Annotated in this window: 209 protein-coding genes, 6 tRNA genes, 1 pseudogene and 1 riboswitch (2 of these 217 only partly in view); of the genes and pseudogenes, 74 read left to right on the plus strand and 142 right to left on the minus strand. The window is 68.8% G+C overall.

The genetic code is table 11. The annotated features are described in order from the left end of the window. The 15 genes from QRN44_RS11015 to hrcA all read right to left on the minus strand — a co-directional run. On the minus strand, nt 1-73 hold the beginning of the coding sequence (locus QRN44_RS11015) for an ABC transporter permease (RefSeq protein ID WP_121290952.1). 1,340 nt of this gene lie to the left of the window's left edge; the window shows 73 of its 1,413 coding nt (coding positions 1-73); its start codon is at nt 71-73; its stop codon lies beyond the left edge, outside the window. Beyond that, the gene (locus tag QRN44_RS11020; protein WP_121290953.1) at nt 70-828 is read right to left on the minus strand and encodes an ABC transporter ATP-binding protein; all 759 of its coding nucleotides are present in this window, start codon (nt 826-828) and stop codon (nt 70-72) included. Before QRN44_RS11020 ends, QRN44_RS11015 begins: the two co-directional genes overlap by 4 nt. A gap of 109 nt (nt 829-937) precedes the next feature. After that, a complete protein-coding gene (locus QRN44_RS11025) occupies nt 938-1,627 on the minus strand; it encodes a response regulator (RefSeq protein WP_071260804.1) in 690 nt (229 codons plus the stop codon). Further along, nucleotides 1,624-2,808: a sensor histidine kinase gene (locus tag QRN44_RS11030; protein WP_121290955.1), complete on the minus strand. Its 1,185-nt coding sequence runs from the start codon at nt 2,806-2,808 to the stop codon at nt 1,624-1,626. Before QRN44_RS11030 ends, QRN44_RS11025 begins: the two co-directional genes overlap by 4 nt. Before the next feature lie 128 nt (nt 2,809-2,936). Beyond that, a complete protein-coding gene (leuA, locus tag QRN44_RS11035; protein ID WP_121290957.1) occupies nt 2,937-4,697 on the minus strand; it encodes a 2-isopropylmalate synthase in 1,761 nt (586 codons plus the stop codon). A 146-nt stretch (nt 4,698-4,843) separates the two neighbouring features. Next, entirely contained in the window at nt 4,844-7,369 is a 2,526-nt protein-coding gene (locus QRN44_RS11040) for a bifunctional lysylphosphatidylglycerol flippase/synthetase MprF (protein WP_121290959.1), read from the minus strand. Then, the gene (locus tag QRN44_RS11045; RefSeq protein WP_121290960.1) at nt 7,369-8,640 is read right to left on the minus strand and encodes an alpha/beta hydrolase; all 1,272 of its coding nucleotides are present in this window, start codon (nt 8,638-8,640) and stop codon (nt 7,369-7,371) included. Before QRN44_RS11045 ends, QRN44_RS11040 begins: the two co-directional genes overlap by 1 nt. 176 nt (nt 8,641-8,816) lie before the next feature. Further along, nucleotides 8,817-9,725 carry a GTPase Era gene (era, locus tag QRN44_RS11050; RefSeq protein WP_285039143.1) on the minus strand — a complete coding sequence of 303 codons (909 nt, stop codon included), beginning with the start codon at nt 9,723-9,725 and terminating at the stop codon, nt 8,817-8,819. Further along, nucleotides 9,722-11,026: a hemolysin family protein gene (locus QRN44_RS11055; RefSeq protein ID WP_285039144.1), complete on the minus strand. Its 1,305-nt coding sequence runs from the start codon at nt 11,024-11,026 to the stop codon at nt 9,722-9,724. Before QRN44_RS11055 ends, era begins: the two co-directional genes overlap by 4 nt. Further along, nucleotides 11,026-11,493 carry an rRNA maturation RNase YbeY gene (gene ybeY / locus QRN44_RS11060; RefSeq protein WP_064293631.1) on the minus strand — a complete coding sequence of 156 codons (468 nt, stop codon included), beginning with the start codon at nt 11,491-11,493 and terminating at the stop codon, nt 11,026-11,028. Before ybeY ends, QRN44_RS11055 begins: the two co-directional genes overlap by 1 nt. Beyond that, complete coding sequence (locus tag QRN44_RS11065; protein ID WP_285039355.1) at nt 11,490-12,503, minus strand: PhoH family protein; 1,014 nt, start codon at nt 12,501-12,503, stop codon at nt 11,490-11,492. The genes ybeY and QRN44_RS11065 overlap by 4 nt, the downstream gene beginning before the upstream one ends. A gap of 76 nt (nt 12,504-12,579) precedes the next feature. Continuing rightward, nucleotides 12,580-12,933, minus strand: coding sequence for an HIT domain-containing protein (locus QRN44_RS11070; protein WP_121291134.1), 354 nt, complete (start codon nt 12,931-12,933; stop codon nt 12,580-12,582). A gap of 50 nt (nt 12,934-12,983) precedes the next feature. Beyond that, entirely contained in the window at nt 12,984-13,721 is a 738-nt protein-coding gene (locus QRN44_RS11075) for a 16S rRNA (uracil(1498)-N(3))-methyltransferase (protein ID WP_285039145.1), read from the minus strand. Between the two features lies 1 nt (nt 13,722). Continuing rightward, complete coding sequence (gene dnaJ / locus QRN44_RS11080) at nt 13,723-14,844, minus strand: molecular chaperone DnaJ (protein ID WP_064293629.1); 1,122 nt, start codon at nt 14,842-14,844, stop codon at nt 13,723-13,725. Nucleotides 14,845-14,898: 54 nt separating this feature from the next. Continuing rightward, on the minus strand, nt 14,899-15,921 hold the full coding sequence (hrcA, locus tag QRN44_RS11085; RefSeq protein ID WP_064293628.1) for a heat-inducible transcriptional repressor HrcA: 1,023 nt from the start codon (nt 15,919-15,921) through the stop codon (nt 14,899-14,901). 216 nt (nt 15,922-16,137) lie between these two features. On the opposite strand from hrcA, the gene QRN44_RS11090 reads away from it, so the two are divergent. Beyond that, nucleotides 16,138-16,695 (plus strand): DUF4870 domain-containing protein, encoded by a 558-nt coding sequence (locus QRN44_RS11090; protein WP_234993956.1) that lies wholly within the window; start codon nt 16,138-16,140, stop codon nt 16,693-16,695. Nucleotides 16,696-16,761: 66 nt separating this feature from the next. Here the strand turns inward: QRN44_RS11090 and hemW are convergent, their stop codons facing one another. The 3 genes from hemW to lepA are packed head-to-tail and all read right to left on the minus strand — an operon-like array spanning nt 16,762 to nt 20,490. After that, nucleotides 16,762-17,988 carry a radical SAM family heme chaperone HemW gene (hemW, locus tag QRN44_RS11095; protein WP_064295568.1) on the minus strand — a complete coding sequence of 409 codons (1,227 nt, stop codon included), beginning with the start codon at nt 17,986-17,988 and terminating at the stop codon, nt 16,762-16,764. 10 nt (nt 17,989-17,998) lie between these two features. Further along, nucleotides 17,999-18,643 carry a DUF1990 domain-containing protein gene (locus QRN44_RS11100; RefSeq protein WP_285039146.1) on the minus strand — a complete coding sequence of 215 codons (645 nt, stop codon included), beginning with the start codon at nt 18,641-18,643 and terminating at the stop codon, nt 17,999-18,001. Beyond that, nucleotides 18,640-20,490 carry a translation elongation factor 4 gene (gene lepA, locus QRN44_RS11105; RefSeq protein WP_064295570.1) on the minus strand — a complete coding sequence of 617 codons (1,851 nt, stop codon included), beginning with the start codon at nt 20,488-20,490 and terminating at the stop codon, nt 18,640-18,642. Before lepA ends, QRN44_RS11100 begins: the two co-directional genes overlap by 4 nt. Nucleotides 20,491-20,709: 219 nt before the next feature. Between lepA and rpsT the strand changes: the two genes are divergently transcribed. Continuing rightward, nucleotides 20,710-20,970: a 30S ribosomal protein S20 gene (gene rpsT / locus QRN44_RS11110; RefSeq protein WP_064295571.1), complete on the plus strand. Its 261-nt coding sequence runs from the start codon at nt 20,710-20,712 to the stop codon at nt 20,968-20,970. Nucleotides 20,971-21,180: 210 nt separating this feature from the next. Here rpsT and holA read toward each other — a convergent pair whose 3' ends face one another. Next, nucleotides 21,181-22,236, minus strand: a complete 1,056-nt coding sequence (holA, locus tag QRN44_RS11115; protein ID WP_121290966.1) for a DNA polymerase III subunit delta — start codon at nt 22,234-22,236, stop codon at nt 21,181-21,183. Between the two features lie 66 nt (nt 22,237-22,302). After that, entirely contained in the window at nt 22,303-23,898 is a 1,596-nt protein-coding gene (locus tag QRN44_RS11120; protein ID WP_285039147.1) for a ComEC/Rec2 family competence protein, read from the minus strand. A 226-nt stretch (nt 23,899-24,124) separates the two neighbouring features. On the opposite strand from QRN44_RS11120, the gene QRN44_RS11125 reads away from it, so the two are divergent. Next, nucleotides 24,125-26,119 carry a hypothetical protein gene (locus QRN44_RS11125; RefSeq protein WP_285039148.1) on the plus strand — a complete coding sequence of 665 codons (1,995 nt, stop codon included), beginning with the start codon at nt 24,125-24,127 and terminating at the stop codon, nt 26,117-26,119. A gap of 114 nt (nt 26,120-26,233) precedes the next feature. On the opposite strand, the gene QRN44_RS11130 is transcribed toward QRN44_RS11125, so the two are convergent. Further along, a complete protein-coding gene (locus QRN44_RS11130) occupies nt 26,234-26,590 on the minus strand; it encodes a hypothetical protein (RefSeq protein ID WP_285039149.1) in 357 nt (118 codons plus the stop codon). A 198-nt stretch (nt 26,591-26,788) separates the two neighbouring features. Here QRN44_RS11130 and QRN44_RS11135 point away from each other — a divergent pair, with 198 nt between their 5' ends. From QRN44_RS11135 to QRN44_RS11145, 3 genes are all read left to right on the plus strand, one after another. After that, complete coding sequence (locus tag QRN44_RS11135) at nt 26,789-26,998, plus strand: helix-turn-helix domain-containing protein (RefSeq protein ID WP_285039150.1); 210 nt, start codon at nt 26,789-26,791, stop codon at nt 26,996-26,998. Between the two features lie 294 nt (nt 26,999-27,292). Then, nucleotides 27,293-28,969 carry a DEAD/DEAH box helicase family protein gene (locus QRN44_RS11140; RefSeq protein WP_285039151.1) on the plus strand — a complete coding sequence of 559 codons (1,677 nt, stop codon included), beginning with the start codon at nt 27,293-27,295 and terminating at the stop codon, nt 28,967-28,969. Nucleotides 28,970-28,972: 3 nt separating this feature from the next. Beyond that, a complete protein-coding gene (locus QRN44_RS11145) occupies nt 28,973-30,001 on the plus strand; it encodes an ATP-dependent DNA helicase (protein ID WP_285039152.1) in 1,029 nt (342 codons plus the stop codon). A gap of 22 nt (nt 30,002-30,023) precedes the next feature. Here QRN44_RS11145 and QRN44_RS11150 read toward each other — a convergent pair whose 3' ends face one another. Next, on the minus strand, nt 30,024-31,037 hold the full coding sequence (locus QRN44_RS11150; protein WP_285039153.1) for a hypothetical protein: 1,014 nt from the start codon (nt 31,035-31,037) through the stop codon (nt 30,024-30,026). 73 nt (nt 31,038-31,110) lie between these two features. Here QRN44_RS11150 and QRN44_RS11155 point away from each other — a divergent pair, with 73 nt between their 5' ends. From QRN44_RS11155 to QRN44_RS11180, 6 genes are all read left to right on the plus strand, one after another. Then, nucleotides 31,111-31,839, plus strand: coding sequence for a hypothetical protein (locus QRN44_RS11155; RefSeq protein WP_285039154.1), 729 nt, complete (start codon nt 31,111-31,113; stop codon nt 31,837-31,839). Beyond that, on the plus strand, nt 31,836-32,330 hold the full coding sequence (locus tag QRN44_RS11160; RefSeq protein ID WP_285039155.1) for a GIY-YIG nuclease family protein: 495 nt from the start codon (nt 31,836-31,838) through the stop codon (nt 32,328-32,330). Before QRN44_RS11155 ends, QRN44_RS11160 begins: the two co-directional genes overlap by 4 nt. 640 nt (nt 32,331-32,970) lie before the next feature. Continuing rightward, complete coding sequence (locus QRN44_RS11165; RefSeq protein WP_285039156.1) at nt 32,971-33,762, plus strand: DUF4238 domain-containing protein; 792 nt, start codon at nt 32,971-32,973, stop codon at nt 33,760-33,762. A gap of 256 nt (nt 33,763-34,018) precedes the next feature. Then, nucleotides 34,019-34,939 carry a nucleotidyltransferase family protein gene (locus QRN44_RS11170; RefSeq protein WP_285039157.1) on the plus strand — a complete coding sequence of 307 codons (921 nt, stop codon included), beginning with the start codon at nt 34,019-34,021 and terminating at the stop codon, nt 34,937-34,939. Next, the gene (locus QRN44_RS11175) at nt 34,926-36,488 is read left to right on the plus strand and encodes a DUF262 domain-containing protein (RefSeq protein ID WP_285039158.1); all 1,563 of its coding nucleotides are present in this window, start codon (nt 34,926-34,928) and stop codon (nt 36,486-36,488) included. Before QRN44_RS11170 ends, QRN44_RS11175 begins: the two co-directional genes overlap by 14 nt. 117 nt (nt 36,489-36,605) lie before the next feature. Continuing rightward, nucleotides 36,606-36,836 (plus strand): hypothetical protein, encoded by a 231-nt coding sequence (locus QRN44_RS11180; protein WP_285039159.1) that lies wholly within the window; start codon nt 36,606-36,608, stop codon nt 36,834-36,836. A 32-nt stretch (nt 36,837-36,868) separates the two neighbouring features. Here the strand turns inward: QRN44_RS11180 and QRN44_RS11185 are convergent, their stop codons facing one another. The 10 genes from QRN44_RS11185 to QRN44_RS11230 form a co-directional block, all read right to left on the minus strand. Next, nucleotides 36,869-39,649, minus strand: a complete 2,781-nt coding sequence (locus tag QRN44_RS11185) for a hypothetical protein (RefSeq protein ID WP_285039160.1) — start codon at nt 39,647-39,649, stop codon at nt 36,869-36,871. Nucleotides 39,650-40,034: 385 nt separating this feature from the next. Beyond that, nucleotides 40,035-40,862 (minus strand): DUF4131 domain-containing protein, encoded by an 828-nt coding sequence (locus tag QRN44_RS11190; RefSeq protein ID WP_285039161.1) that lies wholly within the window; start codon nt 40,860-40,862, stop codon nt 40,035-40,037. A 47-nt stretch (nt 40,863-40,909) separates the two neighbouring features. Beyond that, nucleotides 40,910-41,611: a ComEA family DNA-binding protein gene (locus QRN44_RS11195; protein WP_285039162.1), complete on the minus strand. Its 702-nt coding sequence runs from the start codon at nt 41,609-41,611 to the stop codon at nt 40,910-40,912. 162 nt (nt 41,612-41,773) lie between these two features. After that, nucleotides 41,774-42,193, minus strand: coding sequence for a hypothetical protein (locus QRN44_RS11200; protein WP_285039163.1), 420 nt, complete (start codon nt 42,191-42,193; stop codon nt 41,774-41,776). Nucleotides 42,194-42,345: 152 nt separating this feature from the next. Then, a complete protein-coding gene (leuS, locus tag QRN44_RS11205; protein WP_285039164.1) occupies nt 42,346-44,907 on the minus strand; it encodes a leucine--tRNA ligase in 2,562 nt (853 codons plus the stop codon). 116 nt (nt 44,908-45,023) lie between these two features. Further along, nucleotides 45,024-46,376, minus strand: coding sequence for an anthranilate synthase component I family protein (locus tag QRN44_RS11210; RefSeq protein ID WP_285039165.1), 1,353 nt, complete (start codon nt 46,374-46,376; stop codon nt 45,024-45,026). Then, the gene (gene cydC, locus QRN44_RS11215) at nt 46,376-48,046 is read right to left on the minus strand and encodes a thiol reductant ABC exporter subunit CydC (protein WP_121290976.1); all 1,671 of its coding nucleotides are present in this window, start codon (nt 48,044-48,046) and stop codon (nt 46,376-46,378) included. The genes QRN44_RS11210 and cydC overlap by 1 nt, the downstream gene beginning before the upstream one ends. Continuing rightward, nucleotides 48,039-49,745, minus strand: a complete 1,707-nt coding sequence (gene cydD / locus QRN44_RS11220) for a thiol reductant ABC exporter subunit CydD (protein ID WP_285039166.1) — start codon at nt 49,743-49,745, stop codon at nt 48,039-48,041. The genes cydC and cydD overlap by 8 nt, the downstream gene beginning before the upstream one ends. A gap of 9 nt (nt 49,746-49,754) precedes the next feature. Continuing rightward, nucleotides 49,755-50,759 (minus strand): cytochrome d ubiquinol oxidase subunit II, encoded by a 1,005-nt coding sequence (cydB, locus tag QRN44_RS11225; protein WP_064295578.1) that lies wholly within the window; start codon nt 50,757-50,759, stop codon nt 49,755-49,757. A gap of 9 nt (nt 50,760-50,768) precedes the next feature. Continuing rightward, nucleotides 50,769-52,190: a cytochrome ubiquinol oxidase subunit I gene (locus QRN44_RS11230; RefSeq protein WP_079003899.1), complete on the minus strand. Its 1,422-nt coding sequence runs from the start codon at nt 52,188-52,190 to the stop codon at nt 50,769-50,771. Nucleotides 52,191-52,391: 201 nt separating this feature from the next. Here QRN44_RS11230 and QRN44_RS11235 point away from each other — a divergent pair, with 201 nt between their 5' ends. From QRN44_RS11235 to QRN44_RS11245, 3 genes are all read left to right on the plus strand, one after another. Continuing rightward, a complete protein-coding gene (locus QRN44_RS11235; protein ID WP_285039167.1) occupies nt 52,392-53,072 on the plus strand; it encodes a DedA family protein in 681 nt (226 codons plus the stop codon). 133 nt (nt 53,073-53,205) lie between these two features. Beyond that, nucleotides 53,206-54,171: an App1 family protein phosphatidate phosphatase gene (locus QRN44_RS11240; RefSeq protein ID WP_079003898.1), complete on the plus strand. Its 966-nt coding sequence runs from the start codon at nt 53,206-53,208 to the stop codon at nt 54,169-54,171. 8 nt (nt 54,172-54,179) lie between these two features. Continuing rightward, nucleotides 54,180-55,220, plus strand: coding sequence for an FUSC family protein (locus tag QRN44_RS11245; RefSeq protein ID WP_121290982.1), 1,041 nt, complete (start codon nt 54,180-54,182; stop codon nt 55,218-55,220). Between the two features lie 62 nt (nt 55,221-55,282). On the opposite strand, the gene QRN44_RS11250 is transcribed toward QRN44_RS11245, so the two are convergent. Both QRN44_RS11250 and QRN44_RS11255 read right to left on the minus strand, forming a co-directional pair. Beyond that, complete coding sequence (locus QRN44_RS11250) at nt 55,283-55,837, minus strand: YceI family protein (RefSeq protein ID WP_064295582.1); 555 nt, start codon at nt 55,835-55,837, stop codon at nt 55,283-55,285. Between the two features lie 104 nt (nt 55,838-55,941). After that, a complete protein-coding gene (locus QRN44_RS11255; protein ID WP_285039168.1) occupies nt 55,942-57,114 on the minus strand; it encodes a glycoside hydrolase family 3 N-terminal domain-containing protein in 1,173 nt (390 codons plus the stop codon). A 116-nt stretch (nt 57,115-57,230) separates the two neighbouring features. Between QRN44_RS11255 and QRN44_RS11260 the strand changes: the two genes are divergently transcribed. Next, nucleotides 57,231-58,400, plus strand: coding sequence for an aggregation-promoting factor C-terminal-like domain-containing protein (locus QRN44_RS11260; protein ID WP_285039169.1), 1,170 nt, complete (start codon nt 57,231-57,233; stop codon nt 58,398-58,400). A 9-nt stretch (nt 58,401-58,409) separates the two neighbouring features. On the opposite strand, the gene QRN44_RS11265 is transcribed toward QRN44_RS11260, so the two are convergent. Next, the gene (locus QRN44_RS11265) at nt 58,410-59,267 is read right to left on the minus strand and encodes a UbiA family prenyltransferase (protein ID WP_285039356.1); all 858 of its coding nucleotides are present in this window, start codon (nt 59,265-59,267) and stop codon (nt 58,410-58,412) included. 55 nt (nt 59,268-59,322) lie between these two features. On the opposite strand from QRN44_RS11265, the gene QRN44_RS11270 reads away from it, so the two are divergent. The 3 genes from QRN44_RS11270 to QRN44_RS11280 are packed head-to-tail and all read left to right on the plus strand — an operon-like array spanning nt 59,323 to nt 62,320. Continuing rightward, the gene (locus QRN44_RS11270; RefSeq protein WP_285039170.1) at nt 59,323-60,450 is read left to right on the plus strand and encodes a type III polyketide synthase; all 1,128 of its coding nucleotides are present in this window, start codon (nt 59,323-59,325) and stop codon (nt 60,448-60,450) included. Beyond that, nucleotides 60,450-61,166, plus strand: a complete 717-nt coding sequence (locus QRN44_RS11275; RefSeq protein ID WP_285039171.1) for a methyltransferase domain-containing protein — start codon at nt 60,450-60,452, stop codon at nt 61,164-61,166. Before QRN44_RS11270 ends, QRN44_RS11275 begins: the two co-directional genes overlap by 1 nt. Next, the gene (locus tag QRN44_RS11280) at nt 61,163-62,320 is read left to right on the plus strand and encodes an FAD-dependent oxidoreductase (protein WP_285039172.1); all 1,158 of its coding nucleotides are present in this window, start codon (nt 61,163-61,165) and stop codon (nt 62,318-62,320) included. Before QRN44_RS11275 ends, QRN44_RS11280 begins: the two co-directional genes overlap by 4 nt. Nucleotides 62,321-62,341: 21 nt before the next feature. Here QRN44_RS11280 and QRN44_RS11285 read toward each other — a convergent pair whose 3' ends face one another. Continuing rightward, nucleotides 62,342-63,832, minus strand: a complete 1,491-nt coding sequence (locus QRN44_RS11285; RefSeq protein ID WP_121290995.1) for a DHA2 family efflux MFS transporter permease subunit — start codon at nt 63,830-63,832, stop codon at nt 62,342-62,344. Nucleotides 63,833-63,994: 162 nt separating this feature from the next. On the opposite strand from QRN44_RS11285, the gene QRN44_RS11290 reads away from it, so the two are divergent. Continuing rightward, a complete protein-coding gene (locus QRN44_RS11290; RefSeq protein ID WP_121290997.1) occupies nt 63,995-64,822 on the plus strand; it encodes an aldo/keto reductase in 828 nt (275 codons plus the stop codon). Between the two features lie 86 nt (nt 64,823-64,908). On the opposite strand, the gene QRN44_RS11295 is transcribed toward QRN44_RS11290, so the two are convergent. From QRN44_RS11295 to rplU, 10 genes are all read right to left on the minus strand, one after another. Continuing rightward, a tRNA-Ala gene (locus QRN44_RS11295) sits at nt 64,909-64,981 on the minus strand. 107 nt (nt 64,982-65,088) lie between these two features. Continuing rightward, nucleotides 65,089-65,466, minus strand: a complete 378-nt coding sequence (rsfS, locus tag QRN44_RS11300) for a ribosome silencing factor (protein WP_079002329.1) — start codon at nt 65,464-65,466, stop codon at nt 65,089-65,091. Nucleotides 65,467-65,521: 55 nt separating this feature from the next. Then, nucleotides 65,522-66,799, minus strand: a complete 1,278-nt coding sequence (locus tag QRN44_RS11305) for a hypothetical protein (protein ID WP_285039173.1) — start codon at nt 66,797-66,799, stop codon at nt 65,522-65,524. Then, the gene (gene nadD, locus QRN44_RS11310; protein ID WP_255376693.1) at nt 66,796-67,413 is read right to left on the minus strand and encodes a nicotinate-nucleotide adenylyltransferase; all 618 of its coding nucleotides are present in this window, start codon (nt 67,411-67,413) and stop codon (nt 66,796-66,798) included. The genes QRN44_RS11305 and nadD overlap by 4 nt, the downstream gene beginning before the upstream one ends. Before the next feature lie 10 nt (nt 67,414-67,423). Beyond that, nucleotides 67,424-67,633, minus strand: a complete 210-nt coding sequence (locus QRN44_RS11315; protein WP_285039174.1) for a hypothetical protein — start codon at nt 67,631-67,633, stop codon at nt 67,424-67,426. Between the two features lie 49 nt (nt 67,634-67,682). Beyond that, nucleotides 67,683-68,951: a glutamate-5-semialdehyde dehydrogenase gene (locus QRN44_RS11320; RefSeq protein WP_285039175.1), complete on the minus strand. Its 1,269-nt coding sequence runs from the start codon at nt 68,949-68,951 to the stop codon at nt 67,683-67,685. Between the two features lie 42 nt (nt 68,952-68,993). Then, nucleotides 68,994-69,773 (minus strand): glutamate 5-kinase, encoded by a 780-nt coding sequence (gene proB, locus QRN44_RS11325; RefSeq protein WP_121291003.1) that lies wholly within the window; start codon nt 69,771-69,773, stop codon nt 68,994-68,996. Beyond that, nucleotides 69,770-71,344, minus strand: a complete 1,575-nt coding sequence (gene obgE / locus QRN44_RS11330; protein WP_071260832.1) for a GTPase ObgE — start codon at nt 71,342-71,344, stop codon at nt 69,770-69,772. The genes proB and obgE overlap by 4 nt, the downstream gene beginning before the upstream one ends. Nucleotides 71,345-71,435: 91 nt before the next feature. Next, nucleotides 71,436-71,693, minus strand: a complete 258-nt coding sequence (rpmA, locus tag QRN44_RS11335; protein ID WP_056006626.1) for a 50S ribosomal protein L27 — start codon at nt 71,691-71,693, stop codon at nt 71,436-71,438. A 20-nt stretch (nt 71,694-71,713) separates the two neighbouring features. After that, nucleotides 71,714-72,022, minus strand: coding sequence for a 50S ribosomal protein L21 (gene rplU, locus QRN44_RS11340; RefSeq protein WP_079002324.1), 309 nt, complete (start codon nt 72,020-72,022; stop codon nt 71,714-71,716). Nucleotides 72,023-72,357: 335 nt separating this feature from the next. Here rplU and QRN44_RS11345 point away from each other — a divergent pair, with 335 nt between their 5' ends. Next, on the plus strand, nt 72,358-72,648 hold the full coding sequence (locus QRN44_RS11345) for a DUF4031 domain-containing protein (protein WP_175115982.1): 291 nt from the start codon (nt 72,358-72,360) through the stop codon (nt 72,646-72,648). A 10-nt stretch (nt 72,649-72,658) separates the two neighbouring features. Here the strand turns inward: QRN44_RS11345 and QRN44_RS11350 are convergent, their stop codons facing one another. Continuing rightward, the gene (locus tag QRN44_RS11350) at nt 72,659-75,073 is read right to left on the minus strand and encodes an Rne/Rng family ribonuclease (protein ID WP_285039176.1); all 2,415 of its coding nucleotides are present in this window, start codon (nt 75,071-75,073) and stop codon (nt 72,659-72,661) included. Nucleotides 75,074-75,385: 312 nt separating this feature from the next. On the opposite strand from QRN44_RS11350, the gene QRN44_RS11355 reads away from it, so the two are divergent. Next, nucleotides 75,386-75,985: a vitamin K epoxide reductase family protein gene (locus QRN44_RS11355; RefSeq protein ID WP_064295599.1), complete on the plus strand. Its 600-nt coding sequence runs from the start codon at nt 75,386-75,388 to the stop codon at nt 75,983-75,985. 87 nt (nt 75,986-76,072) lie between these two features. On the opposite strand, the gene ndk is transcribed toward QRN44_RS11355, so the two are convergent. From ndk to QRN44_RS11380, 5 genes are all read right to left on the minus strand, one after another. Then, on the minus strand, nt 76,073-76,489 hold the full coding sequence (ndk, locus tag QRN44_RS11360; protein ID WP_064295600.1) for a nucleoside-diphosphate kinase: 417 nt from the start codon (nt 76,487-76,489) through the stop codon (nt 76,073-76,075). A 2-nt stretch (nt 76,490-76,491) separates the two neighbouring features. After that, complete coding sequence (locus tag QRN44_RS11365) at nt 76,492-76,866, minus strand: DUF4233 domain-containing protein (protein WP_285039177.1); 375 nt, start codon at nt 76,864-76,866, stop codon at nt 76,492-76,494. Continuing rightward, nucleotides 76,863-78,242, minus strand: coding sequence for a bifunctional folylpolyglutamate synthase/dihydrofolate synthase (locus tag QRN44_RS11370; RefSeq protein WP_121291004.1), 1,380 nt, complete (start codon nt 78,240-78,242; stop codon nt 76,863-76,865). Before QRN44_RS11370 ends, QRN44_RS11365 begins: the two co-directional genes overlap by 4 nt. After that, nucleotides 78,232-81,600, minus strand: a complete 3,369-nt coding sequence (ileS, locus tag QRN44_RS11375; protein ID WP_121291006.1) for an isoleucine--tRNA ligase — start codon at nt 81,598-81,600, stop codon at nt 78,232-78,234. Before ileS ends, QRN44_RS11370 begins: the two co-directional genes overlap by 11 nt. Nucleotides 81,601-81,839: 239 nt before the next feature. Continuing rightward, nucleotides 81,840-82,490 carry a TetR/AcrR family transcriptional regulator gene (locus QRN44_RS11380; protein WP_175115987.1) on the minus strand — a complete coding sequence of 217 codons (651 nt, stop codon included), beginning with the start codon at nt 82,488-82,490 and terminating at the stop codon, nt 81,840-81,842. A gap of 154 nt (nt 82,491-82,644) precedes the next feature. Here QRN44_RS11380 and QRN44_RS11385 point away from each other — a divergent pair, with 154 nt between their 5' ends. Genes QRN44_RS11385 through QRN44_RS11400 form a run of 4 tightly spaced genes read left to right on the plus strand, consistent with a single transcriptional unit; the run spans nt 82,645 to nt 87,837 of the window. After that, on the plus strand, nt 82,645-84,318 hold the full coding sequence (locus QRN44_RS11385) for an ABC transporter substrate-binding protein (RefSeq protein ID WP_502928640.1): 1,674 nt from the start codon (nt 82,645-82,647) through the stop codon (nt 84,316-84,318). After that, complete coding sequence (locus QRN44_RS11390) at nt 84,315-85,292, plus strand: ABC transporter permease (protein WP_502928641.1); 978 nt, start codon at nt 84,315-84,317, stop codon at nt 85,290-85,292. The genes QRN44_RS11385 and QRN44_RS11390 overlap by 4 nt, the downstream gene beginning before the upstream one ends. Further along, nucleotides 85,289-86,167: an ABC transporter permease gene (locus tag QRN44_RS11395; protein WP_285039178.1), complete on the plus strand. Its 879-nt coding sequence runs from the start codon at nt 85,289-85,291 to the stop codon at nt 86,165-86,167. The genes QRN44_RS11390 and QRN44_RS11395 overlap by 4 nt, the downstream gene beginning before the upstream one ends. Then, nucleotides 86,164-87,837, plus strand: a complete 1,674-nt coding sequence (locus QRN44_RS11400) for a dipeptide ABC transporter ATP-binding protein (protein ID WP_285039179.1) — start codon at nt 86,164-86,166, stop codon at nt 87,835-87,837. Before QRN44_RS11395 ends, QRN44_RS11400 begins: the two co-directional genes overlap by 4 nt. Here QRN44_RS11400 and QRN44_RS11405 read toward each other — a convergent pair. Continuing rightward, nucleotides 87,817-90,021, minus strand: a complete 2,205-nt coding sequence (locus QRN44_RS11405) for an acyltransferase family protein (protein ID WP_285039180.1) — start codon at nt 90,019-90,021, stop codon at nt 87,817-87,819. The two genes, QRN44_RS11400 and QRN44_RS11405, sit on opposite strands and share 21 nt — an antisense overlap. A gap of 132 nt (nt 90,022-90,153) precedes the next feature. Here QRN44_RS11405 and valS point away from each other — a divergent pair, with 132 nt between their 5' ends. Genes valS through QRN44_RS11425 form a run of 4 tightly spaced genes read left to right on the plus strand, consistent with a single transcriptional unit; the run spans nt 90,154 to nt 95,515 of the window. Next, on the plus strand, nt 90,154-92,751 hold the full coding sequence (gene valS / locus QRN44_RS11410) for a valine--tRNA ligase (RefSeq protein ID WP_285039181.1): 2,598 nt from the start codon (nt 90,154-90,156) through the stop codon (nt 92,749-92,751). Continuing rightward, complete coding sequence (locus QRN44_RS11415) at nt 92,748-93,194, plus strand: GNAT family N-acetyltransferase (protein WP_175115993.1); 447 nt, start codon at nt 92,748-92,750, stop codon at nt 93,192-93,194. The genes valS and QRN44_RS11415 overlap by 4 nt, the downstream gene beginning before the upstream one ends. Beyond that, nucleotides 93,194-93,448, plus strand: a complete 255-nt coding sequence (locus QRN44_RS11420; RefSeq protein ID WP_285039182.1) for a hypothetical protein — start codon at nt 93,194-93,196, stop codon at nt 93,446-93,448. The genes QRN44_RS11415 and QRN44_RS11420 overlap by 1 nt, the downstream gene beginning before the upstream one ends. Nucleotides 93,449-93,481: 33 nt before the next feature. After that, the gene (locus QRN44_RS11425) at nt 93,482-95,515 is read left to right on the plus strand and encodes a M3 family metallopeptidase (RefSeq protein ID WP_285039183.1); all 2,034 of its coding nucleotides are present in this window, start codon (nt 93,482-93,484) and stop codon (nt 95,513-95,515) included. 71 nt (nt 95,516-95,586) lie between these two features. Here the strand turns inward: QRN44_RS11425 and clpX are convergent, their stop codons facing one another. The 6 genes from clpX to QRN44_RS11455 all read right to left on the minus strand — a co-directional run bounded on the left by clpX (nt 95,587) and on the right by QRN44_RS11455 (nt 100,600). Beyond that, nucleotides 95,587-96,864 (minus strand): ATP-dependent Clp protease ATP-binding subunit ClpX, encoded by a 1,278-nt coding sequence (gene clpX / locus QRN44_RS11430; protein ID WP_064295154.1) that lies wholly within the window; start codon nt 96,862-96,864, stop codon nt 95,587-95,589. Between the two features lie 111 nt (nt 96,865-96,975). Continuing rightward, nucleotides 96,976-97,644, minus strand: coding sequence for an ATP-dependent Clp protease proteolytic subunit (locus tag QRN44_RS11435; RefSeq protein ID WP_071260849.1), 669 nt, complete (start codon nt 97,642-97,644; stop codon nt 96,976-96,978). A gap of 30 nt (nt 97,645-97,674) precedes the next feature. Further along, on the minus strand, nt 97,675-98,268 hold the full coding sequence (locus tag QRN44_RS11440) for an ATP-dependent Clp protease proteolytic subunit (RefSeq protein WP_056006680.1): 594 nt from the start codon (nt 98,266-98,268) through the stop codon (nt 97,675-97,677). 144 nt (nt 98,269-98,412) lie between these two features. Then, the gene (locus QRN44_RS11445) at nt 98,413-98,919 is read right to left on the minus strand and encodes a tetratricopeptide repeat protein (protein ID WP_285039184.1); all 507 of its coding nucleotides are present in this window, start codon (nt 98,917-98,919) and stop codon (nt 98,413-98,415) included. An 85-nt stretch (nt 98,920-99,004) separates the two neighbouring features. Beyond that, on the minus strand, nt 99,005-100,471 hold the full coding sequence (tig, locus tag QRN44_RS11450) for a trigger factor (RefSeq protein ID WP_158596579.1): 1,467 nt from the start codon (nt 100,469-100,471) through the stop codon (nt 99,005-99,007). A 55-nt stretch (nt 100,472-100,526) separates the two neighbouring features. Then, nucleotides 100,527-100,600, minus strand: a tRNA-Pro gene (locus QRN44_RS11455). A gap of 193 nt (nt 100,601-100,793) precedes the next feature. Here QRN44_RS11455 and QRN44_RS11460 point away from each other — a divergent pair. After that, nucleotides 100,794-100,864, plus strand: a tRNA-Gly gene (locus QRN44_RS11460). A 259-nt stretch (nt 100,865-101,123) separates the two neighbouring features. On the opposite strand, the gene QRN44_RS11465 is transcribed toward QRN44_RS11460, so the two are convergent. After that, a complete protein-coding gene (locus QRN44_RS11465) occupies nt 101,124-102,395 on the minus strand; it encodes an HNH endonuclease signature motif containing protein (protein ID WP_285039185.1) in 1,272 nt (423 codons plus the stop codon). A gap of 283 nt (nt 102,396-102,678) precedes the next feature. Between QRN44_RS11465 and QRN44_RS11470 the strand changes: the two genes are divergently transcribed. Next, the gene (locus QRN44_RS11470) at nt 102,679-102,870 is read left to right on the plus strand and encodes a hypothetical protein (protein ID WP_064295151.1); all 192 of its coding nucleotides are present in this window, start codon (nt 102,679-102,681) and stop codon (nt 102,868-102,870) included. Here QRN44_RS11470 and QRN44_RS11475 read toward each other — a convergent pair. Next, the gene (locus QRN44_RS11475; RefSeq protein WP_121290300.1) at nt 102,867-103,403 is read right to left on the minus strand and encodes a gamma carbonic anhydrase family protein; all 537 of its coding nucleotides are present in this window, start codon (nt 103,401-103,403) and stop codon (nt 102,867-102,869) included. The genes QRN44_RS11470 and QRN44_RS11475 overlap by 4 nt on opposite strands. 215 nt (nt 103,404-103,618) lie before the next feature. On the opposite strand from QRN44_RS11475, the gene QRN44_RS11480 reads away from it, so the two are divergent. Next, the gene (locus QRN44_RS11480) at nt 103,619-104,107 is read left to right on the plus strand and encodes a Dps family protein (protein WP_121290298.1); all 489 of its coding nucleotides are present in this window, start codon (nt 103,619-103,621) and stop codon (nt 104,105-104,107) included. Between the two features lie 88 nt (nt 104,108-104,195). On the opposite strand, the gene QRN44_RS11485 is transcribed toward QRN44_RS11480, so the two are convergent. The 4 genes from QRN44_RS11485 to QRN44_RS11500 form a co-directional block, all read right to left on the minus strand. Beyond that, complete coding sequence (locus QRN44_RS11485) at nt 104,196-105,746, minus strand: amidohydrolase (protein WP_121290296.1); 1,551 nt, start codon at nt 105,744-105,746, stop codon at nt 104,196-104,198. 37 nt (nt 105,747-105,783) lie between these two features. Continuing rightward, nucleotides 105,784-106,785: an Fpg/Nei family DNA glycosylase gene (locus tag QRN44_RS11490; RefSeq protein WP_085510674.1), complete on the minus strand. Its 1,002-nt coding sequence runs from the start codon at nt 106,783-106,785 to the stop codon at nt 105,784-105,786. A 63-nt stretch (nt 106,786-106,848) separates the two neighbouring features. Next, on the minus strand, nt 106,849-107,337 hold the full coding sequence (locus tag QRN44_RS11495; protein WP_121290295.1) for a ribose-5-phosphate isomerase: 489 nt from the start codon (nt 107,335-107,337) through the stop codon (nt 106,849-106,851). A 35-nt stretch (nt 107,338-107,372) separates the two neighbouring features. Continuing rightward, nucleotides 107,373-107,996 (minus strand): mycothiol-dependent nitroreductase Rv2466c family protein, encoded by a 624-nt coding sequence (locus tag QRN44_RS11500; RefSeq protein WP_121290293.1) that lies wholly within the window; start codon nt 107,994-107,996, stop codon nt 107,373-107,375. 142 nt (nt 107,997-108,138) lie between these two features. Between QRN44_RS11500 and pepN the strand changes: the two genes are divergently transcribed. The 6 genes from pepN (at nt 108,139) to QRN44_RS11530 (ending at nt 116,039) form a co-directional block, all read left to right on the plus strand. After that, on the plus strand, nt 108,139-110,682 hold the full coding sequence (pepN, locus tag QRN44_RS11505) for an aminopeptidase N (protein ID WP_285039186.1): 2,544 nt from the start codon (nt 108,139-108,141) through the stop codon (nt 110,680-110,682). A gap of 144 nt (nt 110,683-110,826) precedes the next feature. After that, entirely contained in the window at nt 110,827-112,116 is a 1,290-nt protein-coding gene (locus QRN44_RS11510; protein ID WP_175116004.1) for a sensor histidine kinase, read from the plus strand. After that, nucleotides 112,113-112,787, plus strand: a complete 675-nt coding sequence (locus tag QRN44_RS11515; RefSeq protein ID WP_285039187.1) for a response regulator — start codon at nt 112,113-112,115, stop codon at nt 112,785-112,787. The genes QRN44_RS11510 and QRN44_RS11515 overlap by 4 nt, the downstream gene beginning before the upstream one ends. An 81-nt stretch (nt 112,788-112,868) precedes the next feature. Then, nucleotides 112,869-113,876 (plus strand): mechanosensitive ion channel family protein, encoded by a 1,008-nt coding sequence (locus QRN44_RS11520; protein WP_079002300.1) that lies wholly within the window; start codon nt 112,869-112,871, stop codon nt 113,874-113,876. Continuing rightward, nucleotides 113,873-114,301 carry a globin gene (locus QRN44_RS11525; protein ID WP_175116005.1) on the plus strand — a complete coding sequence of 143 codons (429 nt, stop codon included), beginning with the start codon at nt 113,873-113,875 and terminating at the stop codon, nt 114,299-114,301. Before QRN44_RS11520 ends, QRN44_RS11525 begins: the two co-directional genes overlap by 4 nt. Nucleotides 114,302-114,356: 55 nt before the next feature. Then, nucleotides 114,357-116,039, plus strand: coding sequence for an FAD-binding dehydrogenase (locus tag QRN44_RS11530; protein ID WP_285039188.1), 1,683 nt, complete (start codon nt 114,357-114,359; stop codon nt 116,037-116,039). 3 nt (nt 116,040-116,042) lie between these two features. Here QRN44_RS11530 and QRN44_RS11535 read toward each other — a convergent pair whose 3' ends face one another. Next, a complete protein-coding gene (locus QRN44_RS11535) occupies nt 116,043-116,723 on the minus strand; it encodes a DUF8185 domain-containing protein (protein WP_285039189.1) in 681 nt (226 codons plus the stop codon). A 126-nt stretch (nt 116,724-116,849) separates the two neighbouring features. On the opposite strand from QRN44_RS11535, the gene QRN44_RS11540 reads away from it, so the two are divergent. Beyond that, on the plus strand, nt 116,850-117,722 hold the full coding sequence (locus QRN44_RS11540; RefSeq protein WP_285039190.1) for an acyl-CoA thioesterase: 873 nt from the start codon (nt 116,850-116,852) through the stop codon (nt 117,720-117,722). 10 nt (nt 117,723-117,732) lie between these two features. Here QRN44_RS11540 and QRN44_RS11545 read toward each other — a convergent pair whose 3' ends face one another. The 5 genes from QRN44_RS11545 to QRN44_RS11565 all read right to left on the minus strand — a co-directional run bounded on the left by QRN44_RS11545 (nt 117,733) and on the right by QRN44_RS11565 (nt 122,539). After that, nucleotides 117,733-118,206: an acyl-CoA thioesterase gene (locus QRN44_RS11545; RefSeq protein ID WP_064295138.1), complete on the minus strand. Its 474-nt coding sequence runs from the start codon at nt 118,204-118,206 to the stop codon at nt 117,733-117,735. Nucleotides 118,207-118,293: 87 nt separating this feature from the next. Further along, complete coding sequence (gene ettA / locus QRN44_RS11550) at nt 118,294-119,976, minus strand: energy-dependent translational throttle protein EttA (RefSeq protein WP_064295137.1); 1,683 nt, start codon at nt 119,974-119,976, stop codon at nt 118,294-118,296. Nucleotides 119,977-119,989: 13 nt separating this feature from the next. Continuing rightward, a complete protein-coding gene (locus QRN44_RS11555) occupies nt 119,990-121,435 on the minus strand; it encodes an amino acid permease (protein ID WP_285039191.1) in 1,446 nt (481 codons plus the stop codon). A gap of 104 nt (nt 121,436-121,539) precedes the next feature. Beyond that, a complete protein-coding gene (locus tag QRN44_RS11560) occupies nt 121,540-122,064 on the minus strand; it encodes a DUF6993 domain-containing protein (protein ID WP_285039192.1) in 525 nt (174 codons plus the stop codon). Nucleotides 122,065-122,086: 22 nt separating this feature from the next. Beyond that, entirely contained in the window at nt 122,087-122,539 is a 453-nt protein-coding gene (locus QRN44_RS11565; RefSeq protein ID WP_064295163.1) for a single-stranded DNA-binding protein, read from the minus strand. 282 nt (nt 122,540-122,821) lie between these two features. Between QRN44_RS11565 and QRN44_RS11570 the strand changes: the two genes are divergently transcribed. Beyond that, a complete protein-coding gene (locus QRN44_RS11570) occupies nt 122,822-123,022 on the plus strand; it encodes a hypothetical protein (protein WP_064295136.1) in 201 nt (66 codons plus the stop codon). A gap of 79 nt (nt 123,023-123,101) precedes the next feature. After that, entirely contained in the window at nt 123,102-123,818 is a 717-nt protein-coding gene (locus QRN44_RS11575; protein WP_175116010.1) for a hypothetical protein, read from the plus strand. Nucleotides 123,819-123,886: 68 nt separating this feature from the next. Here QRN44_RS11575 and nadE read toward each other — a convergent pair whose 3' ends face one another. The 4 genes from nadE to orn form a co-directional block, all read right to left on the minus strand. Further along, entirely contained in the window at nt 123,887-124,708 is an 822-nt protein-coding gene (gene nadE, locus QRN44_RS11580; protein WP_121290277.1) for an NAD(+) synthase, read from the minus strand. Nucleotides 124,709-124,799: 91 nt separating this feature from the next. Continuing rightward, nucleotides 124,800-125,150: a metallopeptidase family protein gene (locus tag QRN44_RS11585; RefSeq protein WP_064295133.1), complete on the minus strand. Its 351-nt coding sequence runs from the start codon at nt 125,148-125,150 to the stop codon at nt 124,800-124,802. Between the two features lie 55 nt (nt 125,151-125,205). Then, a tRNA-His gene (locus QRN44_RS11590) sits at nt 125,206-125,281 on the minus strand. Nucleotides 125,282-125,331: 50 nt separating this feature from the next. Beyond that, entirely contained in the window at nt 125,332-125,952 is a 621-nt protein-coding gene (gene orn, locus QRN44_RS11595; RefSeq protein ID WP_064295132.1) for an oligoribonuclease, read from the minus strand. Between the two features lie 52 nt (nt 125,953-126,004). On the opposite strand from orn, the gene QRN44_RS11600 reads away from it, so the two are divergent. The 3 genes and pseudogenes from QRN44_RS11600 to QRN44_RS11610 all read left to right on the plus strand — a co-directional run bounded on the left by QRN44_RS11600 (nt 126,005) and on the right by QRN44_RS11610 (nt 126,459). Next, nucleotides 126,005-126,229, plus strand: coding sequence for an SCO4848 family membrane protein (locus tag QRN44_RS11600; protein ID WP_121290275.1), 225 nt, complete (start codon nt 126,005-126,007; stop codon nt 126,227-126,229). Nucleotides 126,230-126,259: 30 nt separating this feature from the next. After that, nucleotides 126,260-126,332 (plus strand) — tRNA-Arg (locus QRN44_RS11605). Between the two features lie 53 nt (nt 126,333-126,385). Next, nucleotides 126,386-126,459: pseudogene (locus QRN44_RS11610) on the plus strand. A 120-nt stretch (nt 126,460-126,579) separates the two neighbouring features. Here the strand turns inward: QRN44_RS11610 and QRN44_RS11615 are convergent. The 6 genes from QRN44_RS11615 to dinB form a co-directional block, all read right to left on the minus strand. After that, nucleotides 126,580-127,152 carry a nucleoside/nucleotide kinase family protein gene (locus QRN44_RS11615; protein ID WP_175116011.1) on the minus strand — a complete coding sequence of 191 codons (573 nt, stop codon included), beginning with the start codon at nt 127,150-127,152 and terminating at the stop codon, nt 126,580-126,582. After that, nucleotides 127,149-127,949 (minus strand): energy-coupling factor transporter transmembrane component T family protein, encoded by an 801-nt coding sequence (locus tag QRN44_RS11620; RefSeq protein ID WP_121290271.1) that lies wholly within the window; start codon nt 127,947-127,949, stop codon nt 127,149-127,151. Before QRN44_RS11620 ends, QRN44_RS11615 begins: the two co-directional genes overlap by 4 nt. Then, nucleotides 127,946-129,343 (minus strand): ABC transporter ATP-binding protein, encoded by a 1,398-nt coding sequence (locus QRN44_RS11625; RefSeq protein ID WP_285039193.1) that lies wholly within the window; start codon nt 129,341-129,343, stop codon nt 127,946-127,948. Before QRN44_RS11625 ends, QRN44_RS11620 begins: the two co-directional genes overlap by 4 nt. 86 nt (nt 129,344-129,429) lie before the next feature. Further along, nucleotides 129,430-130,020 (minus strand): ECF transporter S component, encoded by a 591-nt coding sequence (locus QRN44_RS11630; protein WP_079002289.1) that lies wholly within the window; start codon nt 130,018-130,020, stop codon nt 129,430-129,432. Nucleotides 130,021-130,095: 75 nt separating this feature from the next. Next, a riboswitch (TPP riboswitch) is annotated at nt 130,096-130,204 on the minus strand. Nucleotides 130,205-130,254: 50 nt separating this feature from the next. Beyond that, nucleotides 130,255-130,584: a hypothetical protein gene (locus QRN44_RS11635; protein WP_064295126.1), complete on the minus strand. Its 330-nt coding sequence runs from the start codon at nt 130,582-130,584 to the stop codon at nt 130,255-130,257. A 9-nt stretch (nt 130,585-130,593) separates the two neighbouring features. Continuing rightward, on the minus strand, nt 130,594-131,892 hold the full coding sequence (gene dinB / locus QRN44_RS11640; RefSeq protein ID WP_175116014.1) for a DNA polymerase IV: 1,299 nt from the start codon (nt 131,890-131,892) through the stop codon (nt 130,594-130,596). 82 nt (nt 131,893-131,974) lie between these two features. Between dinB and QRN44_RS11645 the strand changes: the two genes are divergently transcribed. Beyond that, nucleotides 131,975-133,300, plus strand: a complete 1,326-nt coding sequence (locus QRN44_RS11645) for an acyltransferase family protein (protein WP_285039194.1) — start codon at nt 131,975-131,977, stop codon at nt 133,298-133,300. Here the strand turns inward: QRN44_RS11645 and QRN44_RS11650 are convergent. The 4 genes from QRN44_RS11650 to gatC all read right to left on the minus strand — a co-directional run bounded on the left by QRN44_RS11650 (nt 133,271) and on the right by gatC (nt 137,293). After that, nucleotides 133,271-133,867, minus strand: a complete 597-nt coding sequence (locus QRN44_RS11650) for a hypothetical protein (protein WP_175116016.1) — start codon at nt 133,865-133,867, stop codon at nt 133,271-133,273. The genes QRN44_RS11645 and QRN44_RS11650 overlap by 30 nt on opposite strands. A gap of 115 nt (nt 133,868-133,982) precedes the next feature. Then, a complete protein-coding gene (gene gatB / locus QRN44_RS11655) occupies nt 133,983-135,482 on the minus strand; it encodes an Asp-tRNA(Asn)/Glu-tRNA(Gln) amidotransferase subunit GatB (RefSeq protein WP_121290264.1) in 1,500 nt (499 codons plus the stop codon). 3 nt (nt 135,483-135,485) lie between these two features. Then, on the minus strand, nt 135,486-136,997 hold the full coding sequence (gene gatA, locus QRN44_RS11660; RefSeq protein ID WP_121290262.1) for an Asp-tRNA(Asn)/Glu-tRNA(Gln) amidotransferase subunit GatA: 1,512 nt from the start codon (nt 136,995-136,997) through the stop codon (nt 135,486-135,488). Beyond that, nucleotides 136,994-137,293 carry an Asp-tRNA(Asn)/Glu-tRNA(Gln) amidotransferase subunit GatC gene (gatC, locus tag QRN44_RS11665; RefSeq protein WP_064295120.1) on the minus strand — a complete coding sequence of 100 codons (300 nt, stop codon included), beginning with the start codon at nt 137,291-137,293 and terminating at the stop codon, nt 136,994-136,996. Before gatC ends, gatA begins: the two co-directional genes overlap by 4 nt. Before the next feature lie 90 nt (nt 137,294-137,383). On the opposite strand from gatC, the gene QRN44_RS11670 reads away from it, so the two are divergent. Further along, entirely contained in the window at nt 137,384-139,105 is a 1,722-nt protein-coding gene (locus QRN44_RS11670; protein WP_285039195.1) for a long-chain-fatty-acid--CoA ligase, read from the plus strand. A 2-nt stretch (nt 139,106-139,107) separates the two neighbouring features. Here QRN44_RS11670 and ligA read toward each other — a convergent pair whose 3' ends face one another. Further along, nucleotides 139,108-141,435, minus strand: a complete 2,328-nt coding sequence (gene ligA / locus QRN44_RS11675) for an NAD-dependent DNA ligase LigA (RefSeq protein ID WP_157583391.1) — start codon at nt 141,433-141,435, stop codon at nt 139,108-139,110. 151 nt (nt 141,436-141,586) lie between these two features. On the opposite strand from ligA, the gene QRN44_RS11680 reads away from it, so the two are divergent. Further along, nucleotides 141,587-143,065 carry a sugar porter family MFS transporter gene (locus tag QRN44_RS11680; protein WP_064295118.1) on the plus strand — a complete coding sequence of 493 codons (1,479 nt, stop codon included), beginning with the start codon at nt 141,587-141,589 and terminating at the stop codon, nt 143,063-143,065. Nucleotides 143,066-143,124: 59 nt separating this feature from the next. Here QRN44_RS11680 and mnmA read toward each other — a convergent pair whose 3' ends face one another. Both mnmA and QRN44_RS11690 read right to left on the minus strand, forming a co-directional pair. After that, entirely contained in the window at nt 143,125-144,243 is a 1,119-nt protein-coding gene (gene mnmA, locus QRN44_RS11685) for a tRNA 2-thiouridine(34) synthase MnmA (protein WP_285039196.1), read from the minus strand. Nucleotides 144,244-144,303: 60 nt separating this feature from the next. Continuing rightward, on the minus strand, nt 144,304-145,527 hold the full coding sequence (locus QRN44_RS11690) for a cysteine desulfurase family protein (RefSeq protein ID WP_285039197.1): 1,224 nt from the start codon (nt 145,525-145,527) through the stop codon (nt 144,304-144,306). A 68-nt stretch (nt 145,528-145,595) separates the two neighbouring features. Between QRN44_RS11690 and glgX the strand changes: the two genes are divergently transcribed. Next, nucleotides 145,596-147,638, plus strand: a complete 2,043-nt coding sequence (gene glgX / locus QRN44_RS11695; RefSeq protein ID WP_285039198.1) for a glycogen debranching protein GlgX — start codon at nt 145,596-145,598, stop codon at nt 147,636-147,638. Between the two features lie 2 nt (nt 147,639-147,640). Then, on the plus strand, nt 147,641-148,132 hold the full coding sequence (gene ybaK, locus QRN44_RS11700; RefSeq protein WP_285039199.1) for a Cys-tRNA(Pro) deacylase: 492 nt from the start codon (nt 147,641-147,643) through the stop codon (nt 148,130-148,132). Nucleotides 148,133-148,189: 57 nt separating this feature from the next. Here the strand turns inward: ybaK and glgP are convergent, their stop codons facing one another. After that, the gene (gene glgP / locus QRN44_RS11705) at nt 148,190-150,763 is read right to left on the minus strand and encodes an alpha-glucan family phosphorylase (protein WP_285039200.1); all 2,574 of its coding nucleotides are present in this window, start codon (nt 150,761-150,763) and stop codon (nt 148,190-148,192) included. 149 nt (nt 150,764-150,912) lie between these two features. Between glgP and QRN44_RS11710 the strand changes: the two genes are divergently transcribed. Together QRN44_RS11710 and glgB are read left to right on the plus strand one after the other, a co-directional pair. Beyond that, on the plus strand, nt 150,913-152,967 hold the full coding sequence (locus QRN44_RS11710; RefSeq protein WP_121290249.1) for an alpha-1,4-glucan--maltose-1-phosphate maltosyltransferase: 2,055 nt from the start codon (nt 150,913-150,915) through the stop codon (nt 152,965-152,967). A gap of 65 nt (nt 152,968-153,032) precedes the next feature. Further along, the gene (gene glgB / locus QRN44_RS11715; protein WP_285039359.1) at nt 153,033-155,255 is read left to right on the plus strand and encodes a 1,4-alpha-glucan branching protein GlgB; all 2,223 of its coding nucleotides are present in this window, start codon (nt 153,033-153,035) and stop codon (nt 155,253-155,255) included. A 78-nt stretch (nt 155,256-155,333) separates the two neighbouring features. On the opposite strand, the gene QRN44_RS11720 is transcribed toward glgB, so the two are convergent. The 11 genes from QRN44_RS11720 to rpsB all read right to left on the minus strand — a co-directional run bounded on the left by QRN44_RS11720 (nt 155,334) and on the right by rpsB (nt 165,186). After that, complete coding sequence (locus QRN44_RS11720; RefSeq protein WP_285039201.1) at nt 155,334-156,314, minus strand: tetratricopeptide repeat protein; 981 nt, start codon at nt 156,312-156,314, stop codon at nt 155,334-155,336. Further along, entirely contained in the window at nt 156,311-158,176 is a 1,866-nt protein-coding gene (locus tag QRN44_RS11725) for a DUF8094 domain-containing protein (protein ID WP_285039202.1), read from the minus strand. The genes QRN44_RS11720 and QRN44_RS11725 overlap by 4 nt, the downstream gene beginning before the upstream one ends. Before the next feature lie 118 nt (nt 158,177-158,294). Continuing rightward, entirely contained in the window at nt 158,295-159,038 is a 744-nt protein-coding gene (locus tag QRN44_RS11730) for an alpha/beta hydrolase (protein WP_285039203.1), read from the minus strand. A gap of 52 nt (nt 159,039-159,090) precedes the next feature. Further along, entirely contained in the window at nt 159,091-159,381 is a 291-nt protein-coding gene (locus QRN44_RS11735) for an Rv1322 family protein (protein WP_071260877.1), read from the minus strand. Nucleotides 159,382-159,431: 50 nt separating this feature from the next. Beyond that, a complete protein-coding gene (locus QRN44_RS11740) occupies nt 159,432-160,100 on the minus strand; it encodes an aggregation-promoting factor C-terminal-like domain-containing protein (RefSeq protein WP_285039204.1) in 669 nt (222 codons plus the stop codon). A gap of 75 nt (nt 160,101-160,175) precedes the next feature. Next, nucleotides 160,176-160,733 carry a DivIVA domain-containing protein gene (locus tag QRN44_RS11745; RefSeq protein ID WP_285039205.1) on the minus strand — a complete coding sequence of 186 codons (558 nt, stop codon included), beginning with the start codon at nt 160,731-160,733 and terminating at the stop codon, nt 160,176-160,178. 55 nt (nt 160,734-160,788) lie between these two features. Then, nucleotides 160,789-161,751: a phosphatidate cytidylyltransferase gene (locus QRN44_RS11750; protein ID WP_254628156.1), complete on the minus strand. Its 963-nt coding sequence runs from the start codon at nt 161,749-161,751 to the stop codon at nt 160,789-160,791. 155 nt (nt 161,752-161,906) lie between these two features. Next, a complete protein-coding gene (gene frr, locus QRN44_RS11755; RefSeq protein WP_064295107.1) occupies nt 161,907-162,461 on the minus strand; it encodes a ribosome recycling factor in 555 nt (184 codons plus the stop codon). A gap of 72 nt (nt 162,462-162,533) precedes the next feature. Next, on the minus strand, nt 162,534-163,247 hold the full coding sequence (gene pyrH / locus QRN44_RS11760; protein WP_056006822.1) for a UMP kinase: 714 nt from the start codon (nt 163,245-163,247) through the stop codon (nt 162,534-162,536). A gap of 169 nt (nt 163,248-163,416) precedes the next feature. Further along, nucleotides 163,417-164,244 (minus strand): translation elongation factor Ts, encoded by an 828-nt coding sequence (gene tsf / locus QRN44_RS11765; protein WP_079002272.1) that lies wholly within the window; start codon nt 164,242-164,244, stop codon nt 163,417-163,419. A gap of 18 nt (nt 164,245-164,262) precedes the next feature. Next, complete coding sequence (gene rpsB, locus QRN44_RS11770; protein ID WP_064295105.1) at nt 164,263-165,186, minus strand: 30S ribosomal protein S2; 924 nt, start codon at nt 165,184-165,186, stop codon at nt 164,263-164,265. A gap of 314 nt (nt 165,187-165,500) precedes the next feature. Between rpsB and QRN44_RS11775 the strand changes: the two genes are divergently transcribed. Beyond that, nucleotides 165,501-166,019, plus strand: a complete 519-nt coding sequence (locus QRN44_RS11775) for a M23 family metallopeptidase (RefSeq protein WP_285039206.1) — start codon at nt 165,501-165,503, stop codon at nt 166,017-166,019. On the opposite strand, the gene QRN44_RS11780 is transcribed toward QRN44_RS11775, so the two are convergent. The 11 genes from QRN44_RS11780 to QRN44_RS11830 form a co-directional block, all read right to left on the minus strand. After that, on the minus strand, nt 165,992-166,921 hold the full coding sequence (locus QRN44_RS11780; RefSeq protein WP_285039207.1) for a tyrosine recombinase XerC: 930 nt from the start codon (nt 166,919-166,921) through the stop codon (nt 165,992-165,994). The two genes, QRN44_RS11775 and QRN44_RS11780, sit on opposite strands and share 28 nt — an antisense overlap. Before the next feature lie 57 nt (nt 166,922-166,978). Continuing rightward, nucleotides 166,979-168,319, minus strand: coding sequence for a DNA-processing protein DprA (dprA, locus tag QRN44_RS11785; protein ID WP_285039208.1), 1,341 nt, complete (start codon nt 168,317-168,319; stop codon nt 166,979-166,981). Beyond that, nucleotides 168,316-169,845, minus strand: coding sequence for a YifB family Mg chelatase-like AAA ATPase (locus QRN44_RS11790; protein WP_285039209.1), 1,530 nt, complete (start codon nt 169,843-169,845; stop codon nt 168,316-168,318). Before QRN44_RS11790 ends, dprA begins: the two co-directional genes overlap by 4 nt. After that, nucleotides 169,845-170,201, minus strand: a complete 357-nt coding sequence (locus QRN44_RS11795) for a YraN family protein (protein ID WP_285039210.1) — start codon at nt 170,199-170,201, stop codon at nt 169,845-169,847. The genes QRN44_RS11790 and QRN44_RS11795 overlap by 1 nt, the downstream gene beginning before the upstream one ends. Before the next feature lie 122 nt (nt 170,202-170,323). Beyond that, entirely contained in the window at nt 170,324-170,647 is a 324-nt protein-coding gene (locus QRN44_RS11800; protein WP_071260887.1) for a DUF2469 domain-containing protein, read from the minus strand. Nucleotides 170,648-170,659: 12 nt separating this feature from the next. Beyond that, complete coding sequence (gene rnhB / locus QRN44_RS11805; RefSeq protein WP_285039211.1) at nt 170,660-171,304, minus strand: ribonuclease HII; 645 nt, start codon at nt 171,302-171,304, stop codon at nt 170,660-170,662. Next, nucleotides 171,304-172,053 (minus strand): signal peptidase I, encoded by a 750-nt coding sequence (gene lepB / locus QRN44_RS11810; RefSeq protein ID WP_064296320.1) that lies wholly within the window; start codon nt 172,051-172,053, stop codon nt 171,304-171,306. Before lepB ends, rnhB begins: the two co-directional genes overlap by 1 nt. Before the next feature lie 76 nt (nt 172,054-172,129). Continuing rightward, entirely contained in the window at nt 172,130-172,477 is a 348-nt protein-coding gene (gene rplS / locus QRN44_RS11815; protein WP_056006851.1) for a 50S ribosomal protein L19, read from the minus strand. A 186-nt stretch (nt 172,478-172,663) separates the two neighbouring features. Beyond that, nucleotides 172,664-173,194, minus strand: coding sequence for a hypothetical protein (locus tag QRN44_RS11820; protein WP_121290224.1), 531 nt, complete (start codon nt 173,192-173,194; stop codon nt 172,664-172,666). 78 nt (nt 173,195-173,272) lie between these two features. After that, entirely contained in the window at nt 173,273-173,932 is a 660-nt protein-coding gene (locus QRN44_RS11825) for a LuxR C-terminal-related transcriptional regulator (protein WP_285039212.1), read from the minus strand. Next, nucleotides 173,929-175,182, minus strand: a complete 1,254-nt coding sequence (locus QRN44_RS11830; protein ID WP_285039213.1) for an ATP-binding protein — start codon at nt 175,180-175,182, stop codon at nt 173,929-173,931. Before QRN44_RS11830 ends, QRN44_RS11825 begins: the two co-directional genes overlap by 4 nt. 112 nt (nt 175,183-175,294) lie before the next feature. Here QRN44_RS11830 and QRN44_RS11835 point away from each other — a divergent pair, with 112 nt between their 5' ends. Then, nucleotides 175,295-176,800 carry a PspC domain-containing protein gene (locus QRN44_RS11835; protein ID WP_285039214.1) on the plus strand — a complete coding sequence of 502 codons (1,506 nt, stop codon included), beginning with the start codon at nt 175,295-175,297 and terminating at the stop codon, nt 176,798-176,800. Beyond that, nucleotides 176,797-177,180: a hypothetical protein gene (locus QRN44_RS11840; protein WP_285039215.1), complete on the plus strand. Its 384-nt coding sequence runs from the start codon at nt 176,797-176,799 to the stop codon at nt 177,178-177,180. Before QRN44_RS11835 ends, QRN44_RS11840 begins: the two co-directional genes overlap by 4 nt. A 29-nt stretch (nt 177,181-177,209) precedes the next feature. On the opposite strand, the gene trmD is transcribed toward QRN44_RS11840, so the two are convergent. From trmD to nirD, 3 genes are read right to left on the minus strand one after another with little or no spacing between them, the layout of a single operon-like run. After that, complete coding sequence (gene trmD, locus QRN44_RS11845; protein WP_085510627.1) at nt 177,210-177,917, minus strand: tRNA (guanosine(37)-N1)-methyltransferase TrmD; 708 nt, start codon at nt 177,915-177,917, stop codon at nt 177,210-177,212. 46 nt (nt 177,918-177,963) lie between these two features. Next, on the minus strand, nt 177,964-178,716 hold the full coding sequence (locus QRN44_RS11850) for a sirohydrochlorin chelatase (RefSeq protein WP_175116036.1): 753 nt from the start codon (nt 178,714-178,716) through the stop codon (nt 177,964-177,966). Continuing rightward, complete coding sequence (gene nirD / locus QRN44_RS11855) at nt 178,713-179,087, minus strand: nitrite reductase small subunit NirD (RefSeq protein ID WP_121290215.1); 375 nt, start codon at nt 179,085-179,087, stop codon at nt 178,713-178,715. The genes QRN44_RS11850 and nirD overlap by 4 nt, the downstream gene beginning before the upstream one ends. Nucleotides 179,088-179,292: 205 nt before the next feature. Between nirD and nirB the strand changes: the two genes are divergently transcribed. From nirB to QRN44_RS11885, 6 genes are all read left to right on the plus strand, one after another. Next, a complete protein-coding gene (nirB, locus tag QRN44_RS11860; protein WP_502928642.1) occupies nt 179,293-181,896 on the plus strand; it encodes a nitrite reductase large subunit NirB in 2,604 nt (867 codons plus the stop codon). Beyond that, nucleotides 181,897-182,676 (plus strand): uroporphyrinogen-III C-methyltransferase, encoded by a 780-nt coding sequence (gene cobA, locus QRN44_RS11865; RefSeq protein WP_121290213.1) that lies wholly within the window; start codon nt 181,897-181,899, stop codon nt 182,674-182,676. It abuts the gene before it with no gap. After that, a complete protein-coding gene (locus QRN44_RS11870) occupies nt 182,673-183,836 on the plus strand; it encodes a uroporphyrinogen-III synthase (protein ID WP_285039218.1) in 1,164 nt (387 codons plus the stop codon). Before cobA ends, QRN44_RS11870 begins: the two co-directional genes overlap by 4 nt. A gap of 177 nt (nt 183,837-184,013) precedes the next feature. Beyond that, the gene (locus tag QRN44_RS11875; protein ID WP_285039219.1) at nt 184,014-185,432 is read left to right on the plus strand and encodes an MFS transporter; all 1,419 of its coding nucleotides are present in this window, start codon (nt 184,014-184,016) and stop codon (nt 185,430-185,432) included. Between the two features lie 37 nt (nt 185,433-185,469). Beyond that, nucleotides 185,470-187,623, plus strand: a complete 2,154-nt coding sequence (locus QRN44_RS11880; protein WP_121290208.1) for a molybdopterin oxidoreductase family protein — start codon at nt 185,470-185,472, stop codon at nt 187,621-187,623. Further along, complete coding sequence (locus tag QRN44_RS11885) at nt 187,620-189,281, plus strand: FAD-dependent oxidoreductase (RefSeq protein WP_121290206.1); 1,662 nt, start codon at nt 187,620-187,622, stop codon at nt 189,279-189,281. The genes QRN44_RS11880 and QRN44_RS11885 overlap by 4 nt, the downstream gene beginning before the upstream one ends. A gap of 115 nt (nt 189,282-189,396) precedes the next feature. Here QRN44_RS11885 and rimM read toward each other — a convergent pair whose 3' ends face one another. Genes rimM through rpsP form a run of 3 tightly spaced genes read right to left on the minus strand, consistent with a single transcriptional unit; the run spans nt 189,397 to nt 190,724 of the window. Further along, nucleotides 189,397-190,044, minus strand: a complete 648-nt coding sequence (rimM, locus tag QRN44_RS11890; RefSeq protein ID WP_285039220.1) for a ribosome maturation factor RimM — start codon at nt 190,042-190,044, stop codon at nt 189,397-189,399. Beyond that, on the minus strand, nt 190,045-190,296 hold the full coding sequence (locus QRN44_RS11895) for an RNA-binding protein (protein WP_064296312.1): 252 nt from the start codon (nt 190,294-190,296) through the stop codon (nt 190,045-190,047). A 2-nt stretch (nt 190,297-190,298) separates the two neighbouring features. Beyond that, nucleotides 190,299-190,724 carry a 30S ribosomal protein S16 gene (gene rpsP / locus QRN44_RS11900; protein ID WP_064296311.1) on the minus strand — a complete coding sequence of 142 codons (426 nt, stop codon included), beginning with the start codon at nt 190,722-190,724 and terminating at the stop codon, nt 190,299-190,301. Nucleotides 190,725-190,975: 251 nt separating this feature from the next. Here rpsP and QRN44_RS11905 point away from each other — a divergent pair, with 251 nt between their 5' ends. Continuing rightward, on the plus strand, nt 190,976-192,118 hold the full coding sequence (locus tag QRN44_RS11905) for a glutamate--cysteine ligase (protein WP_121290204.1): 1,143 nt from the start codon (nt 190,976-190,978) through the stop codon (nt 192,116-192,118). A 10-nt stretch (nt 192,119-192,128) separates the two neighbouring features. Here QRN44_RS11905 and QRN44_RS11910 read toward each other — a convergent pair whose 3' ends face one another. Then, a complete protein-coding gene (locus tag QRN44_RS11910; protein WP_121290202.1) occupies nt 192,129-192,509 on the minus strand; it encodes an META domain-containing protein in 381 nt (126 codons plus the stop codon). 16 nt (nt 192,510-192,525) lie between these two features. Next, nucleotides 192,526-194,079: a signal recognition particle protein gene (gene ffh / locus QRN44_RS11915; protein ID WP_121290200.1), complete on the minus strand. Its 1,554-nt coding sequence runs from the start codon at nt 194,077-194,079 to the stop codon at nt 192,526-192,528. Nucleotides 194,080-194,182: 103 nt separating this feature from the next. Between ffh and lipB the strand changes: the two genes are divergently transcribed. Both lipB and lipA read left to right on the plus strand, forming a co-directional pair. After that, nucleotides 194,183-194,857, plus strand: coding sequence for a lipoyl(octanoyl) transferase LipB (gene lipB / locus QRN44_RS11920; RefSeq protein ID WP_121290198.1), 675 nt, complete (start codon nt 194,183-194,185; stop codon nt 194,855-194,857). Next, nucleotides 194,854-195,870 (plus strand): lipoyl synthase, encoded by a 1,017-nt coding sequence (gene lipA / locus QRN44_RS11925; RefSeq protein ID WP_121290196.1) that lies wholly within the window; start codon nt 194,854-194,856, stop codon nt 195,868-195,870. Before lipB ends, lipA begins: the two co-directional genes overlap by 4 nt. A 24-nt stretch (nt 195,871-195,894) precedes the next feature. Here lipA and QRN44_RS11930 read toward each other — a convergent pair whose 3' ends face one another. From QRN44_RS11930 to QRN44_RS11940, 3 genes are read right to left on the minus strand one after another with little or no spacing between them, the layout of a single operon-like run. After that, nucleotides 195,895-196,395 (minus strand): DUF2004 domain-containing protein, encoded by a 501-nt coding sequence (locus QRN44_RS11930; protein ID WP_064296305.1) that lies wholly within the window; start codon nt 196,393-196,395, stop codon nt 195,895-195,897. Further along, nucleotides 196,395-197,273: a signal recognition particle-docking protein FtsY gene (ftsY, locus tag QRN44_RS11935; RefSeq protein ID WP_079002237.1), complete on the minus strand. Its 879-nt coding sequence runs from the start codon at nt 197,271-197,273 to the stop codon at nt 196,395-196,397. The genes QRN44_RS11930 and ftsY overlap by 1 nt, the downstream gene beginning before the upstream one ends. 54 nt (nt 197,274-197,327) lie before the next feature. Then, a complete protein-coding gene (locus tag QRN44_RS11940; protein WP_121290386.1) occupies nt 197,328-200,999 on the minus strand; it encodes a chromosome segregation SMC family protein in 3,672 nt (1,223 codons plus the stop codon). Nucleotides 201,000-201,148: 149 nt separating this feature from the next. On the opposite strand from QRN44_RS11940, the gene QRN44_RS11945 reads away from it, so the two are divergent. Then, nucleotides 201,149-202,231 carry a GNAT family N-acetyltransferase gene (locus QRN44_RS11945; RefSeq protein WP_121290194.1) on the plus strand — a complete coding sequence of 361 codons (1,083 nt, stop codon included), beginning with the start codon at nt 201,149-201,151 and terminating at the stop codon, nt 202,229-202,231. A gap of 3 nt (nt 202,232-202,234) precedes the next feature. Here QRN44_RS11945 and mutM read toward each other — a convergent pair whose 3' ends face one another. The 6 genes from mutM to QRN44_RS11975 form a co-directional block, all read right to left on the minus strand. Then, nucleotides 202,235-203,125 carry a bifunctional DNA-formamidopyrimidine glycosylase/DNA-(apurinic or apyrimidinic site) lyase gene (mutM, locus tag QRN44_RS11950; RefSeq protein ID WP_121290193.1) on the minus strand — a complete coding sequence of 297 codons (891 nt, stop codon included), beginning with the start codon at nt 203,123-203,125 and terminating at the stop codon, nt 202,235-202,237. After that, nucleotides 203,109-203,786: a ribonuclease III gene (rnc, locus tag QRN44_RS11955; RefSeq protein ID WP_086473824.1), complete on the minus strand. Its 678-nt coding sequence runs from the start codon at nt 203,784-203,786 to the stop codon at nt 203,109-203,111. Before rnc ends, mutM begins: the two co-directional genes overlap by 17 nt. Before the next feature lie 91 nt (nt 203,787-203,877). Then, the gene (gene rpmF / locus QRN44_RS11960; RefSeq protein ID WP_056006932.1) at nt 203,878-204,087 is read right to left on the minus strand and encodes a 50S ribosomal protein L32; all 210 of its coding nucleotides are present in this window, start codon (nt 204,085-204,087) and stop codon (nt 203,878-203,880) included. 3 nt (nt 204,088-204,090) lie between these two features. Then, nucleotides 204,091-204,603, minus strand: coding sequence for a YceD family protein (locus tag QRN44_RS11965; RefSeq protein WP_071261222.1), 513 nt, complete (start codon nt 204,601-204,603; stop codon nt 204,091-204,093). A 111-nt stretch (nt 204,604-204,714) separates the two neighbouring features. Further along, on the minus strand, nt 204,715-205,197 hold the full coding sequence (coaD, locus tag QRN44_RS11970; protein ID WP_064296302.1) for a pantetheine-phosphate adenylyltransferase: 483 nt from the start codon (nt 205,195-205,197) through the stop codon (nt 204,715-204,717). Nucleotides 205,198-205,216: 19 nt separating this feature from the next. Further along, complete coding sequence (locus QRN44_RS11975; protein WP_285039224.1) at nt 205,217-207,385, minus strand: ATP-dependent DNA helicase RecG; 2,169 nt, start codon at nt 207,383-207,385, stop codon at nt 205,217-205,219. Between the two features lie 71 nt (nt 207,386-207,456). Here QRN44_RS11975 and QRN44_RS11980 point away from each other — a divergent pair, with 71 nt between their 5' ends. Further along, complete coding sequence (locus tag QRN44_RS11980; RefSeq protein ID WP_175116046.1) at nt 207,457-208,029, plus strand: RsmD family RNA methyltransferase; 573 nt, start codon at nt 207,457-207,459, stop codon at nt 208,027-208,029. A gap of 64 nt (nt 208,030-208,093) precedes the next feature. Here the strand turns inward: QRN44_RS11980 and thiL are convergent, their stop codons facing one another. Then, entirely contained in the window at nt 208,094-209,110 is a 1,017-nt protein-coding gene (gene thiL, locus QRN44_RS11985; RefSeq protein WP_175116047.1) for a thiamine-phosphate kinase, read from the minus strand. A 25-nt stretch (nt 209,111-209,135) separates the two neighbouring features. Between thiL and QRN44_RS11990 the strand changes: the two genes are divergently transcribed. After that, the gene (locus QRN44_RS11990; protein ID WP_079002232.1) at nt 209,136-209,627 is read left to right on the plus strand and encodes a DUF3515 family protein; all 492 of its coding nucleotides are present in this window, start codon (nt 209,136-209,138) and stop codon (nt 209,625-209,627) included. Nucleotides 209,628-209,648: 21 nt separating this feature from the next. Here QRN44_RS11990 and QRN44_RS11995 read toward each other — a convergent pair whose 3' ends face one another. The 11 genes from QRN44_RS11995 to QRN44_RS12045 form a co-directional block, all read right to left on the minus strand. After that, nucleotides 209,649-210,740 carry a D-alanine--D-alanine ligase family protein gene (locus QRN44_RS11995; RefSeq protein WP_285039225.1) on the minus strand — a complete coding sequence of 364 codons (1,092 nt, stop codon included), beginning with the start codon at nt 210,738-210,740 and terminating at the stop codon, nt 209,649-209,651. Further along, nucleotides 210,643-211,734, minus strand: coding sequence for an NAD(P)H-dependent glycerol-3-phosphate dehydrogenase (locus QRN44_RS12000; protein ID WP_240773584.1), 1,092 nt, complete (start codon nt 211,732-211,734; stop codon nt 210,643-210,645). The genes QRN44_RS11995 and QRN44_RS12000 overlap by 98 nt, the downstream gene beginning before the upstream one ends. Before the next feature lie 37 nt (nt 211,735-211,771). Further along, nucleotides 211,772-212,512 carry a lysophospholipid acyltransferase family protein gene (locus tag QRN44_RS12005; protein WP_121290183.1) on the minus strand — a complete coding sequence of 247 codons (741 nt, stop codon included), beginning with the start codon at nt 212,510-212,512 and terminating at the stop codon, nt 211,772-211,774. Between the two features lie 6 nt (nt 212,513-212,518). Next, nucleotides 212,519-213,889: a UDP-N-acetylglucosamine 1-carboxyvinyltransferase gene (murA, locus tag QRN44_RS12010; RefSeq protein WP_064296294.1), complete on the minus strand. Its 1,371-nt coding sequence runs from the start codon at nt 213,887-213,889 to the stop codon at nt 212,519-212,521. Between the two features lie 19 nt (nt 213,890-213,908). Then, entirely contained in the window at nt 213,909-214,505 is a 597-nt protein-coding gene (leuD, locus tag QRN44_RS12015; RefSeq protein ID WP_064296293.1) for a 3-isopropylmalate dehydratase small subunit, read from the minus strand. After that, on the minus strand, nt 214,505-216,001 hold the full coding sequence (gene leuC / locus QRN44_RS12020; RefSeq protein ID WP_064296292.1) for a 3-isopropylmalate dehydratase large subunit: 1,497 nt from the start codon (nt 215,999-216,001) through the stop codon (nt 214,505-214,507). Before leuC ends, leuD begins: the two co-directional genes overlap by 1 nt. 191 nt (nt 216,002-216,192) lie before the next feature. Beyond that, on the minus strand, nt 216,193-217,314 hold the full coding sequence (locus tag QRN44_RS12025; protein WP_285039227.1) for a DUF4333 domain-containing protein: 1,122 nt from the start codon (nt 217,312-217,314) through the stop codon (nt 216,193-216,195). Next, nucleotides 217,311-218,237 carry a hypothetical protein gene (locus tag QRN44_RS12030; protein ID WP_285039228.1) on the minus strand — a complete coding sequence of 309 codons (927 nt, stop codon included), beginning with the start codon at nt 218,235-218,237 and terminating at the stop codon, nt 217,311-217,313. The genes QRN44_RS12025 and QRN44_RS12030 overlap by 4 nt, the downstream gene beginning before the upstream one ends. Next, complete coding sequence (locus QRN44_RS12035; RefSeq protein ID WP_121290177.1) at nt 218,234-219,289, minus strand: trypsin-like serine peptidase; 1,056 nt, start codon at nt 219,287-219,289, stop codon at nt 218,234-218,236. Before QRN44_RS12035 ends, QRN44_RS12030 begins: the two co-directional genes overlap by 4 nt. A 164-nt stretch (nt 219,290-219,453) precedes the next feature. Continuing rightward, nucleotides 219,454-219,526: transfer RNA gene (locus QRN44_RS12040), tRNA-Glu, on the minus strand. 108 nt (nt 219,527-219,634) lie between these two features. Beyond that, entirely contained in the window at nt 219,635-220,537 is a 903-nt protein-coding gene (locus QRN44_RS12045) for a diacylglycerol/lipid kinase family protein (RefSeq protein ID WP_285039229.1), read from the minus strand. An 83-nt stretch (nt 220,538-220,620) separates the two neighbouring features. Here QRN44_RS12045 and QRN44_RS12050 point away from each other — a divergent pair, with 83 nt between their 5' ends. Next, nucleotides 220,621-221,259, plus strand: coding sequence for an MBL fold metallo-hydrolase (locus QRN44_RS12050; RefSeq protein WP_064296288.1), 639 nt, complete (start codon nt 220,621-220,623; stop codon nt 221,257-221,259). Between the two features lie 10 nt (nt 221,260-221,269). On the opposite strand, the gene QRN44_RS12055 is transcribed toward QRN44_RS12050, so the two are convergent. Next, nucleotides 221,270-222,364, minus strand: coding sequence for a fatty acid desaturase family protein (locus tag QRN44_RS12055; RefSeq protein WP_071260911.1), 1,095 nt, complete (start codon nt 222,362-222,364; stop codon nt 221,270-221,272). Nucleotides 222,365-222,736: 372 nt separating this feature from the next. On the opposite strand from QRN44_RS12055, the gene QRN44_RS12060 reads away from it, so the two are divergent. Continuing rightward, complete coding sequence (locus QRN44_RS12060) at nt 222,737-222,940, plus strand: cold-shock protein (RefSeq protein ID WP_056006986.1); 204 nt, start codon at nt 222,737-222,739, stop codon at nt 222,938-222,940. Nucleotides 222,941-223,112: 172 nt separating this feature from the next. On the opposite strand, the gene QRN44_RS12065 is transcribed toward QRN44_RS12060, so the two are convergent. Continuing rightward, entirely contained in the window at nt 223,113-223,814 is a 702-nt protein-coding gene (locus QRN44_RS12065) for an SOS response-associated peptidase (protein WP_121290171.1), read from the minus strand. A gap of 141 nt (nt 223,815-223,955) precedes the next feature. Between QRN44_RS12065 and imuA' the strand changes: the two genes are divergently transcribed. The 5 genes from imuA' to QRN44_RS12090 form a co-directional block, all read left to right on the plus strand. After that, the gene (gene imuA' / locus QRN44_RS12070; RefSeq protein WP_199687059.1) at nt 223,956-224,693 is read left to right on the plus strand and encodes a DnaE2-dependent mutagenesis accessory factor ImuA'; all 738 of its coding nucleotides are present in this window, start codon (nt 223,956-223,958) and stop codon (nt 224,691-224,693) included. Further along, nucleotides 224,690-226,285: a DNA polymerase Y family protein gene (locus tag QRN44_RS12075; RefSeq protein WP_121290169.1), complete on the plus strand. Its 1,596-nt coding sequence runs from the start codon at nt 224,690-224,692 to the stop codon at nt 226,283-226,285. Before imuA' ends, QRN44_RS12075 begins: the two co-directional genes overlap by 4 nt. Before the next feature lie 44 nt (nt 226,286-226,329). After that, nucleotides 226,330-229,752 carry an error-prone DNA polymerase gene (locus QRN44_RS12080; RefSeq protein WP_121290167.1) on the plus strand — a complete coding sequence of 1,141 codons (3,423 nt, stop codon included), beginning with the start codon at nt 226,330-226,332 and terminating at the stop codon, nt 229,750-229,752. A gap of 154 nt (nt 229,753-229,906) precedes the next feature. Then, nucleotides 229,907-230,383, plus strand: coding sequence for a DapH/DapD/GlmU-related protein (locus QRN44_RS12085; RefSeq protein WP_079002213.1), 477 nt, complete (start codon nt 229,907-229,909; stop codon nt 230,381-230,383). Between the two features lie 107 nt (nt 230,384-230,490). Next, nucleotides 230,491-230,686: the 5' end (the start) of a tyrosine-protein kinase domain-containing protein gene (locus tag QRN44_RS12090; protein ID WP_121290165.1), read on the plus strand. Its footprint extends 1,211 nt past the window's final position; the window shows 196 of its 1,407 coding nt (coding positions 1-196); it begins with the start codon at nt 230,491-230,493; its stop codon lies off the right edge, out of view.

The following is a 230,686-nucleotide window of genomic DNA, read 5'->3' on the forward strand; positions in this document are numbered from 1 at the left end:
AGGCGCTGAGCGTCGCGACGAGAAGGCTCGCGCGATGCTCGCGGGCCCGGGGCCCGAGGTCCGCCCGGCTCATGCCGCACGCTCCATGCCGAGCATGAGCGCCGAGATCTCCTCGGGGGTCGATCGGGGACGGTCCTCGACCACCCGGCCGTCCGCGAGGAACACGATCCGATCCGCGTAGCTTGCGGCGATCGGGTCGTGCGTCACCATCGCGATGCTCTGCCCGTATTCGGTGCTGGCCGCCGCCAGCAGGGCCAGGACGCTCCGCCCGGTGCGGGAGTCGAGATTGCCGGTCGGTTCGTCCGCGAAGAGCAGCTCGGGTCGCGTGGCCAGGGCACGCGCGATCGCGACCCGCTGCTGCTGTCCACCCGAGAGTTCGTGCGGACGGTGCCCGAGTCGGGACGCGAGTCCGAGCGTGCTCACGAGCACGTCGATCCAGCTCTGCTCCTCACCGGTCGGACGGCGGGCGTCGAGTTCGAAGGGCAGCCGGATGTTGGCCGCGACGTCGAGCGTCGGCACCAGGTTGAACGCCTGGAACACGAACCCGACACGACGCCGACGGAGGATCGTGAGCTGCCCGTCGTCGAGGTCCGTGATGTCCTGGTCGCCGAGACGCACCCGCCCCGCGGTGGCCTGATCGAGGCCCGCCATGATGTGCATGAGCGTCGACTTACCCGAACCGCTGGGGCCCATGATGGCGGTGAACCGGCCCCGTTCGATCTCGAGGTCGACGCCGTCGAGGGCGACGACCTGGTTGTCGGCGGGTCCGTAGCTCTTCCTGAGTCCGTGGACGCTGGCGACGACGGACGGCTGTGCTGAAGTGGTCATACTCCGAAGCTACGGAGCGAGGCGCCGGGTGCGCGTCGGGCGCACGAGCGACCCGGGTACATCCTGGGGATGATCCTCGATCACTCCGCGGTTGCCCGTTTGACCGCCGTCAGACCAGGCCGTGCTCGAAGGCGAACACGACGAGCTGGACCCGGTCGCGCACCTCGAGCTTCGCGAAGATCCGGCTGATGTGCGTCTTCACGGTCGCCTCGCTGAGGAACTCGGCGGCGGCGATCTCGGAGTTGCTCAATCCGCGCGCCGCGAGGAGGAAGATCTCGCGCTCGCGCGCCGTGAGCTCGGCATAGCGCTGCGGTGCGGCCGGAGCGGCCGGCGCCTGCTGGAAGTGCTCGAACAGCTCGCGGGTGGCCGACGCGGCGATGACCGCGTTCCCGGCATGGACGGTGCGGATCGCTGCGAGGAGGAATTCCGGCTCCGCGTCCTTGAGGAGGAATCCACTGGCACCGGCTCGGATGGCCGTCGCGGCCGCCTCATCGAGGTCGAAGGTGGTCAGCACGACGATCCGAGGACGCTCGCTCCCGCGCGCATCCGCCTCCGCCAGGATCGTCTTCGTCGCCTCGATCCCGTCCATGACCGGCATCCGGACGTCCATGAGGATGACCTGCGGACGTGTCCGTGCGGCCAGTTCGACCGCTTGACGCCCGTCGGAGGCCTCGCCGACGACGCGCAGGTCCGGCTGCGAACCGATGAGCATCCGGATCCCGCCTCGGAAGAGCGCCTGGTCGTCGACCAGCGCGATCGTGATCGCCCCCGCTGCCGTCGCGTCACTCGGATCGGTCATCTCGTCACTCCCACCGTCGCGTACGGGATCGATGCGTAGACGGTGAAGAGACCGTCCACCAGGGTCGTCCCGAACCTGCCGCCTGCCAGCGTAGCGCGCTCGTTCATCCCGGCGAGGCCGTGCCCCGTGCCGGCCTTCGGCGGTTCGAGCTTCGCGCGGTTGACGACCCAGAGCTGCAGCTCGGGTCCGGTCCAGTCGAGATGGACGTCGATCGGCCCACGATGGTCGCCGTGTCGGAGCGCGTTCGTGAGTGCCTCCTGGATGATGCGGTACACGGCGAGCTGCGAACCGGTCGCCACCGGTCGTTCCTGACCGTGGTTCTGGACCACCACGTCGAGTCCGGCTCCGCGCAACTGCTCGTAGAGCCGCTCGAGGTCGGCCATGACCGGCTGCGGGCCCTCGGTCTGCTGGAACCGCAACTGCGCGAGGAGCACCCGGACATCGGCGAGGGCTTCTCGGGAGATGCTCGAGATCGTCCGCAAGGCCTGGTCGGCCGAATCCGGGTCCGCGGCCAGCGCATAGCGGGCCCCGTCGGCCTGGGCGATGACGACGGCGAGGGAGTGCGCGACCACGTCGTGCATGTCGCGCGCGATCCGGTTGCGCTCCTGCTCCACGGCGACGTCGCGCTCGGCCAGGAGTTGCGCCTGGCGGCTTTCGCGGGCGAGCCGCCACGTGCGCATGAGGACGCCTGCGGTCCAAGCGAGGCCGAAGAAGGCGGCGAACGCGAGGAACATGAACAGTCCGACCGTCACCTGCGCGACCGGTGTCATGTCGTTCGCCAGACCGAAGGTACTGATCTCCGCGCCGATGCCCGTGGTCCAACTCGGGACGACGATCACGTAGAACGCGATGAGCGCGGCACCGACGAACGCGGATGCGAAGGAGACCCATCGCACCACCCGGCCGCCGTAACTCGCCGCGGCGTAGAGCACGACCGGGATCGCGAAGTTCGCGGGATCCGGCGCGAGCAGGAGGATGAGCTGCAGCAGCGCAGCGGCCCAGGCCACGGACAGCGCGATCGCCGGAGCGAGCCGGCGGAGCGCCAGTGCACCGCACATGCCGAGCAGGACGATGGTGTACCCGGCCGGGCGCGTCGTGTACGCAGCGGCGGTGAGGATGAACAGCACCGATGGCAGCGCGATGTCGAGGGCCAGCTGGCCGGGCCGGAGCGTGCGGAACATCCTCCAACCGTACGACCTGACCGCTGACGGATCGGTCGTCACCCGGAAAGATCATCCTCCCGGCGTACGCCGCGGAGCGGGACGCCGCGCCCGGCCGACCCGAAGGCCGACCCGGCGCAGCGGCGTCGTCAGATGGAGGCCAGTTCCCGCGCCTCGACCTGCGTGCGCACGGCACGGTTGACGGCCGAGACCACTGCCTTGAGCGAGGCCGTCGCGATGTCGCCGTCGATGCCGACGCCCCAGAGGCGCTGGTCGTTCACCTGGAGCTCGACATAGGCGGCCGCCTCGGCGTCGCCTCCGGCGCTCAGCGTGTGCTCCACGTAGTCGTACAGCGTGACCTCGATGCCGCGCCCGGAGAGCAGGTTGAGGAAGGCCGCGATCGGACCGTTGCCGGTCGAGGTGCGCTCCTCGACCCGCTCGCCGTCGCGAAGGGCGACCTCGAGGACCACCGTGCCGGTGAGGTCGCTCGACGTCTTCGTGGACTGCAGTTCGAACCGACCCCACTTGGCGTCCGCGACCGTCGCCGGAAGGTACTCGTCCTGGAAGATCGACCAGATCTGGCTACTCGTCACCTCGCCGCCCTCGGCGTCGGTCTTCGCCTGGACGACGCCGGAGAACTCGATCTGCAGGCGACGCGGCAGGTCGATCGCGTGATCGGTCTTGAGCAGGTAGGCGACGCCGCCCTTGCCCGACTGGGAGTTCACGCGGATCACGGCCTCGTAGCTGCGCCCCAGGTCCTGCGGATCGACCGGCAGGTACGGCACGGCCCATTCGAGGTCGGCGACGTCCTTGCCCTGGGAGACGGCGTCGACGGACATCGCCTCGAAGCCCTTCTTGATCGCGTCCTGGTGAGAACCGCTGAAGGCCGTGAAGACGAGGTCGCCCGCCCACGGGCTCCGCTCGTGCACCGGCAGCTGGTTGCAGTGCTCGGCCGTCCGCTTGACCTCGTCGATGTCGCTGAAGTCGATCTGCGGGTCGACACCCTGCGTGAACATGTTGATGCCGAGCGCGACGAGGTCGACGTTGCCGGTGCGCTCACCGTTCCCGAAGAGGCACCCTTCGATCCGGTCGGCGCCGGCCAGGTAGCCGAGCTCGGCTGCCGCGATCGCGGTCCCGCGGTCGTTGTGCGGGTGCAGGGAGATGATGATGTTCTCGCGGTTGGCGAGGTGGCGGCTCATCCACTCGATCGAGTCGGCGTAGACGTTCGGCGAGGCCATCTCGACCGTCGACGGCAGGTTGATGATGACCTTGCGGTCGGGCGTCGCCTCGAGGACCTCGACCACCTGGTTGCAGATGTCGACGGCGAACTCGAGCTCGGTACCGGTGTAGCTCTCCGGCGAGTACTCGTAGTAGATCTGCGTTCCGGGGACCGTCGACTCCATCTCGCGGCACTTCCGGGCGCCGTGGAGGGCGAGGTCGATGATGCCCTGCTTGTCGCTGCGGAACACGACGTCGCGCTGCAGGACGCTCGTCGAGTTGTACAGGTGCACGATCGCCTGCTTCGCGCCGCGCAGCGACTCGTAGGTGCGTTCGATGAGGTGGTCGCGGGCCTGGGTCAGCACCTGGATGGTGACGTCCTCGGGGATCGCCCCTTCGTCGATGAGGCTGCGGACGAAGTCGAAGTCGGTCTGGCTCGCGCTCGGGAACCCGACCTCGATCTCCTTGTAGCCCATCTTCACGAGCAGGTCGAACATGATGCGCTTACGTTCCGGACTCATCGGGTCGATGAGGGCCTGGTTGCCGTCGCGGAGGTCGACGGCGCACCAGCGCGGGGCCTCGGTGATGCGACGGTCGGGCCACGTGCGGTCGGGCAGCGAGACGCTGAACTGGTCCTGGTAGGCGCGGTAGCGGTGGACCGGCATGCCTGATGGAGTCTGGGTGTTCTTCATGATCCTGGGATCTCCTCGTGGGATTGGGGGTGAGCCAACGACGAACTCCGCGACGAGGGAGGCCTGGAACTAGGACTCGTCGCGGCAGCTAAGGAGGAGCAGACCGGAGAACACGTCGTCAGCATAGCACTCCCCCGCGCCGCCGGTCAGGTGACCAGCGAGGCGAGGTCTCGCACGGACACGTCCGGGAGGTAGGCGCGCCCGACCGCGATGCCGATCGCCGGGAGGGTCAGGGGGTCCGCGTAGCCGAGCACGAGCGGACGCTCCTCCGGTTGGAACTTGCCCTTGAAGGCGAGGAGCGAGCGGAACCCGTAGACGGGTTCGAGCACGTTCCCGAGGTACGTCAGGACCCGGTCGATCCCGTCCGTCTCCGGTTGCTCGGTGCTCCTCGAGCGCGCGAGCGGAGCCCCGGAGAGGCTCATCTCCTCCATGCCGTCCTCCTTGAACCGAGCGGCGGCTTCGGCGATGAGGAACTCCATGACGCCGTTCATGCCGTCCGTCCGACGCCGCATGAAGTCGAGGGTCCAACCGACCAGTTGACCGTCGCGCCGCACCGGGAGCCAACTCGTGACGCCGTGCAGCCGTCCTTGCTCGTCGACCGCGAGCAGGAGCCGGACCTCCTCGTCGACGAGCTCGTCGATCCCACCGAGGGTGAACCCCATCTCGGGCAGCTTCCGCTCGGCGACCCACTCCTCGGAGATCTCGGCGATCTGCGCCGCGAGCCCGACGCCGAGCGCCCCGTAGGTGGACCAGACGGCGGTGATCCCCGCGCGGTCGGCCCGGTTGACGGAGGATCTGATGTCCTGCCAGCGCTTGCCGACCATGCTCCAGCCCTGCGGGTGCAGGACCGTCTCCTCGGCGACCTGGACGGTGCGCCAACCGATCCGGTGGAGCGCTGCTGCGGTCTCCTCGTCCACGCTGTACAACGCCACCGTCAGGCCCGAGTCCTCGCAGTGCTCGATGAACCGCTCGAGGACCCCCTGTTCGTGGCGGTCCCTCCCGAAGAAGCCGCCCGTGGTGACCGCGACCCCGGCGACGATCCGGTAGGCGATGCCCGCGCTGCGCTGCGGGTCGAACCAGGTGAGGTTGCCCGGCCAGGTGGCCATGTGCCCGATGGAGTCGCTACCCTCGGCCAGGAGCTCGCGCAGCCGACGCTCGTCGGCCGGCGCGATGGCGTTCGCGACCCGGCTCAGCGGCCAGACCGCGCCGAGCAGGATGATGCTCCACCAGACGGGTCCGACGGCGTGGAACACCACGCCGGTGAGCGGGGCGACCGGCACGAAGCCCGGAAGGACGTTCCGCAGGTACGCGGCGGGGACGAAGCGCTCCGGCGCCGCACGGAGGACCTCCCACACGTCGGGCCTCGGCGAGAATCCTCCAGGCTGGAGCAGGGCGACGACCACGAAGAGCGCGGCGAGCACGACCCACGACGCGCCGACCAGGGCGAGATACCCCCAGGCGCTGCGTCGGGTGGCCCGCACGGGGAACCCACGACGGAGCACGACCAGGAGCGTCGCCACGACGAGCGGCAGCAGGATCGCCGCCCACAGCGCGATCGCGATCTCGACGGACCGCTGCTGCGCGCCGTGCCCCGTCCCGAGCAACGAGGAGGGGTGTCCCGTCGGGTGGAGTCGCACCCCCGCTCCGAGCGACAGCGCACTCAGGACGGCGAAGGACACCATGATCGCCGTGGCGAACCAGACCGCGAAGCGTCTGCCACGGAGCAGGCCCCACGCTGCGAAGAGCAGGGCGATCATGGGGACCACCGAGAGGAGCACCGCTCCGAAGCCGTCGACGCGTACCAGCGTGAGGTCACGCAGGCACTGTGCTGACACGCCGACCGTACGGCACTGCCCGATGACTCGTCCGGCGTCCGGGATGTTCTGTTCGAGCAGGAGCACGAGCGGCGCGAGCGGACCGAGGTGCCTGCCGGAGAGGAAGGTGATGAGCGGTCCGACGCCCATCATCGCGACGACGGACGCCAGGAGCACCCGGGTCTCGTGGTGCGAGCTCCGCACGCGTCGCACCGACGGGGTGGTACCGGCGAGCACGACCCCGAGCAGGACGCCGACCAGCGCTGCGAACAGTCGTGCGAGATCCTGCGGGAGTCCCGAGTACAGCAGCACGATCAGGGCGCCGACGACGACGAACGCGCGGATGCGCCGACGCCAGAGCGGCCCGTGGAACGCACTCGACGCGGCGAGGGCACCGAGGGCGCCGGCCACCGGGTCGAATGCCACGATGCGGGCGACCTCGCCGCTCCAGAACTCGCCGCCGAGCGTGCCGAGGAGTTGGAGCCCGATGGCGAGCGCGTTCCCGGCGACCGCGGTCACCAGCACCGCCAGGAGCGTCTTGGCGGCGCCGAACCGTCGCTCGGCGAGCACCAGCGCGGGGACGCCGATCAGCAGGAAGGCGAGGAGCCCGAGCACCCCGTCGGTTCCCAGGGCACCGGTCAGGAGCGCCCACCAGTGTCCGTCGACCACGACCTGCTCGTACCCCACGCCGGCCGCCTCACGGATCGCCGACCGCCAGGCGGGCGTAGCCACCGGCGGCGTGCGCCACACGAACGCACTGACGACGAGCACCAGCGCCGTGATCCCGATGCTCATCGGCACCGACCTGAGCACGCCGGTCACGAGTCGGCCGAACGGCGTCGCCCTCCCCGCGCGCATCAGGCGAGCCCGAATCGTGCGGCGATCACGGGGAGCGCCCGCTCGAACACCGTGTGGACGGTGTGCCAGTCGTGCGCGGTCCCGTCGGAGACGAAGGTCGTCGTCCGTATGCCGGCGGCCGAGGCCATCGCGGCGACCCGTCGGACGCCGGGACCGTAGCGGCTGTCGTCGCTGCCGTAGCCGAAGACGCCGACGGTGTCCGCGTACGGGGTGTGTGCGGCGAGGATCGCCGAGGGGGCCGCAGCCTCGTACGCCGTCGCCGACCCGCTGAAGCCCTGTGCGATCGTCGTCGGTCCGATGGACGGGACGACCTCCCCCGAGATGTCGAGGATGCCGCCGTAGCGTCCAGGGTGCGCGGCACCGAGCTGGATGGAACAGGTCCCTCCCTGCGAGAACCCGGCGATGAACCAGTCCGTCCGCGATGCGGACACCGGGAGGTGCGTCGAAATCCACGCGGGGACGTCGACCGTGAGGTAGCTCGCCGAGTTGCCGAGCGGTCCATCGACACACATCGGGTTGCGGTCTGGAGCGCCGAGCTGGTCGGGCACGACCACGATCGGTGCGAGACCCGCATGCGAGGCGGCGAAGCGGTCGAGGATCCCCGCGATCCCAGCCGAGGCGAACAGGTCGGCAGGCTCTCCCGGCTGACCGCTGAACGCCTCGATGACGGGCAGTGCCGGCGGGTGTGCGGTCAGGGCGGCCGGTGGCAGATAGACGAGCGCGTCCCGGTGGGCGAACCCGGAGGTCGTCGCCGGGATGTCCACGTGTTCGACCCGCCCGCCGCTGGGCAGGTCGGCGGGTCGCTGCCACGTCGTCGTCGTCCCCCGGGCGGCCGGCAGGGCCGAGAACGACTGGTACGGGCTGATCCCCAGCGCCGCCCGCACCGTCGCGAACTCACCGAAGTCCTGGTTCACGCCGATCGCCCCGATGAGCAGGAAGGCTGGGATGGCGAGGCTCGCCACGACGACCCGCCACGCACGGGTCCGCACGATCGCCGCGATCGCGAGGGCGGCACCGGCGAATCCGACCGCCGCCCACGCCCGGGTGACCGGCGTCAGTTCGATCCCGAAGACGTCGAGCACGTCACCGAGCAACCAGGCCGTGGCATAGGCGAGGAGCGCTCCACCGCTCGCCACGAGCATCATCGTCAGCCAGCCGCGAACCGTTCGGCGCCCGGTCAACAGGACGATCGCCAGGAGGACGGCGGCACCGCAGACCCAGACGAGGAGCTCCGGACGATCCAGCCTGATGGCCAGCAACCAGTCGAACACTCGGACTCCTTCTCGCGACCCCGAGGACCAGTATGTCCGCGCGCTCGCGAGCCTGTCGGCCAGACGACGGGTTCCACAGCGGGCCCAAAGCAGACACGCAAGTCACATTCAGGCAACGGAGAACTCCCGCGCAGACCCGCGCGGGCGCACGGCACCGACGGGCGATCGATCCCCGGTCAGAATCCCAGGCGACCGAGCAGTTTCGGGTCGCGCTGCCAGTCCTTCGCGACCTTGACGCGGATGGAGAGGAAGACCCGAGATCCGACGAGCGGCTCGATCCCGGCGCGGGCCCGGGCACCGACCTCTCGGAGCCTGGAACCGCCCTTCCCGATGATGATCGCCTTCTGGCTGTCGCGCTCCACGAACACGTTCGCGTAGATGTCGAGCAGGTCGGTCCCCTCGCGCGGGATCATGTCGTCGATGGTCACCGCGAGCGAGTGGGGCAGCTCGTCTTGGATGCCCTCGAGCGCGGCCTCGCGGATGAGTTCGGACACGCGGTCGATGACCGTCTCGTCAGTGGTGGCCTCGGTCGGGTAGAGGCGTTCCGACAGCGGCATGAGCTTCGTGACCTCGGTGACGAGGATGTCGAGCTGGTCGTCGGTCACCGCGGACAGCGGGATGACCGCGTCCCAGTCTCGGAGTTCCGAGATCGCGAGCAGCTGCTCCGCGATCGTCGTCCGGCTGGCGGTGTCGGTCTTCGTGACGATCGCAACCTTCTTCGCGCGCGGGAAGCCGTCGAGCGACTCGTTGATGAAGCGGTCGCCCGGGCCGAGCTTCTCGTTGGCTGGGATGCAGAACCCGATGACGTCGACGTCGGAGAGCGTGGACTGCACGAGATCGTTCAGCCGCTGGCCGAGCAGCGTGCGCGGGCGGTGGATGCCGGGGGTGTCGACGACGATGAGCTGGCCGTGGTCGCGGTGGACGACCCCGCGGATCGCGCGACGCGTGGTCTGCGGCTTCGAACTCGTGATCGCGACCTTCTCCCCGACCAGGGCGTTGGTCAGCGTGGACTTGCCGACGTTCGGACGCCCGACGAAGGACACGAACCCCGCTCGGAAGTCGGACGGAGGGGTGGTGTCGTTCATGGGTGCTCCCGATGGTCGGTGGACGCCTGCTGGGCGTCCTGCAGCTGGGCGTCGCGCTGGGCGATGACGGTGAGGATGCGTCCCCGCCGCCCCTCGACCCGCTCGGCGGTGAGTTCGAGGCCGTTGGTCGACACCGTCGATCCGACCACGGGCAACCTCCCGAGGGCCTTCGCGAGGAGCCCGCCGACGGAGTCGACGTCGTCGTCGTCGAGCTCGAGGCCGAACAACTCCCCCAGCTCGTCGACCGGCAGGCGGGCGTCGACCCGGAACCGTCCGTCGTGCAGATCGGTGATCTCGGGGGTGTCGGTGTCGTACTCATCGGAGATGTCGCCGACGAGTTCCTCGATGAGGTCCTCGAGGGTGACGAGACCGGAGATGCCGCCGTACTCGTCGACGACCATCGCGATGTGGTTGGACTCCTTCTGCATCTGCTGCAGGAGCGAATCGGCCTTCTTGGACTCGGGTACGAAGCTCGCCGGCCGCAGGAGCGGCTCGATCGAACCCACCTCGGTGACGCCGTCGCCACCGAACATCGCGCGGACCAGGTCCTTCAGGTACAGGATGCCGACCAGATCGTCGATGTCGCCGTCGCTGACGGGCGCCCGCGAGATCCCCGTCTCCAGGAACACCTCGAGCGCCTCGCGCACGCTGAGATCGCGCTGCAGACTCACGAGGTCGGTGCGCGGGATCATCACCTCGCGGACGAGCGTCTCGTTGAACTCGAAGATCGAGTGGATGAGCTCGCGGTCGTCCTCCTCGAGGACCGAGTGCGCGGCAGCCTCGTCGACCATGCTCAGCAACTGCTCCTCCGAGGTGAAGGAGACCGAACGGGGCAACCCCGGGGTCACCCGGTTGCCCAGGGAGACGAGGACGTTCGCGACCGGGCCGAGGACCACCCGTGCGGCACGGATGGCGGGGGCACTGAAGCGCAGCACTCCGCTCGCGTGGGTCCGTCCGACGCCTCGCGGGCTCGCACCGACGAGCACGAAGGAGGTGCCGGTCATGATGACGACCGCGAGGACGAGGACGAGCCACAACTCGTCGATCGACGAGGCCAGTGCGAGCGTGACGAGGACGGCGGCCGTGGTCTCGGCCAGGATCCGGATGAAGTTGATCGCGTTGACGTGCGCACCCGGATCGGCCGCGATGGCGCGGAGCGCGGATCCCGAGCGGGCGCCCTCTGCGAGGTCGAGGATGTCCGCACCCGACTGGACGCCGATCGCGGCGTCGGCTGCGGCCATGAGACCCGCGAACGCGACGAGCAGGAACGCGACGATGACGAAGACGGCGACGAGGGACATCAGCTGCTGCGTCGTCTCTCCTGGAGCGCGAAGGCGAGGAGGATGTCCCGCTGGATACCGAACATCTCCTTCTCCTCGTCGGGCTCCGCGTGGTCGTACCCGAGCAGGTGGAGCACACCGTGGCAGGTGAGGAGCTGGAGTTCGTCCATCGTCGAGTGCTTCGCGGCGGCCGCCTGCGTCTCGGCGACCTGCGGGCAGAGCACGATGTCGCCGAGCAGCCCGGGCGGCGTCGGGTTCTCCTCGGTGCCGGGACGGAGCTCGTCCATCGGGAAGCTCAGGACGTCGGTCGGTCCCGGCTCGTCCATCCACTGGACGTGCAACTGCTCCATGGCGCCCTCGTCGACCAGGACGATGGCGAGCTCGGCATCGGGGCTCACATGCATCGCGTCGAGCGCGAACGACGCCAGGGCGAGGATGCGCGATTCGTCGACGGCGACGCCGGACTCGTTGTTGATCTCGATGGTCATGAGCGTCCTCGCTTCGGCTGGTGGTCTCTGGCGGCGCCGCGACGCTCGGCGCGGTTGGCGAACTCGGCGGCCTGCTCGCGCTCGAACCGCTGCGCCTGTCGGACGGCGTCGTACTCGCCGTAGGCGTCGACGATCCGACCGACGAGGGTGTGGCGGACGACGTCCTCGCTCGTGAGCTGGGAGAAGTGGATGTCGTCGACGTCCTTGAGCACGCGGGTCACGAGTCGCAGACCGGACGCGCCGGTCGGCAGGTCGATCTGCGTGACGTCGCCGGTCACGACGATCTTGGACCCGAACCCGAGCCGGGTGAGGAACATCTTCATCTGCTCCGGCGTGGTGTTCTGCGCCTCGTCGAGGACGATGAACGAGTCGTTGAGGGTCCGGCCGCGCATGTAGGCGAGCGGTGCGACCTCGATCGTGCCGGCCGCGAGGAGCTTCGGGACGATCTCCGGGTCCATCATCTCGTTGAGCGCGTCGTAGAGCGGACGCAGGTACGGGTCGATCTTGTCCGTCAGCGTGCCCGGGAGGTACCCGAGTCGCTCGCCGGCCTCGACGGCCGGGCGCGTCAGGATGATCCGGTTGACCTCCTTGCGTTGCAGCGCCTGCACAGCCTTCGCCATCGCGAGATACGTCTTGCCGGTACCGGCCGGGCCGATGCCGAACACGATCGTGTTCTCGTCGATCGCGTCGACGTACGCCCGCTGCCCGACGGTCTTCGCCTTGATCGTCTTGCCACGCGAGGTGAGGATGACCTGCCCGAGCACCTCCGACGGGGAGGCCGAGCCGTCCTGCCCGAGCATGCGGGCGGAGGTGCTGACCTCCGCCGGCCCCGGGTCGTGTCCTTCTCGGACCATGGTGATGAGTTCCTCTACGAGTCGTCTGGCGGCGTCGGCCTGCGGCGCCGGGCCGGTGATGGTGATCTCATTGCCGCGCACGTGCACCGAGACACCGGGGTGTTCGCGCTCGACGGTCGTCAGGAGTCGGTCCTGTGGGCCGAGGAGACGGACCATGGCGAGCCCGTCCACCAGGAGGACGTGCTCGACCTCCTCCGGCCGAGCGGCGGTGGGGTGGTCTGGGTTCGAGGACTCAGGCTCCGCCAAGGGTGCCCTCCTGCAGGGGACCACCGAGGACATGCGCGTGCACGTGGAAGACCGTCTGCCCGGCGGACTCGCCGGTGTTGAAGACGAGTCGGAACTCGCCACCGGTGTGCTCCTTCGCGAGCGACGACGCCACCTCGACCATCTCAGCGAGCAAGGAGGGGTCGCCAGCGGCCAACTCCACGACGTCGCGGTACTCGGCGGTCTTCGGGACGACGAGGAGGTGCACGGGCGCCTGTGGTGCGATGTCGGCGAACGCGATCACCCGATCGGTCTCGGCGAGGAGGGTCGTCGGGATCTCCCCCGACACGATGCGGCTGAATACCGACGGTGCTTCACTCATGTCCACCAGTCTAAGGTTCGTGGCGGCCTCGTGCGCGGGCTGTTGGATCGTCACCACCGACCGAGCAGCACGTTGAGGGCGGCGATCGCCGCAGGCCCTGCCGTCGAGGTGCGCAGGACGCCCGAGCCGATCCGGACCTCGATCGCGCCGGCCGCTTCGAGCCGCTCCCGCTCCGTCGGCGAGATGCCGCCCTCCGGACCGACGACGAGGACGAGTTCCTCGACGAGCAGTGCCGACGGGTCGAGCTCCGAGAGCGCGAGTGCCGCGCTGGGTTCGAGGACGAGGACGGTCCGGCCGGCGACGATCGCCGCGAGTCCACGGGTGTCGACGACCTCGGCCACCTCAGGTACCCGGGCGCGGATCGACTGCTTCGACGCCTCGCGCACGATGAGCTGCCAGCGCGCACGGCCCTTGACCGCTTTGTCGCCCTGCCACCTGGAGATGCTGCGCTCGGCACCCCACGGGACGATGCGGTCGACACCCAGCTCGGTCGCCGCCTGGATGGCGAGTTCGTCGCGATCGCCCTTGGCCAGCGCCTGCACGAGGACGAGCCCGGGACGGTTCTCCGGATGCACCACGACCGATTCGACGCGGATCTCCAACTCGCCCGGCTCGCTGCGCACGACCGGTCCGGTCGCGATCAGGCCACGACCGTTGCCGATCGACGTCGTCTCGCCGACCCGCAGCCGACTCACGGCGACGGCGTGCTTCGCCTCGGGCCCACGGAGGGTCACCGAGTCGCCGACACCGGTCGATTCGAGGTCCTCGCGGAGGTACAGCGAACTCATCTCAACCGACGCCGTGGAAGCGGTCGCGGATCTTCGCGAACAGGCCCTGCTGGAACTGCGCGAGCGCCGGAGCACCCTGGCGTCGTCCCGAGGCGAAGCTCTTGATCAGCTCGCGTTCGCGGTGGTCGAGCTTCGTCGGGGTGACGACCTGGACGCCGATCTTGAGGTCACCCCGGCTGTTCCCGCGGAGGCGCGTGACGCCGCGGTCCTTGACCGTGATGACCTCCGAGCTCTGAACGCCCGGTCGCAGCTCGACCTCGACGTCGCCGTCGAGCGCGTGGACGGTGACCTGGCGGCCGAGGATGGCGTCGGTCATCGGGACTTCGAGCGTGCACAACAGGTCGTCGCCGTCGCGGCTGAAGACGTCGTGGTGCTTGACCTTCATCTCGAGGTAGAGGTCGCCGTTCGGGCCGCCTGCCGGGCCGACCTCGCCGCTCCCCGGCATCTGCAGACGCAGACCGGTGTCGACACCGGCCGGGATGTCGACCGAGACGGTGCGGCGGGCACGGAGCCGGCCCTGACCCTGGCAGGTGACGCACGGGGTCGCGATGATCGTGCCGTAGCCGCGGCAGGTGCCGCAGGGCGCCGAGGTCATGACGTTGCCGAGCAGCGAGCGGACGGCCCGCTGGATGGAGCCGGTGCCGTGACAGATGTCGCAGGTCACCGGTGAGGTGCCGGGCTGGCAGCAGGAGCCGTTGCAGGTGCTGCAGAGCACGGCGGTGTCGACCTCGAGGTCGCGGTGGGTGCCGAAGATGACCTCGTCGAGGTCGAGTTCGACGCGCAACAGAGCGTCCTCGCCGCGTGCGCGGCGGGACTTGGGTCCGCGCTGCTGGCCACCCCCGCCGAAGAAGGTGTCGAAGATGTCGCCGAAGCCGCCGAACCCGGCGTCACCTCCGCCGAACCCACCCGCCTGCGGACCGAGGTCGTACTGCTGGCGCTGCTTGGGGTCGCTCAGCACGTCGTAGGCGTGGGTGACCTCTTTGAACCGCTCTGAGGCGTCGGAACCCGGGTTCACATCGGGGTGCAGTTCGCGAGCGAGGCGGCGGTACGCCTTCTTGATCTCCTCGGGCGTCGCCTCCTTGGCGACACCGAGTGCTGCGTAGTGGTCGGGGTAGTCAGCCACTGAGGGCCTTTCGTTCGAGGTGCGGAAGGTGTTGGGGGACGCGACGAGGATGCGTCACTCGGCGTCGAGGATGCGCGAGAGGTACCTGGCGACGGCGCGGACCGCAGCCATGTTGCTCGCGTAGTCCATTCTCGTGGGGCCGAGGACGCCGAGCCGGGCGATTTCGCCACCAGAGGAACGGTAGTTCCCGGCGAGGACGCTCGTGGTCTCGAGGCCGAACGACGCGTTCTCCCGCCCGATGCTGGCGACCACGCCGTCGCGCTCGGACTCCATCTCACCGAAGAGCCGGAGCAGCACGACCTGCTGCTCGATGGCGTCCAGGACCGGATAGATGCTGCCGGGGAAGTCGTCTTCGGTGCGGGCGAGGTTGGCGGCGCCGGCCATGACGAGGCGGTCCTGGCGCTGCGCCGAGAGCTGTTCGCGCACCGCGTCGACGATGCGGACGGCCGCCGCGCGGTCGAGATCGGCGATGTCGGCGGGGACGTCGCCGATCGCGTCGTGGGCGTCGAGGAGTGGACGGCCCGCGACCGCCTCGTTGCACAGCGAGCGGAGACGCGAGATGAGGTCGTCGTCGACCGGGCTCTCCGTCTCGATGAGCCGCTGCTCGACGCGGCCGTTGTCGAGGATGATGACCGCGAGCACACGGTTCGGGGTGACGCTCACCAATTCGAGATGCCGGACACGTGCCCGGGAGAACATCGGGTACTGCACGAGCGCGACCTGGTTCGTCAGCTGTGAGAGCAGCCGCACCGTGCGGTGCAGGACCTCGTCGAGGTCGCCGGACGCACCGAGGAAGGTCTCGATCGCCGTCCGCTGGGCGTTGTTCAGCGGACGGCGGTCGGCCAGGTGGTCGACGAACATCCGGTAGCCCTTGTCGGTCGGCACCCGGCCGGAGGAGGTGTGGGGGGCAGCGATGAGCTCTTCGTCCTCGAGCTGCGCCATGTCGTTGCGGATGGTGGCTGCGGAGACCCCGAAGGAGTGGCGGTCGACGATCGTCTTGGACCCGACGGGCTCTCGCGAGGCGACGTAGTCCTGCACGATGACGCGGAGCACTTCGAGACCGCGATCCGACACCATCTCGATCTCCTCCCGTCATCCACCTCGGAGCGCCGACCATCAGCACTCGAAGACCCTGACTGCCAATCATATCGTGGCCTCCGCGCAGCCGTCCCTTGCGCGGCCCCGTGCCGCGGGAATACCGTTGGCCGCAGGCGTGGGTCCCTGATGAGCGACACCTGGTGCGATACGCTCAGCTGGACCAATTGAATATCACTCTCCGTGAAAGGTGCGAAGATGTCCGATCCGAACGCTCAGCCGCCCGTCGACCCAGCGAAGGGCGGGTCGGTTCCGCCTGCAGGAGATGGCGCGACGCCCCCTCCCGCAGCTCCGCAGCAGCCGCCCGCAGGCGCCTACCCGCCCCCGCCCGCCGGTGGCTACGCGCCGCCGCCGCCCGCTGCCGGCTCCTACCCGCCGCCGCCCGCAGGCGCCCCGCAGTACCAGCAGCCGTACGCAGCAGCTCAGCCCATGAGCCCGTCGGACGAGAAGCTCTGGTCGACGCTCATCCACATCGGTGGGATCTTCTTCGGATTCATCCCCCCGCTGATCGGCTACCTGGTCCTCAAGGACCGCGGCCCGTTCATCAAGGCGCACACGCTCACCGCGCTGAACTTCCAGCTGACGATGCTGATCGCGCTCGTGGTCGGCTCGATCCTGACGATCGTCGTCGTGGGTCTGTTCATCATCATCGCCGTCTACGTCGTCGTGATCGTGTTCAGCATCATCGCCGCGATCAAGGCGAACAAGGGTGAGCTGTACAGCTACCCGCTCACGATCCAGTTCATCAAGGCCTGATCCGTCGAGTACGAGCACAGCCCCGTCCGGTCCGCCGGGCGGGGCTGTTCTACGCCTCGGGCAGGGTCAGTCGCCGACCAGACGGCGGACGACCGCGTCGGCGAGGAGCCGTCCGCGGCGCGTGAGCTCCAGCCGTCCGAGCAGGGCCTGCCGTGCGTCGACCAGTTCCTCGGCGATGAGCCCGGCGACCGCCGTACGAGCCTCGGGGGCGAGCGTCCGGATCGGGATGCCGTCCCGCGTGCGGGTGAGCAGCAGGATGCGTTCGAGTTCCCGCGTCTCGTCGTCCAGGGTCTCCCGCCCGGCGGCCGGCGACTCCCCCGCCGCGATCCGCTGGGCGTACGCCGCCGGGTGCTTGACGTTCCACCAGCGCACCCCGCCGACGTGACTGTGCGAGCCCGGGCCGACACCCCACCAGTCCTCGCCGGTCCAGTAGGAGAGGTTGTGCCGGGAGCGGTGTGTGTCGTCCGTCGCCCAGTTGCTGACCTCGTACCAGCCGTAGCCGGCCTCGGTGAGGAGATCGTCGGCGAGCTCGTACATGTCGGCCTGCAGGTCCTCGTCGGGTGTCCCCACCACGCCCGAGCGGATCTGGCGCGCGAGTTTCGTCCCGGGTTCGACGATGAGCGAATAGGCCGACACGTGGTCCGGTGCGCAGGCGATCGCCGTCTCGAGTGAGACGCGCCAGTCGGCCAGGGTCTCCCCCGGCGTCCCGTAGATGAGGTCCAGGCTGACGCCGAGGCCTGCTTCGCGAGCCCACTGCACGACGAGCGGCACCCGAGCCGGATCGTGCGTGCGCTCGAGGGTGGCGAGCACGCTCGGCACCGCGGACTGCATCCCGAAGGACACCCGAGTGAATCCGGCTTCGGCGAGCGTGCGGAGGTAGGCGGCGTCGACGGAGTCGGGGTTCGCCTCGGTCGTCACTTCGGCGCCGGGCGCGAGGTCGAAGTTGTCCGTCACGCCACGGAGCATCCGGACGAGGTCATCGGCAGGCAGGAGGGTCGGCGTGCCGCCACCGAAGAACACGGTCGAGACCGGTCGGTCGGGGACGGTCGATGACGCCAGGACGGACTTGCCGAAGCGGAGTTCCGCGACCGCCTCGTCGGCGTAGTCCGATTGCTTCGCGCCGCGGAGCTCGGTCGCCGTGTAGGTGTTGAAGTCGCAGTAGCCGCATCGGACCCGGCAGAACGGGACGTGCAGGTAGACCCCGAAGTTGCGCTCGTGGGCACCGACGGCCGCCGTCTCCGGGAGGAGTCCGTCGGACGGCGCCGGATCGGCGAGTGGAAGGGCGCTCGGCACGGTCCGTCGCTCAGACGCCGCGCGACGGCAGGAGTGCGCGGAGGTAGGCGTCGTTCATGGTCTTGCGGCGACGCTTGGAGCCGACGAGCTTCGCGGCACCCTTCGTCGGGCGGAAGAACGAGCGCACGACGATCCAGACGGAGTCGTCCTCGCGCTGCTCGATCGTGAAGGACTGCTCACCGCTCTCCGGATCACCCTCCATCGTGCCGATGGCCAGGCTCACGTGACCCGGCTCCTCGGTGACGGAGATGACGCGATGCGGCCCGACGAGCGGTTCCCCGCCGACGGTGCCGGCGAAGACGACGGTCGTGCCCGGGGTGATGAACGGCGTGCCGTCCTCGGCGAAGCGCTGTTCTTGGTGCGTCTCGATGGGTTCCAGCGGTGTACCGTCCTCGGCGAAGGCGATGCCGCCGTACTGCACGCCCGTGCCGGGGTGCACCTCGGAGATATCCACGCCGCTCGAACGGTGCAGTCCCCAGGTGAGGAGGGCGCTGCTCGCGAGGGCGAAGCGTTCCTCTCCGCTCCCGAGGCGGAACTCGTCCTCCGCCGGCACGTAGCCCTCCGGCGGGTACTGCATGAGGTCGGTCCGCTGGGTAGCGCCGACGGCCGCGTAGTCGACCGCTTCGTCCTCGAACGAACTGCGTCGTGCGTTCACTTCTTGTCCTTCGTCTCCACGTCCCCGGAGAGCGCTGCGATGAACGCCTCCTGGGGCACCTCGACCTTGCCGACCATCTTCATCCGCTTCTTGCCCTCCTTCTGCTTCTCGAGGAGCTTGCGCTTGCGGGTGATGTCACCGCCGTAGCACTTGGCCAGGACGTCCTTGCGCATGGCACGGACCGACTCGCGGGCGATGATCCGCGCACCGATGGCAGCCTGGATCGGCACCTCGAACTGCTGGCGCGGGATGAGCTTCTTCAGGCGCTCGGTCATGAGCACACCGTAGGCGTACGCCTTCTCGCGGTGGACGATGGCGCTGAACGCGTCGACCTGGTCGCCCTGCAGGAGGATGTCGACCTTCACGAGGTCGGCTGCCTGCTGGCCGGAGGGCTCGTAGTCGAGCGACGCGTACCCCTGCGTCCGGCTCTTCAGGTGGTCGAAGAAGTCGAAGACGATCTCACCGAGCGGCATCGTGTACCGCAGCTCGACGCGGTCCTCGCCGAGGTACTCCATGCCGAGCAGCGCACCTCGACGGCTCTGGCAGAGTTCCATGATGGTGCCGACGTAGTCCTTGGGGGCGAGGATGCCCACCTTGACCATCGGCTCGGACACCTCGAGGATCTTGCCGGAGGGGAACTCGCTCGGGTTGGTGACGGTGACGACCTGCTTGTCCTCCGTCTTCACCTCGTAGGTGACCGACGGCGCGGTGGCGATGAGGTCGAGGTCGAACTCGCGCTGCAACCGCTCGGTCACGATCTCGAGGTGCAGGAGGCCGAGGAAGCCGACGCGGAACCCGAAACCGAGGGCGACGGAGGTCTCCGGCTCATAGTTGAGCGAGGCGTCGGAGAGCTTCAGCTTGTCGAGCGCGTCGCGGAGGATCGGGTAGTCGCTGCCGTCGATCGGGTACAGACCGGAGAAGACCATCGGCTTCGGGTCGGTGTAGCCCGGGAGGGCGTCGGTCGCCGGCTTCACCGCGGTCGTGACGGTGTCGCCGACCTTCGACTGCCGGACGTCCTTCACGCCCGTGATGAGGTAGCCCACCTCACCGACGCCGAGGCCCTTGGTGGGCGTCGGTTCCGGCGAGCTGACGCCGATCTCGAGGAGGTCGTGCACCGCGCGCGTGGACATCATCTGGATACGCTCACGCGGACTCAGCTGGCCGTCGATCATGCGGACGTAGGTGACGACGCCACGGTAGGTGTCGTAGACGGAGTCGAAGATCATGGCGCGCGTGGGTGCGTCCGGGTCGCCCACGGGGTTCGGGATGCGTCCGACGACGCGGTCGAGGAGGTCCTCGACACCCATGCCGGTCTTGCCGGACACCCGCAGGACGTCTTCGGGCTCGCCGCCGATGAGGCTCGCGAGCTCCTTCGCGTACTTGTCGGGGTCGGCCGCCGGGAGGTCGATCTTGTTGAGCACCGGGATGATCTCGAGGTCGTTCTCGAGAGCGAGGTAGAGGTTCGCGAGCGTCTGCGCCTCGATACCCTGAGCGGCGTCGACGAGGAGGATCGCGCCCTCGCACGCGGCGAGCGACCGCGAGACCTCGTAGGTGAAGTCGACGTGCCCGGGGGTGTCGATCATGTTGAGCGCGAAGGTCTCGCCGTTGAGCGACCACGGCATGCGCACGGCCTGGCTCTTGATGGTGATGCCGCGCTCGCGCTCGATGTCCATACGGTCGAGGTACTGTGCCCGCATGTCGCGGTCCGAGACGACGCCGGTGATCTGCAACATGCGGTCCGCCAGGGTCGACTTGCCGTGGTCGATGTGGGCGATGATGCAGAAGTTCCGGATGAACGCCGGGTCGGTCGATGCCGGCTCGAGGGCCTTCACTGCTTGGGGGCTCACGCGTTCCTCGGGGTCAGGGGTGGAATCGGGCAACCCTCATTGTCCCACGGCGGGGAGCACCCGCGCTGCGGTACCCTGGATTGCCAGAACTCAGCCCGACTGGTAATGTTGCCTGTTGGCTTGCGTGTGAGTTGAGACCACACGAGAACTCGCTTGAAGACGCCCTCTTCCGTCCGACGGCACCGAACATCATTTCCTCGAACCGAAAGTTGACCCAACGTGGCAAACATCAAGTCGCAGATCAAGCGCATCGGCACCAACAAGAAGGCCAACGAGCGCAACAAGGCCGTCAAGAGCCAGCTGAAGACCGCCATCCGCGCAACCCGTGAGGCCGTCGTCGCCGGCGACAAGGCTCAGGCTGAGTCCGCTCTCAAGCTCGCCTCGAAGAAGCTCGACAAGGCCGTGAGCAAGGGCGTCATCCACGAGAACCAGGCAGCGAACCGCAAGTCGGCCATCGCCAAGCAGGTCAACGCGCTCTAAGCGACACCAGCTGCAAGGCCCCGGCGTTCCTCGGAACGTGCGGGGCCTTTCGCGTTCCCGGGGCATTCCGTTCCCTGAGCGCACAAGGGTCCCTGAGCGCACACGGGACCCTGAGCGCACACGGGACCCTGAGCGTACTCGGGTCCCTGAGCGCATACGGGTCCCTGAGCTTGTCGAAGGGCCGCCCGCCACCACGGCCAGCTCGGCGCGCTACCGCTCCGACAGATCGGCCCCGCGTGCCGCGATGACGCCGACGAGCCGCTCGAGTGCGAACACCGGGTCGCGGCTCGCGCCCTTCACGCCGGCGTCGGTCTCGGCGAGCATCTGCACCACGCGGCCGATGCCGGCGTCCGTCCAACCGGACAGGTCCCGACGGGCGCGGTCGACCTGCCACGGCGCGAGGCCGAACTGCTGCGCGATCTGCCCGGACCCGCCGCGTGCCGACGACACCTTGGCCATCGTGCGGATCTTCATCGCGAACGCGGCGACGATCGGCACGGGGTCGGCACCCGAGTCGAGCGCCTGCCGCAGGGCGAGCAGCGCTTCCCCGTGTCGTCCGGCGATCGCGGCGTCGGCGACGTCGAACGCGCTCGTCTCGAGTCGACCGCCGTAGTACTTGTTGACCGTCTGCTCGGTGATCTCCTCGGACGCGTCGGCCATGAGCTGACTGCACGCGGCTGCGAGCTCGGCGAGGTCGTCGGAGAAGGCTCCGACGAGTGCCCGGAGCGCCTGGGGCGTGATCCGCCGACCGGCTGTCTTGAACTCAGCCGCGGCGAAGTCGGCCTTGTCGCTGTCCCGCTTGAGTTCGGTGCAGACGATCTCGACACCGCCACCGGTGCCCGCGCGGATGGCGTCGAGCAGCTTCTTGCCGCGCACGCCTCCGTTGTGCCGCAGCACGAGGTAGGCGCCCTCCGGCGGTGCTTCGAGGTATCGGATGGCTTCGGTGAGGAACTGGTCGGAGCACTTCTCGACCTGGCTGACGCGGACGAGCCGGGGCTCACCGAAGAGCGACGGGCTTGCCACCGTGAGCAGCTCGCCCGGGGCGTAGCTGTCGGCGGCGACGTCGTTGACCTCGAGCGAGGGGTCTTCGGAGACGAGGAAGTCGCGCAGCCGGCGGATCGCCCGGTCGGCCAGGAAGGACTCCGTGCCGGACACCAACACGATCGGCGCCGGGCGGATCTCGGACCAGCCGAGTTGCGGGATCGCCGCCGAGGCCTTGGCCGCCGTCTTCGCCTTCCCGCGACCGGCGGAACGTGGTGCAGCCACAGCGGCTCCTCTCGACCGTCCGAGTCTACCGGCGACCGCCGACGTCAGGCGGGCCGGGTAGGCGGCTCACCCGCCGCGCTCCGACCACACGCGGAACCCGCCACCGTCGCCCGGGCCGAGGACGATGGTCCCCGACTCGTCCGTGCGGAGGACTTCGGCCCCGGTGGCCTCGTAGAGCTCGAGCGCTGAGCGTGTCGGATGCCCGTAGCCGTTGTCGGCCCCGACGGAGACGAGCGCCACCGTCGCGCCCACCCGGCGCGCCAGACGGTCGCTCTGATCGGCCGAACCGTGATGCGACACCTTGACGATGTCGACCGCGTCCCCGAGCGTGTGCCGACCGAGTAGCCGGTCCTGTGCCTCCTCACCGAGGTCGCCGAGCAGCAGCACCGATGCATCGAGGAGATCGAACCGGACCACCACGCTCGCATCGTTCCCCGGTTCGACGCCGCCTGCCGCGGGGTCCGGCCACAGGACGCGCCACGGCGCCGCGCTCTCCGGCTCCCCCAGCACTCCCTGGTCCCCGGCGCCGGCCTGTCGCACCTCGGCACCGCCCGCTCGGAGCACTCGGGCGATGCGCTCGTCCTCGGGGTCGTCGACCGGCCCGAGCAGCACCTCGTCGACCCGACCGACGATCGCGTCGAGGCCTCCGACGTGGTCGAGGTCGTAGTGGGTGAGGACGAGCAGCTCGATGCGGGAGACCCCGAGCTCGTCCAAACACGCGCGGAGCGGTTCTGGGTCGGGCCCGACATCGACGAGCGCGGTGGAGGCGCCCTGTCGCAGGAGGACCGCGTCGCCCTGACCGACGTCGCAGGCGGCGACGATCCAGTCGCCCGGCCGGTGCAGGGCCGGGCCGAGTCCGTCCCCGACCGCCCGACCGCACAGTGCCACGAGCGACACGACCACCGCCACCCCGATCATCCTCGACCACCGCGGGGGCAGTTCCCGGCGGAACAGCAGGAGCGTGGCGATCAGGGCCGTCGGCACGGTGACGAGCACGACGCCGAGTGGTCCCTCCGGCCAGGGCACCCGCGCAGCAGGGACGCCCTCGAACCACCGGGCCACCGCGGCGATCCAGGTCGCGGGCACCCAACCGAGCCATGCGACGAGCAGTGCGAGTGGTGGCGCGAACGGGATCAGCAGGCAGGCGAGCAGCCCGAGCATGGTCGCGGGCGCGGCGGCCGGACCCGCGAGCAGGTTCGCGGGGACACCGCCGAGCTGGATCGCGGGGTCGAGGAGGAGGAGCATCGGCTGGCAGGCGAGCTGGGCGGCTGCCGGGATCGCGATGAGGGCCGCGATACCTCGCGGCAGCCACCTATCCAGCAGGTCTGTGAGGGGTCCGCTCAGGAGCAGCAGACCGCTGGTGGCGAGCACCGAGAGCCCGAACCCGTACTGCCCGGCCAGCCAGGGGTCGGCGACGAGGAGGACGACCACCGCCAGCGACAGCGCGGCGAGGCCACGGATCGGCCGCCCGAAGCCGCCCATCATCAGGACGAAGGCAGCCATGAGTGCCGCCCGTTGCACGCTCGGTTGGGGCGTCACGAGGACCACGAAGGCGACGAGGCACAGCAGGGCACAGGCGATCCTGAGCTTCCGCCCAACGCCGAGTGCTGCGACCGTGGTGCTGACGAGCCACACGATGACCGCACAGTTCGCGCCGGTCATTGTTAGGCGGAGGGGTGCGTCCGGCGATGGTAAGCAAGTTGACTTGGATTACCAGCCAAACACGCGTCTCGCGCCTGCGTGATGGTCGCCACGCTAGCAGCCGTCAGCGAGCAGCCAGGTCGACTGCCGTGCTAGTACCGGACTGCCACGCTGGCCACCACGATGGAGGCCAGATGGCGAGCGTGTCCAACGCCGGTTTGAGTCCCAGAGGGACAAGAATGCGATGGTGAGCAACGATGACTCTGCAACGCGGCGGGTACGGTTCTTCAGCATCAACGACCTCTCAATCGGCTGGTATCTCCCGCGCGTCACCGATCTCGTGGAGCGCCTCGACCCAGATCACGCACCCGCTGACACCACGGACATCCTCGAGCTCCACAACGTTCAGCGCTACCTCGAGTACGCGTTGCTTCCTGCCGAATACAGCGATGAGCAGGTTGCCAGCGCCAAGGCACGTATCCCGACAATCCACGGCATGGTCGCCCGGCACTTCTCGAAGATTACGGAAGCCACATTCGCCGACGCGGTAGCGGGAGTGGAACACCAGTATCGAGGAGATCTCCTCGATCTCCTCGGCCGGTATGGGGCGTATGACCGTTGTAAGAGTTCTAGCGCGCTGCCGGCGCTCTCAGCGGCAGGTGTTCGTCTCGGCGAAATGCTCACGAGCAAGAAGCTTGTTAGAGCGTACGACGCCGAAATCCACATTGAGCTGCTTACCAAGCCCGTCAACGCGGAGTACCTCATCCGCAAGCACCTGCAGGCAGCGGAACGCCAAGAACTCTATCTCCCGCGCAGCCTCACAGCTGACGACGCCCGTGCCCTACTTGAGCGCTACATCGACAGCGAGGACGCCAACCCCAACTACGTTGGGCTCGTCGCGACCGCAAAGGACCTCAAAGAACTTGGTCTCGATCCGAAGCTCCGGCTGCGCGCGAAGCGTCGCATCGAGGAGATCACTGCCACGTTCTTCGCCGAGAACACAGGCCTCAGAGCCGGATGCGAGGTGTTCCTCTCCGACACGCAAGTCGAGCCCGAGGTCTTTGAGCTCGACACAACTGACGGCTGGACAACCCGCTACACATACAGCAAAGCGTGGCTGAGCACGACCCTCGACGAGGCGAGCATCCTCAACAACTTCCTACACCTCTTCCGCTTCACCGACGAGGGCGGCCTTCTGGTCATGCCGTCCTACCCGGCCAAGCTCAGTGTCATGGAACGGTTCATGGGGACCACCGGCAAGCAGGAATACAAGGTTGGAGTGGAGTTCCGCGCGACAGACATGCGAACGCTCCTCCAAACGCAGGCCTACAACGCGTTCCTCGACGCGAAGGGCACGAGCCTCGAGGAGGTGTTCGCGTGGTTCTTTGAGACCTACCTCGCGACCGAATTCGCGGCGGTCGGCTTCTCATTCGCAGCGTCCACGCGAAGCTCGTCGCACCTGGAACGAGTACGACACCTGTTCGCCGAGATGGAAAGCTCGGCCGCTCAGTTCATGCTGTTCGTGAACGAAGGAGAGATCGACAGGGAACTCCTCTCGGTGAGCACCAACCTCGTCAAGTATAAGGACCTACCAAGTCTCCTACCCGGCAAGTACGTCTACCCGGCGACCGGCTCCGACATCAACGCGATCCTCCACCTTCTCTTCTCCGACCAGTCGCAACTGCACTACATCAGTGACACGCTCAACGCCGACACCGCTGCCCAGCTCCTCATCGAGCACAATGTTTCATACGACGACTTCGAGGATTATCAGAAGCCGATCGTCGATTTTTTGGTCGATCGAGGCGTCCTTCAGAACACGGGGACGAGAGTCCGTATCGCCAGTTTCGCGCAGCTGCGCGTGCTCGCGGCGCTCTTCGCGACGACCGCCGCCGCTTACTATTGCCTACCCAAGGAAGGGCAGAAAGCAGTCGACGCGATGGTCACGAACGGCTGGGTTACACGCCGCTCGTCCCTGCTCACCGAGGCTGAGGCCGACTACTTTAACTACACGCTCAACGCGGTGGATTTCAGCAACGGGCTCAATCTGCGGAACCGGTACCTCCACGGCACACAAGCCGAGCGGGAACGAGAGGATGAGCACTTCCAGAACTACCTGATCGCCCTTCGCACCGCTGTCGCGCTTGTGCTCAAGATCAACGACGAGTTCTTCCTTGCCGACGGCATCTGCGGAACGGATCCTGCAAGTGACGGAGGCGAGCTTAACCTGGCTCCGCAGTAGCGCGGCGGGCAAAGGCCAGGGACGGCATAGGCCCCACCTTTCGGCAACCCGGTCGGCCTCCTCTGATGGTCGAGATGCAGGCCAGCCAACGACGCTTCGTCCGGGCTTGGCCTGTCAGTCGCAGGTCAGCAGAAGCTCCCACCAATCGAGCTCGTCGGACACTGGTTCGCGGACGGTCCGGAACGCTGCCGCAAGATCTCGGCTGACCTGAGGCGACATCGGTGGAGGCGGGCAGCACAGCACGCAGTGCATGGTGCGGGACCCCTGTACTGTGCAGCTGCCCTCGTGACAGTCCGAATGCGCAGTTATGAACGCCGCCGTCGCGGCTTCGTGCGCATAGACGTCTTCCTGCGACCGCTCGAACAGCCCGGGCCAGGTGCCCCGTCCGTCGATGATCTGCGGCCCACACGCGCGACAAGGAACGCCGGCCATCATTTCCTCGAAGGTCAGGTACATGCGCAGCGTGACCACTCTCGCCTCTTCGCCTCGTGACGGTGAGCTCGAGCCTCCACTTCGAGAGCGAGGGTTCGGCGGTAGTTCTCGGACCGCGCAGCGCATTGAGCCGTCGTGAGCTTTCGCCCCGTCATGCTCACATCATTCGCGTATATCAACGAAATCGGAAGCGATAAGTGCCGGGAAGTCGTGAGTGCCGCTCGGGACGCTGGATGAGTGGAACCTCGGAAGCGGATTAGCGCGAATTTGCGCGCTATCCGGCAATCGCGTTCCCTCACCCAAGAAGGTCTCGCCGAGAAGCTCGGCGTCACAACGCGCTACCTGGCCGGCATCGAGCGAGGCGAACGCAACCTCACGCTCGAGAGTGCAGAAGACCTAGCTCAAGACCTCGAAGTCGACCCCTTGGTGTTGGTGTCCTTCCCGTAGGCCGATACCCTGTCTCGGCCAGCACTCGTCGAAGCCAGCGCACTCAAACGGGCGAGCCCCGCCACGGTGTTCAGCAGTGGCGAGCGCGTCTGGCTTGGATAGCGCCAAGCCTCAGCTTCCCGCTCCAGGGCCGCAACCGGAGAGCAGGGCAAGAGTAACCAGATCGAGGGTCACGTGTGTCGGCGTTGGTCTGAGACGATTCTTATGTCGTTCGTTGCGGCGACCTCGCGGCGTGCGATAAGGAGGCGCGATGCTCGGTGAACAGACGACGGCGTCAGCGCATGGGAGCGAAGCATGAGCAGCGTCGATGCGCACCTTCGCAGTATCGACGGGGTGATCTGTAACAATATCGCCGCGCTCTCGGACGACCGCGCCTTGCTCTCGCAGAACATGCTGTCCCAGCTGCGAAACCTCGTCGAAGGTATCGCCGTGCTGATCAACACGCGGGACCCCTCGACCGAACACGACTACGCCGCCATCGAGGCCGGTCTCGCATTCATGAAGACACAGGGGAAGCTCGGCTTCCTCAACCGGTTCTATCGGCTCCTCCAGCCGAGTGCCTCGCACTACACGTTCGATGGCGACAGCTCCGAGCGCTTGATGCTCAAGTACTACGAGTACCTCCACCGGGTCCGGGACCTCCTCAGCAAGACGTTCGGGCTCGAAGTGTTGCACAACCTCGAGGACTTTCCGATCGACCTCGACCCCGCCCTGCGGGAGTATCACCAGAAGATCGCCGAACGCCTCGAGGCCGCGCGTGACATTCATTCTTCGATCGACCGCTCATCCCGTTACTACGTCCTCAAGACGCGACCGTTCTTCACGCGTGGACGGATCTACTACGAGGTGACTTTCGCGATCCCGTCCGACCGTCCCAGCATCAGCAAGTTCGACCACGTGATCGCCTTCACCGAACACGACATTGGTGACAAGCACGCCGCGACTCTGACGCTGCGCAATGACGAGATCGAGGTGCTCGGCCAAACCATGCCGATCATCTTGATCACGGCATGGGAGGTATCCATCCGCGGATGCGAGTTCGAGAACTTCTCCCGGTTCTTCGGACCGCGCTCTCGCGTTCGGACGACAAGCAACGAGTACAAGAACCTCATGCGCTACCTCACCCAGACGGAGTCCACGCTGCTCGACGTCATCGACTTACCGGACGCGGACTACGACCGCATCAAGGCGTGGGTTTTGGAGGATACGAAGTCGCCGAGCATCTATCCAACCCTCGACGAGGCACGCCACGTCGTTCAAAACCGCCGCCCCGGCTACCTGCTCCTGCGCTACCTCCTCCTGTCGATGCGCAACGTCGTCATTCGCAAGCAGTACAACTCGGACACCTGCAGCAGGCTGTCCAACCTCCACCTTCAATGGGGCTGTATCCCGTTCGAGGAGATGCCGTTCTGCACGTACCCGATGGGTCACCGAACCCGCTTCTGGGATCTTCTGGAGGCGATCGACCCGACCGGCCGCGACCATGAGATGCTCGCCCGACGGATCAACAACAACGTTGATCGCCGCGGCATGCTCTACACGCCGCTGTCCGAGCTCGAGGACTTCGGTGACGACGTCCTCTCGCTCATCGACCAGCACAACGCCCTGCTCTACAACAACTCGCGGCATCAGGCTCGCTGGTTGGAGGTCGAAATCGGCCATGTGTTCATCCGTGGCTATGAGAATGATGTCGTCCAGATCGTCGAGAAGCTGAAAAGCCACGCGACCGCTGGCGTCGGGGGCTGGGAGACGGCGCTCTCAAAATGGATGAGCGAGCTGCAGAAACCGCTCGACGACCCGACAAAGGCTGCCGCGCTGAAATCGCTGTATAGCGAATCCCGCGTCGCACTGATCTATGGTGCAGCCGGCACTGGCAAGTCGACGATGATCAATTACCTCGCCAACTACTTCAACGGAAAGTCAATGCTGTTCCTCGCGAACACCCATCCGGCCGTCGACAATCTCCGGTGACGAGTGCAGACTCAGCACGCCGAGTTTCGCACCATCGCAAGTCACAACTGGAATTCTGGCTCCGCCACCGAGTACGAAGTCCTCGTCATTGACGAGTGCAGCACCGTAAGCAACGAGGATCTGCTCCAGATACTGGGCAACACCAAATTCAAGCTGCTCCTGCTCGTCGGCGACGTCTATCAGATCGAGTCGATCCAATTCGGCAACTGGTTTAGCATCGTGCGCTCGTTCGTACCGAGTTCCTCTATCTCCGAGCTGGACAAACCGTGGCGTTCCGACAACCCGCAACTGCTCGCCCTCTGGCAAAAGGTTCGCAGTCTTGATGAGGACATCACCGAGACCATGACGCGCGGCCACTACTCCACGCCCCTCAGTCCAGAACTATTCGGACGACGTCGGCACGATGAGATCATCCTCTGCCTGAACTACGACGGCCTATACGGCATCAATAACGTCAACCGGTTCCTCCAAAGCAGCAACCCGCATCCACCGATCGGCTGGGGACCGGCGACGTTCAAGGTAGGCGACCCCATCGTCTTCAACGACAGTGAGCGTTTCAAGGGACTCATCTACAACAATCTCAAGGGCACCATCGTCGGCATCGAGCGCCAGCTCGGGTGGATCCGCTTCGAAGTGGAACTCGCCCGAACCGTTACGGAACTCGACGCCTGGGGCCTGGACCTCACCTGGTTGCATGATTCGGTGGTGTCTTTCGACGTGTTCGAGCTCGCGGACAGCGACGACGATGATGCCGCCCCGAACACCTCTGTGCCGTTCCAGGTGGCCTACGCCGTCTCGATCCACCGCGCCCAGGGCCTTGAGTACGAATCCGTCAAGATCGTCATCACGGACGCCAACGAGGATGCGATCACGCACAACATCTTCTATACGGCGATCACCCGCGCTCGCGAATACCTCCAGGTCTTCTGGACACCCGAGACGGAGAAGAAGATCATGGCGAAACTCGAGCGGAAATCGACAGCCAAGGATGTGAACCTACTGATGGCCCGTCGCGGCTTGGTCCGGGCATAGCAAGCGCCGAGGCTGAGTCTCGCTATCTGGTGCGATAGGGGTGGGTCGAGCGCTCGATCACCACGGCGCGTTCCCAGGTAAGGGGCGTGTTTGGACCGGGCTCGTCATCGTCGACGTAGTTAGGGTCGAGGTCATATCCGTTCGCGAGAAGCAGCCATTGAGTTGCCGGCTCCGCACTGTCCGGGGCATCGGGCCCTAGCCGGATCGCGCGGATGGGAAGCTTGGGAGCAAGATCTGCTCGTTCCACGGTCCCTCCCCACCGGCCACGTGCACTCGCGACGACCCTGACTTGCGGACGCGGCCCCATGCTGCTCGGTGTAGTCATGACTGATTCGTGGGAGAACCAGTTGACGGTCACTCGCTGCTCGTCCTCATCAGCGAACGCAGCATCCTTCGCCATCGCGCGCACTCGTGAGCGCATCTCCGCAAGGTTCGTCACGATGACCCCGAACGCGGCATCGGCCTCCACTTCTGTGGTCCCACTGCCTCTAGCCATCGACCATTGGTTGGCAAGGCTTTCAAGAACCCGCTGCGCGTGCTCACGAATCTTCTCCGGGGAGTACTCAACTGAGCGCCAGTGGTGCATCCGCGGTAGCGAGGTCGTTGTGGTCGGGCTAACCACACCTAACGCAGCGTCGGGATCGAGACCGATTGCACAGGAGATGCCGCCCTGGGCGTACGTGCGCCACGCATACAGCGAGTCGGGATCGTTCGAGGCGCACAGGATGAACCGCGCGTTCCGGATCAGCTCGTTCGAGACAAAACTGATCGTCGGCTGCCAGTGATCCTCATCATCCAGGTAGCGCAAGGCTTGCCGCGCGAACTGGCGGAAGGATCCGGAAGTGGCCATCGACTCAAGCGTCTCCCTGAACGCTGCGTCCGCGGTCGAGGTTTCGCGTATGTCGTTCTGGAAGCTGACTTCTGTGGCAAGCAACGAGTTGCTCTCCAGGATCAACGCGAGAGTGTCGAGCGTGGTGTAATGCCAGACGAGCCCACCCCGTGTCCGGGCCCTTTCGCGTGCCGCGCTTTGCTCCATTCGCTCATCAAACCGCAGGCGCCGCTCGCCAAGCCGCAGCGACCCGCCACGCGCCCTCGAATATCGTGGCGCTATGCCAGAACACAAGCAGGTCATCGCGCCCAGCTCCCCCGCCGCGATTCGGCTCGCTCAGCTGGCGGGCTTCAACGCCGATCTCGGATTGGCGCGCACCTCGCTAACCATCGCCTCCCACTACGCCGAGTCGCAGGACCCGACGGAACTAAGTCTCGTGCGCACCCTCGTGGTCGAAGCCACCGTGGCGTACGGGCGCTGCTTTACGAAGTCCTACGTTCGCCCCATCCTCTCCACGATCATCACGGTGCCGTCGGAATACACAGCCGAGCACCAGAACCTCCTGAGACTGCGTCATGGCACCGTTGCCCATTCGGAAAGCAACCTCACACCGACGTACTCGGTCGCAGTCCTTGAGCGCGACGAGGTCACCGGCAATGTGCACGCCGCCCAAGCCCTTGCCATGACGGTACACTTCTCGTTCTCCGGAGAGGCGATTCAGCTCTTCATCGATCTTGTGCGTGTGGTCAAGGAGATGCTGCTCGTCGAAATCGAGAACGCAAAAGCCGAGCTGATCGACGAGCTCAATGCCTCGGCAGACCTCAATGCACTGTGGGATGAGGGGGTCCTCCCGCAGATGGAGCCGATCTCGCTCGACGAGTGGGATGTGCACACCCGGCGTCCCGAGTACCCGGAATCCGGGGTAATACCTATCGTGGTCAACCCGGCCAGAACGTTCCTGATGCCGTCAACGGGCGACCTCTATAACCGAAAGGGCGACGAAGCATGACGGTCTACGAAGACGTCATCGCTGCGGTGGAGCAGACAGAAACATGGACGCCGTGGTCCAGGTTCTCAGATGTCGCGACAGAGGCACCAACAACGCCCGGCGTCTACATGTTCCGGTCCGAAGGCAAGATCATCTACGTCGGCGTGGCCGGCCCGCGCGACGGCAACGGCACGAAGGACCCAAAAGGACTCTTCGGTCGTTCCACCATCTATCGCGGGGGCCGGGTCAGCGGCTTCGGGCAGGCGCTGTTCGACGCTGCGCTGGCGGACCGAGAATTCCTCCAAGGCCGACTCGCGGAACTTGACTCAGGTCAGCCAAGACGGGCCGTCGACTGGGTCAGGACTGCGTACGAACACTATGACCCCGACGTTCGTTGGGCGGTGCTCAACACCAAGGATCACACTCTTCGGATCGTGGAACAGATCGTCGGGATGCTCCGTGAGTACGACCTGTTGAACCGTGAGGCCGTCAGATACCGAGCGACCAGGTAGCCCAGCTTGCACCTAATCGATGTGCGGCATCGCGAGCTCCCGCGCGCGCCAAGCACCCGCTGGTCAGCCGCACGGATACCCGTTCGGCATCGAGGGTGCCAGACGAACATGATCGACGTCGTCGCAGAAGTAGGCGAGCATACTCTCGTGGTGCGCCAATGCCTGACCCATCTCTGAACTCCTGACCCATCTCTGAACTAGTGAGTAGAAGTCTCGTTTGACAGATGAGTAAGAGATACTTGAAGACAGCTTCGTTTACCAACCGACAACGTCGCAGGCACGCAACTGTCTCAAGATCTGTCACACCCACCTGAGATAGTTCCGGAGAAGATTGAGGAGTCAGGTGGGTAACTTCGAGTGACCTCGAAGCGCGCTTTCTGTCGCCTACTGTCGTGGTCTAGTCCAGTGTCCAGCCGCCCAGACCTGGTCGCCCCCACCTCACCCGCGCCAGAGGAGCAACGGCGTCGATGATCGGTGCTCCCGCAGTGCATCATGATCGTTCAACGCAACTTCTCGTCGTCGGTCCAGGATGGGAGGAATCGCTTCCGACAGCAGCCATCGACGGGGTCGAAACTAACCAAACCGCCCCGAGTCGTCCAACATCAGACTGCACTAATCAATCTCGGCCTACTCTGGCGTTATGACGAACACTCCTGGCGACGTTTCTGGGAACGGCAGCGGCCCCATGCACGTACCCTCCATCTCAAAAACGAGACGCGCACACATGGTCACCAAGGGGTACATCTCCGCCTGGGCGAACGCAAAGAGTGTCGTCGACGTCCTTGACGTGCAAGATGGACGGGGGTATCCGAGCTCAATCGAGAACGCCTCGGTCGTGAGCTACGTCTACGACTCCGCGGTGATGGCCTACGACCTCGAGAATGAGTACGCAGGCATCGAGAGCGAAGGAGCCTCGGCGCTCGCAAAACTCCGTGCTGGCGAGAATGTGACACGCTCCGACATGGAGGCGGTCATCACGTTCCTCGACATGCACCTTCATCGCGGAAACTATGCCGATCGAGCCAACGTTCGTGTTCCCGCAGTGCTGATGATGAAGGACGGGAGCATCGAAAAATCAGTACTGAGACTCGGAGATATGTTGCTCCTCGCGCAGCAACACCCCGAAACGCTACGACTGACATCCCTCGAGCTCGCAGACTGGTCATGGCAGATCTACCCGATCGACGGCTTGTACACCGGTGACGGAGCTGCCTTGTTGTGGCGCCCGACCGCGGATCATGAGCCGACATCGATCACCTTTCCACTCTCCCCAACACAACTTCTTGTCATCGGCGAGGACCTTCCTGAGAACATCGATATGAACAGATTCCTCGTGCGGAACTGCCGTCGCTGGATCGTCGGTCAACGTGGTTCGCTCCCTCTCGACCTAATCGCGGAGATTGCAGCCAAGCGGGCTGCTGATTCGCAGTAACGGTCGGCGCCGTCCCATATCCTTCCAAGCGGCGTTGGCGATCGTCAGCACCGGAGAGAGAACTGCCGTCGCCCCCCCCTCCCCCGGCCACCTGCACGATCACGACACGTCGGCATCTCTGCGCGAGAGGCGGGCATCGCATAGATCGCCGGGTGGTACAGCCGTATCCCTGCTCGGCACATTGCCGAACGCCGACCGATGACCAAATCTCAAATCGATTGACCCCCGCGCGCCCAGGATGGACCATGATGGACCAATGAGCGAACTAGCCACATCCGATGCGGCGATCGGTGAAGTAGAGTCAGCGCCTGCACCTGAAGAGCCCCATACCAAGCTCTCTGTCGCCGACATGTGTGTTGAGCTCGGTGAGCTGACTGGCGAAGATGTGGCGGCGAAACGCCAGAGCTACGAGAGCCTTGCCGTCCGATCTCACATGGAGATCGGGTTTTCCCCATTCTTCGACAAACTGAGCGATCTCCGCGAATCCCTGTCGAGGGCAACCGTGGCTGGGAAGATTCGGGGCATCGAATCCTGGGCGGACGGAACGGACGAACTCAAACACGTCTACAAGTCGTGGGAATCCTTCGTCGACAAGCTTTATCGCATCAACATCGAAGACAACAGGCACCGGGGCGAGCCGCCGTACGAGCTCACCACTCGTGAGCGAGCGGCGAAGGCCAAGGAGACGCAGCAATCGGAGTGGGTGACGGTAGCAAATGCCCACGCTTACGTGGATGACATAGTGCGCACCAAGTTCGTGGTGCCATTCGCGGATGCAGTTACCGAAATCAGCGATCGACTCAAAGGCACTGCGAACGAACTTCAATTACCCAACTACCGGCGATATCACGCGAAGGATTCCGGCTACCACGCCCACCACGTCTACGTGTTGATGCCAATCCCAGCGGCGGACGGCTCAGAGGCCGAAGTCACCCTAGAGATCAAAGTCCTGACCAAGCTCCAGGACACACTTGCGGAACTGACGCACCTGTTATACGAACTCAAGCGCACCAACCGACTCACACCTCAGAAAAAGAGAAAGCTCGCCTGGATGTTCGACGACCCCGACTTTATCGCATCCTATGTGGGCCACACGGCACACTACGTTGAGGCTTCACTCGTAAACTTGAAAACTGAGCTCGATAAATTGGACGGAAAACCCAGTGCAGAATCCTGAACCACGCGCCCAGTACCTGAACACAGTTCTTCGACTTATTGATCGAACATCGTTGCGAATTCCTCGTTTTCAACGCGATTTTGTGTGGGGAGAGAGTAACGTTGTCGAACTGCTGGGGAGCATCAAGAAGGGGTATCCGATCGGCAGCGTCCTAACTTGGCGCGTCGAATCGAAAGACGACTACTTCTCGGGATACCGCGAGGATGCGTTCCCAAGTGCTGACGAGAGCCTGACCTCATTCGAGGTCATTCTGGACGGCGCTCAGCGGCTGTCAAGTCTCTACGGCTGTTTGAGAAACCCGTCCGCGAATACGGTCTACGACATGCACTACGACCTCCGCGGGGAGACGTTTGGCCACTCGTCTTCGGTCCGCCGGATCGAACCGTGGTTCGTCCCGATAGCATCCCTGTTCGATAGTCGTAGCTTCCTGCAAATTCAGGCAACCGTCGTAGCCTTGGAAGACGGGGAAGAGCTTCTTGCGCGAGTTCTGGACTTGTACACGACTTTCCAGGAGTACCAGATCCCAATCATCGCGCTGTCAAACACGACGCTCGAAGACGTCGTCGAGGTTTTTCGACGGGTAAACAGCAGCGGAACGGCACTCTCGACGGTCGATTTTGTGCGGGCTCTCACATGGCAATCTAACTTCGACCTCGAGGAAACTTTCGCATCGTTCGCTGCGCGCTATCAGGGCAGCGCGCTCGAGGACGTGACAGACGAGTTCCTTATCCGCTGCCTCGCGATCTCCGCGGGCCTCTCCCTCGATTCAAGAGACGTTCTGCAACTCGAGAGACGCTCGCGGAATGCCGGTGGCCTGAGCAGCGAAGTGTCCGCGATGCAAGACGCCTTAGACAAAGTCGAGAGCTTTATTCGCGACTTCGGAATGCGACAGCTATCTGACGTGCCCTACGAAGTGCAGAGACTCCTCCTATTCACTGTTTTCTTCTATTCGCCCAATTTCGATCGTCGAGAACTTGAGATATGGCTTTGGGAATCCACGTTCGCCGAGGAATATCAGAGCAAGCCGGATTCATATATCACTCGGCTTGTAAAGATGATCACTGGGGGCGCCGTATCTCAAGCCTTGGCTGTTCGAAAACCAATCGATGAAGCGGTCTTTTCGACAAAGCTACGCCGCGGCGGTTCTGCGATCACGCTCGGCTTCGATCTACTCATGCGGAAACCCGAGATACGCTCTCTCCTTTCTGGCACACCGATTGGAAACAGCCCAAGCCACTCGACTCTTTATTCAAAGGAGGAGCTTGAGTCCGCCGGCCTCGAGAGTAGCCGCTCGTCAAACAGGCTGGCTAATATAATCGTTCTGTCTGCAGAAGACGCCGGCACTTGGGCAGAACTTCGCGCAACGAAGTCGGTGAGCGAGATTCATGCCGAGTGTCTGCTTTCGGATGAAGCCGCTGCGCTAACTTGGGAGATGCAGGGGCTAATAGCTCCTCTCGACCGAGATCCAGCATCCGTGCTGAGGTCACGATCCGAGGCCCTTCTCGATCGAGCTCTCAAGAGGGGCAGGTTCGAGATCGGCTCGCGTTGAGGGCATTTAGCGAGGCGACTAAGGGGCGCCTCATCCGTCATCGTAGCGCCCTGATATCCGGCAAAACGCCTATGATTCACACCCGATACCAGCATTGCGATTGGACGAAATAGAACTATGATCAAGTTCACGGATTTCCTCCCGGTTCCAGAACCCGGCGTCACTAAGGTGAAGTTCAATATGCGCGCTGGGGACGGCGGTGGCGAAGCCTGGGATCTCCTCATGGACGATCACGAAGAGTGGCTAAACATGAGCCGCTACCGCTTGAAGCAGACTAACAATAATATGGGCAATTCTCGGTATCTGCTCTCGTTCGCCCAGTATTATCCGTATGGTCTCAGCGACTAACTTCACTTCTGCTGAGACTGCCTGACTCAGATCTAATTGCTAGGATCTTGGCCGGCCGCAGAAGCGTCTGGACGGGGACGGGACTCGACGATTCGAACATCCCGATACGGCTGGAAGCTCATGAGCTGAGCTAGCACATCCTCCGCCTGGCCGTCGGATGTGCTCGACAGCTGCTCGGAGCCAGTCCCCCATACCTCGGTCAGGACGGTCTCGCGATGCCATGAACCGTCATCGGGTATCCGTTCCACAAGGGCGCCCTCGACCGTGTCTTCATCTGCCTTCAAGTGATGCACTACCGCGCTGAGTGAGGAATCGAAGAGCTCTCTATCCCGCGCAAGAGTGATTAGCGTGCGTCGCGCAGGCAGGTCCCAGTTGATGGGTAGACCTGCTTGGCGAAGTCGAGCAGTATCCTCCCGGATGAGGCTGCGCATGTGCATGACGTGCGCCCGAACTTCGTCAACAGCGATGATAGTTGTTGGTTGCATGCGACTCATTGATGACAGTGAATCCGAGAAGGATGATTCGACTTCTTCCATCAGCGCGGACATGGTGACAATGTCGCTCTTGGCGAAACGGTAGTGGGTGCTGCCAAGGCGTTCTCCCGGGCGAAGTGCTCCTACGGCGCGCAGCTGTAGCTCCACCCAGGGGCCTCTGGAGAGTTCCACAGACGGCTCAATGGTGGAGTATCTCGCCTCACCGCCCGAGATATGGAAGTCGAGAACAGAATCACTGAACTCCGCGGTGAGGATGGAAAAGGCCTCCGTGTGCCCGGTCACGGCAGCTTCGATGGGCGACATCCCCAATCTCAGAGCCTCCGTGAGCGCCACTCTCAGGCGCCGCTCTTCGTTGACGTCGATGGCGCTATCGGGCAAGTGTTTTGCGATGAGTTCCCGAAGGAGAGCGTAGCGCCGGGAGCGCAGCGGCGGCCCAGGTAACGACACGACGGACTCGACGATCAGCTCCTTGTCCAAGAAGTTGCGTCTGAGATTGGTGAGGGCTCGCGTAGCCTGGTCGCGTTCATGGACAGTCGTGAAGCTCATCGCCGCGGCGAAAGGTCGGTCATCCGCTTTACCTGAGATGGCGATGGCGACCAGCTGATCATGAGTGTCTTTGCGGGCCAGTTCCGAGAACTGTGATTGTGGTCGGGCGGCCCCGATCCCGATGAATCCGTGTTCGAACTGGGGTGCTGCCGGACGCAAGACAGTCTCAAACGCCGCTGTGGCGACTTGCGGCTGTGGGTATCTGTGAAAGGAGTCCCTGATTCGGCCAAGCACGGCCGCATATGCAAGCTGCGTCGGAAGGCTGAGCGCCGCGATTGCGAAGTCTTGATTGGCCGCGGTGGCGATGAGCGACTGCGCCTGCAACTCTTCGAATGCGCTTGCTCGAATGGCCGGACTTGAGATCACGGTCGCGGCATGGCCAGCTAGGAAGTGCACGGCAGTGAAGCCGACCCCGTCCTCGCTCCGTTCCTCGAGCTCGATCAGCGCAAAGACTACGGCCAGCGCCTCTCTAGAGAGATGCGCGATCGCCCGGATCGTCGGTTCGGTGTCGGCGTCTAAACACGCAGGGTTCGCACAGATGGTGCCCATCAAGGAGATCAACCAGTAGGGGATGTGGTCAAGCGTCAGCTGGAACGGTCCTGCGGTGGCGATGTGCCGGGAGACGATCTCTCGACACTGTTCCTCTCCGACGGGGTTGGCCCAAATCCACGATCGTCGCCGATCGTGGAACCAAGGAGTTTCCGGATCGGCCAGGAACACTCCTGCCGAGACGAAGTCTTGGCGTATCGCCGCCCACTGCACGCTCGAGCACTCGAGGAGCGCGCAGATGCAGTCGTCCGACGGCCGTTCCCGCAAAGCTGACAGCACCATCGCATGTTCCCTCGCCTCACGATCTAACGATTCCCAGAGCGACAGAGCGAGGCTGTCGAGACGCCCATCGACCGAGAGGCCTTCGAGGTCGTCGCCTCGATTGAGGAGGTCGATGGCATCTCGCACATCGAACGGCACTCGGCTCGAAACGATGTCGATCTGCGTCCAGTGCCTTGGCGCTATCTCTGCGGCATGCAGCCACTCTTGAAGCGCATGCGGTCGAATGGCGTGCAGCCTATGCTCCCGGGCGCCTCGGGCAATGAGTCTCCGGATGAGGTTCTGCTCCTCCTGGAGATCGCTGTTCACGGCCACAACTACGGCAATACCGCTGTCACGCAGTCGCTCAGGTAGGTCGGCGAGCAAGGCCCAATCAGGCGTGGAGAGCCGCTCAGCTTGGTCTAGGTAGAGCGTCAGAGGCCGTCCGATGAGTTCTGCGGTTTCGGAGCCTAGCGCTAGTAAGGACGAGAGGAGGTCCGGATCTGCAGTTGTGCGAAGACGTTGGAGGAGTGATCGATCTTCGGCAGTGAGCATCTCTTGCGCAAACGCGATCGTTGCCGCACCGACCTGATCCCCCAGTCTCGACTTCGCGAGCGCTAACAGTTCGTCGACCACAACCTTCCCGACGGCACCTACCCCCGCGTCTAGAAGGCGGTGTCCGACTGCTCGCAGCTGACGGAGCAGGTGAGCCGCATCGGCCCGATTCTCATTCAGATGGGCAATCCAAATATCCGCCAGCCCTGCAAGGAGCGCGCGTTGTAGTGAGCCCGAAGCCGACTCGAGCCTGACGGGCCCGGATGACGCGCGGTCGACTGACGCAAGTTGGGCGGCTGCAGTGATGACCAATGACTTGCCCATGCCTGACGTTCCGGTGACGAGGTGCAACCCGCCTAACACTTCTGCGACGTCAGAAATGACATCGTCTCTTCCGTACGCCAGCTTCATGTTCCCAGTGTGGCCGAGGTGAGATCTCTTTTCGGCGCTGCGGGCCAGGAAGGATCGCTGGTTCCTGCAGCAGCGCGGCGCAAGGGGACCCGGATCTCCGCCACGGTAGGAGCCCGATCACGAGGACACCGCCATAGCCATGCCGGAGCCGACCCCTTGATCGCGAAGCCTCTAGCTTCAACCCCTCTGTAAGTTGCCCCCGATATATTCAGTTATCAGAGCTATCGGACCGCTCCACTCGGTCGGTTTCGCTTCAGACGCCATGAGCTGGATCTGGGCATGGCCTCGACGCATGTCCGGACCGCTGTTCGAGGGGAGAATCCGAACGGTGTAGAAGTTGCGCTGCGTGCTGACCCAAGCGCCGCACTGCCGAGCTACTTGTGATCTACCAAATCGATCCTGACCCATCTCCACCGTGAACAGTGTCACCGGACACGGCCGTCAGATGCGAGAGGGAGCTGCGCTGCATCGACTCCGTGACCGCGTCGCTCACCTGGCTCACATCGCCGATCGCGAGGCCGGGCAGCAGCTCCCCGCCCGGACCGGGCAAGGTGGACGCGAGTCCGACGAGGCCGGAACGGAGCGACGCCGACCAGTCGAGGATCGCCGGCGGCTCCCCCAGCAGCTCGGGCTCCTCCGGTGCGAACAGCAGCGCTGCCCGCGCATCACCCGGTGCATTCCATCGGAGCGAGCCGTCGACGCGCCAGCGCTCGCCGATCCTCGGCGCCCGGTCCGCCGGCACCGGCGCGAAGACGAGGACCGGGACCGAGAGTCCCTCCAGGCCTCCCACGTCGTCCGAGACCGTCACGAGGTCGGCTGCGAACCGAACCGTGGGTGCAGCCGTGACCGACCCGGTAGGAACCGCGTCACCGGTCACGACGACCTCGGCATCCACGGGAGCGTTCCCGAGTGCCTGCAGCGCCTCCGGCTGCCGATCAGGCGCGCGTGCGGCGATCGACGCGGCGACCATGCCGAACAGCGCCGCGGCGCACGCGCAGAGCAAGAGTGTCGTGATGACGACAGGCCCTGTCCGGCGCTCCCCCGGGCGATACTCCGCACGGCGACGCCGGACGACCGTGCTGCACCCGAGGCAGGCGGAGGCGACGACGAACGCGACCAGCACCGCACCCCAGGCCAGCGTCGGAGCCGCGCTGCAGGCGGCCGCACCGACCCAGGTGACCGCCGCCGGGATGAGCAGGCGTGGGAACCGCATCGCGCGCTCACCTCGCCCGGATATCGGTCCGGTGTCCGCGTCTGTGGTCACACCGTCGCCGCCGCGCGAAGCCCCTCGAGGGTCTTCGCGCCGATGCCTTCGACCGTGCTCAGGTCGTCAAGGCTGGCGAACGGTCCGTTCGCCTCCCGCCAGGCGACGATGCGTGCAGCCAGGGCCTCCCCGATCCGCGGGAGTGCGGTGAGTTCGGCCGCGGACGCCGTGTTCACGTTGACGAGCTGCGAGCCGGACGGGCTCCCGGCAGCCGACCCGCTCGCGCCTCCGCCAGGTGGCACCTCGCCGACCACGGGGACATAGAGCTGCTCGCCGTCGTTCACGAACCGTGCGAGGTTCACGGCACTGGTGTCCGCTTCCGGCAGGAGGCCGCCGGCGGACGCCACCGCATCGAACGCACGTGACCCGTCCGGCAGCCGATAGACACCAGGGGCCGCGACCGCTCCGAGTACATGGATGAACAGCTCCCCCGCCGCTGAGCCGGCGGGCGCGGTCGATCCCGGTGTGGCGGCGGGCACGGCGCTCGCGTCAGCCGACAGCTCCACCCCACCGATCGTCCTGACCGCCCCACCTGAGGTGAACAGTGAGACGAGAATGGCGACGACGAGGGCCGCGATCACCAGCACGACGACCGCGCCGGCACGGAACTCCGGGCGCGGTAGCTCACTGAGCAAACGGCGCGTCGACGAACGCCTGGACGGCACCGGGTGGGACGTGGGTTCCGGTTCGATGGTCATCCTCGAACGCTAGGAGCCCGGGCGCCCCGCACCACACGCTCGCCGTCGCCATGGGCACCGACCGCACCGCGACGACCCCTGTGGAGCGCGTTCACCTGGGATGCAGAATGCAGTCAGCTCACCGAGCGCCTCGGTGTTGACCGGTCGTCTTCCGACCGGAAGTCAGGCCACTCTGGCTGGCTCAGCCCGCTCTCGCGTCGAAGACTGCCCGAACCAGATCCACAGCGGGCGAGCGGTCACGACGATGAGCACCGCGAACAGGCTCTGATTGATGACGCCGAACCACGAGAGTCCGCCGAGTAGAACGAAGACGGTCCAGTTCACGGCGATGTCGGCGACGATCACCGCGATGCCGAGCACGATGCCGGAGCGCCGTCGAAGGATGATCAGCACCGCGGTGATGGGGTCCAAGACCGTGAGTGTCACCCAGAACAGCCGGACGCCGGGCGGGAAGCCGCCATAGACGTCCAACCCTCCGAGGATCAGATCCGCAGTGTGCGTGGTCGTTCCGATCAGGAAGCCGATCACCCACAGGATCTGGAACACGCGGAGCGCTCGTACTGATGGGGAGAGAGCGGTCACCCGGTCATGCTATCGAGGAAGCACAGGCAAGCGGTCGGGACGCGATCCGAGAACACCCTGCCGTCGGATGGGACACGGGGTCCGACTCGATGGTCGTCCCCGAGCGCTCCGAGCGTGTTCGGGACGGGCCACAGGGCCCGCCCCGAACCGCATCAACCCTTCGTGGCGATGCTCACCACACGCGGGGCACGCACCACGACGTTGACTATCTCGCGGTCACCCACGGAACGCTGCACGGCCGCGCTCGCGCGTGCGAGCTGCTCGAGCTCGTCACCGGAGATCTTCGGCGACACCTCGAGCCGGTCGCGGACCTTGCCGTCGACCTGGACCACCGCGGTCACCTGGTCCTCGACCAGCAGCGACCGGTCGGCCTTCCGCCACGGCACCAGCGAGACGGACGGCTGGTAGCCGAGCTTGGCCCACATGTCCTCGGCGGTGAACGGTGCGAAGAGGTCGAGCGCCATGGCCGTGACCTCGGCGGACTCTCGCACGGCGGGGTCGCCCGCGCCGGGCCCGGCGTCGATCGCCTTCCGCGTCGCGTTGACGAGCTCCATGAGCCGTGCCACGACGACGTTGAACTTGCCCGCCTCGATGAGCCCTGGAGCCTCCGCGAGGAAGTGATGCGTGACCTTCCGCAGCTTCTCGTCGCCGTCCTTCCAGGCGACGTCGGGTGAGCTGGTGACGTCGTGCGCGACCCGCCAGGCGCGAGCCAGGAACTTGGCCGAACCGGCCGGCGAGACGTCCGCCCAGTCGATGTCGTCCTCCGGAGGACCGGCGAACGCCATCGTGACGCGCAGGGCGTCGGCGCCGTACGACCGCAGCTCCTGGGCGAACTCCACCAGGTTGCCCTTGCTCTTGCTCATCTTCGAACCGTCGAGGATGACCATGCCCTGATTGAGGAGCGCGCTGAAGGGCTCGGTGAAGCCGACCTTGCCGAGGTCGAACAGGACCTTCGTGATGAACCGCGAGTAGAGCAGGTGCAGGATCGCGTGCTCGACACCACCGACGTACTGGTCGACCGGGGCCCACTTGTCGGCCTCCTTCGGGTCGAACGCGATCTCGTCGGAGGTCGGGTTCAGGAACCGGAGGAAGTACCACGAGCTGTCGACGAAGGTGTCCATCGTGTCGGAGTCGCGCTTCGCAGGCTTCCCGCACGACGGGCAGTCCACGTTGATCCAATCCTCTGCCGCCGCGAGCGGGCTCATGCCCTTCGGACGCAGGTCGAGACCCGCGGCGTCCGGCAGCCGCACGGGGAGCTGGTCCTCGGGGACCGGCACCTCGCCACAGGCATCGCAGTGGATGATCGGGATCGGCGTGCCCCAGTAGCGCTGTCGCGAGATGAGCCAGTCGCGGAGGCGGTAGTTCTTCGTCTTCGCGCCGAGGCCGCTCGATGCGAGCGCAGCTGTGACCTTCGGGATCGCGTTCGCCTTGCTCAGGCCGTCGAACGGGCCGGAGTTCGTCAGGCGACCGTCGCCCGTCAGCGCGACACCCGTCTTGGCGGGATCGATCGACGGGAGGTCCTCCGGCAGCTCACCGTCGACGATGATCGGGATGGCACCGGTGACGGGCTGGGTGGTGTCCACCACGACGCGCACGGGCAGGTCGAACGCCCGCGCGAAGTCGAGGTCGCGCTGGTCGTGCGCGGGAACCGCCATGATCGCCCCGTGACCGTAGTCGGCCAGGACGTAGTCGGCCGCCCAGATCGGCAAGCGCTCGCCACTCAGCGGGTTGATCGCGTAGCGCTCGAGGAACACGCCGGTCTTCTGGCGGTCGGTCGCGAGCCGAGCGATCTCGCTCTCACCCTTGACGCTGTCGAGGTAGGCCTGGAAGCGCCCCTTGACCTCGTCGGAGGTGTCGGCGACGAGCTCGGCTGCGAGCTCCGAGTCGGGCGCCACGACCATGAACGTCACGCCGTACAGCGTGTCGGGGCGGGTCGTGTACACGGAGACCGGCTCTGAACGACCCTCGATGGAGAACGAGACGTCCGCACCGTTGGATCGACCGATCCAGTTCCGCTGCATGCTGAGGACCTTGGCCGGCCAGGTGCCCTCGAGCTGGTTGAGGTCGTCGATCAGGCGGTCCGCGTAGTCGGTGATGCGGAAGTACCACTGGGTGAGCTTCTTCTTCGTCACCTCGGCGCCGCAGCGCTCGCAGTGTCCGTCGACGACCTGCTCGTTCGCGAGCACGGTCTGGTCGTTCGGGCACCAGTTGACGGGGCTCGCCTTGCGGTACGCGAGGCCCTTCTCGAACAGCTGGAGGAACAGCCACTGGTTCCACCGGTAGTACTCGGGATCGCTCGTGTGGAGCTCGCGGTCCCAGTCGAACGAGGGGCCGTACTGACGGAAGCTGGCCTTCTGCTGCGCGATGTTCGCGTAGGTCCACTCGCGCGGGTCGACACCGCGCTGGATGGCCGCGTTCTCGGCGGGGAGACCGAACGAGTCCCAGCCGATCGGGTGCAGGACGTTGAAGCCCTGGTGACGCCAGTACCGCGCGACGATGTCGCCGAAACCGAACGCCTCGGCGTGACCCATGTGCAGGTCGCCCGAGGGGTAGGGGAACATGTCGAGCACGTACTTGCGCGGACGTTTGTCGGCGGGATCGCCCGCTGCGAAGGGCTTCAGCTCGTCCCAGACGGGAAGCCACTTCTCCTGGATCGCCTGGAAGTCGTACCGCTCGCCGTCTCGGCGGTCGTCGGTGTTGCGCTCGTCTGACACGTCACTCTCAATCACTGCAGGTGCTGGGGGTGGAATCCCGTGGGTTGCTCGCACGGCGCTCGGCCGCAGGATGGACGGGCTGGAGCGCACGACGGCGCTCCGTCCAACGGTCAAGCCTACCGGGATTCGACAGGCGGACGTCCGACGCCGAGTGCCGCCAGCGGGGCCGCCGCCTTGGTCCACGTCTCCTCGAGCTCCTCCCGGGCGTCGGACAGCGCCGTGATCCCACCACCCGTGCCGATCGACGCACCCTGCGGATCGATCACGATCGAGCGGATGACCATGGCGAGGTCCATCGATCCGTCCGCGGACAGCAGGCCGAAGGCACCGGCGTACACCCCGCGCGGTCCCGCTTCGAGGTCGTACAGCAGCTCCATCGCCCGTCGTTTCGGGGCCCCGGTCATCGATCCGGCCGGGAACGCGACCTCGACGACGTCGAGTGCGTCCAGCCCTGCGCGCAACCGTCCCTCGACGGTGCTGACGAGTTGGTGCACCTGCGGGTAACTCTCGACGTGGTGGATCGCCGTCACCGCCACGGAACCCAGCTCGCAGACCCGGGAGAGGTCGTTCCGCATCAGATCGACGATCATGAGGTTCTCCGCGCGCTCTTTGGGACTCGCCAGCAGATCGGCGCGCTGACGGGCGTCGTCCTCGGGATCGGCACCTCTCGGCCGGGTCCCCTTGATCGGCTTCGTCCTGACGCGGCCGTCGGCCGAGACCTCGAGGAACTGCTCCGGCGACGCGCTCGCGAGACTGATCGGACCGAACCGGACGAAGCCGCCGTGGTGCGTGGGGCTCGTCCTGCGTAGCCGCAGATAGGTCGCGAGCGGGTCGTGGACGCCGTCGATGCGCAGGAGGTTCGTCAAGCACAACTGGTAGGCGTCACCACGGGTGATGTGTTCCTGGCACCGCTCGACGAGCCGCACGTATGCGGCGTCGCTGTGGCGGGGCGCGCAGACCCCGCCGGCAGCCTCGGCCACGGGAGGAGGCTCGGCCGTCGTGCTGAGCCGCTCGACGGTCGTCGCGATCCAGTCGCGATCGTCCGACGAGATCGTCACCGTGCGCGCCGCATGGTCGAACCGCACCTGGTCGTCGAGGCGCAGGAAGAGCGCATCCGGGGTGGCGGCCGCGTGTGCAGGAACCCCGACGAGCCCTGCCCCCGACTCGTAGCCGAACCACCCGACCCAATCGCCCGGGTCGGCGTCCGCACGCACGGTACGGAGGGCGTCGAGGATCGTCGTCCGGTCGACCGAGGCGGACACCTGGCTGACGCGCTCCACCGTGCCGAGCCGGACGTCCGCGACGAGGCGTTCGGTCCCGCGTCCGATGAGACTGACGCCGGTCCGGGCGCCCTGGCCAGAATCCAACCAGGCCGCCCAGGGCTCGTCAGCGAACACGCGTCGGTAGACGTCCTCCGGCTCGGACCAGGCCGGGAGGACGACCTGCCGGCGTGCTCCGGTGGATCGCATCAGCCGACGGCCGCGATCGGCGGCGCGACGATCCGGAGGCGACCGGTCACGAGGTCGTCGGGAACCGGCGTGTGCGAGATCACGATGACCGCACGGCCCTCGGAACCCGCGACACCGAGCAGGTCTTCGAGCAGAGCGCTCGCACGCTCGGGATCGACGTTGGCGGTCGGCTCGTCGAGCACGAGCACGGGGAACTCGCGGAGGAGCGCACGGGCGAGGGCGATGCGCTGCGCCTGCCCCCCGGAGACGAGCGCGCCGTGCTCCCCCACCGGGCGGTCGAGTCCGCCACGCTCGGCGAGCCAGGACGAGAGCCCGACCCGCTCGAGTACGGCCTCGAGCTCCGCGTCGTCGGCCGTGTCCCTCGCGAAGAGGAGGTTCTGGCGGATGTCTGCGTCGAAGAGGAACGGACGCTGCTCGACGAGCCCGATCGACTCGCGCAGCGTGTCCGGACGGAGGTCGCGTGCCTCGACGCCGCCGACGCGGTACCCACCCTCGTACTCGAGGAAGCGGACGAGGGTGTGCGCCAGGGTGGTCTTCCCGGCTCCGCTGTCGCCTTCGACGAGCAGTCGGTCGCCGGCCGACAGTCGGAAGCTGATCGGTGCGAGCGCCGCCGCCGCACTCCCGGGCCACCGTGCGCTGAGGTTCTCTGCCTCGAGCATGACGCCGTCGAAGGTCGGCGTGAGGATGCTGCCGGAGTCCTCGTCCGGGATCTCGCGTGGGCGCTCGCTCGGGACAGCGTCCGCCACCCGCTCAGCACTCGCGACCGCTTCCCGCCAGGCCCCGAACGCGAGCGGCACCATCGCGCAGACCTCGAACACGGCGAGCGGGACGAGGACGATCACGGTGAGCGCCGGGCCGCCGATCGTTCCCAGTGCAGGCATGCCTGCCCAGAGCGCCGCGACGACGGACGCCCCGGAAGCCAGGGAGAGGACGGCGCCGGCCACCCCGGCGCCCGCGGCCCGCCGCACCGTCGCGCGCGTGAGTGCCGCGTCGGCATGTTCGATCCGTGCCCGCGCGCCATCGACCGCACCGTAGGCGGTCAGCACGTCGAGACCGGTCACGAGCTCGAGCAGGGCTTCCGACAGCGCACCGCGCAGCGGCGCGAGTTCGCGTTCGGCGCGCGCCGCCACCCGACTCACGAGCAACCACGAGACGAGGAACGCCGCGACGAGGCAGACCGCGAGCGCGATCCCGGCGGCCGGGAGCAGCGCGGTCGTGAGGATGACGGAGGCTCCGGCGACGACACCGGACACCACCAGTGGTTGGACGACCCGCAACGGCACGTTCTGCAGCTCGTCCACATCGGTCACCAGGCGGGTGAGGAGGTCGCCCCGCCCGGTGAGCTGCAGTCCGTCGGGAGCCACCGGGATGACGCGTTCGATGATGCCGGCGCGCAGCTGCGCCAATTGACGGAATGCAGCATCGTGGCTGAGCAGGCGTTCGAGGTACCGGAAGGACGCCCGGGCCAGCGCGAACGCGCGCACCCCGACGACGGCGACACCCAGCTCGACGATCGAGGGCTGCTCGGCGGCCTTCGTGATGAGGAACGCGCTCGAAGCGAGGAGGGCGACGGCGGCCCCCGCGGAGAGGATGCCGGCCAGGAGTCCAGGGACGAAGCGGCGAGCCGGTGGCTGCGCCAGTCGGACGATCTGTCGGACGCGCTCATCCATGGAGCATCACCTCGTCGTCCTGGACGCGTTCCGACCGCACGCGGATCTCGAGCACGGCATCCGCGTGTTCGACGATCGACGGTCGGTGGGTGATGACGATGACGGCCGCCCCGGCCCGAGCGGCGTCGCGCGCGGCATCGATGACGAACGCCTCGGACGCGGCGTCGAGCGCCGAACTCGGTTCGTCGAGCAGCAGCACCGGCGTTCCGGCATCCGCCGGGGTGCGCCGCAGTCGATAGAGGGCCCTCGCGATCGCGATCCGCTGCGCCTGCCCACCGCTCACGCCGTCGCCGACCGCGCCGATGGGGTGTCCGAGCGGCAGCGCGGACAGCCCGAGTGCCGACAACGCCTCGACGATGAGCGCCTCGTCGGGTGCGTCATCGCCCAGCGCGACGTTGCTCCCGACCGTCCCCGCGATGAGGAGCGGACGCTGCGGCGCCCACGACAGCCAGCGCTTTCCACCAGGCTTGGGCGGCACGCGTCCGCCGTCGTGCAGGATCGATCCGGTGGCGTCCACGAATCCGAGGATCGCCGACGCCATGCTCGTCTTCCCGGCTCCGCTGGCGCCGACGACAGCCGTCAACACGCCGGCCGTGAACGTCGCGTCGAGGCCGTCCAGCACCCGCAGCTCGTCGTACTGCACGCCGAGACCGTCGAGTACCAGGCCAGACGTCCGGCGAGCGGAGTCGCCGGCCGTTGCAGAATCGCCGACCTGATCAGGAGCCGACGGCGATTCGCGCACGGCCTTCGCCTCGTCGAGGATCTCGAAGACCTCGTCGGCGGCGGTGACGCCCTCCGCGGCCGCGTGGTAGTTCGCACCGACGTTCCGCAGTGGCAGGAAGGCCTCCGGGGCCAGGATCAGCACGAAGAGCCCGGTTCCGAGCAGGAGCGAGCCGTCGAGGAGCCGCAGGCCGATGCCGACCGCGACCACGGCGACCGCGAGACTCGACAGCAGCTCGAGGGCGAAGCCGCTCACGAACGAGAACCGCAGGACCTTCATGGTCTCGACGCGGTACTCCTCGGTGACGGTTCGGATCCGCTGCACCTGCCGGTGCTGCCGTCCGAACAGCTTGAGGGTCGCCATGCCCGCGACGAGCTCCAGGAACCCGCGCGACAGGTGGGCCAGGGTCTCCCACTGGCGCCGCTGCACCGCCTGGGTCGCGAATCCGATGAGGATCATGAAGACGGGGATGAGCGGGAGCGTCACGATCACCGTGATGCCGCTGAGCGGGTCCTGGATGAAGATCACCGCCGCGATGATCGGCATGGCGATCGCCGTGAGGATGAGCTGCGGGACATAGCGACCGAAGTACGCGTCCAGGGCGTCGAGCCCGCGGCCCGCCACGGTCGTCAGAGCGGCGGAGTTCCGACGCGAGACCCAACCCGGCCCGAGCGTCTCGAACGCGCCCGCGAGGGCCCGCCGCAACTGACTGCGGACGATCGCGGAGCCACGGGCGTTCACCGAGTCGGATGCCAGGACGGTCCCGGCACGCACCACCACGATGCCGATCAGCAGCCAGAGCGACGGCAGGAGCTCCTCGACCGGATCCCCCGCGATCGACCGGGACACGAGCTGGGCGACGAACCAGGCGAACCCGAGCGTGCAGGCGGTCTGGACGAGCGCGATGACCGCGCCGAGTCCGAGGACCGACCGGGCTCCGCGGGCATAGCGGAGCAGTCGCGGATCGAGGGGGCGCACGATGACAGGTTAGTGCGCGGCGGCTTCGATGTGCTTCCGCGTGATGCGCTTGCGGAACACCCAGTACGTCCATCCCTGGTAGGCGAGGATCAGCGGCAGGAAGATCAGGGCGGTCCACGACATCACCGTGAGGGTGTACTCGGTCGAGGAGGCGTTCGCGATCGTCAGGCTGTTCGCCGGGTCGTTGCTCGCCGGCATCACCGCTGGGAAGAGCGCGGTGAACAGGGTGAGCACGGCCGCCGCGACGGTCACGGCCATGAGCGCGAACGCACGGCCCTCCAGCCCTCGGCTGTTCGCGAACCAGGCGCTGATGAGCGAGACCGCGGCGATGGCGGCGAGGATCAGCACCGGGAGCGAGAAGTGCGCGAGGACGGTCCAGCCGAGGAACGACGCCGCGAGGAGGATCGCGACGAGCCCGGCACGGCTCGCGAGGCGGCGGGCGCGCTCGCGGATGTCGCCCTCGGTCTTCAGCGAGGCGAACACGGCTCCGTGGGCGAAGAAGAGCACGAGCGTCGTGAGACCGCCGAGGATGCCGTACGGGTTGAGCAGGGTGAAGAGCGTGCCCGTGAAGTTGTGGTCGGCGTCGAGCGGCACGCCCTGGACGATGTTCGCGAAGGCGACGCCCCAGAGGAAGGCGGGCAGAGCCGAGCCGACGATGATCATGAGGTCGAAGCGCCGTTTCCAGGAGGCTTCCGGCCGCTGGTGCCGGTACTCGAACGACACCCCTCTGATGATGAGCGCGAGCAGGATGAACAGCAGCGGGAGGTAGAAGCCGCTGAACAGGGTCGCGTACCACTCGGGGAACGCGGCGAAGAGGCTCGCGCCGGCGACGATCAACCAGGTCTCGTTGAGATCCCAGACCGGCCCGATCGTGTTGATGAGCATCCGGCGGTCGGTCTCGTCCTTCCCGAGGAAGGGGATGGTCATGCCGACGCCGAAGTCGAAGCCGTCGAGGACGAAGTAGCCGACGAACAGTGCGGCGATGATCCAGAACCAGAGAATCGTGAGGTCCATGATGCGCTCCTAGTAGACCGTGGTCGCGGGGGCGGCGGGCTTCTGCACGCCGTCCTCGTCGGGTTCGGACAGCTCGATCGGGTCGGGCCCGGCCTTGATCGTCTTCTTCAGGAGGCCGAACTCGACGACCAGCAGCGATCCGTAGACGACGGTGAAGGCGATCAACGAGATCAGGACGTCGAGGCCGGTGGTGTTCGGCGAGACCGCGTCCTCCGTCTTCAACAGGCTGAAGACGATCCACGGCTGGCGGCCCATCTCGGTGAAGACCCAACCCATGGTCATGGCGAGGAACGGCATCGGGACGGCCCAGACCGCGACGCGCCACATCCAGCGCTTCGGCTCGCGGCCCTTGCGGGTGAACCAGAGACCGGCGGCCGCGACGAGCATCGAGGCGAGGCCGAGGCCGATCATCCAGCGGAACGCCCAGTAGGTGACCCAGATGACGGGCGAGTAGTCGCCCGGACCGTAGAGCTGGGTGTACTGCGCCTGCAGGTCGTTGATGCCCTCCACCGTGCCGTCGAAGGTGTGGGTCGAGAGGAACGACAGGAGGTACGGGATGCGGATCGAGAAGAGCTCGTGGACGCCGTCGGGTGTGCCGAGGGTGAAGATCGAGAACGAGGCGTCGGCACCGCTCGCCGTGTTGTACATCGCCTCCGCAGCCGCCATCTTCATCGGCTGGGTCTCGACCATGGCGAGGCTGAGCTGGTCGCCGGCGAGCATGGTGGCACCGCCCGCGAGGAGCATGCTCCACGCACCGACCTTGAGCGCCGGGCGCATCGCCTCGACGTGCTGGCCCCGGGCGAGGTGCCAGGCCGCAGCGGTGATGATGACGGCTGCGGAGACCATGAAGCACGCGAAGATCGTGTGCGGGAAGGCGGCCAGGGCGACCTTGTTGGTCAGCAGCTCCCAGATGTTCGTGAGCTCGGCGCGGCCGCGCTCCTCGTTGATCCGGAAGGCGACCGGGTTCTGCATGAAGGCGTTCGCCGCGATGATGAAGTAGGCCGACAGCACGGTGCCGAGCGCCACGATCCAGATGGTGGCGAGGTGGAGCTTCGGTGACAGCTTGTCCCAGCCGAAGATCCAGAGTCCGATGAACGTCGCCTCGAGGAAGAACGCGAGCAAGCCCTCGAGTGCGAGCGGGGCGCCGAAGACGTCGCCGACGAACCTGGAGTAGGTGGACCAGTTCATGCCGAACTGGAACTCCTGGACGATGCCCGTCACGACGCCCATCGCGAAGTTGATGAGGAAGATCTTCCCGAAGAATCGGGTGAGTTGCAGGTAGTGCAGCTTGCCGGTCCGGACCCAGGCGGTCTGGAACCCGGCGACCGTCACCGCCATGCCGATCGTGAGCGGCACGAAGATGAAGTGGTAGACGGTGGTGAGGCCGAACTGCCATCGGGACAGCAGTAGCGGGTCGAGAAGGTCGTTCACGATGAACACTCCATTTTTCGCGGCATCCAGGGAAGGCGGCGCAGGTGCGGCCCGATCGGGGTGGTCATCCCCGTGGCTTCGATCCATGTCGTCGAGATCAATGGTACAGGACTCCACGCCTGTGGTCAGACCACACATCCAAGGGTGTCCTAACAGGCGTTTCCGAGCCGTTCCCACACCTGCGGCAGTAGGCTCTGAGCCGTGAACGACGTGCTCGGCTGGCTGCTCGACCTGGTGCAGAGCGTCGACCCCGTGACGCGCACGATCCTCGCCGGCGTCGGCATCATGCTCGAGACCTCGGTCCTCGTCGGCCTCGTCGTCCCGGGCGACACGGTCGTCATCGTCGCCAGCACCGCCGTCGTCGGACCCGTCCAGTGGATCTCGATGATCCTCGTCGTCATCACCGGCGCGCTCATCGGTGAGTCGGTGGGCTTCGCGCTCGGCCGCTGGTTCGGCCCGCGCATCCGTGCCAGCAGACTCGGCCGCCGGATCGGCGAGCGGCACTGGGCCCGTGCCGAGCGCTACCTCGACCGGCGGGGTGGCATCGCCGTCTTCATCTCGCGGTTCCTCCCGGTCCTGCACTCGCTGATCCCTCTCACGGTCGGGATGAGCACGATGAGCTACCGACGCTTCATCTCCTGGACGCTGCCCGCCTGCGTCATCTGGTCCTCGGCCTACGTCTCCGTCGGCGCACTGGCTGCGGGCAGCTATCGCGAGCTGTCGGACCGACTCCATTGGGCGGGCTACGTCTTCGTCGGCATCATCGTCGTCTTCGCCATCGTGGTCCTCGTCGTGAAGCGACTGCTGCAGCGGAGCGAGGAGCGACACATGCTGGCCCAGGAGGACGCGACACCACCCGACGACGGCTCGACACCCCAGTAGCAGACGACCGTCATCGCCGCGAGACGGCGGGCCGGACGCACCGGCATGACAGACTGAACGGGTGAAGGCATCCGACGATCGTCCAACGGCCTCCTCCGACGCCGCCGAGCAGATCCGGCACTTCGCCGCACGGATGGAGGACGCCGTCCAGTTGCGCCGCCAGCGTCGTGCGAGGCGGCACGGACGCGAGGCGGCGGTCATCCCCTTCACCGGCTACGGATCGACGTCCTGGATCCGTGTCCTGGCCAGGGTCGTCCTGGCGGAACCAGGCAAGACCACCGTCCAACCGCAGCAGAAGGTGCGCGGCTGGAAGAGCTTCTTCGCGCTGAGCATCGCCGACCCGACGGTCGAGGTGGAGGTCGACGGGCAGCGTCACACGGTCACGGGCGACCGAGGTGGCGTGGTCGACGCGGTGGTCCAGGTCTCGCTCACCCCAGGCTGGCACACCCTCAGACTGAGCTCGGAGGGCAGCGACCCGGTCGAAGCGCCGGTCTTCATCGTCGCCGACGACATCGAGTTCGGCATCGTGTCCGACATCGACGACACGGTGATGGTGACGGCGCTCCCCCGCCCGCTCGTCGCAGCCTGGAACACCTTCGTCCTCGACGAGCACGCCAGGACACCGGTACCAGGTATGGCGGTCTTCCTCGAGCGCACGGCGCGTGAGCACCCCGGTTCGCCGATCATCTACCTCTCCACCGGCGCCTGGAACGTCGCGCCGACGCTCACCCGGTTCCTCTCCCGCAACCTCTACCCGGCCGGCGCCCTCCTCCTCACCGACTGGGGCCCGACGCACGACCGGTTCTTCCGCAGCGGTCGCGAGCACAAGCGCAACAACCTCGACCGGTTCGCCGAGGACTTCCCTCGTCTGCGGTGGCTGCTCGTGGGCGACGACGGACAGCACGACGAGGCCCTCTACCGGAGCTTCGAGGAACGCCACCCCGACCGCGTCGCCGCCGTGGCGATCCGTCAGCTCTCCCCCGGTGAAGCGGTGCTCGCCGGTGGACGCTCGAAGGTCGGCACCCAGCACGCGGGCGCCCCCTGGGTCTACGCGGGGAACGGCGCAGAACTGCTCGACCAGCTCCACGACAAGCTCTGACGGCACCGATGTCCGTCGTCCCCGTCCTGCGCACCAGATCGCGCCTGCCCCTGCTCCAGGTGCTGAAGACGGCGCTGGCCGCCATCGCGTCCTGGATCGTCGCGATCACGATCATCCCGGGCCAGCTCCCGGTCTTCGCCGCCATCGCAGCCATCCTCGTGGTGCAGCCGAGCGTCAACCAGTCGTTCGGGAAGGCGCTCGAGCGCAGCCTCGGGGTCATCACCGGCGTCATCCTCGCGACGGCCATCGGGATCGTCTTCGGACACTCCGCCTGGATCGTGCTCCTGGCCATCGTCATCTCCATCCTGCTCGGATGGGTCCTCCGCCTCGGGCCCGGATCCGCGAACCAGATCCCGATCAGCGCGATGCTCGTGCTGTCGATCGGCGCTGCGACCCCGGACTACGCGGTCGCGCGGATCGTCGAGACCGTGCTCGGTGCGGGCATCGGGCTCCTCGTCAACGTCGTCCTCGTCGCACCGGTCCTCCTCGCTCCCGCGAAGGCGGCGGTGACCACCCTCGCGCTCGCGTGCGCCGACACCCTGGACCATCTCGCCACCTCACTCACGCGTGCGAACTCGGACGCGGAGCTGGTGGCGCTGCTCCAGGAGGCCCGCGCGCTGAAGCCCCTGCGAGACCGGGCGATCGCCGCGGTGAAGGAAGGCGATGACAGCCTGCTGCTCAACCCTCGTCGATCGAGGCACCGTGACGAGCTCGACCGTCAGCGCCTGCTGCTGCGTCGACTGGAACCTGTGGTCACGAGGACCCTCGGCATGGCGCGATCGGTGCACGACCACGACGACCCGACCCTGCACGAGGAGCCGACGGTGGCGGACATCGCCGTCGAGCTGACGCGAGCGGCCCACGATCTCCGGCTGCTCGTGAACGATCGTGCCACGTCCGACGAGCCACCGACCGAGACCGCGGAGATCCCGGCGCTGACCGCTCCCCTCGTGATCGCCCGCCCGCACCCCCAGCACTGGATCCTGATCGGATCGCTCATGGAGGACCTCCGCCGCGTACGCGACGAGATCGTCGGCGAACCGACCTGAGTCGGCCGGATGCACGAAGGGCCGGCGGAGCGATGCTCCACCGGCCCTTCGACGTCCTGGGACTACGCCTGGTGCGCGGCCTGCAGTTCGATGGTGATCGTGACGTCGTTGCCGAGCAGCACGCCGCCGGTCTCGAGCGCCGCGTTGTAGGTGAGGCCGAAGTCCTCGCGGTTGATCTTGGTGGTCGCCGTGGCGCCGAACTTGTAGTTGCCATAGGGGTCGGTCGCGAAGCCGCCGAACTCGACGGTGAAGGTGACGGGCTTGGTCACGCCCTTGATCGTGAGGTCGCCGTCCACGAGGAAGTCGTCGCCCTTGGCGCGGGCGCCGGTCGAGACGAAGTCGATCGTCGGGTAGGTCTCGGCGTCGAAGAAGTCACCGGTGCGGAGGTGACCGTCGCGGTCGGGCTGGTTCGTGTTGATCGATGCGACCTCGGCGGACGCGGTGACCTTCGTCTCGAGGGGGTTCTCCGGCGTGACGAACGTCGCGTTGAAGCGCTCGAACTTGCCCTTGACCTTCGAGACCATGATGTGGCGGATGCTGAAGCCGACCTCGCTGTGCGTGGTGTCGACCTCCCAGGTGCCAACCTTGTAGCCGGGAATCGTCAGGGTGTCGGTCATGCGGTACTCCTTGCGTCGATGTCGGCGCGCTCGCGCCACGTTCTATTCAAACGCACGGACCTGGGAGCTATTCCCACATGCCCGAGAAATTCTCCTCACCGACATCAGCGCGACATCGGCCGGAGCGACGGCAGGCCGAGCCGGACGCGGAGCAGTCGGTGCGCCGCATCGGCGACCGTCGACTCCGGAATCCTGCCGGACCGGACCGCGGCGGCGATGTCGGCCACGAGTACGGCCGGGTCGACACCGGTCGACGACGGGTCGGCCCCGAGGACGAACAGCAGCATCGTGTTCCCGGCGGCCACGGCGCGGATCGCGTTCTCCGAGGGGTTCCGGTACTCCGCCAGGCCCGTGTGCTGCAGCATGAGCATGTCGTCGGTGATCGTGATGCCGGTGAAGCCGAGATCGTTCCGGAGGCGCTCGTGCCACGCCGCCGACAGCGTCGCCGGCGCGGCGTCGACCGCCGAGTAGACCAGATGGCCGAACATCACGACCTCGGCCCCGGCCTCGATACCGGCGACGAACGGCAGGGCGTCGGTCGCAGCCCAATCCGCGGCACCGATGGCCGTCGTCGGGACCGTCGAGTGCGAGTCCCCCGGCGCCTGCCCGTGGCCGGGGAAGTGCTTCAACGTGCTGAGCACCGCGCCCCGCTCACCACGGACGGCCGCGGCCACCCGCTCCGCCGAGGCATCCGGCGTCGTCCCGAGGGCACGGTCGAAGATGAAGGAGCTCGGATCGGCGGTCTCGTCCGCGACGATGCCGAAGTTGACGGAGCAACCCGTACCGGCGAGCATGGCCGCTCGCTGGCGGAACGCCTCCTCGCTCGCAGCGGGCGGTTGCGACTTCAGGGTGTCGGCTGCGGCGAAGACGTCCTCGTCGATCCGCCGGACATCGCCGCCCTCCTGGTCGATGCCGATGAGCAGCGGCATGGTCGGGTCGGGGCTGAGGGCACTCGTCACCGCAGGCAGCCCCGCGAGGCCCGGCACGTTGTCGCCCATGATGATGAAGCCGCCCGGCTGATACCGCTCGACGAACGCCCGGAGCGTGCCCGGGTCGGTTCCTGGAGCGTGGAGCATCAGCATGGACGCGATCCGCTGTTCCAGGGTCATCGCTGCGAGTTCGGCGGCCGCACGCTGGTCGGCTGCAGCCGGAGTCGTGCTCGTGGGACGGTTCGTCGGCTTCGAGGACCCGGGCCCCGTGCACCCGGACAAGCCGAGGACGGCACCCGCCGCCATCGAGGCGCCGACTGCGAGAAACCCTCGTCGTCCCAGCTGCACCGGCCCACTCTAGGCTCGGATCTTCCATGCAGGCTGGGCGTCGCTCCCGGTGTGGCAGGAGTGACGAATGTGACATCGACGGCTACACTTGCGTGGGTGACCGCCAGGATGGACGCATGCGCAAGCCGCTGACAGCCCTCTCGCCCCGCTCGAGGGGCGTCTCGCGAGCCGCAGCCCTCGGAGCCGCGCTCGTCATCGCGGTGTCGGTCGCGAGCCCGGCGGCCGCGGTGACCCCCACCTCGTTCCGGACCGCCGACTACCCGAGCTGGGACGACGTCCAGGCGGCCAAGGCGAACGAATCGACCGCTCAGGCCGAAGCCGACCGGATCGTCTCCCTCCTCGACGGTCTGCGCGACGAATCCGCCCGGCTCGGCGACGAAGCCGTCCGCCAGGGTGCGGCGGCAGGTGAAGCGAAGGCGGCGTTCGAGGCGCAAGCCGCCGTCGCCGACACCATCAGTGCGCAGGCGACGGCCGCGGCGTCGGGAGCGGCATCGAGCAAGCGTCAGGCCGGCGCGGTCATCGCCCAGATGACCCGCACCGGCGGCGTGGATCCCACGCTCTCCCTCGTCCTCTCCGGTGCGGCTGACGACGACCTCCTCTCGAAGCTCAGCGCGATCAGCAAGCTGAGCGAGACCTCGGCGCAAGACCTCGCGTCCGCGACCGCCGCGAGCAACACGGCGACCGCGCTCGCTGAGCAGGCGACGGCGGCGGAGACCGAACGTCAGCGACTCTCGGAGGCGGCTGAGGCCAGCTACGAGACGGCGCAGTCCGCGAGCGACGCCGCCGATGCGGCGGTCGCCGAGCAGCAGGCCAATCGCGACCGGTTGTACCAGCAGCTCGCCGTCCTCAAGAACACCACCGCGGCGGTCGAACAGGCCTACGCGCAGAGCCAGGAGGCGATCGCCGCAGAAGAGCAGCGACGCAACGAGGCGACCGGTGGCGAGGGCTCCACGAGCGCTCCGCCGCCGGACCTGGCAGCCGACCCGGCCGGCGCGAAGGCGTACGCGCAGTCCGCGATCGGCGCCTACGGCTGGGGTAGCGGAGAATTCCAGTGCCTCCTGCAGCTCTGGACCCGGGAGTCGAGCTGGCGCGTCAACGCCTACAACGAGTCCAGCGGCGCCTACGGCATCCCGCAGTCCCTGCCGGGGAGCAAGATGGCGAGCTCCGGCGACGACTGGCGGACCAATGCGGCGACGCAGATCAACTGGGGCCTGAATTACATCGACAGCCGCTACGGCTCCCCCTGCGGCGCATGGGCGCACTCCGAAGCGACCAACTGGTACTGACGCCCCGTCTCACCCGACGTCGGCGACACCGAGGTTCGTCCCGGCCACCGCCATCACCACGGTGACGAGCAGGGCGGCCCCGATGATGAGTCGGAAGAGCAGCCGATCCGGCGCGCGGGTTCCGACGAGCACGAGCCCCCACACGACGAGCGCGAGGACGCCCACAGCGCCCAGCACCCCGACGATCGGCGGTGCGATGGGCCTGCCGACGAAGATCCCGCTCTGTCCGAGGACGGCGACCATACCTGAGACGCCGAGGGCGATGAAGGCCGTCCGACCGGCGGTCCGCGCGCCGAGCCGGTGCGGCAGACCGCGGACCCCGGTCCGCAGGTCGTCCTCGAGATCGGGTAGGGCGTTCGTGAAGTGGATCGCAACACCGAACAGTCCACCGACCGCGAGCGTCCACGCGGCCGGCACGATCGGCGGGACCGCAGCGAAGGTGACCACGGCGGGCAGTGCGCCGAACCCCACGATGAACGGGACGACCGACCAGGCCGTCGACTTGAGGCCCAGGTTGTACGCCCACCCGCACACCAGGAAGAGCAGGTGCGAGGCAGCCGACGCCCAGCCGAGGGATGCCGAGAGCGGAATGCTCGCCGCACCGGCCAGCAGCGCCGCCGCCCGGACTGCCGAGACGCTGAGGTCGCCGCGTGCGACCGGTTTGTCCTGTCGACCCGAGCGACGATCGCGTCTGGCGTCGAGCCAGTCGTTGGACCAGCCGATCGAGAGTTGTCCGACGAACACCACCACGGCGAGCAGGGCCGTCCGAAGGGGTGGCAGGCCGACGGCCGATCCGAGCACGACGGCGAGGACGGTCACCGCGACGGTCGGTCCGGGATGGGAGGACGCGAACAGACGACGGACCATGGAGAACACCGCCTCAGCTTAGGGTGACACCCTTGCCACGGCGGTACACTGCAGCATGACCGTCTCCGTGAGGGCGATCGGCGTGGCCGTTCCTCAGACCATCCTTCATCAAGACGAGATCAGGGATGTGTTCCGCGACCAACCCGGGCGGACCCGACTCGCCCAGCGTCTCATCGGCGCGGCGTTCGACGCGTCCGCGGTCGACACCAGGCACACCGTCATCGACGCCTTCGACCACGAGGTCGAGACGACCACGGCCGCCTTCTACGACGCGGAGCAGCGGCAGGTGCTCTCCCAGCCCACCGGCGTGCGGAACGACGCCTACATCGAGCACGCTCCCCCGCTGCTCCTGGAGGCCGCACGACGGGCGTTGGACGCCGCCCCCGGTCTGTCGGCGGCGGACGTCACCCACGTCGTGACCGCGTCCTGCACCGGATTCTTCGCGCCCGGCCCGGAATACCTCCTCGTGCGCGACCTCGGGCTCGACCCGGGCACGGAGCGCTACCACCTGGGGTTCCAGGGGTGTTTCGCCGCGTTCCCCGCCCTTCGCGCCGCAGAGGCGTTCTGTACAGCAGACCCCGACGCCGTCGTCCTCGTGGTCTGCATCGAGCTCTGCTCCATCCATCTCCGTTCCTCCGACGACCCCGACGTGATCCTCGGTTCCTCGGTGTTCGCCGACGGTGCTGCGGCCGCCGTCGTGACCGGCCGGGACACCGGATCCTCCGCGCCCGTGCTCGAGTTCGACGGCTGGTCCACCGCGCTCGTGCCGGACGGCGAGACGGAGATGGCCTGGACGATCGGCGATCACGGGTTCGAGATGGTCCTGAGCGGCGCGGTGCCCAAGCTGATCGGCGAGCATCTCGAGATCGCCCTCCGCCCACTCCTCGCCGCAGCCGACGACGCCCCGGTCTCGTCGATCGATCGCTGGGCGATCCATCCCGGTGGCCGGAGCATCCTCGACCGGGTCCAGCGCGGGTTCGGGCTCGACGACGAACTGCTGGCTCCGTCACGCACGGTGCTCCGTGAGTACGGCAACATGTCGAGCGCCACCGTGCTCTTCATCCTCCAGCGTCTGCTCGACGGCGCGACGGCTGACGCCGATGAACGGGTGTGCGCCCTCGCCTTCGGTCCGGGACTGACGATCGAGAGCGCGCTGCTCCGGCTCCGCGCCGGCCGAGTCTGATGCTGCCCGACCTCGGCCGCCGTGCGACGGATCTCCTCGAACTGATGGACGACCCCGACTGCGATCCCGCACTGCTGGACGCCACCTACGCCAGGTTCGCGACGGTGAACCGGCTCGTCTCGGGCTGGCGTGGCCTGTACCGGTCGCGCATCCGTCCACTCCTCCGCCCGTCCCGGACCACGACGATCCTCGACATCGGCTTCGGTGGCGGCGATGTCGCCGTGGCCATCGCCGACTGGGCGAGGGCCGACCACCTCCCCGTGCAGGTGGTGGGGATCGATCCCGACGAGCGGTCCGTGGCCTTCGCCCGTCGCCGGCACCCCGATGGCCCCGTCGCCTTCCGTCCGGCGCACAGCAGCGACCTCGTCGCCGCTGGCGAGGAGGCCGACATCGTCCTGTCCAACCATGTGCTCCACCACCTCGATCCCGCGGGACTGTCGAGCCTGCTCGCGGACAGCTCGCAGATCGCCCGACGACTCGTCCTGCACAGCGACCTCGAGCGCAACCGACTCGCGTACGCGGTCTACGGGCTCGCCACCCGTGCAGGACGACGGCGCTCCTTCCTCCACGTCGACGGGCTGCGCTCGATCCGTCGCAGCTATCGCCAGGGGGAGCTGCAGCGCGTCGTGCCGGACGACTGGATCGTCGAGCGTCGGTTCCCCATGCGACTCCTGCTGTCACAGAGCGTCCCGTCAGTAGCGGACGAGCCCCGATGACCGAGGTGCTGGTCATCGGTGGCGGACCGGTCGGCCTCGTGTCCGCGATCCTCCTCGCTCAGGCCGGCGTCGACGTGACCGTCTGGGAACGACGGTCGGACTCCCCCTCCGGCACCCGGGCTATCGGGATCCACCCGCCGTCGCTCGACCTGTTCGAGGAACTCGGCGTCCTCGACGAGATCCGCCGCGACGCGGTCCGGATCGACCAGGGCGAAGCCTGGAACGCCGGACGACGCCTCGGGGCGGTCGTGTTCCGTGATCGGCCCGTACCGCACCCCTACGTCGCCGCGCTCGAGCAATGGCGGACCGAACGGGTCCTGCGTGCTCGACTCGAGGCCGTCGCACCGGGATCGCTTCGGACGGGGACGAGCTGCACGCGGTTGACTCCGGCCGAGGACGGTGTCCTCGTGTCCGGGAACGCCGCAGATGGAACGGTGAGCACCCGCGCAGCCGTCGTGGTCGTCGCAGCAGGCGGACGCGCCGCCGTAGACGGGATGCAGGCTCCGGGCCCCGTGCACCGGTATCGGGACCGGTACCTCATGGGGGACGTCGCGGATCGGAGTGGGGCAGGTTCCATCGCCAGGGTGCACCTGCACCACCGAGGGGTCGTCGAGTCCTTCCCGCTCCCCCATGGCATGCGACGATACGTCGTGCACACCGGGTACTCGGACGGTCAGGACGCGGCCCGCCCGGAACCCACCGCGTCCGACCTCGCGTCCCTCGTCGCCGACCGCACCGGCGACGACGTCGACCCGGCGACGAACACCATGCTCAGCGCGTTCGGCGTGCTCCGTCGACGACGGAAGCGCGTCGTCGAGGATCGGGTCGTCTATCTGGGCGACGCCGCCCACGAGATCAGCCCGATCGGCGGCCAGGGCATGAACCTGGGCTGGTCCGACGCACGGGTCTTCGCGCCACTGATCGCCCGCATGACCGCCGGGCATCGCTCGACACAGCACGACGTGGCCGCGGCCGTCTCCCGCCAACAGCGCGCGATCCGTCGGGCCTCCTGGCAGGCGGAGATCAACATGCGCTTGGGACGTCCGCTGCCGGGCCCGCTCGTCGGGGTGCGGGACCTCGCGCTGCGAACCGCGCTCAACGGTCCCGCGATGCCGATCCTCGCCGACGCCTACACGATGCGCTGGCTGCGCTGACGCCGTCCGAGGTCTTCCGGTTCAGTGACCGACGTGCACGCCCGCGGAAGCTTGGTCCGTTCGCCGGATGAGGAACGACGCACCGATCGCGAGCAGCGAGAGCACGGCCCCGCACATGAACGCAGCCTGCACACCGGCCGCCGTCGCGTCGACCGCGGCACTCCCGGCCGCCGCACGAGCCGCCGCCGTGGTCGACATCATGGTGATGAACAACGCCGTCCCCGCCGCTCCGGCGAGTTGCTGGACCGTGCCGACGATGGCGCTGCCGTGCGGGTAGAGCTCGGGCCGCAGGGAACCGAGCGCCGAGGTGAGGAGCGGGGTGAACATGAACGCGAGGCCGGCGCTCAGCAGCACGTGGACGGCGATGATCATGACGATGGCGCTGCCGACGCCGAGCATCGTCAACAGCCAGAGCGCAGCACTCACGGCGAAGGCCCCGGGGATCACGAGTGGACGCGGACCGAACCGGTCGAACAGCGACCCGACCAGCGGCGCGAGAGCGGCCATCGTCAGGCCGCCCGGCAGCAACATGAGGCCCGTGGTCAGGGTGTCGACCTGGAGCACGGTCTGCAGGTAGATCGGCAGGATGATCAGCGAGCCGAACAACGCCATCATGACGATGACGACCAGGATGATCGAGACGGAGAACGAGCGGTTCGCGAAGGTGCGGAGGTCCATGAACGCGCGGTCGTCGCGGGCGAGCGCACGCTGGCGGAGCACGAAGCCCAGCAGGGCGAGGACACCGACCGTGAGGGGGATCCAGACGGGCATGAGCGCGTGTCCCTCGGCGGACTCGCCGATGCTGCTCAGCCCGAAGATGAGACCACCGAACGCGAACGCGGAGAGGACGAGCGACAGCACGTCGAAGCGGACCCGACGCGGCTCCGTCACGTTCCGCACGAGGACGGCACCGAGGACCAGCGAGGCGACGGCGATCGGGAGGACGATCCAGAACATCCAGCGCCAGTCGAGCACGCTGAGGATGAGGCCGGAGACGGTGGGCCCGACGGCCGGCGCGACCGAGATGACGATCGAGATCGCCCCCATCGTCCGGCCGCGTGCCGACACCGGCACGACGTTGAGCACGGTCGTCATGAGCAGCGGCATCATGATGGCGGTACCGCTGGCCTGGACGACACGACCGAGCAGGAGCGTGCCGAATCCCGGGGACAGCGCGGCGATGAGCGTACCGAGGCTGAACAGCACCATCGCGGTGATGAACATCGTCCGCAGGGAGAACCGCTCGAGGAGGAACCCGGTCGCGGGGATCACGACGGCCATGGTGAGCATGAAGCCGGTGGTCAGCCACTGTGCGGAACTCGCCGTGATGTCGAGGTCCTGCATGAGCCGCGGCAGGGCGACGCTCATGATCGTCTCGTTGAGGATGACGACGAACGCCGACACGAGGAGCAGCCCGATCAGGAGCTTCGACCCGGGTGGGAGGCGATCGTCCGAGGGCTTCCCGGTCGTCGGGACGGAACCGGTCGGATTCGGCACGGTTTCAGTCGTCATAGCGGTGTCATCCTTCTCAGGCCTCGGCCGTCGTGCGGGCAGACGCCTGCCCTCTCGAAAGACAAGCGCCGTGTCGTCGCGGGTATTCCCATGCGTGTCGACCGGTTACGCGCAGGGCGAAGACCTGTTCCGGCCGGACGGTTCCGGTGCCAGCATGAGGACATGACAGTTCCCACCATCACCCTGAACGACGGCCACACCATCCCTCAGCTCGGCTTCGGCGTCTTCCTCGTCGACCCGCAGGAGGCTGAGCGCATCGTCTCGGACGCGCTCGAGGTCGGCTACCGCCACATCGACACCGCCGCCATCTACAAGAACGAGGAGGGAGTCGGCGCCGCCATCGCGAAGTCCGGCATCCCCCGCGACGAACTCTTCATCACCACGAAGCTCTGGAACGACCGTCACCAGAAGGCGTCCGCTCACGCCGCCATCGACGAGAGTCTCGACAAGCTCGGGCTCGACCACGTCGACCTGTACCTGACCCACTGGCCGACCCCGGCCAAGGACGACTACCTCGAAGCGTGGCTCGCCCTCGAGGAGATCAAGGCGGCAGGCAAGGCGCGTTCGATCGGCGTGTCGAACCACCAGGTCGAGCACCTCGAGAAGCTGATCGCCGGTTCCGAGACGGTCCCTGCGGTCAACCAGATCGAACTCCACCCGGCGTTCGCCCAGCGTGAGCTGCGCGCCTCCGGTGCCGAGCACGGCATCCACATCGAGTCCTGGGGCCCGCTCGGTCAGGGCAAGTACGACCTCTTCGGCGAGCAGGCCGTCTCCGCTGCAGCAGAGGCGCACGGCGTCACGCCGGCGCAGGTCGTCATCCGGTGGCACCTGCAGAACGGACTCATCGTCTTCCCGAAGTCGAACTCGCGCGAGCGCATCGCCCAGAACTTCGACGTCTTCGGCTTCGAGCTCTCCGCCGACGAGATCGCGTCCATCGACGCCCTCGACTCGGGCAAGCGCGTCGGCAGCCACCCTGACGAGGTGAACTGACCTCAGGGTCCCGCCAAACCCAGGGTCTGACCAACGCAGAAGTCCCCGTCAGCTGTTCGGCTGACGGGGACTTCTCGGTGTTCGGGTGGATCTGAGGGGACTCGAACCCCTGACCCCCTGCATGCCATGCAGGTGCGCTACCAGCTGCGCCACAGACCCGTATTCAACTTGCTTGCCCCTGCTGTTTCAGCGGAAGCAACTTGAATAGGTTACTACATCTTGAGAGCGGTTGTGACCACTTTCGGTGCTCGGCACCGACGGGATGGTCAGTTCGCGGGCTGCGGTGCGGACGAGACCAGCGGAATCACGGGGCAGTCCTTCCACAGTCGCTCCAGCGAGTAGTACATCCGCTCCTCCTCGTGGAAGACGTGGACGACGACCTCGCCGAAGTCGAGCAGGATCCACCGCCCCTCGGACTTGCCTTCGCGCCGCAGCGTCTTCACGCCGCTCGCGTTCAAGCGGTCCTCGACCTCGCCGGCGATGGCGACGACGTTGCGCTCGCTCCGGCCGGTGACGAGGAGGAAGGCGTCGACGAACGGCAACGGACCGGAGACGTCGAGCGCGACGAGATCCTCGCCGCCCTTGGACTCGGCTGCGGTCGCTGCGAGCTGGACGGCGTCCAGTGTGGTGTCGGACAGGGTCATGTGGTGTACTCCTCTGGCGATCGCATGGTGCGCGATCGGGTGAATGCCGGCAGGGCTAGAACGCTCCGCCGAAGAAACCGATGATGAGCACCGCGATCACGCCGGCGGCGAGCACCGCGGCGGCGATCGCGAGCGTCATCAACAGTTTGTTGCTCTGGTTGGTGGTGGCCGGGACGACGTCGCGGGTGGAACCGTGGCTACTGACCGCACGACTGGCCGCGACCGGGGATGCCGCGGTGACCGAGGCCGGCAGCTCATCGCCCTCGATGAGTCGGTCGATCCCTGCACCGTCGAAGTGGTTCGGGTCCTGACCGGCGGAACCCAGTCCGCGGGGCAGATCGATGGTTCCGGTGATGAGGATCTCGCCCGTGGAGTTGGATGTGGCGCCCGCCTCGGCCTGCGCCGGAGCGACGGGGATGATGAGCGAGCTCGTGGTGATCTGCCCCGTGCTCGTCATGCCGCTTCCGAGGAGGTCCTCGAACGCGACCTCGTTGTCCGCCTGCGAGGCCTTCTCGGCCTCGAGTGCCGCGACGAGCATGGAGTCGCGCCCGAACCCCTTGGACAGGGTCGACGCGGGGTCCTCGGAGATGTCGTCGCGATCCGAGACGTCGAAGAGTGAACCGGTGGCCACCGGCGCCGCAGCGGCGGGGGTCACGGGAGGCGTCGGCGCCTCGGCCGACCGGGCCTTGGCCGCGCGCTCGTCGGCGGCGGCCCGCTCAGCGGCCTTGCGCTCTGCCGCCTTGCGTTCTGCAGCCTGCTGCTCTTCGGCCTTGCGCGCGGCGGCCTGGCGCTGCTCGGCCTGCTTGGTGGCCTCGGCTTCGCGACGTTCCTGCTCAGCAGCAGCGGCAGCCTTGGCGACCGCTTCCTGCTGCGCGAGCTTCGCTGCCTGCTGACGGGCCGCCTTGTTCTGCTTCTGAGGCGGAGCGACCACCTGATCGGGCGTCCGCGGCGGCAGGGCGACCGAGGGGACCGGCTGCTCGACCGGAGGAGCGACCGGCGCTGCCGGGGAGCCCACCTGCTCGATCGAGCCGGTGCGCTCGAGTTCTCGCAACTGACGGCGCGTGAGTCCACCGGTCGGGGCCGGAGCCGGCGCACCGGATGCCGGAGCGCTCGACGACGGCGCGGGTGACGTGGACGCTGGTGCTGGAGCGCTCCCGTCGCGCGACGTGGTCTGCCCGGGGATCGCTCCCCCGGCGACGGGTTCGGATGTCGACGCGCGTCGTGTCCGTGGCGCAGCAGTGTCGGGCGTCGCTTCGTCAGCGGACGTCGACGGCTGCTGGCTCGCTCGAGCCTGTCGCCTGGTCAGGGGCGCATCCTCTGGCAACGCGGTCATGTGGCTTCACTCCGATACAGGTGGTGCTTGGTGATGTACTGCACGACACCGTCGGGAACCAGATACCAGACCGGAAAGCCTTTGCTCACCCGGCTCCGGCAATCCGTCGACGATATCGCTAGGGCCGGAACTTCCAACAAGCTTACGTCGTGCTGTGGTAATCCGGAAACGTTCAAATCGTGTCCCGGTCTACTCACAGCGACGAAGTGAGCGAGGTCCCAGACCTCCCTGACGTCTTTCCAACTGAGGATCTGGGCGATCGCGTCGGCACCCGTGATGAAGAACAGCTCGGCATCGGGACGTTTGCGGCGCAGATCGCGCAGCGTGTCGATCGTGTACGTCGGTCCGGCTCGATCGATGTCGACCCGGCTGACGGTGAAGCGGGGGTTCGCTGCGGTGGCGATCACGGTCATGAGGTAGCGGTGCTCGCTGTCGCTCACGCCCGACTTCCGGTACGGCATGCCGGTCGGGACGAAGACGACCTCATCGAGATCGAAGTGCTGCGCGACCTCCGAGGCGGCGACGAGGTGCCCGTGGTGGATCGGATCGAACGTCCCGCCCATGACCCCGATCCGAGGACGACGGGTCGTCGTCTCGGTGACGGGCGCGCTCACGCCGGACAGCCTAGTGGCCGTGCTCGCCGTGAGCGGAGGCCGACTCGCCCTTGTCGGCGTGACGGTTGGCGACGTCGCGGTAGCTGAAGGTCACGGCGCCGAGGATGGCGAACAGCACGAGGGCGACCGCGCCGAACACCCAGGTCGGTGCGGCGAGTTCGACGGCGTGCTCCGATTCAGCCAGGACGGCGGTGGCGAAGACGGACGCGGCAATCGACATGATCTCTCCTTCTGTGCGACGCCTCGTGACGCCCGTATCAGTCTAGCGACTACCGACGGGTGTGGCCCGAACCACGCACGAGCCACTTCGTACTCGTGAGTTCCGGCAGTCCCATCGGACCGCGGGCATGGAGTTTCTGCGTCGAAATGCCGACCTCCGCGCCGAATCCGAACTCGGCGCCGTCGGTGAAACGGGTCGAGGCGTTGACCATGACGACGGCCGAATCGACCTCGGCGAGGAACCGATCGGCGTTCACCACGTCGTTCGTGATGATCGCGTCGGTGTGCCCGGTGGAGTATCGGTCGATGTGCTCGAGCGCGGCGTCGAGGTCGTCGACCACGCGCACCGAGAGCTCGAGCGACATGTGCTCGGTGGACCAGTCCTCCTCCACGGCGGGCACGACGTCGGCGAAGACCTCCCTGGCGCGTTCGTCCGCGTGGATCAGCACCCCGTGCTCGCGCAGGTCGCCGAGCACGGCGGGCAGCACGCGCGCGGCCGCAGCACGGTGGACGAGGATGGTCTCCAGCGCGTTGCAGACCGATGGGCGCTGCACCTTGGCGTTGCGGACGATGTCCACGGCCCAGTCGAGTTCGGCACTCTCGTCGAGGAACACGTGCACGACGCCGGCGCCGGTCTCGATCACGGGGACCGTCGACTCCCGGACGACCGTCTCGATGAGTGACGCGCTCCCCCGCGGGATGAGGACGTCGATCAGGCCTCTGGCGTTCATGAGCTGCTTCGCACCGTCTCGACCGAACTCGTCGATGGTCTGTACCGCATCCCCGGGAAGGCCGACGGACTCGAGTGCCGATCGCAGCAGCCCCACGAGGACCGCGTTCGAGTGTTCCGCCGCCGACCCGCCGCGGAGCACCACGGCGTTGCCGCTCTTGATCGCGAGGGCGGCGATGTCGACCGTGACGTTCGGGCGCGCCTCGTAGATCGCGCCGACCACGCCGAACGGGACGCGTACCTGCTCGAGCTTCACCCCGTCCGGAGTGTTGCTTCCGCGGACCACCTGGCCGACCGGGTCGACGATCGCGATGACGTCGCGGACCGCCACCGCGAGCCCGTCGATGCGGCCCCGGTCGAGGCGGAGACGATCTTGCAGACCGACACTGATGCCCTGCTCGCGTCCCGCGACGAGGTCGCGCTCGTTGGCGGCGATGACCGCATCCGCACCCTCGACGATCGCGACGGCGATGGCCTCGAGGGCCCGGTTCTTCTGCGCGGTGTTCGCCTGGGCGAGGACCCGGGAGGCACGCTTCGCAGCGGTGAGACGATCCGCGAGTGGCAGCACGGTGATGGTTGGCGACGACATGCGTCGATTCTACTCAGCGGCGTCTGGTGGACGCTCTCCGCGTCACGCCGGTTGGAACCAGGTGCCGAGGTGCTCACCGCGGAGGGCTGACGCGACGTTCGTGGTCGACGTCACGAGGACGGACGTCCCCGCCTCGGCGGCCAACCGGGCGGCCGACACCTTCGTGCCCGCTCCCCCGGTGCCGACGCCCGCGGAGCCGATGTCGCCGAAGGTGACGCCCGAGAGGGCGTCTCCGAACGGGACCTCCTCGATGCGCTCGGCACCCGCTTCGTGCGGCGGGCGGGTGTACAACGCGTCGACGTCGCTCAGGAGGACGAGGACGTCGGCCGCGACGAGGACCGACACGAGGGCGGCAAGGCGGTCGTTGTCGCCGAACCGGATCTCATGCGTCGCGACGGTGTCGTTCTCGTTGACGATCGGCAGGATGCGCAACCCGAGGAGCCGTTCCATCGCCCGCTGGGCATTGCTCCGGTGACTGGGGTTCTCGAGATCACCGGCGGTGAGCAGCACCTGGCCTGCGACGATGCCGAACCGGTCGAGGCTGTCCTGGTACCGGTAGATCAGCACGTTCTGCCCGACGGCGGCAGCCGCCTGCTGCGTCGCCAGGTCGCTCGGACGGGCGTCGAGGCGGAGGTAGGGCATCCCGGTCGCGATGGCGCCCGAGGACACGAGGATGACCTCGGTGCCTCGGGCGTGCGCCTCGGCCAGCGCCTCGACCAGCGCAGTGATCTGCCCGGCGTTGTCGCCACTGATCGAGGAGGACCCGACCTTCACGACGATGCGTCGCGCCGAGGGGATGCCACTGCGCTGGTGGATGGTCACCGGTCGTCGTCCTCCGTCGTGACACCCTCGTCCTGCGGTGCGTCGGCCGGCACGGAGCCGACCTCGAAGCCCTCGTCGTCGTTCCAGAGACCGGCCGCACGTTCACGGAGCAGCTCGGCACGGGCCTCGGCCTTCGCGTCCATGCGCTCGAAGTACTCGTCGCGACGCTGGTTGCGCGTCGGGCGGTGGCTCGCGTCGAGACGCGGGTCCGTTCCACGCGGCTGCGTCAGCAGTTCCGCGGTGCTCGTGAGCGTGGGCTCCCAGTCGAAGACCACACCGCCACCCGCACCGATCATCACGGTCGCACCGGCGACGGCACCGGCCTTGAAGAGCGCCTCTTCGACGCCGAGCTTCGCCAGGCGGTCCGCGAGGAACCCGACGGCCTCCTCGTTGTTGAAGTCCGTCTGCTGCACCCAGCGTTCCGGCTTCGCGCCGATGATGCGGTAGAGGTTGCCGTACGTGCCACCCTCGACCGTGACGGTGAACTTGGAGTCGTCGACCGGCTTCGGACGCAGCACGATCCGGGGCTTGGCGGCCTCGAGGGCTGCGCGGGCTCGGCTCTCCTCGACGAGCTCGCTCAACGCGAACGACAGCTGTCGGAGGCCCTCGCGCGAGACCGTCGAGATCTCGAAGACCTTGTAGCCGCGCGCCTCGAGGTCGGGACGCAGGAACTCGGCGAGCTCCCTCGCCTCCGGGACGTCGATCTTGTTGAGGGCGATGAGCTGCGGGCGCTCGACCAGCGGCGTCTGCCCCTCCGGTACCGGGTAGGCGGCGAGCTCGGCCAGGATGATGTCGAGGTCGCTGATCGGGTCGCGTCCCGGTTCGAGCGTCGCGCAGTCCAGCACGTGCAGGAGCGCGGAGCAGCGCTCGACGTGACGCAGGAACTCGAGACCGAGGCCCTTGCCCTCACTGGCGCCCTCGATGAGCCCGGGGACGTCCGCCATGGTGTAGCGGACCTCGCCGGCCTCGACGACGCCGAGGTTCGGGTGCAGGGTGGTGAACGGGTAGTCCGCGATCTTGGGTTTCGCAGCGGACATCGCCGCGATGAGGCTGGACTTGCCGGCGGAGGGGTACCCGACGAGCGCGACGTCTGCGACGGTCTTCAGCTCGAGGAGGACGTCACCTTCCCAGCCGGGCGTGCCGAGCAGCGCGAACCCGGGGGCCTTGCGCTTGGTCGAGGAGAGTGCCGCGTTCCCGAGGCCACCCTGGCCGCCGGGAGCGACGACGAACTCCATGCCGGGCTCGACGAAGTCGACGAGTTCGACGCCGTCGACGTCCTTGACGACCGTCCCGACGGGGACGGGCAGGATGAGCGTCTCGCCCTGGAACCCGTTGCGGTGGTCGCCCATGCCGAAGCCGCCGGTGTCGGAGCTCCGGTGCGGTGACCGGTGGTACCCGAGCAGCGTCGTGATCTGAGGATCGGACACGAGCACGATGTCACCACCGTGTCCGCCGTTGCCGCCATCGGGGCCGGCCAGCGGCTTGAACTTCTCGCGCTTCACGGAGACGCAGCCGTTGCCGCCGCCGCCCGCTCGCAGGTGCAGTGTGACCCGGTCGACGAATGTGACCATGGACGCTCAGCCCCTCTCTGGATCATGGAACTCGGTTGTACGACAGCAGGGGGCGGGCCGAAGCCCGCCCCCTGCTGGAAAGACGTTGTTGCTACTCTGCAGCAGCGACGATGTTGACGACCTTGCGGCCACCCTTGTTGCCGAACTGCACGGAGCCGGCCTCGAGGGCGAACAGCGTGTCGTCGCCGCCACGACCGACGTTGGCGCCGGGGTGGAAGTGCGTGCCGCGCTGACGGACGAGGATCTCGCCCGCGAGGACGACCTGGCCGCCGAAGCGCTTCACACCGAGACGCTGTGCGTTGGAGTCACGACCGTTGCGAGTGGAACTCGCACCCTTCTTGTGTGCCATCTCTTCTTCTCCTCGATGCCTTACTTGATGCCGGTGATCTTGACGCGCGTGAGCTCCTGACGGTGCCCCTGACGCTTCTTGTAACCGGTCTTGTTCTTGAACTTCTGGATGATGATCTTCGGACCGCGGAGGTTCTCGAGCACCTCGGCCGTCACCGTGATCTTCGCGAGCGACTTCGCGTCGGAGATGATCTTCTCACCGTCGACGTGGAGCACCGCGGGAAGCTCGATGTTGCCATCCTTGTCGGCCTTGACCCGGTCCATCGTGACGATGGTTCCGATCTCGACCTTCTCCTGCCGTCCTCCGGCGCGCACAACTGCGTAAACCACTACGTACCCGTTCTTTGGGGAGCGAAACGCTCCGACTGACTGTTGCTGGAAGTTACTGCTCGGAAAGGCTCGAACACGTGGGACACCTTGATGGCAGAAAACCGTTGGGCGTGGCAATGAAAACTCAATGCACACCAACGGTCGAGTTTACTTCATCGTGCAGTCCAGGTCAAACCAGCGGGCACAGAACCTCGTGACCGAGGCTGTTCCTCGCGGCTCCCACACCGGACGCACTCGACCAGTGTACCCCGGGGGCTCCTGAACGCCGGCCGGGTGCCCGGCGCGTCCGAGCGCGGACGGGAATCACGCGAGGGACCCGATGGTTGGATGGAGGCATGACGGTGCTCATCGATCCCCCGCTGTGGCCGGCGCACGGCACGCTCTGGTCCCACGTGGTGAGCGACAGCTCCCTGGAGGAGCTGCACGCCTTCGCCGGACGCACCGGGCTCCCGCCGCGATCGTTCGACCTCGACCACTACGACGTCCCCGCCGAGCGCCACACGTCGCTCGTGGCGGCCGGCGCCGTCGCGGTGAGCGGCGGCGAACTGGTCCGTCGACTCATCGCCAGCGGCTTGCGCATCACCGCACGCGAACGGCGCGCCTCCCGAGGAGACGCGCCGTCCTGATACGACCGGACTATTCGGCCTGACGCTGCGCGCCGTCCGAACCGACGGCCTGTCCGCCCGCGAGCGAGGCGGTCGACACCCTGCGGCTCCGGCCGCGACCCTGACCCGGCTGCTTCGGCTCGGGGAGCGCGTCGAGGACGGACTCGAGCAGGTGCTCGGGGTCCGCGACGGCCGCGCGACGCGGCTTGTCGGCGACCGGCGCGATCGGCAGGTCGAGCAAGGCCAGCGTCGGGGCCGCGGATTCGCTCGGCGCCTCGGTGGAGCGTTCCTCCGAAGAACCCCGGCGGGACCCGTCACCGCCACGACGACGCGGTTCGCGCTTCTCGCGCCGGCTCCGACGACCGTCGTGCGCCCCGGACTGTTCCTCCGGTGACGTCGTGGGCTCGTCCGCGACCGACTCCTCGGAGCCCTGCGCCTCGGTGTGCTGCGACTGCGTGTGCTGTGCTTCGGCCACGACGGCGTCGGCCACGGCCTCGGCGGCGGCGAGCTCCTCGTGGTGCAGCGTGCGCGCAGCGATCAGGGCGAGCGCGTTCTTCGCGTCGTCGGTGATCCCGTGCGTCTGTCCGGCCGGCTTCTGCTGGGCGCCCTGGCCGTTCGAGGACGGCTGGCCGCCCTGGGACCCGCCCTTGCCGCGCCGGCGCTGCTGCTCCGGCTGCGGCGTCTGGCGGTGCTTCACGACGGGGTCGTGGTGCACGACGACGCCGCGTCCGGCGCAGACCTCGCAGGGCTCGCTGAACGTCTCGAGCAGGCCGAGGCCGAGCTTCTTGCGCGTCATCTGCACGAGACCGAGCGAGGTGACCTCGGCGACCTGGTGCTTCGTGCGGTCGCGGCTGAGGCACTCCACGAGGCGGCGCAGCACGAGGTCGCGGTTCGACTCGAGCACCATGTCGATGAAGTCGACGACGATGATCCCGCCGATGTCGCGCAGCCGCAGCTGACGCACGACCTCCTCAGCGGCCTCGAGGTTGTTCTTGGTGACCGTCTCCTCGAGGTTGCCGCCGGAACCGACGAATTTCCCCGTGTTGACGTCGACGACCGTCATGGCCTCGGTGCGGTCGATCACGAGGGATCCGCCGGACGGCAGCCAGACCTTGCGGTCGAGCGCCTTCTCGATCTGCTCGGCGATGCGGTAGTCGACGAAGGAGTCGCCCGTGCCGTCGTACGGCTCGACACGCTCGAGCAGGTCGGGGGCGACGCCGCGCAGGTAGCTCTGGATGTCCTGCAGCGCGTCCGAGCCCTGGATGACGAGCTTGTGGAAGTCCTCGTTGAAGACGTCGCGGATGATCTTGATGAGCAGGTCGGGCTCGCTGTGCAGCAGGGCCGGCGACTGGACCGTCTCGATCTGACGGGAGATCTCCGACCACTGCGACTTCAGCCGCGTGACGTCGAGCGTGAGCTGCTCCTCGGTCGCTCCCTCGGCGGCCGTGCGGACGATGACGCCGACGTTCTCCGGAAGGACCTCCTTGAGGATCTTCTTCAGGCGGGCGCGTTCAGTGTCGGGCAGCTTGCGCGAGATGCCGTTCATCGAGCCGTTCGGCACGTAAACGAGGTACCGACCGGGCAGCGAGACCTGACTCGTCAGGCGCGCGCCCTTGTGTCCGACCGGGTCCTTCGTGACCTGGACGAGGACCTTGTCGCCGCCCTTGAGCGCGAGCTCGATCCGGCGGGGCTGGTTGCCCGTCTCCACGGAGTCCCAGTCGACCTCGCCGGAGTAGAGCACCGCGTTGCGTCCGCGACCGATGTCGACGAACGCCGCCTCCATGCTGGGCAGGACGTTCTGCACGCGGCCGAGGTAGACGTTGCCGATGAGCGACGCCTCCTGGCTCCTGGCGACGTAGTGCTCCACGAGCACGCCGTCCTCCAGCACGCCGATCTGCGTCTTGCCGTTCTTGGAGCGGACAACCATGACACGGTCGACCGACTCGCGGCGGGCGAGGAACTCGGCCTCGGTGACGACCGGACGACGACGACCGGCGTCGCGTCCGTCACGGCGACGCTGCTTCTTGGCCTCGAGCCTCGTCGAGCCGCGCACCTTCTGCGGTTCGGTGATGAGTTCCGGCTCACGCGGCGTGCGGACCTTGACCACGTTGCGGGTGTCGGGGCGCGAGTCGCCACCCCGCTCGCCCTGCTCCGGTCCGTCCTCGCCGGCACGACGACGCGTGCGACGCCTCGACGAGCTGAGCTCCGCCTCGAGCGGTTCGTCGTCGCGGTGGACGATCGGCGGCAGGTCGGGTGCCTGGAACAGCAGCATGGTGGTCGGTGGACGCACCGGTGCCGCAGGTGCCGACTGCTCGTCGGGCCCGGCCGCCTGGGCGTCCGTCTCGGTGCTGGTCGACTCGTCCGCCGTCTCGGGCGTCGTGAGGTGATGGTCGGTCGGTTCGTGCTCGGTCCCCGGCGTGGCCGGATCCTCGGTGTGCTCTTTCACCATTCCTGGTGTACTCCCCTATGCCGGGTCGGTGGCCGCGCCACCCTCCGGTTCTTCGTCTCGTGCGTGCGGCCGCGGGTGCAGCCGTTCGCAAATCCTGTGTGATCGCTGGCTCTCGGAGCTCTCACGATCGTGCCGGCACGTGCCGGCGGGTCCTGGGCTCTCATTGCCCAACAAGCCTGTTGTGTCGTGCGGTCGAGCGCGGCTCGGGCACCACCCCACGATTATCGCACGAACAGGGCCGACGGTCCTGAGTACGGACCACCCGGGCATGTCCCGCCGCCGTTCAGGCGGGCGTGCGAGAATCAGGGCGTGTCAACTCCGGTCATCGACGCGCGCCCCAGGGGCCTCGCGATCTTCCTCATCGTCGCAGGCGTCATCGGGTGGATCGCGGCGTTCGCACTCACCCTCGACAAGTTCCAGCTCCTGCAGGATCCGAACGCCCAGCTCGGCTGCAATCTGAGCATCCTCGTGCAGTGCGGGGTCAACCTGAACTCCTGGCAGGGTGCCATCCTCGGGTTCCCGAATCCGATCATCGGCCTCGCCGCCTGGATCGCCCCGATCGCCGTCGGCGTCGCCGTCCTCGCCGGTGCGCAGTTCGCGCGGTGGTTCTGGATCGCCTTCAACATCGGGTTCCTCGGCGCACTGGGATTCGTCATCTGGCTGATCTCGCAGAGCATCTTCGTCCTCGGCACGCTGTGCCCGTGGTGCATGGTCACCTGGTCGGTGACGATCCCCTCGTTCATCGCGGTGACCGCGTTCACCCTGCGGAACGGCATCATCCCGGCGTCCCCCGCCGTCCGCCGCGTCGCCGGGGTCGTGTCCTCGTGGATCGTGGTGGTGACGCTCGGGTGCTACCTCGTCGTGGCGGTCATCGCCCAGCTCCGCCTCGACGTCCTGTCCTACCTGTAGCCGGTGGCGGCCCGAACGGCCGCCTGACGCACACGACGAAGCCCGCCCCGGAATCGGAGGCGGGCTTCGTCGTGCGGAGTCGGTGCGTCAGGCGAACCAGAGCGCGAGCTCCCGGGAGGCGGACTCGGGGCTGTCCGAACCGTGCACGAGGTTCTGCTGGACCTTGAGGCCCCAGTCGCGGCCGAAGTCGCCGCGGATGGTCCCGGGCGCGGCGGTCGTCGGGTCGGTCGTGCCGGCGAGCGAGCGGAATCCCTCGATGACGCGGTTGCCGGCGACGCGGATCGCGACGACGGGACCGCTCAGCATGAACTCGACGAGGGGCTCGTAGAACGGCTTGCCCTCGTGCTCGGCGTAGTGGGCGGCCAGCAGCTCGCGGTCCGGCTCGACCATGCGCAGGTCCACGAGCGAATAGCCCTTCGCCTCGATCCGACGGAGGATCTCGCCGGTCAGGTTGCGTGCGACGCCGTCGGGCTTCACGAGTACCAGGGTTTCTTCAACAGCCACGGTCAATCCTTCGCTTCTCGGTAGAGCGCCTGCTGACGCTCGATCTTGTCGCCTTGGACCATCGCATAGGTCCAGACGGCTGCGGCCATCCCGCCGACGAGGAACATCATCGGCACGACCAGGCCGGTAGCCACGATAGCGGCTTGCACCGCCCAGCCCAGCCAATACCCCCAGCGGAATCGCAGGAGCGGGATCGTCGCGACGATGATCAGGCACAGCACCGCTCCGCCGATCAACGCGACCGGGGCCGGGAGGGCCTTCAGCCCGAAGATGACGAGCGCGCCGAGGAACATGACGATCATCTCGAAGCCGAGGATGATCGATCCGAGGGTCTGCTTGATACTCCGTGGAGCCCGGCTCCGTGCCATGCCGCTCATGCGGTCGCCTTCCATTCCCGGTCGTCGGCGACCTCGATCGCCTCGCCCACGAGGGTGATCGAGCCGGTGATCACCACCAGCCGGCGCGGCGCCTCCTCGGCCCAGCGCCGTGCGTCCTCCGCGGCCTCGTCGAGCGTGTCGGCGAAGGTCGACGCCGGCAGGTCGAGCGACGCGGCGAGGCGAGAGAGCTCCTCGGCTGGGATCGCCCGCTCCGACTCCGACTGGGTGAAGAAGAAGCCGGATGCGGCGGGCGCCAGGGTCGTCAGGATGCCGGCGGCGTCCTTGTCCTGGAGGATGCCGACCACGAAGGCGATCTCGTCGACGTCGAAGTAGCTGCCGAGTGCGGCGACCAGGGACGCGGCGCCGTGCGGGTTGTGCGCCGCGTCGACGAGCACGGTCGGTTCGGTGCCGATCAGCTGCAGACGCCCCGGGGAGGCGACCTCGGTGAGGCCCTCCGCGAGGACGTCCTCCGCGATCGGCTGGGTCGCTCCGCCGAGGAACGCCTCGACCGCGGCGATCGCGAGCGTCGCGTTCCGTCCCTGGTGGTCCCCGTAGAGCGGGAGGTACAGCTCCGGGTAGGTGCCGGCGCGTCCTCGGACGGTGATGAGCTGTCCGCCCACCGCCACGGCGTCCTGCACGAGCGCGAACTCCTCACCCTCGAACACGGCCGGGTCGTCGACCGCCGCGGCGGCGTCGACGATCGCCTGACGCGCGTCGGGGTGCTGGGCGGCCGAGACCACCTGCGCTCCGGGCTTGATGATGCCGGCCTTGGTGCGCGCGATCTCGGCGATCGTCTTGCCGAGCCGCTGCACGTGGTCGAGGTCGATAGGCGTGAAGACGGCGACCTCGGCATCGGCGGCGTTCGTCGAGTCCCAGGCACCGCCCATCCCCACCTCGACGACGGCGACGTCGACGGGGGCGTCGCCGAAGCAGGCGAAGCCCAGGACGGTGAGCGCTTCGAAGAAGGTCAGTGCGGGCTCACCGGCCGCCGTGAGTTCGGCGTCGACCATCGCGAGATACGGCTTGATGTCGTCCCAGTTCCTGGCGACGGCCTCGTCCGAGATCCGCTCGCCGTCGATCCCGATGCGCTCGGTGAACCGGACGAGGTGCGGACTCGTGAAGAGACCGGTGCGGAGCCCGTGGGCGCGGAGGATGCTCTCGATCATGCGCGCCGTGCTCGTCTTGCCGTTCGTCCCGGCGATCTGGATGATCGCGAAGGACGACTCCGGGTTGCCGAGGAGCTCGAGCGCCCGTTTGGTGGCCCCGAGACGCGGCTGCGGCTGGGCCTCCCCCAGCCGTTCGAGGAGCTCGCGGTACACGGCATCGGCGGCATCGGCCGCGGACAGCTCGTCTCCGGGGATCAGGTCATCGGACATGGGCGGTCTCCTCTGCACGCGCGACGGTCACGGTGAAGGCTCCGGCGTTGCCGAACTTCCCGGCAGCGAACGACTGGGCGAAGCCCGACGCCCCAGCCTGCGCCTCGTCGTCGGACCAGGTCAGGGACGTCGCCAGGGTGTCGCCGGCGAGGTCGACCACGTCGAGGGCGCTGCGCACCGCACGTTCGTCGGTGTCGTCCTCGAATCGGAGGTGCAGCCGGATCCGGTCGCTCACCTGCAGGTCCGCCGCCTTCCGGGTGTCCTGCACGGCGCGGATGACGTCGCGGGCGAGTCCCTCCGCTTCGAGTTCGGGCGTCAGCGTGGTCTCGAGCAGGGCGAATCCACCCGAGGGCAGGAGCGCGAGTGCGACACCACCGGCGGCGCCCGAGGAGGCCTCCATGACGAGTTCGTACTCACCGTCGACGAGCTCGATGCCGCCGGCCGTGACCGTGCCGTCGACCTCCGACCAGTCGCCGCTCCGAGCGCCCTTGATCGCCTGCTGCACCGTCTTGCCGAGGCGCGGACCCGCCGCGCGGGCGTTGATCGAGAGGCGCGAGGTGACACCGAACTCGGTACCGCTGGTGTCGGTCAGCTCGGCGAAGGAGACGGCCTTGAGGTTGAGTTCCTCTCGGAGGATCGCCTCGAACGGTGCGAGCGACGCGGGGTCGGGTGTGACCACCGTGAGCGATGCCAGGGGCAACCGGACACGGAGACCGGCCTGCTTGCGGAGGGCGAGGGTGACGCCGGAGACCTCGCGGACCCGGTCCATCGCCTCGACGAGTGCCGCGTCCTCCGGGAACGCCTCGGGCTCCGGCCAGTCGGTGAGGTGCACGCTGCGGTCGCCCGTCAGGCCGGTCCAGACCTGCTCCGTGATGAGCGGCAGGAGCGGAGCGGCGACCCGGCAGTACGTCTCGAGGACGGTGTAGAGCGTGTCGAAGGCGTCGCGGTCGAAGGCGCCACCGTCGGTCGACCAGAAGCGGTCGCGGGAGCGACGGACGTACCAGTTGGTCAGGACGTCCGCGAAGTCCCGCAGCGAGGCCGCTGCGAGGGTCGCGTCGAACGCCTCGAGGTGGTCGGTCACGGTGACGACGAGCTCACGCGTCTTGGCGAGGATGTAGCGGTCGAGGACGTCGGTGGAGTCCGTGCGCCACACGGCGTCGTAGCCACCAGGCACCGCCGTGTTGGCGTACAGCGAGAAGAAGTACCAGGTGTTCCACAACGGCAGCATCACCTGTCGGACGCCCTCACGGATGCCTTCCTCCGTGACGACGAGGTTGCCGCCGCGCAGCACCGAGCTCGACATGAGGAACCAGCGCATGGCGTCGGAACCGTCGCGGTCGAAGACCTCGTTGACGTCCGGGTAGTTGCGCAGCGACTTCGACATCTTCTGGCCGTCGCTGCCGAGGACGATGCCGTGGCTCACGACGCTCGTGAACGCCGGCCGGTCGAACAGCGCGGTCGACAGCACGTGCAGAAGGTAGAACCACCCGCGCGTCTGGCCGATGTACTCGACGATGAAGTCCGCCGGGCTGTGCGAGTCGAACCACTCGCGGTTCTCGAACGGGTAGTGCACCTGGGCGAACGGCATCGATCCGGAGTCGAACCAGACGTCGAGGACGTCGGTGATGCGGCGCATCGTCGACCGGCCGGTGGGGTCGTCGGGATTCGGCCGCGTGAGCTCGTCGATGTACGGGCGGTGCAGATCGGTCGGGCGCACGCCGAAGTCGGCCTCGAGTTCGTCCAGCGAGCCGTACACGTCGATGCGCGGGTAGGCCGGGTCGTCGCTCTTCCACACCGGGATCGGCGAACCCCAGTACCGGTTGCGGCTGATCGACCAGTCGCGGGCACCCGCGAGCCACTTGCCGAACTGTCCGTCCTTGACGTTCTCCGGGACCCAGGTGATCTCCTGGTTGAGTTCCTCCATGCGGTCGCGGAACTCGGGCACGCGCACGAACCAGCTCGACACCGCCTTGTAGATGAGCGGCTGCTTGCAGCGCCAGCAGTGCGGGTAGGAGTGCTCGTAGCTCGCCTGACGCAGGAGGCGGCCCTGTGCCTTCAACAGCTGGGTGAGCGGCTTGTTGGCGTCGAAGACCTGGAGACCGGCGACGTCGGACACTTCCGGGAGGAACTTCCCGCCGTCGTCGACGGAGACGATCACCGGGATACCGGCGGCCTCGCACACCTTCTGGTCCTCCTCACCGTAGGCGGGGGCCTGATGCACGATACCCGTGCCGTCCTCGGTCGACACGTAGTCGGCGACGAGGATGCGCCAGGCCTGCTCCATGCCCCACTCGGCGTCGGCGTAGTAGTCCCAGAGGCGGTCGTAGGAGACGCCTTCGAGCTCGCGCCCGACGACCGTCCGGGAGACGGCGGCCTGCGCCTCGGCCGCGGAGTCGTAGCCGAGGTCCTTCGCGTAGTTGCCGAGCAGCGCCGAGGCGATGAGGTACTCGCCGCCGAGTACCTCGGTGTCGGCGTGGGCGGAGCCCTCCTCGCGGAGCACCGTTGCGTCGGGGGTGCCGTTCGGGCCGGCCGGGACGACCGCGTACTCGATGTCGGGCCCGACGGCGAGCGCGGCGTTCGTCGGCAGGGTCCAGGGCGTGGTCGTCCAGGCGAGCGCGCGGACGGCGGTCAGGCCGAGGCTCTCGGCCTTCGGACCGACCAGCGGGAAGGTGACCGTGACGGTCTGGTCCTGGCGGGAACGGTAGACGTCGTCGTCCATCCGCAGCTCGTGGTTGGAGAGCGGCGTCTGGTCGCGCCAGCAGTAGGGCAGCACCCGGTAGCCCTCGTAGGCGAGGCCCTTGTCGTGGAGCTGCTTGAAGGCCCAGATGACCGACTCCATGTAGGTCACGTCGAGGGTCTTGTAGTCGTGCTCGAAGTCGACCCAGCGCGCCTGGCGTGTCACGTAGTCCTGCCACTCCTCCGTGTAGCGGAGGACGGAGTCACGTGCGACCTGGTTGAACGCGGCGAGCCCCATCTCGTCGATCTGGCGCTTGTCGGTGATGCCGAGCTGGCGCTCCGCCTCGAGCTCGGCGGGGAGGCCGTGGGTGTCCCAGCCGAACCGGCGGTGCACCTGCTTGCCGCGCATCGTCTGGAATCGGGGGAAGAGGTCCTTGGCGTAGCCCGTGAGGAGGTGACCGTAGTGCGGGAGACCGTTCGCGAAGGGTGGGCCGTCGTAGAACACCCATTCCGGAGCGCCCTCGCGCTGGTCGATGGAGGCCTGGAAGGTGCCGTCGGCGGCCCAACGGGCGAGCACCCCCTCCTCGATCGAGGGGAAGCTGGGCGACGGCGTCACGCCGAACGCCGCGCCGTTCGACGCCGACTCGGTTGGGGTCGGTTCCTGGGACTTCGGGTAGCTCATCGTTCTCCTGGCAGGTCTCGTGGGTCCTGCGAGGACGCCGGCGTTGCCGACGCGGTACCACCCCGCTTGCCGCTCCACTGGAACGGCCGCTCTGCATCGGCTGTGACGGGCCTGACCCGCTCGGTTCTACTGGGCTCCCGCTGAGCGGTCGCTGTTCTGCCGAGGACTCCCCGGTGATGTCCGGATCGATGTCGATGGTCCAATCGTACAGCCTGCGGAGCGGCTCCGCGGAGGGTCGGCTACGAGGAACTCGGCTCGTCGATCCGGGCGAGGGCGCGGCCGTACCCGTCCACCACCGGAGCGATCGCGCGGCGGAGGTAGTCGCCGAGCTCGCCCCGGCCGACGCCTGCAGCCGCCCAGGCCCCGGCGCCGGCGACGATAGCGCCGGCGAGCGCCGCTGCGGCGGACCGGATCGTCAGCTCGTCGGCGCGGACGGCGAGGCGCGCGAGCGAGACCCGGAGCACGGCTTGGAGACGCAGGAGCCGTTCGAGGCCGGACGCCTGCAGCTCCCAGGCGGTGTCCATCAGTTCGATCTGCGTCAGCGCCCAGGGCACGGCGCCGTTCGAGCGCTCCTCGGCGATGCCCAGGAGGGCGGCCTGCAGTGACGGCATGGCGTCGGCGACATCCGTCGCGGGGGTTTCCCCGCCTGCGGCGAGCGCCCGTTCGAGTCCGGCGAGTGCGGCGTCGACGTCGACCCAGAGGACGTCGCTCTTGGAGCCGAAGTAGTTGAAGAAGGTGTTGCGGCTGACTCCGGCGCGGCTCGCGATCTGGTCGACGGTGGTGCCGGGGTATCCCTGTTCGAGGAAGAGTTCGGCGGCCGCCTCCTCGAGGACGCGTCGGGAGGATCGTCGGGGTCTACCGACGGCGTTCCGTGCCGGTGGTCGTGACATGGGGGCTCCTTCCGCCGCCTGTGAGCCTAGCCGTCGTGCGAGGGGTCGGGGCGTGGTGCTGAGGCTCTATGCTGGTTCCGAGACGGCGTCCAATAATTCGTCCGACGCCGCCACCGGGCCCTCAGCACCCGGTCGATCGTCTTCTGGAGTCCCTGTGCCCGCATCCCCCTCCCCTGCCCGTCGGCGCCTCGCGTCCTCGCGTCGTCCGTTGCGTATCGCCGCGGCGCTCGTTCCGCTCGCGGTGCTGCTCGCGGCGTGTGCACCGGGGACGCCGGCCGCGTCGAGCACGCCGAAGGCCGGTGGGACCCTCGTGTACGCCAGCGGGGACGCCGAGCCCACGTGTCTCGATCCGCATGTCGGCGGCAACTACCCACAGGCCCTGTTGAGTGCGCAGTTCCTTGAGCCGCTCGTCTCGCGAGACGCCAAGGGCGAGATCATCCCGTGGCTCGCCGAGTCCTGGACGACGTCGGAGGACGGTCTGACCTGGGAGTTCACCCTGCGGTCGGACGTGACGTTCACCGACGGCACCCCGTTCGACGCGGCGGCGGTCAAGGCGAACATCGAGCACCTGCAGGACCCGGCGACGAAGTCGTCCACGGGTTACCTCGCGGTGGGCAAGGTCGCGTCGGTCGAGGCGGTCGACACCACGACGGCCCGGTTCACGCTCTCCGCTCCCGACAGCGCGCTCCTGGAGTCGTTGTCGCAGCCGTGGACGGCGATGGAGTCCCCGACGGGGATCGCCCGCGGTGAAGCGGCGAACTGCGACGCTCCGGTCGGTACCGGGCCGTTCGTCGTCGACGAGTGGGTGAAGCAGGACCACGTCTCGCTCGTCCGGAACGACGCCTACGACTCGGCACCGGGTGATGCCGCGAACGACGGTCCGGCGTACCTCGACGGCATCACGTGGCGCTTCATCCCCGACTCCGCGTCGCGCTTCGCGGCGCTGCAGAGCGGCGACGTCGACATCATCGACAACGCGCAGCCCGACACGATCGCGCAGGCGAAGGACTCGAAGACGATCGTCGACCTGGACGCACCACGTCCCGGTGCCTCGAACCGCATCGAGTTCAACGCGGGACAGGCGCCGTTCGACGACCAGCGCGTGCGTGAGGCCTTCGTGCGGTCGACGGACGTGAACGCCGGCATCGAGTCCCTGTTCTTCGGCACGGCGAAGCGCTCCTACTCCCCGCTGTCGAGTGCGGAGGCGACCGCCTACTCCGACGAGAGCCTGTTCGGCTACGACCTCGATGCGGCCAACAAGCTCCTGGACGAGGCCGGCTGGACCGAGAAGGACGAGGACGGCGTCCGGACGAAGGACGGCGTCCGGCTGACCGTGCGCTTCCCGGTCAGCACGAACCAGTCGATTCCGGCCGAGCAGTCGCTCTTCGAGCAGATCCAGGCCGGAGCCGGTGACGCCGGCTTCGACGTGCAGCTGGAGCTGCTCGACCTCTCGAGCTGGTACGAGGCGCTCGGCTCCAACGCCTACGAGGCCGTCAGCGCTCCGTACACGAAGGTGGGACCGGACGTGCTCCGGGTTCTCTACGACTCCTCGGGCATCGTCCCGGCGCCGAGCGGCTACTTCGCGAACCACGCCCAGCTGGACGACCCCGCGCTCGACGAGATCCTGAAGCAGGCGAGCGACACCCTCGATCCCGAGGAGCGGGCGTTCCTCTACGAGCAGGCGCAGCAGATCATCCTCGACGGCTACTACATCCTGCCGCTCTACGACCAGCAGAACCACTTCCTGCTGAGCACCTCGCTGCAGGGCGTCCGCGCGCTGCCGACGGTGTCGACGCCGGTCTTCGGGGACGCCTGGCTCGTGGAGTGAGCTCCATCGGCCGCTCGGGACGCGACCTCCGCCGCCTGGCCGGGCGGGTCGGGGCGCGTCTGGCCGGTGCGGTGTTCGTGCTCTGGGCGGTCGCGACGGTCACCTTCTTCGCCGTCCGGCTGATCCCCGGCGATCCGGCGCAGGCCTATCTCGGTGGCCCCGGCTCCCAGGCCTCGGCGGAAGCGCTCGAGCGGGTGCGCGAGCAGTACGGCCTGGACCAGCCGCTCCTCGTGCAGTACCTGGCGCAACTGGTCCGACTGGTCCAGGGGGATCTCGGCGAGTCGGCGTCCCTCCGCACGCCGGTCGCCCAGGTGCTCGGCGAACAGCTCGGCGGCACGCTGGTGCTGGCGACGGCGTCGCTCGCCGTCGCCTGGCTCCTGGCGCTCGGCCTCGCGGTCTGGTCGACCCGGGGTGGGCGGGTGTCCGCGGCCCTCGGATCGGCCGTCGAGCTCGTGGCGGCGTCGCTCCCCCAGTTCTGGCTCGCGACCGTCCTCATCACACTCTTCAGCACCTGGCTCGGATGGCTCCCTCCGGTGAGCACGGGTGATGCGGTCGGTCTCATCCTCCCGGTGCTGACCCTGGCCATCCCGGTCGCCGGGTTCCTGGCCCAGGTGATGCGGGAACCGTTGCTCGACGCAGGGAGCGCACCGTTCGCCGTCTCGGCGGCCGCCCGTGGTGAATCGACCACCGGCCTCCTGCTGAGGCACGGCCTACGCCACGCCGCCGTGCCCGCGGTGAACCTGTCGGGATGGGCCTTCGGGTACCTCATCAGCGGCGCGGTGGTGGTGGAGACCATCTTCGCCCGGCCCGGTCTCGGACGGACACTGCTCCAAGCGGTGACCGTCCGTGATGTCCCGGTGGTCACCGGCGTGGTGTTGAGCTCGGCGGTGGCCTACGTCGTCGTCATGTTCGTCGCGGACCTCGCGGCGGAGCTGCTCGACCCACGCGACCGGATCCGGCGGTCCGGTTCATGAGCGGGCTCGCGATCACCCCGACATCCGGAAACCCCGACGCCCGGGTCCGCCGCGGACGGCGCCGGTCGTCGGGATTCGGCGCTCCAGAGATCGTCGCGGCCGTGGTGGTGCTGTTCCTGCTCGGCTGTGCCCTCGCCCCCCAGCTGTTCGCGACAGCGTCACCGACGGCGGTCGACCCGCGGGCCGCGTTCTCGCCGCCCTCCCTCACCCATTGGTTCGGCACGGACGAGTCCGGTCGCGACGTCTGGAGCCGGGTCGTGCACGGTGCGGGGACCTCACTCCTCATCGGCGTCGCCGCGACGGCCATCGGACTGATCCTCGGAGCGGTCCTCGCGACGATCGCCGCAGTCGGCGGCCGGATCGCGGACTTCGCCGTGGGACGCGTCCTCGAGGTGCTCTTCGCGTTCCCCGGCCTGTTGCTCGCGCTCCTCGTGATCGTCATCGCGGGGCCCGGTCCGGTCACGGCGACGATCGCGGTCGGCCTGTCGACGGCGCCGGGCTACGCGCGCCTCATCCGCGGTCAACTGCTCCAGGTCCGCTCCTCCGACTTCGTCGAGGCCGCGCGAGTGCTCGGGCACGGGCCGGCCCGGATCCTGTTCCGACACATCCTCCCGAACGCCGTCGCCCCGCTGTTCGTCCTGGCGACCCTCGGCATCGGACAGGCGGTCGTCTGGGCGTCCGCCCTGAGCTACCTCGGGCTCGGGGCGCAACCACCCGCGCCGGAGTGGGGTGCCATGCTCGCCGCAGCACGCACCTACCTCGCGACGGCGTGGTGGCTCACGGCGTTCCCGGGTCTGATGATCGTCGCGACCGCCCTGTCCACGACGGTCCTCGGCCGGGGTCTCCAGCGCCGATCTCGGGGGGACGGCCGATGAGCGACTCCACTCCACTACTCCAGGTGGAAGCACTGACGGTCGGATTCGGCAGCGGGGACGACGTCGTCTCCGGCGTCTCCTTCCACGTCGAGCGCGGCACCTGCGTCGCGATCGTCGGCGAGTCGGGCTCCGGCAAGAGCGTGACCGCCAGATCGCTCCTGGGCCTCGCCGGCACATCGGCGCGGGTGACGGCCGCTCGACTCGACTTCGACGGCACCGATCTCCGCGGACTCGGAGCATCGGCCTGGCGACGCCTGCGCGGGCGTCGCATCGGACTCGTCCTCCAGGACGCGCTGGTGTCGCTCGACCCCCTGCGACCGATCGGCCGCGAGATCGACGACGCACTCCGACTCGGCACCGACCTCGACCGGACCGCCCGCACCCGGCGGGTGCTCGAACTCCTCGAATCCGTCGGCATGCCCGACCCGGCTTCGCGCATCGGCCAACGTTCCGGTGAACTCTCCGGCGGACTCCGTCAGCGCGCGCTCATCGCATCGGCGATCGCACTGGAACCAGACCTCCTCATCGCCGACGAACCGACGACCGCGCTCGACGTCACCGTCCAAGCACGTGTCATCGGCCTCCTCGACGACGTCAAGCGGCGCGGGGCGGGCCTCCTCCTGATCAGCCACGACCTCGCCGTCGTCTCGTCGATCGCCGACCACCTCGTCGTGATGCAGCATGGTGTCGTCGTCGAGCAGGGGCCGGCCGAGCAGGTGCTGACCAGGCCGACACACCCGTACACCCGAGCCCTCATCGACGCGGTCCCCACCGACCGCGCTCGAGGGACGCGCCTGAGCGCAGACCAGCCGGTCGACGCGGCCCCGGTGGCCGAACACCCGGTGACGGCCACCCGCCCGACGACGCGGGCCGGATCGGACGCACCCGCGCTGGAGTTCCGATCCGTCACGCGGAGCTTCGAACGCGGCCGCGGCGCCTCGGCGATCGTCGCGGTCGACGACGTCTCGCTCCGCCTGGACCCAGGGACGACCCTGGGCGTGGTCGGCGAGTCAGGTTCGGGCAAGACCACCCTCGCCCGCATCGCACTCGGCCTCACCGCACCGCAGTCGGGAACCGTGCTCTTCGAGGGCGAACCGTGGTCGGAGCTCCCCGAGCGAGCGCGTCGTCCACGACGGAACCGTCTGGGCTGGGTCTCGCAGGATCCGCTGAGCTCGTTCGACCCACGCTGGCGCGTCGACGCCATCCTCGCCGACGCCGTTCGTGGACGCGCGGCAGCACCTCGCGACATCAGCCGTCTCCTCGCGGACGTCGGCCTCGATCCCTCGCTGGCCCGCGCTCGCCCGCGGACGCTCTCCGGCGGGCAACGGCAACGCGTGGCGATCGCCCGGGCACTCGCGAGTCGACCGTCGACGCTCATCCTCGACGAACCCGTCTCCGCGCTCGACGTCACCGTCCAGGCCAGGATCCTGGACCTCCTCGACGAGCTGCAGCGACGCCACGGCCTCAGCTACCTGCTGATCTCCCACGACCTCGGCGTCATCCGCCACATGAGCGACCGCGTCGCCGTGATGCAGCACGGCCGGGTGGTCGAGCATGGCGACGCCGAGCAGGTCTTCACCGCGCCGGCCCACCCCTACACCGCCCGACTGGCAGCCGACGCTCCGCGCCTCATCGCGCCGGGTGCGGCATCAGGGAGCGACGCGGTCTGAGTCCGGCGTCGGGATCCGGTCGAGCACCGCCTGGACGACGGGCGCGAGGGTCTCGGCGTACACCCAGCTCAGGTGGTGGTGATCGCGGTACGCGAGGACACCGCCGACCACCGGCGAGCACCGATCGGACGCGCACAGGGCGTCCGAGAGGTCGACGGCACGGACCCGTGGGTCGGTGCTCGCGAGGGCGGCCTCGTACTGCGGATCCTCCGTGAGCGCGTCGCTCCGGTCACGGGCGCACCCGTCCTCCGGATCAGCGTCGTCGCGGACGCACTCCAGCACGTCGCCCGCCATCGTCGGGGTGTCGCGCAGGACGACGATCTGCTCGATCGTCTCGGGCACGAGCGCCCAGCGCTCCGCATAGGCTTCCGCAGCCACCTCCCGCCAGTCGCGTCCCCCCTCGGCGACGACCGGGTTCCGGGCGCGCGCCGAGACGACGAGCGTGTCGATCCCCGGCTCGTCCCGCAGCAGTTCGAGGGCGTCGCGGTTCCAGCTCAGGCACCCGGCGCGCATCTCGGCGAGCACCGCCGCGCTCGTCCCGGGCTCCGTGCGCTCGGCGTCGCTGAACGGGCAGGAGCTCTTCGCCGCGACGAGGAGCCGCCACCCGTTCGTCTCGGCAGCCGTCGCGAACGCCGGCAACCACTGCTCGGCGTGCGAGTCCCCGATGAGCGCCACCGTCCTCGTCGCCTGCTCCGCGCCGGCGCCGTAAGCGCAGACCTCGAACGCGGCGGCTCGGATGTCGGTGATGCAGCGGTCCGGCGGCAGGTCGGCGAGCGACGCGTCGGGAATGACGACCCCGCGGGTCTCATCCCCGGGAGACGCCGAGGAACCGCCGCGCGAGGTCTCGCCACCGGAGCCTTCCCTGCCGTCCGATGACGCTCCGTCGTCCCGCGGACACGCTGCAGTTTCGACGAGCTCCGCGGCACCGAGGCAGTTCGACGGCGTTGCGACCAGGGTCTCGATGCGCTGCTGTTCGGCCGCGATGCGCGCCTCGGCACCGGGGAGCACCCCGATCGAGGCGATCGACAGGACGCTCATCGCGAGGGCGGTCGCGCCCATGACCCGTCGTGGCCGCCAAGATGCGACACGCCCGAACCGGATCGGGCGCTCCACGAACCGCGTCGTCACCTCCGCGAGGACGCCGGTGATGACGAGGAGGACGAGCTGCTCGGGGACGGTGGCCGACCGAGCGAGCACGATCCCGCCGAACACGATGAGGGGCCAGTGCCAGAGGTAGACCGCGTAGGAGCGGTCGCCGAGCCACTGGATCGGCGACCGGGCGAGCAGTGCGGTCGGCGACCACCGGACGTCCGGGGCCCAGGCCGCCATCACGGCGATCGTCCCGCCCACCGGCAGCGCCGCGGTCAACGCCGGGAAGGCGGTCTCCGCCGAATACCAGACGGCAGCCGCCCCAATCGCGGCGAAGCCGAGCCAGGCGACGACCGTGCGCCCACCCGCCCGCAGCCCCCAGCCGCGCCGGGCCCCCTCGGCGACCATGATCGCCGTCAGTCCGCCGGCGGCGAACTCCCAGGCCCTCGTCGTCGTCGCGAAGTAGGCCGGAGACGGGTCCTGCACGGTGAAGACGACCGACCAGGCGGCCGACGCGATGCAGACGAGTCCGATCGCGATCGCGACGCCCCGGCGCCGCACCGTCGGCGCAGCCGAGCGACGGGCGACCCGCACGGCAAGCCAGCCGGCGCCGAGGACCAGGATCGGCCAGACGAGGTAGAACTGCTCCTCGACCGACAGCGACCAGAAGTGCTGCACCGGCGACGGAGCGTCCTCCGCCGCGAGGTAGTCGATCGCGGATCCGGCGAGCGCCCAGTTCTCGATGTACAGGGCCGACCACGCGATCTCGCGCAGGAACCGGGGCAGGTCCCCGAGCGGCGCGAGGTACCAGCTCGCGACGAGGGTCGCGGTGAGGACGGTGAGTGAGGCGGGGAGCAGCCGTCGTGCGCGCCGGGCCCAGAACCGCCCGAGTCGGACCGAACCGGATCGCTCGACCTCGTCGAGGAGGTGCGCCGTGATGAGGAACCCGGAGATCGCGAAGAACACGTCGACGCCGACGAACCCGCCAGGTATGAGCCCCGGCGAGAGATGGAACACCACGACGAGCGAGACCGCCACGGCACGAAGGCCCTGGAGGTCGGCTCTGACGGGTCCGGTGACGGCTCTGGTCGACACGGTCCGATGCTATCGGCGGAGGATGGCGGTCGGCGGTCCGGCGACCTCCCGGTCCCCTGCGATAGCATGGGATGTTCCCACACACTCAGGCACGCAGACACGGTGCCGCACATATCAGCAGGAGATCGCCTCATGACCGCTGCCAGCATCCCGGACAAGCCGGCCCTCGAAGGTCTCGAGCAGAAGTGGGGCTCCTCCTGGGAGTCCGCGGGGACCTACCGGTTCGAGCGCGACGGCGCCACGCGTGAGTGCATCTACTCGATCGACACCCCGCCGCCGACCGCTTCCGGCTCCCTGCACATCGGTCACGTCTTCAGCTACACGCACACCGACGTGATCGCCCGCTACCAGCGGATGACCGGCAAGCGCGTCTTCTACCCCATGGGCTGGGACGACAACGGTCTCCCGACCGAACGCCGCGTCCAGAACTACTACGGCGTCCGGTGCGACCCGACACTCCCCTACGACGCCGACTTCACCCCGCCGTTCGAGGGTGGCGACAACAAGAGCACGAAGGCCGCCGATCAGATCCCGATCTCGCGTCGCAACTTCATCGAGCTGTGCGAGCGCCTCACCGTCGAGGACGAGCAGCAGTTCGAGGCCGTCTGGCGTGCGCTCGGCCTCTCCGTGGACTGGACGCAGAGCTACCGCACCATCGGCGACGAGTCGATCACGGCGAGCCAGCTCGCGTTCCTGCGCAACCTGGACCGCGGCGAGGCCTACCAGGCCATGGCGCCGACCCTCTGGGACATTACCTTCCGCACGGCGGTCGCCCAGGCGGAGCTCGAGGACAAGGAGCAGCCGGGCACCTACCGTCGGCTCTCCTTCCACCGCCCGGACGGCGGCACGATCGAGATCGAGACCACACGGCCGGAGCTCCTCCCCGCCTGCGTCGCCCTCGTCGCCCACCCCGACGACGAGCGCTTCAAGCCGCTGTTCGGCACGACCGTGACCACGCCGGTGTTCGGCGTCGAGGTACCCGTGCTCGCCCACCACCTCGCCCAGCCCGACAAGGGCGCCGGCATCGCGATGGTGTGCACCTTCGGTGACATCACCGACATCGTGTGGTGGCGCGAACTCGACCTCCCCAACCGCGCGATCCTCGGCTTCGACGGCCGCGTCATCTCGGAGGCCCCTGAGGCGATCACCTCCGAAGCCGGTCTCGAGGCGTACGCGCAGCTCGCCGGGAAGACCGTCTTCAGCGCCAAGCAGACCGTCGTCGACCTCCTCGCAGCCTCGGGCGACCTGATCGGCGAGCCGAAGCAGATCACCCACCCGGTGAAGTTCTTCGAGAAGGGCGACAAGCCGCTCGAGATCGTCTCGACCCGCCAGTGGTACATCCGCAACGGCGCCCGCGACGAACAGCTCCGCAGCCGCCTCCTCGAACTCGGCTCGGAGCTCGAGTGGCACCCCGACTTCATGCGCGTGCGCTACGAGAACTGGGTCGGTGGTCTGTCGGGCGACTGGCTGATCTCCCGCCAGCGCTTCTTCGGTGTGCCGATCCCCCTCTGGTACCCGCTCGACGCCGACGGCAACCCGGTCTACGACCAGCCGATCGCGCCGGACCACGCCGCTCTGCCCGTCGATCCCTCCAGCGATGCCGCACCCGGTTACGACGAGTCGCAGCGCGGCGTCCCCGGTGGGTTCATGGGCGAGGTCGACGTCATGGACACCTGGGCCACGTCGAGCCTCACCCCGCAGCTCGCCGGCGGCTGGGAGCGCGACCCCGAACTCTGGGATCTCGTGTTCCCGTACTCGCTGCGCCCGCAGGGTCAGGACATCATCCGCACCTGGCTGTTCTCCACCATGCTCCGCAGCGTCCTCGAGTACGACCGGAAGCCGTGGGAGCACGCCTCCGTGTCCGGCTTCATCGTCGACCCCGACCGCAAGAAGATGTCGAAGTCGAAGGGCAACGTCGTCACGCCGGCGGCCATGCTCGAACAGCACGGTTCGGACGCCGTCCGGTACTGGGCGGCCTCGAGCCGTCTCGGCACCGACGCCGCCTTCGACCCGCAGAACCCGACGCAGATCAAGATCGGCCGACGCCTGGCGATCAAGGTGCTCAACGCCTCGAAGTTCATCCTCGGGTTCACCGGTCGTGAAGACGCCCCGGTGACGGAGGCCGTCGACCTCGCCATGCTGAGCGTCCTCCGCAAGACCGTCGCCGACGCCAGCAGTGCGCTGGCCGGTTACGACCACGCGCGCGCGCTCGAGCTCACCGAGGCGTTCTTCTGGACCTTCTGCGACGACTACCTCGAGCTCGTCAAGGAGCGGGCCTACGGCGAGGAGAGCCCTGAGCAGGCTTCGGCGGTGGCTGCGCTGCGGATCGCGCTCTCGACCCTGCTCCGCCTGTTCGCCCCGTTCATCCCGTTCGCGGCCGAGGAAGCCTGGTCCTGGACGCACGACGGCTCCGTGCACCGTGCCAGCTGGCCGACCGACGAGGAGTTCGCAGGACTCGCAGCGGGCGAACCGCAGGTGCTGCAGCTCTCGAGCGAGGCGCTCACGGGCATCCGGCGCGCGAAGACGGATGCCAAGGCGTCCCAGAAGACCCCGGTGGACTCCGCGGTCATCGCCGGACCCGCCGCATCGATCGAGCTGCTCGCGCTCGTCGCCGACGACCTCCGCGCCGTCGGACGCATCGAGTCCCTCGAGTTCCGCACCGCCGACGTCCTGTCGGTCGGCGACATCGTCTTCGCCCCGGCGGCCGACCCCGAGGAGGCACGCGCATGAGCGTCACCATCCGTCCCGCCGTCGAGAGCGACCTGTTCGCGTGGCACGCGCTGTACTCCGGCTACGGGGACTTCTACGGCAACCCCCTGACCGACGAGAAAGCCGTCCTCGTGTGGGGCTGGCTCAGCGACCCGACCCACCCGTTGACCGCGCTCGTCGCGGAGGACGCACAGGGCGCCCTCGTCGGCCTCGCCCACTATCGGGTGTTCCCCCGTGCCCTCGCCGGTGGGACCGGGCTCTACCTCGACGACCTCTTCGTCGCCGAGGAGGCCCGCACCGGAGGAGTCGGGACCGCGCTGATCGAGCACGTCCGCGACCTCGCGAAGGCGGACGGCCACAGCGTCGTGCGGTGGATCACCGCCGCCGACAACGAGCGCGCCCAGGCCGTGTACGACAAGCTGGCGACCCGCACGAGCTGGGTCACCTACGACCTGGAGCCGTGATGCAACTCGGGACCCGCTGGGCCGTCGGCGCCAAGCCACCGGAGAACGTGCCGACGCCGGTGCGGACGGCCATCGCCGCCGAGGAGCAGGAGTTGCTCGCGCAGGGCGTGGACGCATCCTCGTGGCGTTGGACCCTCACCTGGCTCGAACGCCGACCCGTCGTCGAGCTCGACGACGGCACGACCATCCGTCAGCACGCGGACGGCTCCGTCAGCCTCACCCGGCCGGACGACGACCACGACGACGAGGACTGAGCCTCCTCCCCGACGCGCTGGATAGGGTGAGGTATGGAATCACACACGAATCCGTTCCTCCAGCCGAGCACACTCCCCTATCAGCTGCCGCCGTTCGGCGAGATCCGCGAGGAGCACTTCCGCCCCGCATTCACAGCCGGGTTCGCGCAGCAACTCGACGAGATCGCGGCGATCACCGCGCAGGACGACGCGCCGACCTTCGAAAACACTCTGATCCCGCTCGAACGGAGCGGCGCGATCCTCAGGCGGGTCGCAGCGGTCTTCTTCAATCAGAGTTCGGCGGACAGCTCCACGTTCACCAATGCACTCGAGGAGGAGCTCGCTCCGCAGCTGGCCGCCCACGAGGACGCGATCAGGCTCGACCCCGCGCTGCACGCGCGGATCGCGGCGGTCCACGCGAATCTCGACGACCTCCAGCTGTCGGCCGAGGCGGCCTACCTGGTCCGACGCGTGTACAGCGAACACACGCTCGCGGGCGCCGGTCTCGACGCCGAGGAGAAGCAGCGGCTCTCCGACCTCAATCTCCGCCTCTCGACGCTGACCACCCGGTTCGAGAAGCAGCTCCTGGCCGACACCAACGACCTCGCCGTCCACCTCTCCGATGCCGCTGAGCTCGACGGCCTGAGTGCGGGCGAGATCTCCGCTGCGGCCCAGGCGGCCGCCGAACGAGGTCTCGACGGATGGCTCATCACCCTCGTCCTCCCGACCGGTCATCCGGCGCTGTCGTCGTTGACGCACCGCGGCGTCCGCGAGCGGATCATGACGGCCTCCCGTGCCCGCGGCACGCACGGCGGACCGAACGACAACCGTGACCTCGTGCTCGAGATCACCCGCCTCCGAGCCGAGCGCGCCGCGCTCCTGGGGTTCCCGTCGCACGCGGCGGTGATCACCGCGGACCAGACCGCGGGGACACCGGAGGCCGTCGCAGCGCTCCTCTCCCGTCTGGCGATCCCCGCCGCCCGCAACGCGGATCGGGAACAGCGCGAGCTCGAGCGGGTCACCGGCCTCGAGACCGTCGAGGCATGGGACTGGCCGTTCGCGACCGAACAGGTCAGGATCGACCGGTTCGACGTCGACACCAGCGTGATGCGCCCCTACTTCGAAGCGGAGCGGGTCCTGTTCGACGGGGTGTTCGCCGCAGCGACCAAGCTCTACGGCATCACCTTCGCCGAACGGACCGACCTCCAGGGCTACCACCCCGACGTCCGTGTCTTCGAGGTCTGGAACGAGGACGGCTCCGGCCTCGGCCTGTACCTCCTCGACCTGTACACCCGCGACAGCAAGCGCGGCGGCGCCTGGATGAACGCGCTCATCTCCCAGAACCGCCTGCTCGACCAGCCCACCGTCGTGGTCAACAACCTGAACGTCCCAAAGCCGGCCCAGGGCGAACCCACCCTGCTGAGCCTCGACGAGGTCACGACCTTCTTCCACGAGTTCGGCCACGCGCTGCACGGTCTCTTCGCGGAGGTCGAGTACCCGCGATTCTCCGGTACGAACGTCTTCCGGGACTTCGTCGAGTTCCCGAGCCAGGTGAACGAGATGTGGATGCTGTGGCCCGAGGTGCTCGCCGGCTACGCCAGGCACGTCGAGACCGGTGAGCCGATGCCGCAGGAACTGGTGGCGAAGCTCCAGGCGTCCGAGGGGTTCAACGAGGGCTTCTCGACGAGCGAGTACCTCGCCGCGGCGATGCTCGACCAGGCGTGGCACAGCATCGGTGCGGATGACCGCGTCGACGATGTGGAGGCCTTCGAGGCGGCGGCGCTCCGATCCTCCGGACTCGACAATCCGGCCGTCCCGCCCCGCTACGCGAGCACGTATTTCGCCCACACCTTCTCGGGTGGATACGACGCCGGCTACTACTCCTACATCTGGAGCGAGGTGCTCGACGCCGACACCGTCGACTGGTTCACGGAGAACGGCGGACTGACGAGGGAGAACGGCGACCGCTTCCGCACCAGGCTCCTCGGGGTCGGCGGTTCGAAGGATCCGCTGGAGGCCTACCGCGACTTCCGTGGGCGCGACGCGGTCATCGAGCCGCTCCTCCGACGCCGCGGGCTCGAGGACTGAACGACGAAGCCCGCCGCAGCTACTCCGGAGGATCCGGGCGCTGCGGCGGGCTGTTCGCCGCTGGGTGTCGTCTAGGCCGACTTCTCCTGGCGGCGAGCCGCACGAGGGACGATCGTCGGGGCCGCGTTCTCGACGACGGACTCCCGGGTGATGACCACGCGAGCGACCTCGTCGGTGGAGGGCACCTCGAACATGATCGGCCCGAGCACCTCTTCCATGATGGCTCGGAGTCCTCGGGCACCGGTCTTGCGGAGGACGGCGAGGTCGGCGATCGCTTCGAGTGCCGCCTGGTCGAACTCCAGCTCGACGCCGTCGATCTCGAACATGCGCTGGTACTGACGCACGAGCGCGTTCTTCGGGACCGTGAGGATCTCCATGAGCGCATGCTGGTCGAGCGGTGTGACCGTCGTGACGACCGGCAGGCGACCGATGAACTCGGGGATGAGACCGAACTTATGGAGGTCTTCCGGCAGGACCTCGCCGAAGAGGTTCACGTCGTCGCCCTTGCTGTGCAGAGGTGCACCGAAACCGATGCCCTTCTTGCCCGCGCGGGAGGAGATGATCTCCTCCAGCCCGGCGAAGGCGCCTGCCACGATGAACAGGACGTTCGTCGTGTCGATCTGGATGAACTCCTGGTGCGGGTGCTTCCGGCCGCCCTGCGGGGGTACCGAGGCGACGGTGCCCTCGAGGATCTTGAGGAGCGCCTGCTGGACGCCCTCACCGGAGACGTCGCGCGTGATGGAGGGGTTCTCCGCCTTCCGGGCGATCTTGTCGACCTCGTCGATGTAGATGATCCCGGTCTCCGCGCGCTTGACGTCGTAGTCGGCGGCCTGGATGAGCTTGAGGAGGATGTTCTCGACGTCCTCGCCGACGTAGCCGGCCTCGGTCAGTGCAGTCGCATCGGCGACGGCGAAGGGGACGTTGAGTCGCTTCGCGAGGGTCTGCGCGAGATAGGTCTTGCCGCAGCCCGTCGGGCCGATGAGGAGGATGTTGCTCTTCGCGATCTCGATGTCGTCGTGCACCGTCTCGGCGGGAGCGAGCGTGGCGCGGGAGCGGACGCGCTTGTAGTGGTTGTACACCGCGACCGAGAGCGCCTTCTTCGCGGCCTCCTGGCCGATGACGTACTCCTCGAGGAAGGCGAAGATCTCCTTCGGCTTCGGGAGGTCGAACTCGCTCACCGTCTCCTCGCTCGCTTCGGCGAGTCGCTCGGCGATGATCTCGTTGCACAACTCGACGCACTCGTCGCAGATGTACACGCCGGGACCAGCGATCAGCTGCTGGACCTGCTTCTGGCTCTTGCCGCAGAACGAGCACTTGAGCAGATCGGCGCTTTCGCCTATCCGTGCCATGTCTTTCCCTCTCCCTGGAGATTCGGTGCTCCGAGCCTAACCTGTCCCTGCGACAACTCGGCGCGCCACCCCGCTGGGATGACGCGCCGAGTCGTGAGCACGGGAACCGGGTCAGGCCGTGATGGCCGCGATCGGGTTCTTCCGTGAGGTGAGCACCTGGTCGATGAGACCGTACTCGAGCGCCTCGGCGGCCGAGAGGATCTTGTCGCGGTCGATGTCCTTGTTGACCTGCTCCACCGAACGGTTGGAGTGGTGGGCCAGGGTCGACTCGAGCCAGCCGCGCATGCGGAGGATCTCGGCCGCCTGGATCTCGATGTCCGAAGCCTGCCCGTGGCCGGCCTCGCCGACGGCGGGCTGGTGGATCAGGATGCGGGCGTTCGGGAGCGCCAGGCGCTTACCCGGCGTACCGGCGGCGGTGAGCACGGCAGCGGCAGAGGCCGCCTGTCCGAGGACCACCGTCATGACGTGCGGACGGATGTACTGCATCGTGTCGTAGATCGCCGTCATCGCGGTGAACGAGCCACCGGGCGAGTTGATGTACATGACGATGTCGCGGTCGGGGTCCATGCTCTCGAGCACGAGCAGCTGGGCCATGATGTCGTCGGCCGACGCGTCGTCGACCTGCACGCCGAGGAAGATGATGCGGTCCTCGAAGAGCTTCGCGTACGGGTCCTGGCGCTTGTAGCCGTAGGCCGTGCGCTCTTCGAAGCTCGGGAGGATGTAGCGAGCACCCGGCATCTGCAGCGAGCGGCCCGCCGCACTGAACGTTGGAGTCTCCATGTGTTGCATTCCTGTCTGGTCGAAGCCGGGTTACTTGTCGCTGTCGACGGTTCCGCCGCCGCCGGCCACGTCGAGCGCGGACTCACGGAGGTGGTCGACGAAACCGTATTCGAGCGCCTCTTCGGCGTTGAACCAGCGGTCGCGGTCGCCATCGGCGTTGATCTGCTCGACGCTCTTGCCGGTCTGTGCCGCGGTGATCTCGGCGAGACGGCGCTTCATATCGAGGATGAGCTGCGCCTGGGTCTGGATGTCGCTCGACGTCCCGCCGAATCCGCCGTGCGGCTGGTGGAGGAGCACGCGGGCGTTCGGGGTGATGTAGCGCTTGCCCTTGGTGCCGGCCGTGAGGAGGAGCTGACCCATCGACGCGGCCATGCCGATACCGACCGTGACGATGTCGTTCGGCACGAACTGCATGGTGTCGTAGATGGCCATGCCGGCCGTGATGGAGCCACCGGGCGAGTTGATGTAGAGGTAGATGTCGCGCTTCGGGTCGTCCGCGGCGAGCAGCAGCAGCTTGGCCGCGATCTCGTTCGCGTTCTCGTCGCGGACCTCGGCGCCCAGCCAGATGATCCGGTCCTTCAGCAGGCGGTCAAAGACGCTGGGCGAGAACTGTGGTTCGGCCATTATCGCTCCGTTTCGGTTGTGCAGTGGTTCGAATCTATCGGAGGCGACGCACCACCAACGCCCTGTTCGCCCTCGGCAGACTCCCGGGCGGCGGGGTTCGCCGGAGGCGGACGGCGAGCGGACGGACCGCGCGACCGCCGGGGCTCAGCGGAGCGGATCCGTCTCGAGTTCGTCGGCGTAGGCGCTGACGGACCGGTGGTAGCGCGGGAGGTGCGGCACAAGGGCACGGAGGGCGACCGCGGTCGCTCGGCGCGGGTCCCCCGAGCTGGAGAGCGCCAGTGCCAGGAAGGCCGCGGTCGCGTCCGCGTACGGACCGGTCGGATCGTCCGCGAGCTGCTGTTCGAGCAGATCGACGCTCTCAGCGGTCCGGCCGAGGTTACGGAGCGTGCTGGCCAGTTGGATGATCGCCTGCGGACGGTGCTCCTCGTCGAGCCCGGCTTCGAGGGCGGCACGGTAGAAGACCTCGGCCTCGACCTCGTGGCCGGCGGAGTCGCGTGCACCGGCAGCCTCGAACGCGGCACGGGCGTCGCCCGCCGGACGCTCCGCGACCAGCGCGTCGATGGCCGCGATGCGCTGCTCGTCGTCGATGGTCTCGTCGGCCCAGACGGCTGCGACCCGGTCGTCCCAGCCGTTTGCGTCGGTCGTCGTCATCATTGCTCCCATTCGGCTGATGTGTCCGGAGACGACGACAGGGGCGGAATCGCTTCCGCCCCTGTCGTCACTGCTGGTTGCTGTCCTACTCGGCAGCGGCCTCGTCGGCAGCGGCCTTCTTGGCCGGTGCCTTCTTGGCGGGCGCCTTCTTCGCAGGTGCCTTCTTGGCGGCGGCCTTCTTCGGCTCGGCCTCGACCGGAGCCTCGTCGGCGGCGTCCTCGGCCGGAGCCTCGGTCGTCTCGTCGGCTGCAGTCTCGGTGGCGGCGTCCTCATCCTCGACCACGGCGACGAAGTCGCTCAGGTCGACGGGCTTGCCGTTGGAGTCGACGACCTCGGCCTTGCCCAGAGCGATGGCGATGGCCTTGTTGCGGGCGACCTCGCCGACCATGGCGGGGATCTGACCCTGCTGGCCGAGTGCCTCGATGAATTCACCGGGCTCCATGCCGTACTGCGACGCGCTCTGGATGAGGTACTCGGTGAGCTCGTTCTGGTTCACCTGGACGTTGAGCGACTCCGCGAGGGCGTCGAGGAGGAGCTGCGTGCGCAGTGCCTTCTCGCTGGACTCGGTGACCTCGGCGCGGTGCTCGTCGTCCTCGAGGCGGTTCTCGCCCTCGAGGTGACGGTGCACCTCGTCCTCGATGACGCTCTCGGGCACGGGGATCTGCGCGGCCTCGAGCATGGCGTCGACGAGCGCGGTGCGTGCGTCGCGGCCCTGGGTGATGACCTGCTGGCGCTCGACGACCTCGCGCAGCTGCGCCTTGAACTCGTCGATGGTGTCGAACTCGCTCGCGATCTGAGCGAAGTCGTCGTCGGCCTCGGGGAGCTCGCGCTCCTTGACGGCGGTCAGGGTGACGGTGACCTCGGCGTCCTCGCCCTCGTGCTCGCCACCGAGCAGCGGCGAGGTGAAGGTGGTGGTCTCACCGGCGGTGAGGGAGTCGAGTGCCTCGTCGATGCCGGAGAGCAGCTCGCCCGAACCGATCTCGTAGGAGACGCCGCTCGCGCGGTCGACCTCGGCGTCGTTGATCTTGGCGACCAGGTCGAGCTGGGCGAAGTCGCCCGTCTTGGCCGGGCGGTCGACGGTCACGAGCGTGCCGAAGCGTGCGCGGATGCGGTCGAGCTCGTCCTGGACGTCGGCTTCGCCGGCTTCCTGGGCGTCGACGGTGAGCTTGAGGCCCTCGTAGTCGGGAAGCGTGATCTCGGGACGGACGTCGACCTCGATGTTCACGAGCAGGTCGCCGGAGAAGTCCTTCTCGTTCGGCCACTCGACGATGTCGGCCTGCGGGCGGCCGAGCGGACGGAGTTCGTTCTCCTCGAGTGCCTTGCGGAAGAAGCCGTCGAGGCCCTCGTTGACGGCGTGCTCGATCACGGCACCCTTGCCGACGCGCTGGTCGATGATCGCCGGTGGCACCTTGCCCTTACGGAAGCCGGGGACGTTGATGTCCTCGGCGATGTGTCCGTAGGCGTGGGTGATGCTCGGCTTGAGCTCCTCGGGCGTCACCGCGATGGCGAGCTTGACGCGAGTGGGGCTCAGCTTCTCGACCGTGGTCTTCACGTGATTACTTCTCCTGTGTCGGGGATTCTGCCTCAGTTGAGGACGCAAAACAAAGTCGGGGCGACAGGATTCGAACCTGCGACCTCCCGGTCCCAAACCGGGCGCTCTACCAAGCTGAGCTACGCCCCGGATCGGCGACAATCCGGCCAGCCGGCCCGACCGACGAGCGGTGGGCGAAATGGCCTCGGTCAGTCTAGCCCAGAATCTGTGCGGCCCCTGTGCGGTTTCCGGGGCGGAACCGGCCTCGGCACACGTGGCTGCACGGATGGGCGCTCGGGATGCAGTAGCATTGCCGGGTGAGTTCGTCGCAGTGCGGCGCCTCGGGGATGTAGCTCAATGGTAGAGCCTCAGTCTTCCAAACTGATTACGCGGGTTCGATTCCCGTCATCCCCTCTCGATCCATCAGAACCAGGTGGCGCCGCGAGAGCAGGCGCGACGGTTCGGTCATCGCGCAGGGACTTCCTGACGTCGCACCCTTCGACAGGCCCAGAGCGCGAAGCGTCCCGAGCGCCCCTCTCCCGGTCGCTGAGCCTGTCGAGGTGCCCACGAGGACGCCTCATCGTTCCGGGCACACCTCTCCCGCTCGCTGAGTGCGTCCTCCCGGTCACTGAGCCTGTCGAAGTGCCCACGAGGACGCCTTGTCGTTCGGAGGTCAGAACGGCGCCGGGTCCGGTTCGGTCCGGTGGTGTTTTCCGTCTGGCGTTGTCCAGTCGAGGACCCCGCCGGGACCGTGCTCGAGGTTCCATCCGGGCAGGTGTTTCATCCGGTGGTGATGTCGACACAGGCAGGCGAGATTGCCGACATCCGTGGTGCCGCCGTCCTCCCACGCGACGGAATGGTCGAGGTCACAGGCCCTGGCGCGTCTGCCGCAGCCTGGTGCCCTACAGGTGCCGTCCCGGAGGCGCACAGCGCGTTGGAGGTCGGCCGGAACGCGGTACTGGTTCCGCCCGACGGAGAGCACGGATCCCGTTTCCGGCTGGACCAGGATCCGGGTGAAGCTCGGAGCGTTCACGGCGATCCGGGCCGCGGTCGCCGGGTCGATCGGGCCGTAGCCGTCGAGGGTTGCCGGGGCGTCGGAGACGCCGGCCATGCTCAGCGCGGGGACGGTGATGTGGACCGTGGGCTTGATGTGCTCCTGGACCTCGATCGGGTGCGGGAGCACCGGGCTCGACATCACGTCCTCGGGCGTGACGCCGGTGAGGGCGAGCGCTGCGAGTGCGTCGGCCTGCAGTTGTGCGCAGGTGCGGGTGTCGCCGGCGTTGCGCGACTCAGCCGCCGCGGCCTCAACCCGCTCGATGACGCCCTGGGCGATCGGGGCCGTGGTGAACAGATGCACCCACGCCATCCCGTCCGCTGCGGGTTCGAACTCGACCCGGCGGTCGGCCTCGGAGCGGATCGCTCGGGCGGTGATCGACTCGGGGTGCAGACGCTCGCGCAGGACGCGGGCGCGCCTGCGGAGGTTCGCGTTCGTGGACTCCTCTGCGACCGGCAGGACCTCGGCGAGGAACACCGCCCGCCCGGCTACCGGGACGTCACTGAGTTGGTCGATGATCGTCTGCGCGTGCCTGGCCGAGATGCGGCCCGCTTCAAGGGAGGCGAGCACGGCCGGTGCGTCGTTGACGAGCCGCTCGGCGTCGTTCGTCGCACGCTGCACGGTCCGCTCAGGGGTGCGTGTCGCCATCGCGAGCGCCGCACAGGTCGAACGACGGGAGAGGGCCTGACGTTCCGCCGGCGGGAAGATCGCCGGAACCGTGGCGTCTGCGAAGGCGTCCGCGTAGGCGGCAGAGAGGGCGAGGAGCCGGACCTCCTCGGCGTCCAGTTTGGCGCGACGCCGCTGGATCTCCGCGTACTGCTCCGAGAACTCCGCGAGCTGCGCGGCGTACTCGTCGCCGACGCGGATCGCGGAAAGGGTGGTCTCGGTCATGGAACAAGTCCATCATGGACCACTGACATTCCAGATGCCGAGTCGCACCGGTTGTGGAAGTGTCCTCGTGTGCCCTTCGACAGGCTCAGGGACCGGGATTCGTGAGGTTCTCCGCGTGCCCTTCGACAGGCTCAGGGGCCGGAGGTTTGATTACTCAGGGACCGGATGAGGTTATGCAGGGACCGGGACAAGATCGCCGGAGCGGGAGGTCCCCGCTGAGCGCTTCGACAGATCCGCGCGGGCAGGACGGAGCAGAGGATGCCCCAAGCCCTAGGCTGAGCGCATGCGACTCGACGCGATCTGGCCCCACATCTGGACAGTGGCCGGCGCGCTCGTCTTCTTCGTCGGGGTGTACGCGCTCGCGACCGGACGACTCGGCGTCGGCCTCATCTGCATGATCGGCTGCGTCGTCTGCCTCTCTGGCTCGCTCGCCGCGCAGCGTCGCCTCAAGAAGCGCGACGCACGCCGCCGCTAATCCTCGTCGACGGCTGCGGCGTGTACCGCTCTGAGGGCGACGTAGTGTGCGGCGTTCTGCTTGATCGCCTCCTGCTCGTCAGCCGTCAGTTCCCGCCGCACCTTGGCCGGGACCCCCGCGACGAGCGAACCGGGCGGCACGATCATGCCCTCGAGGACCACGGCTCCCCCGGCGACGAGCGACCCGGCACCGATCACGGCTCCGCTCAGGACCACGGAACCCATGCCGATGAGGCAGTCGTCCTCGACGGTGCAGCCGTGGACGACCGCGTTGTGTCCGACGGAGACGTTGCGCCCGATGACCGTCGGGTGGCCGCTGTCCGTGTGCACGGCGACCCCGTCCTGGATGTTGGACCCGGCGCCGAGCGTGATCGAGTCGGAGTCCGCGCGCAGGACGGCGTTGTACCAGACGCTCGAATCCGCGGCGAGCGTGACGGCTCCCACCAGCACGGATCCCGGCGCCGTGTAGGCGCTCGGATCGATGTGGGGCGAGCGTCCGTCTGAGAGTTTCCTGACCGTACCGTGCAGCGTCATACCGGCCACGCTATCGCAGGCGGCCCCGACGGACGGGAACCCGCGTCGTTCCGGGGTGAATCGCCGGTACGGTCAGGCTTTCCTTGCTGAGTGCACCCTTCGTAAGCCGAGCCTCGACTTCCTTGCGGAATGTCTGCGGCTGAGTACCGTTGCATTCAAGCAGACCGACGAATCCGTCCGACCAGGGCCTCACTCGTCAACGAAGGGGAAACACCATGACCGACATCACCACCTCCATTCCGCAGGCCGTCGCCAACCCGGACGTCGCAGCAGGCACCGCGCAGTTCCTCAGCCCCGTCGTCGTCGACCTCACCGCCATCGTCGTCAACGGCAAGCAGGCCCACTGGCACGTGCGTGGTGCGAACTTCATCGGCGTCCACGAACTGCTCGACGACATCGTCGACCACGCGCAGGAGTGGGCCGACCTCGCCGCAGAGCGCATCGTCGCCCTCGGCCTCCCGGTCGACGCGCGCCTCAGCACCGTCGCCGCCAAGACCAGCACGCCTGAGCTGAGCGAGGGCTTCCAGCAGTCCGACCGCACGATCGCCGAGGTCATCGCCCTGATCGACGCAGCTTCCGCCTCGGTCAACACCGCGGTCGACGAGCTCGACGAGCTCGACCAGACCAGCCAGGACGTCGCGATCGAGATCGCCCGCGGCCTCGACAAGGACCGCTGGTTCCTCTTCGCCCACCTCAGCCGCTAGCAACCGGGCGGATCACCCGCAGCATCACCGCCGAAGGGGCAGTCGATCGTGGCTGCCCCTTCGTCGTGTTCCCGCGGGCCGCGCAGGATCACGCCCCCGGGCCGGGCCTCACGGCCGCCGTCAGGCGCCCACCCAGCATCGTCGCCAGGACCGGCATGGTGCGCAGGGCCTCCGGTGCGCAGGAGAACGGGTCGAACCCCACGACGACGAGGTCGGCGGGGCGGCCGACGGCCACCACGTCGTCGTCTCCTCTGGTCGACGCCGCCAGTGCTTCCTCGACCGTGATGGCCTGCTCGCCGTGCCAGGCCTCGCGTCCATAGCGGCTGCGCGTCACAGCGGCGGCGATGGAGACCCACGGGTCGAGCGGAGCGACCGGGGCGTCGGAACCGAGTCGGAGCGTGGCACCGGCGTCGAGGAGGCTGCGGAGCACGAAGGCACGGTCGGTGCGCCCGGCCCAGTGGACCTCGGCGATGTCCCGATCGTCCATCGCGTGTTCCGGCTGGACGCTCGCAGCCGTCCCGGTCCGCGCGAACCGCTCGAGGTCGGACGCCCGGAGCAGCTGCGCGTGCTCGATCGTGCCCCTCGCGCCGGTCGTCTCGATCGCGTCGAGCGCCAGGGTGTTCGCTCGGTCGCCGATGGCGTGCACCGCGCAGTGGAGGCCGTTGGCGGTCGCAAGGGTGAGCAATGCGGTGAGTCGCTCCGGCGGGACGTTGAGCATCCCGTGCGCATCGGTTCCAGGAGCCGAACCCGGATAGGGCGCGTCGCAGCAGGCCGTCCGGGTGTTGAGGGATCCGTCGGTGATGACCTTGAACGGGCCGACCTGCACCAGACCGTCCGTTCCGGCGAGCACTCCCCCGGTCACGAGTCCGGCGTCGATCGCGCGCTCGAGGTGCTCGGCGTACACACCGAAGGAGATGCGGAGCGCGCGAGTCCCGTTCCCGACCCGACGGATCCAGTCCGCGGCGTTCCAGCGCATCTCCAGATCGACGACACCGACGACGCCGCGGGATGCCGCCTGGTCGGCTGCGGCGTCGACCCAGCGGTCGGAGAGCTCGTCGGCGACCTGGTCGAGCTGCTTGAGGACGGCGAACGACTCCTCCTCCCGCAACAGGCCGGTGGGATGGTCGGCGAAGCCTGTGGCCCGGAGCGCCGCGCTGTTCAGCCAGCAGCAGTGGAGGTCGGCGCTGACCAGCACGACCTCGCGGTCCGGTGCGATCGCGTCGAGCAGGGCGAACGTCGGAGTGTCCGGCCAGAGGGCGTCCCGGAACCTCGCGCCCTCGACCCAGCCGTCACCGTCGGCCTCCTGAGCGATCCGCTCGGCGACCAACTCGACCGCCTCGGCGGCGGATGCGGCCGAGGACAGGTCCACGCGCCTGGCCGTGCGCGCCCACTGGGTGAAGTGCACGTGGTGGTCCCAGAGCCCCGGCAGGAGGAAGCCACCACCACCGTCCAACACCCCCGGGTCGGAGCTGAGCAGGACCTCCGGGTCGGCGGGTCGGATCGCCACGATCGAGCCGCCCTCCAGCAGGACGTCGACCCGTTCGGCATCGGACGAGCCTCCGCGGCGCGGTCCGGACAGGTGGACGTCGGCGATCGTCGTGACGAGGTCGCCGACGGGTCCAGGGCGGTGCTCGGTCATCACATCGGTCCTCGTCGGTTCGGCAGGCGGGTTCGGTTCAGCGCTGACAGTTCGGGCACCAGTACAACTTGCGGGCGCCCATCTCCTCGAGGAGGATGTTCGTCCCGCAGACCCGGCACGGAAGTCCCTCCCGCTTGTAGACCCAGTGGCGGTCGGCGCGGTTGGCCATCGCGAGGCGGTAGTCGGCCGCCGACAGGTCGTCCATCGTCATCATCTGTCCGGTCTCGACCCCGATCGCGAGCAAGCGCGTCCAGTCGAGCCAGATCTCGCGGAGCGTCTCGACGGGGACCGTCTTCCCGGTGCGGTGCGGATCGAGACGGGCGCGGAACAGCAGTTCGGCGCGGTAGACGTTGCCGATCCCGCTGATGATCTGCTGATCCATGAGGAGCAGGCCGATCGGGGAACCCTTGCGGTGTGCACGCGACACGAACCGTTCCCCCGCCTCCGCGCTCGGGTCGAGCAGTGGATCCGGTCCGAGCCGATCGATGACGGCCTGCACCCCGGCGGCGTCGATCACCTCGCAGGCGGTCGGCCCGCGGAGGTCTGCCACGGTCGTCTCGGTCAACAGCCGCACGCGCACCTGACCCACCGGTTCGGGTGGGAACCGCTCGTCGATCTCGGCGAGTGGACTCGACTGCTCGGACATCCGGACCCTGGCCCGGCGCGGTGCACCGATGCTGTGCAGGGAGTTCTCCCCGTCCGCATCGTGGATCGGCGCATCGTCGTCGTCGAGCACCGTGCCGCGCTGGTTCGTCTGCCCCATGCGGCCGTTCGAGGCGGCGATGGTCGGGTCCGACCGGATCTCACCGGCGAAGTCCCACGCGCCGTACAGACCGAGGTGCACGCGCAACCACAGTCCGTCGTCGAACTCGAGGAACATCTGCTTGCCCACGGCCTTGGCGTCGGTGACCGTCCGGCCGTCGAGCACGGCGGCACCCTCGGCGAAGCGCCCCTGGGGAGACGACACGGAGACCCGGTGGCCGACGAAGTTCTGAGCGAACTGTCGGGCGATGCGATGGACGGAGTGCCCCTCGGGCATGGTGACTCCTCAGTCGGTGGGCGACGCGATCCGGCGCGCCGCGCGGTGGCGGTGGAGGACGCGTCAGGCGTCGACGTGCTTGTCGGCGATGGTGCCGGTCGCCTCGAACTCGGCGAGCTGGGCGATCCGACGGGCGTGACGTTCCTCGAGGCTGAACGGCTCGGCGATGAACGCGTCGATGAAGGACACCGCCTCGTCGGTGCTGTGCTGACGCGCACCGATCGAGATGACGTTCGCGTCGTTGTGCTGCCGAGCCAGCTGCGCCGTGCTGAGGTTCCAGACGAGCGCCGCGCGGACACCGACAACCTTGTTCGCGGCGATCTGCTCGCCGTTGCCCGAGCCGCCGAACACCACGCCGAGGGCGTCCACACCGGCCTGCTGGTCGCGCACGACGGCCTTCGCCGCGTTGATGCAGAACGCCGGGTAGTCGTCCAACGCGTCGTACTCGGCCGGGCCGTGGTCGACGACGTCGTGACCGGCTGCGCGCAGGTGGTCCTGCAGGAACTGACTGAGCTCGAGACCGGCGTGATCGGTGGCGATGTGGATGCGCATGTGGAAAGTCTAGGGTTCCGGGCGCCGGCGTCGCGTCAGTCGAAGATCGGGTCCGCCGTGCGGCTGCGCTTCAGCTCGAAGAAGCCCGGGTAGGAGGCAGCAGCGACGACACCGTCCCACAGTGCGAGCGCCTGCTCGCCCTTCGGCGCCGGCGAGATGACGGGTCCGAAGAACGCCACGTCGTCGATCGCGATGACGGGGGTGCCGACGTCCTGGCCGACCCGGCCGATGCCGTCGAAGTGGCTCTCGCGCATGGGCCCGTCGTAGGCGTCCGTCGTCGACGCTTCGGCGAGCGCCGCCGGGAGCCCGGTCTCGGCGAGGGCTTCGGCGATCACGGCGTCGACGTCCTCCGCGCGTCCGCCGGGGTGGATCCGCGTCCCGAGCGCGTCGTAGAGCGGCTTGACGACCGCGTGTCCGTGTTCGGCTGCCGCAGCGGCGACGAGCCGCGTGTATCGGAGCGCCCGGGGGAAGAAGGCCCGGTAGTCGTCGCTGACGTCCTGGTCCTCGTTGAGGACGGCGAGGCTCATGATGTGCCAGTGGACGTCGAGGTTCCGGGCTTCGGTGACCTCGTCGACCCAGCGCGAGGTCATCCAGGCCCACGGGCAGGAGGGGTCGAACCAGAAGTCGACGCGGGTGTTGTCTGCAGCGGAAGTCGTCATGCCGTCACCCTACGCGCCGATCCCCGTCGACTCCCCCGAAACGGACGGACGGCGGGTCTAGGCTGGTTGACCGTGCCGCGGTCGTCACGAGCGACCACGTGCAGTTCACACGTCACGTGTCCATCAACACCAGGGAGCAGTTGTGCCAGGAGAGAACCTCACCCGAGTCGAAGCCCAGGAGCGCAGGGCGCTCGTCGACACGTCGAGCTACGAGGTCGTGCTCGACCTCACGACCGGTCCCGAGGTGTTCCGCAGCACCACGACGGTCCGCTTCACCGGTGAACCGGGCGCCTCGACCTTCATCGACGCCATGACGCGCACCGTCCACTCGGTCACCCTGAACGGCGTCGAGCTCGACCCGTCGACCGTCTCCGACGGCGTGCGCATCCAGCTCGACGGCCTCGCTGCGGAGAACGTGCTCGTCGTCGACGCTGACGCCGAGTACACCAACACCGGAGAGGGCCTCCACCGCTTCGTCGACCCCGTCGACGGCGAGGTGTACCTGTACAGCCAGTTCGAGGTGCCGGACTCCCGTCGGGTGTTCGCGGTGTTCGAGCAGCCCGATCTGAAGGCGACGTTCATCTTCACGATCACGGCGCCCGCGGCCTGGCAGGTCGTCAGTAACTCCCCCACGCCCGAGCCGGTACCGGCGCACGACGGCGCGGCGACCTGGAGCTTCGCACCCACGCAGCGCATCTCCTCCTACATCACCGCGATCGTGGCCGGCCCGTACGACGTGGTGCGCAGCGAGCTCACCTCGAGCGACGGCCGGACCATCCCGCTGGGCGTCTTCGCGCGGAAGAGCCTGGCGGAGTACCTCGACGCCGACTACATCTTCGAGAAGACGCGTCAGGGCTTCGCGTACTACGAGGAGAAGTTCGCGTACCCCTACCCGTTCGAGAAGTACGACCAGCTCTTCGTCCCCGAGTTCAACGCGGGCGCGATGGAGAACGCCGGCGCGGTGACCTTCACCGAGACCTACGTGTTCCGCTCGAAGGTGACCGACGCGATCAAGGAGCGCCGGGTCGTCACGATCCTGCACGAGCTCGCCCACATGTGGTTCGGCGACCTCGTCACCATGAAGTGGTGGAACGACCTGTGGTTGAACGAGTCGTTCGCCGAATGGGCTTCGACGATCGCCACCGCAGAGGCCACCGAGTGGACCGAGGCGTGGACGACGTTCAACGCGATGGAGAAGACCTGGGCCTACCGCCAGGACCAGCTGCCGTCGACGCACCCCATCGTCGCGACCATCAACGACCTCGAGGACGTCCAGGTCAACTTCGACGGCATCACCTACGCCAAGGGCGGCTCCGTCCTGAAGCAGCTCGCCGCCTGGGTGGGCATCGAGGCGTTCTTCGCCGGCGTGGGCAACTACTTCCGCAAGCACGAGTTCGGCAACACGGTGCTCGACGACCTGCTCGTCGAGCTCGAGGCGACGAGCGGCCGCGACCTCCGCGAGTGGTCGAAGCTGTGGCTGGAGACCGCCGGGGTCGGGACGTTGAGCCCGGAGTTCACCGTCGACGCCGACGGCGCGTTCACCGCGTTCGCCGTCCGTCAGACGGTCCCCGCGGACTACGACACGCTGCGTCCGCACCGCCTCGCCATCGGCCTGTACCGGCTGCAGGACGGCAAGCTCGTCCGCACCCGACGCGTCGAACTCGACGTCGACGGGGCGCTCACCGAGGTGCCGGAGCTCGTCGGTGAGACGCAGCCCGACCTGGTGCTGCTGAACGACGACGACCTCGCCTACGCGAAGATCCGCCTCGACGAGCGGTCGCTCGCGACGGCGATCGGCCACCTCGCTTCGATCGAGGACCCGCTCGCACGCTCGCTGGTCTGGGGCGCCGCCTGGGACGCGACCCGCGACGCCGAGTCGAGCGCCTCCGACTACGTGGAGCTCGTCCTCGGGAACATCGCCACGGAGACCGAGTCGACGACCCTGCGCACGACGCTCGGCCAGCTCGGTCTGGCCGCGCGCAACTACGTCACTCCGGAACGCCGCCTGGCGACCGTCTCCCGGGTCGGCGACGCGCTCTGGACGCTCGCCCAGGAGGCTGAGGCCGGCTCGGACGCGCAGTTCCAGTTCGTGAAGTTCTTCGCCGCCCTCGCCTCGACCCCCGAGCACGGCGAGCACCTGCGTGCGCTGCGCGACGGCTCCGCGGCACTCCCGGGCCTGGAGATCGACACCGACCTCCGCTGGGAGCTCCTCGAGGGCCTGGTCCTCCTCGGCCTCGCGGACGGTTCGGACATCGATGCGGCGCTCGCCGAGGACAACACGGCGAACGGTGCGCAGGCGGCCGCTCGCGCACGGGCGACGATCCCCACCGTCGAGGGCAAGCGTGCGGCGTTCGACTCGGTCGTCGAGCACGACGACCAGCCGAACGCGATCGTCCGGAACGTCGGTCTCGGGTTCGGGCACGTCATCGACCCGGCCGTCCTGCAGCCGCTCGTCGAGCCGTACTTCGCCGCGCTCACGTCGGTCTGGGAGTCGCGCAGCTACAAGATCGCCGAGTACATCGTCGAGGGGCTCTACCCGGCGGCGCTCGCCTCCACCGAGCTCCGCGACCGCACCCGCGCGTGGCTGGAAGCCAACGCCGATGTCCCGGCACTCCGACGCATGCTCGTCGAAGCCCTCGCCGGGGTCGAGCGGGCACTCGCGGCACAGGCACGGGACGCCGCATGATCCACTCGGCCGGATAGCACTCCGGTACCAGGATCCTCTGGCGAGAACCCCTCCACGGCACGACCCGCTGTGGAGGGGTTCTCCGTATCCTGGAGGGATGCGCCGACCAGTGAACGACGACCGACCCTCAGGGTCGTCCTCGTCGTGACCGCTCGGAAGCCCTCCTCCGCCCCGGACCGGGCCGCGACGGAAGCCGCACTGATGCTCCCGCGCCCGCCCGGGGTCGTCCGACGCTGGTGGTCGAGGCACCCGTGGACCGCCGACTCGCTCATCGCCGCCGGGTACCTCCTCGTCGCCCTCTCGGTCAGCACCGTCGAGTGGTTCGACGTCGACCTGGCGGCCCAGCCCGGTCGCATCGCCCTCGCCGTCGCGATCGTGGGCGTCACGACGCTCGCCGTCCTGCTCAGGCGACGGCGTCCGCTCGCGATGGCCGTGCTCGTCATCGTCGTCGGGCTCGTCTCGGTCGCGCAGACGGTGGGCGTCGACGCGTTCGCGGTGCCGATCCTGCTGTACTCCGTGGCCGTGTACCGGACCGTCGCACTGGGCTGGCAGGCCTTCGCCGCCGCCGCGGTCGTCGCCGTCCTCGCCCCCTTCCTGCCCTGGGCCGCGCCACACGCACCGGGAGAGCCGCAGCAGACCATCATCTCGGTCGTCCTCTTCGCGCTCTTCGGGCTGCTGATCGGGATCAACGTCGGCAATCGCAAGCGGTACGTCGAAGCCCTCGTCGATCGGGCGGCGCAGCTGGCCCGCGAGCGCGACCAGCAGGCCCAGCTCGCCGCCGTCGCCGAGCGGACCCGCATCGCCCGCGAGATGCACGACATCGTCTCCCACAGTCTCACCGTCATCGTCGCGCTGAGCGAGGGGGCCCTGGCGACGAAGGACCCGACGGCGTCCCGGTCCGCCATGACCGCGGTCACCGACGCCGCCCGGAGCTCCCTCGTCGACATGCGACGCATGCTGGGGGTCCTCCGTGAGACCGGCAGCGCGCCCCTCGCTCCGCAACCCGACGCCGCGTCGATCCCCGCGCTCGTCGAGACCTTCCGCGGACTCGGCCTGCCGGTCGCACTCACCGCCTCGGGGCCGTCGACGGACGACCCGTCGATCCTGCTCGCCGTGCACCGCATCACGCAGGAGGCCCTCACGAACGCGCTGCGGTACGCGGAGCGGCCGAAGCGCGTCGACGTCGTCATCACCACCGACGACGAGCACCTCGAGCTCATCGTCGAGAACGACGGGTCCATTCCGGACGCGCCGTCGCTCGGCGCCGGCCAGGGCTTGCTGGGCCTCCGCGAACGCGTCGCGTTCCAAGGGGGTCGGGTCACCGCCGGGGCCGTCGGCGATCGACTGTGGCGCGTCCATGCCGTCCTGCCACTGGAACCACGTCCGACGAGAACGTCTCCGCCGACCACCGAACCACGAGGAACCACACCATGACCGATCCCGTCCGCATCCTGCTCGTCGACGACCAACAGCTCATCCGGCTCGGATTCGGTCTCGTGCTCGGCGCGGAGGACGATCTGGACGTGGTCGGTGAGGCTTCGAACGGCGCCGAGGCGATCCACCTCGCCGCCACCCTGCGGCCCGACGTGATCCTCATGGACGTCCGGATGCCGGGACTCGACGGGATCGAGGCGACCAGGAGGATCGTCGCCGCGAACCCCGACAGCCGCATCATCATCCTGACGACCTTCGACCTCGACGAGTACGCCTTCGGAGCGTTGCGGGCCGGCGCGAGCGGCTTCCTCCTGAAGGACGCCCTGCCGAACGAGCTGACGTCCGCGATCCGTGCGGTCCACGCCGGCGACGCCGCCGTCTCGACCCGCATCACGAAACGGATGCTCGAACTCTTCGCGACGGCCCTCCCCGGCACGCCCGCGGCCGCCGAAGACGGCTCGGCCGAAGAACTCGCCGAGCTGACACCGCGGGAGCACGACATCCTCGTCGCCATGGCGGAGGGGCTGAGCAACGCGGAGATCGCCGCCCACTTCGTCCTCTCCGAGTCGACGGTGAAGACACACGTCGGTCGCGTGCTCATGAAGCTGCAGCTGCGCGACCGCGTGCAGGCCGTCATCTTCGCCTACAAGCACGGACTCGTGCGTCCATGACCGTCCACGCAGGCACCGTCCGGCTCGCACTCGGGCGGCTCACACGGTTCACTCCGGGTCGCTCGATACACTGGGCCCCATATGAACTGGGATGAGATCTGGCCTGACGTGACCGCCTTCCTCTGGACGGCGGGGTGGAAGATCATCGGCGTGGTGATCGTGATCGGCCTGGCGTTCGCCGCCGCATGGGTGCTCCGATTCGTCATCCGACGCGTCGTCGGCCGCATCGTGAGTGGCGTCAAGAAGAGCGCCGACGTCACCGACACGCAATCGCTGCTCGCTTCGCCGTTGGCCGCCGTCCGACTCGTCCAACGCACACGGACCCTCGGCACCGTGCTCAGCAACATCGTCAACGTCACCATCGTCATCGTCGCGGCCATCCTCGTCGTCAACGTCATCGACTCGAGCATCATCGGCTCCTTCGCCCTGCTGACGGCAGCGGTCGGTGCCGGTCTCGGTTTCGGCGCGCAGAACATCGTCAAGGACATCCTCAACGGCCTGTTCATGGTGGTCGAGGACCAACTGGGCGTGGGCGACGTGGTCGATCTCGGGCCCGCCACCGGCGTCGTCGAGACCGTCGGTATCCGGATCACCCAGGTACGCGACGTCAACGGCACGCTCTGGTTCGTCCGCAACGGCGAGATCCTGCGGGTCGGCAACATGTCGCAGGGCTGGTCGCGGGTCATCATCGACCTGGCGATCCCGTACGACACCGACGTCGAGGCCGTCCAGGAGCGCATGCTCGACACGGCGAACGAACTCGCCCACGACCCCAAGTGGCGCTCCCGCATCCTCGAGAAGCCCGAGCTGTGGGGTCTCGAGTCGATCTCGGGCGACGCCCTCGTCATCCGCCTGGTCATCAAGACGCGCACGAGTGCCAAGGACGACGTGGCTCGCGAACTGCGGATGCGGTTGAAGCGGGCCGTCGACGAGATGGACGTCAAGCTGCCGTCGCTCAACAGCATCGTCCTCTCGGGCTTCGAGGGTGCCGCAAGTGTGACCGGTTCGCGTCCCCCGCGCACCCACCCGACCACGGTGGTCCCGCCACGGGCGCCGAAGACCAAGCGACCCCCGAGAGGGCAGCAGTGACCGACTCCCAGGCACCAGGCACGTCCTTCTACGAGCAGGTCGGCGGGCACGCCACCTTCAAGGCCCTCGTCGACGAGTTCTACCGCGGCGTGGCCGGCGACCCCGTCCTGAAACCGATGTACCCCGAGGAGGACCTCGGTCCGGCGGCCGACCGGCTGATGCTCTTCCTCGAGCAGTACTGGGGCGGGCCCGGCACCTACAGCGCCGAACGCGGCCATCCGCGTCTCCGGCTGCGGCACCAGCCCTTCCACGTGAACCCCGACGCTCGCGACCGCTGGCTGCTGCACATGCGCGCCGCCGTCGACAGCCTCGACCTCGCGCCGGTGCACGAGGCGACGCTCTGGGACTACCTCGAGCGGGCAGCCCACGCCATGGTCAACACCTTCGACGAGGATCCAGGGGCACCGCGCCGCAGTCTCCTCTGATTCCGGCCGCGCGGTCGTAGGATCGGACGCACGTCCGCGCCGAAGGAGTCAACAGATGCCAGCAGCCGTCCCTCCCCATCCGTCCGCCGATCGGACCGAGGCCGACGCGATCGTGATCGGCAGCGGGCTGGCCGGGCTCGTCGCCGCCGCAGAGCTCATCGACGCCGGCAAGCGGGTCATCCTGCTCGAACAGGAGCCGGAGTCGAACCTCGGTGGCCAGGCGCACTGGTCGTTCGGCGGCCTGTTCCTGGTCGACTCCCCCGAGCAGCGCCACCTCGGCGTTCGTGATTCGCTCGAGCTCGCGACCCAGGACTGGTTTGGCGCAGCAGCGTTCGACCGTCCCGAGGACCACTGGCCCAAGCGCTGGGCAGAGGCGTACCTCGATTTCGCCGCGGGCGAGAAGCGCGCCTGGCTCCACGACCAGGGCGTGCGGTTCTTCCCGGTCGTCGGCTGGGCGGAACGGGGCGGTTACGGCGCCATCGGCCACGGCAACTCCGTTCCCCGCTTCCACATCACCTGGGGCACCGGACCCGGTGTCGTCGCGCCCTTCGTCCGACGGGTGAGCGCCGGCGTCGAGGACGGCACGGTGTCGGCGCATTTCCGGCACCGCGTGGACGAGCTGCTCACCGAGGACGGCGCGGTCGTCGGCGTGCGCGGCTCCGTGCTCGCCCCGTCGCATGCCGAGCGCGGGGCTCCGAGCTCACGCGACGTCGTCGGCGAGTTCTCGTGCAGGGCGCCCGCGGTGCTCGTCGCGAGCGGTGGCATCGGAGGGAACCACGACCTCGTCCGCGAACAGTGGCCGGCCCGGCTCGGGACGCCGCCGACGACCATGCTCTCCGGTGTCCCCGCGCACGTCGACGGACGCATGCTGGCGATCAGCGAGCGCGCGGGCGGGCATCTCATCAACGGCGACCGGATGTGGCATTACGTCGAAGGCATCACCAACTGGGATCCGATCTGGCCGCAGCACGGCATCAGGATCCTGCCGGGGCCGTCGTCGCTCTGGTTCGACGCGACCGGGAAGCGGCTCCCGGTGCCGCTCTTCCCGGGCTTCGACACGCTCGGTACCCTCGCGCACCTGCGTGCCACCGGCCACGACCACAGCTGGTTCGTCCTGACCCAGCGGATCATCGAGAAGGAGTTCGCGCTGTCGGGGAGCGAGCAGAACCCCGACCTCACCGGGAAGGACCTCGGGCTGCTCGCGAAGCGCATCGGTCCGGGAGCGCCCGGCCCCGTCGAGGCGTTCAAGGAACACGGCGCTGACTTCGTCGTCGCAGACACGCTCACCGAGCTGGTCGCCGGCATGCAGGAGCTGAGCCCGGAGACGCCCATCGATGCGGCGAACGTCATCGCCGAGGTGGAGGCCCGCGATCGCGAGATCGACAACCCGTTCACGAAGGACCTGCAGATCACGGCGCTCCGCGGTGCCCGCTCCTACCGGGGCGACAAACTCATCCGCGTCGCCGCACCGCACCGGCTCCTCGATCCGAAGGCCGGACCGCTCATCGCGGTGAAGCTGCATGTGCTGACCCGCAAGAGCCTCGGCGGGCTCGAGACCGACCTCGCGAGCCGGGTCCTCGGTCCCGACGGGAACCCGGTGCCCGGTCTCTACGCCGCCGGTGAGGCGGCCGGCTTCGGCGGTGGAGGGATCCACGGCTATCGCGCGCTCGAGGGGACCTTCCTCGGCGGCTGTCTGTTCAGCGGTCGGACCGCCGGCCGCGCGATGGCCGCCGGCTGAGGATCAGGACACGGCACCTGCGAGCACATGCCCGCGTCGGGTGCTCAAGCGGACCCATCCGCCTGAGCGGAAGACGGCCGCACGCTCCGGCTCGGCGATGAAGCCGAGGCCCACCGCGGCGAACGCGGCACCGGTCGGGAGTCCGTGGCCGTCGCCGAGGGGCCGGGACCAGACCTGCGACCGCACCTTCTGGACGATCTGATCGCCCACCGCTGTGGGGAGCGTCTCGGCGATCTCCGAGGCCCCCGTCCTGGCGACGAGTTCGAGCTCGATGGTGTCCACGTCGCCCGCGCGTACCCAGCCGCCACGCGGCGGCGCCTGTCCGACCCACGGAGCCGTCCTCGTGGACGGCGGCAGCTCGAGCGGCACGGTCTCGCGGGCATCCGCGACCAGGTCCTCGGCAGCGACGCCGCCGAGCGTGCGGACGATGCGGTCGATGAGTTCACGCGGGGTCGCGAGCACGTCGGCCGTGGCGGGTTCGGCGAGTGCGAAGGTGCGCATCCCGATGATCGTCGGACTCCGGTCGAGCAGCCCCTGCGGGTGCAGCACCGGAGCGGAGACCGCCAGGACGTCTCCGGCGGCCAGGAGTCGCACACCGGAGTCGTCGATCCGGGCGGCGCGTGCAAGGAAGGTGCGGAGGTCGGCGAGCGAGGTGGCGTCGAGGAGCTGCAAGGTGGTGGACATCTCCTCTCAATCTACGCCACCGCCGTGTACGCTCCGGCACCGCGTCCACAGGGCCTGGATAGACTCGGCGGGTCGGGTCGGGCATCGACGACCGAGCCTCGACCCCCGGATGAAAGGCGTGTTCGCGTGAAGGAACCGATCCACTCCCTGTTGACCGCTCTGGACCTCAGCGCTCCCGGTGTCCGGACCGACGAGGACATCTTCACCGGTCCGTCGCAATGGATGCCACAGGGGCGGGTCTTCGGTGGTCAGGTGCTCGCCCAGTCCGTCGTCGCCGCGACCCGGACCGTCGACGCCGAGCGCATCATCCACTCGATGCACGGGTACTTCCTCCGACCGGGCGATGTCGACCTGCCGATCACCTTCGCGGTCGACCGCATCCACGACGGACGCTCGTTCGCCACCAGGCGCACCCAGGCCTACCAGAACGGGGTGCCGATCCTCTCGATGATCGCGTCCTTCCAGACCCAGGACGAGGGCCCGGAGCATCAGATCGAGCTGCCCGACGGGATCCCCGACCCGGAGACGCTCCCGTCAGCCGCCGAGCTCCTCAGCGGGATCGACCACCCGGCCGCCGAGGCGTGGGCGACGGGACGCCCCTTCGACCTCCGACACGTCGGCTCCCCCGTCTACCTCCGCGTGGAGGGCGAGCGGACCACCCGGCAAGCGGTGTGGTTCAAGACGATCGAGGATCTGCCCGACGACCCGGGGCTGCACCGTGCCGCGCTCGCCTACGCGAGTGACTACACGATCCTGGAGCCGGTGCTCCGTCGTCACGGCGTCCCGTGGGCCACCCCGGGCATCAAGATCGCCAGTCTCGACCACGCCATGTGGTGGCACCGTCCCGCGCGCGTGGACGAATGGCTGCTCTACCTGCAGGATTCCCCGAGCGCCACCGGCGGGCGAGGTCTGTCCCTCGGGCGCATCTACGATCGGGCGGGTCGCCTCGTCGCGAGCGTCGCCCAGGAGGGCATGGTGCGATTCCCGAAGCCTCGGTGACCGGAGTCGCTCAGCGTCGCGAGAACTCGATCGGATCCTCGAGGAACGGCTCCCATGCGGCACGTTCGACGTCCGAGATCCGGCGCGGCTTGAGTGTCTTGGCGTCCACCATGACGACCGTCGTCGAGGCTCGGGCGTACAGCGTCTGCGATGCCCCGCCCAGCGGCGAGTACACCTCGTACGCGACCTGCAGGCTGGCCCCGCCGATCTTGCCCATCCAGAGCTGGACGTCGAGCGGATCACGCTGGTACGGGATCGGGGCCAGGTACTCGATCTCCTGGTGTGCCACGAGCGTCAGCGTCTCGGCCTCGAGGCTCGCGTCGATGACCGCGGTCGGCGGCACGTCCTCCGACGCCAACGTCGGGATCCAGAAGACGCGGACACGCGCCTCCTCCAGCAGCTTGAGCATCGAGGCGTTGTTGACGTGGTTGAAGGCGTCGAGGTCGCCCCACCGCAGTGGGATCGGCACGTGGAGTCTGGTCATTGCTGGGCCCTCCGTGGGTCGGGGACGTACGGGTCGTGAACGGACGACGGCCCACCGGCAGAAGCCGATGGGCCGTTCGCAGGAGTCCTAGTCGCGCGTGAGTTTGCGGTACGCGGAGCGGTGCGGCTTGGCCGCGTCCGGTCCGAGGCGCTTGATCTTGTCCTCTTCGTAGGACTCGAAGTTGCCCTCGAACCAGTGCCAGTTCGACGGGTTCTCCTCGGTACCCTCGTACGCCAGGATGTGCGTCGCGATGCGGTCGAGGAACCACCGGTCGTGGGTGATGACCACGGCACAACCCGGGAACTCGAGGAGTGCGTTCTCGAGGCTCGAGAGCGTCTCGACGTCGAGGTCGTTGGTCGGTTCGTCGAGCAGGAGGAGGTTGCCGCCCTGCTTGAGCGTCAGCGCGAGGTTCAGGCGGTTGCGCTCACCACCGGAGAGGACACCCGCTTTCTTCTGCTGGTCCGGGCCCTTGAATCCGAACGTCGACACGTAGGCGCGGGACGGGATCTCCTGGTTGCCGACCTGGATGTAGTCGAGCCCCTCGGAAACGACCTCCCAAAGCGTCTTGTTGGGGTCGATGCCCCCGCGGGACTGGTCGACGTAGGAGAGCTTCACGGTCTCGCCGACCTTGAGCTCGCCGGCGTCGAGCGGCTCGATGCCGACGATGGTCTTGAACAGCGTGGTCTTACCGACTCCGTTGGGGCCGATGATGCCGACGATGCCGTTGCGCGGAAGGCTGAAGGAGAGGTCGTTGATGAGGACGCGTCCGTCGAAGCCCTTCTCGAGCTTCTTGGCCTCGAGGACCGTCGAGCCGAGTCGCGGACCGGCGGGGATCTGGATCTCTTCGAAGTCGAGCTTCCTGGTGCGCTCGGCCTCCGTCGCCATCTCCTCGTAGCGAGCGAGACGCGCCTTCGACTTCGCCTGGCGGCCCTTCGCGTTGCTGCGGACCCACTCGAGTTCGCTCGCGAGGCGCTTGGCGAGCTTCGCGTCCTTCTTGCCCTGGACGTTGAGGCGCTCGCCCTTCTTCTCGAGGTAGGTGGAGTAGTTGCCCTCGTAGGGGTACAGGCGACCGCGGTCCACCTCACAGATCCACTCTGCGACGTGGTCGAGGAAGTACCGGTCGTGGGTGACGGCGAGCACGGCGCCCGCGTACTGGGCGAGGTGCTGTTCGAGCCAGAGTACGCTCTCGGCGTCGAGGTGGTTGGTGGGCTCGTCGAGGAGCAGGAGGTCGGGCTTCTGCAGGAGGAGCTTGCAGAGTGCGACGCGACGCTTCTCACCACCGGAGAGGTGGGCGACCGTGGCGTCGGACGGCGGGCAGCGCAGGGCGTCCATCGCCTGCTCCAGCTGCGAGTCGAGGTCCCAGGCGTCAGCGGCGTCGATCGCCTCCTGCAGCACGCCCATCTCGGCGAGCAGGGCGTCGAAGTCGGCGTCGGGCTCGGCCATCGCGAGCGAGATCTCGTTGAAGCGGTCGATCTTGCCCTTGATCTCGCCGACGCCCTCCTGGACGTTCTCGAGCACCGTCTTGTCCTCGTCGAGTTCCGGCTCCTGCATGAGGATGCCGACGCTGAAGCCCGGCGTGAGCTTCGCCTCGCCGTTCGAGGGGGTGTCGATCCCCGCCATGATCTTCAGGATCGTGGACTTACCGGCACCGTTCGGGCCGACGACGCCGATCTTCGCTCCGGGCAGGAACGCCATCGTCACGTCGTCGAGGATGAGCTTGTCGCCGACCGCCTTGCGGGCGCGGACCATCGAGTAAATGTATTCAGCCATGTCGCCGTCCAGTCTACGGCCGGACCCGTCGTTTGCGCTGCACGACGACGCCCGCCACGACGGCCGCCGCCGCGATCGCGCAACTCCTCGTCACCTCGAGGAGCCGGGCGGGTCCGCCGAAGAACATGGACGCCAGCAGCGCGACGAGCGCGACGACGACCATGACCGTGAGCCACGGGTGTCCCCACATGCGGATCCCGCCGACGCGGTCGCAGCTCTCCGACGCCGAGATCTGGTCGAACCGCCGGCTGCGCAGTTGGGCGACGGCGATCACGATCCACACGAAGATCGCGATCGCGCCGGTGGAGTTGACGAGGAACGTGAAGACCTCGTCCGGTGCGAGGTAGTTCAACAGGACGCACACGAGCCCGACGACGGCCGAGCACAGGATCGCGACCGCCGGCGTGCCGCGTCGCGTCGTCGCGCGGACCGCTCGCGGGGCCTCCCCGCGGCCCCCGAGCGAGAACAGCATGCGCGACGCCGTGTACAGCGACGCGTTGAGCGTCGACAACAGGGCTGTGAAGACGATGATGTCCATCGCCACCCCGGCACCGGGGATCCCGGCGGCGTGCAGCATGGTGACGAAGGGGCTGATCCCCGGCGTGATCTCCGTCCACGGCACCACGATGAGGACGACCAGGATCGAGCCGATGTAGAACAGCAGGATCCGCCAGACGACCGAGTTCACCGCTCGCCGGACGGCACCCTTCGGGTCCACCGATTCTCCTGCCGCGATCGTGGCGACCTCGGCACCGAACATCGAGAAGATGATCGGCAGCAGGGCCGCCAGGACGCCGCCGACACCGAACGGCAGGAAGCCCCCGTCGGTCGGAGCGAGGTTGGCGACGGTCGCCGTCTCGGTCGGGACGACGCCGACGATGATGAGCGATCCGAGCGCGATGAACAGGATCACGGCCGCGATCTTGATCGACGAGAACCAGAACTCGAACTCACCGAAGGACTTCACCGAGACGAGGTTGGCGGCGAGGAACGCGACGGTGATGACGAGCGCCGGGATCCATTGCGGGAGACCTGGCACCCACTGGCTCACGATCTGCGCTGCGGCGGTCGCCTCGATGCCGACGACCACGACCCAGAACCACCAGTAGAGCCATCCGATCGCGAGACCGGCCCAGGGTCCAATGAATCGCGAGGCGTAGGCGGAGAACGACCCGGTCTCGGGCGACGCGGAGGCCATCTCCCCCAGCATGCGCATGACGAGCACCACGACCACGCCGGCCAGGGCGTACGCGAGGATCACGCCGGGCCCCGCTGCGAGGATCGCCGTGCTCGACGCCACGAGGAGCCCGGCGCCGATCATGCCACCGAGGGCGATCAGCGCCAGGTGACGAGGCTTGAGTGTGTGCGCCAGCGCCGCAGGAGCGACGGCGAGACGTCCGTCGGCCAGGAAGACGGCCTCGGTGGCAGGTTCCCCGCCAGGTGATGGGTTGGCGTTCATGCGGGCCCTCGATTCCGGATCGAGCCACCCAGGAGGTGGCGATATCTGAAATGTCAGGTTATGGCATGCTCACAGCTTGCACCAGCCCGGGCTGGTCAGCGGCTCTACCAGTCGATCGCGCGGGTGACCCCGACGAGGCATCGCCCGGTGTCGAGCTGCGACACCACCGACGAGTGGTATCCCGTCGCCGGCCCGTTCTGCCCGAGGATGCATTGTCCTTGCCACCGGATGGCGAACTGGATCGAGTCGGCCGGCTCGCCGATGCTCGTCGTGTCCGAGGAGACCTCCATCTCCGCCTTCGGGAAGCCGGCGGCGACGAGACCGTCGATGATCGCCTGACCGCCAGCGGCGGGGTTCGCGGCGAGCGTGGCGGCGTTGACCGCGTCGAAGAACGGCAGGTTGTCGGAGGCGGTGCCCTCGGGGAGCAGCACCGGCGCCGCCGGAGCCGTCTCAGTGGCGGTCGGCGTCTGGCTCGGCGTGGCCGTCGGCTCGGGAGCGGGCTGGGTGCAACCCGTCACGGCGATGCCGAGCAGGCCGAGCACCACGCCGGCCCGTACGCCGGCGATCGACGAGCGGCGACGGATCGAGGTGACGGCTGAGGCGGGGCGGTCGCGGAGGCTCTTCTGCACGTCGAGCAGTCTACGTGGCGCGTCAGAACGGCGTGTCCTGCGGCGGCGCCGACGCCCACTCCCCGGTTCCGGATCCGGTCGACTCGGATGCGGCGGACGCCGGACTCGCCCCAGCTCCGACCGGCGACTCGACGGCCCCCTTCGGCTGCCAGCCGATGTCGGGCCCGATGTGATCGGCTTCGATGTCGACCGACGTCCCTCGTCGCTCACCCTGCTCCCAGTCGCGGATCCGCAACCGACCGAGGACGATCACGCGTTGTCCTTTGACGATCGATGTGGCGGAGGCGGTCGCCAATCCACGGAAGGCGCTCACCGTGTACCAGTTCGTCTCCTGCGCCACCCAGGAGCCCTGCTTCTGGTCGTACCGACGTTGCTGCGACGCCAGGCGGAAACTGGTGATGTCCAGCCCGGACGTCGTGCGATGGTGCTTCGGGTCTGTCGCGACGTGTCCGCAGACGGTGATCTGGTCGTTCATGGGTTCCTCTCCTGTCGATCCGACGATCTTGGCGGTGGATCGCCGAAGCGTCCGGGGCGGGTCCGTGCCGATCGCCACCCCGGACGCGCTCCCAGCCTCACCGATCCCGTAGGCCCTGTGTCGAGCCGGGCGGCCCTCGTCGATGTCCACAACCGCGCACCTCGCTGTGGAGGACCCTCGTTCCGCCCCGACCAGGGCCGATGTCGGTGGCCCCGCATACGCTGACGAGTACCAGCCGGCAGTCCCCGTCCGGCATCACCCCACCAGCGCAGGAGGAGTCCCATGCCCAACGCCCTGAGCATCCGTCCCGGCTACTGGCGCGTGACGACCCCCGACGGCCGTGTGCTCGGCAACATCGAGGCCGTCGGAGCGGACGGCGTTCCGGAGTACCGGGCCAACCGCTTCCGACCGGCGGTCCTCGGGTACGCCCCATTGGGCAGCTTCAGCGATCTCGCGGTCGCCATCGACGCCTTCCGCAACTGAACGACGACCCTCCCGCCGTTCCCGTCGAACCCGGTGCGTCGCCCGTGTTCACGCCCGAACGAGGGGTAGTCTGCGGCCCATGCAGTGGTGGAATGACTTCGTAGAGTGGGTGACCTCAGCTGAGGTCCGCCCCATGCTGTTCGCTGCGGCCCTCTTCATCGTGGCCGTCGTGGTGTCCTCCCTCGTCGCCGCCGGCGCAAGCCGTCGCGCGCTTCGGGCCATCGTGGACCAGCGCGATCGAGAGCAGAAGAACGTCGCGATCCTGGCGCTCGTCGACGCCGCCACCGAGGCCAGCGTCTGGAACTCGCTCACCCCGCAGGAGCAGGTGCTCAGCGATCGGGCGGTCGCCCAGGCCGACACGCTCGTGCGACTCAGCCCGATCAAGGGTGCGGCCGTCGCCGCGGACTGGGCGAATCACCAGCTCCACGAGATGAAGCGCAACTCCGCGACGTTCGGGTACGAGTTGGACCCGGTGGTCGAGGAATTCCGCGACCGCCTCGTCGAGTGGTCGAAGAAGCCGGCACGGGCCCGGAAGGACTTCGACGGCGACCTCCGTCGCTGGCGCGCCGAGTCCAGCGGATCGGAACAGGCGCTCGTCGCGGAGCAGGAGGCCTGGGTCGCCAAGCAGCACCACGAGCAGTACGCCGAGGTGAAGCCCGCATCCACCGCGCCGGCTTCACGGCCCGGTGACATCACCCGCTCGACGGGCGGCACGATCAACACCAGCACGACGCAGCGCATCATCGACGACGTCGCGGTCCTGGAAGCCGAACGCAAGCAGTCCAGCGTCAGCTGACCGCGAGACCGACAGACGGCGGCCCGATCAACCGATCGGGCCGCCGTCTTCGTGTCAGGGGTTCGTGGTCAGCGCCACCAGGTGTCGAACTTGCTGACCGGGACCTGGCGCTTGTGCTCCGTCGCCGCATATCGGGTCTCGATCGCTTCGGCGGCCACCGGATCGATCTCGTTCCCCTCGAGGAAGTCGTCGATCTGCTGGTAGCTGAGTCCGAGGTTCTCCTCATCGGTCTGGCCGGGAGTGCCGTCGAGGAGATCGGCGGTCGGTGCCTTCAGGTAGAGCCGTTCCGGAGCGTCGAGCGACTCCAGGAGCGCACGCCCCTGGCGCTTCGTCAGGCCACTGAGCGGGAGCACGTCGGCCCCGCCGTCGCCGAACTTCGTGAAGAAGCCGGTGACCGCCTCGGCCGCGTGGTCCGTCCCGACCACCAGGAGCCCCTGCTGACCGGCGATCGCATACTGCGCGACCATGCGTGCCCGCGCCTTCGCGTTGCCCTTGACGAAGTCGCTGAGGGGTTCGCCGGTCGCATCCGCGTACTCGGCTTCGAACCCGTCGACCGCGCGCTGGATGTTGAACACGACGGAATCGTCCGGACGGATGAACGACAACGCCAACTGGGCGTCGTCCTCGTCGTGCTGCACGGCGTACGGCAGACGGACGGCGACGAACCGGGCCTCCCCACCCTCGGCTCGGACCTCTTCCGCCGCGAGCTGGCACAGGCGCCCGGCGAGCGACGAGTCCTGTCCCCCGCTGATCCCGAGCACGAACCCCTTCGTGTGTGTCGCCCGCAGGTACGACTTCAGGAAGTCGATCCGGGAACGGACCTCGGCCGCCGGGTCGATCGTGGGGCTGACATGGAGTTCCGCAATGATGCGGGCCTGGATCTCGCGCATGTCCCCAGGCTACTCGCTCGCCGGAGGCGTACCCGGAACTCCGAGGCACTTGCAACACACCGGAAACACGACTCGGTGGGCGAGGCGGATCTCAGGCCCAGCCGAGCTCGTGCAGCCGCTCGTCGTCGATCCCGTAGAAGTGCGCGATCTCGTGGACCAGGGTGGTGTGGATCTCGTCGGCGAGCTCGTCGAGCGTCTCGCACGCCGCCAGATGCGGCTCGCGGTAGACGATGATCCGGTCGGGCATCTCGCCGAAGCCGTAGCGGTCACGCTCCGTCAAAGCGACACCGTCGTACAAACCGAGCGTGTCGAGCGTGCCGTTCTCAGGGCGATCCTCGACGACGAAGACGACGTTGTCGAGACCGTCGACCATTTCGTCGGGTAAGCGGTCGAGTTCGTCCACCACGAGGGCTTCGAACGCCTCGGTGTCCAGCTCCAACATGCCCGCTCCCCGGATACGACAGAAGCCGGAGGGATCCTCCGGCTTCTGTACGACATGGGGTGAGTAACGGGGCTTGAACCCGCGACCTCCTGGACCACAACCAGGCGCTCTGCCAACTGAGCTATACCCACCATGCGACCTGCTCCGCGGAGACCGCGTCACAAGCGACTGGATGAGTCTATTACATGTTTGGGGCGTACCGTGACACGACCGCTTCCGAAACCTGCTTCGCGTCGTCCGAGGACGGGCCGGGGAGGTCGACGAACAACGCTCCGCGGTAGTAGGCGAGCTCACGGATCGACTCGAGGATGTCCGCCAGCGCGCGATGACCGCCGTGCTTCGACGGGGCGTTGAAGTAGACCCGCGGGTACCACCGACGGGCGAGTTCCTTGATCGAGGAGACGTCGACGTTGCGGTAGTGCAGGTGGGCGTCGAGCCGCGGCATGTAGCGCGCGAGGAACCCTCGGTCGGTCCCGATGGTGTTCCCGGCCAGCGGCGCCTTCGACTCGTCCGGAACGAAGCGCTGGATGTACTCGATGACCTGGAACTCCGCGTCCGCGACGCTCACGCCGTTCGGGATCTCCTCGAGCAGCCCCGAGGTGCGGTGCATGTTCGTCACGAACTCACCCATGTTGTCGAGTGCCGACTGATCGGGCTTGATCACGACGGAGTAACCCGGGTCGAGGATGTTCAGTTCGAAGTCGGTGATCACGACGGCGATCTCGACGAGTTCGTCGACCTCCAGCTCGAGTCCGGTCATCTCGCAGTCGATCCAGACCAGACGGTCCCCAGCTGTGCTCATGGGTCGAGTCTACTCAGCACGACCGACGCCGCCGGTTCCGTAGACTCGAGCGGTGATCATCGCCATCTCCGTCCTGCTGCTCGTCAACGGTGTCTACAACGTCGTCGTCTGGCCCCGCTTCCTCAAGCGGATCGTCGCCGACCCGCGTGCACGCGACGATCAAGGACGTGCGACGACGTTCCTGCGCGTGCACGTCATCCTCATCAGCATCGCCCTCGTCCTCGCAGCCCTGTCGCTGGTCTTCGGTGTCCTCGGCCTCCTCGGCGTCGGCGTCTGAGACACCGCTGCGGTATCCTGGACGACGCCCGCCTCCGTAGCTCAGGGGATAGAGCAGGAGCCTTCTAATCTCTTGGTCGCAGGTTCGAATCCTGCCGGGGGCACCTCACACGACATCGCGGTCCCTTCTCATCTCTTGGTCGCAGGTTCGAATCCTGCCGGGGGCACACCAGAAGCTCTCGCGGACCCTTACTCATCTCTTGGTCGCAGGTTCGAATCCTGCCGGGGGCACACCCCTTCGACAAGCTCAGGGACCGGAACCCGAGCCCTGACCCTTCGACAAGCTCAGGGACCGGAACCCGAGCCCTGACCCCTCGACAAGCTCAGGGACCGATACCCGGACGCTCATCGTCACTCGCGCAACCAAGGATTCCAACGTCCACGACCGTCGTGAGCGAGGGCGTCGAGGACGAGTGCGGAGACCTGGTCCGCCGCGTCGGTCGCCTCGATGCGGAGCCCGGCATCGAGGTCGGGCCGCTCCCGCTCGATGAACGCGTCCTCCTGGAGGGTCCACCCCGCGAGCCAGTCCACACCGTCACCGCGCCCGATGAGGCGGTCGGTGCGCTGGACCACCGGCGCGTCGAGCCACAGCGCCGTGTCGGCGAGTATTCGCGACGCCCGCGACGACGAGCCGCAGCCCTCGACGATGAGTGGACGGTCGCTCGGCACGAGGTGCACCTCCGCACGGGCGGACCGTTCCCAGTCCCAGCGCCGCCACTCCCCCGCGCGCCGCTCGGCGAACGGTCTGAGGATCCACTCGACGAGGAGTCGAGCACCTTCCTCGAGCCCTTCCCATCCCGGATACAGGTCGTCCATGTGGACGACCGTGCTGGCCGTCAACGCGGACGCGACCGAGGAGGCGAGCGTCGTCTTCCCCGTGCCCGAGCGACCGTCGACGAGCAGGACCGGCGGAACCGCGCTCACTGGCCCACGACCCGGAACGTACCGGCGAGGACCGCCGTGGACAGCGCGAGGGCCATGATCACCATCGTCACCAGGACGGCCAGAAGATCGGCCCGGCCCAGGCGGGACGGTCTGGCCCAGGTGCGTTCGATCGGTGCCCCGAACCCCCGCGCCTCCATCGCCGTCGCGAGTTTGCTCCCGCGGCGGATGGCGAACACCAGCAGCACGAACGCCATGGACGCGAACCGCCGGACCACTCCCCGGTCCCCCAGCCCACGGGCACGACGGGCGAGCGCGAGACTGCGCCAGTCGTCGATGAAGAGTCCGAGCATCCGCGCTCCAGCGAGGATCCCGAGCACGAACCGCGACGGCAGCTTCGCGATCTGAGACAGCCCGTCGGCCAGATCGGTCGGATCCACCCGCGCGAAGAGCAGGATCGTCGGGAGACCGAGCGCCAACACGCGGATCGTCACGGCGACCGCCAGCTCGATCGAGTTGTCCGTCACGCGGACGAACCCGAGCGACAGGTACTCCGTCCCTCCCGGCTTCGCGTACAACAGCATGCTGATCCCGCCGATGGGCGCGAAGACGAGCACCGGCAGGGCCCGCTTCAGCAACGCGGTGAACCGCAGGCCGGAGAGCGGGAACAGCATCACTTCGAGCAGGACCGCCGTGCTCGCACTCACCCAGTCGATCGTCAGCAGCAACGGGACGGACAGGATCAGGACGGCCAGCACCTTCGTCACCGGATTCACCCGGTCGAGCGGCGGTCGATGGTGCAGCACCGTCGAGCGCTCCGCTGCCGTGAGGCTCGTCATGCGGCCCGCCTCTGGAACTCCGGCGGTTCGAGGAGGATGCGATGGTCGCCCAGATGCTCGACGACCCCCGCGTCATGCGTGACGGAGACGATCGTCGCGCCGCGCTCGAGCTCATGCTGCAGCAGGCGGACGAGTGACAACCACGTGCGTCGATCCTGCCCGAACGTCGGTTCGTCGAGGACCATGACCGCCGGCCGGGCGGCGAGGACGGTGGCCACCGACAACCGGCGCTTCTGACCGCCCGAGAGACTGAACGGGTTCGCCTCGGCGAGACGACCGAGACCGAGCGCATCGAGGATCTCGGAGACCCGCTCGTCGATGGCGGTCCGGGACCAGCGGAGGGCCTGCAGGCCGACACCGAGCTCGTTCCGCACGGTCGATGAGACGAACTGGTGCTCGGGATCCTGGAAGACCGTCCCGATGCGCGTGAGCAACTCGGTCGACTTCCAGCGGATCGGCCGGGATCCCAGCCTGCCGGCGAGCTGCGGAGCGGCGGTCACCGTCCCCGTGATCTCCGGCAGCAGTCCCGCCAGCGTGAGCGCGAGCGTGGACTTCCCCGCGCCGTTGGGGCCGACGATGACGGTCCCCGCGCCTTCGGGCACCGCGAGCCCCAGGTGCTCCTGCACCGGCTGCTTCCGCGTTCGACCGATCGCCAGGTCGTCGGTCGTGATGACCGCCGCCGATGGGCCGGACACCGGACGAGGGGCCAACCCCAGCGGGATGCCCGGCACCCAGACGCCCGCATCGGCCAGGCGCTGCCCGACGTCGTCGAGGACGAGGTCGGGTGGCCCGTCGGCGAGGACACCGCCGTCGGCGTCGAGCACGACGACCCTGGTCATCAGCTCGCGCCAGACGTCGACGCGGTGTTCGATGACGACCAGGGTGGACGAACCGTCATCGACCAGCCGAGCGACGGCGTCCCGCACCTCGGCCACCCCGGCCGGGTCGAGGTTCGCGGTCGGTTCGTCGAGCAGGAGGAGCGAGGGGTGCATGGCGAGTACGCCGGCGAGGGCCAGCCGCTGTTTCTGACCGCCAGACAGCGCCGAGGTCGAGTGGTCCAGCGGCAGGTCCAGTCCGACGGCCTCCAGCGAGGCGTCGACGCGGCGCCAGATCTCCTCGCGCTCGACGCCGAGGTTCTCGCAGCCGAAGGCGACGTCGTCACCGACCTTGGACAGGATCACCTGCGAGTCGGGATCCTGCAGCACGAGCCCAATGCGACCCCGCGCTCGTTCAGGCGGAACGCCATCGACGAGGAGCGAGCCGTGGGACTCCCCCTCGTCCGCTCCGCCGAGCACGCCGGCCAGTGCGTGGATCAGCGTCGACTTGCCGGCACCGGACGCCCCCAGCAGGAGGACCCGCTCGCCCGGTTCGATCACGAGGTCGAGGTCGCTCACCGCCCAGGCCTTCCGACCGGCATGCCGCCACCCCCAGTCTTGCGCGACGACGCGCGCCGGACCGGTCGCAGCCGCTCCCGGCACGATCAGACCTCGCGCCGAGCGTCCCGCCCCGACGCGAACCGACTGAGCGCTCCGGTCGACGCGAGTGCCCTGACGAGTGCCCAGCCGACGACACCGGCGAGGATCGCGCCCGAGACGAGCAGTGAACCGAGGTAGATCGCGTTGAACTCGACACCCTTCTCGAGGTTGCCCGACATGACGAGTTCGAGGAGCCACGCGCCGGCCCCGGCACCGGCCCCGGCGAGGATCGCCGGAACGAGGCCGAAGCGCTTGTACGCGAACGCCGCGAACACCAGCTCGGCACCGAGGCCCTGAGCGAGCCCGGAGTACACCGTCGTGATGCCCCATGCGTTGCCGATGAGGGCGGAGACGATCGCCCCGATGGTCTCGACGAGGAGGGCAGCGCCGGGCTTCCGGATGATGAGTCCGCCGAGCACCCCGCCGAGGAGCCATATCCCGACGGCGATCCCGCCGAAACCGGGCGTGACGGCGCTGGCACCCGCGTACCAGAGTGATCCGAGCGTGTTCCACGCCCAGAAGATGAGGCCGGTCGCGACGCCGAGTACGGCGACCACGACGATGTCGACGACCCTCCAGCGCAAGGTCCGCGACACAGCGCGTTCAGAGGGTGAGATCTTGGTCGATGCTGACACGATACGTGCCCTTCCTGTAGACGGAAAAGAGCACGGGATAGCGAGAAATGGTCTCCCTGCGCTGGCATGATCCAGATCAGGTTCGACGGTCGAAGGCGAATACCTTCCTCTCAGCCCGGTTCACCGGACTCCCGTGGTGGCACGAGTCTAACCCCTGCCGTGCGCGGTCGCACGACAGGGGTTGGACGGAGGGGGCTACTTCTTGAGGGCCTTGATGAGGCCGGCGAGCGCCTTGCCGCTCACCCAGATGAACGGGATCGCGACGGCGATCAGCGAGATGAGGTTCGGGTCGAAACGGAGACCCTCGTCGGTCTTGATGTAGGCACCGACCGGGATGGAGACGCCACCGCCGCCACCGCCGCTCGGGGCGTCGTCGCCGTCGCCCTCGGAGCCGCCGCCGAAGCCGTAGTACGTCAGCGCGACGGGCACGAGCTTCGTCCCGTCGATGTCCTGCTGCTCCCCATAGGCCGCGGTCACGCCGAGCCCCTTCGCCTGTTCTGCCAGCTTCTCCACGAGATTCGTCATACGGCGAGGCTATCGCTCGGCATCTCCCGGTCCAAGGGGTTGATCCGTGCTCCCAGCACCCTGCGAGTCTCCGCGACTGCCGAGTCCGCGACGCCTCGGCTTGCCGAGGAGGGAGGCGGGGGCGATCGCGAGATCGCCGAACCGGCTTGCGACCCGGTCGATCGTCTGCTCGGCTTCACGCCACTCCTCGTCCGGGTCCCAGAGCCCGGCACCGGCCTCATCGGCCGGGACGAGCTGGTCGACCTTCACCCCCACGAGGCGCACGAGGCGTCCGCCGCGATCGAGGTCGCCGAACAGCGAGGCCGCTTCGTCGTACACCCGCCGGCCCACGTTCGTGGCCTCGCCGATGGTGCGCGACCGGGTGACGACGCTGAAGTCCGCATAGCGCACGCGGATGCTGATCGTCCGGCCGGCGTAGCCGCCCTTCCGGAGTCGGATCGCGACGAGGCCGGCGAGGTTCAGCAGTTCGCGCCTGAGGATGGTCGGGTCGGAGACGTCGGTCGGGAAGGTCACCTCGTGGCTGACGCTCTTCTCGCGACGTGCCAGCTCGATGCCGCGCGGATCGATCCCGTTCGCGAGCTCGAGGAGTCGGCGACCGGAGGCTTCACCGACCGCGCGCTGGAGCATCGACAGCGGGGTGGAGGCGAGCTGACCGATGGTCCGGATGCCCCGGTTCGTCAGCTGCTCCTCCGTCCGACCACCGACGCCCCACAGTGCACCGACCGGCAACGGGTGGAGGAACGCCAGGGTCTCGTCGGCCGGCACGACCAGCAGACCGTCGGGCTTGGACAGGCCGGAAGCGAGCTTCGCGACGTACTTCGTCGCCGCCAGGCCCACCGAGCACGGCAAGCCGGTCGCGTCGAGGACCCGTTGCTTCACGAGCGCGGCGATCGTCCGCGGGCTCCCGAGCAACCGGACCGCGCCGGAGACGTCGAGGAAGGCCTCGTCGATGCTCAGGGGTTCGACGAGCGGCGTGACCGACTCGAACACCTCCATCACCCGGTCGGAGTACTCGCGGTACCTGCCGTGGTGGGGCGGCAGCACGACGGCGCTCGGACAGAGCCGCATCGCCTGGGACACCGGCATCGCCGCGCGCACGCCGTACCGGCGAGCCTCGTAACTGGCGGAGGTGACGACCGACCGCCCCTCCTTGTTGCCCACGATGATCGGCAGACCGCGCAGCTCGGGCCGTTCCAAGAGCTCGACCGAGACGAAGAACGCGTCCATGTCGACATGGAGGATGGGGGTACCGCTGTCGTCGGCATCGTGCGCCGAGACGCGACGAGACGCTCCATCCTGCCGACTCATACCGCCATTGTCGCAGTCGCCTCCGACACGCTCTCCACAAGGGCCGAGGCGGGAGCGCCCGGCGACGCTAGGCTGTCCGGCGATGAGCACGCGAACGCGGACCGGGTCGGCCCCGGCGGTCCCAGACCTCTCCGGGCGGGACCTCGCCCTCGACCTCGTGCGCGTCGCCTGCGTCGTCACGGTGGTCGTCGTCCACCTCCTGATGGTCGCCGTGGCGATCGAGCCGGACGGCGCGATCGGCATCTCCCGGGCGCTCGAGCAGCAACCGTGGTTCGACACGGGCACCTGGTTCGGCCAGATCATGCCGCTGTTCTTCATCGTGGGCGGCTTCGCGACGATCACCGGCTGGCGCAGCACCGTCCGACGTGGTGGCGGGACCAGCGACTTCCTCCGGTCCCGGGTCTTCCGACTCGCCCTGCCGACGATCCCGGTCCTGCTCTTCCTCGCCGTCGGACTGTGGCTCGCCGGGGCGCTCGGTGTCGACCCCGCCATCATCGAGGCAGTCGCCGCAGGCGTCGGGTCCCCGCTCTGGTTCCTGGCCGCCTACCTGCTGTGCCAGGCGGTCGCGCCCTTCTTGGCCACCTGGCACGACCGCCACCCCGTCCTGACCTGCGCGGCACTGCTGGCCGGTGTGATCCTCGTCGACGTCGTCCGGTACTCGACCGGCCTCCTGGGCATCGGTCTCGTCAACCTGGTGTTCGTCTGGCCGCTGCTGCAGCAGTTCGGGTTCTTCCTGGCCGATGGTCGTCTCCGCACCGTCCCTCGCCTCGTCCTCGTGGCCGTGGTGCTCGTCTCCTACGGTGCGCTCGTGCCGATCACGACCTGGCTGCCGTACTCGACCAGCATGCTCGGCAACCTCAACCCACCGACCCTCCCCCTCGTCGTCCTCGGCGTCGGGCAGCTCGCCCTGCTCACCCTGGTGCACCCGCTGCTCACGGCGATCATGCGGACCCGCGCCGCGCGAGCCGTCGTCTTCCTCATCGGGTCCCGGCTGATGACGGTGTACCTCTGGCATCTCCCCCTGATCATCGCGGTCGCCGGTCTCCAGCTCGCCCTCGGCATCCCCTTCGCGGAACCGCTGAGCGCGGCATGGTGGTGGACCCGACCGGTCGTGCTGCTGGTCGTCGCGGTCCTGCTCGCGGGCGTCGGCACACTCCTCGGCCGCGTCGAGCACCCCCGCAAGCTGCGCCTCGACCCGGAGCGCAAGCCGACGCACGTCGCCGTGTGGATCGCGCTCGCGAGCGCCTTCATCATGCCCTTCGCGGAGATCTCCCACCCGTTCACCGCCGCGATGGCGGCTGCCGGCGCTGTCGGCTCGATCATCGCGGTCGTGCTCCTGAACCCGACCCGTCGGCCGGTCGAGCGCGTCGCAAGCGGATCAGACCAGGCCGTGGACCAGCGGCCGTAGCCATTCGCGAAAGGCCTCCCGGTCGTCCCGGAGCGACTCACTGACCACGATCGTGTCGGGCGCGACCACCCAGGCCCCCGGTCGGCAGATCGGGAGTACCTCGAGGTCCAACCGGAACGAGCTGGATTGCCGACGCAACTCGAACTGACGCTCGCGGATGAGTTCGTAGACGTCGGTGAGACGGCTCGGCGATCGACCTGCGAGCGCGCGTTCGTACTCGCGGATCCGAGCCGACGCCCATCGGTGCGCCTCGTCGTACGCCCGGTAGGCGAGCTCCTGCAGGTCGAGGGCTCGATCGAACACCTCGAAGTGTGGTGGACGGACCTCGGCCATGAAGAGGCGCGTGTCGCGACGGGCGATCCCGGTCCACCAGCCGTCGAATTGGACGGCGAGCGCGTCGAGGTCGAGGCCGGCGACGTCGATCCGCTCCAGCCCCGGCGTGACTGCGGGAAGCTGCGCGACGCATTGCTCCCCGAGCCCTGCCATGTCGCGGAACGCGAGCGCCAGCATGAGGGCCATCGGAGCGTCTTCCGTGACCTGCCACCGCATGGTGCCTTCGACCAGCATGGCGGAAGTGTATGCCGGGCCAGCAGTCGGCACCAGGGCTTCCCCTGGCCGACGACATCGGGCCCGGGCCGCCGTCATCGACAGCGGCTCGGGCCCGAGGGTGCAGCAGTGTCCCCTACTGCGAGGCGCGTTCCAGGACGAGTTCGCGCACACGTGCCGCATCGGCCTGTCCGCGCATCGCCTTCATCACGGCGCCGATGACCGCGCCGGCCGCCTGGACCTTGCCGTCGCGGATCTTGGCGAGGACGTCAGGCTGAGCGGCCAGTGCCTCGTCGATGGCGGCGATCAGCGGACCGTCGTCGGACACGAGCGCGAGACCGCGGGCGTCGATGACCTCCTGAGGAGTGCCCTCCCCGTCGATGACGCCCTCGAGCACCTGGCGCGCGAGTTTGTCGTTGAGCGTTCCGTCCTCGACGAGCGCAGCGAGTGCCGCGACGTGCTCGGGCGACACGAGGCTCGTCGCCTCGACGTCACGCTGGTTCGCGATCCGCGAGATCTCGCCAGTCCACCACTTCCGTGCGGCGGCCGGAGCGGCACCGGACTCGACGGTGGCCGTGATCTCGTTCAGCAGACCACCGTTCACGACGTCCTGGAACTCCAGGTCGGTGAAGCCCCACTCGCTCTTCAGCCGGCGACGACGGACGGCCGGCTGCTCGGGCAGGGCCGCTCGGAGTTCCTCGATGAGTTCGGGCGACGGCACGACCGGGAGCAGGTCGGGCTCCGGGAAGTACCGGTAGTCGTCGGCGTCGCTCTTCGGCCGGCCGGCCGACGTGGCCCCGGTGTCCTCGTGCCAGTGCCGCGTCTCCTGGACGATGGACCCGCCGTCCTTGAGGATCGCCGCCTGCCGCTGGATCTCGTAGCGGACGGCGCGCTCGACGGAACGCAGGGAGTTGACGTTCTTCGTCTCCGTGCGCGTGCCGAGCTTCTCCTGGCCGCGCGGGCGCAGCGAGATGTTGGCGTCGCAGCGGAGGTTCCCACGCTCCATCTTCGCGTCCGAGATACCGAGCGCCACGACGATGTCGCGGATCGCGGAGACGTAGGCCTTCGCGATCTCGGGCGCCCGGTGCTCGGTGCCGTAGATCGGCTTCGTGACGATCTCGACGAGCGGCACACCGGCGCGGTTGTAGTCGACGAGCGAGTACTCGGCACCCTGGATACGGCCGGTGGAGCCGCCGATGTGCGTGAGCTTGCCGGCGTCCTCCTCCATGTGCGCACGCTCGATCGGCACCGTCACGATGGTGCCGTCGGTCAGCTCGACGTCGACCGACCCCTCGAAGGCGATCGGCTCGTCGAACTGCGAGATCTGGTAGTTCTTCGCGAGGTCGGGGTAGAAGTAGTTCTTCCGTGCGAACCGGCTCGAGGGTGCGATCGAGCAGCCGAGGGCGAGCCCGAGGCTGATCGAGTACCGCACCGCCTGCTCGTTCACGACCGGGAGCGACCCGGGCAGACCGAGGCAGACCGGCGAGATGTTCGTGTTCGGAGCGTCGCCGAAGCCGTTCGGTGCCGAGGAGAACATCTTCGTCTTGGTGTTCAGCTCGACGTGCACCTCGAAGCCGAGCACCGGCTCGTACAGTTCGAGGGCTTCTTCGTAGGAGAGGAGCTTGTCCTTGGCCATGGGTTACCGACCTCCGAGAGCGGGTGCCTGCGAGATGAGGGTGTGCCCCCACGTCGATTCGAGGAGCGCCTCGAGGGCGGCGCCGACCCGGTAGAGCCTGGCGTCCTCCCGTGCTGGCGCCATGAACTGGATGCCGACGGGCAGACCGTCTTCGGGCGCGAGACCGATCGGCACGCTGATGCCGGGCACACCGGCGAGGTTCGCCGGGATGGTGGTGACGTCGTTCAGATACATCGCCAGCGGGTCGTCGATGCGCTCGCCCAGCTTGAACGCCGTCGTCGGGGCGCTCGGGCTCACGAGGACGTCGACCTGGTCGAACGCCGCCGCGAAGTCGCGCTGGATGAGCGTCCGGACCTTCTGGGCGCTGCCGTAGTAGGCGTCGTAGTAGCCCGCGCTGAGCGCGTAGGTGCCGAGGATGATCCGTCGCTTCACCTCGGGACCGAAACCGGCCTCGCGCGTCGCGGACATGACCTGCTCGACCGTGCCGCCACCCTCGGGCGTGACCCGCATCCCGAAGCGCACCGAGTCGAACTTCGCGAGGTTGCTCGACGCTTCGGCCGGGAGGATGAGGTAGTAGGCGGCGACGGCGTACTCGAAGTTCGGAGCGGAGACCTCGACGATCTCGGCACCGTTCGCCTCGAGGACCGCGAGCGCCTCCTGGAAGCGGCTCTTCACACCGGCCTGGAAGCCTTCACCGTTGAGCTCGGTGACGACGCCGACCCGCAGACCGCGCAGCACGTCGCCGCGCGCGCCCTCACGGGCCGCAGCAGCCATCGAGGGCCAGGCGTCACGGAGCGAGGTGGAGTCGAGGCCGTCGTGCCCGGCGATGACGTCGTGGAGGAGGCCCGAGTCGAGGACCGTGCGGCTGACCGGTCCGACCTGGTCGAGCGAGGAGGCGAGTGCGATCGCCCCGTAGCGGCTGACCGCGCCGTAGGTGGGCTTCACGCCGACCGTGCCGGTCACGTGCGCCGGCTGGCGGATGGACCCACCGGTGTCGCTGCCGAGGGCGATGGGCGCCTCGAACGCGGCGACCGCGGCAGCGGAGCCACCGCCGGAACCGCCGGGGATGCGGTCGAGGTCCCATGGGTTGTGGGTCGGTCCGTACGCCGAGTGCTCCGTGCTCGAGCCCATGGCGAACTCGTCCATGTTCGTCTTGCCGAGCGGCACGAGACCGGCGGCACGTGACCGCGCGACGACGGTCGCGTCGAAGGGCGACAGGTACCCCTCGAGGATCTTGCTCCCCGAGGTGGACGGCATGTCCGTCGTCACCAGGACGTCCTTGATGGCGAGCGGGACGCCCGCCAGCTCGCCGAGGTCCTCGCCCGCGGCACGGCGTGCGTCGATGTCGGCGGCGACGTCGAGCGCGTGGTCCGACACGTGGAGGAAGGCGTGGACGTCGCCGTCGACCTGCGCGATGCGGTCGAGGTGGGCCTGGGTGGCTTCGACGCTGGAGACCTCGCCCGCGCGGAGCTTGCTCGACAGCTCCGCTGCCGTGAGACCGATCAACCCGCTCACTGCTCCTCCCCCAGGATCGCCGAGACCTTGAAGCGGCCGTCGGCCGATTCCGGCGCGTTCTGCAGCGCCTGTTCGCGCGTGAGCGTGTTGCCGACGACGTCGTCGCGGTACACGTTCTCGAGCGGGATCGGGTGGCTCGTCGCCGGGACGTCAGGCGTGGCCACCTGCTGCACCTTCTGGATGTTGTCCACGATGGAGTCGAGCTCCGTCGTGAGGTGGGCGATCTCGTCCTGGCTCAGGGCGATTCGAGCGAGGTTCGCGAGATGCGCGACCTGCTCGGTAGTGATTTCCGACATGCGTCTCCCGTACGTGTAGCGGTGGCGGTCGCTCCAGTCTATTCGCCAGGGACGTGGTCGTCCGTCGGGCTCCGCCCCTACAGTGGAACGGTGACCCAGAACGACTCGAGCAGCCGTCCCCGTCCCCCGCACGAGCGTCCGTGGCTCGCGAGCTACGCCGCCGACGTGCCGGACGACATCCCTGAGCAGACCGGCAGCCTCGGCGATCTCGTCGAGGCCTCGGCGGCGAGCTACCCGGACGCCGTCGCGCTGGAGTTCTTCGGGTCCACCACCACCTACACGGAGCTCGAGGCGCTGATCGCCCGTGCCGCCGCGGGCCTGCGCGCACTCGGTGTCCGGGCGGGCGACCCCGTCGCCCTCATGCTCCCGAACTGCCCGCAGCACATCGTCGCGTTCTACGCCGTCCTCAGGCTGGGCGCCGTCGTCATCGAGCACAATCCGCTCTACACCCCCCAAGAGCTCCGCCACCAGTTCGAGGACCACCGCGCGACGTTCGCGATCGTCTGGGACAAGGTCGCCGAGCACCTGCAGGACTTCCCGGCCGACCTGGCGGTGCACTCGCTCGTGACGATCGACGTGACCCGGGCGATGCCGCTCCACATGCGCGCCGCTCTCCGTCTGCCCATCCCGAAGGCGAGAGCCTCACGGGCCCAGCTCACCGCACCGGTCTCGGGCACGGTGCGGTGGGAGCAGCTCCTGACCTCGGCGCCGCTGCCGGCCAGCCACCCGAAGCCCGCGACCGACGCCCTCGCGCTCATCCAGTACACGAGCGGCACGACCGGCTCGCCCAAGGGGGCCGCACTCACCCACGGCAACCTGCTCGCGAACGCGGCGCAGTCCCGAGCCTGGGTGCCCACGGTGAAGCGCGGGGAGGCCGTCGTCTACGCGGTGCTCCCGATGTTCCACGCCTACGGCCTGACGCTCTGCCTGACCTTCGCCATGAGCATGGGCTCGCGCCTCGTCCTCTTCCCGAAGTTCGACCCGGCGCTCGTCCTCAAGGTCATGAAGAAGCGACCGCCGACCTTCCTGCCCGCCGTCCCGCCCATCGCCGACCGACTCCTGACCGCGGCGACCGAGCAGGGCGTGTCGCTGCAGGGCACCGAGATCGCCATCTCGGGCGCGATGCCGCTGCCGCACGACCTCGTCGTCCCGTTCGAAGCCGCGTCCGGCGGCTTCCTCGTCGAGGGCTACGGGCTCTCCGAGTGCTCGCCGGTCATCTCCGCGAACCCGGTCTCGACCGCACGGAAGCCCGGGACCATCGGCCTCCCGCTGCCGAGCACCGAGGTGCGCGTCGTGGATCCCGACGACCCGGAGACCGACCGTCCGGCCGGCGAGGCGGGCGAGCTGCTCGTCCGCGGCCCGCAGGTCTTCCACGGCTACTACAACAAGCCCGAGGAGACCGCCGCCGTCCTGCTCCCGGGCGGCTGGTTCCGCACCGGCGACATCGTGTCCATCGACGAGGAGGGGTTCATGACCGTCGTCGACCGGATCAAGGAGCTCATCATCACCGGCGGGTTCAACGTGTCGCCGAGCGAGGTCGAGCAGGTGCTCCGCGGACACGCGTCGGTCGCCGACGCCGCCGTCGTCGGTCTCCCCGATCCCCACTCCGGCGAGCAGGTCGTCGCGGCCGTCGTCGCGGCTCCCGGTGCCACCGTGGATGCGGACGCGCTCAGAGCCTGGGCGCGGGAGATCCTCACCCCGTACAAGGTGCCGAAGCGGGTCGTCGTCGTCGACGAACTCCCCAAGTCGCTCATCGGCAAGGTGCTGCGGCGCCAGGTCCGCGACGAGCTGCTGCAGGCCGGCCAGGACTGAGCTCAGTCCGTGGGCGCCTCGTCGGCGGACGCTGCGCCCTCGGCCTCGTCCTCGGCCGGGACGTCCGGCTCGCCGAGCGCCGCCGGACCCTCGGAGACGAGCAGGGCGAACTGCTCGGCGTCGATGATCCGCAGACCGAGTGCTTCGGCCTTGGCGAGCTTCGACCCGGCACCCGGGCCGGCGGCGACGAAGTCGGTCTTCTTCGAGACGCTCGAGGCAGCCTTCCCTCCCGCCTGCACGATCGCTTCCAGCGCACCCTCCCGGGTGAAGCCCTCGAGCGAACCGGTGGCGACGACGGTGACACCCGACAGCACCCCGCCGGCCGCGACAGCGGCGCCCGGCCCCGGGTGTCCCGGAGTCGCCCACTGCACGCCCGCCGCGGTCCACTCCTCGACGATCTCGCGATGCCAGTCGACCTCGAACCAGGCGATGAGCGCATCGGCGATGATCCCGCCCACGCCGTCGACCTCTGCGAGCTCGTCGCGGGTGGCCGCACGGATGGCATCGAGCGAACCGAAGTACTCCGCGAGTGACCGGGCGGCGACCGGGCCGACGTGGCGGATGTTGAGTGCCACGAGCAACCGTGCGAGCGGGCGGGTCTTCGCGCCGTCGAGGTTGGCGAGGAGTTCGATCGCGTTCTTGGACGGCACCGAGGACTCGTCACCGTCGAACTCGGCCGCGGCCGGATCGTGCACGCCGTCCTTCTTGGCACGTCGGCGGCGGAAGGGCGTGACGCGCTTCTCGGATCCGTCCTCGTTGAGCTTGGGCAGGCCGGTCTCGTTGTCGCGGACGATCACCGTGACCGGGAAGATGTCGGCCATCGTGAGCGAGAAGAGTCCGGCCTCGGTCGTCAGCGGTGGTTCCGCGGGCTCCACCGGCTGGGTGAGCGCCGCTGCCGCCACCTCGCCGAGCGCCTCGACGTCGAGCGCGCCACGGGAGCCGATGTGCTCGACGCGTCCGCGCACCTGCGCCGGGCAGCTCCGCGCGTTCGGGCAGCGCAGGTCGATGTCGCCCTCCTTCGCGGGGGCGAGGGTGGTACCGCACTCGGGGCAGTGCTCGGGCATGACGAACTCGCGCTCCGAACCGTCGCGGAGCTCGACCACCGGGCCGAGGACCTCGGGGATGACGTCGCCGGCCTTCCGGAGGACGACGGTGTCACCGATGAGCACCCCCTTCGCCTTCACGACGTCCTGGTTGTGCAGGGTCGCCTGACGCACCTCGCTGCCGGCGACGAGCACCTTCTCCATGACGGCGAACGGGGTGGCGCGACCGGTGCGCCCGACGCTCACGACGATGTCGAGCAGCTTCGTGTTCACCTGCTCGGGCGGGTACTTGTAGGCGATGGCCCATCGCGGAGCACGACTCGTCGCGCCGAGCTCGCCGTGGAGCGCGAGATCGTCGACCTTCACGACGACGCCGTCGATCTCGTGCTCGACGCTGTCGCGGTGGGCGCCGAAGTACTCGATGAACTCCGCCGCACCGGTCGCCTCGTCGTGGACCCGGTAGTGCGAGGAGGTCGGGAGCCCCCAGCTGTGCAGCAGCTCGTAGACCTGTGACTGCCGAGCGACTGGTGGCTGTTCCCACGCGCCGATGCCGTGGACGAGCATCTGCAGGCGGCCGAGCCGGTCGTGCATGAGTGCGAGCTGGGCCGGGTTCTTGCTCTCCGCCTTCTGGCGCAGGGAACCGCTCGCCGCGTTGCGCGGGTTGGCGAAGACCCGTTCACCGGCCGCCGCCTGGTTGGCGTTCAGTTCGCGGAAGGCCTCGACCGGGAAGAAGATCTCGCCCCGGACCTCGACGACCTCCGGGAACTCGACCTCGGGGTCGGACGAGGTCAGTCGCTCGGGGATGGAACGGATGTACCGCACGTTCTCCGTGACGTCCTCGCCGACGACGCCGTCGCCTCGCGTGGCCGCGCTCACGAGGCGGCCGCGCTCGTACCGGAGGTTGATGGCGAGGCCGTCGATCTTCAGTTCGCAGAGGTACTGGACGGACCCTCCGGCGTCGCGCTCGACCTTGGCGGCCCAGGCGAGGAACTCCTCGATCGAGAAGACGTTGTCGAGGCTGAGCATGCGCTCGAGGTGCGTGACCGGGGCGAACAGCGTGGTCTCGGCGCGCCCGCCGACGGTCTGGGTGGGGCTGTCCTGGCTCTGCAGCTCGGGGAACAGACGCTCGAGCTCCTCGAGCCGCCGGAGCATCGCGTCGTACTCCTCGTCGGAGGCGAGCGACTCGTCTCGCTCGTAGTACGCGTCGCGGAGCTCGAGGATGCGCGAGGTCAATTCCTCGGCCTCGGTCGATGCCTGCTGGAGGGTCTGTCCGGTGCTGTTCGCCACGGCGTCCAGTCTACGAGCGGCGTCCGACACCGGCGGGCGCTTGACACCCGGCACGTCCTCCCGGATGTGCGCAACGGGGTCGGGGCGGGTCTCATCGAGGAGTAGGGTGTCGCAGTGCCGCAGGAACCATGCGCGCGGAATCGGAGGAACCATGTCCCAGTCCAGCAGTCCGGGAACGGGGGCGGCTCCCACCAGCAAGCAGCTGACCGCGCGCGTCATCGGCATCTCCGTCTCGGCCGCGGTCGGTGGCTTCCTCTTCGGATTCGACTCCTCCGTGGTGAACGGCGCGGTCGACGCGATGCAGGACCACTTCGCGCTCAGTGAGGCGCTCATCGGCTTCGCGGTCGCGTCAGCGCTGCTCGGTTGCGCGCTCGGCGCCTACCTCGCGGGTCGGATCGCAGACAGCCGCGGCCGCATCTTCACGATGCTGCTCGGTGCAGGCCTGTTCTTCGTCTCCTCCTTCGGAGCCGGCTTCGCCTTCTCCCCCTGGGACCTCGTCATCTGGCGCATCGTCGGCGGGCTCGGTATCGGCATCGCCTCGGTCGTGGCTCCGGCGTACATCGCCGAGATCGCGCCGAGCGCCATCCGCGGCCGCCTCGCCTCGCTGCAGCAGCTCGCCATCACGCTCGGCATCTTCGCCGCGCTCCTGTCCGACTCCGTCCTGGCGGGCGCCGCCGGCGGCGCGTCGAACCCGCTGTGGTTCGGCGTCGAGGCCTGGCGCTGGATGTTCATCGCCTGCGCGCTCCCGGCCGTGGTCTACGGCGTGCTCGCGATGCGGCTCCCCGAGTCGCCCCGGTTCCTCGTCCGCAAGGGCAAGTCCGACGAGGCCCGTCGGATCTTCGCGACCGTCTGGCCGCAGGAGGAGGTGGATCGCGCCGTCAAGCTCGCCGAGCAGGCGGTGAAGGACGATGAGCAGCAGAAGAAGGCGACCCTCTGGGGCGGACGCTTCGGGCTCCTGCCGATCGTCTGGATCGGCATCATCCTGTCGATCTTCCAGCAGTTCGTCGGCATCAACGTGATCTTCTACTACTCGACGACGCTGTGGAAGGCCGTCGGGTTCCAGGAGTCCGATTCGCTCCTCATCTCGGTCATCACCTCGGTGACGAACGTCGCGGTCACCATCGTCGCCATCCTGCTCGTGGACCGCATCGGTCGACGGCCGATCCTCCTCGCGGGCTCCATCGGCATGACGGTCTCGCTCGGTGCGATGGCGATCGCGTTCACACAGTCGGTGACCGACAGCGCCGGCGAGGTGTCGTTGCCCCAGCCGTGGGGAACGATCGCCCTCGTGGCCGCCAACGTGTTCGTGGTCGCGTTCGGCGCGTCGTGGGGACCGCTCGTCTGGGTGCTCCTCGGCGAGATCTTCCCGAACCGCCTGCGCGCGAAGGCACTCGGTGTCGCGGCGATGGCGCAGTGGATCGCGAACTTCCTCATCACGGTCAGTTTCCCGGCCCTCGCCGCGTTCTCCCTGCCGGTGACCTACGGCATGTACGCGCTGTTCGCGCTCCTCTCGTTCGTCTTCGTCCTCGCGAAGATCCCTGAGACCAACGGCCTGACGCTCGAGGAGGCGGAGACCCTCTTCGTCAAGAAGCCCAAGAAGTCCAAGGCGGGCGCACCGTCCCGATCCTGAGACCGACGCGGAACGCCCGACGAGCCTGGCTCGTCGGGCGTTCCGTCGTTCCGGGGTCGTCAGGCGGAGGCGGCGGCTCCGACGGGTACCGCGCTGACGGTGCGGTCGATCGTGAATTGACCGAGGACGCGCGTCCCGCTGTACAGCACGGCGGTCTGTCCGGGAGCGACGCCGTCGAGCGGCGTCTCCGGGTGGACGACGAGCTCACCACCGACGAGCGTCAGCGCGGCGGGGACCGGGTCCGCGTGCGCACGGATCTGGACGTCGCACGGGATCGCTTCGGCACCGACCTCCGGAGCCCTCCCAGCCCAGGTGAAGCGAGAGCCGGCGATCTCGCCGATGGCGAGCGCCTCCTTCGGCCCGACGACGACCGTGTTGTCCTTCGGACGCACCTCGAGGACGAAGCGGGGACGTCCGTCCGGCGCCGGCACGCCGAGGTGCAGGCCCTTGCGCTGGCCGACGGTGAACGCGTGGGCACCCTCGTGCGAACCGACGACGGCTCCGTCGCGGTCGAGGACCTGGCCGGTCTCGGTACCGACCCGCTCCCCCAGCCAGCCCTTCGTGTCGCCGTCGGGGATGAAGCAGATGTCGTGGCTGTCGGGCTTGTTCGCCACCGTGAAGCCGCGCTCAGCGGCCTCGGCACGGACCTCGGCCTTCGACGGCGTCGCCCCGAGCGGGAACATCGAGTGCGCGAGCTGTTCGGCGGTGAGCACGCCCAGGACGTACGACTGGTCCTTCGCCCAGGCACTCGCCCGGTGCAGTTCTCGATCACCCTCGGGGCTCGTGACGATCGTGGCGTAGTGGCCGGTCACGACCGCGTCGAACCCGAGGTCGAGCGCCTTCTCGAGCAACGCGGCGAACTTGATCTTCTCGTTGCATCGCATACACGGGTTCGGGGTCCGGCCGGCGCGGTACTCGGCGATGAAGTCGTCGACCACGTCGAGCTTGAAGCGCTCCGAGAAGTCCCACACGTAGTACGGGATGCCGATCAGGTTCGCCGCACGCTGGGCGTCCATCGAGTCCTCGATGGTGCAGCACCCGCGACTGCCGGTCCGGAGCGTACCCGGCATCCGGCTGAGCGCCAGGTGGACGCCGACCACCTCATGGCCCGCGTCGACGGCGCGTGCCGCTGCCACGGCGGAGTCGACTCCGCCACTCATCGCTGCCAGAACTTTCACCGGGCAAGTCTACGCGCCAGCCGCCGGACGGCCACCCGCAAGCAGCGACGGGAGGGCTGCTCAGGGACGAGCGCCCAGTGCCGTGTCGCGGTCGGCGGAACCGGCCCGACTCGCCTGCGCGTACGCGCGCGGCAGCGCCTGGAGGAAGTCGTCCACGTCGCCCTCGGTCGTCGTCCGGCCCAGCGTGATCCGGAGGACCGATCGGGCCTCGGTCTCCGGGCGTCCCATCGCGAGCAGGACATGCGACGGTTCCGGGACGCCGGCCTGGCAGGCGGAACCCGTCGAGACCGCCACCCCTGCGAGGTCGAGCAGGAAGAGCATCGAGTCCCCCTGTGCGCCGGGGAACACGAAGTTCGCGTTCGACGCGAGTCGCTCGCTGGGATCACCCGTCAGCTCGGCCTCCGGAACGGTCGCCCGCACGCCGGCCACGAGTCGGTCGCGCAAGGCGCTGAGACGCTGCTGTTCCGCGGTCCGCTCGAGCGCCATGAGCTCTGCGGCGACGGCGAATCCGACGGCTGCCGCGACGTCCTGCGTACCGGAGCGGAGTCCGCGTTGCTGTCCGCCACCGTGCTGCAAGGGCTCGACCACGGCTGCGCGACTCACGACCAGGGCTCCGATCCCCACGGGACCACCGATCTTGTGCGCGGAGACGCTGAGCGCGACGAGACCATCGGCACCGACGGATCCGGATGCGGCGCGAAGGTCGGCGAGGTCGATGGGGAGGTGTCCGTAGGCCGAGACCGCGTCCAGGTGGAACGGCACCTCGGACGCTGCGGCGAGCGCCGCCAGCCGGACGACGGGCTGGATGGTGCCGACCTCGTTGTTCGCCCAGAGCGCCGTCGCCACGGCGATGTCGGGGCCGTGGTCGGCGAAGCGCGCGGCCGCCGTGTCGAGTGAGACCCGGCCGAGGTCGTCGAGCGGGATCCAGAGCGGGGATGCACCCTCGTGGCGCTCGAGCCACTCGACGGTGTCGAGCGTGGCGTGGTGCTCCCCCGCGGGTGCGAGCACGGCGGCGCGTCGTCGATCCTGCTGGCGGTGCCAGTAGAGCCCCTTGAGGGCGAGGTTGATGGATTCGGTGCCGCCGGAGGTGAAGACGAGTTCGATGGGGTCGCATCCGAGGGTCGCCGCGACCCGCTCACGTGCCTCTTCGAGGAGGCGGCGGGCCTGTTGCCCGGGGCCGTGGATGGAGGCCGGGTTGCCGACGGTCGCCATCGCGGACGCGTAGGCCTCGATCACCTCGGATCGCACCGGGGTCGTCGCGGCGTGGTCCAGGTACACCACCATGCCGCTCCTCCCCTCGCCGCGTTGTCCGCGGATCTTCGCGCACTCCCGCACTCACTACTGTAGAACCCATGAACGCTGGTGACCCCTTCCACGATCTCGGCGTCCGCCTCGGCCCGTCCGGTGGTGAGCTCCGTGTGTGGTCCGAGCATGCGGATGCCCTCGAACTCGTGATCTTCGATGACAAGGATCTGAACTGGATCACCCACTCGGTCGAGATGACCCGCGACGACGACGGTGTCTGGAGTGGGAGTTCCGAGGAGCTGGTGCTCGGCCGACGCTATGCGGTCCGCGCCTCCGGGCCGTCCTCGCCGAACAACGCCTTCGACCCGAGCCTCCTGCTGCTCGACCCCTACGCCCGCGGCCTCGCCCGGGTGTCGGCAGAGCAGTGGCGGTCCGTCGTCGTCGACGACGCGTTCGACTGGGGCGGTGTGCAGAAACCCCGTATCCCGCTCGACCGGACCGTCGTGTACGAGGCGCACGTCAAGGGGCTGAGCAAGCTGCACCCCGACGTTCCGGAGGAGTTGCGGGGCACGTACGCGGGCCTCGCCCACCCCGCGATGATCGCGCATCTGCACGACCTCGGGGTGACGAGCGTCGAACTGCTTCCGGTGCACGCGTTCACCTCTGAGCAGCGTCTCATCAAGCAGGGCCTCGTCAACTACTGGGGCTACAACACCCTGAACTTCTTCAGTCCACACGCCTCCTATGCGACGAAGACGGCGCAGGCGGGAGGCGCGGACGAGGTCCTCCGCGAGTTCAAGGGCATGGTGAAGCTGCTGCACGAGGCCGGCCTCGAGGTCATCCTCGACGTCGTCTACAACCACACCGCAGAGGAGGGGCCCGGCGGCCCCCGCACGAGCTTCCGCGGCATCGACAACGCGACCTACTACCGTCAGGACGCCACCGGCGCCTACATCGACGTGACGGGCTGCGGCAACACCGTGGACTTCGGCCATCCGGTCCCCCAACGGCTCGTGCTCGACTCGTTGCGATACTGGGCGGACGAGGTGCAGATCGACGGCTTCCGGTTCGACCTCGCCGCGACGCTCGGTCGGAACGAGGCGGTCGAGTTCACGCCCGACCACCCCCTGCTCGAGGCGATCGTCCACGACCCGTCGCTCGTCGACGCGAAGATGATCGCCGAGCCCTGGGACGTCGGGATGGGCGGCTGGCAGACGGGGAACTTCCCCGCCGGTTGGCACGAGTGGAACGACCGGTACCGGGATCGCGTCCGCAACTTCTGGCTCTCCGACATCGACTACGCGAGACGGGCGGACGCCCCGGTCGGGATCGGTGGGTTCGCGACCCGTCTGGCCGGATCGAGCAACACCTTCTCCGCTGAGCGCGGTCCGCTGGCCTCCGTCAACTTCATCACGGCCCACGACGGGTTCACCCTGGCCGACCTCGTCTCGTACGACGTCAAGCACAACGTCGGGAACGGCGAGTCCAACCGCGACGGGACGGACAACAACCGTTCCTTCAACCACGGTGCCGAGGGCCCGACGGACGACCCCGCAATCCTCGCCGCTCGTCGCAAGGCGATGCGGAACCTGCTCGGCACGCTCCTGCTGTCGGCGGGTGTCCCGATGCTCACCGCTGGCGACGAGTTCGGGCGGAGTCAGCGTGGCAACAACAACGCCTACTGTCACGACTCCGAGCTGACCTGGGTCGGATGGACGAGGGAGCCCTGGCAGGACCAGTTGCTCGCGCACAGCCGCCGGCTCCTCGAACTCCGGCGCGAACACCCCGCCCTCCGACCGGAGCACTTCGCCGCCGCCGGGACGACGGTGCCCGGCGCGAGCGTCATGGACTGGTTCGACGCCTCGGGCGGGACCATGAGCACCGAGGACTGGACGAGTCCCCGGAACCGGACACTGCAGTTCTTCTCGACCAGCACGCCGGAGTCCGAGGAGCTCGACCGCGTGCTGCTCATCGTGCACGGCGTCGAGCAGCCGGTCGAGGTCACCTTGCCCCAGCACGAGGGCGTGACCGCGTTCGTGCGCATCTGGAACTCCGCGGACGATGCACCGACGTCCGAGGAGGAGCAGTTCGTCCCCGGCCAGACGGTCCCGGTCTCGGCCACGTCGATGCAGCTCTTCCGAGCCGTCTGACGATGGCGAAACGGAGGGCCGAGGGAGGCGGCACCCCGGCGACGGTGACGTTGACCTCGCTGGGCATCCCCTTCACCCCGCGCTCCTACCGACACGACCCGTCGGTGACGGCCTTCGGTCTCGAAGCCGCCACGGCGCTCGGGGTCGACCCGCCCAGGGTGTTCAAGACCCTGCTGGCGGAGGTGGACGGGTCGCTCGTCGTCGCGATCGTCCCGGTCGCCGACCAACTCGACCTCAAGGCGCTCGCGTCGGCCCTCGACGGGAAGCGGGCGACGATGGCGGACCCTGCCGTCGCCGAGCGGAAGACGGGCTACGTGGTCGGCGGCATCAGCCCGATCGGGCAACGCACCGCGCTCCCGACGGTGCTCGACGAGAGCGCCTTCGAGCACGAGACGGTGTTGGTCTCGGGTGGTCGGCGCGGATTCGACCTCGAACTCGCCCCGTCCGACCTCGCATCGGCAGTGTCCGCCGCCGTCGCACGGATCGCCAGATAGTCGGATCCCTCGACGCACCGGTCCGAGGGTCGCACCGGCGCGTCGGAGGGGATCGCCCTACTGGTCCGCCACGGCGACGAGCCCGAGTTCCGCGGGGGTGAGGAGCAGCTCGTGTCTCGGCACGATGCGCACCGTGTACCCGAACCCGCCGGCCCGATCGAGGGGAAGCGTTCCGGCGTACTCGAGTGTGTGCTCCGGCCGACTCGTCGACGGGGACTGCTGCTGCTCGAGCGGCTGCGTCCGGATGTCGAGCAGTTCACCCCCGGCACCGGGCACCCCGTAGACCACCTCGACGGTCACGTCCTCGGGTGACAGCGATCCCAGTTGGACGTAGGCGCGCAGCCGCAGCACGTCACCGACCTGCGGGACCGCGTCGACACCGCCGCTCTCGACATGGGCGACCGCCAGCTGTGGCCAGGCCTCGCGCACCCGCTGCTTGTAGGCTGCCAGCTCGCGTGCCCGCTGCTGATCGGACGCGTTCAGCTCGCGCTCCATCGCCGCCGCCGGGAGGTACATGCGCTCCGTGTACTCGCGGACCATGCGGTCGGCGCTGAGCGGTTCGGACAGCGTCGAGATCGTGTGTCGCACCATCTGCATCCAGCGCTGCGGCAGCCCGTCGTCCTCGCGCTCGTAGAACCGCGGTACCAGCTGGTGCTCGAGGATCTCGTACAGCGCCGTGGCCTCGAGGGCGTCGCGTTCCTCGTCGTCCGCCGCCCCGTCCGCCGACGGGATGACCCAACCGTTCTCGCCGTCCGCGTACTCGTTCCACCATCCGTCGAGGATCGACAGGTTCAGTGCTCCGTTGAGTGCGGCCTTCATGCCGGAGGTCCCGCAGGCCTCGAGGGGACGCAGCGGGTTGTTCAACCACACGTCACAGCCGGGGTAGAGCGTCTTGGCCATCCCGATGCCGTAGTCCGGCAGGAAGACGATGCGCGATCGGAGCTCGGGATCCTGGGCGAACTGTACAAGGCGCTGGATGAGCCGCTTGCCGTCGTCGTCCGCCGGGTGTGCCTTGCCCGCTACGACGATCTGGACGGGCCGTTCGGGGTGGAGCAGGATCGCGCGCAGTCGGTCGGGATCGCGCAGCATGAGGGTGAGCCGCTTGTAGCTCGGCACCCGCCGGGCGAACCCGATCGTCAACACCTCGGGGTCGAGCAGTTCGTCGATCCAGGACGGGAGCACCGCTTGCGGGTTCTGGGTCCGATACCCATCGGCGATCCGGCGCCGCACGTCGGCGACGAGGCGCTCCCGCATCCCGTGCTTGCGCGACCAGAGCTCGGCGTCCGAGAGCGACGGATCGGACCAGTCCGCCCGACTCGTGTCGGTCGTCCCCCACCGGTCCACGGCGAGGTCGATGAGCGATGGATCCGTCCAGCTCGGGGCGTGGACACCGTTCGTGATCGACGTGATCGGCACGTCCGAGACGTCGAAGCCGGGCCAGAGCCCTCGGAACATCGCCCGGCTCACCTCACCGTGCAACCGACTGACGCCGTTCGCGCGCTGCGCCAGACGCAGGCCCATGATCGCCAGGTTGAACACCTCGGCCGAGCCGCCGTTCGCCGTCTCGTCGCCGAGTGCGAGGGCGTCCTGTGCGGCGACGCCCGGAAGCAGGTCACCGCTGAAGTAGCGCGTGATCACCTCACGGTCGAACCGGTCGATCCCGGCCGGAACGGGGGTGTGTGTCGTGAAGACGGTCCCGCCGCGTACGAGCTGCAGCGCCTCGTCGAAGGAGAGTCCGTTCCCGACGAGGTCGCTGATCCGCTCGAGCCCCAGGAAACCGGCGTGGCCTTCGTTGGAGTGGTAGACCTGCGGCAGCGCGTGGTCCGTGAGCTCGCTCCATTGCTTGATCGCTCGGACGCCGCCGATGCCGAGGAGGAGTTCCTGCAGGAGTCGATGCTCGCCGCCACCGCCGTACAACCGGTCCGTCACGCCGCGCAGCTCGGCGACGTTCTCGGGGATGTCCGTGTCGAGCAACAGCAGTGGGACCCGACCGACTTCGGCGATCCAGACCCGTGCCGACAGGCTCCGGTCGTCCGGGAGCGCCAGGGTGACGGTGACCGGTGTCCCGTCCGGCTCCCGGAGCACCGCGACCGGGAGTCCGTCGGGGTCCTGCACGGGGTAGGACTCCTGCTGCCAGCCGTCGTTCGTGATCGACTGCGCGAAGTATCCGGAGCGGTAGAGGAGGCCCACGCCGACGAGCGGCACCCCCAGGTCTGACGCGCTCTTCAGGTGGTCGCCGGCGAGGATGCCGAGGCCACCCGAGTACTGCGGCAAGGCCGCGGCGATACCGAATTCGGGCGAGAAGTAGGCGATCGTCTGTGGTTTCGGGTCAGGGAGGCCCTGGTACCACCGCGGCTCCTCCAGATACCGGCGGAGGCCGGCGTGCAAGGCGTCGGCCCGACCGACGAAGTCCGCATCGGCGGCGAGTTCCGCCAGTCGCTCCGGTGTCACGAGTCCGAGGCCGCTGATCGGATCATGGTCGGACTCGCGCCAGACGTCCGGTGCGATCTCGTCGAACAGGCGCTGCGTCGGCTCGTGCCACGACCACCGCAGGTTCGCAGCGAGGGCGGTGAGCGAGGTCAGGGACTCGGGGATGAGCGCGCGGACGGTAAACCTGCGGATAGCCTTCACGCGCTCACTCTAGGGCAACCGCGGTGGCCGCTCAGGACACGGCAGCACCCGAGGCCTTAGCATGACGCGCGACACCCCGCGCGCCCCTTCATCGGTGGTCGTTTCGCGGTACGGTCGGACCAGTGGCACCGAAGGAGATGGAACGCACTATGCCGAAGTCAGTACCGCAGTCCTCCACCGTCGACGACGCCGGGCCGGTGTCGCTCACGCTGTCCCCGAACATCGGGCGCATCCCGATCCTGGATCCGACGCCCTCGGTCGAAGGTGGCCGTTGGCCGGCCAAGGCGTTCTCGGGCGAGGTGGTGCCGTTCGGCGCGACCGCGTTCCGCGAAGGGCACGACCTCATCGGCGTCGAGCTCCTGTTGACCGACCCGCGCGGCAAGACGGTCGCGCATCGGATGTCCCCCGGCGCCCCGGGCACGGACCGCTTCGAGGTCGAGGTCCAACTCGCGACGGAGGGCACCTGGCGGTACCAGGTCCGTGCCTTCGCCGACGAGTTCGCAACCTGGGAGCACAACGCCCGGGTCAAGATCGAGGCCGGTGTCGACGTCGAGCTCATGTACCTCATCGGCGCCGAACTCCTCGAGCGCGCCGCGACGGACAAGCTCCGCCCGGCGAAGGACCGCCGCTTCCTCACCGCCGCCGCCAAGCTCCTCCGCGACACCGAGGCCGAGCCGGAAGCCCGGTTCGCGGTGCTCGACGACCCCGAACTCCTCGCCATCGCCGACCGCCGGCCGTTCGCCGGTCTCACGAGCACGAGCGACGAGCGAGTGGTCCGCGTCGAGCGCACCCGGGCCGGCGTCGGTTCCTGGTACGAGTTCTTCCCACGGTCGGAGGGTGCTGAGCGGAACCCGGACGGCTCGTGGACGTCGGGCACCTTCCGCAGCGCAGCCGGGCGGTTGCCGGCCGTCGCCGCGATGGGGTTCGACGTCCTCTACCTGCCGCCCATCCACCCCATCGGCGTGACGTTCCGCAAGGGACCGAACAACACGCTCACGCCCGGCGAGCACGACCCGGGCTCACCTTGGGCGATCGGTGGTGCCGCGGGCGGTCATGACGCGATCCATCCCGACCTCGGCACGGAGAAGGACTTCGTCGCCTTCGTCCGCCAGGCGAAGAAGGTCGGCCTGGAGGTCGCCCTCGATCTCGCCCTCCAGGCGTCGCCGGACCACCCCTGGGTGACCGAGCACCCCGAGTGGTTCACGACCCTCCCCGACGGCACGATCGCGTACGCCGAGAACCCGCCGAAGAAGTACCAGGACATCTACCCGGTCAACTTCGACAACGACCCGGAGGGCATCCGGGCCGAGGTGTTGCGCATCGTCCGCCACTGGATCTCGCTCGGCGTCCGCATCTTCCGCGTCGACAACCCCCACACCAAGCCGCTCGACTTCTGGGAGTGGTTGCTCGCGACCGTCAACCGGACGGACCCCGACGTCGTGTTCCTGGCGGAGGCCTTCACCCGTCCGGCCCTGCTGCAGGGTCTCGCGAAGGTCGGGTTCCAGCAGAGCTACACCTACTTCACCTGGCGCAACACGAAGGAGGAGCTCGAGGAGTTCCTCGGCGCGGCGGCGACCGAGACCGCCGACTTCCTCCGGCCCAACCTGTTCGTCAACACGCCGGACATCCTCACCGAGTACCTCCAGTTCGGTGGCCGGGCGGCGTACAAGGTGCGCGCGGCGATCGCTGCGACCGCCGCGCCGACGTGGGGGGTCTACGCCGGGTACGAGCTCATCGAGAACGTCGCCCGTCCCGGTGCCGAGGAGAACATCGACAGCGAGAAGTTCGAGTACCGTCCGCGGGACTGGGCCGCTGCGGAGGCCGCCGGCACCTCGCTGTCGCCGTACCTCACCCTGCTCAACCGGATCCGGCGGGCGCATCCCGCCCTCCGGCAGTTGCGCAACATCAGCTTCCACTGGAGCGACGACGACCAGATCCTCGTCTTCAGCAAGCATCTCGACCAGCGGTTCACCGGCACCGGTGAGCACGACACCCTGCTCGTCGTCGCCAACCTCGATCCGCACTCGGTCCGACAGACCATGGTGCACCTCGACCAGACCGTGTTCGGCGGCGTCCCGGGCGGTAGCTTCGACGTCACCGACCTCGTCACGGGAGCCGAGTGGATCTGGTCCGACAGCAACTTCGTGCGCCTCGACGCCTTCACCGAGCCCGTGCACATCCTGAGCGTGAGGATCCGACCATGACGACCAGCCCCGTGACCCCAGACGGAGCCGCTGCGCCGAAGCGCTCCGGCCGTCGAGCAGCACCGATGCCGGTCGACGCCACACCGGCGCCGCGGGAGCTCCCGCTCCCCTCCGTCGAGGACTGGATCCTCGACGCCGTCGCGGAGGGCCGCTACCACGATCCGCACGAGATCCTGGGCCAGCACCTGATCGACCTGGGCGGGGTGAGCGACCCCCTCGTGGTCGTCCGGGCCAGACGCCCGCTGGCCGAGCAGGTGACGGCGGTGCTCGCCAACGGTGCGCGCGTCGAGCTCGCGCACGTCCGCGCCGGCATCTGGCAGGGCTTCCACGTCGACGGCATCATCGACTACACGCTCGACGCCCGCTACAGCGACGGATCGATCTGGAACGCCGACGACCCGTACCGGTTCGCGCCGTCGATCGGCGAACTCGACCTGCACCTCATCGGCGAGGGTCGCCACGAACGACTCTGGGACGCCTTGGGCGCCCACGTCACCGAGCTGCGTGGGGTCACCGAGTCGGTCGCCGGCACCGCGTTCGCCGTCTGGGCACCCCACGCACGCGCGGTCCGGGTCATCGGCGACCTCAACTCCTGGGACGGCACGGCGCACGCCATGCGCAACATGGGTGCGACGGGTGTCTGGGAGCTGTTCATCCCCACCATCGGCGCCGGCGAGCTGTACCGCTTCGAGATCCTGACCCAGCGCGGCGACTGGGTCCGTCGGTCCGACCCGATGGCCCGGTTCACCGAGCGCTCCCCCGCCACCGCATCCGTGACCGGTGTCAGCGACTACCGCTGGACCGACGAGGCGTGGCTCGATCGGAGAGCCGCGAGCGATCCGCACAACGGACCCATGAGCGTCTACGAGCTGCACGTCGGCTCCTGGCGTCCCGGGCTCGGTTACCGGGACCTCGCGGACCAGCTCATCGAGTACATCGCGGAACTCGGCTACACGCACGTCGAGTTCATGCCGCTCGCCGAGCATCCCTTCGGCGGCTCCTGGGGGTACCAGGTCACCGGCTACTACGCACCGACGAGCCGCTTCGGTTCGAGCGACGACCTGAAATACCTGATCGACCGTCTCCACGGCGCAGGGATCGGCGTCCTGATGGACTGGGTGCCCGGCCACTTCCCCAAGGACGAGTGGGCCCTCGCGAACTTCGACGGTCAGCCCCTCTACGAGCACCCCGACCCGCGACGTGGCGAACAGCCGGACTGGGGCACCCTCGTCTTCGACTTCGGGCAGCCCCAGGTCAAGAACTTCCTGGTGGCCAACGCCCTCTACTGGCTCGAGGAGTTCCACGTCGACGGCCTGCGCGTCGACGCCGTCGCCTCGATGCTGTACCTCGACTACTCGCGGAAGGACGGCGAGTGGCTGCCGAACGTCCACGGCGGGCGCGAGAACCTCGAAGCGATCAGTCTCCTCCAGGAGGCGAACGCGACGGCCTACCGGCGGAACCCCGGGATCGTCATGATCGCCGAGGAGTCGACGAGTTGGCCCGGCGTCACCGCGCCGACGAGCGCGGGCGGTCTCGGGTTCGGCCTGAAGTGGAACATGGGCTGGATGCACGACTCGCTCCAGTACATCGAGCACGACCCGCTCTACCGGTCACACCACCACGGCGAGATCACCTTCTCGATGGTCTACGCCTTCAGCGAGAGCTTCCTCCTGCCGATCAGCCACGACGAGGTCGTCCACGGCAAGGGCTCCCTCCTCGCCAAGATGCCCGGTGACCACTGGCAGCAACTCGCGAACATGCGCGCCTACCTCGCCTTCATGTGGGCCCACCCCGGCAAGCAGTTGCTCTTCATGGGCCAGGAGTTCGGTCAGCCCTCCGAATGGTCTGAGGAACGCGGTCTGGACTGGTGGATCCTGGACCAGCCGAGCCACCGGGCGCTGCTCGGCCTCGTGTCCCGACTCAACGCCGTGTACACGGAGCACCCGGCGCTCTGGGCCCTGGACCACGACGCCGCCGGCTTCGAATGGCTCGACGCCGGGGACGCGCAGAACAGCGTGCTCTCCTTCCTGCGCTGGGACGACGACGGCAACGTGATCGCCGCACTGGTCAACTTCTCCGGCGCCCCCGTCGGCCCGTACCGGGTCGGCCTGCCTCGCGCCGGTCGGTGGGAGGAACTCCTCAACACCGACGCCGTGGAGTACGGCGGATCCGGCGTGGGCAACTACGGATCGGTCGAGGCGTCGGCGTCACCGTGGGCAGGACGCCCGGCTTCCGCCGAGCTCACGCTCCCCCCGCTCGGCATGATCTGGCTCAAGCACGTCGGCTGATCAGGCTTCCGCAGCACCCGGATGCACGACGAAGGCCCGCCTCCCTCGGGAGGCGGGCCTTCGTCGTGCATCGGTCGGTCAGTAGAGGAGGCCGGTCAACCGGGCCCTGGCCTTCATGACGCGCGGATCGGTGACGCCGGCGACCTGGAAGAGCTCGAGCAGGCGCGTCCGGACGGTGTCCTTACGCGACTGGTCGAGGTCGGGGAACAGCGTCAGCAGACGGTCGAAGGCGTCCTCGAGGTGTCCTCCGGAGAGGTCGAGGTCGGCGACGGCCAGCTGGGCGTCGAGGTCGGCGGGAGCAGCAGCGGCGCGCGCGCGGATCTCATCGAGGGTCTTCCCCGTGAGGCGGTGCAGCAGACGGACCTGAGCGAGGCCGGCCACGGCCATGTCGTCCTTCGGATTCTGCGCGATGGCCTTCTCGTACGCGGCGATGGCCGTCGGGTAGTCGGCACGCTCGATGGCTCCGTACGCCTCGGCGTGGAGGGGCGGCAGCGGCTCCTCCACGGGTTCGGCTGGAGCTGCGGCGTCCCCTTCGGCGACGACGGCCCGACCGGAGACCCCGTTCTGTCCGGCCAGCTGCAGCAACTGCTCGATCACATCGCGCACCTGCGACTCCGGGATGGCGCCGTTGAACATCGGCACCGGGCGTCCGCCGACGACGGCGACGACCATCGGGATCGACTGCGCCTGGAACGCCTGGGAGAGCTGCGGGTTCGCGTCGACGTCGACCTTGGCGAGCACGAAGCGGCCGGCGTATTCGGCGGCGAGGCGTTCGAGCACCGGGGAGAGCTGCTTGCACGGTCCGCACCACTCGGCCCAGAGGTCGATGACGACGGGGACCACGGAGGACAGCTCGACGACCTGACCGAACCCGTCGTCCGTCGCGTCGAAGACCAGGGACGGGACCTGGACGGTCTGGCCGGTCGTCGCGCCGGGCTCCTCTGCCGGTGCGCCCGCCTGCGTCGACGCGCCCGCGGGCGGCGTCTGGTGGCGACGAGCGAGGCCGGAGAGGTCGACGGCGCCGCGCAGGTGTGCTGCGCTCGGCTCCGCGGCACTCACGGGAGCTCCGATGCGGCGATGAGGGTCTGGGTGAATCCGAGCAAGGTGATCTTCTCTCCGGAGTTGACGGCTGGCACGTAGAACAGGAGCTGGTCGCCGTAGGTGGCCTGCGTCCCCTTCGCACTCTCGGTGATCCCGGAGAGCGCGGCGACCGCACCCGAAGGTTTCACGGTAGCACCGGCCGTGACCACCGAGACCACCTCGCCCTCCTGCACGTTGACGGCGACGATCGCACCCGAGTCGTTGGTCGCCAGTGCGACGTTCGGGCCGGTACCGGCGGCCGCCGAGAAGGCGATGCTCGCCGTCGTCGGCAGGTTCGCGGCCTTCGTGGCGCGGTCCGCAGCGACCTGCGTCCGGAAGACGTCACCATCGGCGTTGAACATGCCGGCGAAGGTGCTCGCATCGCCGTTGGTGATGATGTCGGCGTATGCCGCGGCGATCTCCTCCGGCGGCATGACGAGCAACTTCGAGTCCGGCGGGACGCTCGCGGCACCGATGGTCGCGGGCGCAACGTTCTCGAGTCGGGCGCCCTCGAGGAGCTTCTCCGCGTAGACGACCTGGTAATTCGACCGCGGGTCCTGCTGGGTCATCACGAGGACCGTCGGCGACACCGTCTCGTCGGCCTTGTCCTGGATGGCGGTCATGACCGTCCGAGGCCAGGCATCCGTCGCCTGGGGCAGGGTGAGCGTGACTGGCGACGCGGGGATGGGCGTCGCCCCGGCGGCGTCGGCCACCTTCGAGCGGAGGGCGTAGTTCGCCGTGCGCTCCTCGAGAGCCGGTCCGGAGAACCGGACGGCTGCAGCGGTGCCGTCGAGCGCAGCATCGGCCTCGGACGCCGCCGTCGAGATACGCGACACGATCCGCTCGACCTGTGGCACGGTGACGACGGGCGCGGCGAAGTCCTGGTCTTGGCTGTCGGCCGGCAGGTCCGTCGCGGTGACGGTGGGCGTCGGTGACGGCGCTCCGATGGTCGGCCAGTAGTCCTGGGAGCAGCCACTCAGGCCCAGGGTCCCGATGAGGACGAGCGGTACGCCCACGACGAGTGACCGGCGCAACGGGGAGCGCTTCGTCTTGCCGGCTCCGAGTTCACGGGGGCGGCGCGGCTTCGGTTGTCTCGACATCTTCGTGATGCCCTTCTGTCCTTGTCCCGGACCCTTGCGACGCGGGCCTCGCGAGCGACGCATGCGCTGGATCCCCGAGAGGTAGAGCACGATGCCGGCGAGGAGGACGAGGATGCCACCGGCGATCAGCGGACCGGCCCACGGGGTGGCGTTGTCGAGTGGCCAGGAGAGTCGGATGGAATCCGGAGCTGCGGCCGAGCCGTCGGTCGCGATGAGCACGTCGATGTCCTTCGGTAGGTTCATCGTCGCGATGACCGCGCCCGCCTCGTCGTACTCACCGAGCCAGAGGTCGGATCCGCGCGGGTCCGGGCCCTTCTCGGCGGTGGTGGTGTCGTCGCTGGCCTCGGGGGCCGGCGTCGCCGACGGCTCGGGACTCGGGGTCGCCCCGTCGTCGTCGGTGGCGTCCGCCTCGGCCGTGACGGTCGTGGTCGTCAGGGCGGTACCGGCACTGTTGACGCCCACGCGGCTGTAGGGCTCGTCGCCGAGCCAGGCCGTGATGTCGTCGGAGCGCCCGTAGCTCATGAACACCTGCGTGTCGCCGCCCGCGCCCGCCACGATGGACTGCGCTCCCGGCTGCGACTGCAGCACGCTCCCGGGGATGACGATGAACCGGTCTCCGCTGTCGACCGTCGTCGACAGGCTGAAGGTGCCGGGCGAGAGGAACACGGTCCGTTGCGCGATTCCCGTCACGATCATGACGGCTGCCACGACGAACGCGGCGATGGCGAGAACGAAACGCACGGATTACTCTCCTCTGGCGTCGGAACGACGCGGGTGATCCTGCGTCCGACGGGATCCGGCGGGTCGGGCCGGCAGGAGACGCAGGTGGTTCAGGCTATCGGAAATGACTGAGAGGCGGCTAGACGGCCGCTGGGAGGCCGGGAGCCGGCCAGTGGGTCGGCAGCGGCAGCGCCTCGGGACGCACTGCAGCGACGATCTCGGTGAGCACGCGTCGGGTCTGGCTCTCCCCCACCCACAGGTGCTTGGCGCCGTCCACCGGGACGAGCGTGACCCCGGGGAGGACGCCGAACCGTTCCGCCGCTTCCCCGGGTCGGAGGTAGTCGTCGAACTCGGGCACGAGGACGACCATCGGCCGGTCGTCGCCGGCCCAGGCCCGGAGCTCGTCCTCCGTCGTGCGGTGCAGCGGCGGAGACAGGAGGATCACTCCCTCGACGGCCGGGTCGCGCCCGTACTTCAGGGCCAGCTCGGTCCCGAACGACCATCCCACGATCCACGGGTGCGGAAGCCCGCGCTCGGCCACGAACGCGAGCGCGGCCTCGACGTCGGCCCGCTCGCCGACGCCGCCGTCGAAGGCGCCGTCGCTCGTCCCTCGAGGAGACGAGGTGCCGCGGGTGTTGAAGCGGAGCACCGCGATCCCCGCGAGCGCAGGCAGGCGCGCCGCGGCCTTCCGGAGCACATGGGAGTCCATGAACCCGCCGGCGGTCGGCAGCGGGTGGAGCGTCACCAGGGTCGCGACGATCTCGCCGTCGGCCGGCACCGCGAGCTCGCCGACGAGGGTGAGGCCGTCGGCCGTATGCAGCTCGATCTCCTCGCGGACGGCGGGGAGCTCGGCGCCACCACGGATCTCGATGGTGTCGGTCATGAGTCAGTCCTCCGGGGCAGTGTGGTCGGGTCGATTCGCGGCGTGCGGGCGTTCACCGGATCCGCCAGCAGTGGGAGTGCCAATGCCGCCGGGCAGCGATGTCGGCCTGGTCGCCCAGGACCCCGTCGGCGCGCCACGTCACCACATGTGCGGTGCCGGGCGGGATCGACTGTCCGCATCCAGGACACACGTAGGTCTTCTGCGCACTGGAACCGCTGACGGGCTGGACGAACCAGGATCCGTCTCGATGGTCCTCGGTGCGTTTCCACCCTGCCATCAGCCGTTCGAGACCGTTACCCTCGTCGTCGCCGGGCCGTGGCCGGTGGCGGTGGTGTCGGGGCATGGGTCAAGTCTAGGCTCAGCCTCCACGACCGTGTCGGGAGGCGGTTCCGGTCAGTACCAACCGTTGGACTCCGAGTGGGCCCACGCGCCGCACGGCGTGCTGTACCGACTCGTGATGTACCCGAGACCCCAGGTGATCTGCGTCGCGGGGTTGGTGGCCCAGTCGGCTCCGGCCGAGGCCATCTTGGAGCCGGGAAGCGCCTGCGGGATACCCGTGGCGCCAGAACTGGCGTTGTAGGCGTACACGTTCCACCCCGACTCACGGTTCCACAGGGAGACGAGGCAGCTGTACTCGCCCTCGCCCCAGCCGTTGGCCATGACCATGTCGTAGGCGATCGCCTGAGCCGTACCCGGGTCGGGCGTGCCTGCCGCGGGAGCGCTGCCCGTGGACGAGGAACCGCCGTCGGTCGCGGCCGGCGTCGCCACGGGAGGCGGCGGCGGCGGAGCGACGACCTCGTAGCTGTCGCGGGCGAAGGTGTACTGGTAGTTCGAGCTCGCGACGACGGACTGCGCCGCGTTGCCACCGAACTGCGCCTGCTTCTCCGCATAGGAGGACGCCACGACGCTCGAGGTCGGGTCGACCATCGTCACGGCGACGAAGCCGAATGCAGCCGTCGCGGCGAAGATCCCGAGGACCTTCTTGCCCCGAGAGCGCGGACGACGGTACGACTGCACCGCCTTACCGGTGTTCGGCTGGGCTGATGGTTTCCACGGGGTCACGTCAGTTGAGTCTTGAGGCACGATGCATCGATGGTAGCCGAGAATGCCTGATCAGGCCACCTGGTCGCCCGACGCTCAGCGAACCGCCAGCATGACGTCCACGACGCTGTCGAGCAGTGCGTCGACCTGCGACTCGCGGTATCCGGCCCATTCGTTGCGGAACACGGCCGTGCGGACGCGATCGATGTTGAGCGGTGTGCCGTCGTGGAAGTAGGCGACGAGGCGGTCCGCGAGGGCGTCCACGTCCTTCCGGCTGTAGCCACGGGCGAGCAGGCTCACGCGCTGGAACCGTTGGCCCTCCGGCCTGGTCAGCCGGTTGAGGATGACCTGCGCGGTGCCGCGGGCGTCGCGCAGCCACTCCTTGGCGCCGCGCTCCTCGACCGACCGTTCCCGCTCGCGGAGCGAGAAGGCGTCCTCGAGTCGCTCGAGCGCCGCGTCGACGTGCTCGGTGCTGTAGCCGCCCCGGACGAGCCGGAACGCCACGTGCCGGATGTCCTCCGCGCTCAGGGTCGCATCCGCGTCGGCGTCGGCGTCCTGCCCGTAGGCGGCGCGAGCGCGGTCGAGGAACTCGTCGACCTCGGCCGGATCGTAGCCACGCTTCGAACGCTTTGAGGTGGGGAAGATCGTGCTCACCGGACCATTCTCCCCCATGAGGGGCTGATCGGGCGAAATCGGACCGGGCCAGAGCTCAGACCGCGAGTCCGCCGAACAGCAGGTAGACCACGTAGGCGACGACCGCCGACGGCAGGATCGAGTCCAGGCGGTCGAGGAATCCCCCGTGCCCGGGAAGCCACGAGCTCATGTCCTTCACGCCGATGTCGCGCTTGATGAGCGACTCGGCGAGGTCGCCGACCGTGGCACTGCCGAGGAGCAGCAGGCCGAGCAGGACACCGACCCACCACGGCACACCGAGCATGAGGATCGCGAGCAGCACACCGGCCACGACCGAGACGACACCCGCCCCGGCGAAGCCCTCCCAGGTCTTGTTCGGGCTGATCACCGGCGCCATCTTGTGCTTACCGAACGACAGGCCGCTCACATACGCGCCGACGTCGACGCAGATGACGAGGATCAGGAACGCCAGCGTCCACCACTCGCCCTCGGGCTGGGCGACCAGGAACACGGCGAAGGAGGCGAGGAAGGGGACGTACACCTGGATGAACGTCCCGGACGCGAGGTCGCGGACGAGCGTGGGAAGGTCGGTCCGCTTCGAAGCGATGGCCTGCTCGGCCACGCGCCAGACGATGACGAGCAGGATGCCGAGCAGGACGACGGACCAACGCCAGACGTCGTGGAGGAAGAACGCCGCCGGCTGCATCGCGACGGCGGAGATCACGGTCGGGATCGCCGGCACCCGGCGCCCGGTCTGCTCGAGGGCCTTCCGCAGCTCAAGCGTGGCGAAGGCCACCACGGCCGAGGCCAGGACGACGAAGATCACCTTGAAGATGATCAGACTCACGAGCATGATGCCGCCCGCGGCCACCCCGATGAGGATGGCATTCACGAGGTTCCGACCGACGCGTGCCTCGATGCGTTCGTTCGTCGCGTCGAACTGCGCCTTCGTCGCCTGGACCTGCCGTTCGATGTCGGCACGTTTGGCGTCGACCTGCCGCTCGAACTTCGCGCGGCGGTCCTTCAGCTGGGAACGCAATTCCTGCGGACCCGACTTCCCGGACCGGCCGGGTTCGGGTTGCGACGGATCGCTCGATCGCCCGGGAGCGACATCGTCTTCCACAGGTACCTCCAGCGGGCGTGCCGGCGGTCGAGGGACCGGTCGGCGAACGGAATCAGCGGTGGGACAGCGGCTCAGATGGAGAGCAGCTCGGTCTCCTTGGCCTTCAGCGCGGCGTCGACGGCGTCGATGTGCGACTTCGTGACGGCCTCGAGTTCCTTCTCGCCGCGTGCGACGTCGTCGTCGCCGACCTCGCTCTTGAGCGCCTCGAGGTCGTCCTTGCCCTTGCGACGGATGTTGCGGATCGACACCTTCGCGTCTTCACCCTTGCCGCGGACGATCTTCACGTACTCCTTGCGACGCTCAGCGGTCAGCTCTGGCATGGTGACCCGGATGACGGTGCCGTCGTTCGTCGGGTTGGCGCCGAGGTTCGGGATGTCACGGATCGCCTGCTCGATGTCGCGCAGTGCGGACTTGTCGTAGGGCGTCACGACGATGGTGCGCGCTTCCTGGTTCTGCAGGGAGGCGAGCTGCGCCAGCGGCGTCGGCGTGCCGTAGTAGCTCACCAGGACCTTCTGGAACAGCTGGGGGTTGGCGCGACCCGTACGCACCGTGGCGAAGTCATCCTTCGCGGCCTCGACGGCCTTCGACATCCGGGTACCAACATCCGAGAGGACATCCGCGATCACGAGCACTCCTTTGATTGCATTTCTGGGTTCAGTCTAGTCGGGCGGCGGGCCTCGGCCTGGCCGCCCTGCCGCCTATGCGGAGGTGACGAGGGTGCCGATCGCGGCACCGCGGATGGCCGCCGTGACGTTGCCGGCCGGCTCCATGCCGAAGACGCGCATCGGCATGCCGTTGTCCATGCAGAGGCTGAAGGCCGTCGAGTCGACGACCTTGAGGCCGCGCTGGAGCGCCTCCTGATAGGAGATGGTGTCGATCTTCGTCGCGGTCGGGTCGACGCGGGGGTCGGCGGTGTAGACGCCGTCGACGCCGTTCTTGGCGACGAGGACCTCGACGGCTCCGATCTCGAGCGCGCGCTGTGCCGAGACGGTGTCGGTCGAGAAGTACGGGAGTCCGGCGCCCGCTCCGAAGATGACGACGCGACCCTTCTCGAGGTGGCGCTCGGCGCGGAGCGGGATGTACGGCTCGGCGACCTGCGTCATCGCGATGGCCGACTGCACGCGCGTGGCGGCGCCGGCCTGCTCCAGGAAGTCCTGGAGGGCCAGGGCGTTCATGACCGTTCCGAGCATGCCCATGTAGTCGGCTCGGCCGCGGTCCATGCCGCGCTGGCTGAGCTCGGCTCCGCGGAAGAAGTTGCCGCCTCCGACGACCACTGCGACCTCGACCTCGGCGGTCGCTTCAGCGATCTCGCGGGCGATCGACCCGACCACGTCGGGGTTGACGCCCAACTGGCCGCCTCCGAACGCCTCACCTGACAGCTTGAGCAGTACCCTGCGCTTCTTCTCCGGCATCCGCCTGTCCTTCCTCGTCCCTCACACAACTTAGCGTCAGGAGCCGCCCGCTGTCCGCGACAGTGGTCGACTCGCTGACCGGATCGTCACCGATCCCACGTGCACGGGTATGCCCGCGCACGCAAAGGGGTCCGGATCGCCACTGGCGATCCGGACCCCGTCACAACTGCTACGCGCCGACCTTGAAGCGGGCGAACCCGGTCACGGTGAGGCCCGCGTCAGCGAGCACCTTCTGCACGGACAGCTTGTTGTCCTTTGCGTAGTCCTGCTCGAGGAGCGCGACCTGCTTGAAGTACGAGGTCACGCGGCCCTCGACGATCTTCGGCAGTGCGGCCTCGGGCTTGCCCTCGTTCTTCGAGATCTCGGTGACGATCTCGCGCTCCTTCTCGACCTCGTCGGCCGGGACGTCGTCGCGGCTGAGGTAGGACGGGTTGGCGAACGAGATGTGCTGCGCGATGCTGCGAGCCGTCTCCGCGTCGTCGCCCGAGTAGCCGACGACCACACCGACCTGCGCGGGCAGGTCCTTGTTGGTCTTGTGGAGGTAGACGGCGAAGTGCTCACCGTGCACCACCGCGAGGCGGCGGAGCTCGAACTTCTCACCGATGATCGCAGCGGAGTCCGCGATGACCTCGGCGACGGTCTTGCCGTCGGCGGGAGCCGCGTTCCCCTCTTCGACGGTGGTCGCGCCGGCGGCGACGACCGCGTCGAGGACGAGGTCGGCCAGGGCGAGGAACTTCTCACCCTTCGCGACGAAGTCGGTCTCGCAGGCGAGCTCGATGAGCGTGGCGGTGTCGCCGTTCTCCTTCGCGGCGACGAGGCCCTCGCTCGTGGAGCGGTCGGCACGCTTCGCGTTGCCCTTCGCACCCTTGAGACGCAGGATCTCGGTCGCCTTCTCGACGTCGCCATCGGCTTCGACGAGTGCGTTTTTGGTGTCGACCATGCCGGTGCCGAGCTGCTCGCGCAGCACCTTCAGGTCAGCGAGAGAAAAGTTGGCCATTGCTGGTGTCCTCCTTGATTACTTCTCGTCGGCGACGACGGCGGCAGCTGCGCCCTCGGCGTCGGCGGCGGACTCGGTTGCAGCGACCTCGACGTCTTCGACAGCCGGGGCTGCCTCGACGGCGTCGGTTGCGGCGATCGCCTCATCGGCGACCTTCTCGGTCTCGGCGGAACCCTGCTCGCCGCCCTGGAGCAGCTCCTGCTCCCACTCGGCGAGCGGCTCGGCCGGGGCGTCGCCCTCGGTCGGCTTCTGGTGGCGCTGGATGAGACCCTCGGCGGCGGCGTCGGCGATGATGCGCGTCAGCAGGCCGACGGAACGGATCGCGTCGTCGTTACCCGGGATCGGGTAGGTGACCTCGTCGGGGTCGCAGTTGGTGTCGAGGATGCCGATGACCGGGATGCCGAGCTTGCGCGCCTCGTCGATCGCGAGGTGCTCCTTCTTGGTGTCGACGACCCAGAGCGCCGACGGCGTCTTCGAGAGGTTGCGGATACCACCGAGCGACTTGTGGAGCTTGTCCAGCTCGCGCTTCTTGATGAGGAGTTCCTTCTTGGTGAAGCCGCTCTTGGAGGCGTCTTCGAAGTCGAGCTCCTCGAGCTCCTTCATGCGGGCGAGTCGCTTCGACACCGTCTGGAAGTTGGTGAGGAGGCCACCGAGCCAACGCTGGTTGACGTAGGGCTGGCCGACGCGCGTCGCCTGCTCGGCGATGACTTCCTGCGCCTGCTTCTTCGTGCCGACGAAGAGGATGGTGCCGCCGTGGGCGACCGTCTCCTTGACGAAGTCGAAGGCCTGGTCGATGTAGCCGAGCGACTGCTGCAGGTCGATGATGTAGATGCCGGAACGCTCGGTGAAGATGAAGCGCTTCATCTTCGGGTTCCAACGGCGGGTCTGGTGCCCGAAGTGCACGCCGCTATCGAGCAGCTGGCGGATGGTTACGACGGCCATGAGCCGTTCTCCTGTTCTGCGCTCGCCACCGCACCGCTGACGCGGACGGGTGGGAGTGCCTCGGTTGTCTGACGGACCGGATGGCCTCGTCCCTGGTGCCCGGCGCACGTCCGCCACGCTCCGGAGAGCGAGGACCGATTGGAAGTGGTGGCCGAAATGGCACGCGTAGTCACCCCGACGAGCGAGGTGCTCCGTTCAGCATAGCATCAGGCCACTGTGGTGACGGCGCTCCACAGGCCGTCCGACCAGGTCCGTCCCCCCGCTTCGAGGCGCCCCACCCGCACTCGCTCGCCCGCGCCCGTCAGGCTCGGATCATGATGACCTCGATCGCCAGTTGGTTCCTCATCACCTGCCTGGTGCTCCTCGCACCCGTGAGCACGTCCGGAGCGGCGCCGGCCTGGAGCTGGCCGATCGCTCCCCCGCACGTCGTCACCGAGCCGTTCGTCGCGCCGCCCGACCCGTACAGCGCCGGCCACCGGGGTGTCGACATCGCGGCATCGCTCGGTCAGCCGGTGGCCGCCGCAGCCGCCGGCGTCGTGACGTTCAGCGGGACGGTGGTCGACCGCCCACTCGTCGTGATCCGGCACGACGACGGACACGTCTCGAGCATCGAGCCGGTGGTGGGTTGGGTCGACGTCGGTAGCCGCGTGACCCGTGGGGCACCGATCGGGACGGTCGGCGTCGGCGGGCACTGCGCCGACGGCTGCGTGCACTTCGGGGTGCGGCTCGACGGCGTCTACGTCAATCCGATGCTGCTGCTCGGCGAGGTGCCGCCGGCCGTCCTGCTCCCGCTGACCGCGGGGACTCAGGCCCGCGGGTGGGCGTTGCGGTAGCTCTCCTTGATGCGTTCGACGGAGACGTGCGTGTAGATCTGCGTCGTCGCGAGACTCGCGTGGCCGAGGAGTTCCTGGACGGCGCGGAGGTCCGCTCCTCCGTCGAGCAGGTGTGTCGCGGCGGTGTGCCGCAGGGCGTGAGGCCCTGCCGGACCGCCACCGGGCACGGCGTCGAGGAGCCGGGCGACGAGTGTGTATACGGAGCGCGGGCCGAGCCGCCCTCCGCGCGTGCCGAGGAAGAGGGCTGCGCCGGGCGTCGGTCCGCGGTCGTTCGCGGCTGCACGGGCGACCAGCTGCGGGCGGGCGCTCGTGAGGTAGTCGACGATCGCCGACTGAGCGGGGACGCCGAACGGTACGACCCGCTCCTTGTCGCCTTTGCCCGTGACCCGGACGGTGAGTCGGTCGAGGTCGAGGTCGTTCCGGTCGAGTCCGCACAGCTCGGACACGCGAAGGGCCGAGGCGTAGAGCAGTTCGACGACGGCGAGGTCGCGGAGGGCGTTCGGCTCCCCCGATGCGGCGCGGTCCTCGAGCCCCGCGAGGAGGTCGTCGAACGGGCCCCGGCCGACGACGCGTGGCAGGGTCCGACCCGTCTTCGGACTCCGGAGACGTGCTGCGACGTCCGAATCGACCCTGCCGGTGCGGAGGAGCCAGGCACTCCAGGCCTTCGCCGTGGCGGTGCGTCGCGCGAGCGTCGCCTTGGACGAGCCGGCCTCGGAAGCGGCCCAGAGCCAGTCGCGGAGGAGGTCCAGCGTCACGCCGTCGACGAGCTCGACGTCGCGTCCGGTGGCGAACTCGGCGAGCTGCCGGAGATCGGAGGCGTAGGCGCGAACGGTCTGCGGCGACAGCCGACGCTCGGAAGCGAGGTGCTCCGAGAACCCGTCGATGCTGCTCCAGATGTCCACGTGGACAGCATGCCCCAAGCGTCCGACGCCGTGGCCTTCCCCCGCCGAGCGATCACCTCACGCCCTTCCCCCGACGAGCACCCACCCGCGCTCCCGTTCCTCGACGGCCCCGGCGAGATCGAGCGCACCGAGCACGCCGGTGACCTCGCGAGGACTCAGACCACTCGCTTTCGCGAGCGCCTCGACGGTGCGCGGCGAGCGGGCGCTCAGCACATCGCGGACACGGCGTTCCTCCGGAGAGGCGAACGCCTGCGCATCCGCGTCGACCGCGGTCCACCCGGCGAGCTCCGCCATCTGCGCGGCGTTCGTCACGCACGTGGCGGCGTACTCACGGATCAACCGGTGACAGCCAGCCGACGACGGACTCGTGACCGGGCCGGGCACGGCCCCGAGCGGACGCCCGAGGGACGCGGCATGACCCGCCGTGTTGATCGAGCCGGAGCGATCTCCTGCCTCCACGATCACCGTCGCAGCAGAGGCTGCGGCGATGAGTCGGTTCCGCTGCAGGAAACGCCATTTCGAGGGTGTGGACCCGCACGGTGATTCGCTGATGACGGCTCCGCCGGCCTCGCGGATCCGACGGATGAGCGCGTCGTGACCGGCAGGGTATGGCCGATCGACCCCACCTGCGAGGTAGGCCACGGTCACGCCTTCGCTCCCGAGGGCGGCTCGGTGCGCCGCGCCGTCGATGCCGTAGGCGGCACCCGAAACGATCACGAAGCCCCGATCGACGAGCCCGGCCGCCGCCTCGAGGGTGACGTGCTCGCCGTAACCGGACGCGGCCCGGGCACCGACCAACGCGATGGCGCGTTCTCCCGCCGGCGCGTCGGGAGAGCCGCGCAGCCAGAGGGCGTGCGGCGCGTGCACACCGAGGTGCTCGAACCCCGCATGCCAGCCCGGAGCGCCGGGCAGGAGGAGTCGGACGCCGACCTCGATCGCCGTCTCACACGCGGCGACGAGGTCGGCCGAGACGAGCCGGGGCCGCCAGCGTTCCAGTGCACTTCCGAGCACACGGGACGCCGGCATCGCAGCGGGATCGTCTGACTCGGCATCGGCCGACGTCGAGCCCGAGCCGCCCGACCACTCGCTGCCGAGGATGCGGCGATGCAGTTCGGTCGGCCCCACCCGTTCCAGGACCGCTGACAGTGCGCCCGCAGGGCCGAGCGCACCGACCACGAGCCCGGCGACGCCGTCACCCGGTTCGGCGATCATCGTCCAGGCCGCCCGAGCGAACGCCGCCCGGATCGCGGCGGTGCCGACGTCATCACCGGCCTCCGAGACGTGCTCGGCACCTCCATCTGCGCGCGGACTGCCCGCGGCCTCGACCTGTTCCAGGCCGCCGAGGCCTCGGACGAGGCGTTCGACCAACCCGCGGTCCAAACCGAACCACGCGCTCATGAGATGCCCTTCCGCAGGAAGAGGGCGCGCCCCAAGTGCTCGGCTGTGGGGCTACCGGCTCCGTCGAGGTCGGCGAGCGTCCAGCTCAGTCGGAGGATGCGGTCGTAGCCACGCATGGTGATCCCTCCCCGCTCGAGGGAGCGGTCCAAGGCGGTGGTGACGGACCTGGGCAGCCGCATCCGCGGGCTCCTGAGCCAGGTGCCGCTCGCCTGTGCGTTCGTCGTCCAGCCGGTCCCGGCCAACCGCTCGGCGCTCGCGGCCCGCACCGCTTCGACGCGGGAACGAGCCTCGGCGGTGGAGACCCCACCCTCCTGCGAAAGACTCGTCAGTGCCGAGGTGATCCGGTGCACCCGCACGCGGATGTCGATCCGGTCGAGGAGCGGCCCCGAGATCCGCCCGAGATAGCGTCGACGGGCCTGCGGTGGACAGGTACAGACGCCGTCCGCAGTGCCGTACTGACCGCAGGGGCAGGGGTTCGCGGCGAGGACGAGTTGGAAGGCGGCCGGGAACGTCGCGCTGCCGTGCGCACGATGCACGGTGACCACGCCGGCTTCGAGTGGCTGACGCAGTGAGTCGAGGACGTCGGCGCGGAACTCCGGTGCTTCGTCGAGGAAGAGCACGCCGTGCGCCGCGCGCGCGGCTGCTCCGGGCCGGATCTGGCGCGAACCGCCACCGATGATCGCCGCCGCCGATGACGAGTGGTGCGGGCTCTCCCACGGTGGTCGTCGGGCGAGCGCGCCGTCCGGCGGCAGACCGATGAGCGAGCGGAGGCAGCTGACCTCGACCGCGGCCTCGGCGTCGAGGTCGGGAAGGATCTCGGGGAGCCGGGCGGCCAGCATCGTCTTGCCGGCCCCGGGAGGTCCGACCATCATGACGTGGTGCCCGCCGGCCGCCGCCGCGACCATCGCGTCGACAGCATCCGGCTGTCCGACCACGTCCGCGAGATCGAGTGGGTCGGGCACAGGCAGCCGATCGACCCGCTGTCGGACGGGTTCGAGGTCGATCACGGACAGTTCCGCGCCGTGCCAGATGGCCGCATCACGCAGCGAGGTCGCCCCGATCACCGTGACGCCGGGCACGAGCTGGGCCTCGTCGACGTTGGCGGTCGGCACCATCACCGCGTCGTAGCCGGCGCGCGCGACGGCGAGGACGGCCGGCAGCACGCCGACGAGCGGACGGAGCCGACCGTCGAGCCCGAGCTCACCGAGGTGGACGACCCGCTCTGCGGACTCCCGGCGCACCAGGCCGCCCACGGCGAGGCAGGCGATCGCCATCGAGAGATCGAAGGCGCTCCCCTGCTTGGGCAGCGACGCTGGAGACAGGTTGATCGTGAGCTTGCCGCCGGGCAGCTCGCAGCCGGAGTTCGCCGTCGCACTCTTGATGCGGTGCGCGGCCTCCCCGAGCGATTTGTCGGGAAGACCGACGATCGCCATACCCGGCACGGTCGCGGCGGCAGACGCCTCGACCTCCACGATCGCACCCGTGAGGCCGGCGAGTGCGACCGACCAGGTGCGTGCGACGGCCATCAGGAGACTCCCCGCAGGTGCTGGAGTCGCATGTCCCCTTCGGACGGCAGCACGATGCCGACGACGTCGACGCGCATCCGCCTCGATCGCGGTCGGTGCTCAGCACACCAGGCTCCGGCGAGGCGACCGATCCGGGCCAGCTTGCTCGGGGTGACCGCCTCCGCGGGATCACCGAAGCCAATGCCGGAACGGGTCTTCACCTCGACGAAGACCAGCGTGCCGTCGTCGTCCGCGACGAGATCGAGTTCACCCTGCGGGCATCGCCAATTGCGGTCGAGGATGCGGTATCCGCACGCCTCGAGATGATCCGCCGCCACCTGCTCGCCGCGTCGGCCGAGCTCGTCCTTCCGTGCCATGTGCACCTCCTGGCATCCAGCCAAGCGTGCAGACGAGGCGCGTTACCCGGAGGTGGGTCTGTCGTCGACGAGCGCGCGGCGAAGCGGGCCTGTGGAGCGCTGTCGGTCGCGGGGGCCTCGCCCTACTCGTCGAGCGTGAGTTCCTTCGGGAGTTCGAAGTCGCGCGATGACAGCTGCTCGACGTTGACGTCCTTGAACGTGAGCACTCGGACGCTCTTGACGAAGCGGTCGGACCGGTAGACGTCCCACACCCAGACGTCGGTCATGGAGAGCTCGAAGTAGAAGTCGTTCGCCGTGTCGCGCCGCACGAGGTCGACCTCGTTGGCGAGGTAGAACCGGCGCTCGGTCTCGATCACGTACTTGAACTGACCCACGACATCGCGATACTCGCGGTAGAGGGCCAGTTCGACCTCGCGGTCGTAGTCTTCGAACTCGTCTTCGTCCATGGTCTCTCCAGTCTACGTGTAGGCGGGCAGCCAGCTGCTCCGGTGGTGGAGGGTCAGGCCGTGCTCGGAGAGGGCGGACAGATGCTGCGCCGAGCCGTACCCCTTGTTGCCCTCCCACCCGTACTCCGGCGTTGCCTCGTGCAACTCGATCATCAGTCGGTCGCGGTGCACCTTGGCGAGCACGGACGCAGCGGCGACCGACGCGCAATCCCGATCCGCTTTGACCCTCGTGGTGATGGTGAGCGGTCGCTGGAGCGCCCGGCTCAGCCAGTCGCTGTTGCCGTCGAGCAGGACGGTGGACCCGGTGACGTCCGCGCCGACGGCGTGCAGTTCGAGCAGCGCCCGACGGCCGGCGAGTCCGAGGCACGCGGTGATGCCGAGCTCGTCGACCTCCGCCGGGCTCGCGATTCCGACGGCCCCGTACAACACCCACTCGCGGGCCAGCGGTTCCAGGCGGGTCCTCGCTCGCTCGCTCAACAGCTTCGAGTCGCGGAGGCCCTCAGGGAACGGCCCGCACGCCGGGGCGACCACCGCGGCGCCGACGGCCACCGGGCCGGCGATCGCTCCGCGACCCACCTCGTCCATGCCGATGACCGACGGGACACCCGCAGCGAACAGTTCGTGCTCGACCTCGAGGGTCGGTTCGCTGACGGCCATCACTCCTCTTCTGGGGCGGGGATGCCCTGGAAGACGGACGGGTAGTTGTCGAGCCAGGCCCAGTTGCTGGACGGCCAGGTGATGACGAACGCGCGCCCCACGACGTTGTCGATCGGGACGAAGCCACCACCGGGTGTGTCGCCGTTGTACCTGGAGTCCTTCGAGTTGTACCGGTTGTCGCCCATGACCCAGAGCGAGCCCTCCGGGACGACGATGTCGAACGGGTCTCCGGACACCTTCTCGGTGCCGGCCGGGAGCTTCACGTACGGTTCGTTCAGCGGCACCCCGTTGACCGTCATCTGCCCGAGGGGGTTGCAGCACGACACGTGGTCGCCGGGCAGGCCGATGACGCGCTTGATGAGGTGGTCGTCACTGTCGGGAGCGACGAGGCCGAAGATCGACAGCACCCATTCGACGGCTGCGGTGACGGGAGGCTGCGGAGCCTCGACCGTCTGCGGGAGCCAACCGCCCGGATCTTGGAAGACGACCACGTCGCCACGGTTCAGCGAGACCACGTCGGGGACGAGCTCGTTCACCAGGATGCGGTCCTGGATCTGCAGCGTGTTCTCCATCGACCCGGACGGGATGTAGAACGACCGCACGAGGAAGGTCTTGATGAGGAAGGAGACCAGCAGCGCGACCACGAAGATGATCAGGAGGTCGCGAAGGAAGAGCAGCGCTCCGCGTTTGCCGCGGGGGCGCTGCTGGTGGTCGGGCGACGCGTCTGCCGCCAGGGAATTGTCTGTCATTTAACCGCCTGAGCTCCCCACCAGCTTATCCGGTGGGGAGCTCAGGAATGATCGCGGAGGGCGACCGGGAGGACGACTAGTTGTCGCGCTTCTCCTTGATCTTCGCCTTCTTGCCACGGAGCTCGCGGAGGTAGTACAGCTTCGCGCGACGGACGTCACCGCGGGTGACGACCTCGATGTGGTCGATGTTCGGGGAGTGCACCGGGAAGGTACGCTCGACGCCGACCTGGTAGCTCACCTTGCGGACCGTGAAGGTCTCGCGGACACCCTCGTTGGAGCGGCCGATGACGACACCCTGGAAGACCTGGATACGGGACTTGTTGCCCTCGATGATGTTCACGTGCACCTTGACGTTGTCGCCGGCGCGGAAGTCGGGGATGTCCGACTTGAGGGATGCTGCATCGACTGAGTCGAGAATGTGCATGATGATTCCATCTCTGCGACCGCCACAGGTCGACCGCTGAATACGTTCGGAAGGAAGGGTGTGCCCGATGCCGGCGTTCCCCTGTGGCAGAACTGCGGAGGCACAAACAGCAATTGTGTCATGAAAGGGCCCCGGATGGGAAACCGGGCCCCGGACGGCGCGGGCGACAGCGGTGGAGACGACCGCTCAGCGGCGCTCGTCGGGCTTCGACTCCTCGATGACGATGAACTCGCCGCCGTCGATCGGGCCGGGATCGAACCGCGGCTGCGGCGGGATCGCCGATCCGGGCATCGTGCCTGGCCCGGCTGCAGCGGCCATGCGCTCGAACTCGGCCATCGTCTCCCGAGCCCGGCGTGCCGTCTCGGAGATGAGTTGCGCGATGACGCCCCAGAAGGCGGCGAGGCCGGCGACGACGCCGAGGACCGCCCAGAGGGCGACGCCCGAGCTGAAGGAGCCGAAGCAGATGATCGTGACGTGCCAGAGCGTGAGCAGGCCGACGTCCGTCCAGGACACGAGCTTCGTCGTCCGGACGCTGGCCCGGGCGGAGATGAGGAACGCGATCGCAGCGAGCGCGATGGCGAGGATCGGCATGGCGATGAAGAGCCCGAAGAGGCTCCAGCCGCTCTCACCGAAGAGTCCCCATCCGACGAACGGCCAGGCGGGCAGCACGAAGATCGCGGCGAATCGCCAGTAGTAGAACGCCCGACGGATGATCATGTCTCTCAGGCTACCGCCGGGCTCCTGAGCGTGCACTGGTCGTTCGCTGTCGGCCGATGTCGGTCCCGGGCCGCGTGGTCAGAGGAGCTTGCGCTGCAGAGCCCAGGCGGCGAGTTCGTGGCGCGAGGACAACTGCAGCTTGCGCAGCACGCTCGACACGTGGGTCTCCACGGTCTTCACGGAGATGAACAGCTCCGTCGCGACCTCCTTGTAGGCGTAACCGCGGGCGATGAGGCGCATGACCTCCTGCTCGCGGGCGGAAAGCCGGTCGAGCTCGTCGACGGACTCCGCCGTCTCCCCCGTCACGGCACCGAAGGCGTCCAGGACGAATCCCGCGAGCCGGGGTGAGAAGACCGCGTCGCCGTCGTCGACCCGTCGGGCCGCCTCCGCGACCTCGGCCCCCGAGGAACTCTTGGTGATATACCCGCGCGCTCCGGCCCTGATGACCCGGACCACGTCCTCGGCGGCGTCCGAGACGCTGAGCGCGAGGAACCGGGTGGCGGGCGCGATCGACACCGACCCGGCGATCACGTCCGCGCCACCGCCGCCGGTGCCACCCGGCAGGTGGACGTCGAGCAGCACGACCTGCGGGCGGGTCTCCCCGATCACCCGGATGGCCTCCTCCACGTCGCCGGCCTCCCCCAGCACCTCGATGCCGGGATCGAGCTCGCTGCGCAGCCCGGAACGGAAGATCGAGTGGTCGTCGACGATCACGACGGTCAGTGGTCGGTCGCTCATGGTCGGCTCCTCGGAACGGTCGGGACGGTGTCGGGCTGCGGCGCAGTCGGCGCGGCGTCGTGGACGGGCAGGACGAGACGGACCTCGGTACCTCGTCCGCCGGGCCCCGATCGGATGGTCGCCTCGCCGCCGATGCGCTGCATCCGGCCGATGATCGACTCCCGGACCCCGAGGCGGTCCCGCGGGACCTGTTCCAGGTCGAACCCGGGGCCGCGGTCGGAGATCGACACCTCGATCCGCTGCGGTGCCGTCTCCAGGTAGACGGAGACGTCGCCGCCGGCGTGACGTGCCGCGTTGAGCACGGCCTCCCGTGCGGCGGCGAGGAGCGGCTCCGGGGCGTCGTCGATCGCGCGCCCGACCGCGACGACGTCGACGCGCACCGTGTGGTCGGACTCCACCGCGGCCGCGATGGTCCGCAGCTCGGTCGCGAGGTCGCCCGTCGGAGCGGTTCCGCCGGAGAAGAGCCAGTTCCGCAGCTCGCGCTCCTGCGCCCTGGCGAGACGGGACGCCTCGCTCCCCGGACCGGCCTGCTGCTGGATGAGCGCGAGCGTCTGGAGCACGGAGTCGTGCAGGTGCGCGGCGATCTCGGCGCGGTCGGCCTCGCGCATCCGCGCGGCGCGCTCGTCGGCGAGTTCGCGGTTCAGTTGGAGCGCCCAGGGCGCGATCACCACGGCGACCCCGAGGAGCACGGCGATCGCTGCGACGATGACCGTCCACATGTTCGGGCGGTCACCGGTGACGAAGAACAGGAGGATGCCGAGGACAACGAGGACGAGCGCTCCGAGCACGCGGATCAGGAGGGCACGTGAGCCCTCACCGCGACCACGCTCGCCGAACTGCCGCCACGCGAGTGCGGCTCCCGCGAGGACCACGATGACGGGGATGACGGCCTCGAGTGGGATGTCCAGCCCGGTCCGGGTCGCGATCAGCGCGGTCCCCGCCGCGAGCAGGGCGATCCCGAGCAGCACCTCCGTGATCGGCGCATGACGGGGGCCGTCGAGGTCGCCTCCGTCATCGGTCGAGGCCGGCCGGAGCAGGTGCTCACGGGGATCGAGCGGTGCGTCCGCGCCCTGCGTCGGCGTCATGACCCACAGCCACACATAGAGGAGCAGGCCCGCTCCGCCGCAACCCGCGAGGATGACCGTCGCGGTCCGCACCGCGGCGACGGGGAGACCGGTGTGCTCGGCGAAGCCTGCACAGACACCGCCGAGCAGGCGGCGCCTCGGACGGCTCATCACCTCGGTTCCCATGGAGCCATCCAAGCAGTTCGGGGTGCGGTCGGCACCTTGGGACGACAGGATCAGGGTTCGCTCAGGGTCATGCCGGATGGGAAGGACCCGGACGCTTCGCCAGAATCGGACCATGACGAACCACAGCACGCCGCCCACCGGGGCAGAACCGGGGGCACCCGCCCCGCAGGATCCGACGACCCGCTTCTTCGACTGGTGGCGGTCCACCGGTCTCCGTCGCTCGAGCGACTCGTGGCTCGGCGGCGTCGCCGGGGGTGTCGCGGCCCGGCTCGGCCTCGATCCGATGATCGTGCGCGGAGCCCTCATCGTCATCGCGATCCTGGGCGGGCCGGTCCTCTTCGTCTACGCCGCGGGCTGGGCGCTCATCCCCGACCAGCAGGGTCGGATCCACCTCGAGCGTGCGATCCGGGGCGTCTTCGACCCGGCGATCGTCGCGATCGGCATCCTCGCGGTCCTCACCGCCGTGCCGTTCATGCGAGGCCTCTGGTGGGACGGCGTGCCGCATGCGTGGAACCTGCCCGGGTGGCTGGAGTCGACCATGACCGCCGGTTGGGTGATCGCCCTGGTCGCCGCGGCGGTCTGGCTGATCGTGATGTTCTCCCGCCGCGACCCAGGGCGGCCGACGCCGCCTGAGACACCGCCGCAGCGCGACCCGTGGACCAGTGACGCCTCGATCCCGAAGCCGACGGCACCATCGCCCACGGCCTCCCCCTCGGGCCCTGCCGGCTCGGCCCCGGCCTCCCCCGGTGCCGCGAACCCGGTGTCGCTCGCGAAGGTCGACGGTTCGCCAGGCCATGCGGGCGCGACCGTCCCGCTCCCTGGAGCCGCCACCGCCACCGCCTGGGACGGGGCTCCGAGCCAGCAGCGCGGTTGGACGAGCCAGGAGTTCCGGGACGAGATGAACCGGCAGCGCGCCGAGCAGCGGGCCGAACGCGAGACGAAGGCGCGGGAGCACCGGTCGAAGCAGCCTGGAGCAGCTTTCGTGGCGATCACCCTCGGCCTGGCACTGCTCGCCGGTGCGGGTGCGGCCGTCGTCGCTGCAGGCGCCGGCTTCTCGATCCCGGTCGTCGTGGTCATCGGCCTCGCCAGCGCCCTCGGAGCACTCGCCGTCGCGACGATCGTCGCGGGTATCAGCGGACGGGAGAGTGGCTGGCTCGGGCTCTTCACCTGGGCCGCCGTGATCTCCCTGCTCGTCACCGGGGTGTTCCCGGCGGGTTCAACGTTCTCCCCTGTCGGTCGCACGACCTGGACCGTCGCTGCAGCGGGGACGGATGATCGGCGGGGCTACGTGATGATCGCCGGCCAACCCACCCTCGACCTGCGCGAGCTCGCCGACGACGACGCGCTGCGCGGCGGGACCATCGACGTGTGGATGGTCGCCGGCGAGGTCGACGTCCTCCTCCCCGAGGACGTGCCGGTCATCGTCGAGTTCTCGGCGATCGCGGGCACACTGGAGACGGACCGCGACGGTCGGGACGGAACGGACCGACGTGGCGGGGCTCTCTTCCAAGAGGATGCGCGGTACGGCCGCACGACATCGAGCGACACGACGCGGGTACGGGTGTGGACGGTCGCCGGCAGCGCTGTCGTGACCGAGGAAGCGGAGGCGGGACGATGAGCGAGCAGGACGACCGGACCGGAGCGGCGGACATGTCACTCCCGGTCGACGCGGCGACGGAACCGACTCCTCCGGAGACCAATCAGACGAAAGCCACGGAGTCGGACGCCGCACGGCCGACCACCGCGCAGACGACCACCGCGCAGACGGCCGATGAGCCGAGGACCGGTGTCCGCCCGACGGATCGAGGTGGTCGGGCGCCGCGCTTCGGCACGATCCTCTGGGGCGTGCTCCTGCTCGTCTTCGCCGGGGCCATGCTCGTCACCAACCTCACCGAGGTGCGCATCGACCCCTTGGGATGGATCACCGGGGCGATCATCGCGACCGGGGCGGTCCTCGTCATCGCCGGCATCGCCGCCGCCGTACGGCGTCGACCCTGACAGTCGTCACGCACAGCACCCCTGGGCGCTCAGGCGTCCGGCTCGTCGGCGGGCAGCAGATCCGGGCGGACCTCGCGGGTCCGCTCGATCTGCTGCTGACGACGCCAGGTGGCGATCGCACCGTGGTTGCCGCTCAGCAGCACCGGCGGTACCGGGAGTCCTCGCCACTCGGCAGGCTTCGTGTAGCTCGGGTACTCGAGCAGCCCGTCTTCGTGCGACTCCTCGACGAGACTCTCGGGGTTGCCCACGACCCCCGGGACGAGCCGACCGATCGCCTCGATCATCGCCATCACGGCGACCTCTCCCCCGTTGAGGACGTAGTCGCCGAGGCTCACCAGCCGGACCCGCGCTCGGCTGGCCGTGTGGTCGAAGACGCGGTGGTCGATGCCCTCGTACCGGCCGCAGCCGAAGACGAGGTGCGGCTCGGCCGCGAGCTCGCGGGCCATCGCCTGCGTGAACACCTCGCCCGCCGGAGACGGGAAGATGACCAGCGGCTCCTCCTCGGTGTCGTCGCCCAGGATGCCGTCGAGCGCCTCGCCCCAGGGTTCCGGCTTCATGACCATGCCGGCTCCCCCGCCGTACGGGGTGTCGTCGACGGTGCGGTGACGGTCGTGCGTCGAATCCCGCAGGTCGTGGACGTCCAGTTCGATGAGCCCGCTCTGCTTCGCCTTGCCGAGCAGCGAGAGGTCCAGAGCATCGAAGAAGGTCGGGAAGATCGTGACGATGTCGATGCGCATGAGGAGCAGTCTATTCGCGCGACGGTCGTCGTCCCGGTCGCGTCGGTCAGCCCGACAGTCCGGCCGAAGCCTCCTCGTAACGGTCGACCACGAGGTCGACGATGCCGGGATCGGGAACCTCTCCGAGGTGGAGGAGCGGCTGCGTCACGAGGTCCGCTCCCGCCTCCTCGAGCAGCCGCGCGAAATAGCCTGGCGCCAGCAGGTAGGTGGCGATGATGACCCGCCCTCGCGGTCGGCTCGTTCGGGCCGCCGCCACCGCGTCGGGCACCGACGGCTGAGCCGCGGAGACGAACGCCGTCTCGACCGGCACACGCAGTCGCGATTCCAGCCGGCGTCCCATGTCGACGCAGTCCGCGACGGCCCGGGCGTCGGTGGACCCGGCCGCTCCGAGCACGATCCGATCATCCGGCGTCACGTGCAGCGCCTCCAGTCGACTGGCGAGGACCGTCACGAGGCGGTCGTCCGGTCCCATCGCCCGCCCGAGTGCCGTCGGTCGATCCGTCGCCGCGAGGTCCTCGACGAGGTCGACGTGGACATGGAACCCCGCGGACAGGAGCAACGGCACGACCACCGCGGGCCGCTCGGGCTCGATCGAACCGAGGGTGGCCGGGACGTCGGGCTGCTGGACGTCGACGAAGCCGCCGGCGACGTGGAGGTCGGCACGCGATCGTCCGACGGCGTCGACGAGCGCGGCGACGGAGGCCTGTCCGATCGGGCAACTCGTCCCGTGGGACACGGCCAGGAGCGCCGGACTCGTCCGCGTCTGCGGGCGGCGCACCGCGGCCTCGAGCAGGGTCATGCGTCCTCCCCCAGCTCGATCTCCACGAAACCGCCCACGATGCGGGTGCGAAAGGTCTGGAGGAAGAGGTTCGGGTCGGTGAAGCACTCGCCCGTGCCGAGGTCGTACACCTGCTTGTGCAACGGTGACGCGATCGTCGGTCGCTCCCCTCGGGAACCGACGATGCCGCGAGCCATCACCGGCGCGGCCGTGTGCGGGTCCCGATGGTCGACGGCGTAGACCTCCTCGGCCCCGATGCGGAACACCGCGATCTGCCGGGCGCGGAGCAACGCCACCTCGCCCCAGGAGAGCTCGAGGTCGTCGATGGCGCAGACGCGTCGCCACTCGGCGAGCGCCGTCCGCCCCGTGTGCTGCTGCATCGTGATGCTCATCGTCGGCCTCCTGATCGTGCGTCGGAGCACCGACGCTACGGGCGGGGTGTTTCGTCGGATCACCCGTGACGTTTCGGTGAGGTGAAACCGACCTCACATCCGGCCGGGCGTCGTGTGCGGTCCTGGACGCGTTCGGGACACATGCGGGCAACGGACCGGAAACGCCGTGTCAGTACGCTCGCTGGAACACGAGCCGAGGGGGCCCATGATGATCGATCCCACCGCAGGAGATCTGTCGCGTCGCGTCGTCGTGGTCGGCGGCGGCCCGGCCGCGCACCGGCTGGTCGATGCCCTGCACAGTCGCGACGCCGGGCGCACCATGCACATCACGGTCGTCTGCGAGGAGCTCCACCGTCCCTACGATCGTGTGGCACTGAGCAAGCGTCTCGACGATGCGGCGATCGACCTCACGCTCGCGCCGACTGGTGTCTGGGACGAGCAGCACGTGTCGCTCCTGCTGGGCGAACGCGCCGACCGGATCGACCGCGAGGCCCGGACGGTGCACACCTCCCTGGGGAGGGTCGTCTCATACGACGAGCTGGTCCTGGCGACCGGCTCCTCGGCCCCGGTGCCCGAGATCGACGGTTCGGAACACGCCCTCGTCTACCGGACGATCGACGACGTGGACCTGCTGGTGTCGGAGATCGAGCGCATCGGCGCCCTGAGAGGCCGTCCCGCCCGGGTGATCGTCGCCGGCGGCGGGTTGCTCGGGCTCGAGGCTGCCGGTGGTGCGGCACGGCTCGGTGCCGAGGCGAGTGTCGTGCACTCCGGGTCGTGGCTCATGTCCGCCCAGCTGGATGAGGGAGCCGGTCGAGCCCTCGGGCGCATCATCGGCGGCCAGGGCATCGGTCTGCATCTGGGGACGAGGCCACGGTCGATCCTCGTGGACGAGCAGGGCGGTGTCTCGGGCGTGAAGTTCTCGAGCGGCCAGCAGGTCGACGTCGACATCGTGGTGTTCGCGATCGGTATCCGCGCCAGGGACGAGCTGGCCCGCGATGCCGGAATCGAGCTCGGTGACCGCGGCGGTGTCGTGATCGGGACCGACTGCAGGACGTCTGCGCCTGGTGTCTGGGCCATCGGCGAGGTCGCGTGCTTCGACGGTCGATGCACCGGCCTCGTCGCGCCGGCGAACGCGATGGCCGAGGTCGTCGCGGATCGGCTGCTCGGTGGCGAGGCGGAGTTCACGACCGTCGACGACGCGACGAAGCTCAAGCTGTCCGGCGTCGACGTCGCGAGCTTCGGCGACGCACTTGCACGCACGGAGCAGAGTCTCGAGATCGTGTACGCGGACCCGGCGCGGGGGCTGTACCAGAAGCTCGTCATGACGGACGACGCCAAGACCCTTCTGGGCGGGGTCTTCGTCGGCGACGCCTCGCCCTACGCCTCGCTGCGTCCGCTCCTCGGCGCTGAATTGTCCAGTGAGCCGGCCGCCTACCTGTCGGCCTCAGGGATCGAGGCACCGGCCGGGGACGAGCTCCCCGACGCAGCGCTCGTCTGCGCATGCAACGCCGTCACCGCGGGGACCGTCCGAGACGCGATCGCGGGCGTGCACGGCGAGGCGTGTACCGAGCTGGGGGCGCTCAAGACCTGCTCCCGTGCCGGGACCCAGTGCGGCTCCTGCGTCCCGCTCGTGAAGAAGATCCTCGAGACGGAGCTGACGAAGTCCGGCATCGCCGTCTCGCGGGCACTCTGCGAACACTTCGAACTGTCCCGCCAGGAGCTGTTTGAGACCATCCGGGTGCTCGGCCTCACCTCCTTCGACGAGATCCTCGCGCGCTACGGCACCGGCCGCGGCTGCGACGTGTGCAAGCCGGTGATCGGTTCCATCCTGGCCAGCCAGCAGGGTGGGTACATCCTCGACGGCGGCCGGGGGACGCTGCAGGACACGAACGACCGGGCGCTCGCAAACATGCAGAAGGACGGCACCTACTCCGTGGTCCCCCGGATCCCCGGTGGCGAGATCACACCGCAGAAGCTCGCGGTCATCGCGCAGGTCGCCACCGACTACGGGCTGTACACGAAGATCACGGGCGGTCAACGCATCGACCTGTTCGGCGCCCGCCTCGAACAGCTGCCCGACATCTGGCGCATCCTCGTCGACGCCGGCTTCGAGTCCGGACAGGCGTACGGGAAGTCGCTCCGCAACGTGAAGAGCTGTGTCGGCTCCAGCTGGTGCCGCTTCGGCGTACAGGACTCCGTGGGCATGGCGGTCCACCTCGAACTCCGGTACCGCGGCCTCCGGGCACCGCACAAGTTCAAGTTCGGCGTCTCCGGGTGCGCGCGCGAGTGCGCCGAAGCACGTGGTAAGGACGTGGGGATCATCGCCACCGAGCAGGGCTGGAACATGTACGTCGGCGGCAACGGAGGGTTCCAGCCGACCCACGCGCAGCTCCTGGCCGGAGACCTCGACGACGAGACGCTCATCCGGTACATCGACCGCTACCTCATGTACTACATCCGGACGGCGGATCGACTGCAGCGCACGGCCAGGTGGATGGAGGACCTCGACGGCGGGCTCGACCACGTGCGGGAGGTCGTCGTCGAGGACTCGCTCGGACTCGCCGCCGAACTCGAACAGGCCATGGCCGCCCATGTGGACGGGTACGAGGACGAGTGGGCGGCGACCCTCGCCGACCCGGAGCGCCTCCGCCGGTTCCGTTCCTTCGTCAACGAGCCGGGTGACGCCGAACCGCGACTCGCGCGGGTCGCGGAGCGAGGCCAGTACCGGCCCGCGACAACGGAGGAGATCGACCGCGGCGAGGCCGTCTATCTCGCAGGGCCTACCATTCCAGTGAGGGAAGGGGCGTAGATGTCGGGTCCAGGCAGGGTCACGCTCGTCGGCGGCGGACCGGGCGATCCCGCGCTGCTGACCGTCGCCGCCGTCGAGGCCCTCCGCGACGCGGACGTGGTCCTCTACGACCGGCTCGCACCCCACGACACCCTCCCCGAGCTCGCCCCGAACGCGCTCCTCGTCGACGTCGGCAAGCGCCCCGGCCATCACCCGATCGGACAGGACGGCATCGAGACCGTCATGGTGCAACACGCGCTCGACGGCGCGGCGGTCGTCCGCCTCAAGGGAGGCGACCCGTACGTCTTCGGGCGCGGCAGCGAGGAAGTCCTGGCCTGCCACCGCGCGGGCGTCCCCGTCCGCGTGATCCCGGGCGTCTCGAGTTCCGTCGCCGTGCCCGCGGCTGCCGGGATCCCCCTCACGCACCGGAACCTGAGTCACCTCTTCACCGTGGTCAGTGGTCATGCGCCGCTCTCCGACGAGGAACACCGTCACCTCGCCGGCCTCGGTGGGACCATCGTCGTCCTCATGGGTGTCGGCACGCTGCCCTCCATCTCCCACGGACTCCTCACCTCGGGACTCGCCGCCGACACCCCTGTCGCGATCATCGAGCGCGGCTACAGCGAGACCCAGCGCACCACCGTGGCAGACCTCGGGACGATCCTCCACGTCGCCGCAGCCGCCGGTGTGCGGTCACCGGCGGTCATCGTGATCGGCCACGTCGTCGCCTTCGCCTTCGACGGTGACGCCGAGGCCTCGGAACTGCTGGCGCGGGCCGAACGTCTGGGGGCATCGGCGTGATCGACACCACCCCGCCGGCCGCCGACGCCGGCCCGGACGTCACGACTCCGGTCCCGGGATTCCGCGCGGACCAGCTCGAGGGCTTCCGGATCGGCGTGACGAGCGACCGTCGATCGCAGGACCTCATCGACGCCTTCGAGCGGCGCGGCGCCACCGTCGTGCACGCACCGACGCTGCGGATCGCACACGCACAGCATGACGAACCGCTCATCGACGACACCCGCGACATCATCGCCGCACGCCCCGACGTCCTGCTCGCCACGACCTCGTACGGCATCCGACGGTGGTTCGAGGTCGCCGACGCCGCTGGCCTCGGCGACGAACTCCTCGAAGCGCTCGCCGAGACGGCCATCCTCGTCCGTGGGCCCAAGGCACGCGGTGCAATCCGAGCAGCCGGTCTGAACGACGTGGGCATGAGCGACCGCGAGACCACAGCCTCGCTCGTCGACAAGGTCGTCGCCGACTACCCGGCCGGTCTCCGCGTCGCCGTCCAGCTCCACGGGTACACCGACGAGCGCCAGCTCGAACGGCTCCGTGCCGTCCACCAGGAGGTGCACACGGTCGCCCCCTACCGGTGGACGGACCCCGATGCGACTGACGAGCGTGTGCGGCGACTCGTCGAGGCGATCGTGAGTGGCTCCCTCGACGCGGTCACCTTCACGAGTGCCCCGTCGGTCGTCGCCCTGTTCACGGCCGCGGAAGCACTCGGTCAGGAGGACGCCGTCGTCGACGCCTTCCGTCGCGACGTGCTGTGCGCGGCGGTCGGGCCGGTCACGGCGGCGCCACTGCTCGCTCAGGACATCGAGCCCATCGTCCCCGAGCGGTTCCGCATGGGGGCACTCATCCGGCTGCTGTGCGAACACCTCGAGCAGCACGCGATCCTCCGAGCCGAGACGCTGCACGGCCCGATCGCCATCCGTGGCTCCATCGTGGAGCTGCCCGGCTCGCGGGTCCGGCTCCCCCCGAACTCGCTCGCGCTCCTCCGCGCCCTCGTCCGCGCGAACGGAGCCGTCCTCTCGCGCGCCGCACTGGCCGACGCGCTGCCCGCAGCCGCGGACCACCACGCGCTCGAAGTGCAGATGAGCCGTCTCCGCCAGACGCTCGGCGTGCCCGGACTCATCAACACCATCGTCAAGCGCGGCTACCGCCTCGACGTCTGACGGCGGCCGATCCGGCCCCTGGACCGCGCGCGTTCATCCGCCTCACCAGGGTGATGAGTGCCTGTGAGCAGGCGGTGATCCAGGTGTTACCTCGCGGGTGGGGCCCCGAAACACGGCGTCGGTAGCTTCGGAGACAGTAACCGTCCCGTCCCGCTTCACCGAACGCTCGGAGCAGCCATGACCACGAACCTCGAAGCAGCCGACGCCCCACCGACCACGTCGACACCGGCCGTCACCCCGGTCGCCCTGACCCACCGCCCCGGTCGTTGGATCGACGGGTGGAATCCCGAGGACACCGCGTTCTGGGATCGGGAGGGCCGCGGCATCGCTGGGCGGAACCTCCGGTGGTCGATCTTCGCGGAATTCCTCGGCTTCGTGGTCTGGCAGCTCTGGAGCATCGTCGTCGTCATGCTCCCGACTGCCGGGTTCTCCTTCTCCACGGCCGAGACCTTCTGGCTCATCTCGATGCCGAGCCTCGTCGGTGCGACCCTCAGGTTCCCGTACTCGTTCATGGTCCCGCGGTTCGGCGGGCGCAACTGGACGATCATCTCGGCGGGGCTGCTCCTCATCCCGTCCATCGCGCTCGCGCTGTGTGTGGGCAATCCGGACACCCCGTTCGGCGTCATGCTCGTCGTCGCCGGACTCGCCGGCTTCGGCGGTGGCAACTTCGCCAGCTCCATGTCGAACATCACCTACTTTTACCCGCAGCGGAAGAAGGGTTGGGCGCTCGGACTGAACGCGGCGGGCGGCAACCTCGGGGCAGCGGTCGCGCAGTTCGTCGTCCCCATCGCGGTCACCGTCGGAGCCGCGGCCACCCTCAATCTGAGCCTGGCCGGATGGATCTGGGTCCCCTTCATCCTCCTCGCGATGTTCGGCGCCTACCGCTACATGGACAACCTGTCGTCAGCGAAGGCGGACCTCCGCGGATCCGCCGCCGCGCTCCGGGAACCGCACCTCTGGCTCCTCGCACTCCTGTACATCGGCACCTTCGGCTCGTTCATCGGCTTCGCGAGTGTGTTCCCCAAGCTCATCGCGGACCAGTTCCCCGACTTCTCCTCCTTCGCCGTCGGTTCGGCATCGATCTCGCTCGCCTTCCTCGGAGCCCTGATCGGCTCGCTGGCACGACCCTTCGGTGGGCGTCTCGCCGACCGCTTCGGAGGGGCCGTCGTCACGATGAGCGCGTTCGCCGTCATGGCCCTGGGGGCGCTCGCGGTGCTGTGGACCATGCCGCTGGCGAACTTCTGGCTGTTCCTCGGCTGCTTCCTGCTCCTGTTCGTCGCCGCCGGTGTCGGGAACGGCTCGACGTACCGCATGATCCCCAGTGTCTTCGCGGCGCGATCCGGCCTGCGCGACGCCCACCACCGCAGCGGCGACGTCGGGACGCAGCGCAAGGCCGCCGCAGCGCTCGGGCTCATCTCGGCGATCGGAGCCTACGGCGGCTTCGTGATCCCACAGATCCTCGGGTTCTCGCACGGCGCGACCGGCAGCTACTCTGCCGCGTTCATCGGTTTCATCGGCGCGTACGTCGTCCTGTTCGCGGTCACCTTCCTCGTCTACTTCCGCAAGAACGCGTCACTCGCCGGCCAGCGACTCTGAGTCGTCGCTCCACCCGCTCCTGATCGAAGGACCACGCATGCCTCGTCCCACCGCCCCGGTGACCGACTCCCACTGCCCGTACTGCGCGTTGCAGTGCGCGATGTCCCTCACCCGGACCGCGGCGGTGGACGGGGTCGTTCCGAGGCTCCCGGTCGACGTCGCCGGACGGGACTTCCCGACGAACCGGGGCGGCCTCTGCAAGAAGGGGTGGACGTCGGCCGAGCTCCTCGCGCGCGACGATCGCCTCACGACCCCTCTGGTGCGCGACGTCACCGGTGAGCTGGCCGAGACGAGCTGGGATGCGGCCCTCGACCTCGTCGCATCGACCATCCTCCGCCTCCGCGACGAGCGCGGGGCGGACGCCATCGGGGTCTTCGGAGGCGGTGGCCTCACGAACGAGAAGGCCTACCAGCTGGGCAAGTTCGCCAGGATCGCGATCGGGACGAGCCGGATCGACTACAACGGTCGGTTCTGCATGTCGTCCGCCGCGGCAGCGGGCAACCGTGCGTTCGGGGTCGACCGGGGGCTGCCGTTCCCGCTGGAGGACCTCGACGACGCGTCGACCATCCTGCTCCTCGGCTCCAACGTCGCGGAGACGATGCCCCCGTTCATCGGGCATCTCGTCGGTGCTCAGGCCGCGGGCGGCCTCATCGTGGTCGATCCGCGCCGCTCCGCCACCGCACGACTCACCGAGACCGGACGTGGAGTCCACGTGCAGCCCGCGCCCGGGACGGATCTGGTCCTGCTCCTGGGGCTGACGCACATCGTCCTCACCGAAGGGCTCGCCGACGACGCCTACCTGGCCGAGCGCACGACCGGGCTGGACGGCCTGCGGCGCAGCGTGAGCGCGTGGTGGCCGGAACGCGTCCAATCCGTGACCGGTGTGCCGGCGCCGGTCCTCCGAGACGTGGCTCGTCGGCTCGCAGCCTCGGACGGCACCTACATCCTCACCGGTCGCGGCGTCGAGCAGCATGTCGACGGCACCGACACGGCCACCGCCGCCATCAACCTCGCACTCGTACTCGGACTACCGGGCCGGCCGGGATCGGGCTACGGCACGCTCACCGGCCAGGGCAACGGCCAGGGCGGCCGCGAACACGGTCAGAAGTGCGACCAACTACCCGGGTACCGCAAGATCACCGATCCGGAAGCCCGCCGTCACGTCGCCGAGGTGTGGGGTGTGCCGGTCGAATCGATCCCTGGTCCCGGGCTGCCGGCCGTCGCCCTCTTGAACCGACTCGGTGAACCGGACGGTGTGCACGCGCTCCTGGTCCACGGCTCGAACGTCGTCGTATCCGCTCCGAACGTGCAGACGGTCCGGGACGGACTCGGCCGCCTCGAGCTGCTCGTCGTCTGCGACTTCTTCCTGTCGGAGACCGCCGCGCTCGCGGACGTCGTCCTCCCGACGACGCAGTGGGCGGAGGAGGAGGGCACCATGACGTCGCTGGAGGGGCGCGTGATCCGCCGCCGGCGGGCGCTCGATGCTCCGGTCGGCGTCCGCAGCGAGCTCTGGATCATGCACGAACTCGCCCGTCGTCTCGATGCTCCGGGCCGATTCGAGCTGGACCCGTCAATCGTGTTCGACGAGTTGGCGGCCGCATCCGCCGGAGGGGTCGCCGACTACTCGGGACTGAGCCACGCCCTGCTCGACACCGGTCTCGCCGCGCACTGGCCGTTCCCCGTCGGCAGCGGCGGCACACCCCGGCTGTTCGCGGAACGGTTCGCGCACGACGACGGCCTCGCCCGGATCGTCCCAGTCCGCCCTGCGAGGCCCTCGGAGTCGCCCGAGACCGGGGAGGAACTCACCCTGACGACCGGACGCCTCCTCGAGCACTACCAGTCGGGCACCCAGACCCGCCGCATCCCCGAGCTCGACGACGCTTGCCCCGAGGTCTTCGTCCAGGTCCACCCCGCGACGGCGGCACGACTCGGCATCGTCGAGGGCGGACTGGTCGAGGTCTCGAACCACCGGGGCACGCTGACGGTTCGAGCCCGTGTGGACGGCGACATCCGTCACGACACCGTCTTCCTGCCGTTCCACTACCCGGGCGACGCGTCGGCGAACCTCCTGACGCAGGACGCGGTCGATCCGATCTCCGGGATGCCGGACTTCAAGCGCGCGGTGGTGCGACTGCGCCCGGCCGCTGGCGCACCACTGCCGGAAGCCACAGCGACCGGAGCCCTCCGATGAGTCCGCGACCAGGTCGACCACTCCGCATCGTCGTGGTCGGATTCGGCCCGGTCGGTGCGCGATTCGCCGAGGAGGTCGCGCCCGGCGTGCGGGACGGCTCGATCCAGATGACCGTGGTCGGGCAGGAACCGGTCGACGCGTACAACCGGGTACTGGTCGCCGATCACGCGGTCGGCGCGACCGGACTCGCCGATATGACGCTCGTCAGTGCCGAGGACCTCGCCCGTGACGGTATCCGTGTCCTGCGCGGCACGACCGCGATGCAGATCGATCGCGAGATGCGGACCGTCGAACTCGACACCGGGGAGATGCTCCCCTACGACCGGCTCGTCCTGGCGACGGGTGCGCGCGCGAACGTTCCGACACTCGACGGCGTCGATCGACGGAAGCGGGACCTCCCGGCGCTCGAGAAGTACGGACGGTCGTTGCTGCTGTCCGACCACGACCTTCCCCGCGGCGTCTGCACCCTGCGTGACCTCGCGGACGCCGACGCCGTCGCCGAGGTCGTCCGATCGGGCGGCCGGATCGTCGTCCTGGGTGCCGGTGTCCTGGGACTGGAGCTCGCGCTCTCCGCCGCGCGCGCCGGCGCCGACGTGGTCGTCGTCCACCACGGCCCCACCCCGATGCCGCGGAACCTCGACCGCGGCGGCGGCTCCGTGCTCGCCGCGGCGCTCCGGGCAGCGGGTGTCGAGGTCATCGCACACAGCCGCGCCGAGGCGGTCGGCCATCGGGACGACCCCGCGGGCGGGAGGCACTTCGAAGCGCTGATCACCGCCGACGGGAAACGGATCACCGGCGATCTGCTCGTCCTGTCGTGCGGGGTGAGCGCACGCTCCGATCTGGCGACCCTCGCCGGGGTCCGTGTCGGCTCCGGGGTGCTCGTCGGCGAAGACCTCAGCAGCTGGTCGGACGAACGGATCTTCGCCATCGGCGACTGCGCGCACGTGCTGACGCCGACACCGGACCTGCGCCGCGAACGCATCGTCCCCGGCGGCCCGTCGGGGCTCATCGGCCCAGGATGGCGGCAGGCCGAGTGGCTCGCCGCTCGTCTCCTGCTCGAGGCCGCGGCCGGCGGACCACCGCTCGAGCTGGGTCCGCCACCGGTCGAGCGGCCGAGCACCGTCGCGCTCAAGGCCGAGCGGGTCGACGTCGTCGCGGTCGGCGACGTCCAGGCCGAGCCCTGGGACGTCGAGCCGACGACCGCTGACGGGTGCAGCGTGCATCCGGCCGCTCCACGCAGCGTCTCGGTGTGGGCGGACCCCGACCACGGCCGCTACGTCAAGATGATCACCCGCGCCGGGGTCCTGACCGCCTTCGTCTGCGTCGGTATGCCGCGCACTGCGGCCGAGCTGACGCTCCTGTACGACGGGGGCGGCGAACTGCCGGCGGATCGCTCGGTACTGCTCCGGCTCGACGGGCCGGACGCGATCGGCGGTGCCTCCGCCGACGCGTTCGCCCCCTCGACGACCGTCTGTACGTGCAACGGCGTGACGGTCGGCAGGATCATGGATGCCGCGCAATCGGGCAGTACCACGGTCGCCTGCATCGGCAAGGCGACCCGCGCCGGTACCGGCTGCGGTGGGTGCACCGGCCGGATCGCCGCGGTCCTCGCTCGGGTCGCGGACGGCGATCGTCAGAGCGAGCCGGTTCTGGCGTGATCTGCAGCCGGTACCGGCGTGATCTGCCGGAGACGACGACGGAGGCGCCGGTTGCATGCAACCGACGCCTCCGTCGTGGGTGTTCCGAGCCGGGAGGACCGACTCGGAACGGGTTCTACTGCTCCGGCTGCGACGCTCCGGTGTCGTCCTGATCCTCGTCGGAGGCCTCGGACTCGACCGGACCGGCCGTCGACGTCTCGGGGGCTTCGTCGGCCTCCGGGAGTTCCTCGAACAAACCGGTGGGCGGCGTGACCGTGACGATCCCGGCACCGATGTCGACCGTGGGGACGATCGCCTTCACGAACGGGACCATGACCTCACCGTCGCCGGTCTTCACGATCAGGAGGTCCTGAGCCGGGAAGTGGTCGACGCGGGCGACGGTACCGACGGCGACGCCGTCTCGGTGCACGGCCAACCCGACGAGCTGGTGGTCGTACCACGCGTCGTCGTCGACCGGCAGCTCGGTGGGGTCCTGCTCGACCCAGAGGATCGCCTTCACGAGGGTCTCCGCCTCACTGCGATCGGAGATGCCGACGAAGAAGGCGACCGGCTGGCTGTTGTACCAGCGCAGTTCGATGAGCTCGAGCGTCTTGCCGCGCCACTTCGATCCTGCCGGGACCTGGAGCGTGAACGTCGCGCCCGGGGTGAACCGGTGCTCCGGCTCATCCGTGTAGAGCTCGACCTTCAGGGCGCCCTTCAGGCCATGGGCTTTCGTGAGCCGACCGACCCGCAACTGGGTCTTCGGCTCCGTCTCGTCCGCCACTTACGCGCTGGCGCCGGAGGCGTCCGTGTCGACCACGTCGACTCGGACCCGCCGACCGTCTGCCAGCGCTGCCACGAGGGTGCGCAGGGCTTTGGCCGTCCGGCCGGCACGACCGATGACCCGGCCGAGGTCCTCGGGGTTCACACGAACCTCGAGGACCTCGCCACGGGCGGAGTTCTGTGCCGTGACGCGAACGTCATCCGGGTGATCGACGATCCCCTTGACGAGATGTTCGAGCGCGGGAGCGAGCAAGACTACGCCTGCTCTGCTTCAGCGGCGTCGGCAGCGGGCGCCTCGGCCTCGGCCGGAGCAGCCTTGGCCGCGGGAGCCTCGGCCTTCGGCTTGAGGACGGGCTTCTTCTTCTCGTCGGCGACGAAGGCGGCCTTCGGCTCCTTGACGCGGACGGTGCTCACGGCGTCCTTGTCGCCCTTGAACTTGCCCCAGTCACCGGTGAGCTTGAGGAGCGCTGCGACCTGCTCGGTCGGCTGGGCGCCGACGCTGAGCCAGTACTGCGCACGCTCGGAGTCGACCTCGATGAACGAGGGCTCCTCGGTGGGGTGGTACTTGCCGATCTCCTCGATGACACGACCGTCGCGCTTCGTGCGCGAGTCTGCGACGACGATGCGGTAGTACGGCGCACGGATCTTGCCGAGACGCTTGAGACGGATTTTGACAGCCACGATTCTCCTGAATGATGTGATGTTTGATGTGCTCGCTGCCGAAAGGTGGGGCCACACGCTCGACGCGAAAACTGTGGTTGCTGCGGGCGTCGGATAGAGGGTCGAACTCCGCGCAGACTCAACTCTCTATTCTGCCAGACATCGGGCGATCTGGGTAATCCGGCGACACCGATACCGGATGACCCCTCCACCCCGTGTGAAGATGGGCTGGCGTGCGGCACCCGGCCGCGCCCTGCGGGAGGTCGACGCCAATGCCCATCGAGTTCGCCAGATCCGAGCGTTCGACCGTCGGCCTCGAGTGGGAGGTCGCCCTCGTCGACCGCGACACCGGCGATCTCGTCGGCGCGGCGGACACCGTCCTGTCGGAACTCCGCCCGAGCGACGGTTCCGATCATCCGCAGATCACCAACGAGCTGCTGCTCAACACCGTCGAACTCGTCTCGGGTGTCCACCACACGGTCCCCGAGGCGATCGCGGACCTCGAGGGCCAGCTGGCCGAGGTGCGGACGATCACGGATCCGATGGGCGTCGAGCTCATCTGCAGCGGTTCGCACCCGTTCGGCCAGTGGTACGACCAGCAGGTCACCGACAAGCCCCGGTACCACAAGCTCATCGACCGCACCCAGTGGTGGGGTCGCAACATGATGATCTGGGGTGTGCACGCGCACGTCGGCGTCGAGACGGTCGACAAGGTCCTCCCGATCATGAACGGGCTGCTGACCTACCTGCCCCACCTCCAGGCGCTGTCGGCGTCCAGCCCGTACTGGGGCGGGGTCGACACCGGGTACGCGTCGAACCGCGCGCTCATGTTCCAGCAGCTCCCGACGGCGGGCCTCCCCTACCAGCTCTCCGACTGGGAGCAATTCGAGGCCTACGTCGACGACATGACGGTGACCGGCATCATCGAGGACCACACCGAGGTCCGCTGGGATGTGCGACCGTCGCCCCAGTGGGGCACGGTGGAGATGCGCGCGTGCGACGGGGCGTCGACCGTCGCGGAGTTCGGCGCCCTCGCCTCGCTCATCCACTGCCTCACCGAGCACCTGTCCGATCGCCTCGACGCCGGAGAGCGCCTGCAGACCCTGCAGCCGTGGTACGTCCGCGAGAACAAGTGGCGCGCGGCCCGCTACGGCCTGGACGCCGAGATCATCCTCGACTCCTCGGGCCACGAGCGCCTCGTGACCGACGACCTGCACGACCTGCTCGACACCCTCGCGCCGGTCGCCCGTCGGCTCGGCTGCGCCGATGAGCTGGCGAGCATCGCCACGATCATCGAGCACGGCGCGAGCTACCAGCGTCAGCTCGCCGTCGCCCACGCGAACGGCGGCAGCCTGCAGGCGGTCGTGAGCTCGCTCGCGAAGGAGCTGCGGCACGGGGTCCAGCCCTCCGCCTGACGAGGCGGCGTCACTCCGCTCGGTCGAGCGTCCCGATCCGCGTGCCGGCGTCGTCGGTCACGGTCAAACGCCCGCCGTCGTCCGAGAGCGTCGCCTGTGCGATCCCCCGCAGCCAGGTGTCGACGCCCGGGCACGCCATCAGGGTGCTCGCGACGTCGGAGACGACGACCGCGTCGTCCTTCGCACGCCAGGATCCAGAGAGGCTGTTGCAGCCGTCCGAACCACTCACTCGGCCGTCGTCGGTGAACACCAGGTGCGGATCGGCAGCGCCGGTGCCCTCACCCCAGGTACCCAGGACGCGTTCGCCCGGTGACGGCGCGGAGCACCCGGCGAGCAAGCCCACGGTCAGGACGACTGCGACGACCGAGGCCGGTGCCCTCAGCGCGCGCATACCGCCTCCGCTCGACTCAGCGACCCAGGAACTTCTGCAGCTCGGCGAGCTCCGCCTCGGTCGGGGCGGCCGATCCCGACGACGAACCGCCGCCGAGGCCGAAGCCAGCGCCCGTGGCGGCAGCCTGCGTCTCGACGGCGCCGGCGTTCTCCGCCGCGCGCTTGGCCGGGTTGCCCGAACGGGAACCCTTCTTCTTGGCCTGCGGCTTCGGTCGGTTCGTCCGCGCACCGGGGACCGGACCCATCCCGGGGATGTTCGGCACGCCACCCTTGGCGACCGTCTTCATCATCTTGGCCGCCTGCTCGAAACGGTTGACGAGGGCGTTGACCTCGGTGACGGTCATGCCGGAACCCTTGGCGATACGCAGGCGACGGGACCCGTTGAGGACCTTCGGGTTCGTGCGCTCGGCCTTGGTCATCGACTGGATGATGGCCTCGGTCCGGACGATCTCGCGCTCGTCGAAGTTCTGGAGCTGCTCCTTCATCTGCCCCATGCCGGGGAGCATGCCCATCATCTTCTTGATGGAACCCATGCCGCGCAGCTGCTGCATCTGCTTGAGGAAGTCGTCGAGCGTGAAGGAGTCGGTCGCGAACTTCTCCGCGACCTTGCGCGCCTCCTCCTCGTCGAAGTTCTGCTGCGCCTGCTCGATGAGGGTGAGGATGTCACCGAGGTCGAGGATCCGGCTCGCCATGCGGTCGGGGTGGAACGGCTCGAAGTCGTCGAGACCCTCACCGGTCGACGCGAACATGATGGGGCGTCCGGTGACCGAGGCGATGGAGAGTGCCGCACCACCGCGGGCGTCGCCGTCGAGCTTGGAGAGCACCACGCCGGTGAAGTCGACGCCGTCGAGGAAGGCCTTGGCCGTCGCGACCGCGTCCTGACCGATCATCGCGTCGATGACGAAGAGGACCTCGTCGGGATCGACCGCCTTGCGGATGTTCGACGCCTGCTTCATGAGCTCGGCGTCGACGCCGAGTCGTCCGGCGGTGTCGACGATGACGGTGTCGTAGAGCTTCTGCTCGGCGAACCGGACGCCGTCGCGGGCGACCTTGACCGGGTCGCCGACCCCGTTGCCGGGCTCGGGAGCGTAGACGGGGACGCCCGCCTGCTCGCCGACCACCTGGAGTTGGTTGACGGCGTTGGGGCGCTGGAGGTCGGACGCGACGAGGAGCGGCGTGTGGCCGTCCTTCTTGAGCCACTTGGCGAGCTTGCCGGCGAGCGTCGTCTTTCCGGCACCCTGGAGTCCGGCGAGCATGATGACGGTCGGCGGCTTCTTCGCGAACTCGAGACGCCGCTGCTGTCCGCCGAGGATCGTGACGAGCTCGTCGTTGACGATCTGGACGACCTGCTGCGCCGGGTTGAGGGCCTTGCTCACCTCGTCGCCGAGGGCGCGCTCGCGCACGCGACCCGTGAAGTCCTTGACGACGTCGAGTGCGACGTCCGCGTCGAGGAGGGCGCGACGGATCTCGCGGACGGTGCCGTCGACATCGGCCGCGGAGAGCTTGCCCTTGGTGCGGAGGTTCTTGAACGTATCCGCGAGGCGGTCAGAGAGTGTGCCGAACGTTGCCATGATCCCTCCAGTTTAGGGCAGACCGCGGCGCGACCCGGTCGATCGCCGCCACGGTCGGAAGATGAGTATTTGGACGGCGTCCAACAATGCTATCGTGGCGGCCATGACACAGCTCCTCATCGCCGGGCTCGCGCCCACGTTCGTCCCGTACCGCGAGGGTTGGGCGCTGCAGCGTCGGGTCCATGAGGCGGTCGTCAGCGGTGACGGGCCGGAGCACCTCATCCTGTGCGAACACGAGCCCGTGTACACGGCGGGCAAGCTGACCCGCCCGCACGAGCGCCCCGACGACGGCACACCGGTCGTCGAGGTCGACCGCGGCGGCCGCATCACCTGGCACGGGCCCGGACAGCTCACCGGCTACCCGATCGTCCGCCTCCCTGAGCCGGTCGACGTCGTCGCGCACGTCCGCCTGCTCGAGGAGGTCATGCTGCAGACGATCACGGAGCTCGGCGTCACCGGCCGCCGCATCGACGGACGGTCGGGTGTCTGGGTCGACCCCGTCGCCGGCGGACCGGCCGCGAAGATCGGCGCCGTCGGTGTCCGGGTGCAGGCCGGGGTCACGCTCCACGGCTTCGCGCTCAACTGCGACAACTCCCTCGAGCCTTTCGGCCACATCGTCGCGTGCGGCATCGCCGATGCCGGCGTCACCACCATCAGCACCGAGCTCGGTCGGCGGATCACGCCGAGCGACGTCGCCGAGCGCGTCTCCGAGATCTTCGAAGCAGTCCGGCCCGGCTGGACGGCCGCGTCCGCGACCACGATCGGAGCGGCCGCGTGAGCGGCTGCGGCGCACCGGCACCCGCGCCCGCGGCGGACACCGGCGGACGGAAGCTCCTCCGGCTCGAGGTCCGGAACGCGCAGACCCCCATCGAGCGGAAGCCCGACTGGATCAAGACCCGCGCGACGATGGGACCCGAGTACCGACAGCTCCAGGCGCTCGTGCAGGAGGAGGGTCTGCACACGGTCTGCCAGGAAGCCGGCTGCCCGAACATCTTCGAATGCTGGGAGGATCGCGAGGCGACCTTCCTCATCGGCGGATCGCAGTGCACGAGGCGCTGCGACTTCTGCCAGATCGACACCGGCAAGCCGGCCGAGTACGACCGCGACGAGCCACGGCGTGTGGCCGACTCGGTACAGCGGATGCGGCTGCGCTACGCGACCGTCACCGGTGTGGCACGTGACGACCTCCCCGACGAGGGGGCGTGGCTGCACGCCGAGACCGTCCGGCGCATCCACGAGACGAACCCGGGGACGGGGGTCGAGATCCTCGCGACCGACTTCTCCGGCGACCCCGACCTCCTCGGCGAGGTGTTCGCCTCCCGACCGGAGGTCTTCGCACACAACGTCGAGACGGTCCCACGCATCTTCAAGCGGATCAGGCCCGCCTTCCGCTACGAGCGCTCCCTCGACGTCCTGACCCAGGCACGTGCGGCCGGCCTCATCACGAAGTCCAACCTCATCCTCGGGATGGGCGAGGACCGGAGCGAGATCAGTCAGGCGCTCGAGGATCTGCACGAGGCCGGCACGGACATCATCACCGTCACCCAGTACCTCCGACCGACGCCTCGGCACCTCCCCGTGGACCGCTGGGTCAAGCCGCAGGAGTTCCTCGAGATCAAGGAGGAGGCCGAGGAGATCGGGTTCCTCGGCGTGCTCGCCGGACCGCTCGTCAGATCGTCCTACCGCGCCGGACGCCTCTGGGCGCAGTCGATGACGGCGAAGGGCCGCGAGGTCCCCGAGGGACTGCAGCACCTCGCAGACGCCTCACTCGGCTTCGCCCAGGCGGTCTGAGGCCGACGCCTCGGCCTGCCGGGCTCAGTCCTCGCTCGTGACCCCGGTGACCTCGCCGTCGGAGCTGTAGGCGACCATGAGCACGCCGTCGAGCTGGTCCGCGTCGAGCGAGTACTCGAAGACCGCGAACGCCTCGTCGCCGTTGTGCTGGTGCGGCGCGAACCCGACGCTCAACAGCGTCATCGACCGGATGACGTCGACGTCGCGGTCTCCGGACTCGTCGACCAGGACGTCCGGCAGGGACTCCCCCAGCTCCTCGACGGCCTGGATGATGTACTCGGTCACCTCGGAGGTGCGGTCGTCGACCTCGCTCAGCATCGCCTCACGCGAGCGAAGGTCGAAACCCTCGAGGGCGAGGATCATCGCCGCCGCCAGGTCGAGCGCATCGGCCGGGATGTCGTCCTCGTCGGGGGCGCTCAACGAGATGGAGACGGACTGCTCCCCGACGTCGATGTTGTCGGACCAGTAGACGCCACCACCAGGCTCGGTCGCGATGACACCGAAGTAGTCGTGTTCGATCGCCATCAGCTGCCCACCAGGTTCTGTGCGAAGACGTGCGGTGTGAAGCCGGTGAGGTCGCCGATACCCTCACCCTGGCCGACGAGCTTGATCGGGATGCCGGTCTTCTCCTGCACGGCGAGGACGAACCCGCCCTTCGCGGAGCCGTCGAGCTTCGTCAGGACGAGCCCGGTCACCCCGGCGTGCTCGATGAACGCCTGCGCCTGCGACAGACCGTTCTGACCGGTCGTCGCGTCGAGGACGAGGAGGACCTCGGCGATGGGCGCCTGCTTCTCGACGACGCGACGGATCTTGGACAGCTCGTCCATGAGCCCGCCCTTCGTCTGCAACCGACCGGCGGTGTCGATGATGACGATCTCGGTGCCGGTCCGCTTGGCGTACTCGATCGTCTGGAAGGCGACGGAGGCCGGGTCCTGTCCCTGCTGTTGGGGGCGGACGATCTGTGCGCCCGCGCGCTCCGCCCACGTCGCCAGCTGCTCGACGGCAGCGGCACGGAAGGTGTCCGCGGCCCCCACGACGACGGTGCGGTCGTAGTTGCGGAGGAACTTCGCGAACTTGCCGATGGTGGTCGTCTTGCCGACCCCGTTGACGCCGACGACGAGGACGACCGCCGGACGCTCGCTGAGCTTCAGCGTCGTGTCGAACTTCGACAGCCGCTCCTCGACCTCCTCGCGCAGCATGCGCTGGAGGTCGCGCGGGTCGGTAGTGCGGTAGCGGTCGACGGAGGCGTGTAGGCCTGTGACGATCGACTCGGTGACGTCGGGACCGAAGTCGGCGCCGATGAGCGCGTCCTCGAGGTCCTCCCAGGTGGTCTCGTCGATCGTCGGACGTTGGAACATGCCTTTGAGGGCACCGGAGAGTGACCAGGGTGTGCGTGCAGCCATGGTCTCAGCGTAGCCTTCGGCGAGGCGGTGCCGTCGCGTGGGGACGAGACCGGATCAGCTCGCGCGTTCTGCTGCCACGCGCTGACCGACGACGGCCGACACCCCGTCCTGGCGCATCGAGACGCCGTAGAGGGCGTCGGCGATCTCCATGGTGCGCTTCTGGTGCGTGATGACGATGAGCTGGCTCGTCTGACGGAGGTCCTCGAAGATGGTGAGGAGCCGCCCGAGGTTCGCGTCGTCGAGGGCCGCCTCCACCTCGTCCATGATGTAGAACGGGCTCGGTCGGGCTTTGAAGATGGCGATGAGGAGGGCGACCGCGGCGAGCGAGCGCTCCCCGCCCGACAGCAGCGACAGGCGCTCGATCTTCTTGCCGGCGGGCTTGACCGACACCTCGATGCCCGTGGTGAGCATGTGCTCGGGGTCGGTGAGCGAGATGCTGCCCGTGCCGCCCGGGAACAGGATCGGGAACACCTCGGTGAAGGCGGCTTCGGTGTCGGCGAACGCCGATGCGAAGATGACCTCCATCTTCCCGTCGATGTCCTCGATGATCGACAGCAGGTCGGCGCGGGTGCTGGTGAGGTCGGCGAGCTGTTCGGTGAGGAAGCGGTGGCGCTGTTCGAGTGCCGCGAACTCCTCGAGCGCGAGCGGGTTGACCCGTCCGAGTTGGGCGTAGGTGCGCTCCGCTGCTGCGAGACGCTTCTGCTGCTCGGCGCGGACGTAGGGCGTCGTCGGCACGTCGTCCGACTCCTCGGCGGGTTCCTCCTCCGGCTCGGCTTCCGGCGTCGCGGTTCCGTCGGCACGTGCCTCGGGCGCCTCGTCCGAGTCGGGCATCGTCGTCTCGGGCGAGACCTCCGGACCGGTCTCGTCGGCCGTTCGCACAGCCGAGCGGGCGGTCGCGCGGGGTGTCGGAGGGTCGACGGGCACCGGAACCTCGGGCCCGTACTCGGCGACGAGCACGTCCTCGACGAGTCCCAGCTCCGACCCGGCGCGCTCGAGCAGACCGGACAGGTGGAGCTTCTTCTCGTAGATCTGGAGTTCGAGACCGTGGACGCTCTCGGTGACGACCTGCAGCCGCTGCCGGAGCGTGTGCTCCTCGCCGCGCAGTCGCACGAGCTCGGCGTTCCGGCTGGCCCGCGTCGCCTCGGCTGCCGCGAGCGCGACGCGGGCCTCGGTGACCGACCGGTCGACCGAGTCGAGGACGGGCGGGAGCGCCTCCGTCACAGCGGTGGCGGCCGCGGCCTGGCGCGCACGGATGACCGCACGCCGAGCCGCTTCCTCAGCCGCGGCCTGGTCGGCCTGCCGCTGCCGCTCGAGGTTCGCGACCGCGAGCTCCTCCGCCCGCACGCGTTCGCGCGCGGTCTCGAGGAGGAGGCGGTGCTGCACTTCGGCCTCGCGCGCCGCGTCCAGTTCGGCGGAGAGCCCGTCGCGTGCCGACACGTCGAGGAGTGGTCGTGGACGCGCGCGAGCGGTGTCGTGGTCCAGCTTGGCCCGCTCCACGGCGGCAGCGGCGTCGGCGACGGCCGCCTCCGCCGTCCCGGCAGCGGCGAGCAGGCGGTCGTGTTCGGCCTGTGCGGATTCGTACCGGACCGTGACCCGGTTCACGCGCTCGGCCTGTGACGCACGGTTGGCGTCGAACTCGCGGAGGGCGCTGAGCGCTGCCTGCGCGGTCTGCTTCGCCTCCTGCAGGATCGTGCGCTGCTCGGCCAGGGCGAAGCGCGCCCGTTCGATGAGCGACTCGACCTCGCCGTGTCGATCGGCTGCCGCATCGCGTTCGGCCAGCAGTTCGATGCGGCTCTGCGCTCCGCCGCTCCCCCCGCGGACGATGCTGTCCGTGACGACCGCGCCGTCACGGGTCACGAGGGTGAACGCGCTGAGTGACGAGCCGAGTCGGTCGTACGCCGCGATCGCGTCGTCGAGCGAGTCGACGACGAGGACCGAGGCGAGGATCCCCAGCACGCCAGGAGGGGCCTCCACCAGCTCGGCAGCCGAGGTGAACCCGGCGGGCGCGTCCGGGACGTCCCGCACACCGTCGGCGATGACGATCTCGACCCGGCCGAGATCCTGGTCGGCCGCGTGATCGAGCGCCCGCCAGGCAGCGTGCCGGTCGACGGCGACGGCGGCCTCCGCGAGCGTGCCGAGCGCTGCGGCCACAGCCGACTCGTGGCCGGGTCGGACCTGCACCCGGTCCGCGACGATCCCCTCGATCCCGTCGATCCCGCTCGCAGCGAGTTCGGCCGAACCGGTCTTGAGGTCGAGGGCGCGCGAGAGTGCACTGGTCTTGGCGCCGAGCGAATCGCGTTCACGTTCGAGGGTGTGGAGCTGCTCGCGCAGGCCCTCGATCTCCCCTTCGGCCTCCGCCGCGCCGCGTTGGGCCGCCTCGTAGGCGTCGTCGAGTCCGGAGTCGGCGGCGTCTGCCAGGGTCGGGTCCTCCTCGAGCGCCTCGTACTCCAGCCGCGCAGCGTCCAGACGGAGGGCGGCGGCGTCGATCGCGTTCTGCTGGCGCAACGCCTCCCCACGGACCGCGGCGAGTTTGGACCCGGCGGCGTCGACGGCGCCCGCGAGCTTGGAGAGCTCCAGGTCGTGTCGTGACACGAGCGCGCTCTGCGCCGCGATCTCGACGTCCACCGCGTCGAGTGCGGCGCGCTTCGCGCGGGTGTCCGCCTGCGCCTCCTGCAACGCGCGCTCCGCGTCGGCGACCGCCACCCGAAGTCCGTCGATCTCCGCGGTCGCGTCGGCGACCATCTGCTTCGTGATCCGGGGTTCGGCGGCCGTCGTGTCCGTCGATGATCCGAGGAGCGCGAGCCGCTGGTTGGCGAGCGTGTACAGGTTCCGGAGGCGCTCCTGCACGCTCTCGAGCTCGAACGTGATCCGGCGGGCGTCGTCGACCGCGTCGCCGAGTTGTGCCTGCTCGATCCGGTTGATCCGCAGTTCCGCCTGTTCCAGCTGCTCCTGCAGGACGAGGCGCTCGCTGTGGCGCTCACTCTCCGAGCGGTTGTGCTCGTCGAGGGAGCGCCGGAGGCCCACGACGTCGTCTGCGAGGATCCGGGCGCGGGCATCGCGGACGACCGCGGCGATCGTCTGCGCCTCCCGCGCGATCTCCGCCTGACGACCGAGCGGCTTCAGCTGCCGGCGGATCTCTCCGGCGAGGTCGCTCAACCGTGTGAGGTTGGTCTGCATCGCCTCGAGCTTCCGGAGCGTCTTCTCCTTGCGTCGGCGGTGCTTCAGGATGCCGGCCGCCTCCTCGATGAAGCCGCGGCGCTCCTCGGGCGTCGCCCGCAGCACCGCGTCGAGCTGCCCCTGTCCGACGATGACGTGCATCTCGCGGCCCAGACCGGAGTCGCTGAGGAGCTCCTGGACGTCCAGCAACCGACACGTGTCGCCGTTGATGGCGTACTCGCTCCCGCCGTTGCGGAACAGGGTGCGACTGATCGTCACCTCGGTGTACTCGATGGGCAGTGCGCCGTCGCTGTTGTCGATGGTGAGCGTGACCTCGGCTCGACCGAGCGGTCCCCTGGTCGACGTTCCCGCGAAGATGACGTCCTCCATCTTGCCGCCGCGAAGGGTCTTCGCCCCCTGCTCGCCCATCACCCAGGCGAGCGCGTCGACGACGTTCGACTTGCCGGAGCCGTTGGGACCCACGACGCAGGTGACGCCCTGCTCGAACGCGAAGGTGGTGGGGTGCGCGAAGGACTTGAACCCTTTGAGCGTCAGGCTCTTCAGGTACACGCGCACCTCCTCTCCCGCGTCGCGGATGCTGTGCACTACGGTAGCGAATCCGCGGACGGACGAGGGACACCACGCTGTGCCGGCCCGCCGCGGCGGTCGTAGCATGGACCGCATCACCCAGGACGGTCTGGTGTGGGAGGGAGGCGACGATGCGCGTCACGATCGACGAGGTCGAGATCCCGGCGACCGGGAGCTCAGCGGTGTTCGACGCGGTCCAGGACGTCGCGAACACGCTCGAAGCCGAGATCTGGTCCACCGACGACTTCGCCTTGACCTCCGCGATGGCCCTTCCCGAGTACCGCGACCAGCGGTTCCAGCGACGCGTCCTGCTCGCCGCCGTCCTCGACGGGCGTGTGGTCGGTCGCGGCTGGCTCGGATACGGCACCGAGGCCGACGCGGTGACGGCCTCCCTGAACGTCGGCGTTCTCGCAGAGGAGCGGCGTCGAGGGATCGGCACGGCGCTCCTGCAGGAGTTGGAGCGACGGGCCCTCGCGGCCGGCCGCCCGACGGTGACCGCCTTCACCCAGCACGCCGTCGACGACATCCCGACCGACGAACCACTCCTCGGTGCGAGCGTCGGCGAACGGGCGATCCCCGCGAACGCCGCGGCCAGCCGGTTCATGCTCGATCGTGGATACGCCCTCGCGCAGGTCGAGCGGACCAACCGCTGCGACCTCGCCTCGATGCTCGGGGAGCTGCCTGACATCGTCGAGACGTCGACCGCCCGTGCCGGACACGCGTACCGCCTCGTGCAGTGGGTGGATCACACCCCCGACGAGCTGCTCGGCTCGCTCGCGACGGCCCGCGAACACATGGCGACCGACATCCCGGCCGCCGATCTGGAACTCGACCCCGAGGTCTGGACGCCCGAGCGGGTCCGCGCGCGCGAGGACCAGCTGGCGGCGTCCGGCGACCACGCGATCGTCGTCGCCGCCGTCCACCGCGACAGCGGCGCGGTCGCCGGGTACAGCGAGCTCGTCCTCGGCGAGGGCAAGGAACACGCGGAGCAGTGGGACACGCTCGTGCTCGCCGACCACCGGGGACACGGCCTCGGACTCTGGATGAAGGCGGCGAACCTCATCGCACTCGCCGATCAGGCACCCGAGCGGTCCCGGATCTACACCTGGAACGCCGACGAGAACGCGCACATGCTCGCGATCAACGACCGACTCGGGTTCCGCATCGTCGGCTACTCCGGAGAATGGCAGCGCCGACTCCCCCGTAGCGACTGATCGTCAGGTGCGGCGCTGGCAGACCGGACAGCGGTGCGAGCCGCGGTTCATGAACTGCTCGCGGACGATGAACGTGCCGCAGCGCGCACACGGCTTACCCTGCCGACCGTAGGCGTTCAGACTGTGCGCGAAGTACCCCGCCTGACCGTTGACGTTCACATACTGGGCGTCGAAGCTCGTCCCGCCCTCCGCCAGGGCCTTCGCGAGCACGGCACGCACCTCATCGAGCAGCCGGCCGGCGCGACCGAGCCCGAGACGGGCGGTCTCCTGCTCGGGGTGGATGCGCGCCGCCCAGAGCGACTCGTCCGCGTAGATGTTGCCGATCCCGCTGACCAGGGTCTGATCGAGGAGCGCCCGCTTCACACCGGTGCGTTTCTCGCGCAGTCGTCGGAGGAAGACGGCGTCGTCGAAGGCCGGGTCCATCGGGTCGCGGGCGATGTGCGCGACCTGGTCGGGCACCATCGCGACCTCGTCGCCGAACCCACCTGCGGCTCCGTCCGTCGTCGGGACGAGCGCGGTCACCGCCATGGACCCGAAGATCCGCTGGTCGACGAAGTGCAGCCAGAGCTCGCCGTGCTCGGGATGCTCCAACTGCAAGCGGATGCGCAGGAGTCGGTCGGCGTCGTCGCCGGGCGACCGGAGCAGCATCTGCCCGCTCATACCCAGGTGACCGACGATCGCCTCATCGTCGTCGAGGGGGAACCAGAGGAACTTCCCGCGTCGGACGGCCGATCGGATGGTCCGCCCCGTCAGCCGTGCGGTGAAGTCGGCGACACCACTCGCGTGGCGGCGCAGGGAGCGTTCGTCGAAGACCTCGACGCCGGCGATGGTCGCGCCGCTGACGGCGGGCTCCAAGCCGGCGCGGACGACCTCGACCTCAGGGAGTTCCGGCACTGATCCTCGACCAGGCTTCCAGGGCCGCCGCCATCTCGGCGTGCTTCTTGCTCGTACCGGAGCCCGTCGCCGTGACCGCGGTTCCCACGGTCACCGTCGCGACGAACCGTCGGTTGTGGTCGGGGCCGGAGCTGGCGATCTCGTAGACGGGCGCCGGCGCCCCGATGGCCGCAGCGGCCTCCTGGAGGCTCGTCTTCGGGTCCATCGCCGCGCCGAAGCGCTCGGGGTTCTCGAGCAGGGGGTTCACCAGTCGCAGGACGAGTGCCGTCGCCGCGTCGGGGCCGGCCGACAGGTACGTCGCACCGATGACGGCCTCCATCGTGTCGGCCAGGATGGACGCCTTGTCGCGCCCACCGGTCTGGTCCTCACCCTTGCCGAGCTTGATCCGCTCGCCCAGCCCGATCGAACGTGCGACCTCGGCGAGCGCGATCGTCGAGACGAGGCTCGCACGTCGCTTCGCCAGCTGGCCTTCGTCGAGGTGCGGGAAGTCGCGGTAGAGCATGACGGTGACGGCCTGCCCGAGGATCGAGTCGCCGAGGAACTCGAGGCGCTCGTTGTGCGGGAGTCCACCGTGCTCGTACGCGTACGAGCGGTGCGTCAGCGCCAGGTCGAGCAGCTCGTAGGAGACGTCGACACCCAGTTGCCGTGCGAAAACGACCACACCGGGATCGGTCTCCGATTCGGAGCCGATTCCGGTGTGGTCGGAATGATTCGTGTTCACGCTGTTCGAACGCGGACGTTCAACGCGCGGATCAGACGTCTGCGACCTTGCGGCCCTTGTACTCGAGGTACAGGGCGGTGCCCTGCGAGTCCTCGACGACCTTGGCGCGGTGCGGCAGGCTGTACGTGACGCGGCCGTTCTCCACCGTCTTCACGAGCGTCGGCACGGCGGCCTTCCACTGCGAGCGACGCGAGCGGGTGTTCGAGCGCGAGACCTTCCGCTTCGGGGGGTTTCCAGCCATGATCTATCTCTCTTCTGTGTCTGCAGCGGCGCGCTGGGCGCTGCTGGCGTCTGTGTCAAGTACGGAGTCTGAGGACAAGCCCGCGAGCGCAGACCAGCGAGGATCTGCGACGTCGTGAGGGTGTCGTTCCGGACGTTCGGCCAGCCGCTCACCGGTCTCGGGGTCGAGTCCGGGGCAATCCGGCTGGCACACCGGCTGAAACGGTAATGCGAGAACTACCGCATCTCTGACCAGAGGTTCAAGATCCACGTGGTCGTCGTGAACCTCGAAGTCAGACGCTTCCGAATCAGGATACGCGAAAAGTTCCTGAATCTCGACTTCGACAGGCAGTTCGATGTCGCGGAGGCAGCGTCCGCACTCGCCGGTCGCCAGTGCGTCGACGTCGACGGTCACGAGGATCCCCTCGTGCACGGACTCGAGACGCACCTGCTCGGAGAGCGTCGTGCCCTCCTGGACGGCGACCAGGCCCTCGCCCCAGCGCTCGGCGAGCACCACCTCGAGGTCGTGCTCGCGCATCTCCCCGGGACGGTTCACCAGATCGCGCACGTTGACGCTGAACGGCGAATTGTTCGTTCTCTTCCTAGTCACGATCGACGATTCTACGCCGAACCCGACCGGGAGGACGCCCTAGCCCTCCTGGAGGAAGGTCGCCACCACCTGCGGGACGTACGGGCTGACATCGCCACCGAGCGCGGCCACCTGCCGGACGAGTGAACTGGACACGTGCGCGTGCGCCGGATCGGGCAGGAGGAAGACCGTCTCCACGCCGGCGAGGCTGCGGTTCATGATCGCCATGGGCGTCTCGTACGCGACGTCGACCTGCGAGCGGATGCCCTTCACGAGCACGCTCGCGCCGACGTCCGTGCAGTAGTCGACGAGCAGGCCGACGTTCCACTGCGCGACGACGATGTTGTCGGGCAACCCGCCGTCGGCGATGGAGCGCTCGAGCAAGGACACCCGCTGCGGCATCGGCAGCAGCGCGGACTTGTCGGGATTGTGCACGACCAGCACGTGCAGTTCGTCGAAGATGCGCGCCGCCCGCTCGATGACATCCAGGTGACCGAGGGTGACTGGGTCGAACGATCCGGGGACGACGGCGATCCGCTTCATGCCGCCAGCCTATCGGTGCTCAGTTCTTGGCGAGCGCGGCGCGGTCGGATTCGTCGAGGCGTCTGCGGAGCGCTTCGGCCAGCACCGGGTGGTCGGCGAGGTCGGGGTCGGTCTCGAGGAGCTCGGCGGCATCCGCCCGCGCCTCGATGATGACCTCGCTGTCGTGCACGACCCGGAGCAGCTTGAGCGAGGACCGCCCGCCCGACTGCATGCTGCCGAGGACGTCACCCTCGCGCCGCAGCTCGAGGTCGACCTGCGCGAGGTCGAAGCCGTCGAGCGTCGCGGCCACCGCGTCGACGCGCTCGCGTGCGGTGCTCTCCGCCTCCGCCGCGGTGACGAGCAGACACAGCCCGGGGACGCCGCCTCGGCCGACGCGTCCGCGGAGCTGGTGGAGCTGCGACACCCCGAAGCGTTCCGCGTCGAGCACGACCATCGTCGAGGCGTTGGGGACGTCGACGCCCACCTCGATGACCGTCGTCGCCACGAGCACGTCGATCTCACCGGCGGCGAAGGCCCGCATCGTGCGGTCCTTCTCCTCCGCGCTCATCCGGCCGTGGAGGACGTCGATGCGTCGGGACGCGAGCAGCGGGTGGGTACGCAGCTGCTCCACCGTGGTGAGCACGGACGCGATCGGCCGCGCCGGATCGACGTCCTCCTCGAGCGCCTCGCCGGGCTCGACCTCCTTGGCGTCGATCGCCGGGCACACCACGAACCCCTGCCGCCCCTGCGCGAGTTCCTCGGCGAGGCGCTCCCAGACGCGGGAGATCCACCGCGGGTGATCGGCCAGGGCGACCACGAAGCTCTCGATCCCCTGCCGCCCGCGTGGCAGCTCCCTGATGATGCTGACGTCGAGGTCGCCGAAGACGGTCATGGCCACGGTCCGCGGGATCGGCGTCGCGGTCAGCACGAGGACGTGCGGCGGTGTGCGTCCCTTCTGACGGAGCTGGTCTCGCTGCTCCACGCCGAAGCGGTGCTGTTCGTCGACGACGACCATCCCCAGATCGGCGAAGGTCACGGCGTCGCCCAGCAGCGCGTGCGTCCCGATCACGATCCGGGCCTGGCCTGCGACGATCCGCAGCAGCGCCCGTTTGCGATCGGAGGTCGGCAGCTGGCCGGTGAGCAGCGTCGGCATGAGCTCGGCCGAGAGGTCGGGGCCGAGCGAACGGACGATCGACCGCAGGTGCTGCGCCGCGAGGACCTCGGTGGGCGCCAGCAGCACCGACTGTCCCCCGCTGTCGGCGACGGCCGCCATCGCCCGGAGGGCGACGAGCGTCTTGCCCGAACCGACCTCGCCCTGGACGAGCCGGTTCATCGGATTGGGCTGCGCGAGGTCGGCCGCGATCTCCGTGCCGACCGTCTGCTGGTCGCCGGTCAGCTCGAACGGGAGCGCGGCATCGAGGCGCTCGAGGTAGCCGCCGGCTTTCGGCACGCGGGGTTCGGCCGCCAGCGCACGGGTGGCCGCACGCTGCTGGAGCAGGGCCGTCTGGAGGAGGTACGCCTCCTGATACCGCAGGCTGCGGCGACCACGCTGCCAGTCGCGGTCGACCGTCGGGCGGTGGACGGCCCGGATGGCGGCGTCGAAGGAGAGCTCACCCCTCGCAGCCCGGACCGACAGCGGGACCGGGTCCTCCTGCGGCGGCAGGGCGTCGAGCACCAGCTCCACGGACTGCTTGAGGTTCCAGCTCGTGATCGTGCTCGTCGCCGGATAGATCGGGATGGGCGCCTCCGACCACGCCTTCGCCTGGGCGTCCGCGAGCGCCGGCGCGTCGGCGTCGTCGGGGAAGAGCTGATACTGCGGATGCGCGAGCTGATAACTGCCGCGGTAATCGCCGACCTTGCCCGCGAAGATGCCACGCAAGCCCGGCCGGAGTTCGTTCGCCCGCCAGGGCTGGTTGAAGAAGGTGAGGTTGAGTCGACCCTGACCGTCGGAGATGACGACCTCGAGGATGGAGCCCTTGCGTTGCTTCATCTGGCGGTCGCGGACCTCGAGGACGTCGGCGACGATCGTCACGTCCTCGCCGAGCGGCAGCTGGCCGATGACCGTCAGCTCGCCGCGCTTCGCGTAGCGACGCGGGTAGTGCTCGAGGAGGTCGCCGACGGTCTCGACGCCGAACGCCTTCTGGAGTGCCGTCGCGGTTCGTCCGCCGAGGACACCGCCGAGCTTCGTGCCCAGCTCGATCCCCGTCATGCCGTCGATTCTATTCGGGACCTCGGACACCGCGGTTCGCTCGGCTTCGCCCAGCCTGCGAGGATGGGACCATGGCCGGCATCAGGATCATCTCGGGTTTCGCCGGATCACGCACGATCCGGGTTCCGGGCAGCGGTACACGACCGACGAGCGATCGCGTCCGCGAGGCCCTCTTCTCCGCGTTGGAGGCCCGCGACGTGATCGCCGGCGCCGAGGTGCTCGACCTGTACGCAGGCTCGGGGTCGCTGGGGCTCGAGTGCGCCAGCCGGGGTGCCGCGGTGATCACCCTCGTCGACCGAGGGTCGGAGGCCGCGAAGCTGTGTCGTGCCAACGCGAGGATCGTGACCTCGGCAGCGCCTCGCGGAGCGGCACCGCGCATCACGGTGCACGCCAAGTCGGTCGGCACCTACCTGTCCGGGGCGACGATACCGTCCGACCTCGTCTTCATCGATCCCCCGTACGACCTCCCCGAAACGGAGCTCACGGCCAACCTCGCCGCGCTCGTCGGTCTGGTCACCGACGACGGGCTCGTGCTCGTCGAGCGGAGCTCCCGCTCACCCGAACCGACCCTTCCCGCGGCGCTCGAGGTCCTGCGGAAGAGCACCTACGGCGAGACCGTCGTCTGGTGGATCACGCCGGTCTGAGTCAGCGGGTCACGGTCACCGCGTCACCGCACGGTCCTCGCGCCACGGCGGCCGGGAACACCGCTCAACCGGACGCGTCGTCCCAGTCGCGGTAAGGGTCCCAACCGGCGCGACCGTCGTAGGCCACACCGTCGACGAGGACCCCGGCACCGGTCCGGGCCGTGCCGATGGTCCGGAAGCCGGCGGGGATCGTCGTAGCGGACGGGAACGTCGCCAGGAGGGAGTGGTCCTCGCCACCGGCGAGGGCGAGCGCCACGTCCGCACCCAGCTCCTCTGCCCGCAGGTCGATCGCGACCCCACTCGCCCGCGCGAGGCGACCGGCATCGAGCGCGAGCCCGTCCGACAGGTCGAGCATCGCCGTGGCACCGGCGACGGCGGCGACGACCCCGGCCGCGATCGGTGGCCGTGGCGCGAGTTGTGCCTCCACCTCGAACCGGTGATCGCGTCGTAGGACGGATGCTGCTTCGGCCGAAGGCACGCCGTCGGTGTCGACTCCACGCGAGAAGAGGAGTCGCAGACCTGCCGCAGCCGAACCCAACTCCCCCGCGACCGCGACCACGTCGCCGGGTCGCGCTCCGTCACGTCGGACGGGGGCACGACCCTCGAGGTCGCCGAACGCCGTCACCGCGATCATGAAGACGTCGGACACGGCCAGATCACCACCGACGACACCGCAGCCGGGCGCGAGCTCCGCACACGCGTCGCGCAGTCCGTCAGCGAACCCGTCGAGCACGGCGACCGGCAGGTGCTTGGGCATGGCGAGTGCGACGACGAGTGCCGTCGGACGCGCCCCCATCGCCGCGACGTCCGCCAGGTTGCTGGCCGCAGCCTTCCACCCCAGGTCGTGGGCGCTCGACCACGCCAGCCGGAAGTCCGGCCCGTGGATCATCGTGTCCGTCGTGACGACGAACCGACCGTCCGGCGCCAGGACGACCGCGGCATCGTCGCCCGGCCCGAGGAGTTCGGCGTCGGCGTGCGGCAGGCGAGGGAAGATGCGCTCGAGCAGCTCCCCCTCCGCGAGGTCTCCGACACAGGCCCCGACCGTTCCGTGATCGTCGGACGCGCTCCCAGACTCGTTCATGGGATCAACGGTAGCCTGGTGGGCGATGTCCCCGATTCGTGTGCTCCTCGCCACCGCCCTCGCCGCAGCCGCAACCCTGGCCCTGGCCGGGTGCGCGCCCGCCGTCGCGCTCGAACCCGCCGCCGACGCGAACAACCCACAGTGCGCGGAGGTCACGGTGCGTCTCCCCGACGCCGTCGCCGAACTGCCCGAGCGAGGGACCGACGCCCAGGCCACCGGCGCCTGGGGCGATCCCGCGACGGTCCTCCTGCATTGCGGCGTCGCGATCCCCGGCCCGACCACGCAGCAATGCCAGTCGGTGAACGGCGTCGACTGGATCATCGACGACACCGACGCGCCGAACTACCGGTTCACGACCTTCGGGCGCACGCCCGCGGTCGAGATCGTGCTCGACGGCGATGCCGTCGCCAGCAGCACCGTCCTGGCCGATCTGGCGCCTGCCGTGTCCGTGCTCCCTGTCACCGGGAAGTGCACCGCCCTCGGCGACGCCGAACTTCCGATCCCCACCGACGGCTGACCGTTCCCGGGGCCACGCCGTTCAGGAGCGGGCGCGGGCGACCTCGATCAGCTCGGTGATGAGCTCGGGGTAGCTGAGCCCCGAGGCCAACCAGCAGCTCGGGAACATCGAGATCGGGGTGAACCCCGGCATGGTGTTGACCTCGTTGACGACGAAGCCGTCCGCAGTCAGGAAGAAGTCGACCCGGGCGAGCCCCGCGCAGCCCAACGCCTCGAACGCCCGACGAGAGAGGTCCTGCATCTCCGACAACTGCTCGGGAAGGAGGTCGGCGGGGCAGACGAGCTCGATACCGGGGGCGTCGAGGTACTTCGCCTCGAAGTCGTAGAAGTCGCGTCCGGTCACGACGACCTCGCCGGCAACCGAGACCCGAGGTGCTTCGCCGGGGAGGGACTCGAGGACCGCACACTCGACCTCTCGGCCCACCAGACCGGTCTCGACGAGCACGGTCGAGTCCTCGGCGAGGGCCAGTTCGATCGCCGCACGGAACGCGTCCGGCGTCGACACCTTCGACACCCCGACGCTCGAACCGGCTCGCGCCGGCTTCACGAACGCCGGTGACCCGAGCGACCCGAGCGATGCGAGCACCTCCTCGGGTGCCGTGGCCCACTCGTGGGCGGTGAACCGCACCCACGGCGCGACGGCGATCCCGGCGGCCTGGAGCACCGTCTTCGTGAAGTGCTTGTCCATGCCGAGGGAGGACGCGAGGACGCCGGAGCCGACGTACGGGAGGTCGACGAGCTCGAGCATGCCCTGCACGGTGCCGTCCTCGCCGAACCGACCGTGGAGGATCGGGAAGACGATGTCGACGGTGCCGAGGGTGAACGGAACGCCGTCCTCCCCGACGACGGTCAGCTCACGGCTGCCGACGCGCTCAGGCCAGCGCACGGCCGGCCGCGAGGGGTCGACCTCCGGCAGGTGGGCGGGGTCGAGCGCGTACCGGCTCGGATCGTCGACCTCGAGGACGTACGAGCCGTCGTGGGCGATCCCGACCGGGTAGACGTCGTAGCGTTCGCGGTCAATCGCGGCGAGGACGCCGCCCGCCGTTGCGCAGCTGATCGAGTGCTCGCTTGAACGGCCTCCAAAGAGCACCACCACTCCGGTCTTGTGCGTCATCGTTGCTTCTCTCCCCCTGGGGTTCGTCGTCGTCGGTCGTGAGGTGCGGTGCGATGTCCTTCGGGTCGAGCGTGCCGTCGAGCACCTGCTTGACCTGTTCGACGATGGGCATCGCGACCCCCTTCGCCTTGGCCAGCTCGAGCACCGGCGCCACGGACGCGAGCCCCTCCGCGGTCTGCTGCATCTGTTTGACGACGTCGTCGAACTGATACCCCTGGCCGAGCAGACGCCCCGCCGTGTTGTTCCGTGACAGCGGAGACTGGCAGGTCGCGATGAGGTCGCCGAGCCCGGCCAGGCCCGAGAGGGTCTCCGGCTGCGCGCCGTGGGCCACCGCGAAGTCGGTCATCTCGACCAGCCCGCGGGTGATGATGGAGGCCTTCGTGTTCTCGCCGTAGCCGACGCCGTCGACGATGCCGATCGCGACGGCGATGAGGTTCTTGAGCACACCGCCGAACTCGGTACCGATGACGTCGGTGTTCACGAAGCTGCGGAAGTACCGGTTGCGCGCGAGGAGCGCGACCGTCTGCGCCGTCTCGAGGCTCTCCGAGGAGATCACGGCGGCCGTCGGCTGCTCGCGGGCGATCTCGAGCGCGAGGTTGGGGCCCGAGGCGACGGCGATGCGGGACGGATCGATGTCGAGGGTCTCTCGGATGACCTCGCTCATCCGGGATCCGCTGCGACGCTCGACGCCCTTCATGAGCGAGACGACGAGGGTGCCGTCCTCGAGGTGAGGACGGAGCGCGATGAGGTTGTCGCGCAGGGACTGGCTCGGGACGGACAGGAACACGACCGAGGCACCGCGCACGGCGTCGACCATGCTCGCGGTCGCGGTCATCCGCATCGGCAAATTGATCCCGGGCAGGTAGTCGCTGTTGCGCTTGGCTTCGGTGATCTCTCGAGCGAGCTCGGGTCGCCTGGCCCACATGACCACGTCGGAGCCACCGTCCGCGAGGATCTTGCCGAACGTCGTGCCCCAGCTGCCCGCTCCGAGCACGGCGACCCTCGTGGCGGCCGGTGGTTGCGGAACGTTCCTAGGACTCAAAGCGGCCTGTCTCCTTCTGCTGGTGTTTCGAGGGATCCCAACGCTCCGCGGGAGCTTGGGCACCGCGCAGCTCCTCACAGAGGGCGGTGATGGCCTGCATGACGACCTCGGTCGCCTCGTTCAGCGTCTTCGAGTCTAGCTGCCGCCCGATGAACGCCGAGAGGTCCACCGGCTCGCCGATGGCGACCTCGACGCGCTTCCGCAAGGGGAACACCCGCAGCCTGCCGTACCGAGGCATGACCTCCTGCGTACCCCAGTGCGCGGCGGGGATGATCGGCAGGCCGTGCGTGAGGGCGATCCGGACCGCGCCGGTGCGCCCGCGCATCGGCCACAGACCCGGGTCGCGGGTGAGCGAACCCTCCGGGTACACGATGACGCCCTGACCGCGTTCGGTCAGGTGCGCTGCAGCGCTGACCGGATCCATGCCGCGGGCGGAACCCTCGCGCTCGACGGGGATCTGTCCGGACTTCCGCAACAACCACCCGACCACCGGGACCGTGAACAGACTGCCCTTCGCCATGAAGCGGGGCTGTCGCCCGAGTCGCCAGACGGCCACGCCCATGATCAGCGGGTCGAACTCGCTGTCGTGGTTGGGCGACAGGATGAACGGCCCCTCCTGCGGCAGGCGTTCGCCGTGCCGGACGTGGAGCTTGACGAGAGCACTGAACGGCGGGATCGCGATCGACGACAGCAACCAGTAGATCGACGGCCTCGACCGTTCCACCCCCACGGCGGACTACTTCGTTTCGAGGACGAAGTCAGCACCGAGCTGCTGGAGCTTCACGATGAAGTTCTCGTACCCACGGCTGATGATGCCGACGTTGCTGACCGTCGACTTGCCCTCGGCGGTGAGCGCCGCGATGAGGTGGCTGAAGCCACCGCGGAGGTCGGGTACCTCGATGTCGGCACCGTGCAGCGGCGTCGGGCCGTTGATGACGGCGGCCTGCTCGAGGTTGCGCCGCGGCACGCGACGAGGCGTACCCGACAGTCCATTGGGGTGCACGACGATGTTCGCGCCCATGGTGTTGAGCGCGTCCGTGAAGCCGAACCGGTTCTCGTAGACGGTCTCGTGGACGATCGACTCGCCCGTCGCCTGCGTCAGCGCGACGATGAGGGGCTGCTGCCAGTCCGTCATGAAGCCGGGGTGCACGTCGGTCTCGATGACCACGGGCTTCAGCTCCTCCTTGCGGTAGAACCGGATGCCGTCGTCGGTGATGTCGAACCCGCCACCGGCCTTGCGGAAGATGTTGAGGAACGTCATCATGTCCTGCTGCTTCGCGCCGCCGACGAAGACGTCGCCGTCGGTCGCGAGCGCGGCCGACGCCCAGCTCGCGGCCTCGTTGCGGTCGCCGATGGCCGTGTGGTCGTACCCCTCGAGCTTGTCCACGCCCTCGATGAGGATCACGCGGTTCGGCTCGTAGGAGATGATCGCGCCCATCTTCTGGAGGACGGCGATGAGATCCATGATCTCCGGCTCGATCGCCGCACCCTTGAGCTCCGTGGTGCCCTTGGCACGGACCGCCGTGAGCAGGACCTGCTCCGTGGCGCCGACGCTCGGGTACGGGAGGTGCACCGTCGTCCCGTGGAGACCGTTCGGAGCTGAGAGACGGATGCCCTGCGGGAGCTTCTCCACGACCGCGCCGAACTTGCGGAGCGCGTCGAGGTGGAAGTCGATGGGACGGTCGCCGATGCGGCACCCTCCGAGGTCGGGGATGAACGCCGCCCCGAGGCGGTGGAGCAGCGGCCCGCAGAACAGGATCGGGATCCTGGAGAAGCCGGCATGCGCGTCGATCTCCTCCATGTGGGCGGACTCGACGTTGGTCGGGTCGAGGCGGAGTTCGTTCGGGTTCTCGCCCTCCGTCACGTCCACGCCGTGGATCTCGAGCAGGGAGCGGACCACCCGGACGTCGCTGATGTTCGGCACGTTGCGCAGGACGCTGACGTTCTCGCCGAGCAGCGACGCCACCATCGCCTTGGTCACGAGGTTCTTGGCACCCTTGACCTCGATGCGGCCCCGGAGCGGGATACCGCCGTTGATCGTGATGCGGTCGACATCGAGTCCGACCGACGAGCCTGCCGCCTGTGACGCCTGGACGAGTGAATTCAAACCGGTACCTACTGCCTTGCTACTTGACGGGAATGGTGCGGGGCAGCCAGTTCGGCCGCCGGGCTTCGAATGCGGTGATCTGCTCCTCGCTACGGAGCGTCAGCCCGATGTCATCGAGTCCTTCGATGAGCCGCCACCGAGTGTAATCGTCGACCTGGAACGAAACCGTGAGATCGCCGACCGTGATGGTCCGGGAGATGAGGTCGACGACGGAATCGGCGCCGGGGGCGGCCTCGATCGCAGCCCAGAGCTGCTCGAGCTCCTCCTCCGTGACCTGGGCGGCCAGGAGGCCCTGCTTGCCGGAGTTTCCGCGGAAGATGTCGCCGAAGCGGGACGACACGACGACCTTGAACCCGAAGTCCCGCAAGGCCCACACGGCGTGCTCACGCGACGAGCCGGTGCCGAAGTCGTGCCCCGCGACGAGGATGCTGGCACCCTCGTAGACGGGCTGGTTCAGGACGAAGTCGGGGTCCTGACGCCACCCCGCGAAGAGCGCGTCCTCGAAGCCGGTCTTCGTGACCCGCTTCAGGTAGACGGCGGGGATGATCTGGTCGGTGTCGACGTTGGAGCGCCGCATCGGAGCGGCGATGCCGGTGACGGTCGTGAACTTGTCCATCAGGCGTGCACGCCTTCCTGCTCGGTGGCGGCGTGTCTGCCGGGCTCGACCTCGAGGTCGCCCGGGCTGGAGAGTGTTCCGCGGATGGCGGTCGCCGCGGCGACGAGCGGCGAGACGAGGTGCGTGCGGCCACCCTTGCCCTGACGGCCCTCGAAGTTCCGGTTCGACGTCGAGGCGCAGCGCTCGCCCGGAGCGAGCTGGTCGGGGTTCATCCCGAGGCACATGGAGCATCCGGCGAACCGCCACTCCGCACCGAAGTCGGTGATGATCTTGTCGAGCCCCTCGGCCTCCGCCTCGATCCGAACCCGGGCGGAACCCGGGACCACCATGACCCGCACCCCCTCGGCCTTCGTGCGGCCCTCGATGATGGATGCGAACGCCCGCAGGTCTTCGATCCGGCTGTTCGTGCAGGAGCCCATGAAGACCGCGTCCACCGGGATCTCCTTCATCGGAGTGCCGGCCTCGAGCGCCATGTACTCCAGGGCGCGCTCGGCGGCGGACCGCTCGTTCGGGTCGGCGATGGCCGCCGGGTCGGGCACGTTCTCGCTCAGCGAGACGCCCTGTCCGGGGTTGGTGCCCCACGTGACGAAGGGCTCCAGCGTGTCGGCGTCGAGGAAGACCTCGGCGTCGAAGGCGGCGCCCTCGTCGGTCGCAAGCGTGTCCCAGTAGGCGACGGCCTCGTCCCAGTCGGCTCCGGTCGGTGCGTGCGGACGACCCTGCAGGTAGTCGTAGGTGATCTGGTCCGGGGCGACCATGCCGGCGCGGGCACCGGCCTCGATCGACATGTTGCAGATCGTCATGCGGCCCTCCATGGAGAGCGCACGGATCGCCGAGCCGCGGTATTCGAGGACGTAGCCCTGCCCGCCGCCGGTGCCGATCTTCGCGATGACGGCGAGGATGATGTCCTTCGCGGTCACCCCCGGCCGCAGCGTGCCCTCGACGGTGATCGCCATGGTCTTGAACGGCTTCAGCGGCAGCGTCTGCGTGGCCATGACGTGCTCGACCTCGCTGGTGCCGATACCGAAGGCCATGGCCCCGAAGGCGCCGTGGGTCGAGGTGTGCGAGTCGCCGCAGACGACCGTGATCCCGGGCATCGTGAGGCCGAGCTGCGGCCCGACGACATGCACGATCCCCTGATCGAGATCGCCGAGGGAGTGGATCCGCACCCCGAACTCCGCGGCGTTGCGACGGAGGGTCTCGATCTGCGTACGGCTGGTGAGGTCGGCGATAGGCTTGTCGATCGCGAGCGTCGGGGTGTTGTGGTCCTCGGTCGCGATCGTGAGGTCGACGCGACGCAGCGGCCGATCGGCCAGGCGGAGGCCGTCGAAGGCCTGCGGGCTCGTCACCTCGTGGACGAGGTGCAGGTCGATGTAGATGAGGTCGGGCGTGCCGTCCTCACCCTTGACGACGAGGTGGTCGTCCCAGACTTTCTCGGCGAGCGTGCGCGGGTGCTCGGGAATGCTCGGGACGGACGGATCGGCGTTCAGCTGCGACATGTCGTGGAATTCCTTCAAACGATGAGGGGTCAGGCGTCAGCGACCTCCGCGACGAGGGAGCCTGGATCTAGGCCTCGTCGCGGCTGGGAAGGAGGAGCAGCCCGGACAACATTCGCCCAGCGTACCACCCGGTCCGGAGCGGAGACGTCGGTACCGTCGTCGCTCGAGGGGACGTCGGCGCCGACACCGTGCTACTTCGGCGCGTCGATCCCGACGCGGTACTGCCCCTGGTCGTTGATGACCTCGACGGCCACCGGGTAGCTCTTCGCGTTGTACGAGAACGTGCACTCGAACTGCGTCCCGGTCGTGGCCGGCTGGTCACTCGGGCACTCGACCTTCTCGACGTCCGCGAGGCCGAAGTCCTGCTTGAGCACCTCGGCCACACCGGTCTGCACCGAGGCGCGGTCGAGCATCGGCGTGAACAGGCGACCGACCGAGAGGAGGGTGAGCGGGACGGCGATGAGCGATGCGGCGACCGCACCGATGAGCACGCCGATCCAGAGCTTGCGCCCGAGCGGCTTGCGCGCGGGTTTCCGGCTCGGAGCAGGCTGCTGGCCCGCGACGCCGTACTCGGGGCCGGGACGGAACGGACCGGTCTGCTGCGGACCGGACTGCGATCCTTGCTGTTGCGGACCTGGCTGGAACGGGCCGGTCGGGTGCTGCGCCTGTCCCGGACCGAAGGGCTGTGGCCCGGTCGGGCGTGCCTGACCGTAAGGAGGTTGACCCTGCGGCCCCTGAGGCCGGTTCTGAGGCTGGCCCTGCGGCGCGCCGAACGGACGTCCCTGTGGAGCCTGGCCGGGGGCCTGACCCTGCTGAGGACCCCCGGGCGCGTGACCGGGCTGACCAGCCGATGTCGGGGGCCGGAAGCCGTCCGGACCGCCTGGCCGCCCGTGCTGCTGCGGCTGCTGGTTCGGGCCTGCGTTCGAGGGCCGCTGCTGCTGCACCCACGGCTGCCCCCCGGGCGCGCCGGCGAACGGCGCTCCAGGCTGGGTGGGCGGCTGCGGCGCTGGACCGTTGGACTGCTGCCCTGGGGCGCCTCCCTGCAGACGAGGCCCTCCGCCGGTCTGACCAGGCGCGGACGCCTGAGACGGGCCGTTCTGAGACGGGACGCCCTGCGGCGGTCCGTTCTGACCCTGCGGCGCGCCGTTCTGGGGTGCACCGTTCTGCGACGGCGTCTGACGCTGCGGGCTCCCCGGTCCGAACTCCAGGCGGGGTGCGTTCGGGTCGGGGAATCCCGGCGGCTGCTGGTCGGGGCGCAGGGGGCCGCCGACCGGGGGCTTTCCGAGGTCCTCGGGCTTCTGGTCGTCGGTCATTTCCTCAACTCCTCGATCCGATCCCAGAACGCGGCCTGATCGGCCGCCGGGATCACCGTCACGTCGAATCCTGATGGTGCGGTCGGCAGGTCCTCGAGCGTCGACGTGCCCGACACCTCGAAGCCGGCCTGCAACTGCAGCGTCGTCTCGCTGTCGACCGTCCCGCTCAACTCCATCTTCACGAGGCCGCCCTCGGCGTTCTGGAAGATCGTCACCGGGAGGAGCGTCGCGAGGTCGTCCTCGCTGAACGACGAGACGAGGTCGTCCGGGAGGTCGAAGAGCGTCCCGACGGCCAGCACGCTCTCGAGGCTCGCGCTCGTCGAGATCTGCGAGGAGCCGTCGTTCCGCATCGAGACGACGACGCTGCTGAGCGCGCCGTCACCCGAGCTGCGAGTGGTTTCGACCGCGCTGTAGATGTCGCACGCGATGGAGATACCGGGGTAGACGCAGGCCGGCCCGAGCGAACCCTCGGCGTCCTCGTCAGCCACGTACTGCGTCTGGACGGCCACCCACTCCGTGGGCGCGAGCTCCTTGAGTTCACCGCCGAGCAGCAGGAGGTCGTAGTCGACTCCCGCCTGGTGATAGATGTCGACGGTGTCGCCGTCGGCCGAGCCCTTGTCCTGGCTGAACGACGCGGTCGGGTCGCCGAAGAGCACGACCGAGTCGTTCTCGTGCGACTCGAGGTCTCCCGAGACGGCGTGGACGTATGCCGACCCGATCACGTCCGGCGCCTGGCCGATCTGGGCTGACAGCAACTCCAACCTCGCCTCGGCGAGATCCTGCATGTAGCTCTGCTGGGCGGCGGCGTCGGGGAACGCCGATCCGGGCGTCGTGCACGCGCTCAAGGCGAGCGCGGCGGTTCCGGCCAGAGCCAGGACGCCGATCCGCCGCCGGCGTCGCGTCACACTCGCGCTGGCGGTCATGACCCCTCCGCCAGAGCATCGTTGTACAGGGTGAGCGCCCGCTGTCCGAGGACGGGGCCCTCGAGCCAGGAACCGTCGCCGCGTGAGGTGACCGAGGTGACGTACCCGGCGCCGGTGGCGGGATCCAGGCGGGTGAGCCAGCCCCCGCCCGAGCAACCCGGGGTCATGAGGCAGTCGACCCGGTATCCGGCATATCCCTTGGTGGCGGCCTGGCTCGCGCAGTAGCGCTGCGACTGACCGTCGAACGGTGCGGCGGACGGATACCCGATCACCGTGATGCCCTCGGGCGGCGTACCGAACGAGATGCCCTGACCGCCGGTCACCTCCTGGATCTTCTGACCTGCAGCGTTCGGGGCGAGCCGGATGAAGGCGAAGTCGTAGGCCCAGCCGTTGCCGCTCGTCGCACCGCTGGCGTCCGAGGTCGCCTCACTCGTGAACTCGTCGGGGACGTAGGTGCTGACCCCGGCCCACTGCCCATAGGGCTGGGTCTGGCCGTTGGCCGCGTCGGCCGGGATGAAGATGATGTTCTCGGCGAGCTGTTTGCCGTACGTGTCCCAGACGCAGTGGCCCGCCGTCAGGACGAGGTCCATGGTCGGGGCGTTGACGACGCTCGCGGAACAGACGTACGTGGCACCGCCGATGGAGAAGTACAGACGTCCCTGCGTCGCCGCCGCCAAGCCGGTCGCCGGGTAGGGGTCGCCGGCTGCTGTCGGGGTGATGGCCTTGACGTCGACGTCGGGACCGACCCCGGTACTCGGGTGCACGACCACGCCGGTGGCCTGGTCGCCCGTGAGCGTGTCCTCGCCCGGCTTCAGATCCGGAGCCGTCGCTCCGCCGAACTTGTCGTCGGTCCAGTAGTCGTTGACCTCCTGGGGACTCGCGTCGAAGTCCTTGCGCAGCGTGTCGTCGGTGCCCCCGGCCACGTCGACGACCGGGCCCGCACCGCCGGCCACGGGCTCCCCCGTCACCGGGATGGAACACCCCGTCAGCAGCGCGGCGAGGATCAGGACTGCGGCTGTCGCCGGAGCGCGGCGCTTCTGCTTCACGGTCACCCGGCCAAGCTAGCACGCAGCGGCGCTCGGCGAGATCGGTGCGGGCCCTGCCATCCGCGCATTCTGGAGGGCCTGCGTGGACATCCCGGGGCAGGCTCGAGCCGCCGAATGAACGAAGCCCCGCTCCCTGATGAATCAGGAGAGCGAGGCTTCGTTCGGTGTTGTGACCCCAACGGGATTTGAACCCGTGCTGCCGCCGTGAGAGGGCGGTGTCCTAGGCCGCTAAACGATGGGGCCGTAAGCAACGGATATGAGTATGCCATACGATTTCGAGCCGTACAAATCGAGGCCACCAGCGGCATCCGACGGGCGTGTCGCGCGGTGCTCACGGTCGATCGGACAGGCTCAGACGAGGACGCGGAGGGCACCGGGGACCACGTCGATCGTGACCGGCAGCGGACCGACGCGCTCCCCGTCGGCGTAGGCCGTGATGCCGTCCGCGGCGATCGAGACCGAACGGACCCTCGACAGTCGCACGATGTCGAGGCCGGTGTGGGCACCCGAGAAGACCTTGGGGAACAGCCGGAGGAACCGGAATCGGGACACGGGCGCGACGACGAAGAGGTCGAATCGGCCGTCGGCGAGGTCCGCCTGCGGCGCGATGAGCATGCCTCCACCGATCGAGGTGTTGTTCGCGACTGCGAGGAGGACGGCGTCGACCGTCTCCGGCGTCCCGTCCACGGTCAGCTCGTACCGGCGGGGTCGCAGGGCCAGGAGCTCACGGAGGATCGCGATCGTGTACCGACTGCGCCCGCGCGGCCGTCGCATGCGGTTCGCCCGTTCGTTGACGAGGGCGTCGAAGCCTGCGGACACCGCACCGACGAACCAGGTCGTCCGCTCGCCGTCCGTCACCGTGCCGGCGTCGATCACGCGCGGCCCACCCTCGAGCGCACGGAGCAGGGACGCGATCGCGGCTGCGGGATCCCCCAGCGGGATCCCGAGTCCCCTGGCGATGTCGTTGCCCGTACCGGACGGGACCACGCCGAACGGCAGGCCCGAGTCACGCACCGCCTCGACGGCCAGACTCACCATGCCGTCGCCACCGACGACGACGAGCGCGTCCAACCCGGCCTCGATGGCAGTCCGCACCGCGCTCCGGAGCTGCCCGACGGTCTGCTCCTGCAGGCGGACGGCGCGGTGCCCGGCTTGCTCGAGGGCGTCGAGCACCATCGGGCCGACGGCTCGGGTCGAGCCGAACGACGCGGTCGGGTTGATGGCGACGCCGATGCGTCGGGGCTGCGTGGTCACCTGCCGATTCTGACAGGCCCACGGCGGCCGGATACCCGGATGACCGGGTTGCCCCCGGCGCTCCCACGGTATTCACTCGTCCTATGAGACTCACGAAGTTCGAACATGCAGCATTCCTCCTCGAGACGGACGGCGCCAAGCTGATCGTCGACCCGGGCGCGTTCACGTCCCCGATCGCCGATGTGGAGCACACCGCGGCGGTCCTGATCACGCACCTGCACCCCGACCACTGGACCGCGGAGCACCTCGACCGCATCCTCGCCGCGAGCCCGGAGGCGGTCCTCTACGGACCGGCCGGTGTCGCCGCCGCCGCGGACGGGTACGACATCACCGTCGTCGCCCCGGGAGACGTGGTCGAAGCGGGGCCGTTCACGCTCCGGTTCTTCGGCGGGACCCACGCGGTCATCCATTCGTCGATCCCGGTGATCGACAACGTCGGCGTCCTCATCAACGACCTCGTGTACTACCCCGGCGATTCCTTCGCCGTCCCCGAGGGCGTCGACGTCGACCTCCTGGCCGCGCCGGCCGGTGCACCGTGGATGAAGATCTCCGAGGGCATGGACTTCGTCACCGCCGTCGCCCCGAAGCGCGCGTTCGGGACGCACGAGATGGTGCTCTCAGGGCCGGGACAGAGCATGTCGCACGACCGCCTGCAGTGGGCGACCGAACAGGGCGGCGGGACCTACTACCCGCTCGCCCCGCTCGACACGCTCGAGGTCTGAGACCGGACGACTACCGGCGGCGGAAGTTCGCCGCCGCCGGGCAGTCGAACGGGTCGCGGGCTGAGAGCCCGACCCGGTTGAGGTACTCGATGACGATGGCGTAGGACTGCAGCAGGGTCGTCTCCGTGTACGGCACCTGCTGGGTCTCGCAGTGCTCCCGCACGATGACGCGAGCACGGGCCAGAGCCGGGCGAGGCATGCTCGGGAACAGGTGGTGCTCGATCTGGTAGTTCAGGCCGCCCATGAAGGTGGCCATGCCGAAGCCGCGGACGTTGCGCGAGGTCAGCACCTGCTTGCGGAGGAAGTCGAGCTTCATGTCCGCCGGGATGATCGGCATGCCCTTGTGGTTCGGCGCGAAGGACGCACCCATGTACACGCCGAAGACCGCGAGCTGGACGCCGAGGAACGCGAACGCCATGCCGACGGGCAGGAAGAGGAAGATCGCGGCCAGGTACAGACCGACGCGAGCGACGATCATGCTGATCTCGGCGGCGCGGCCGTCGACCTTGCCCGGACCGAAGAGGGTCTTGAAGGACAGCGCGTGGAGGTTGATGCCCTCCAGCATGAGGAGGGGGAAGAAGAGGTAGCCCTGCTTCCGGGTGATCAGCGCCTGCAGGCCCTTGGCCTTCGCCGCGTCCTCCTCGATGAAGGAGATCGTGTCGATCTCGATGTCGGGGTCCTTGGTGACCTGGTTCGGGTTCGCGTGGTGGCGCGTGTGCTTCGTCATCCACCACGAGTAGCTGATGCCGACGATGCCCGCCGCGAGGAAGCGACCGGCGCGGTCGTTCGCCCGGCCCGAATCGAAGACCTGACGGTGCGATGCCTCGTGGGCGAGGAAGGCGAACTGGGTGAGGATGATGCCGAGCGCGCCGGCGATGAGCAACTGGAACCACGACTCGCGGAGCAGGACGAAGCCGGTGACGCAGCCGAGGAGCGCGATCACGAGGAACGAGAACGTGAGGATGTAGAACGTGCGGTGGCGGCGGAGGAGTCCTGCTTCGCGAACCGTCTTCAACAGCGACGAGTAGGAGCTGGTGACGTTCGCAGCGCCGGGCTTGCGGGGGCTCGTGGCACGAACCGGGCCGAGGATGGCTTCAGTTGACATGGGCACTCCGGAGGAATCGTGTCGACTTCCCAGCCGGGATGGTGAGCGGACGCTCGGGCGAGCATGAGCTCTGCAGATGGCCTCAGCCTACGGTCGACGGCTGGGGAATCACCGCACACCGCGAGATCCGCTGGAGATACCCAGGCATCACGACGAATGTCGGAAAAAGATGCGGAATTGGCCAATCCGTTACCTGATCGGCTGCCGTTTCGAGCCGAGATGGGCTAACGTGGATCGAAGTTGTTGTGTTGCGCAGGTATTTCAAGCCGCGTTTCCACCGATGGATACGCTGCTTTTCTGAGGAGCGAGCAAAGAACACCGCGACGAACGGGCCCGAAAGTCGGGAACGGTCACTCATGAAAGAGGAAATACATGTCAACTGGAACTGTGAAGTGGTTCAACGCCGAAAAGGGCTTCGGATTCATCACTCCTGACGACGGCAGCGCCGACGTCTTCGCACACTTCTCCGCCATCGCGACGAGCGGCTACCGCTCGCTCGAGGAGAACCAGAAGGTCGAGTTCGAGACCAACCAGGGCCCCAAGGGCCTGCAGGCCGAGAACATCCGCCCCCTCTGATTCTCTGATCAGTCGGAGCTGACGATCCGAGCGGCAGGTCATTCCAGCCCTCGCGTCTGAGACACCGAGAACCGCCCCTGACGTTCGCGTCAGGGGCGGTTCTGTGTGTCCGGGGTAGATTTCGTGTCTCCGGGGCGGTTCCGTTCCGTGCATCCGGCCGACTCTCCTGCGGCTACTCCTGGACGGGGAGGATGAGCTCCGGTCCATCGCCCTGCAACGGCGCCACCCGGTGGAAGACGAGCTGCTCGGCGACGTCGGTCGCTGCGGACACCATCTCGTCGACCTCGTCCTGGTCGGCCTCGTGGTGCGGGTCAAGCCAGGCGTCCCAGCATTCCGGAGGCAGCGTCACGGGCGTCCGTGGGTGCAGCTCCTGCAAGGGACCGACCGCCGGCCGCGTGAGGATGGTCGCGCTCAGCACCCAACGCCGCGGGTCGTCGTCCGGTCGCGAGCGGTCGCGCCACCACGAGTAGAGGGCCGCGAAGACGATCGGTTCACCACCAGCGGTCTGCACGTAGTACGGGGTCTTCGTCGCGCCCTCGGTGTGCCACTCGTAGTACCCGGCGGCGGGGACCAATGCGCGCTTCTGTTTGACCGATGGCGCGAACGTGGGCTTGGTGGTGACCTCCTCCGCGCGAGCGTTGAAGGTCGGGTACTGACTCTTCAGCTCGGTGGCGAACGACGGCACGAGTGACCACCGCGCCGATTCGAGCCGGCGGACCGCCGACCCCGTCTTCACCGAGTCGAGGATGATCGGGATCTGCTCGGTCGGGCGCACGTTGTACGAGGGCCCGGGCAGCTCGGCAGCCGCGTGGTCGATGTCGAAGAGCTCGATGAGCTCCTCGGTGGATTCGGTCACGACGAAACGTCCGCACATGGGCCCAGCGTACCGGGCGCCGCTGACACCGCGGACCGCGTGTCGGTGGGATGCCGGACCATGGTCGAGTCATCCGTCAGTCGTCGTCGAGACCGGATCGAGCCGGTTGACTTGTTCGAAGATATGTTCGAATATTGAGCCATGGCCCTCCGCGCACTCGTCGACTCCCCCGTCAGGGCGGACACTGCGACCGAGCTGCACGAACTCCAGGGGCGCATCAAGCGGATGCAGGGGACGCGCCTCGACACCCGATCCCTGCCGACCGCTCCTGAGCTCTCCCGGCTCCTGCCCGGTGGCGCCCTCCAGGCCGGAGGCAGCTACTCCGTGCTCGGCTCCACGGCGCTCGCCATGTCGCTCATGGCCGGGCCGTCAGCAGCCGGGACCTGGTGCGCCGTCATCGGTCTCCCGTCGTTCGGCGTGGAGGCGGCGGCCTCCATGGGCATCGACCTCGAACGACTCGTCCTCGTCCCCCAGCCCGGTCCGGACTGGCTCACGGTCACCGCGGCCATGGCCGACGTCGCCGGCGTGCTCATCACAGCGCCTCCCGGACGGATCGCCCCGAGCGACGCCGCCAGACTCGCGGCTCGCCTCCGGCAGCGCGAGGCCGCACTGATCGTCCTCGGTTCCTGGCCGCAGAGCGATGCGACGTTGCGCGTGACCGAGAGCTCCTGGAGCGGCCTCGGGGCGGGGCACGGACATCTCCGGCATCGGCGACTCACCGTCAGCTCGATGCTCGGCCAGGGGGCTGCGGGCCGGCCCAGGACCGCGCACCTGACGCTGCCCCTGGGATCGACCGAGGGTCGCACCGCACCGCTCGCCGGCTCCGCCCTCCTCGACGACGACACGGTCGTCCGGCTCCCGATGGTCGTGAACCGATGACGACCGAACCGCCTGCGGGACCGGTCGAGCGCACCATGGTCCTCTGGTGTCCCGACTGGCCGATCGTGGCGGCACGACTCTCTGGAACGCTGTCCGAGGACACGGCCGACGCTCCGCTGGCCCTGGTCGAGCATGGTGAGGTCCTGGCCTGCGACGCCAGCGCACGTCGAGCAGGAGTGCGGCGTGGACTCCGTGTCCGCGAGGCCGAGGCCCGCTGTCCGGAACTGGCGACCGCCGACTACGACCCGGTCGTCGACACCCGCGCCTTCGAGCCGGTCCTCCTCGGCATAGAGGAGCTCATGCCGGGCGTCCAGCCCTTCCGGGCCGGGCTCTGCGCCATCCGATCCCGAGGACCGAGCAGATACTACGGCGGCGAGTCGGCTGCGGCGGAGGTCCTCCTGACCCGCCTCGACGAGCTCGGTGTCCCCGATGCACGGATCGGCATCGCCGACGGCCCCTTCGCCGCGGAGCAGGCCGCGAGGTCCACCGCGTTCCAGCAGGACGGTTCCCGGATCATCGCGATCCCCTCCGGAGCCTCTCCCGCTTTCCTGGCCCCACTCCCCCTGTCCACCCTCGGGCGCCCCGAACTCAGCTCACTGCTGCACCGGCTCGGGATCAGCACCCTGGGGGCGTTCGGCGCGCTGCCCGCGACCGAGGTCCGCGACCGCTTCGGCCCCGACGGCGCCCGAGCGCACCGCCTCGCAGCCGGCGCGGACGCCCGAAGCGTCGTCCCTCGGGTGCCGCCGACAGAGCTGGCCGTGTCGATCGCCTTCGAGCCCCCGCTCGACCGCATCGACCAGCTGACCTTCGGGTTCCGGCAGTCCGCGGAACGGTTCATCACCGGCCTGGCGGAGGCCGGCCTCGTGACCACCGCGATCACGATCAGCATGCGGAGCGAGCGCGGGGAGCGCTCCACCCGCACCTGGCTCCACCCACGCTGGTTCACCGCCGGCGACGTCCTCGATCGCGTGCGCTGGCAGTTGCAGGGCGCGTCCGACATCGATCACGGACTCGCCTCCCCCGTCGAACTCGTCGAGGTCGTCCCGGAGACCCTCGACGACGCTGCGGAACACGAGGAAGGACTCTGGGGCAGCGGACCGGACGAACGCATCCACAGCGGACTCGCCCGTGTCCAGAGCATGCTCGGCCACGACGGCGTCGTGACCGCGGTGCCGTCCGGCGGCCGCCTCCTCCTCGACCGCCGCATCCTCGTCCCCTGGGGCAGCGTTCCGCCGGGTGGTGAGGCGGCCGTGGCCGAACGTCGGAACCGGCCGTGGCCCGGGACCATCCCGGGAGCGGCTCCGTCGACCGTCTTCGACACCGCCGTGCCGGTCGAGGTCGTCGACGCGACGGGTCAGACTGTGGCCGTCGACGAGCGCAGCACCGTGAGTGCAGCACCAGCACGGTTCTTCGCCCTCTCGGACTGGCACGTCATCCACGGTTGGGCCGGCCCCTGGAGCATCGACGAACGCTGGTGGGACGACGACGACCACCATCGCGTCCACCGTCTCCAGGTCCTCGACGATGCGGGTGACGCCTGGCTGCTCCTGTTGGAGGAGCAGCACTGGAGGGCCGAGGCCCGCTACGACTGAACCGCATCGCGTCCGCACCACACCGCATGACGAAGGAGCCCAGCATGGGATGGAACAACCCCCCGGTCTCATGGTCGGAGTTCGAGCGCCGTCTGTCCGACGCGAGCCGTCCGGCCACCCTGCCGCTGGGAGCCGACGGTGGGGACAGCCCGGCCTGGTCGCGGAAGCGTCAACCGTACGTCCCCGAACCACCGGAGCAGCGCCCGTCGACGACGCGGGTCCCCTATGCGGAACTCCACGCGCACTCGAGCTTCAGCTTCCTCGACGGCGCGAGCCCGCCGGAGCGGCTCGTCGAAGAGGCTGCGGCACTCGGCCTGCACGCGCTCGCGCTCACCGACCACGACGGTTTCTACGGTGTCGTCCGGATGGCCGAGGCGGCGGAACGGTTCCCCGACCTCCGGACGGTCTACGGTGCCGAACTGTCCATCGGCCTGGACCGGCCGCAGAACGGCGTCCCCGACCCCGTCGGGCATCATCTGCTCCTGCTCGCCCGTCGAGCAGAGGGGTATCACCGCCTGGCCGGCGCGATCACGGACGCACAACTCGCCGACGGAGCCGAGAAGGGCCACCCGATCTACGACCTCGAGCGGCTCGCCGCCTCCGTCGCCGGCCACGTGACCGTGCTCACCGGGTGCCGTAAGGGGTTCGTCCGCACCGCGCTCCGTGAGCACGGTCCGGAGGCCGCCGCCGCCGCGGTCGACCGACTCGTCGCCCTGTTCGGTCCGGAGCACGTCGTCGTCGAGTTGAGCGACCACGGCCACCCGGAGGACTCGGCGGAGAACGATGCACTCGCCGAGATCGCGGCGTTGCTCGACCTCACCGTCGTCGCGACCGGCAACGTCCATTACGCCACGCCCGAGCAGCATCGACTCCAGACCGCGCTGGCGGCCGTCCGAGCACGACGCAGCCTCGACGAACTCGACGGATGGCTTCCCGCGGCCGGAACCGCGCACCTGCGGAGCGGAGCCGAGATGGCGGACCGGTTCGCCAGATACCCCGGAGCGGTGGCACGGAGCGTCGAGCTGGCGGATGAACTCGCCTTCAGCCTGCGGGCGGTCCGCCCGAAGCTCCCGCGACAGCGCGTCCCGGAGGGCCATACACCCATGAGCTGGCTCCGGCATCTGGTGCTCGAAGCCGTCCCCGTCAAATACCCCGACGCCACTCCCGAACACCTCCGACGCATCGAACGGGAACTCGAGGTCATCGAGCAGAAGGACTTCCCCGGGTACTTCCTGATCGTGCACGACATCGTCAGTTTCGCCCGCGGCCGTGGCATCCTCTGCCAGGGACGCGGTTCCGCCGCGAACTCGGCCGTCTGCTACCTGCTCGGGATCACCGCGGTCGATTCGATCTTCTACGAGCTGCCGTTCGAACGGTTCCTCTCCAGCATGCGGGAGGAGGAGCCCGACATCGACGTCGACTTCGACTCGGACCGGCGCGAGGAGGCCATCCAGTACGTCTACGAGACCTACGGACGCCGCAACGCCGCTCAGGTCGCGAACATCATCAGCTATCGGCCGAAGTTCGCCGTCCGCGACACCGCCAAGGCGCTCGGGTACAGCCCCGGTCAGCAGGACGCCTGGTCGAAACAGGTCGAGCGTTGGGGCGGGGTCATGTCGAGCACCGACCACGACATCCCCGAGCGCGTCGTCGGCCTCGCGCAGCAGATGCTCACCCTGCCCCGGCACCTGGGCATCCACTCGGGTGGCATGGTCCTGACCGATCGCCCGGTCGGCGAGGTCTGCCCGATCGAGCACGGGCGCATGGACGGTCGCACGGTCCTCCAGTGGGACAAGGACGACTGCGCCTGGATGGGTCTGGTCAAGTTCGACCTCCTGGGTCTCGGCATGCTCTCGGCCATCCAGTACTGCTTCGACCTCGTGGCCGAGCACACCGGAGAGCGCTGGACCCTCGAGACCATCCCGAAGGACGAAGCAGGGGTCTACGATCAGCTCTGCCGGGCCGACACCATCGGGGTCTTCCAGGTGGAGAGCCGCGCACAGATGGGTATGCTGCCGCGTCTGCTCCCCCGCCGGTTCTACGATCTCGTCATCGAGGTCGCCATGATCCGCCCGGGGCCCATCCAGGGCGGCGCGGTACACCCCTACCTGCGCCGGAAGACCGGCCAGGAGCCCATCACCTACCTCCACCCGAGCCTCGAACCGGTCCTCGAACGCACGCTCGGCGTGCCGTTGTTCCAGGAGCAGCTCATGCAGATGGCGATGGCCGTCGGTGGGTGCTCGGCTGAGGATGCGGACCTCCTGCGCCGGGCGATGGGATCGAAGCGTGGCGAGGAGAAGATCGAGAGCCTCAAGGACACGCTGTACCTCGGCATGGCCGGCAACGGCATCGTCGGTGCGGACGCCGATGCCGTGTACGCCAAGATCCAGGCCTTCGCCAACTTCGGCTTCGCCGAGAGCCACTCCCTGAGCTTCGCCCTCCTCGTCTACGTGAGCGCCTGGCTGCGCCTGCACTACCCGGGGGCCTTCCTCGCGGCTCTGCTCCGCGCGCAGCCCATGGGGTTCTATTCGCCGATGACGCTCGTCGCCGACGCCCGCCGACACGGCGTCTCCGTCCTGCGTCCCGATCTGCATCGCTCCGGCGCACAGGCAGGCCTCGAAGCGCTCGACCCGGAGGCCACCCCCGGCGCCCCGGTCGCTCCCGGCGGGCGCACGCGCTGCCTCGAACACGAGCAGGGACCGACCGGGCTCTTCGATCCGCTCCTTCCCGACGATTCGGCAGGACACCGGCGCGACGGCGCACTCGCCGTCCGGCTGGGACTCTCCTCCGTCCAGGGGATCGGTGAGGAGCTCGCGAAGCGGATCGTCGCCGAACGGGAGTCCGGAGGGCTGTTCACCAGCCAGGCCGACCTGGCCAGGCGGATCGGCCTGAGCTCCTCGCAGTTGGAGTCGCTGTCGGCGGCGGGCGCCTTCGACGGATTCGGCCTCACCCGTCGTGAGGCGATGTGGGGCGCAGCGCAGGCCAGTCGGCATCGTCCCGACCAGCTCGAGGGGACGTTCACGACCGTGCAGCCGCCGTTGCTCCCGGTTCCGACGGCCGCCGAACAACTCATCTCCGACATCTGGTCGACCGGGATGTCGACCGACGACCATCCGATCCGCCACGTCCGAGCCGAACTCACGCGTCGAGGCGCGTTGCGGTCCGATGAACTCCTGACGGCACAGACGGACCGTCGCGTGGAGGTCGGGGGTGTCGTGACGCATCGGCAACGGCCGGCCACGGCGAGCGGCATCACCTTCATGAACCTCGAGGACGAAGCGGGTCTCGTCAACGTGATCTGCAGCGTCGGCGTCTGGAACCGGTATCGCCGCGTGGCCAGGGAGGCCCCGGCGATGGTGGTCCGCGGCATGCTCGAGCGATCACCGGAAGGCATCGTCAATCTGGTGGCGGATCGGTTGGAAGCGCTCCGGATCGGGGCGAACACCCGTTCGCGGGACTTCCAATGACCCGTCACGACCAAACCGCGGCGGGCTCCCCCTCCGAACACCCTCTACAGCACAGCACGAGACTCATGGGATTCCCAGGCAGGCCCTGGGAAGGAATGACCGGGAGCCATCCGGCGTTGTCCCCAGTGTTGAGTAGACCAGAAGGGGGTCACCCATGGCGAGAGTGTACGAAGAGATCGAAGGCCGGACCGGCGAGGTGGAACGGTACCGTCACCACCCGAACGGCAAGGGCATGGTCGCAGCTCGTGCACTGATCGATCCGTCGGCGTTCATCGAACGCACCACCTTCGTGGAGGCTGACGCGGACATCCGTGCCAACGCCTGGATCGGTGCCGGAACCTGGATCGACCGGTCCGCGGTGATCGGCGAAGGCGCCTTCATCGGCGCGAACGTCCACATCGGGGAGCGCTGTGTCATCGGACGCGGAGCACGAGTCGGAAGCGACGCCCGTCTCGGCGCCGACGTTCAGGTCGCCCACGGCGCGAGCGTCGATCGGGACGCCAGGGTCGCAGACCGCACCGTGGTCGGCAGCGAACGACCGGTCATGACCGAACCGACGGTCCGTCAGACGAACCGCGCCCCGCGCCGACCTCGCGCGAACGGCACCGACCGGTTCGGGAAGGCCGCCTGACCGGCAGACCGCCCCACCACCGCCACGCAGGGCCCGGACTCGTGAGTCCGGGCCCTGCGTCGTCTCCGCTGCGCGAGAGGCTCATACCAGACGACTAACATATCAGGATGGACCTGAAGGACTACCTGCGCATCCTCCGCCATCGCTGGCTGCTCATCGTCGCGATCACCGCAGGAGCAGCGGCGCTCGCCCACGGGTACACCCTCATCACCCAGCCCGTGTACCAGTCGACGGGCCAGCTGTTCGTCGCCGTCACCGGCGGCGACTCCGTGGGCGACCTCAATCAGGGCAACGCCTTCGCCC

The organism is Plantibacter sp. lyk4-40-MEA-4, assembly GCF_030209415.1.
GTDB classification, from domain to species: Bacteria; Actinomycetota; Actinomycetes; order Actinomycetales; family Microbacteriaceae; genus Plantibacter; species Plantibacter flavus_A.

Coding starts and splice junctions, on each gene's coding strand:
- QRN44_RS11020 (WP_121290953.1), bottom strand. CDS start 828: ATGACCACTTCAGCACAGCCGTCCGTCGTCGCCAGCGTCCACGGACTC.
- QRN44_RS11025 (WP_071260804.1), bottom strand. CDS start 1,627: ATGACCGATCCGAGTGACGCGACGGCAGCGGGGGCGATCACGATCGCG.
- QRN44_RS11030 (WP_121290955.1), bottom strand. CDS start 2,808: ATGTTCCGCACGCTCCGGCCCGGCCAGCTGGCCCTCGACATCGCGCTG.
- leuA (WP_121290957.1), bottom strand. CDS start 4,697: ATGAAGAACACCCAGACTCCATCAGGCATGCCGGTCCACCGCTACCGC.
- QRN44_RS11040 (WP_121290959.1), bottom strand. CDS start 7,369: ATGCGCGCGGGGAGGGCGACGCCGTTCGGCCGACTCGTGACCGGCGTG.
- era (WP_285039143.1), bottom strand. CDS start 9,725: ATGAACGACACCACCCCTCCGTCCGACTTCCGAGCGGGGTTCGTGTCC.
- QRN44_RS11055 (WP_285039144.1), bottom strand. CDS start 11,026: ATGTCCCTCGTCGCCGTCTTCGTCATCGTCGCGTTCCTGCTCGTCGCG.
- ybeY (WP_064293631.1), bottom strand. CDS start 11,493: ATGACCATCGAGATCAACAACGAGTCCGGCGTCGCCGTCGACGAATCG.
- QRN44_RS11065 (WP_285039355.1), bottom strand. CDS start 12,503: ATGGTCCGTCTCCTCGGCCCACAGGACCGACTCCTGACGACCGTCGAG.
- QRN44_RS11070 (WP_121291134.1), bottom strand. CDS start 12,933: ATGAGTGAAGCACCGTCGGTATTCAGCCGCATCGTGTCGGGGGAGATC.
- QRN44_RS11075 (WP_285039145.1), bottom strand. CDS start 13,721: ATGAGTTCGCTGTACCTCCGCGAGGACCTCGAATCGACCGGTGTCGGC.
- hrcA (WP_064293628.1), bottom strand. CDS start 15,921: ATGGTGTCGGATCGCGGTCTCGAAGTGCTCCGCGTCATCGTGCAGGAC.
- QRN44_RS11090 (WP_234993956.1), top strand. CDS start 16,138: ATGTCCGATCCGAACGCTCAGCCGCCCGTCGACCCAGCGAAGGGCGGG.
- QRN44_RS11120 (WP_285039147.1), bottom strand. CDS start 23,898: ATGACCGGCGCGAACTGTGCGGTCATCGTGTGGCTCGTCAGCACCACG.
- QRN44_RS11140 (WP_285039151.1), top strand. CDS start 27,293: ATGAGCAGCGTCGATGCGCACCTTCGCAGTATCGACGGGGTGATCTGT.
- QRN44_RS11150 (WP_285039153.1), bottom strand. CDS start 31,037: ATGGAGCAAAGCGCGGCACGCGAAAGGGCCCGGACACGGGGTGGGCTC.
- QRN44_RS11155 (WP_285039154.1), top strand. CDS start 31,111: ATGCCAGAACACAAGCAGGTCATCGCGCCCAGCTCCCCCGCCGCGATT.
- QRN44_RS11160 (WP_285039155.1), top strand. CDS start 31,836: ATGACGGTCTACGAAGACGTCATCGCTGCGGTGGAGCAGACAGAAACA.
- QRN44_RS11165 (WP_285039156.1), top strand. CDS start 32,971: ATGACGAACACTCCTGGCGACGTTTCTGGGAACGGCAGCGGCCCCATG.
- QRN44_RS11170 (WP_285039157.1), top strand. CDS start 34,019: ATGAGCGAACTAGCCACATCCGATGCGGCGATCGGTGAAGTAGAGTCA.
- QRN44_RS11180 (WP_285039159.1), top strand. CDS start 36,606: ATGATCAAGTTCACGGATTTCCTCCCGGTTCCAGAACCCGGCGTCACT.
- QRN44_RS11185 (WP_285039160.1), bottom strand. CDS start 39,649: ATGAAGCTGGCGTACGGAAGAGACGATGTCATTTCTGACGTCGCAGAA.
- QRN44_RS11190 (WP_285039161.1), bottom strand. CDS start 40,862: ATGCGGTTCCCACGCCTGCTCATCCCGGCGGCGGTCACCTGGGTCGGT.
- QRN44_RS11195 (WP_285039162.1), bottom strand. CDS start 41,611: ATGACCATCGAACCGGAACCCACGTCCCACCCGGTGCCGTCCAGGCGT.
- QRN44_RS11210 (WP_285039165.1), bottom strand. CDS start 46,376: ATGCGATCCACCGGAGCACGCCGGCAGGTCGTCCTCCCGGCCTGGTCC.
- cydC (WP_121290976.1), bottom strand. CDS start 48,046: ATGGATGAGCGCGTCCGACAGATCGTCCGACTGGCGCAGCCACCGGCT.
- cydB (WP_064295578.1), bottom strand. CDS start 50,759: ATGGACCTCACGATTCTCTGGTTCTGGATCATCGCCGCACTGTTCGTC.
- QRN44_RS11240 (WP_079003898.1), top strand. CDS start 53,206: ATGGAGGACGCCGTCCAGTTGCGCCGCCAGCGTCGTGCGAGGCGGCAC.
- QRN44_RS11245 (WP_121290982.1), top strand. CDS start 54,180: ATGTCCGTCGTCCCCGTCCTGCGCACCAGATCGCGCCTGCCCCTGCTC.
- QRN44_RS11250 (WP_064295582.1), bottom strand. CDS start 55,837: ATGACCGACACCCTGACGATTCCCGGCTACAAGGTTGGCACCTGGGAG.
- QRN44_RS11260 (WP_285039169.1), top strand. CDS start 57,231: ATGCGCAAGCCGCTGACAGCCCTCTCGCCCCGCTCGAGGGGCGTCTCG.
- QRN44_RS11265 (WP_285039356.1), bottom strand. CDS start 59,267: ATGGTCCGTCGTCTGTTCGCGTCCTCCCATCCCGGACCGACCGTCGCG.
- QRN44_RS11270 (WP_285039170.1), top strand. CDS start 59,323: ATGACCGTCTCCGTGAGGGCGATCGGCGTGGCCGTTCCTCAGACCATC.
- QRN44_RS11275 (WP_285039171.1), top strand. CDS start 60,450: ATGCTGCCCGACCTCGGCCGCCGTGCGACGGATCTCCTCGAACTGATG.
- QRN44_RS11280 (WP_285039172.1), top strand. CDS start 61,163: ATGACCGAGGTGCTGGTCATCGGTGGCGGACCGGTCGGCCTCGTGTCC.
- QRN44_RS11285 (WP_121290995.1), bottom strand. CDS start 63,832: ATGACGACTGAAACCGTGCCGAATCCGACCGGTTCCGTCCCGACGACC.
- QRN44_RS11290 (WP_121290997.1), top strand. CDS start 63,995: ATGACAGTTCCCACCATCACCCTGAACGACGGCCACACCATCCCTCAG.
- rsfS (WP_079002329.1), bottom strand. CDS start 65,466: ATGACCCTGTCCGACACCACACTGGACGCCGTCCAGCTCGCAGCGACC.
- QRN44_RS11305 (WP_285039173.1), bottom strand. CDS start 66,799: ATGACCGCGTTGCCAGAGGATGCGCCCCTGACCAGGCGACAGGCTCGA.
- QRN44_RS11315 (WP_285039174.1), bottom strand. CDS start 67,633: ATGTCGATTGCCGCGTCCGTCTTCGCCACCGCCGTCCTGGCTGAATCG.
- QRN44_RS11320 (WP_285039175.1), bottom strand. CDS start 68,951: ATGTCGTCGCCAACCATCACCGTGCTGCCACTCGCGGATCGTCTCACC.
- obgE (WP_071260832.1), bottom strand. CDS start 71,344: ATGGTCACATTCGTCGACCGGGTCACACTGCACCTGCGAGCGGGCGGC.
- rpmA (WP_056006626.1), bottom strand. CDS start 71,693: ATGGCACACAAGAAGGGTGCGAGTTCCACTCGCAACGGTCGTGACTCC.
- QRN44_RS11345 (WP_175115982.1), top strand. CDS start 72,358: ATGACGGTGCTCATCGATCCCCCGCTGTGGCCGGCGCACGGCACGCTC.
- QRN44_RS11365 (WP_285039177.1), bottom strand. CDS start 76,866: ATGAGCGGCATGGCACGGAGCCGGGCTCCACGGAGTATCAAGCAGACC.
- QRN44_RS11370 (WP_121291004.1), bottom strand. CDS start 78,242: ATGTCCGATGACCTGATCCCCGGAGACGAGCTGTCCGCGGCCGATGCC.
- ileS (WP_121291006.1), bottom strand. CDS start 81,600: ATGAGCTACCCGAAGTCCCAGGAACCGACCCCAACCGAGTCGGCGTCG.
- QRN44_RS11380 (WP_175115987.1), bottom strand. CDS start 82,490: ATGTCACGACCACCGGCACGGAACGCCGTCGGTAGACCCCGACGATCC.
- QRN44_RS11395 (WP_285039178.1), top strand. CDS start 85,289: ATGAGCGGGCTCGCGATCACCCCGACATCCGGAAACCCCGACGCCCGG.
- QRN44_RS11400 (WP_285039179.1), top strand. CDS start 86,164: ATGAGCGACTCCACTCCACTACTCCAGGTGGAAGCACTGACGGTCGGA.
- valS (WP_285039181.1), top strand. CDS start 90,154: ATGACCGCTGCCAGCATCCCGGACAAGCCGGCCCTCGAAGGTCTCGAG.
- QRN44_RS11415 (WP_175115993.1), top strand. CDS start 92,748: ATGAGCGTCACCATCCGTCCCGCCGTCGAGAGCGACCTGTTCGCGTGG.
- QRN44_RS11420 (WP_285039182.1), top strand. CDS start 93,194: ATGCAACTCGGGACCCGCTGGGCCGTCGGCGCCAAGCCACCGGAGAAC.
- QRN44_RS11425 (WP_285039183.1), top strand. CDS start 93,482: ATGGAATCACACACGAATCCGTTCCTCCAGCCGAGCACACTCCCCTAT.
- clpX (WP_064295154.1), bottom strand. CDS start 96,864: ATGGCACGGATAGGCGAAAGCGCCGATCTGCTCAAGTGCTCGTTCTGC.
- QRN44_RS11435 (WP_071260849.1), bottom strand. CDS start 97,644: ATGGAGACTCCAACGTTCAGTGCGGCGGGCCGCTCGCTGCAGATGCCG.
- QRN44_RS11440 (WP_056006680.1), bottom strand. CDS start 98,268: ATGGCCGAACCACAGTTCTCGCCCAGCGTCTTTGACCGCCTGCTGAAG.
- QRN44_RS11445 (WP_285039184.1), bottom strand. CDS start 98,919: ATGACGACGACCGACGCAAACGGCTGGGACGACCGGGTCGCAGCCGTC.
- QRN44_RS11465 (WP_285039185.1), bottom strand. CDS start 102,395: ATGACCGAGACCACCCTTTCCGCGATCCGCGTCGGCGACGAGTACGCC.
- QRN44_RS11470 (WP_064295151.1), top strand. CDS start 102,679: ATGCGACTCGACGCGATCTGGCCCCACATCTGGACAGTGGCCGGCGCG.
- QRN44_RS11475 (WP_121290300.1), bottom strand. CDS start 103,403: ATGACGCTGCACGGTACGGTCAGGAAACTCTCAGACGGACGCTCGCCC.
- QRN44_RS11480 (WP_121290298.1), top strand. CDS start 103,619: ATGACCGACATCACCACCTCCATTCCGCAGGCCGTCGCCAACCCGGAC.
- QRN44_RS11485 (WP_121290296.1), bottom strand. CDS start 105,746: ATGACCGAGCACCGCCCTGGACCCGTCGGCGACCTCGTCACGACGATC.
- QRN44_RS11490 (WP_085510674.1), bottom strand. CDS start 106,785: ATGCCCGAGGGGCACTCCGTCCATCGCATCGCCCGACAGTTCGCTCAG.
- QRN44_RS11495 (WP_121290295.1), bottom strand. CDS start 107,337: ATGCGCATCCACATCGCCACCGATCACGCCGGTCTCGAGCTCAGTCAG.
- QRN44_RS11500 (WP_121290293.1), bottom strand. CDS start 107,996: ATGACGACTTCCGCTGCAGACAACACCCGCGTCGACTTCTGGTTCGAC.
- QRN44_RS11515 (WP_285039187.1), top strand. CDS start 112,113: ATGACCGATCCCGTCCGCATCCTGCTCGTCGACGACCAACAGCTCATC.
- QRN44_RS11520 (WP_079002300.1), top strand. CDS start 112,869: ATGAACTGGGATGAGATCTGGCCTGACGTGACCGCCTTCCTCTGGACG.
- QRN44_RS11530 (WP_285039188.1), top strand. CDS start 114,357: ATGCCAGCAGCCGTCCCTCCCCATCCGTCCGCCGATCGGACCGAGGCC.
- QRN44_RS11535 (WP_285039189.1), bottom strand. CDS start 116,723: ATGTCCACCACCTTGCAGCTCCTCGACGCCACCTCGCTCGCCGACCTC.
- QRN44_RS11545 (WP_064295138.1), bottom strand. CDS start 118,206: ATGACCAGACTCCACGTGCCGATCCCACTGCGGTGGGGCGACCTCGAC.
- ettA (WP_064295137.1), bottom strand. CDS start 119,976: ATGGCTGAATACATTTACTCGATGGTCCGCGCCCGCAAGGCGGTCGGC.
- QRN44_RS11555 (WP_285039191.1), bottom strand. CDS start 121,435: ATGAACGCCAACCCATCACCTGGCGGGGAACCTGCCACCGAGGCCGTC.
- QRN44_RS11565 (WP_064295163.1), bottom strand. CDS start 122,539: ATGAACGACCAGATCACCGTCTGCGGACACGTCGCGACAGACCCGAAG.
- QRN44_RS11570 (WP_064295136.1), top strand. CDS start 122,822: ATGCCCAACGCCCTGAGCATCCGTCCCGGCTACTGGCGCGTGACGACC.
- QRN44_RS11575 (WP_175116010.1), top strand. CDS start 123,102: ATGCAGTGGTGGAATGACTTCGTAGAGTGGGTGACCTCAGCTGAGGTC.
- nadE (WP_121290277.1), bottom strand. CDS start 124,708: ATGCGCGAGATCCAGGCCCGCATCATTGCGGAACTCCATGTCAGCCCC.
- QRN44_RS11585 (WP_064295133.1), bottom strand. CDS start 125,150: ATGTTGGAGCTGGACACCGAGGCGTTCGAAGCCCTCGTGGTGGACGAA.
- orn (WP_064295132.1), bottom strand. CDS start 125,952: ATGAGCACAGCTGGGGACCGTCTGGTCTGGATCGACTGCGAGATGACC.
- QRN44_RS11620 (WP_121290271.1), bottom strand. CDS start 127,949: ATGACGAGCCTCACGGCAGCGGAGCGCTCGACGGTGCTGCACCATCGA.
- QRN44_RS11635 (WP_064295126.1), bottom strand. CDS start 130,584: ATGACGAATCTCGTGGAGAAGCTGGCAGAACAGGCGAAGGGGCTCGGC.
- dinB (WP_175116014.1), bottom strand. CDS start 131,892: ATGAGTCGGCAGGATGGAGCGTCTCGTCGCGTCTCGGCGCACGATGCC.
- QRN44_RS11645 (WP_285039194.1), top strand. CDS start 131,975: ATGAGCACGCGAACGCGGACCGGGTCGGCCCCGGCGGTCCCAGACCTC.
- QRN44_RS11650 (WP_175116016.1), bottom strand. CDS start 133,867: ATGCTGGTCGAAGGCACCATGCGGTGGCAGGTCACGGAAGACGCTCCG.
- gatB (WP_121290264.1), bottom strand. CDS start 135,482: ATGGCCAAGGACAAGCTCCTCTCCTACGAAGAAGCCCTCGAACTGTAC.
- gatC (WP_064295120.1), bottom strand. CDS start 137,293: ATGTCGGAAATCACTACCGAGCAGGTCGCGCATCTCGCGAACCTCGCT.
- QRN44_RS11680 (WP_064295118.1), top strand. CDS start 141,587: ATGTCCCAGTCCAGCAGTCCGGGAACGGGGGCGGCTCCCACCAGCAAG.
- QRN44_RS11690 (WP_285039197.1), bottom strand. CDS start 145,527: ATGGTGGTGTACCTGGACCACGCCGCGACGACCCCGGTGCGATCCGAG.
- glgX (WP_285039198.1), top strand. CDS start 145,596: ATGAACGCTGGTGACCCCTTCCACGATCTCGGCGTCCGCCTCGGCCCG.
- ybaK (WP_285039199.1), top strand. CDS start 147,641: ATGGCGAAACGGAGGGCCGAGGGAGGCGGCACCCCGGCGACGGTGACG.
- QRN44_RS11710 (WP_121290249.1), top strand. CDS start 150,913: ATGCCGAAGTCAGTACCGCAGTCCTCCACCGTCGACGACGCCGGGCCG.
- glgB (WP_285039359.1), top strand. CDS start 153,033: ATGCCGGTCGACGCCACACCGGCGCCGCGGGAGCTCCCGCTCCCCTCC.
- QRN44_RS11730 (WP_285039203.1), bottom strand. CDS start 159,038: ATGACCGACACCATCGAGATCCGTGGTGGCGCCGAGCTCCCCGCCGTC.
- QRN44_RS11735 (WP_071260877.1), bottom strand. CDS start 159,381: ATGCCCCGACACCACCGCCACCGGCCACGGCCCGGCGACGACGAGGGT.
- pyrH (WP_056006822.1), bottom strand. CDS start 163,247: ATGCCGGAGAAGAAGCGCAGGGTACTGCTCAAGCTGTCAGGTGAGGCG.
- tsf (WP_079002272.1), bottom strand. CDS start 164,244: ATGGCCAACTTTTCTCTCGCTGACCTGAAGGTGCTGCGCGAGCAGCTC.
- rpsB (WP_064295105.1), bottom strand. CDS start 165,186: ATGGCCGTCGTAACCATCCGCCAGCTGCTCGATAGCGGCGTGCACTTC.
- QRN44_RS11775 (WP_285039206.1), top strand. CDS start 165,501: ATGATGACCTCGATCGCCAGTTGGTTCCTCATCACCTGCCTGGTGCTC.
- dprA (WP_285039208.1), bottom strand. CDS start 168,319: ATGAGCGCGTGGTTCGGTTTGGACCGCGGGTTGGTCGAACGCCTCGTC.
- QRN44_RS11790 (WP_285039209.1), bottom strand. CDS start 169,845: ATGGCCGTCGCACGCACCTGGTCGGTCGCACTCGCCGGCCTCACGGGT.
- QRN44_RS11795 (WP_285039210.1), bottom strand. CDS start 170,201: ATGGCACGGAAGGACGAGCTCGGCCGACGCGGCGAGCAGGTGGCGGCG.
- QRN44_RS11800 (WP_071260887.1), bottom strand. CDS start 170,647: ATGGACGAAGACGAGTTCGAAGACTACGACCGCGAGGTCGAACTGGCC.
- rnhB (WP_285039211.1), bottom strand. CDS start 171,304: ATGGCCGTCAGCGAACCGACCCTCGAGGTCGAGCACGAACTGTTCGCT.
- lepB (WP_064296320.1), bottom strand. CDS start 172,053: ATGACAGACAATTCCCTGGCGGCAGACGCGTCGCCCGACCACCAGCAG.
- rplS (WP_056006851.1), bottom strand. CDS start 172,477: ATGCACATTCTCGACTCAGTCGATGCAGCATCCCTCAAGTCGGACATC.
- QRN44_RS11820 (WP_121290224.1), bottom strand. CDS start 173,194: ATGATCATCCGTCGGGCGTTCTACTACTGGCGATTCGCCGCGATCTTC.
- QRN44_RS11825 (WP_285039212.1), bottom strand. CDS start 173,932: ATGAGCGACCGACCACTGACCGTCGTGATCGTCGACGACCACTCGATC.
- QRN44_RS11830 (WP_285039213.1), bottom strand. CDS start 175,182: ATGGGAACCGAGGTGATGAGCCGTCCGAGGCGCCGCCTGCTCGGCGGT.
- QRN44_RS11835 (WP_285039214.1), top strand. CDS start 175,295: ATGACGAACCACAGCACGCCGCCCACCGGGGCAGAACCGGGGGCACCC.
- QRN44_RS11840 (WP_285039215.1), top strand. CDS start 176,797: ATGAGCGAGCAGGACGACCGGACCGGAGCGGCGGACATGTCACTCCCG.
- trmD (WP_085510627.1), bottom strand. CDS start 177,917: ATGCGCATCGACATCGTCACGATCTTCCCGACCTTCTTCGATGCTCTG.
- QRN44_RS11850 (WP_175116036.1), bottom strand. CDS start 178,716: ATGACCCTGCTCGAGGCCGCGGTGCGCCGCCCGCAGACGCGGACGAGT.
- nirD (WP_121290215.1), bottom strand. CDS start 179,087: ATGAGCATCACGATGCAGCAGCACACGGGGCGGACGGCGCTCGCCGAG.
- nirB (WP_502928642.1), top strand. CDS start 179,293: ATGATGATCGATCCCACCGCAGGAGATCTGTCGCGTCGCGTCGTCGTG.
- cobA (WP_121290213.1), top strand. CDS start 181,897: ATGTCGGGTCCAGGCAGGGTCACGCTCGTCGGCGGCGGACCGGGCGAT.
- QRN44_RS11875 (WP_285039219.1), top strand. CDS start 184,014: ATGACCACGAACCTCGAAGCAGCCGACGCCCCACCGACCACGTCGACA.
- QRN44_RS11880 (WP_121290208.1), top strand. CDS start 185,470: ATGCCTCGTCCCACCGCCCCGGTGACCGACTCCCACTGCCCGTACTGC.
- QRN44_RS11885 (WP_121290206.1), top strand. CDS start 187,620: ATGAGTCCGCGACCAGGTCGACCACTCCGCATCGTCGTGGTCGGATTC.
- QRN44_RS11905 (WP_121290204.1), top strand. CDS start 190,976: ATGCCCATCGAGTTCGCCAGATCCGAGCGTTCGACCGTCGGCCTCGAG.
- QRN44_RS11910 (WP_121290202.1), bottom strand. CDS start 192,509: ATGCGCGCGCTGAGGGCACCGGCCTCGGTCGTCGCAGTCGTCCTGACC.
- ffh (WP_121290200.1), bottom strand. CDS start 194,079: ATGGCAACGTTCGGCACACTCTCTGACCGCCTCGCGGATACGTTCAAG.
- lipB (WP_121290198.1), top strand. CDS start 194,183: ATGACACAGCTCCTCATCGCCGGGCTCGCGCCCACGTTCGTCCCGTAC.
- QRN44_RS11930 (WP_064296305.1), bottom strand. CDS start 196,395: ATGGCGATCGAACACGACTACTTCGGTGTCATCGCGACCGAGCCTGGT.
- ftsY (WP_079002237.1), bottom strand. CDS start 197,273: ATGGCTGCACGCACACCCTGGTCACTCTCCGGTGCCCTCAAAGGCATG.
- QRN44_RS11945 (WP_121290194.1), top strand. CDS start 201,149: ATGCGCGTCACGATCGACGAGGTCGAGATCCCGGCGACCGGGAGCTCA.
- rpmF (WP_056006932.1), bottom strand. CDS start 204,087: ATGGCTGGAAACCCCCCGAAGCGGAAGGTCTCGCGCTCGAACACCCGC.
- QRN44_RS11965 (WP_071261222.1), bottom strand. CDS start 204,603: ATGCGCGAGCACGACCTCGAGGTGGTGCTCGCCGAGCGCTGGGGCGAG.
- coaD (WP_064296302.1), bottom strand. CDS start 205,197: ATGAAGCGGATCGCCGTCGTCCCCGGATCGTTCGACCCAGTCACCCTC.
- QRN44_RS11975 (WP_285039224.1), bottom strand. CDS start 207,385: ATGACGGGGATCGAGCTGGGCACGAAGCTCGGCGGTGTCCTCGGCGGA.
- QRN44_RS11980 (WP_175116046.1), top strand. CDS start 207,457: ATGGCCGGCATCAGGATCATCTCGGGTTTCGCCGGATCACGCACGATC.
- thiL (WP_175116047.1), bottom strand. CDS start 209,110: ATGAACGAGTCTGGGAGCGCGTCCGACGATCACGGAACGGTCGGGGCC.
- QRN44_RS11990 (WP_079002232.1), top strand. CDS start 209,136: ATGTCCCCGATTCGTGTGCTCCTCGCCACCGCCCTCGCCGCAGCCGCA.
- QRN44_RS11995 (WP_285039225.1), bottom strand. CDS start 210,740: ATGACGCACAAGACCGGAGTGGTGGTGCTCTTTGGAGGCCGTTCAAGC.
- leuD (WP_064296293.1), bottom strand. CDS start 214,505: ATGGACAAGTTCACGACCGTCACCGGCATCGCCGCTCCGATGCGGCGC.
- leuC (WP_064296292.1), bottom strand. CDS start 216,001: ATGTCGCAGCTGAACGCCGATCCGTCCGTCCCGAGCATTCCCGAGCAC.
- QRN44_RS12025 (WP_285039227.1), bottom strand. CDS start 217,314: ATGACCGACGACCAGAAGCCCGAGGACCTCGGAAAGCCCCCGGTCGGC.
- QRN44_RS12030 (WP_285039228.1), bottom strand. CDS start 218,237: ATGACCGCCAGCGCGAGTGTGACGCGACGCCGGCGGCGGATCGGCGTC.
- QRN44_RS12050 (WP_064296288.1), top strand. CDS start 220,621: ATGAGACTCACGAAGTTCGAACATGCAGCATTCCTCCTCGAGACGGAC.
- QRN44_RS12055 (WP_071260911.1), bottom strand. CDS start 222,364: ATGTCAACTGAAGCCATCCTCGGCCCGGTTCGTGCCACGAGCCCCCGC.
- QRN44_RS12060 (WP_056006986.1), top strand. CDS start 222,737: ATGTCAACTGGAACTGTGAAGTGGTTCAACGCCGAAAAGGGCTTCGGA.
- QRN44_RS12065 (WP_121290171.1), bottom strand. CDS start 223,814: ATGTGCGGACGTTTCGTCGTGACCGAATCCACCGAGGAGCTCATCGAG.
- imuA' (WP_199687059.1), top strand. CDS start 223,956: ATGGCCCTCCGCGCACTCGTCGACTCCCCCGTCAGGGCGGACACTGCG.
- QRN44_RS12075 (WP_121290169.1), top strand. CDS start 224,690: ATGACGACCGAACCGCCTGCGGGACCGGTCGAGCGCACCATGGTCCTC.
- QRN44_RS12080 (WP_121290167.1), top strand. CDS start 226,330: ATGGGATGGAACAACCCCCCGGTCTCATGGTCGGAGTTCGAGCGCCGT.
- QRN44_RS12085 (WP_079002213.1), top strand. CDS start 229,907: ATGGCGAGAGTGTACGAAGAGATCGAAGGCCGGACCGGCGAGGTGGAA.